At 73.2% G+C, this 225197-nt stretch carries 205 protein-coding genes and 8 pseudogenes (2 of these 213 only partly in view); 110 read left to right on the plus strand and 103 right to left on the minus strand.

Annotated features, from left to right (window positions below):
* On the plus strand, positions 1–562 hold the 3' portion of the coding sequence (locus tag ACZ6CZ_RS05710; protein WP_469015241.1) for a hypothetical protein. The gene continues 203 nt to the left of window position 1, outside the view; the window shows 562 of its 765 coding nt (coding positions 204–765); the start codon falls outside the window, past its left edge; its stop codon occupies positions 560–562.
* Positions 563–690: 128 nt separating this feature from the next.
* Here the strand turns inward: ACZ6CZ_RS05710 and ACZ6CZ_RS05715 are convergent, their stop codons facing one another.
* The gene (locus ACZ6CZ_RS05715) at positions 691–1479 is read right to left on the minus strand and encodes an ArsR/SmtB family transcription factor (RefSeq protein ID WP_469016555.1); all 789 of its coding nucleotides are present in this window, start codon (positions 1477–1479) and stop codon (positions 691–693) included.
* Between the two features lie 335 nt (positions 1480–1814).
* On the opposite strand from ACZ6CZ_RS05715, the gene ACZ6CZ_RS05720 reads away from it, so the two are divergent.
* Positions 1815–2018: a DUF6417 family protein gene (locus ACZ6CZ_RS05720; RefSeq protein WP_469015243.1), complete on the plus strand. Its 204-nt coding sequence runs from the start codon at positions 1815–1817 to the stop codon at positions 2016–2018.
* Here ACZ6CZ_RS05720 and ACZ6CZ_RS05725 read toward each other — a convergent pair.
* Positions 1959–2372 (minus strand): DUF6233 domain-containing protein, encoded by a 414-nt coding sequence (locus ACZ6CZ_RS05725; RefSeq protein WP_469015245.1) that lies wholly within the window; start codon positions 2370–2372, stop codon positions 1959–1961. The genes ACZ6CZ_RS05720 and ACZ6CZ_RS05725 overlap by 60 nt on opposite strands.
* Positions 2373–2459: 87 nt before the next feature.
* On the opposite strand from ACZ6CZ_RS05725, the gene ACZ6CZ_RS05730 reads away from it, so the two are divergent.
* Positions 2460–3473, plus strand: a complete 1014-nt coding sequence (locus ACZ6CZ_RS05730) for a DNA polymerase Y family protein (RefSeq protein WP_469015248.1) — start codon at positions 2460–2462, stop codon at positions 3471–3473.
* Positions 3474–3536: 63 nt separating this feature from the next.
* On the opposite strand, the gene ACZ6CZ_RS05735 is transcribed toward ACZ6CZ_RS05730, so the two are convergent.
* Positions 3537–4541: a polysaccharide deacetylase family protein gene (locus ACZ6CZ_RS05735; protein WP_469015251.1), complete on the minus strand. Its 1005-nt coding sequence runs from the start codon at positions 4539–4541 to the stop codon at positions 3537–3539.
* Positions 4542–4593: 52 nt separating this feature from the next.
* On the minus strand, positions 4594–5709 hold the full coding sequence (locus ACZ6CZ_RS05740) for a glycoside hydrolase family 11 protein (RefSeq protein ID WP_469015254.1): 1116 nt from the start codon (positions 5707–5709) through the stop codon (positions 4594–4596).
* Between the two features lie 383 nt (positions 5710–6092).
* Between ACZ6CZ_RS05740 and ACZ6CZ_RS05745 the strand changes: the two genes are divergently transcribed.
* The 9 genes from ACZ6CZ_RS05745 to ACZ6CZ_RS05785 all read left to right on the plus strand — a co-directional run bounded on the left by ACZ6CZ_RS05745 (position 6093) and on the right by ACZ6CZ_RS05785 (position 17647).
* Positions 6093–7952 carry an arabinofuranosidase catalytic domain-containing protein gene (locus tag ACZ6CZ_RS05745; RefSeq protein WP_469015257.1) on the plus strand — a complete coding sequence of 620 codons (1860 nt, stop codon included), beginning with the start codon at positions 6093–6095 and terminating at the stop codon, positions 7950–7952.
* 273 nt (positions 7953–8225) lie between these two features.
* Positions 8226–9317, plus strand: a complete 1092-nt coding sequence (locus ACZ6CZ_RS05750) for a LacI family DNA-binding transcriptional regulator (RefSeq protein ID WP_469015260.1) — start codon at positions 8226–8228, stop codon at positions 9315–9317.
* Between the two features lie 942 nt (positions 9318–10259).
* Complete coding sequence (locus tag ACZ6CZ_RS05755; RefSeq protein ID WP_469015262.1) at positions 10260–11357, plus strand: ABC transporter substrate-binding protein; 1098 nt, start codon at positions 10260–10262, stop codon at positions 11355–11357.
* Between the two features lie 66 nt (positions 11358–11423).
* Entirely contained in the window at positions 11424–12983 is a 1560-nt protein-coding gene (locus tag ACZ6CZ_RS05760) for a sugar ABC transporter ATP-binding protein (RefSeq protein ID WP_469015265.1), read from the plus strand.
* On the plus strand, positions 12976–13938 hold the full coding sequence (locus ACZ6CZ_RS05765) for an ABC transporter permease (RefSeq protein ID WP_469015268.1): 963 nt from the start codon (positions 12976–12978) through the stop codon (positions 13936–13938). Before ACZ6CZ_RS05760 ends, ACZ6CZ_RS05765 begins: the two co-directional genes overlap by 8 nt.
* Positions 13935–14966, plus strand: a complete 1032-nt coding sequence (locus tag ACZ6CZ_RS05770) for an ABC transporter permease (protein WP_469015271.1) — start codon at positions 13935–13937, stop codon at positions 14964–14966. The genes ACZ6CZ_RS05765 and ACZ6CZ_RS05770 overlap by 4 nt, the downstream gene beginning before the upstream one ends.
* Positions 14967–15126: 160 nt before the next feature.
* A complete protein-coding gene (locus tag ACZ6CZ_RS05775; protein ID WP_469015273.1) occupies positions 15127–15405 on the plus strand; it encodes a polyprenyl synthetase in 279 nt (92 codons plus the stop codon).
* On the plus strand, positions 15398–16450 hold the full coding sequence (locus ACZ6CZ_RS05780) for a polyprenyl synthetase family protein (protein ID WP_469015278.1): 1053 nt from the start codon (positions 15398–15400) through the stop codon (positions 16448–16450). Before ACZ6CZ_RS05775 ends, ACZ6CZ_RS05780 begins: the two co-directional genes overlap by 8 nt.
* Before the next feature lie 39 nt (positions 16451–16489).
* Positions 16490–17647: an oxygenase MpaB family protein gene (locus tag ACZ6CZ_RS05785; RefSeq protein ID WP_469015281.1), complete on the plus strand. Its 1158-nt coding sequence runs from the start codon at positions 16490–16492 to the stop codon at positions 17645–17647.
* A gap of 33 nt (positions 17648–17680) precedes the next feature.
* Here ACZ6CZ_RS05785 and ACZ6CZ_RS05790 read toward each other — a convergent pair.
* A pseudogene (locus ACZ6CZ_RS05790) lies at positions 17681–18652 on the minus strand (quinone oxidoreductase family protein); the annotation flags it as partial.
* 112 nt (positions 18653–18764) lie between these two features.
* Between ACZ6CZ_RS05790 and ACZ6CZ_RS05795 the strand changes: the two are divergent.
* The gene (locus ACZ6CZ_RS05795; RefSeq protein WP_469016558.1) at positions 18765–19103 is read left to right on the plus strand and encodes an ArsR/SmtB family transcription factor; all 339 of its coding nucleotides are present in this window, start codon (positions 18765–18767) and stop codon (positions 19101–19103) included.
* A 68-nt stretch (positions 19104–19171) separates the two neighbouring features.
* On the opposite strand, the gene ACZ6CZ_RS05800 is transcribed toward ACZ6CZ_RS05795, so the two are convergent.
* Both ACZ6CZ_RS05800 and ACZ6CZ_RS05805 read right to left on the minus strand, forming a co-directional pair.
* Positions 19172–19633, minus strand: a complete 462-nt coding sequence (locus tag ACZ6CZ_RS05800) for a DUF1877 family protein (RefSeq protein WP_469015284.1) — start codon at positions 19631–19633, stop codon at positions 19172–19174.
* 181 nt (positions 19634–19814) lie between these two features.
* The gene (locus tag ACZ6CZ_RS05805) at positions 19815–20312 is read right to left on the minus strand and encodes an SPW repeat protein (protein ID WP_469015287.1); all 498 of its coding nucleotides are present in this window, start codon (positions 20310–20312) and stop codon (positions 19815–19817) included.
* A gap of 250 nt (positions 20313–20562) precedes the next feature.
* Between ACZ6CZ_RS05805 and ACZ6CZ_RS05810 the strand changes: the two genes are divergently transcribed.
* On the plus strand, positions 20563–22800 hold the full coding sequence (locus ACZ6CZ_RS05810) for a SpoIIE family protein phosphatase (RefSeq protein WP_469015290.1): 2238 nt from the start codon (positions 20563–20565) through the stop codon (positions 22798–22800).
* 139 nt (positions 22801–22939) lie between these two features.
* The gene (locus ACZ6CZ_RS05815) at positions 22940–23206 is read left to right on the plus strand and encodes a DUF3253 domain-containing protein (RefSeq protein WP_469015294.1); all 267 of its coding nucleotides are present in this window, start codon (positions 22940–22942) and stop codon (positions 23204–23206) included.
* A 19-nt stretch (positions 23207–23225) separates the two neighbouring features.
* On the opposite strand, the gene ACZ6CZ_RS05820 is transcribed toward ACZ6CZ_RS05815, so the two are convergent.
* Positions 23226–23903, minus strand: a complete 678-nt coding sequence (locus tag ACZ6CZ_RS05820) for a LysE family translocator (protein WP_469015298.1) — start codon at positions 23901–23903, stop codon at positions 23226–23228.
* Between the two features lie 159 nt (positions 23904–24062).
* Here ACZ6CZ_RS05820 and ACZ6CZ_RS05825 point away from each other — a divergent pair, with 159 nt between their 5' ends.
* Together ACZ6CZ_RS05825 and ACZ6CZ_RS05830 are read left to right on the plus strand one after the other, a co-directional pair.
* Positions 24063–24233, plus strand: coding sequence for a DUF5670 family protein (locus tag ACZ6CZ_RS05825; protein ID WP_011113206.1), 171 nt, complete (start codon positions 24063–24065; stop codon positions 24231–24233).
* Between the two features lie 297 nt (positions 24234–24530).
* Positions 24531–24755 carry a hypothetical protein gene (locus tag ACZ6CZ_RS05830; protein WP_469015302.1) on the plus strand — a complete coding sequence of 75 codons (225 nt, stop codon included), beginning with the start codon at positions 24531–24533 and terminating at the stop codon, positions 24753–24755.
* 22 nt (positions 24756–24777) lie between these two features.
* On the opposite strand, the gene ACZ6CZ_RS05835 is transcribed toward ACZ6CZ_RS05830, so the two are convergent.
* The 4 genes from ACZ6CZ_RS05835 to ACZ6CZ_RS05850 all read right to left on the minus strand — a co-directional run bounded on the left by ACZ6CZ_RS05835 (position 24778) and on the right by ACZ6CZ_RS05850 (position 28056).
* On the minus strand, positions 24778–25173 hold the full coding sequence (locus ACZ6CZ_RS05835; RefSeq protein ID WP_469015305.1) for a thiol-disulfide oxidoreductase DCC family protein: 396 nt from the start codon (positions 25171–25173) through the stop codon (positions 24778–24780).
* A 168-nt stretch (positions 25174–25341) separates the two neighbouring features.
* Complete coding sequence (locus tag ACZ6CZ_RS05840; protein ID WP_469015308.1) at positions 25342–25908, minus strand: hypothetical protein; 567 nt, start codon at positions 25906–25908, stop codon at positions 25342–25344.
* 155 nt (positions 25909–26063) lie between these two features.
* Positions 26064–27086, minus strand: coding sequence for a patatin-like phospholipase family protein (locus ACZ6CZ_RS05845; protein WP_469015310.1), 1023 nt, complete (start codon positions 27084–27086; stop codon positions 26064–26066).
* A gap of 124 nt (positions 27087–27210) precedes the next feature.
* The gene (locus ACZ6CZ_RS05850; RefSeq protein ID WP_469015312.1) at positions 27211–28056 is read right to left on the minus strand and encodes a GntR family transcriptional regulator; all 846 of its coding nucleotides are present in this window, start codon (positions 28054–28056) and stop codon (positions 27211–27213) included.
* A 277-nt stretch (positions 28057–28333) separates the two neighbouring features.
* On the opposite strand from ACZ6CZ_RS05850, the gene ACZ6CZ_RS05855 reads away from it, so the two are divergent.
* The 7 genes and pseudogenes from ACZ6CZ_RS05855 (at position 28334) to ACZ6CZ_RS05885 (ending at position 36456) form a co-directional block, all read left to right on the plus strand.
* Positions 28334–29605, plus strand: coding sequence for an extracellular solute-binding protein (locus ACZ6CZ_RS05855; protein WP_469015315.1), 1272 nt, complete (start codon positions 28334–28336; stop codon positions 29603–29605).
* Between the two features lie 69 nt (positions 29606–29674).
* Positions 29675–30658 (plus strand): carbohydrate ABC transporter permease, encoded by a 984-nt coding sequence (locus ACZ6CZ_RS05860; RefSeq protein WP_469015317.1) that lies wholly within the window; start codon positions 29675–29677, stop codon positions 30656–30658.
* Positions 30659–30801: 143 nt separating this feature from the next.
* Positions 30802–31641, plus strand: a complete 840-nt coding sequence (locus ACZ6CZ_RS05865) for a carbohydrate ABC transporter permease (protein WP_469015320.1) — start codon at positions 30802–30804, stop codon at positions 31639–31641.
* Between the two features lie 46 nt (positions 31642–31687).
* Entirely contained in the window at positions 31688–33280 is a 1593-nt protein-coding gene (locus ACZ6CZ_RS05870) for a beta-N-acetylhexosaminidase (RefSeq protein WP_469015323.1), read from the plus strand.
* Between the two features lie 11 nt (positions 33281–33291).
* Positions 33292–34713, plus strand: a complete 1422-nt coding sequence (locus tag ACZ6CZ_RS05875) for a cellulose binding domain-containing protein (protein ID WP_469015325.1) — start codon at positions 33292–33294, stop codon at positions 34711–34713.
* A gap of 100 nt (positions 34714–34813) precedes the next feature.
* Positions 34814–34933: pseudogene (locus ACZ6CZ_RS05880) on the plus strand (zinc-binding dehydrogenase); the annotation flags it as partial.
* Between the two features lie 221 nt (positions 34934–35154).
* The gene (locus ACZ6CZ_RS05885) at positions 35155–36456 is read left to right on the plus strand and encodes a PP2C family protein-serine/threonine phosphatase (protein ID WP_469016561.1); all 1302 of its coding nucleotides are present in this window, start codon (positions 35155–35157) and stop codon (positions 36454–36456) included.
* A gap of 100 nt (positions 36457–36556) precedes the next feature.
* Here the strand turns inward: ACZ6CZ_RS05885 and ACZ6CZ_RS05890 are convergent.
* From ACZ6CZ_RS05890 to ACZ6CZ_RS05930, 9 genes and pseudogenes are all read right to left on the minus strand, one after another.
* Positions 36557–36728, minus strand: a pseudogene (locus ACZ6CZ_RS05890) (succinyl-CoA--3-ketoacid-CoA transferase); the annotation flags it as partial.
* A gap of 13 nt (positions 36729–36741) precedes the next feature.
* Positions 36742–37911, minus strand: coding sequence for an alanine--tRNA ligase-related protein (locus ACZ6CZ_RS05895; protein WP_469015327.1), 1170 nt, complete (start codon positions 37909–37911; stop codon positions 36742–36744).
* 262 nt (positions 37912–38173) lie between these two features.
* The gene (locus tag ACZ6CZ_RS05900) at positions 38174–39880 is read right to left on the minus strand and encodes an aldehyde dehydrogenase family protein (RefSeq protein WP_469015331.1); all 1707 of its coding nucleotides are present in this window, start codon (positions 39878–39880) and stop codon (positions 38174–38176) included.
* Positions 39881–39966: 86 nt separating this feature from the next.
* Positions 39967–41298, minus strand: a complete 1332-nt coding sequence (locus ACZ6CZ_RS05905; RefSeq protein WP_469015333.1) for an MFS transporter — start codon at positions 41296–41298, stop codon at positions 39967–39969.
* 101 nt (positions 41299–41399) lie between these two features.
* Entirely contained in the window at positions 41400–42323 is a 924-nt protein-coding gene (locus ACZ6CZ_RS05910; RefSeq protein ID WP_469015336.1) for a TauD/TfdA dioxygenase family protein, read from the minus strand.
* Between the two features lie 174 nt (positions 42324–42497).
* Positions 42498–43100, minus strand: coding sequence for a TetR/AcrR family transcriptional regulator (locus tag ACZ6CZ_RS05915; protein WP_469015340.1), 603 nt, complete (start codon positions 43098–43100; stop codon positions 42498–42500).
* A gap of 364 nt (positions 43101–43464) precedes the next feature.
* Complete coding sequence (locus ACZ6CZ_RS05920) at positions 43465–46347, minus strand: RICIN domain-containing protein (RefSeq protein ID WP_469015343.1); 2883 nt, start codon at positions 46345–46347, stop codon at positions 43465–43467.
* Between the two features lie 307 nt (positions 46348–46654).
* Positions 46655–47194: pseudogene (locus ACZ6CZ_RS05925) on the minus strand (DUF5701 family protein); the annotation flags it as partial.
* 464 nt (positions 47195–47658) lie between these two features.
* A complete protein-coding gene (locus ACZ6CZ_RS05930; RefSeq protein WP_469015345.1) occupies positions 47659–48771 on the minus strand; it encodes a LacI family DNA-binding transcriptional regulator in 1113 nt (370 codons plus the stop codon).
* A 141-nt stretch (positions 48772–48912) separates the two neighbouring features.
* Between ACZ6CZ_RS05930 and ACZ6CZ_RS05935 the strand changes: the two genes are divergently transcribed.
* The 4 genes from ACZ6CZ_RS05935 to ACZ6CZ_RS05950 all read left to right on the plus strand — a co-directional run bounded on the left by ACZ6CZ_RS05935 (position 48913) and on the right by ACZ6CZ_RS05950 (position 54075).
* Positions 48913–50733, plus strand: coding sequence for a glycoside hydrolase family 2 protein (locus ACZ6CZ_RS05935; protein ID WP_469015348.1), 1821 nt, complete (start codon positions 48913–48915; stop codon positions 50731–50733).
* Between the two features lie 118 nt (positions 50734–50851).
* Positions 50852–52195, plus strand: a complete 1344-nt coding sequence (locus ACZ6CZ_RS05940) for an extracellular solute-binding protein (RefSeq protein ID WP_469015351.1) — start codon at positions 50852–50854, stop codon at positions 52193–52195.
* A gap of 34 nt (positions 52196–52229) precedes the next feature.
* Positions 52230–53135 carry a carbohydrate ABC transporter permease gene (locus ACZ6CZ_RS05945; protein WP_469015354.1) on the plus strand — a complete coding sequence of 302 codons (906 nt, stop codon included), beginning with the start codon at positions 52230–52232 and terminating at the stop codon, positions 53133–53135.
* 1 nt (position 53136) lies between these two features.
* A complete protein-coding gene (locus ACZ6CZ_RS05950; RefSeq protein WP_469015358.1) occupies positions 53137–54075 on the plus strand; it encodes a carbohydrate ABC transporter permease in 939 nt (312 codons plus the stop codon).
* A gap of 84 nt (positions 54076–54159) precedes the next feature.
* Here the strand turns inward: ACZ6CZ_RS05950 and ACZ6CZ_RS05955 are convergent, their stop codons facing one another.
* Complete coding sequence (locus ACZ6CZ_RS05955) at positions 54160–54870, minus strand: LmeA family phospholipid-binding protein (RefSeq protein WP_469015361.1); 711 nt, start codon at positions 54868–54870, stop codon at positions 54160–54162.
* Between the two features lie 146 nt (positions 54871–55016).
* Entirely contained in the window at positions 55017–55382 is a 366-nt protein-coding gene (locus tag ACZ6CZ_RS05960; protein WP_469015363.1) for a nuclear transport factor 2 family protein, read from the minus strand.
* Positions 55383–55549: 167 nt separating this feature from the next.
* On the opposite strand from ACZ6CZ_RS05960, the gene ACZ6CZ_RS05965 reads away from it, so the two are divergent.
* From ACZ6CZ_RS05965 to ACZ6CZ_RS05975, 3 genes are all read left to right on the plus strand, one after another.
* Positions 55550–56113, plus strand: a complete 564-nt coding sequence (locus ACZ6CZ_RS05965; RefSeq protein ID WP_469015365.1) for a TetR/AcrR family transcriptional regulator — start codon at positions 55550–55552, stop codon at positions 56111–56113.
* Between the two features lie 324 nt (positions 56114–56437).
* Positions 56438–57703 (plus strand): MFS transporter, encoded by a 1266-nt coding sequence (locus ACZ6CZ_RS05970; RefSeq protein WP_469015369.1) that lies wholly within the window; start codon positions 56438–56440, stop codon positions 57701–57703.
* Positions 57704–57774: 71 nt separating this feature from the next.
* Positions 57775–58719, plus strand: a complete 945-nt coding sequence (locus ACZ6CZ_RS05975; RefSeq protein ID WP_469015371.1) for an NAD-dependent protein deacetylase — start codon at positions 57775–57777, stop codon at positions 58717–58719.
* Between the two features lie 33 nt (positions 58720–58752).
* Here the strand turns inward: ACZ6CZ_RS05975 and ACZ6CZ_RS05980 are convergent, their stop codons facing one another.
* Together ACZ6CZ_RS05980 and ACZ6CZ_RS05985 are read right to left on the minus strand one after the other, a co-directional pair.
* The gene (locus ACZ6CZ_RS05980; RefSeq protein ID WP_469015374.1) at positions 58753–59184 is read right to left on the minus strand and encodes a response regulator; all 432 of its coding nucleotides are present in this window, start codon (positions 59182–59184) and stop codon (positions 58753–58755) included.
* A 3-nt stretch (positions 59185–59187) separates the two neighbouring features.
* Positions 59188–59589 (minus strand): hypothetical protein, encoded by a 402-nt coding sequence (locus tag ACZ6CZ_RS05985; protein WP_469015376.1) that lies wholly within the window; start codon positions 59587–59589, stop codon positions 59188–59190.
* Positions 59590–59706: 117 nt separating this feature from the next.
* Here ACZ6CZ_RS05985 and ACZ6CZ_RS05990 point away from each other — a divergent pair, with 117 nt between their 5' ends.
* The 4 genes from ACZ6CZ_RS05990 (at position 59707) to ACZ6CZ_RS06005 (ending at position 64318) form a co-directional block, all read left to right on the plus strand.
* Positions 59707–61284, plus strand: a complete 1578-nt coding sequence (locus tag ACZ6CZ_RS05990) for a sensor histidine kinase (RefSeq protein ID WP_469015378.1) — start codon at positions 59707–59709, stop codon at positions 61282–61284.
* Entirely contained in the window at positions 61281–62492 is a 1212-nt protein-coding gene (locus tag ACZ6CZ_RS05995) for a PP2C family protein-serine/threonine phosphatase (protein ID WP_469015382.1), read from the plus strand. The genes ACZ6CZ_RS05990 and ACZ6CZ_RS05995 overlap by 4 nt, the downstream gene beginning before the upstream one ends.
* A gap of 93 nt (positions 62493–62585) precedes the next feature.
* Positions 62586–63575 carry a magnesium and cobalt transport protein CorA gene (locus ACZ6CZ_RS06000; protein ID WP_469015385.1) on the plus strand — a complete coding sequence of 330 codons (990 nt, stop codon included), beginning with the start codon at positions 62586–62588 and terminating at the stop codon, positions 63573–63575.
* 173 nt (positions 63576–63748) lie between these two features.
* On the plus strand, positions 63749–64318 hold the full coding sequence (locus ACZ6CZ_RS06005; protein ID WP_469015387.1) for a hypothetical protein: 570 nt from the start codon (positions 63749–63751) through the stop codon (positions 64316–64318).
* 12 nt (positions 64319–64330) lie between these two features.
* On the opposite strand, the gene ACZ6CZ_RS06010 is transcribed toward ACZ6CZ_RS06005, so the two are convergent.
* From ACZ6CZ_RS06010 to ACZ6CZ_RS06025, 4 genes are all read right to left on the minus strand, one after another.
* Positions 64331–64603 carry a hypothetical protein gene (locus ACZ6CZ_RS06010; RefSeq protein WP_469015389.1) on the minus strand — a complete coding sequence of 91 codons (273 nt, stop codon included), beginning with the start codon at positions 64601–64603 and terminating at the stop codon, positions 64331–64333.
* A gap of 185 nt (positions 64604–64788) precedes the next feature.
* The gene (locus ACZ6CZ_RS06015) at positions 64789–65457 is read right to left on the minus strand and encodes a DUF3618 domain-containing protein (RefSeq protein ID WP_469015392.1); all 669 of its coding nucleotides are present in this window, start codon (positions 65455–65457) and stop codon (positions 64789–64791) included.
* Complete coding sequence (locus tag ACZ6CZ_RS06020; protein ID WP_469015394.1) at positions 65433–65849, minus strand: phage holin family protein; 417 nt, start codon at positions 65847–65849, stop codon at positions 65433–65435. Before ACZ6CZ_RS06020 ends, ACZ6CZ_RS06015 begins: the two co-directional genes overlap by 25 nt.
* 1 nt (position 65850) lies before the next feature.
* The gene (locus tag ACZ6CZ_RS06025; RefSeq protein ID WP_469015397.1) at positions 65851–66600 is read right to left on the minus strand and encodes a hypothetical protein; all 750 of its coding nucleotides are present in this window, start codon (positions 66598–66600) and stop codon (positions 65851–65853) included.
* A 303-nt stretch (positions 66601–66903) separates the two neighbouring features.
* Between ACZ6CZ_RS06025 and ACZ6CZ_RS06030 the strand changes: the two genes are divergently transcribed.
* Positions 66904–67851: a Rieske (2Fe-2S) protein gene (locus tag ACZ6CZ_RS06030; protein WP_469015400.1), complete on the plus strand. Its 948-nt coding sequence runs from the start codon at positions 66904–66906 to the stop codon at positions 67849–67851.
* A 61-nt stretch (positions 67852–67912) separates the two neighbouring features.
* On the opposite strand, the gene ACZ6CZ_RS06035 is transcribed toward ACZ6CZ_RS06030, so the two are convergent.
* The 3 genes from ACZ6CZ_RS06035 to ACZ6CZ_RS06045 form a co-directional block, all read right to left on the minus strand.
* Positions 67913–68755 (minus strand): carbohydrate ABC transporter permease, encoded by an 843-nt coding sequence (locus ACZ6CZ_RS06035; RefSeq protein WP_469015402.1) that lies wholly within the window; start codon positions 68753–68755, stop codon positions 67913–67915.
* Positions 68752–69711, minus strand: a complete 960-nt coding sequence (locus tag ACZ6CZ_RS06040) for a carbohydrate ABC transporter permease (protein ID WP_469015405.1) — start codon at positions 69709–69711, stop codon at positions 68752–68754. Before ACZ6CZ_RS06040 ends, ACZ6CZ_RS06035 begins: the two co-directional genes overlap by 4 nt.
* 217 nt (positions 69712–69928) lie before the next feature.
* Positions 69929–71248, minus strand: coding sequence for an ABC transporter substrate-binding protein (locus ACZ6CZ_RS06045; RefSeq protein ID WP_469015408.1), 1320 nt, complete (start codon positions 71246–71248; stop codon positions 69929–69931).
* Positions 71249–71515: 267 nt separating this feature from the next.
* Here ACZ6CZ_RS06045 and ACZ6CZ_RS06050 point away from each other — a divergent pair, with 267 nt between their 5' ends.
* The 3 genes from ACZ6CZ_RS06050 to ACZ6CZ_RS06060 all read left to right on the plus strand — a co-directional run bounded on the left by ACZ6CZ_RS06050 (position 71516) and on the right by ACZ6CZ_RS06060 (position 77592).
* The gene (locus ACZ6CZ_RS06050) at positions 71516–73987 is read left to right on the plus strand and encodes a glycoside hydrolase family 2 protein (protein ID WP_469015411.1); all 2472 of its coding nucleotides are present in this window, start codon (positions 71516–71518) and stop codon (positions 73985–73987) included.
* On the plus strand, positions 73984–75021 hold the full coding sequence (locus ACZ6CZ_RS06055) for a LacI family DNA-binding transcriptional regulator (RefSeq protein ID WP_469015414.1): 1038 nt from the start codon (positions 73984–73986) through the stop codon (positions 75019–75021). Before ACZ6CZ_RS06050 ends, ACZ6CZ_RS06055 begins: the two co-directional genes overlap by 4 nt.
* Positions 75022–75642: 621 nt before the next feature.
* Positions 75643–77592: a sigma-70 family RNA polymerase sigma factor gene (locus tag ACZ6CZ_RS06060; RefSeq protein ID WP_469015417.1), complete on the plus strand. Its 1950-nt coding sequence runs from the start codon at positions 75643–75645 to the stop codon at positions 77590–77592.
* Between the two features lie 130 nt (positions 77593–77722).
* Here ACZ6CZ_RS06060 and ACZ6CZ_RS06065 read toward each other — a convergent pair.
* Both ACZ6CZ_RS06065 and ACZ6CZ_RS06070 read right to left on the minus strand, forming a co-directional pair.
* Positions 77723–77968 (minus strand): annotated as a pseudogene (locus ACZ6CZ_RS06065) (hypothetical protein); the annotation flags it as partial.
* Between the two features lie 45 nt (positions 77969–78013).
* On the minus strand, positions 78014–78493 hold the full coding sequence (locus ACZ6CZ_RS06070; RefSeq protein ID WP_469015419.1) for a CGNR zinc finger domain-containing protein: 480 nt from the start codon (positions 78491–78493) through the stop codon (positions 78014–78016).
* Positions 78494–78599: 106 nt separating this feature from the next.
* Between ACZ6CZ_RS06070 and ACZ6CZ_RS06075 the strand changes: the two genes are divergently transcribed.
* Positions 78600–79466: an alpha/beta fold hydrolase gene (locus ACZ6CZ_RS06075; protein ID WP_469015422.1), complete on the plus strand. Its 867-nt coding sequence runs from the start codon at positions 78600–78602 to the stop codon at positions 79464–79466.
* Between the two features lie 129 nt (positions 79467–79595).
* Here the strand turns inward: ACZ6CZ_RS06075 and ACZ6CZ_RS06080 are convergent, their stop codons facing one another.
* The 5 genes from ACZ6CZ_RS06080 to ACZ6CZ_RS06100 all read right to left on the minus strand — a co-directional run bounded on the left by ACZ6CZ_RS06080 (position 79596) and on the right by ACZ6CZ_RS06100 (position 84872).
* Positions 79596–80960, minus strand: a complete 1365-nt coding sequence (locus tag ACZ6CZ_RS06080) for a cellulase family glycosylhydrolase (RefSeq protein ID WP_469015425.1) — start codon at positions 80958–80960, stop codon at positions 79596–79598.
* Positions 80961–81302: 342 nt separating this feature from the next.
* On the minus strand, positions 81303–82517 hold the full coding sequence (gene manA / locus ACZ6CZ_RS06085) for a mannose-6-phosphate isomerase, class I (RefSeq protein ID WP_469015428.1): 1215 nt from the start codon (positions 82515–82517) through the stop codon (positions 81303–81305).
* A gap of 96 nt (positions 82518–82613) precedes the next feature.
* Positions 82614–83663 (minus strand): ROK family protein, encoded by a 1050-nt coding sequence (locus tag ACZ6CZ_RS06090; protein ID WP_469015431.1) that lies wholly within the window; start codon positions 83661–83663, stop codon positions 82614–82616.
* Between the two features lie 219 nt (positions 83664–83882).
* Positions 83883–84191, minus strand: coding sequence for a hypothetical protein (locus ACZ6CZ_RS06095; RefSeq protein ID WP_469015433.1), 309 nt, complete (start codon positions 84189–84191; stop codon positions 83883–83885).
* A gap of 153 nt (positions 84192–84344) precedes the next feature.
* A complete protein-coding gene (locus ACZ6CZ_RS06100) occupies positions 84345–84872 on the minus strand; it encodes a hypothetical protein (protein ID WP_469015436.1) in 528 nt (175 codons plus the stop codon).
* A gap of 182 nt (positions 84873–85054) precedes the next feature.
* On the opposite strand from ACZ6CZ_RS06100, the gene ACZ6CZ_RS06105 reads away from it, so the two are divergent.
* From ACZ6CZ_RS06105 to ACZ6CZ_RS06115, 3 genes are all read left to right on the plus strand, one after another.
* Positions 85055–85456 (plus strand): GntR family transcriptional regulator, encoded by a 402-nt coding sequence (locus tag ACZ6CZ_RS06105; RefSeq protein WP_469015439.1) that lies wholly within the window; start codon positions 85055–85057, stop codon positions 85454–85456.
* A gap of 62 nt (positions 85457–85518) precedes the next feature.
* Positions 85519–86394, plus strand: a complete 876-nt coding sequence (locus ACZ6CZ_RS06110) for an ABC transporter ATP-binding protein (protein WP_469016564.1) — start codon at positions 85519–85521, stop codon at positions 86392–86394.
* Positions 86391–87353 (plus strand): hypothetical protein, encoded by a 963-nt coding sequence (locus tag ACZ6CZ_RS06115; RefSeq protein ID WP_469015442.1) that lies wholly within the window; start codon positions 86391–86393, stop codon positions 87351–87353. The genes ACZ6CZ_RS06110 and ACZ6CZ_RS06115 overlap by 4 nt, the downstream gene beginning before the upstream one ends.
* A 124-nt stretch (positions 87354–87477) precedes the next feature.
* Here ACZ6CZ_RS06115 and ACZ6CZ_RS06120 read toward each other — a convergent pair whose 3' ends face one another.
* Positions 87478–88101, minus strand: a complete 624-nt coding sequence (locus tag ACZ6CZ_RS06120) for a TetR/AcrR family transcriptional regulator (RefSeq protein WP_469015445.1) — start codon at positions 88099–88101, stop codon at positions 87478–87480.
* Between the two features lie 81 nt (positions 88102–88182).
* On the opposite strand from ACZ6CZ_RS06120, the gene ACZ6CZ_RS06125 reads away from it, so the two are divergent.
* Positions 88183–89604 (plus strand): FAD-dependent monooxygenase, encoded by a 1422-nt coding sequence (locus ACZ6CZ_RS06125; RefSeq protein WP_469015447.1) that lies wholly within the window; start codon positions 88183–88185, stop codon positions 89602–89604.
* A gap of 35 nt (positions 89605–89639) precedes the next feature.
* On the opposite strand, the pseudogene ACZ6CZ_RS06130 reads toward ACZ6CZ_RS06125, so the two are convergent.
* A pseudogene (locus ACZ6CZ_RS06130) lies at positions 89640–90017 on the minus strand (cytochrome P450); the annotation flags it as partial.
* A gap of 191 nt (positions 90018–90208) precedes the next feature.
* The gene (locus ACZ6CZ_RS06135; RefSeq protein WP_469015450.1) at positions 90209–90976 is read right to left on the minus strand and encodes an alpha/beta fold hydrolase; all 768 of its coding nucleotides are present in this window, start codon (positions 90974–90976) and stop codon (positions 90209–90211) included.
* Between the two features lie 195 nt (positions 90977–91171).
* Between ACZ6CZ_RS06135 and ACZ6CZ_RS06140 the strand changes: the two genes are divergently transcribed.
* Both ACZ6CZ_RS06140 and ACZ6CZ_RS06145 read left to right on the plus strand, forming a co-directional pair.
* Positions 91172–91678, plus strand: a complete 507-nt coding sequence (locus ACZ6CZ_RS06140) for a hypothetical protein (RefSeq protein WP_469015452.1) — start codon at positions 91172–91174, stop codon at positions 91676–91678.
* Positions 91679–91786: 108 nt separating this feature from the next.
* A complete protein-coding gene (locus ACZ6CZ_RS06145; protein ID WP_469015454.1) occupies positions 91787–94768 on the plus strand; it encodes a tetratricopeptide repeat protein in 2982 nt (993 codons plus the stop codon).
* Positions 94769–94802: 34 nt separating this feature from the next.
* Here the strand turns inward: ACZ6CZ_RS06145 and ACZ6CZ_RS06150 are convergent, their stop codons facing one another.
* Positions 94803–96833 (minus strand): CASTOR/POLLUX-related putative ion channel, encoded by a 2031-nt coding sequence (locus tag ACZ6CZ_RS06150; RefSeq protein ID WP_469015456.1) that lies wholly within the window; start codon positions 96831–96833, stop codon positions 94803–94805.
* Between the two features lie 379 nt (positions 96834–97212).
* On the opposite strand from ACZ6CZ_RS06150, the gene ACZ6CZ_RS06155 reads away from it, so the two are divergent.
* Positions 97213–97434, plus strand: a complete 222-nt coding sequence (locus tag ACZ6CZ_RS06155; protein WP_469015458.1) for a CbtB domain-containing protein — start codon at positions 97213–97215, stop codon at positions 97432–97434.
* Positions 97435–97457: 23 nt separating this feature from the next.
* Complete coding sequence (locus tag ACZ6CZ_RS06160; protein ID WP_469015460.1) at positions 97458–98216, plus strand: CbtA family protein; 759 nt, start codon at positions 97458–97460, stop codon at positions 98214–98216.
* A gap of 57 nt (positions 98217–98273) precedes the next feature.
* Here ACZ6CZ_RS06160 and ACZ6CZ_RS06165 read toward each other — a convergent pair whose 3' ends face one another.
* The 4 genes from ACZ6CZ_RS06165 to ACZ6CZ_RS06180 all read right to left on the minus strand — a co-directional run bounded on the left by ACZ6CZ_RS06165 (position 98274) and on the right by ACZ6CZ_RS06180 (position 100788).
* Positions 98274–98864 carry a histidine phosphatase family protein gene (locus ACZ6CZ_RS06165; RefSeq protein WP_469015462.1) on the minus strand — a complete coding sequence of 197 codons (591 nt, stop codon included), beginning with the start codon at positions 98862–98864 and terminating at the stop codon, positions 98274–98276.
* A gap of 62 nt (positions 98865–98926) precedes the next feature.
* Entirely contained in the window at positions 98927–99079 is a 153-nt protein-coding gene (locus ACZ6CZ_RS06170) for a hypothetical protein (RefSeq protein ID WP_469015464.1), read from the minus strand.
* A gap of 53 nt (positions 99080–99132) precedes the next feature.
* Positions 99133–99663 carry a GNAT family N-acetyltransferase gene (locus tag ACZ6CZ_RS06175; protein WP_469016566.1) on the minus strand — a complete coding sequence of 177 codons (531 nt, stop codon included), beginning with the start codon at positions 99661–99663 and terminating at the stop codon, positions 99133–99135.
* Between the two features lie 315 nt (positions 99664–99978).
* On the minus strand, positions 99979–100788 hold the full coding sequence (locus ACZ6CZ_RS06180) for an alpha/beta fold hydrolase (RefSeq protein ID WP_469015465.1): 810 nt from the start codon (positions 100786–100788) through the stop codon (positions 99979–99981).
* A 160-nt stretch (positions 100789–100948) separates the two neighbouring features.
* Between ACZ6CZ_RS06180 and ACZ6CZ_RS06185 the strand changes: the two genes are divergently transcribed.
* The 4 genes from ACZ6CZ_RS06185 to ACZ6CZ_RS06200 all read left to right on the plus strand — a co-directional run bounded on the left by ACZ6CZ_RS06185 (position 100949) and on the right by ACZ6CZ_RS06200 (position 103461).
* Positions 100949–101854 (plus strand): AraC family transcriptional regulator, encoded by a 906-nt coding sequence (locus ACZ6CZ_RS06185; protein ID WP_469015466.1) that lies wholly within the window; start codon positions 100949–100951, stop codon positions 101852–101854.
* Between the two features lie 96 nt (positions 101855–101950).
* On the plus strand, positions 101951–102394 hold the full coding sequence (locus ACZ6CZ_RS06190; RefSeq protein WP_469015468.1) for an SRPBCC family protein: 444 nt from the start codon (positions 101951–101953) through the stop codon (positions 102392–102394).
* A complete protein-coding gene (locus ACZ6CZ_RS06195; RefSeq protein WP_469015470.1) occupies positions 102394–102822 on the plus strand; it encodes a MarR family winged helix-turn-helix transcriptional regulator in 429 nt (142 codons plus the stop codon). The genes ACZ6CZ_RS06190 and ACZ6CZ_RS06195 overlap by 1 nt, the downstream gene beginning before the upstream one ends.
* Positions 102823–103011: 189 nt before the next feature.
* Positions 103012–103461 carry an aldo/keto reductase gene (locus tag ACZ6CZ_RS06200; protein WP_469015473.1) on the plus strand — a complete coding sequence of 150 codons (450 nt, stop codon included), beginning with the start codon at positions 103012–103014 and terminating at the stop codon, positions 103459–103461.
* Between the two features lie 54 nt (positions 103462–103515).
* Here the strand turns inward: ACZ6CZ_RS06200 and ACZ6CZ_RS06205 are convergent, their stop codons facing one another.
* From ACZ6CZ_RS06205 to ACZ6CZ_RS06215, 3 genes are all read right to left on the minus strand, one after another.
* Positions 103516–104058, minus strand: coding sequence for an ATP-binding protein (locus tag ACZ6CZ_RS06205; protein ID WP_469015475.1), 543 nt, complete (start codon positions 104056–104058; stop codon positions 103516–103518).
* A 110-nt stretch (positions 104059–104168) separates the two neighbouring features.
* Positions 104169–104495, minus strand: coding sequence for an STAS domain-containing protein (locus ACZ6CZ_RS06210; RefSeq protein WP_469015477.1), 327 nt, complete (start codon positions 104493–104495; stop codon positions 104169–104171).
* A gap of 225 nt (positions 104496–104720) precedes the next feature.
* Complete coding sequence (locus tag ACZ6CZ_RS06215) at positions 104721–106385, minus strand: glycoside hydrolase family 27 protein (RefSeq protein WP_469015480.1); 1665 nt, start codon at positions 106383–106385, stop codon at positions 104721–104723.
* A 156-nt stretch (positions 106386–106541) separates the two neighbouring features.
* Here ACZ6CZ_RS06215 and ACZ6CZ_RS06220 point away from each other — a divergent pair, with 156 nt between their 5' ends.
* A complete protein-coding gene (locus ACZ6CZ_RS06220) occupies positions 106542–107144 on the plus strand; it encodes a hypothetical protein (protein WP_469015483.1) in 603 nt (200 codons plus the stop codon).
* 43 nt (positions 107145–107187) lie between these two features.
* Here ACZ6CZ_RS06220 and ACZ6CZ_RS06225 read toward each other — a convergent pair whose 3' ends face one another.
* Positions 107188–109065, minus strand: a complete 1878-nt coding sequence (locus tag ACZ6CZ_RS06225) for a PAS domain S-box protein (RefSeq protein ID WP_469015485.1) — start codon at positions 109063–109065, stop codon at positions 107188–107190.
* Between the two features lie 451 nt (positions 109066–109516).
* On the opposite strand from ACZ6CZ_RS06225, the gene ACZ6CZ_RS06230 reads away from it, so the two are divergent.
* The 3 genes from ACZ6CZ_RS06230 (at position 109517) to ACZ6CZ_RS06240 (ending at position 111545) form a co-directional block, all read left to right on the plus strand.
* Positions 109517–110116, plus strand: a complete 600-nt coding sequence (locus tag ACZ6CZ_RS06230; protein ID WP_469015488.1) for an Rv1733c family protein — start codon at positions 109517–109519, stop codon at positions 110114–110116.
* Positions 110117–110155: 39 nt separating this feature from the next.
* Positions 110156–110527, plus strand: a complete 372-nt coding sequence (locus ACZ6CZ_RS06235; protein WP_469015491.1) for a VOC family protein — start codon at positions 110156–110158, stop codon at positions 110525–110527.
* 133 nt (positions 110528–110660) lie between these two features.
* On the plus strand, positions 110661–111545 hold the full coding sequence (locus ACZ6CZ_RS06240) for an aminoglycoside phosphotransferase family protein (RefSeq protein ID WP_469016569.1): 885 nt from the start codon (positions 110661–110663) through the stop codon (positions 111543–111545).
* Positions 111546–111582: 37 nt separating this feature from the next.
* On the opposite strand, the gene ACZ6CZ_RS06245 is transcribed toward ACZ6CZ_RS06240, so the two are convergent.
* The 3 genes from ACZ6CZ_RS06245 to ACZ6CZ_RS06255 form a co-directional block, all read right to left on the minus strand.
* Complete coding sequence (locus ACZ6CZ_RS06245; protein ID WP_469015494.1) at positions 111583–112575, minus strand: anti-sigma factor RsbA family regulatory protein; 993 nt, start codon at positions 112573–112575, stop codon at positions 111583–111585.
* Positions 112572–113465 carry an MEDS domain-containing protein gene (locus tag ACZ6CZ_RS06250; RefSeq protein WP_469015496.1) on the minus strand — a complete coding sequence of 298 codons (894 nt, stop codon included), beginning with the start codon at positions 113463–113465 and terminating at the stop codon, positions 112572–112574. The genes ACZ6CZ_RS06245 and ACZ6CZ_RS06250 overlap by 4 nt, the downstream gene beginning before the upstream one ends.
* Before the next feature lie 156 nt (positions 113466–113621).
* Entirely contained in the window at positions 113622–113975 is a 354-nt protein-coding gene (locus ACZ6CZ_RS06255; protein ID WP_469016571.1) for an STAS domain-containing protein, read from the minus strand.
* Between the two features lie 324 nt (positions 113976–114299).
* Between ACZ6CZ_RS06255 and ACZ6CZ_RS06260 the strand changes: the two genes are divergently transcribed.
* From ACZ6CZ_RS06260 to ACZ6CZ_RS06270, 3 genes are read left to right on the plus strand one after another with little or no spacing between them, the layout of a single operon-like run.
* Positions 114300–118460, plus strand: coding sequence for a SpoIIE family protein phosphatase (locus ACZ6CZ_RS06260; RefSeq protein WP_469015498.1), 4161 nt, complete (start codon positions 114300–114302; stop codon positions 118458–118460).
* Positions 118460–118753, plus strand: a complete 294-nt coding sequence (locus ACZ6CZ_RS06265) for an STAS domain-containing protein (protein ID WP_469015500.1) — start codon at positions 118460–118462, stop codon at positions 118751–118753. The genes ACZ6CZ_RS06260 and ACZ6CZ_RS06265 overlap by 1 nt, the downstream gene beginning before the upstream one ends.
* A gap of 13 nt (positions 118754–118766) precedes the next feature.
* Complete coding sequence (locus ACZ6CZ_RS06270) at positions 118767–118949, plus strand: STAS domain-containing protein (RefSeq protein ID WP_469016573.1); 183 nt, start codon at positions 118767–118769, stop codon at positions 118947–118949.
* 30 nt (positions 118950–118979) lie between these two features.
* Here ACZ6CZ_RS06270 and ACZ6CZ_RS06275 read toward each other — a convergent pair whose 3' ends face one another.
* The 4 genes from ACZ6CZ_RS06275 to ACZ6CZ_RS06290 form a co-directional block, all read right to left on the minus strand.
* Positions 118980–119426, minus strand: coding sequence for a MarR family transcriptional regulator (locus ACZ6CZ_RS06275; RefSeq protein ID WP_469015503.1), 447 nt, complete (start codon positions 119424–119426; stop codon positions 118980–118982).
* 66 nt (positions 119427–119492) lie between these two features.
* Entirely contained in the window at positions 119493–120668 is a 1176-nt protein-coding gene (locus tag ACZ6CZ_RS06280; RefSeq protein WP_469015506.1) for an FAD-dependent oxidoreductase, read from the minus strand.
* Positions 120669–120818: 150 nt separating this feature from the next.
* The gene (locus ACZ6CZ_RS06285) at positions 120819–121514 is read right to left on the minus strand and encodes a TetR/AcrR family transcriptional regulator (protein WP_469015509.1); all 696 of its coding nucleotides are present in this window, start codon (positions 121512–121514) and stop codon (positions 120819–120821) included.
* Positions 121515–121633: 119 nt separating this feature from the next.
* Positions 121634–122650, minus strand: a complete 1017-nt coding sequence (locus ACZ6CZ_RS06290) for a zinc-dependent alcohol dehydrogenase family protein (RefSeq protein ID WP_469015512.1) — start codon at positions 122648–122650, stop codon at positions 121634–121636.
* Between the two features lie 361 nt (positions 122651–123011).
* Here ACZ6CZ_RS06290 and ACZ6CZ_RS06295 point away from each other — a divergent pair, with 361 nt between their 5' ends.
* A complete protein-coding gene (locus ACZ6CZ_RS06295) occupies positions 123012–123740 on the plus strand; it encodes an SDR family NAD(P)-dependent oxidoreductase (protein WP_469015515.1) in 729 nt (242 codons plus the stop codon).
* Between the two features lie 27 nt (positions 123741–123767).
* Here the strand turns inward: ACZ6CZ_RS06295 and ACZ6CZ_RS06300 are convergent, their stop codons facing one another.
* Together ACZ6CZ_RS06300 and ACZ6CZ_RS06305 are read right to left on the minus strand one after the other, a co-directional pair.
* On the minus strand, positions 123768–124223 hold the full coding sequence (locus ACZ6CZ_RS06300) for a tellurite resistance TerB family protein (protein ID WP_469015518.1): 456 nt from the start codon (positions 124221–124223) through the stop codon (positions 123768–123770).
* 314 nt (positions 124224–124537) lie between these two features.
* A complete protein-coding gene (locus ACZ6CZ_RS06305) occupies positions 124538–124711 on the minus strand; it encodes a CsbD family protein (protein ID WP_469015521.1) in 174 nt (57 codons plus the stop codon).
* Positions 124712–124850: 139 nt separating this feature from the next.
* On the opposite strand from ACZ6CZ_RS06305, the gene ACZ6CZ_RS06310 reads away from it, so the two are divergent.
* Positions 124851–125021: a DUF5670 family protein gene (locus ACZ6CZ_RS06310; RefSeq protein WP_469015524.1), complete on the plus strand. Its 171-nt coding sequence runs from the start codon at positions 124851–124853 to the stop codon at positions 125019–125021.
* A 189-nt stretch (positions 125022–125210) separates the two neighbouring features.
* Here ACZ6CZ_RS06310 and ACZ6CZ_RS06315 read toward each other — a convergent pair whose 3' ends face one another.
* Positions 125211–125477, minus strand: coding sequence for a hypothetical protein (locus tag ACZ6CZ_RS06315; RefSeq protein WP_469015526.1), 267 nt, complete (start codon positions 125475–125477; stop codon positions 125211–125213).
* A gap of 660 nt (positions 125478–126137) precedes the next feature.
* Between ACZ6CZ_RS06315 and ACZ6CZ_RS06320 the strand changes: the two genes are divergently transcribed.
* Positions 126138–126401: a hypothetical protein gene (locus ACZ6CZ_RS06320; protein WP_469015529.1), complete on the plus strand. Its 264-nt coding sequence runs from the start codon at positions 126138–126140 to the stop codon at positions 126399–126401.
* Between the two features lie 30 nt (positions 126402–126431).
* Here ACZ6CZ_RS06320 and ACZ6CZ_RS06325 read toward each other — a convergent pair whose 3' ends face one another.
* Positions 126432–127115, minus strand: a complete 684-nt coding sequence (locus ACZ6CZ_RS06325) for a hemerythrin domain-containing protein (protein WP_469015531.1) — start codon at positions 127113–127115, stop codon at positions 126432–126434.
* Between the two features lie 317 nt (positions 127116–127432).
* On the opposite strand from ACZ6CZ_RS06325, the gene ACZ6CZ_RS06330 reads away from it, so the two are divergent.
* On the plus strand, positions 127433–128668 hold the full coding sequence (locus ACZ6CZ_RS06330) for a glycosyltransferase (protein WP_469015534.1): 1236 nt from the start codon (positions 127433–127435) through the stop codon (positions 128666–128668).
* A gap of 59 nt (positions 128669–128727) precedes the next feature.
* On the opposite strand, the gene ACZ6CZ_RS06335 is transcribed toward ACZ6CZ_RS06330, so the two are convergent.
* The 3 genes from ACZ6CZ_RS06335 to ACZ6CZ_RS06345 all read right to left on the minus strand — a co-directional run bounded on the left by ACZ6CZ_RS06335 (position 128728) and on the right by ACZ6CZ_RS06345 (position 132251).
* Positions 128728–129939, minus strand: coding sequence for an NAD(P)/FAD-dependent oxidoreductase (locus ACZ6CZ_RS06335; protein ID WP_469015536.1), 1212 nt, complete (start codon positions 129937–129939; stop codon positions 128728–128730).
* Positions 129940–130032: 93 nt separating this feature from the next.
* Positions 130033–130977: an RNA polymerase sigma-70 factor gene (locus ACZ6CZ_RS06340; RefSeq protein WP_469015538.1), complete on the minus strand. Its 945-nt coding sequence runs from the start codon at positions 130975–130977 to the stop codon at positions 130033–130035.
* Positions 130978–131042: 65 nt separating this feature from the next.
* Entirely contained in the window at positions 131043–132251 is a 1209-nt protein-coding gene (locus tag ACZ6CZ_RS06345) for a phospholipase D-like domain-containing protein (protein ID WP_469015541.1), read from the minus strand.
* Between the two features lie 339 nt (positions 132252–132590).
* On the opposite strand from ACZ6CZ_RS06345, the gene ACZ6CZ_RS06350 reads away from it, so the two are divergent.
* Positions 132591–133418, plus strand: a complete 828-nt coding sequence (locus tag ACZ6CZ_RS06350) for a methyltransferase domain-containing protein (RefSeq protein ID WP_469015544.1) — start codon at positions 132591–132593, stop codon at positions 133416–133418.
* Between the two features lie 102 nt (positions 133419–133520).
* On the opposite strand, the gene ACZ6CZ_RS06355 is transcribed toward ACZ6CZ_RS06350, so the two are convergent.
* Positions 133521–133694, minus strand: a complete 174-nt coding sequence (locus tag ACZ6CZ_RS06355) for a CsbD family protein (RefSeq protein ID WP_469015547.1) — start codon at positions 133692–133694, stop codon at positions 133521–133523.
* A gap of 245 nt (positions 133695–133939) precedes the next feature.
* Here ACZ6CZ_RS06355 and ACZ6CZ_RS06360 point away from each other — a divergent pair, with 245 nt between their 5' ends.
* Positions 133940–134110 carry a hydrophobic protein gene (locus tag ACZ6CZ_RS06360; RefSeq protein WP_469015550.1) on the plus strand — a complete coding sequence of 57 codons (171 nt, stop codon included), beginning with the start codon at positions 133940–133942 and terminating at the stop codon, positions 134108–134110.
* A gap of 109 nt (positions 134111–134219) precedes the next feature.
* Here ACZ6CZ_RS06360 and ACZ6CZ_RS06365 read toward each other — a convergent pair whose 3' ends face one another.
* Together ACZ6CZ_RS06365 and ACZ6CZ_RS06370 are read right to left on the minus strand one after the other, a co-directional pair.
* Entirely contained in the window at positions 134220–134378 is a 159-nt protein-coding gene (locus ACZ6CZ_RS06365; RefSeq protein WP_469015553.1) for a hypothetical protein, read from the minus strand.
* Between the two features lie 11 nt (positions 134379–134389).
* Positions 134390–135052, minus strand: a complete 663-nt coding sequence (locus ACZ6CZ_RS06370) for a hypothetical protein (protein ID WP_469015556.1) — start codon at positions 135050–135052, stop codon at positions 134390–134392.
* Between the two features lie 281 nt (positions 135053–135333).
* On the opposite strand from ACZ6CZ_RS06370, the gene ACZ6CZ_RS06375 reads away from it, so the two are divergent.
* From ACZ6CZ_RS06375 to ACZ6CZ_RS06390, 4 genes are all read left to right on the plus strand, one after another.
* Positions 135334–138345 carry a carbohydrate binding domain-containing protein gene (locus ACZ6CZ_RS06375; protein WP_469015558.1) on the plus strand — a complete coding sequence of 1004 codons (3012 nt, stop codon included), beginning with the start codon at positions 135334–135336 and terminating at the stop codon, positions 138343–138345.
* 129 nt (positions 138346–138474) lie between these two features.
* Positions 138475–139359 carry a hypothetical protein gene (locus tag ACZ6CZ_RS06380; protein WP_469015561.1) on the plus strand — a complete coding sequence of 295 codons (885 nt, stop codon included), beginning with the start codon at positions 138475–138477 and terminating at the stop codon, positions 139357–139359.
* A 69-nt stretch (positions 139360–139428) separates the two neighbouring features.
* Complete coding sequence (locus tag ACZ6CZ_RS06385) at positions 139429–140145, plus strand: hypothetical protein (protein WP_469015563.1); 717 nt, start codon at positions 139429–139431, stop codon at positions 140143–140145.
* Between the two features lie 4 nt (positions 140146–140149).
* Complete coding sequence (locus ACZ6CZ_RS06390) at positions 140150–140590, plus strand: NUDIX domain-containing protein (RefSeq protein WP_469015565.1); 441 nt, start codon at positions 140150–140152, stop codon at positions 140588–140590.
* Positions 140591–140674: 84 nt separating this feature from the next.
* Here the strand turns inward: ACZ6CZ_RS06390 and ACZ6CZ_RS06395 are convergent, their stop codons facing one another.
* Positions 140675–141760, minus strand: a complete 1086-nt coding sequence (locus tag ACZ6CZ_RS06395; protein WP_469015568.1) for a DUF5937 family protein — start codon at positions 141758–141760, stop codon at positions 140675–140677.
* Between the two features lie 99 nt (positions 141761–141859).
* Between ACZ6CZ_RS06395 and ACZ6CZ_RS06400 the strand changes: the two genes are divergently transcribed.
* Positions 141860–143128 (plus strand): MFS transporter, encoded by a 1269-nt coding sequence (locus ACZ6CZ_RS06400; RefSeq protein WP_469015570.1) that lies wholly within the window; start codon positions 141860–141862, stop codon positions 143126–143128.
* Between the two features lie 6 nt (positions 143129–143134).
* Here ACZ6CZ_RS06400 and ACZ6CZ_RS06405 read toward each other — a convergent pair whose 3' ends face one another.
* Positions 143135–143359, minus strand: a complete 225-nt coding sequence (locus ACZ6CZ_RS06405; RefSeq protein ID WP_469015572.1) for a hypothetical protein — start codon at positions 143357–143359, stop codon at positions 143135–143137.
* Positions 143360–143447: 88 nt separating this feature from the next.
* Positions 143448–144359: a ketopantoate reductase family protein gene (locus ACZ6CZ_RS06410; protein ID WP_469015575.1), complete on the minus strand. Its 912-nt coding sequence runs from the start codon at positions 144357–144359 to the stop codon at positions 143448–143450.
* Between the two features lie 235 nt (positions 144360–144594).
* On the opposite strand from ACZ6CZ_RS06410, the gene ACZ6CZ_RS06415 reads away from it, so the two are divergent.
* The 5 genes from ACZ6CZ_RS06415 (at position 144595) to ACZ6CZ_RS06435 (ending at position 150680) form a co-directional block, all read left to right on the plus strand.
* Positions 144595–145566, plus strand: coding sequence for a LysR family transcriptional regulator (locus ACZ6CZ_RS06415; protein ID WP_469015577.1), 972 nt, complete (start codon positions 144595–144597; stop codon positions 145564–145566).
* 403 nt (positions 145567–145969) lie between these two features.
* Positions 145970–146905: an ABC transporter ATP-binding protein gene (locus ACZ6CZ_RS06420; protein ID WP_469015580.1), complete on the plus strand. Its 936-nt coding sequence runs from the start codon at positions 145970–145972 to the stop codon at positions 146903–146905.
* Positions 146902–147756, plus strand: coding sequence for an ABC transporter permease (locus ACZ6CZ_RS06425; protein WP_469015583.1), 855 nt, complete (start codon positions 146902–146904; stop codon positions 147754–147756). The genes ACZ6CZ_RS06420 and ACZ6CZ_RS06425 overlap by 4 nt, the downstream gene beginning before the upstream one ends.
* 135 nt (positions 147757–147891) lie before the next feature.
* Positions 147892–149637, plus strand: a complete 1746-nt coding sequence (locus ACZ6CZ_RS06430; RefSeq protein WP_469015586.1) for a serine/threonine-protein kinase — start codon at positions 147892–147894, stop codon at positions 149635–149637.
* Between the two features lie 125 nt (positions 149638–149762).
* The gene (locus ACZ6CZ_RS06435) at positions 149763–150680 is read left to right on the plus strand and encodes an NADP-dependent oxidoreductase (protein ID WP_469015589.1); all 918 of its coding nucleotides are present in this window, start codon (positions 149763–149765) and stop codon (positions 150678–150680) included.
* A 33-nt stretch (positions 150681–150713) separates the two neighbouring features.
* Here ACZ6CZ_RS06435 and ACZ6CZ_RS06440 read toward each other — a convergent pair whose 3' ends face one another.
* Entirely contained in the window at positions 150714–151133 is a 420-nt protein-coding gene (locus ACZ6CZ_RS06440; RefSeq protein ID WP_469015592.1) for a DUF6003 family protein, read from the minus strand.
* 44 nt (positions 151134–151177) lie between these two features.
* Positions 151178–151849, minus strand: a complete 672-nt coding sequence (locus ACZ6CZ_RS06445) for a B3/B4 domain-containing protein (RefSeq protein ID WP_469016575.1) — start codon at positions 151847–151849, stop codon at positions 151178–151180.
* Between ACZ6CZ_RS06445 and ACZ6CZ_RS06450 the strand changes: the two are divergent.
* From ACZ6CZ_RS06450 to ACZ6CZ_RS06475, 6 genes and pseudogenes are all read left to right on the plus strand, one after another.
* A pseudogene (locus ACZ6CZ_RS06450) lies at positions 151803–152060 on the plus strand (cupin domain-containing protein); the annotation flags it as partial. The gene ACZ6CZ_RS06445 and the pseudogene ACZ6CZ_RS06450 sit on opposite strands and share 47 nt — an antisense overlap.
* Positions 152061–152199: 139 nt before the next feature.
* A complete protein-coding gene (locus tag ACZ6CZ_RS06455) occupies positions 152200–152718 on the plus strand; it encodes a hypothetical protein (protein ID WP_469015594.1) in 519 nt (172 codons plus the stop codon).
* 191 nt (positions 152719–152909) lie between these two features.
* Positions 152910–153377: an SHOCT domain-containing protein gene (locus ACZ6CZ_RS06460; RefSeq protein ID WP_469015597.1), complete on the plus strand. Its 468-nt coding sequence runs from the start codon at positions 152910–152912 to the stop codon at positions 153375–153377.
* Between the two features lie 94 nt (positions 153378–153471).
* Positions 153472–154251 (plus strand): ribonuclease BN, encoded by a 780-nt coding sequence (locus tag ACZ6CZ_RS06465; RefSeq protein ID WP_469015599.1) that lies wholly within the window; start codon positions 153472–153474, stop codon positions 154249–154251.
* A 124-nt stretch (positions 154252–154375) separates the two neighbouring features.
* The gene (locus ACZ6CZ_RS06470) at positions 154376–155230 is read left to right on the plus strand and encodes a class II glutamine amidotransferase (protein WP_469015602.1); all 855 of its coding nucleotides are present in this window, start codon (positions 154376–154378) and stop codon (positions 155228–155230) included.
* A 67-nt stretch (positions 155231–155297) separates the two neighbouring features.
* Positions 155298–157130: a glycoside hydrolase family 15 protein gene (locus ACZ6CZ_RS06475; protein WP_469015605.1), complete on the plus strand. Its 1833-nt coding sequence runs from the start codon at positions 155298–155300 to the stop codon at positions 157128–157130.
* Positions 157131–157151: 21 nt separating this feature from the next.
* Here ACZ6CZ_RS06475 and ACZ6CZ_RS06480 read toward each other — a convergent pair whose 3' ends face one another.
* Complete coding sequence (locus ACZ6CZ_RS06480; protein WP_469015608.1) at positions 157152–158591, minus strand: MFS transporter; 1440 nt, start codon at positions 158589–158591, stop codon at positions 157152–157154.
* 201 nt (positions 158592–158792) lie between these two features.
* On the opposite strand from ACZ6CZ_RS06480, the gene ACZ6CZ_RS06485 reads away from it, so the two are divergent.
* The 6 genes and pseudogenes from ACZ6CZ_RS06485 to ACZ6CZ_RS06510 all read left to right on the plus strand — a co-directional run bounded on the left by ACZ6CZ_RS06485 (position 158793) and on the right by ACZ6CZ_RS06510 (position 165265).
* Positions 158793–160145 (plus strand): APC family permease, encoded by a 1353-nt coding sequence (locus ACZ6CZ_RS06485; protein ID WP_469015612.1) that lies wholly within the window; start codon positions 158793–158795, stop codon positions 160143–160145.
* Positions 160146–160223: 78 nt separating this feature from the next.
* A pseudogene (locus ACZ6CZ_RS06490) lies at positions 160224–160751 on the plus strand (MarR family winged helix-turn-helix transcriptional regulator).
* 462 nt (positions 160752–161213) lie between these two features.
* A complete protein-coding gene (locus ACZ6CZ_RS06495; RefSeq protein WP_469015614.1) occupies positions 161214–162224 on the plus strand; it encodes a DUF2637 domain-containing protein in 1011 nt (336 codons plus the stop codon).
* Positions 162225–162339: 115 nt separating this feature from the next.
* Positions 162340–162558 (plus strand): hypothetical protein, encoded by a 219-nt coding sequence (locus tag ACZ6CZ_RS06500; RefSeq protein ID WP_469015616.1) that lies wholly within the window; start codon positions 162340–162342, stop codon positions 162556–162558.
* 241 nt (positions 162559–162799) lie between these two features.
* On the plus strand, positions 162800–164017 hold the full coding sequence (locus tag ACZ6CZ_RS06505; protein WP_469015619.1) for an MFS transporter: 1218 nt from the start codon (positions 162800–162802) through the stop codon (positions 164015–164017).
* Positions 164018–164101: 84 nt separating this feature from the next.
* Entirely contained in the window at positions 164102–165265 is a 1164-nt protein-coding gene (locus ACZ6CZ_RS06510; RefSeq protein ID WP_469015622.1) for a hypothetical protein, read from the plus strand.
* 83 nt (positions 165266–165348) lie between these two features.
* Here ACZ6CZ_RS06510 and ACZ6CZ_RS06515 read toward each other — a convergent pair whose 3' ends face one another.
* The 3 genes from ACZ6CZ_RS06515 to ACZ6CZ_RS06525 form a co-directional block, all read right to left on the minus strand.
* Positions 165349–165597 (minus strand): hypothetical protein, encoded by a 249-nt coding sequence (locus ACZ6CZ_RS06515; protein WP_469015624.1) that lies wholly within the window; start codon positions 165595–165597, stop codon positions 165349–165351.
* A gap of 67 nt (positions 165598–165664) precedes the next feature.
* Positions 165665–167086 (minus strand): lamin tail domain-containing protein, encoded by a 1422-nt coding sequence (locus ACZ6CZ_RS06520; RefSeq protein ID WP_469015627.1) that lies wholly within the window; start codon positions 167084–167086, stop codon positions 165665–165667.
* A gap of 265 nt (positions 167087–167351) precedes the next feature.
* Positions 167352–167630: a GlsB/YeaQ/YmgE family stress response membrane protein gene (locus ACZ6CZ_RS06525; protein WP_469015630.1), complete on the minus strand. Its 279-nt coding sequence runs from the start codon at positions 167628–167630 to the stop codon at positions 167352–167354.
* Positions 167631–167778: 148 nt separating this feature from the next.
* Here ACZ6CZ_RS06525 and ACZ6CZ_RS06530 point away from each other — a divergent pair, with 148 nt between their 5' ends.
* Entirely contained in the window at positions 167779–168537 is a 759-nt protein-coding gene (locus tag ACZ6CZ_RS06530; RefSeq protein WP_469015632.1) for an SDR family NAD(P)-dependent oxidoreductase, read from the plus strand.
* A gap of 46 nt (positions 168538–168583) precedes the next feature.
* Here the strand turns inward: ACZ6CZ_RS06530 and ACZ6CZ_RS06535 are convergent, their stop codons facing one another.
* Positions 168584–169342 carry a helix-turn-helix domain-containing protein gene (locus ACZ6CZ_RS06535; RefSeq protein WP_469015635.1) on the minus strand — a complete coding sequence of 253 codons (759 nt, stop codon included), beginning with the start codon at positions 169340–169342 and terminating at the stop codon, positions 168584–168586.
* Positions 169343–169585: 243 nt separating this feature from the next.
* On the opposite strand from ACZ6CZ_RS06535, the gene ACZ6CZ_RS06540 reads away from it, so the two are divergent.
* From ACZ6CZ_RS06540 to ACZ6CZ_RS06550, 3 genes are all read left to right on the plus strand, one after another.
* The gene (locus ACZ6CZ_RS06540; RefSeq protein ID WP_469015637.1) at positions 169586–170254 is read left to right on the plus strand and encodes a DUF4097 family beta strand repeat-containing protein; all 669 of its coding nucleotides are present in this window, start codon (positions 169586–169588) and stop codon (positions 170252–170254) included.
* A 94-nt stretch (positions 170255–170348) separates the two neighbouring features.
* Positions 170349–171179, plus strand: coding sequence for an alpha/beta fold hydrolase (locus ACZ6CZ_RS06545; protein ID WP_469015639.1), 831 nt, complete (start codon positions 170349–170351; stop codon positions 171177–171179).
* A gap of 565 nt (positions 171180–171744) precedes the next feature.
* A complete protein-coding gene (locus tag ACZ6CZ_RS06550; protein WP_469015642.1) occupies positions 171745–173286 on the plus strand; it encodes a pectate lyase family protein in 1542 nt (513 codons plus the stop codon).
* Between the two features lie 105 nt (positions 173287–173391).
* On the opposite strand, the gene ACZ6CZ_RS06555 is transcribed toward ACZ6CZ_RS06550, so the two are convergent.
* The 11 genes from ACZ6CZ_RS06555 to ACZ6CZ_RS06605 form a co-directional block, all read right to left on the minus strand.
* Entirely contained in the window at positions 173392–174450 is a 1059-nt protein-coding gene (locus ACZ6CZ_RS06555) for a hypothetical protein (protein ID WP_469015644.1), read from the minus strand.
* 4 nt (positions 174451–174454) lie between these two features.
* A complete protein-coding gene (gene ddaH / locus ACZ6CZ_RS06560; protein ID WP_469015646.1) occupies positions 174455–175294 on the minus strand; it encodes a dimethylargininase in 840 nt (279 codons plus the stop codon).
* Positions 175291–176025 carry a 4'-phosphopantetheinyl transferase family protein gene (locus tag ACZ6CZ_RS06565; protein WP_469015649.1) on the minus strand — a complete coding sequence of 245 codons (735 nt, stop codon included), beginning with the start codon at positions 176023–176025 and terminating at the stop codon, positions 175291–175293. Before ACZ6CZ_RS06565 ends, ddaH begins: the two co-directional genes overlap by 4 nt.
* 129 nt (positions 176026–176154) lie before the next feature.
* Complete coding sequence (locus ACZ6CZ_RS06570) at positions 176155–176859, minus strand: SDR family oxidoreductase (protein WP_469015651.1); 705 nt, start codon at positions 176857–176859, stop codon at positions 176155–176157.
* Between the two features lie 29 nt (positions 176860–176888).
* Positions 176889–180794: a non-ribosomal peptide synthetase gene (locus ACZ6CZ_RS06575; RefSeq protein ID WP_469015654.1), complete on the minus strand. Its 3906-nt coding sequence runs from the start codon at positions 180792–180794 to the stop codon at positions 176889–176891.
* A 288-nt stretch (positions 180795–181082) separates the two neighbouring features.
* The gene (locus ACZ6CZ_RS06580) at positions 181083–182363 is read right to left on the minus strand and encodes an aspartate aminotransferase family protein (protein WP_469015656.1); all 1281 of its coding nucleotides are present in this window, start codon (positions 182361–182363) and stop codon (positions 181083–181085) included.
* Positions 182360–183571 carry an ATP-grasp domain-containing protein gene (locus tag ACZ6CZ_RS06585; RefSeq protein WP_469015659.1) on the minus strand — a complete coding sequence of 404 codons (1212 nt, stop codon included), beginning with the start codon at positions 183569–183571 and terminating at the stop codon, positions 182360–182362. The genes ACZ6CZ_RS06580 and ACZ6CZ_RS06585 overlap by 4 nt, the downstream gene beginning before the upstream one ends.
* A gap of 33 nt (positions 183572–183604) precedes the next feature.
* Positions 183605–185011: an MATE family efflux transporter gene (locus ACZ6CZ_RS06590; RefSeq protein WP_469015661.1), complete on the minus strand. Its 1407-nt coding sequence runs from the start codon at positions 185009–185011 to the stop codon at positions 183605–183607.
* A 28-nt stretch (positions 185012–185039) separates the two neighbouring features.
* A complete protein-coding gene (locus ACZ6CZ_RS06595) occupies positions 185040–185300 on the minus strand; it encodes a hypothetical protein (RefSeq protein ID WP_469015664.1) in 261 nt (86 codons plus the stop codon).
* A 32-nt stretch (positions 185301–185332) separates the two neighbouring features.
* On the minus strand, positions 185333–186418 hold the full coding sequence (locus ACZ6CZ_RS06600; protein ID WP_469015666.1) for an aminoacyl--tRNA ligase-related protein: 1086 nt from the start codon (positions 186416–186418) through the stop codon (positions 185333–185335).
* A gap of 12 nt (positions 186419–186430) precedes the next feature.
* On the minus strand, positions 186431–187201 hold the full coding sequence (locus ACZ6CZ_RS06605; protein ID WP_469015670.1) for a 2OG-Fe dioxygenase family protein: 771 nt from the start codon (positions 187199–187201) through the stop codon (positions 186431–186433).
* Between the two features lie 406 nt (positions 187202–187607).
* Between ACZ6CZ_RS06605 and ACZ6CZ_RS06610 the strand changes: the two genes are divergently transcribed.
* Genes ACZ6CZ_RS06610 through ACZ6CZ_RS06625 form a run of 4 tightly spaced genes read left to right on the plus strand, consistent with a single transcriptional unit; the run spans position 187608 to position 190787 of the window.
* Entirely contained in the window at positions 187608–187856 is a 249-nt protein-coding gene (locus ACZ6CZ_RS06610; protein WP_469015672.1) for an acyl carrier protein, read from the plus strand.
* A 50-nt stretch (positions 187857–187906) separates the two neighbouring features.
* A complete protein-coding gene (locus ACZ6CZ_RS06615; RefSeq protein WP_469015675.1) occupies positions 187907–188794 on the plus strand; it encodes a hypothetical protein in 888 nt (295 codons plus the stop codon).
* The gene (locus tag ACZ6CZ_RS06620; RefSeq protein ID WP_469015677.1) at positions 188791–189984 is read left to right on the plus strand and encodes a beta-ketoacyl synthase N-terminal-like domain-containing protein; all 1194 of its coding nucleotides are present in this window, start codon (positions 188791–188793) and stop codon (positions 189982–189984) included. Before ACZ6CZ_RS06615 ends, ACZ6CZ_RS06620 begins: the two co-directional genes overlap by 4 nt.
* Positions 189981–190787 (plus strand): enoyl-CoA hydratase/isomerase family protein, encoded by an 807-nt coding sequence (locus tag ACZ6CZ_RS06625; protein WP_469015679.1) that lies wholly within the window; start codon positions 189981–189983, stop codon positions 190785–190787. The genes ACZ6CZ_RS06620 and ACZ6CZ_RS06625 overlap by 4 nt, the downstream gene beginning before the upstream one ends.
* A gap of 16 nt (positions 190788–190803) precedes the next feature.
* On the opposite strand, the gene ACZ6CZ_RS06630 is transcribed toward ACZ6CZ_RS06625, so the two are convergent.
* The 3 genes from ACZ6CZ_RS06630 to ACZ6CZ_RS06640 all read right to left on the minus strand — a co-directional run bounded on the left by ACZ6CZ_RS06630 (position 190804) and on the right by ACZ6CZ_RS06640 (position 192945).
* The gene (locus ACZ6CZ_RS06630) at positions 190804–191319 is read right to left on the minus strand and encodes a hypothetical protein (protein ID WP_469015684.1); all 516 of its coding nucleotides are present in this window, start codon (positions 191317–191319) and stop codon (positions 190804–190806) included.
* Positions 191316–191942 carry a thioredoxin family protein gene (locus ACZ6CZ_RS06635; RefSeq protein WP_469015687.1) on the minus strand — a complete coding sequence of 209 codons (627 nt, stop codon included), beginning with the start codon at positions 191940–191942 and terminating at the stop codon, positions 191316–191318. Before ACZ6CZ_RS06635 ends, ACZ6CZ_RS06630 begins: the two co-directional genes overlap by 4 nt.
* A 217-nt stretch (positions 191943–192159) precedes the next feature.
* A complete protein-coding gene (locus tag ACZ6CZ_RS06640; protein WP_469015689.1) occupies positions 192160–192945 on the minus strand; it encodes an SDR family oxidoreductase in 786 nt (261 codons plus the stop codon).
* Positions 192946–193122: 177 nt separating this feature from the next.
* Between ACZ6CZ_RS06640 and ACZ6CZ_RS06645 the strand changes: the two genes are divergently transcribed.
* The 4 genes from ACZ6CZ_RS06645 (at position 193123) to ACZ6CZ_RS06660 (ending at position 195724) form a co-directional block, all read left to right on the plus strand.
* Positions 193123–193986, plus strand: a complete 864-nt coding sequence (locus ACZ6CZ_RS06645; RefSeq protein ID WP_469015692.1) for a helix-turn-helix transcriptional regulator — start codon at positions 193123–193125, stop codon at positions 193984–193986.
* A gap of 143 nt (positions 193987–194129) precedes the next feature.
* A complete protein-coding gene (locus ACZ6CZ_RS06650) occupies positions 194130–194324 on the plus strand; it encodes a hypothetical protein (RefSeq protein ID WP_469015694.1) in 195 nt (64 codons plus the stop codon).
* 152 nt (positions 194325–194476) lie between these two features.
* The gene (locus ACZ6CZ_RS06655) at positions 194477–194671 is read left to right on the plus strand and encodes a DUF2795 domain-containing protein (RefSeq protein WP_469015697.1); all 195 of its coding nucleotides are present in this window, start codon (positions 194477–194479) and stop codon (positions 194669–194671) included.
* Positions 194672–194782: 111 nt separating this feature from the next.
* Positions 194783–195724 carry a polysaccharide pyruvyl transferase family protein gene (locus ACZ6CZ_RS06660; protein ID WP_469015699.1) on the plus strand — a complete coding sequence of 314 codons (942 nt, stop codon included), beginning with the start codon at positions 194783–194785 and terminating at the stop codon, positions 195722–195724.
* A gap of 37 nt (positions 195725–195761) precedes the next feature.
* Here the strand turns inward: ACZ6CZ_RS06660 and ACZ6CZ_RS06665 are convergent, their stop codons facing one another.
* On the minus strand, positions 195762–196658 hold the full coding sequence (locus ACZ6CZ_RS06665; RefSeq protein WP_469015702.1) for a glycosyltransferase family 2 protein: 897 nt from the start codon (positions 196656–196658) through the stop codon (positions 195762–195764).
* Positions 196655–197551, minus strand: a complete 897-nt coding sequence (locus ACZ6CZ_RS06670; RefSeq protein ID WP_469016577.1) for a glycosyltransferase family 2 protein — start codon at positions 197549–197551, stop codon at positions 196655–196657. Before ACZ6CZ_RS06670 ends, ACZ6CZ_RS06665 begins: the two co-directional genes overlap by 4 nt.
* Before the next feature lie 853 nt (positions 197552–198404).
* Here ACZ6CZ_RS06670 and ACZ6CZ_RS06675 point away from each other — a divergent pair.
* Positions 198405–198893 carry an ATP-binding protein gene (locus ACZ6CZ_RS06675; protein WP_469015704.1) on the plus strand — a complete coding sequence of 163 codons (489 nt, stop codon included), beginning with the start codon at positions 198405–198407 and terminating at the stop codon, positions 198891–198893.
* Positions 198894–198911: 18 nt separating this feature from the next.
* Here ACZ6CZ_RS06675 and ACZ6CZ_RS06680 read toward each other — a convergent pair whose 3' ends face one another.
* Positions 198912–201248 carry an ATP-binding SpoIIE family protein phosphatase gene (locus tag ACZ6CZ_RS06680; protein WP_469015707.1) on the minus strand — a complete coding sequence of 779 codons (2337 nt, stop codon included), beginning with the start codon at positions 201246–201248 and terminating at the stop codon, positions 198912–198914.
* Between the two features lie 674 nt (positions 201249–201922).
* Between ACZ6CZ_RS06680 and ACZ6CZ_RS06685 the strand changes: the two genes are divergently transcribed.
* Together ACZ6CZ_RS06685 and ACZ6CZ_RS06690 are read left to right on the plus strand one after the other, a co-directional pair.
* Positions 201923–202801, plus strand: coding sequence for a DUF459 domain-containing protein (locus ACZ6CZ_RS06685; protein ID WP_469015709.1), 879 nt, complete (start codon positions 201923–201925; stop codon positions 202799–202801).
* 127 nt (positions 202802–202928) lie between these two features.
* Positions 202929–204644, plus strand: a complete 1716-nt coding sequence (locus ACZ6CZ_RS06690) for a PP2C family protein-serine/threonine phosphatase (RefSeq protein WP_469015712.1) — start codon at positions 202929–202931, stop codon at positions 204642–204644.
* Positions 204645–204738: 94 nt separating this feature from the next.
* Here ACZ6CZ_RS06690 and gvpJ read toward each other — a convergent pair whose 3' ends face one another.
* Positions 204739–205080, minus strand: a complete 342-nt coding sequence (gvpJ, locus tag ACZ6CZ_RS06695; protein ID WP_469015714.1) for a gas vesicle protein GvpJ — start codon at positions 205078–205080, stop codon at positions 204739–204741.
* 233 nt (positions 205081–205313) lie between these two features.
* Complete coding sequence (locus ACZ6CZ_RS06700) at positions 205314–205589, minus strand: helix-turn-helix domain-containing protein (RefSeq protein ID WP_469015717.1); 276 nt, start codon at positions 205587–205589, stop codon at positions 205314–205316.
* Positions 205590–205666: 77 nt separating this feature from the next.
* Here ACZ6CZ_RS06700 and map point away from each other — a divergent pair, with 77 nt between their 5' ends.
* From map to ACZ6CZ_RS06715, 3 genes are all read left to right on the plus strand, one after another.
* Positions 205667–206434 (plus strand): type I methionyl aminopeptidase, encoded by a 768-nt coding sequence (gene map, locus ACZ6CZ_RS06705; protein WP_469015720.1) that lies wholly within the window; start codon positions 205667–205669, stop codon positions 206432–206434.
* Between the two features lie 424 nt (positions 206435–206858).
* On the plus strand, positions 206859–209702 hold the full coding sequence (locus tag ACZ6CZ_RS06710) for a lectin (RefSeq protein ID WP_469015722.1): 2844 nt from the start codon (positions 206859–206861) through the stop codon (positions 209700–209702).
* Between the two features lie 227 nt (positions 209703–209929).
* Positions 209930–212104 (plus strand): ATP-binding SpoIIE family protein phosphatase, encoded by a 2175-nt coding sequence (locus ACZ6CZ_RS06715; RefSeq protein WP_469015725.1) that lies wholly within the window; start codon positions 209930–209932, stop codon positions 212102–212104.
* 16 nt (positions 212105–212120) lie between these two features.
* Here the strand turns inward: ACZ6CZ_RS06715 and ACZ6CZ_RS06720 are convergent, their stop codons facing one another.
* Positions 212121–213308 carry a type III polyketide synthase gene (locus ACZ6CZ_RS06720; protein WP_469015728.1) on the minus strand — a complete coding sequence of 396 codons (1188 nt, stop codon included), beginning with the start codon at positions 213306–213308 and terminating at the stop codon, positions 212121–212123.
* 442 nt (positions 213309–213750) lie between these two features.
* On the opposite strand from ACZ6CZ_RS06720, the gene ACZ6CZ_RS06725 reads away from it, so the two are divergent.
* Positions 213751–215271, plus strand: a complete 1521-nt coding sequence (locus tag ACZ6CZ_RS06725; RefSeq protein WP_469015731.1) for a prenyltransferase/squalene oxidase repeat-containing protein — start codon at positions 213751–213753, stop codon at positions 215269–215271.
* Positions 215272–215296: 25 nt separating this feature from the next.
* Here the strand turns inward: ACZ6CZ_RS06725 and ACZ6CZ_RS06730 are convergent, their stop codons facing one another.
* The 3 genes from ACZ6CZ_RS06730 to ACZ6CZ_RS06740 all read right to left on the minus strand — a co-directional run bounded on the left by ACZ6CZ_RS06730 (position 215297) and on the right by ACZ6CZ_RS06740 (position 218267).
* Positions 215297–215896 carry a DinB family protein gene (locus tag ACZ6CZ_RS06730; protein ID WP_469015733.1) on the minus strand — a complete coding sequence of 200 codons (600 nt, stop codon included), beginning with the start codon at positions 215894–215896 and terminating at the stop codon, positions 215297–215299.
* A gap of 129 nt (positions 215897–216025) precedes the next feature.
* Positions 216026–217552: a chitinase gene (locus ACZ6CZ_RS06735; protein ID WP_469015735.1), complete on the minus strand. Its 1527-nt coding sequence runs from the start codon at positions 217550–217552 to the stop codon at positions 216026–216028.
* Positions 217553–217835: 283 nt separating this feature from the next.
* Positions 217836–218267 (minus strand): MarR family winged helix-turn-helix transcriptional regulator, encoded by a 432-nt coding sequence (locus ACZ6CZ_RS06740; protein WP_469015738.1) that lies wholly within the window; start codon positions 218265–218267, stop codon positions 217836–217838.
* Between the two features lie 135 nt (positions 218268–218402).
* Here ACZ6CZ_RS06740 and ACZ6CZ_RS06745 point away from each other — a divergent pair, with 135 nt between their 5' ends.
* Both ACZ6CZ_RS06745 and ACZ6CZ_RS06750 read left to right on the plus strand, forming a co-directional pair.
* On the plus strand, positions 218403–219830 hold the full coding sequence (locus ACZ6CZ_RS06745; RefSeq protein WP_469016580.1) for a DHA2 family efflux MFS transporter permease subunit: 1428 nt from the start codon (positions 218403–218405) through the stop codon (positions 219828–219830).
* Positions 219831–220050: 220 nt separating this feature from the next.
* Positions 220051–222036 carry an APC family permease gene (locus ACZ6CZ_RS06750; RefSeq protein ID WP_469015741.1) on the plus strand — a complete coding sequence of 662 codons (1986 nt, stop codon included), beginning with the start codon at positions 220051–220053 and terminating at the stop codon, positions 222034–222036.
* 70 nt (positions 222037–222106) lie between these two features.
* On the opposite strand, the gene ACZ6CZ_RS06755 is transcribed toward ACZ6CZ_RS06750, so the two are convergent.
* Positions 222107–222952 carry a hypothetical protein gene (locus ACZ6CZ_RS06755; RefSeq protein WP_469015744.1) on the minus strand — a complete coding sequence of 282 codons (846 nt, stop codon included), beginning with the start codon at positions 222950–222952 and terminating at the stop codon, positions 222107–222109.
* Positions 222953–223195: 243 nt separating this feature from the next.
* Here ACZ6CZ_RS06755 and ACZ6CZ_RS06760 point away from each other — a divergent pair, with 243 nt between their 5' ends.
* Complete coding sequence (locus tag ACZ6CZ_RS06760) at positions 223196–223735, plus strand: EF-hand domain-containing protein (protein ID WP_469015747.1); 540 nt, start codon at positions 223196–223198, stop codon at positions 223733–223735.
* 51 nt (positions 223736–223786) lie between these two features.
* Here the strand turns inward: ACZ6CZ_RS06760 and ACZ6CZ_RS06765 are convergent, their stop codons facing one another.
* A complete protein-coding gene (locus ACZ6CZ_RS06765) occupies positions 223787–224167 on the minus strand; it encodes a cupin domain-containing protein (RefSeq protein ID WP_469015749.1) in 381 nt (126 codons plus the stop codon).
* A gap of 277 nt (positions 224168–224444) precedes the next feature.
* Here ACZ6CZ_RS06765 and ACZ6CZ_RS06770 point away from each other — a divergent pair, with 277 nt between their 5' ends.
* A protein-coding gene (locus ACZ6CZ_RS06770; RefSeq protein ID WP_469015752.1) for an FAD-binding protein crosses the window boundary here: on the plus strand, positions 224445–225197 show its 5' portion. The gene runs 507 nt beyond the window's last position; the window shows 753 of its 1260 coding nt (coding positions 1–753); its start codon is at positions 224445–224447; its stop codon lies off the right edge, out of view.

Below are 225197 nucleotides of genomic sequence, written 5' to 3' on the forward strand. Positions count from 1 at the left end.
GGAGCTTTCCGACTCCGAGCAGGAGCAGTTCGTCGACTACATCGACGACCCGCAGCGCGGCCAGGAGCTGGGCGACTTCCTCTCGGACGTCACCGACGTCGACTCCATCGACGAGGAGGCGTACGACACCGAGCTGACCAAGACCAGCGAGGACGGCGACGTCGTCCTGGAGGCGACGACCGGCATCGATTCGGTCCAGACCCCTCCCACGACCGACGAGGAGCTGTCCGACCCGTCGGCGCGGTACTACGACTGGAACGCCTGGTACAAGGTCTCCGACAAGGTCCTCGGCGTCACGGTCACGACGGTGAGGATCGGGATCAACTACCGTACGACCTCGTCCCGCGTCGTCAAGGTCTACAGCAGCTACGCCTCCCACACGAACCGTGTGCCGTACCTGTCGTACTCCCACAGCCCGGTCAGGGAGTGGATCTCCGCGGACCCGGCGAACAACGCCACCGCCGAGACGATCTGGCAGGGCGATTGGCACGGCATCGCCTGGGACGGCCGCCAGCGCGTCTGGGCCGACCAAAGCGGTTTCAAGGGTGGCTACCTCAAGTAGGCACCACCGAGCCGGCATCGCGGCACCCCTGAGCCGGCCGGACCGGGCGGAGACGCCCGGTCCGGCCGGCTCCGCCGCGTGCACGGACGGGTGGCGCGCCGCGGACGGACGCGCTCGCGACGGCCGGCTCAGGTGTGGGCGCGGTGCATCTCCCAGGGGGCCTGCGGGAGGACCTCGCCGGTCTCCAGCAGCGACTTGAGGTTCGCCAGCACGGCAGGCCAGCCGTGCGAGATGCCGTCCAGCATCTCCCGGTTCGGCAGGTTCTCGTGGGTCACGGTGAGGCGGACGATGTCCTCGTGGGGTTCGACGAGGAAGGTCACTACCGACTGCGGGCGCGGGGAGCCGGGGTCGGGCGCGTCGTCGAAGGTGATGACCAGCCGGGTCGGGGGATCGGTCTCCAGGACGCGGCCGACCACGTCGACGACCCCCGAGCCGTCGGCGCGCCGGTGCTCCCAGGCGGAGCCCGGCTGCCAGTCCGAGACGTTGGCGTGCCCCCAGTAGCGTGCCGTCAGGTCGGCGTCCGTCAGGGCCCGCCACACCTGCTCGGCGCTCGCCCGGATGTAGGTGACGTAGACGTACGTCGGTACGGATGTGGGTGCGTCGGTCATGGCGTACTCCTCTGCCTGGTGCTTGATGGCGCCGAGGGCCCGCAGGCGGGGCCGGTCGAACCCCGAGATCCAGCGCTCCTCGATCTCGTGGATGGGTGCCGGGTTCAGGTAGTGCAGGCGTTCCCGCCCGCGTCTGACGACGGTCACGAGGCCGGCCCGTACGAGGACGTCGAGATGCTGCGTCGCCGACTGGCGGGCCATGTCCAGCTCCTCGCACAGCCCGCGCAGGGTCTGGCCGTCGTTCCGGCGCAGCCGGTCGAGCAGGAGGCGCCGGGTGGGATCGGCCAGCGCCCGGAAGACCGCGTCCAGGGTGGTCTCTTCTGGGCTCACGCCTCCATTGTGCAGGCAATCACCTGCCTATTGTCAAGGGCAGGCAGTTGCCTGCCTGTGCGGGGTGCCGTTCCCCGTCCGGGCGCAGGGGGACCCCGGTCGCGCCGTGCGGCGGGCGGAATGCCCGGGGGCGGGGGAGGATGTGAGTGCGGGCCTCCGTTCCGAGATTCCCCCCCCGAGCCGGGGCGGGGGCCCGCCCTGACGGCGTGCGGTGCCGTCCTCCCGCGGCCGTCGTCGCCCCTCCGCCTTGTTCGCGCCGTCTTTTCTGCCCGTGGTCCGCGTGAGCGGAGAGCGGCTGGGTACGTTGCCCCACCATGGACGGCTACGAGCACTTCGACCTGGACCTGATCGACTTCACGCCCCTGGCGGGCACCGCCGAACGGCTGGCCGGGCTGAGCGCGGAGGAGTCGTACGACCTGCTGGCACTGCTGGGGGTCGCCGCGGAGGACGGTCCGCTGTCACCCGAGGCGGACTGCCTCGCGCGCGAGATCGCGGCACGGGTGCCGTCGCGGAACTGAGCGCGCGGGGCCGGCTAAGTCCAGGATGCCCAGCCGGTTCTCGGGCCGGCAGTGGGTGCAGGACCGCAGGCCGGTGACCAGCAGGCGGCGGGCTTCCTCCCGGTCGACCGGGAGGCGCCGGCTGCCCGCCAGATGACAGTCGCCTGCGTGCACCCGCACCGGCGGATGCCCCGCGCCGATGCCGAGTTCCACGATCCACTCCGGCGGCCGGGGGCGCCGCTGCCGGCCCCGCTCCCGCTCGGCCTGCCGTTCGGTGATGGCCTCGATCTTGCGGTCGATACGTGCCAGCCACATCGCGTGCCACACCCGGAGGGTGTGCAGGCGCTCCAGATCGGGCGGCAGGTCATCGAACATGTTTTTGATTCTAGACGCTTGATCACCCACTCCGCACTCGCGTGTTCGATTTTCTGTTCGATATGGTGGTGGCAGGAGGTGGACGTGATGCACGCGGACGCAGAGGGCCCCGGTCAGCCGACGGTGATGCATGTGCGCTGCCCGGACCGGCTGGCGCAGGAGACCTACCGGCAGGTGCTGGAGCTGCTGGCCGGCCTCTCCCCGGTGGTCCAGGCGCTGCCCCCGGCCGCGGCCCTGGTCGAACTCAAGGGGGCCCTGCGCTACCACCACACCGACGCCCGCCGCCTCGGAGAGGTGCTGCGCGTGCGTGCCATCTCCCGCCTCGGCGTCGACGTCCGCGTGGGCATCGGCCCGACCGTCACCGTCGCGGCCACCGCCTCCGGCCGGGTCGACCGGCCCGGCGGTGTCCTCGCCGTCGACCCCGGCCACGCCGCGCGGTGGCTGGCCCCGCTGCCGGTGGAGGCCCTGCACGGCATCGGCCCCCGCCAGGCGGCGGCCCTGCGGGACTACGGCATCCACAGCGTCGGGCTGCTCGCCGCCGTGCCGGCCGGTACCGTCCAGCGGCTGCTCGGCGGGAAGGCCGGCCGCCTCGCCGCCGACCGGGCGCGCGGCATCGACCCCCGTCCCGTCGTCCCCCGCGCCCTGCCCGCCTCCGCCTCGGCGCGCCGCACCTTCGACCGTCACACCCTCGACGGCGCCGACGTCCGCGCCGCCCTGCTCGACCTCGTCGTCCAGCTCGGCCGCCTGCTGCGCACCCGCGGCCAGGCCGCCCGCGCCCTCACCCTGGGCCTGCGCTTCGCCGGCGGCACGGGCTGGGAGCGTACCCGCCGTCTGCCGGAGCCGTCCGGTCACGACGAGGACCTGCGCCTGGTCGCCTACCAGCTGATGGACGCCGCCGGACTGCAACGCGGCCGGCTCACCGGCCTGGTCCTCACCGGCGAGGACCTCATCGACGCCGACCGGACCGCGCGGCAGATCAGCCTCGACCACGCCCGTGAGGCCCGGCTGGTCGCCGAGGCGGCGATGGACCGCATCCGCGACAAATTCGGTGCCACGGCCGTCGGCCCGGCGGCCACGGCACCCCTGCACCGCGCGTCCTGACCGGGACGCGGCAGTGCGGCGCGACGGCCATGGCCGCCGCGCCGCGGAGGGGACCCGCCGGTGTCAGCTCGCGGTGCAGGAGACGGTGGGCCAGGTCCAGTTGCCGTTGTGCTGGATGGTGACGCCCCAGTTGTTGCCGCTGCCGTTGGGTTTGGCGGTGAGTACCTGGGCGCTGGGGTAGCTGGCGCTGATGTTCCAGGTGGAGAGGATCTTGGCGGGGGAGGGGACGTTCATGGTGACGGTCCAGTTGCTGGAGCCGGTGACGGAGACGTTGAGGTTGTAGCGGTCGCTCCACTGCTGCCCCGCGGACAGGGTCGCCGTGCAGCTGCTGTCACCGCCACCGCCGCCGCCACCGCCGCCTCCGCCCGTGCCGCCTCCGTCGGGCGCCACCGCGCGGCCGGTCTGCGGCGAGATCATCCCGGCGCACAGACCGCGGGCGGCCAGCCCCTGCGCGATGCGGGGGATGGCGGCGATGGTGTTGGCGGGCCAGTCGTGCATGAGGATGATCTGGCCGTTGGTGAGCCGGCCGGCGGCCTGGACGATCGCGTCGGTGCTCGCGCCGTTCCAGTCCTGCGAGTCGACGTCCCAGATGATCTCGGTCAGGCCGTACTTGGCCTCGACCGCCTTCAGCGTCGCGTTGGTCTCGCCGTACGGCGGGCGGAACAGCTTCGGCGTGCCGCCGCCCGCGCCGGAGATGGCCTGCTGCGTGCGGGAGATCTCGGAGTCGATCGTGGCCTGGCTCTGCTGGGTGAGGTGCGGGTGGGTGTAGCTGTGGTTGCCGACCCACATGCCGGCGTCGACCTGGGCCCGTACCTGGGCGGGGTTGGCGGCGGCGTACTGGCCCTCGTTGAACATAGTGGCCCGCAGCCCGTTCTGCTTGAGCGTGCTGAGCAGCGTCGAGGTGGTGCTGGACGGGCCGTCGTCGAAGGTGAGTCCGACGTAACCGTTGCAGGTGGCGGCCTGGGCCGGGGCGGCGGTGCCGACCGTGAGGGTGCCCGCGGCGACCGTCGCCATGACGGCGAGCCTGGTGACCAGGGAGCGTGTCGAGCGGTGCGGTCCGGTTCTCATGCCGGGAAGTCCTCCAGCTGGGGCGGTGGGTGGGGGTGGACGCCGGATCACGTCAGCTCGCGGTGCAGGAGACGGTGGGCCAGGTCCAGTTGCCGTTGTGCTGGATGGTGACGCCCCAGTTGTTGCCGCTGCCGTTGGGTTTGGCGGTGAGTACCTGGGCGCTGGGGTAGCTGGCGCTGATGTTCCAGGTGGAGAGGATCTTGGCGGGGGAGGGGACGTTCATGGTGACGGTCCAGTTGCTGGAGCCGGTGACGGAGACGTTGAGGTTGTAGCGGTCGCTCCACTGCTGCCCCGCGGACAGGGTCGCCGTGCATCCGCCGCCACCTCCGCCGGTGCTGCCGCCGGTGCCGCCCGTGGTCCCTCCGGTACTTCCTCCCGTGGTCCCTCCGGTGCTGCCGCCCGTGCTGGTTCCGCCGGTGCTGCTGCCACCGGTGCTGCCGCCCGAACCGGTGTCACCCACCGTGATGTTGGAGTTCCCGCTGCTCTGGTATCCCTCGGTGGCGAGGATCATGTAGTAGTTGAAGCTGCCCATCCGCATCCCGTAGCGGGCCCAGGCGTCGAAGTGGTTGCCGGTGGTGATGGTGCCGCCCGTGCGCTTGGACTGCCGCACGCTCCAGTACTGGTCGAAGGTCTTGGTGCCTTCCACGGAGGGGGCGTTGTACCGGGTCGTCTTGTAGATGTCGTAGGTGCCGCCGTCACTGCTGACCGTGCCCATGAACGTACCGGTGGGCCGGTAGGTGCCCCAGTTGTCGACGATGTAGTACTCGACGAGCGGGTTGGACGTCCATCCGTAGAGGGACAGGTAGGCGTTCCCGGACGGGTTGAACGTGCCCGAGTAGGTGACACTCCGGCGTCCGCCGTTGCTCCAGCCCTTGCCGGCCACGAAGTTGCCGGTGTTGTTCCACGAGGTGCTGTAGTTGCCGCCGGAGCCCAGGTTCATGGAGACCGTGCCGGGCGAATCGGTCCAGAACGAGTAGTAGTAGCCGTTGTTGGTGCCGGTCTGGTTGGAGTTCACGACCGTGTCGGCCTGCGCGGTGCCGGGCAGGGTCAGCGCGGCGACGGCGACCAGGACGGTCGTACAGACGGTGCCGAGGAACAGCTTGAAGCGGCCGAGCGGCCGGAACCGGCCACCTCTGTGATGGGTGGGGGATGCGGGTGCGTGGGTCATGGGCGTGCTTCCTCCTCGTCCTCGTGCGTCAGGTGGGAGATCGGGCAACGGCGCCAGTGTTGGTCTGGCCCTGTCAACTGTCAACTGTTTCGGCAATGATTGCGAAACATTCGATCAACCTTGGCGTCGCATCTGCTGAAAAGAGACTGGTCAGATTGGCTATGCGGCGAGGAAGGAAAGTGTTGATCGAAAGAGGCAAGAAGGATCAGGGTCAATCGGTGATCACTTTCACCGAATGTTTCGAAACATTTTCCGACGCGCGTAGAAGGAGCTTCCTTCGACAGATTCAAAAGGAAAGAAACAAATATTGACGCCCTCGAACAGGATGCGTAGGTTCCCCGCCGATCGAAGCGCCTCGCAGTGTCATCGACGACGGGATTGTCATGTATGCGCCACTATTAGGTCCGGTTCGCCGGACCGCCAGGATCGTCGGGGCCGTGGTGTCGGCCCTCGGCCTCGCCCTGGCCGCCCTGATCGGCTTCCCCGCCCTGTCGCACGCGGCCGGCTCCCTGCCGTGCGACATCTACGGCGGCGCGGGCACCCCCTGTGTGGCCGCGCACAGCACGGTGCGCGCCCTCTACGGCTCGTACAACGGGCCCCTCTACCAGGTCACCCGTGCCTCGGACGGGGCCGCCACCGACATCGGGCTGCTGGCCCAGGGCGGTTACGCGAACGCCGAGCGCCAGGACACGTTCTGCGCGAACACCACCTGCCGCATTTCGAAGATCTACGACCAGAGCCCCCGGCACAACGACCTCACGCCGGGACCCGCGGGGACCGCCGGCATGGGCGCCGACCGCGGGGCCGACGCCGGCGAACTGGCCGTCACCGCCGGCGGCCACAAGGTGTACGGCGTGTGGATCTCCCCGGGCGTCGGCTACCGGTACACCGGCGTCGCCTCGGGAGTCGCCGTCGACGGCCGGCCCGAGGGCGCCTACATGGTGGCCAGCGGCACGCACGTCGGCTCCGACTGCTGCTTCGACTACGGCAACGCGGAGAGCACCCCGGCCGACACCGGCAACGGTCACATGGACGCCGTGAGCATCGCCACCACCTGCTACTTCGCCCCCTGCACCGGCGCGGGACCGTGGGTCGAGGCCGACCTGGAGAACGGCATGTTCCAGGGCGACAACGGCTCGAACACCGCCAACCGCGGCAACAGCAGCCCCTTCGTCACCGCGGTCCTCAAGAACAACGGCCAGACCCGCTACGCCCTCAAGGGCGGCGACTCCCAGTCCGGCGCGCTGTCGACGTGGTGGGACGGGGCCCTGCCCACGCGCGGCGGCTACCAGCCCATGCACCAGGAGGGCGGCATCATCCTCGGCACGGGCGGCGACAACAGCAACTGGAACCGGGGCACGTTCTTCGAGGGCGTGATGGTCGCGGGATACCCGACCGACGCCGCCGAGAACGCGGTCCAGGCGAACGTCGTCTCGGTCGGGTACGCCGGTGAGACGAACGTGCCCAACGGTCCCCAGGGGACGATCACGGGCCCCGGCGGCAAGTGCGTGGACGTCGCCGCCGACGACACCGGCGGCAACGGCGCGGCCGTCCAGCTGTGGGACTGCCAGTCGTACGCCGAGGACCAGCACTGGACGCACAATCCCGACGGTTCCCTGTCGACGATCGGGCGGTGCCTGGACGTCGTCGGCAACGGTACGGCGAACGGTGCCAAGCTGGAGCTGTGGGACTGCAACGGCGTCGGCGGGCAGAAGTGGGTCCAGCAGGCGGACGGTTCGCTGCGCAATCCGCAGTCGGGGCGCTGCCTCGACTCGCCCAGCGGTGCGACCGCCAACGGCACCCGGTTGCAGATCTGGGACTGCAACGCCTCCGCCGCCCAGAAGTTCTCCGTGAACGGCGGCGGCATGGTGACCGCGACCGGCGGCAAGTGCGTGGACGTCGCCGCCGACGACACCGGCGGCAACGGCGCGGCCGTCCAGCTGTGGGACTGCCAGTCCTACGCGGCGGACCAGCACTGGACGCACCGCGCGGACGGTTCTCTGTCGACGATCGGGCGGTGCCTGGACGTCGTCGGCAACGGTACGGCGAACGGTGCCAAGCTGGAGCTGTGGGACTGCAACGGGGTCGGCGGGCAGAAGTGGGAGCAGCAGGCGGACGGTTCGCTGCGCAATCCGCAGTCGGGGCGCTGCCTAGACTCGCCCAGCGGCGCGACCGCCAACGGCACCCGGTTGCAGATCTGGGACTGCAACGGCTCGGCCGCCCAGAAGTTCACGCTCGGCTGAGCACCGCCGCCCGGGCACCGGCGGCGGGACGCCTCCCCGCCCCGACGGCGCCCGGGCGGCATGCGCGCGCCGCCGTGAACCCGGCCGCGGGCCTGCTGCCGATGGACTCCTTGTCACGACTGTCCGTCCCATGTATAACGTTGTAAATCGACGCGAAGCGGTTCGGCGCACCAGCGCACGACAGCGTGCGCAAGGGTCGGCGCACGGCTCACGGCGGCGGTACCGGACCCGCACCGGTCACCCGGGGGCCGGGCCGCTCGGGAAGGGATCGACGTGCGGGTCAACCTCAAGGACGTCGCCGCGCATGCGGGGGTCTCCATCAAGACCGTCTCCAACGTGGTGAACAACTACCAGCACGTCACCCCCGCGATGCGGGAACGCGTCCAGCGGTCCATCGACGCGCTCGGCTACCGGCCCAACCTGACCGCCCGGCACCTGCGCAAGGGACGCACGGGCATCATCGCGCTCGCCCTGCCCGAACTCGGCAACCCGTACTTCGCCGAACTCGCCGCCGCCGTCATCGACGCGGCCGCCGAGCACGACTACATCGTGCTGCTGGACCACACCGGAGGACGCCGAGAGCAGGAGATCCTGGTCAGCCAGGGCTTCCGGGCCCGGGTCATCGACGGACTGATCCTCAGCCCCATCGAGCTGGAGCCGGAGGACCTGCGCGACCGCGCGGAGAACGTACCGCTGGTCCTGCTCGGCGAACGGGACTACGACCTGCCGTACGACCACATCGCCATCGACAACGTCGCCGCCGCCCGCGCCGCCGTCCGGCACCTGATCGGCCTCGGGCGCCGGGAGGTCGCGTTCATCGGCTCGCGTGGCGGCCGCAGCGAACCGGCCCAACTGCGCGTACGGGGCTGGCGCGAGGAGCTGACCGCCGCCGGGCTCCCGGCCGACGACGGGCTCGTCGCCGCCACCGACGGCTGGGGGCACGCGGACGGGGCGGCGGCCATGACCCGCATCCTGGACGCCGGACGGCGGCCCGACGCTGTGTTCGCCTACAACGACCCGATGGCCATCGGTGCCATGCGGGTGCTGCACGAGCGCGGGCTGCGGGTGCCCGGGGACATCGCCGTGGTCGGCTTCGACGACGTGGTCGAGGGGCGGTTCGGGGCGGTGACCCTGACGTCCGTGTCCCCCGACAAGGAGGCGATCGGCCGGCTCGCGGTGGAGTCGGTGCTGACCCGGCTGGGCGGCGCCGCACCGGAGCCCCGGCGCATCTGGGCGGACTACCGCCTGGCCGAACGGGAGAGCACGCTGGGACGCCGCCCGGCCACCACCGCCCCGACCGACCGATCCGACGAGGACGACGACACACCGGGCCGATCCACCACGGACGGCCGTCCGCGGGACTGAGCAACCGAAGGCGTGCGTATCCGCCGGCCGGCCACCACCTGCCACTCGCCGGCCACCACCCACCACCCGCCGGCCGCCGGGCGCCGGACGCCGGGCGCCGGACGGCGAGCGGCGAGCGGCGAAACGGTGGTGCGGTCGGTCGGCCGACGCGCACCCGCCCCGGCCCGCCCCGGCCAGCCCGGCCTGCCCGCCCGGCCTGCCCGCCCCGGCCCGCCCGCCCGGCCTGCCCGCCCCGGCCCGCCCGGCCTGCCCGGGCGGGCCGGACGACAGTGCGGCCGGTCGGTCCGGCACCAGCCGTCCCGCCCGCTGGCGGCCTGCCCGGCCCTGCCCCCGCCCCGGCCCAGCTCACCCGCAGCCCGCCCTGGGCGAGCGGTGGTGCGGTCGGTAGGCCGACGCGCACCTGCCCCAGCCCGCCCAGCCCGCCCAGCCCGCCCAGCCCGCCCAGCCCGCCCGGTCGGCCGGTCGGCCGGTCGGCCGGTCGGCCGGTCGGCCGGTCGGCGCGGACGACCGCGCGGCCGCCCGGTCCGGCACCGGCCGCCCCGCCCGCCGGTGGCCTGCCCGGCCCTGCCCCCGCCCAGCTCACCCCCAGCCCGCCCGGCCTGCCCGCGGCCTCCCGGGTCCGCCCGCCGCGTGCGGCCCCGCGGCCCGCCCCGTGTCCCCCGCGGCCCGCCGTGCGGCGGCCATGCGGGCGCCCCGTGCGCCCCGTCCGGCCGCCCCGTCGAACGCCGCGTTCGTCACAACTCGCCCGCCCGCAGGGCCTCTTCGACGGCGCGGCCGCGAACTCAGGTCGCGCACAAGGGGTTTACAGCGTCCTTCCAACGATGTAAAAACCTCCTTGCGGCGGACCGGACAGCGTCACACGCCGGGGGAGAAGCACCACTTCTGCTCGTCGTAAGGCTCCCCAGTTCCCTTCACAGCGTCACCCGGATCGGGGTCACCACCATGCAGCGCACCACTCACCGTCCGCAGTTCCTCGCCCGTCCCGTGGTGGTGGCCTTGGCCGCCGCGGTGGCCCTGACCGCCGCCGCCTGCACGAAGTCCGAGGACGACGCCTCGGACCCGCAGCAGGGCTCGTCGGCCGCCGCCGACGCCGGCCAGAAGGTCGTCACACCGAAGCCGGGCGGCAAGGGCTGCACCGTCGACGCCTACGGCGGCAAGAAGCTCGACCTGAAGACCGCCACGGTCGGCTTCTCGCAGTCGGAGAAGGAGGCCAACCCCTTCCGCATCGCGGAGACGCAGTCCATCAAGGACGAGGCGGCCAAGCGCGGTGTGAAGCTGCTGACCGCCAACGCCCAGTCGCAGTTCTCCAAGCAGATCAGCGACGTCCAGGACCTGCTCGCCAAGGGCGCCGACCTGCTGGTCATCGCCCCGCTCAACTCCGACGGCTGGGACCCGGTGCTGCAGGCCGCGGCGGCCAAGAAGGTCCCGATCGTCACCATCGACCGCAAGATCAACGCCACCGCGTGCAAGGACTACGTCTCCTTCATCGCCTCGGACTTCGTCGAGCAGGGCAAGCGCGCCGCCGACCGGATGATCGAGGCCACGGGCGGCAAGGGCGACGTCGCGATCCTGCTCGGCTCGGCCGGCAACAACGTCACCACCGAGCGCACCAAGGGCTTCAAGGACCGTCTCGCGGAGAAGGCGCCGGGGCTGAAGGTCGTCTTCGAGCAGACCGGGGACTTCACGCGCGAGAAGGGCCAGCAGGTCACCGAGCAGCTGATCCAGTCCAAGCCGGGGATCAAGGGCGTCTACGCCGAGAACGACGAGATGGGCCTCGGTGCGGTGGCGGCGCTCAAGGGGGCGGGCAAGAAGGCCGGTGACGTCAGGATCGTCACGGTCGACGGCACCCGCAACGCCGTACAGGGCATCGTGGACGGCTGGATCAGCGGCGTCATCGAGTCCAACCCCCGTTTCGGGCCGCTGGCGTTCCAGACGCTGGACACCTTCACCCAGGGCAAGGAAGTCCCGCAGGACATCGTCATCCAGGACAACGCCTACGGCGCCGACAACGCCAAGCAGGACATCGGCACGGCGTACTGACCACCTCCGGGGGCCCGGCACCGTCCGGGCCCCGCTCCCGCACCCCATCCCTTCCTGGAGGCACAGGTGGCACCCCCTGCCGAGGTCCTCACCGTCCGCGGGCTCAGCAAGTCCTTCCCCGGAGTCCGGGCCCTGGACGACGTGGACCTGACGCTGCACCCCGGCGAGGTGCACGCCCTGATCGGGGAGAACGGCGCCGGCAAGTCGACCCTCATCAAGCTCCTGACCGGCGTGTACCGGCCGGACGCCGGCCGGATCACCTTCCAGGGGCGCGAGGTCTCCTTCGCCACACCGCTGGAGGCCCAGAAGGCGGGCATCTCCACCATCTACCAGGAGGTCAACCTCATCCCGCTGATGAGCGTGGCCCGCAACCTCTTCCTGGGCCGCGAACCGCGCAACCGGTTCGGCCTGCTCGACTTCGGCCGCATGCACCGCGAGGCCGGTCAGACGCTGCGCGGCTACGGCGTCCGGGTGGACGTGCGCCGGCCGCTGCGCACCCTCGGTGTCGGCGCCCAGCAGATGGTGGCCCTGGCTCGCGCCGTGGCGACCGACGCGCGGATCGTCGTCATGGACGAACCCACGTCCTCCCTCGAACCGCGTGAGGTGGAGACCCTGTTCTCCGTCATCCGCCGGCTGCGCGACGAGGGCATCGCCGTCGTCTACGTCAGCCACCGCCTGGACGAGCTGTACGCCGTCTGCGACACCGTCACCGTGCTGCGGGACGGGCGCCGCGTGCACCACGGCCGGCTGGCCGACCTGGACCGGCTCGCCCTGGTCTCGACCATGCTCGGCCGCGAACTGGGCGAGGTGCGCGCGGAAGGGCTGACCAAGTTCACCGGCGACCACCACGCCGCCGACGCCCCGCCGGTGCTCGAGGCCACGGACCTGGAGGTCCCGCACACCCTGCACGGCGTCTCGCTCGCCATCCGGCCCGGCGAGGTCGTCGGCCTCGGCGGCCTGCTCGGCTCCGGGCGGACCGAGACGGCCAAGGCCATCTCCGGTGCGCTGCCGCTCCGTTCGGGCCGGGTCACGGTGGCCGGGGTCCCGCTGCGCGGCGGTTCCACGGCCGGTGCCATCCGGGCCGGCATCAGCCTGCTGCCCGAGGACCGCAAGAGCGAGGGCATCGTCCCCGGCCTGTCGGTCCGGGAGAACATCGCGCTGGCCGCCCTGCCCCGCCTGTCCCGCTTCGGCCTGGTCTCCGAGGCCCGGGTCGACAGCGTCGTCGACACCTTCGTCGAGCGGCTGCGCATCAAGGCGTCCTCACCGCACCAGAAGGTCGGCGAACTGTCCGGCGGCAACCAGCAGAAGGTGCTGCTGGCCCGCTGGCTGGCGATGAACCCGAAGGTGCTGCTGCTCGACGAGCCCACCCGCGGCATCGACGTCGGCGCCAAGGCCGAGGTGCAGAAGCTCGTCGACGAACTGGCCGCAGACGGTCTGGGTGTCCTGCTCATCTCCTCCGACCTGGAGGAACTCATCGAAGGGTCCGACCGCGTGATCGTACTGAAGGACGGTGCGGTCGTCGGCGAACTGACCGGCGACGACGTCACCGAGGACACGCTGATGCGGACCATCGCCGCGGCCGCGCCCGGCCACGACCTGGTGAAGGAGGCGGCCACCGATGGCTGAGGCCACCGTCCGTACCGTCCCCCTGGACACCGCGCGCGTCCTGCGGTGGCTGCAGCGGTACGGCGTCTACGCGGGCGTCGCCCTGCTCCTGGTCGTCAACGCCGCCATCACCCCGCACTTCCTGTCCGCGGAGAACTTCCGCACCCAGGCCGTGCAGGTCGCGCCCGTCGTCATCGTCGCCCTGGGCATGGCACTCGTCATCGGCACCGAGGGCGTGGACCTCTCGGTCGGCGCGGTGATGGCGCTGGCGGCCTCCGTGACGGCGCTCTACCTCGGCTACGGTCTGGTCCCGGCCCTGCTGGTGGTGGCGCTGTTCGCCGCCGCGGTGGGCCTCGCCAACGGGGTACTGGTCGCGTTCGTCGGCGTACAGCCCATCGTGGCCACCCTGGCGCTCATGGTCGGCGGCCGCGGTGTCGCCCTGGTGCTGCTGCCGCAGCTGCGGGACGTACGCGACCCGGCGCTGGCCTCCCTCGGGTCCGGCGACCTGGCCGGCGTCCCCTACCTCATCCTGATCGCCGCCGCCCTGGCGGCGCTGGTCGCGTTCGTCGTCCGCCGCACCACCTTCGGCCGCCAACTGCTCGCCGTCGGCGACAGCCGGCCCGCGGCCCAGCTCGCCGGACTGCCCGTACGCCGGGTCCTGATCCTGGTGTACGTCGGCTCCGCGCTGCTCGCCGCCGTGGCCGGGGTGCTGGCCACCGCCCGGCTCCAGGCGAGCGATCCGACGTCGCTGGGCAACCTGATGGAGCTGTCCGCCATCACCGCGGTCGTCGTGGGCGGCACCCCGCTGACCGGCGGCCGGGTCAACATCGCCGGCACCGTGGCGGGCGCGGTCCTCATCCAGCTGCTCACCGCCACCCTCATCAAGCACGATCTGCCGCCCTCGTGGACCCAGATCGCCCAGGCCATAGTGATCGTGTGCGCGGTGTACGCGGCACGAGGACGGGGGAAGCGATGACCGCCACGAAGACGGACGCACCCGTGACCACCGGCGACGCGTCCGCGCCGGGCGCCGGACCGGCGGGCCCGGCCCGCTCCGAACGGCTGAGCGCCCTGGTGCAGCAGCACGGCGCGCTGGCCGTGCTGGTGGTCGTCTCGATCGTCGCCTCCGTCAGCTTCGACTCCTTCGCCACCGGCGACAACGTCTCGAACATGGCGACCAGTTCGGCGTTCCTGGCCATCGTCGCGCTGGGCATGACGTTCGTCATCGTCACCGGCGGCATCGACCTGTCGGTCGGCTCCCTCTTCGCGCTCGGCGGCGTCCTGGCCGCCTGGGGCTCCCGGCACGGCACCCTGGTGGCCCTGTTGCTGCCCCTCACCGTCTGCTCGCTGATCGGCGCCGTCAACGGCCTGCTGGTCGCCCGGTCCCGGCTGGCCCCCTTCATCGTCACCCTGGCCGCCATGCTCGGCGCGCGCGGCCTGATGCTGTCGCTCACCGACGAGGGCGCCGACACCTATCTGATCGGCAAGGGCTCGGTGCTCGCCACACTCGGCCAGGGCTCGACGCTCGGGCTGGGCAACCCGGTGTGGATCACCCTGGCGCTGTTCGTCGCCGGCGCGGTCGTGCTGCGCCGCACCCGGTTCGGGCAGCACGTGTACGCGGTCGGCGGCAACGAGGACGCAGCCGCCCTGATGGGCGCCCCGGTGGCCCGCACGAAGATCCTCGTCTACACGCTCTCCGGGCTGCTGGCCGGGCTGGCCGGCGCCCTGAACGCGGCCTGGCTGGCCTCCGGGGTGACCATCCTCGGCAACGGCATGGAACTGGACGCCATCTCCGCGGTCGTCATCGGCGGCACCCTGCTGACCGGCGGACTCGGCTACGTCAGCGGCTCCCTGGTCGGCGTCCTGCTGCTGAAGGTGATCCAGAACGTCATCAACCAGATCGGCTCCCTCGACTCCTCCTACCAGCAGGTCGTCAGCGGTGCCTTCCTGGCCGTCGTGGTGGTCGCCCAGACCTGGCTGGGCCGCAGACGGCAGCTGCTGTAGCCGGCCACCGTCGCCGTGGCCGGCGGTCGCCGCGAACCGTACGGCCGAGCGAGCCGATCACCCGTTGGTTAGTTCTCCTGCCCCGCACCCCGCACACCGCGACCCTGGAAGGGCGGCGCGGGACCGGCGCCGGCGGATGCGCGACAGGCGGGGAGACGGCATGGCGCGGGGCACGGGACGACACGAGGGCCTGGACGGACAGGCGCTGCTCATGGCGGCCGGGCTGGCCGACCTGGCGGTGAGCACGCTGGGCTCGGCCCTGGGCACGGTACGACAGCTGCTGCGCCGCTCGGACGGCGCGGAACTGGCCGCCGGGGCCGAGCGTGAACTGGTGGCGCGCGGGCGCCTGGTGATCGACCGGTACGCGGCCGTGCCCCCGGCCCACCTGGAGATCCTCGCCCGGCAGGCACGGGCCCGGCGGGCCGCCGACGATGTCTGAGCCCTGGGACCCGGCCGCGTTCAAGGCCCGCGTCGACGCCGTGCTGCGGGAGTACGTCGCGGACGAGGCCGACCGGTTCGCGGCCGTCGACCCGCTGCTGGCACCGGTGGCCGCCCAGCTGGAGGCGGCGGTCGCCGACGGCAAACGGCTGCGCGCGGCGTTCTGCTACTGGGGCTGGCGTGCGGTGGGCCAGCCCGACAGCGACGCGCTGGTGCGCGCGGCGGCCTCCATGGAGCTGGTGCACGCGGCGGCGGTCGTGCACGACGACCTCATCGACGACAGTCCGCTGCGGCACGGCAGGCCCACCGTGCACCTGGCCCTGCGCGACGCCGTGCACGGGCGTCCGCGGGCCGTCGCCGCCGCCGACTCGCTGGCGATGCTGGTGGGGGACCTGCTGATGGGGCTGTCCGGGCAGCTGTTCGCCACCAGCGGTCTACCCGCCGCCTATCTGGCGCGCGCCCGCCCGCTGTGGTCGGTGCTGGCCCGGGAACTGATCGCCGGCGAGTGCCTGGAGATCCTGCGCACCGGAACCGATCCGGACACCGCGGACTCCCTGAAGGTGATCCGGTACAAGACCGCCAAGTACACCGTGGAGCAGCCGCTGCTGATCGGCGGCGCCCTGGCGGGAGCCGGTGAGCGGCTGCGCGAGGGCTACTCGGCGTACGGGCTGCCGCTGGGCGAGGCGTTCCAGCTGCGGGACGACCTGCTGGGCCTGTTCGGGGACTCCCGCCGCACCGGCAAGGCCAACGCCGACGACGTACGCGGCCACCGGCCCACCGCCCTGCTGGCGGAGACCTGGCGGCTGGCCGGTGACGGCGACCGGGCGCTGCTGCGGGCCCTGCTGGGCCGCCGGGACCTCGACGGGGACGGCTTGGCGGCGGTCGGGGCGGTGATGAGCCGGCTGAAGGCGCCCGACCGGGTCGAAACCATGATCGCCGACCGGGTCGAGGAGGCCCTCGGTGCGCTCGGCGAGCTGGACCTGCCCCGGCACGCGGCAGCGGCCCTGACCGCCCTGGCGCACTCGGCGGCGGTCCGGCCGTCCTGACGCACGCACTGACCCAGACGTCGAACAAGGAGCCCTGCCATGACCCGCACCGAGGCATCGATGGACGCCCTGCGGTGGACCGGTGACGAACTCGCCGACGCCACCGTCGCCGCTCTCTTCGCCCGCGGGGAGGTGGGCAGGCTCAACTCCCTGATGCGGTACGTCTCCACGGCCGGCGTCCCGCTGCCGGACGGGCTCCCCGACGTGGCCCGCGAGTACCTGGAGGCCACCGCTGCCCCGCCGGACTGGGTCGACTGGGCGGAGATGGAGAAGGCCCGGCTGTTCTTCATCGACAACAACGTGCACATCTCCACGGCCCTGTCCTTCGCCGCCATGCCCGCCTGCTACGTGGTGCCGCACGTGGCGAAGCTGCTGTCGTCCACCCACGGGCTGGCGTACCCCTCCAAACGGATGGCGGAGACCGGCCAGTTCACCGTCTACCTCATGCAGCCGGACGCCTTCGAGGCGGGCGGCCGCTTCATCCCCGCCGCGCAGAAGGTCCGCCTGCTGCACGCCTCGATTCGCCACCACCTCACGCGCGAGAACCGCTGGGACACCGCCGCCCTCGGCACGCCGATCTGCCAGGAGGACATGATCGGCGGGCAGCTGTTCTTCTCCCTGCTCGTCCTGGACAGCCTGCACCGGCTCGGCATCCACATGTCGGCGGATGGCGCCGAGGCCTACTACTACGCCTGGCGCGTGGTCGGCGCGATGCTCGGCGTCGACCAGGAGGCGGTGCCGCACACCCTGGAGGACGCCCGCGAGTTCCTGGACCTGTACATGGTCCGGCACATGGGGCCCTCCGCGGAGGGCGCGCACCTGACCCGGCAGCTCATCGACCTCTACGAGGAGGTCGTCCCCGGCACCCTCCTCGACCCGGTCGTCTCCGCGCTCGTCCGCCACCTCGTCGGCGACACCTGCGCCGACTGGCTCGACGTGCCCCGCAGCCGCTGGGACACCGTCGTCAAAGCCGCGCCGCACCTGCTGGGCGTGCTGGAGACGATCGAGGACCGCTCACCGCTCGGCGCCTGGGCCCTGGACCGCCTCGGCCACCTCACCACCGTCCTGGAGCTGTCCTCCCTCACCCGCGGACGCGTCATGCACTACGCCGTCCCGCCGGAACTGAGGAAGGACTACGGCGTCCACGGCACGCCGCGCACCCGTCGCTGGACCCCGCCCCCGGCCACCGTGCACTGACCGCACACCCCGGGCCAACTCCTGGGCCGGGTCGCCGCCCACCCGCAGCAGCAGCTTGCCCGTGCTGGTGCGGGTGCCCATCAGCCGGTGCGCCTCCGCGGCCTCCTCCAGGCCGAACTCGGCCGTCACCGGCAGCGACACGGTGCCGTCGACCACCGTGGCGAAGGCCTGTTCCGCGAGGGCGCGCAGCTCGCCGGGGGCCCGCCGCGCCAGCGTCAGGATGGAGAAGCCGCCGACCGAGACACCGGTGGGGTACAGCTCCGGCTGCCCCACCCGCCACGGCTCGGCCGAGCCGGCGTTGCCGAAGGAGACCAGACGGCCGAAGACCGCCAGCGAGGCCAGGCCGGCGCGCAGTGTCTCGCCGCCGACCGGGTCCAGCACCAGGTCGACCCCGCGGCCCCCGGTCGCGGAGCGCAGCGGCTCCTCGAAGTCACCGACGAACACCTCGTCGTAGCCGAACCGCCGCGCGTACACCGCCTTGGCCGCGCCCGACACGACGCCGTACACCGGGCCCGCGCCCGCCGCCTTCGCCAACTGGCCGGCCACCGTGCCGACTCCGCCGGCGGCGCCCTGCACCAGCACCGTCTCGCCCGGTCGCAGCCGGCCCACCGAGTGCAGCAGGGCGTACGCCGTCGGCAGCACCGTCGGCAAGGTGGCGGCCGTACGCAGGTCCATCCCCTTCGGCACCGGGAAGACGGTCGCCGTGTCCGCCACGACCACGTCGGCGTAGGCGCCGCCCTCCGTCAGGGCGGTCACCTCCTGGCCCACGGCCAGGCCGGTCACCCCGGCGCCGACCGCGCGCACCCGCCCGGAGACCTCCAGGCCGAGCACGAACGGCAGCCGCGGCACCCGGTAGCCCTCCGAACGGGCCTTGAGGTCGGCGAAGTTGACGCCGGTGTACGCCACGTCGACGGAGACCTGGCCGGGTCCCGGCTCGGGGACCGCCGTCTCCACCACCGTCAGGACCTCCGGGCCGCCGTACCGCTGGATCTCGATCGCGCGCATGCCACAACCCCCGGGCTCGACTGTTCAATGAAAAGCGAACACTGGCGAGAGTATGGTTTCCATCGAACAGTCCGCAACCCGGCACCCCGGCAATCCCGGCGAGGAGCACGACGTGGCGCAGCGCACCGTCAGCCATCGGGCGGCCCCCGAGCACACCCATCCCGACGACGTCCCCGTGCCGACCGCGCTGGCAGCGCTCGCCGATCCGGTACGCCTGACGCTGGTGCGGGAGCTGGCGGGATCCGGAGACTGGACGCGCAGCTGCGGCAGCTTCGACGTGCCCGTCGGCAAGGCGGCCCTCAGCCACCACTTCGCGGTGCTGCGCGGCGCCGGGCTGGTCGAGCAGCGCGACGAGGGGCCCCGGCGGGTCAACCGGCTGCGCCGGGAGGAGTTCGACGCCCGTTTCCCCGGGCTGCTGGCACTCGTCCTGCGCGAGGACCCGGCCGGCTGAACACGGCCGGCGCGGTGATGGGCCGGCGCCGGAGGCGGTGACCCGCGCGCGGACCGCCGACCCGGCGGTCAGTCCTCGTGGAGCTGGGCCACGCACAGCCCCGCCCGGGCGGCCGCGGCGTACAGGGCGCACACCTCGGTCAGGGTGGTGACCAGGTCCTCCACGTATCCGTCGGGGACGCCGCCGCGGACGATGCCGGACACCACGCGCGGGGCGAGGCGCGTGACCTCCTCGACGTCGACGCGGGCGAGGACGGCGGCGACGCGCCGCACCTCACCGGCCGGCAGGACGCCGCACGCCGTTCCGGCGCCGTCGTCACCGAGCAGGTCCCCGCCGGACAGCGCGAGGTCCGCCACCTCGGCCGCGCCCGCGCCGCTCAGCAGCCGCGCGACGATGTCCGCCTCCTTCTCCAGGTCGCAGATCTCGGCGCTGTCCTCGGCCTCCAGCTCGGCGCAGCGCGCCAGCACGTGCGCAAAGCCGGCGCCGGCCTCGGCGGGCGGGAGGGCGAGGAGGCGGGTTCTCGTGGTCATGGGCAGCGGTGGCCTTCCGGGAGCGGGACGGTCGGCGGACCGGGGCGCTGCGGCCGCCGGCTCCGCGGGTCGAGACCCGGCACACAGTACGACGGCATACCGACACCGGCACCGGCGCCGGGGACGACGGCGGTGCGGGTGCCGGTGCGTGGTGCGTCGGCCGGGTCGGCAGTCAGCCGGGTCAGCGGTGCTCGGCCGAGTAGGCACCCGTGGAGCCCGACATGCCGCCGCGCTTGTTGCGGCTCTCCGCCGCGCGGGCGGCGGCGCTGGCGGCGAGAGCCAGGAGGAGGGCGACCGCACCGGTGATGATGTTGTTCACGACGGTCTTCGTGGTGCTCACGTCGCCGGCCACGACCCAGGGGGCGATGATCGTCCACGCCCCGAGGACGCAGGCGGCCCAGGCCATGCTGTGGGTGCGTTCGTAGGCGCGGCCGAAGCCCCCGCTCATGAGCATCGCGTAGGCGATGCCGACCAGCAGATTCGTGACGGCGAGGGTGGAGAGGCCGTTGAAGCCGGTGATCCAGGGGGAGGCGGCCAGGTAGAGGCCGGTGAGGAAGGCCATCGTCCCGGTGGCCTGTCCCGCGGGGGTGCTGGTGGCGCGTTCGGCCGTCTCGTGACGGGCGCGCATGTCGATGAGGTCCGGATGCGTCTCGATGGACGGCCTGGACGAGGTTGACATGGCTTTCACCTCGAAGGAGTGCTGGGGCTGTGCGGACCGTTCGTCCTGCACCCCGAGTACCGCCCCGCATCGCCTTTATGCGCTTCTTATCAGATATTGTCCGAGAATTCCGCGGGTGCGCTCGGCATGTGATCCGCTCGACAGGCGTAGACCGCTCGTTCCGGTGCATACGGACCTGGATGAGGCGCTGGCGAAGCGGGTGCGCGATGATGCTGCGTCCGATGGGGCCAGATGTCCGGGGAGGGACACGATGACGGCTGAGCGCGGCAGGCGACTGCCGAGCGCCCGCACACGGCAGTCCGGCACGGCCGCCGGGACGGGGCAGCCGGCCGACGCGGACCTGTCCGCCCTGTTCGGCACGTCGACGGCCCTGTTCGCCTCGATGGCCGGGCCCGCCCATGTGCTGGAGACGGGGAACCCGGCGTTCTTCGCCGCGATCGGCGGCGGGGCACGGGAGCGCACCGGTGTGCCGATCGGTGACCTCCTGCCCGAACTGGGCCCGCAGGGCTTCATCGGCATCCTGGACCGCGTCTACCGCCTCGGCGAACGGCACGTCGGCCGGGACGCCCGGGTCCTCCTGGGCGAGGGCGACAGCACCCGCGAGGCCTTCTTCGACTTCACCTACGAACCACGTCGCGACGCGGGCGGCAACATCATCGGGGTGCGGATGATCGGGGTGGAGACCACCCAGACCAAGCACGCCCGGCGGCTGGCCGCCGAGCAGCGGGCGCTGCTGGAGCAGATCGCCCGCCAGGCCCCCCTGTCGGACGTCCTGGACGGCATGTGCCGGTCGATCGAGGAGCTCGCCCCCGAGGTGCTGGTCTCAGTGCTGCTCGCCGACCCGGACGGCCGCCACCTGCGGCACGGCGCCGCCCCCAGCCTGCCCGCCTTCTACAACCAGGCCATCGACGGCATCGCCACCGGTGAGGGCGTCGGCTCCTGCGGGACGGCCGCCCACCGGCGCGAGAACGTGATCGTCAGCGACATCGCCGCCGACCCGCTGTGGGCGGACTTCCGCGACCTGGCCGGCCAGGCCGGTCTGGGCGCCTGCTGGTCCACGCCGATCCTGGCCCGGGACGGCGCGCTGCTGGGCACCTTCGCGATGTACCACCGCACCCCGCGCACCCCGCGCGAGGTGGACCTGGCCGTCGCCCGCGTCTTCGCCGACACGGCGGCGCTGGCCGTCGAGCGCCACCAGGCCGAGCAGGCCCGCCGGGCCGCCGACGCCCGGGAGAAGGCGGCCCGCGACGACCTCGCCTTCCTGCTGGCGGCCAGCACCGCGCTCGCCGACGACCTCGACGAGACCCAGACCCTGCAACGCCTGGCCGACCTGTGCACGCCCACCCTGGCGCCGCTGGCCACCGTCGACCTCGTCGAGGCCGGGAGCGTCAGGCGCGTCGCCGCGTCCGCCCCGACGGAGTCCGCGCACCGCCTGCTCGTCTCCCACACCCCCGGCCACGACACGCAGGTCGACGACGTCGTCGCCCGCGTCCTGGCCTCCGGCGTCACCGAAGTGGCCCGCCGCACCCCGACCGGGCCGGGCCCCTGGCGGGAACTCGGCGTCACCGGCTACGTGTGCGTGCCGCTGACCGACCGCGGGCGGCCCTTCGGCGCGCTCACCCTGCTGTCCACCGAGGGGTACGCCCTCGACGGCCACCGCATCGCCCTGGCGGAGGAGGTGGCCCGCCGGGCCGCCTCGGCCGCCCGCAACGCACGCCAGTACACCCAGCGCGCGGCGCTCGCCCGCGACCTGCAGACCGGCCTGCTCCTGCCCGACCTGCCCGACGTCCCCGGCGCCGACCTCGCGGCCTTCTACCACCCCGCGGGCGAGGGACTGGACATCGGCGGCGACTTCTACGACGTGTTCCCGCTCGGCGCCGGCCGGTGGGCGTTCATGCTCGGTGACGTGTGCGGCCGCGGCGCGATCGCCGCGACCACCACCGCCCTGGTCCGGCACACCGCCCGCGCCGTCGCCCCCCTCGTCCCCGACCCCGCCGACACCGTCATGGCGGTCGACAAGGCCCTCAACGACCGCGCCCCCTCCCCGGCCAACGGCTTCGTCACGATGGTCTACGGCCACCTCACCCCGACCCCGGCCGGGCTGGACGTCGACCTCGTCCGGGCGGGCCACACCCTGCCCCTGGTGCTGGACGGCTCGCACCGGGTCGACACGGTCCGGGCGTCCGGCGGACTCCTCGGCATCGGCATCCCGCCGCGCCTGCGCGCCGGCCGCGTCCTGCTGCGCCCGGACGAGAGCCTGCTGCTCTACACCGACGGCATCACGGAGTGCCGTGTCGCCAAGCAGGAGCAGTACGGCGAGGAACGCCTGGCCGCGGCGCTCGCCTCCACGCGGCCCCGGCCGTGTGCCGCCGACATCGTCCGGGCCATCGCCGACGACGTACGGGGCTTCCTCGGGGGCGGCGAGGTCGACGACGACCAGGCGGCACTGGTCATCACCGCGGGCCGCCCCGCCCCGGACGGCCACTGACCCGGACGGCCACGGACCGACCCGCGCGCCCGGGGCCGCGCCGGGCGCCGCGCGTACCCTGAACGGGACGGACAGAGGGCCTCGCGGCCGGCGCGGAGGGAAGCCGCGCGGGACGCACCGGCCCGGAAGGGCGCCGCGCATGCCGGTCACCGACCACGGGCTCGAAGGGGCCATCCTCGACCTGCTCGGCCGGCGGGCCCCGGGCGCGTCCGTCTGCCCCTCGGACGTGGCACGCGCGGTCCACGGGCAGGACGACGAGGGCTGGCGGGAGCTGATGGAACCCGTCCGGCGGGCCGCCGCCCGGCTCGCCGCCGCGGGTCGCGTCGAGATCACCCAGCACGGGAGCCCCGTGGACCCGGCACGGGCCCGCGGGCCCGTGCGCATCCGCATGCGCCGGCAGGCCTGACGCCCGCCGCGCCCCGCGGTCACTCGGCCGCCGCCACCCCGATCCCCACGGCGATGAACAGGCAGCCGCTGATCCGTTCCCAGCGCCGGCGCAGGGCCGGGCGGTACAGTGCCGAGCGCAGGCGGGCGGCGACCTTCACCAGCGCCAGCCAGTAGGCGATGCCGATGACGATGTCGAGGGCGCCCAGCAGGAACACCTGGTCGGTGGGCGAGCCGCCGCCGTCGACGAACTGCGGCAGGACGCTCAGGAAGAACAGGGCCGCCTTCGGATTGAGCACATTGGTGAGGAAGCCCTGGGTGAAGCTGCCGCGGAGGCCGGCGGACGTGCCCGCGTCCGGCCCCGGGCTGTCCTGCGACGGTCCCTGAGACGCCGTCTCCGACCGCGCCTGCGGCCGCTCGTGCTGCGCGCGGGCGTCCTTGCGGGCGTTCAGCAGGGCGCGTACGCCCAGGAACACCAGGTAGGCGGCGCCCGCGAGCTTGATGGCGGAGAAGGCGAGCGCGGACCGCGCGGCGATCACCGACAGGCCGAGCGCCGCGGCGCCCATGTGCCCACACAGCCCCGCCTGCGCTCCCAGGGCCGCCGCCCGGCCCAGCGAGGCCCGCCGCGTCGCGGCTCGCACGATCACCAGGAAATCGGGACCGGGTATCAGGTAGGCGAGGAGCACCACGCCGAGGAACCCCGCGAGATCGACCGGCATCCGCCCACTCCGTCCCGCGCCCGGCCGCCGGGCGCGCATCGCTCCGGTGGGTACCACCAGAACCCGCCCTCATGCCCGGAGACATGGCGCAGAAACCCGGGTTTTCGAGTGTGTGTTCGCGTGCGGGGCGGGCACGAGGAGGACCGGAGGTTGATAATCATGGTTCCCCTGCTTCTCGTTCTTCTGCTGGCTCTGATCCTCTTCGGCGCGGGTTTCGCGCTCAAGGCGCTGTGGTGGATCGCGGTGATCGTGCTGGTCGTGTGGCTGCTCGGCTTCGTCGTGCGCACCGCCGACAGTGGCGGCCGCAAGGGCCGGTGGTACCGCTGGTGACGCGGTAGGCGGCACCCAGAACACCGTCGTGTGGGCCCCGGACTTGTCCGGGGCCCACCGGCATGTCCGCAACCCGCCGGTACGCCGCTGGGCCCCGGCACGCTCAGAGGAAGCCGCCCCGGAAAGTCGGTGTAGGGCTCACCTTCTTGGGCACCAGAACCGTAGCCGGGGCCCGGTGAGCACCGGAACCTGTGCCTCCAAACACCGGGCCCCGGCGCCGGCTCACCCGGGCCGGCCGCCCTTGCCGTACGGGCGGACCGACTGGCCCCGCGGCCGGACCGGAGGGAGGCTGGGAGCGTGAGCAGCGCACCGGTCGTCGTGCACCGGCCGTCCCGGACGGGCGGCCGCAGGGTCACGGCGCATTCGGGCGGCCGGGACGAGATCCTCGGCACCGCCTACAGCGACCACGACCTGGTGGTGTTCCTCGAGGGCGCGGGCATCGACGACCCGGAGGGCGTCCTGGACGATCCGCGCTGGGTGGAGTGGCGCGGCGGCCGCGCGCACCAGTGGAGCGCGGCCTGACCCGGCACGGAAGCCGGGCCGCCTACCTGACCGGGGAACCCGGGGCGCGCGCCGGCAGCGCACAGGCTGCCGTGCTGCCGGGCAGCCGCGAGCGGTTGTTCGCCACCAGCCGGTAGACGCCGTGGGCGGCCCACCGGACGGGCGGCAGCGTCAGCAGCGCCCCGAGGACCGGCCAGCCGCCGCGCGCGCTCAGCAGCAGCTTGGCGACGGCCTGGGCACCGCCGTACACCGTCCCGGCCGGGGTCACCCACAGGGCTTCGTACTGTGCGCGCCCCGATGTGGTGCCGAGGCTCTCCAGATCGGCGGACTGCCATGGCGTCACGGCGCAGCGGGGGCGGAGGTGACGCTGCGCCCACCTGGCCGAGGTGGTGCAGAAGCCGCAGTCCCCGTCGTAGACGAGCACCGGCCGGTTCCCCATGGTCCCTCTTCCCTCGCCGTCACCGGCGCCTGAGCCGTCACCCGCACCTGAGCCGTCACCCACACCTGAGCCGTCGGCCGCGGTGCGGCCGACGGTTTCCACGCTACCGCCTCGGACCGCCGTCGCGGCCGCCTTCACCGCGGCGGCGACCTCGCCGGTGATGGTCCGTCAGGAACCGGTCAGGTCCGAGGCGTTCGGGACCTTGTTCTTCACGTCGGCCCCGGCGCTCTTCCCGGCGTCCTTCACCTTGTTGATGATGTCGTTGTAGTCCTTGGCGGCGTCCTCCGGGGACTTGCCCTTGCGGAGCTTGGACGGCAGGTCCTTCAGGTTGTCGATGCCCGCGATGAGCGGGGCGAGGGCCTTGGACAGGAAGGGGTCGGCCTTGGCGTTGCGCACGGCCGCCTTGAGCCGGTTGTACGTGAACGCGCCGGCCAGGGCGGCCTTGACGAGGGCCAGCCTGCGGCCGTGCGCGCCCTTCTTGAACTTGCCCGCCTTGTACGGCTTGACGATCCATTGGTACGTCGCGCCGGCGGCGAGGGCGGCGTCCGCGACGAAGCGGGTCTTGGCGAACTTCCGCTTCTCGGCGGAGGTGGTGGGGCTCGGAGTCGGATCGGTGACGACTGCGGTGGTGATGTTCTGCGCGGCATGCTGGGGCGCGGCGTAGGCCGTCGAACCGGCCAGCAGGGCACAGCAGAGGGTGAACGCCACGGCGAGGCGCCGCATCGGTACAGGCATGGGTCTCCTCCCCAGGAGAAAGGGCACACGCGCTCCGGCGGGGATGGTCGTCGTCGAAACGGACGGCTCCTCACCAGCCTCACCCGGGCAGCGCCACCATGCCACTTGGGTGATGGTGTGTGCCCGTGCCTTCACCGGCGGTAGCGTCGGCGGTGTCAGGTCAGCAGGCGCTCGACCGCCGTGCGGCCCGCCTCCAGGGCGGCCTTGAGCAGCTTGCCGTCGCGGGTGAGGCGTCCGACGCGCGGCGCGTCCAGGGCGGGGCGCACCGAGCACACGGCGGGCTCCGCCCCTGACGGCGTGTCCGGGCCCGGTGAGGCGGCCGACAGTCCCGACCGGTCGTAGGCGGACAGCAGCGCGTCGTCCTCCAGCAGGCGGCTGCCGCGGGCGAAGAACGTGTCGTGCAGCGCCTTGGGGTAGGCCCGCAGGGCCGTCGCGGCGATCAGCCGCGCCCCGTAGGAGGGCCGTACGGCCGTCCCGGCGCCCGGTGCGGCCGCCGGGCGGCGCGGGGCCGGGCGGGAGCGCAGCACCAGGATGTGCGTCGCCCCCTGGGCCAGGGCCGTGCGGTAGGGGATGGACTCGGCGAGCCCGGCGTCGTAGAAGACCCGTCCGCCCAGTTCCACGGGCGGACCGGCGAGGAACGGCAGGGCCGCGCTGGCGCGCAGGGCCAGCCGCAGCTCGACCGGGCCGGTGAGGAACGGGCGCAGGTCGGTGGAGGCCCCGGTGTGCGCGTCGGTGGCGAGCGGGTGGAACTCCACCGGGTTGGCCAGGATCGACTCGAAGTCCATGCGGGCCACTTCGCGGTAGAGGTGCTCGACCAGGGTGCGCACGTCGACCACGGGGCGCCCGCGCCAGGCGTTGGTCAGCCGGATCATGGCCTTGGCGTAGGCGGGTTCGGCCCAGCCGGTCAGCTTCTCCGGGCTGCTGCTGAGCAGCCAGGCGCCCGTGATGGCGCCCGCGGAGGCGCCGTAGACCGCGTCGAACGCGCCCGTCACGCCCGCCTCGTGCAGCGCGAGCGCCATCCCGGCCGAGATGGTCCCGCGCATACCGCCGCCCTCGATGACCAGCGCCAGGCGCAGGCCGTCACGGCGTTCGCCCGGCCTGCTGCCGGCGGCCGTGCGGTCGGTGACGACACGCAGTACCTCGTGGGTGTCCTCGGCGGTCCGGCTGTCCCGGCGCATACGTGCTCCCCCTGGCGTCGTGCCCCTGCCGTCGTCCCTGCGGCGCCGTCCTCGCCACGGCAGGGTAGGACGAGGGTGTCACGACGGCGTTCCCCGGCCCGCACCGGCGTGCCGGTCGGTGGTCTCAGTGGTCGTCCTGCACCACACCGCGGGTGGAGAAGGTGACGGGTTCGCCGGGCATGAGGTCTCCCGGCGGAATGCCGGGGTGGTGCCCGGCGCGGGCGGCCCCGCGGTCGGTACGCGGGCCGAGCGCCAGCCGGGAGACGATGCGGTAGCGGTCCCCACGGTAGAGCGAGTGCACGTACTCCACGGGGCGGCCGTGGCTGTCGGAGGTGAGGCGCTCGAAGAGCAGGGCCGGCGACAGTTCGGGCACGTCCAGCAGGTCCGCCTCGGCACGGGTCACCACGGTGGGCTCGATGGACTGCACCGCCTCGCTGACCTGCACGCCGTGCCGCTCCCGCAGGTGCTCGTAGAGGTCGCCGTTCTCCAGTTCGCCGCTGGTGAGGTCCGGCACCAGCTCCGCCGGGACGTGCAGGTACTCGATGGCCATGGGTGAACCGTCCACCAGGCGCAGCCGCGCCACGTACCGGATGCGGGCCGCCGGCGAGACGCGCAGCTTGCGGCCCACCCGGGCACCGGCCGGCAGGCTGCTGAACTCCAGCAGCCTGCTGGTCCACAGGCCCGCCGCCGGCGGCAGAGTGAGGCTCTGCCGGTCCGGGACCAGTTCCTGGGTGATCTTCTCGGCGGCCACGAACATGCCCCGGCCGTGCTCGCGCACCAGCAGTCCGGCGACGACGAGCTGGTCCACGGCGGCGCGCAACGTGGGCCGGGAGACGCCGAGTTCCGCGCACAGCGTGCGCTCGGACGGGATGGCGTCCCCCGGCCGGCGCTCCTCGATGAGTTCGAGGATCGCCTCGCGGACCCTCTCGCGCTTGAGCACCGCCCCGGAGGCGGCGGGATCGATCTCCATGCGGGCTCTCGTTCGTCGTCGGGAGGGGCGATGGTACGGCCCTGACCAAAACTGGTCTGCTGGTAAACAGACTTTAGTCGGTCGAGCGCCGGGTGATCCAGCCGCGCGCTCCACCCGCGCACCGCATCGAACCCAGTAAATCCCGCTGAAGCGCGGGGGGTTGACGCCCGCATTGGTCCATGCCACTTTCATCCGGCACCGACTGGTAAGGCCGGAAGGGGCCAACTGGTCAAGTGTGACGTGCTGTCCGTGTGTCCAGGTCTCCCAGAGGTGAACCGTGACGTACCGCTCACTCGCCCTGCTCGGCGCCATGCTGCTGAGCGCCGGGCTCACCGCGTGCTCCTCGTCCAGCGACCGGTCGGACGGCGGCGGAGAGGGCGGCAGGACCGCCCTCGACGTGTGGCTGATGCGCGACAGCGTCTCGGGCGCCTTCCAGAAGGAGTTCGAGACCGGTTTCGAGCGGGCGCATCCCGGCATCGACGTGAAGATCCAGATCCAGGAGTGGGACGGCATCGGGGAGAAGGTCGCGGCGGCCCTGGCCAGCAACGACGCCCCCGACGTCATCGAGGTCGGCAACACCCAGGTCGCCCAGTACGCCCAGAGCGGCGGCCTGACCGACTTCACCGCCGAGGTGGGTGAACTCCGCGGCCGCACCTGGCTCAAGGGGCTGGCGGAACCCGGAGCCTACGACGGCAAGCAGTACGGCATCCCCTACTACGCGGCCAACCGGGTCGTCGTCTACCGCACCGACCTGTTCCGCGAGGCGGGCGTGGACCCGGCCGGCATCACCACGCGCGACCGGTGGCTCGCGGCCACCCGCAAGCTGAACCGGGGCGGCGTACAGGGCATCTACCTGCCCGGACAGAACTGGTACGCGCTCTCGGGGTTCATCTGGGACGAGGGCGGCGACCTCGCCGTGCGCTCCGGCGACACCTGGAAGGGCGGGCTCGACAGCCCCGGGGCGCTGCGCGCGATGGACTTCTACCGGCGCCTCCAGGCACTCGGCAAGGGGCCCAAGGACTCCGACGAAGCCCAGCCGCCGCAGGCGGAGGTCATGGCCAAGGGGCAGGTCGCGCAGATCATCGCCACGCCCGGCGGCGCGAAGGTCGTGGTGCAGAACAACCCCGCGCTGAAGGGGAAGTTGGGCTTCTTCCCGGTCCCCGGCAAGACGGCCGGCACCCCGGGCGCGGTCTTCACCGGCGGCTCCGACCTGGTCGTACCGGCGGTGGCCGCACACCAGCGGGAAGCGCTCACCCTCATCAAGGACCTCACCGGTGACGCCTGGCAGAAGAAGCTGGCGGTGGCGATGAGTTACGTGCCCAACCGGACCGAGCTGGCGGACGCGGTCTCCTCCGACCCCGGCGCGGCGGCGATGGCGGTCGGCGCCGCCCACGGCCACGCCACACCCAACACGCCGCAGTGGGCCGCCGTCGAGGCCAAGAACCCGATCAAGGAGTACATGACGGCCGTACTGACCGGCGGCGACGAGAGGACGCAGGCGGCCAAGGCGTCACGGACCATCACGACCACCCTCAACAGCGGGCCGTGACGGCGCTCCCGGTACCCGTTCCCGGCCGACCGCCGGACCACCGACCCCACTTGACGTCGAGGAGACGCCGTGTCGACCGTCCGTGAACGGAGCGCACCGCGCCCCGCCGGCCACCGCCCGGTACGGCGCGGCCGGAAGCCGGCAGCTGTCCGGCACCCGGCCGGCCGGACCTCCCCTTGGCCCTACCTGCTGATCGCGCCCGCGGTCCTCGGCATGCTCTACCTGCTGCTGTATCCGCTGGCCCGCGCCGTGCTGATCTCGTTCCAGGACTTCCGGCTGCGGCAACTCATCCTGGGCCACGCGCACTTCGTGGGCCTGCGCAACTACCGCACCCTGCTCTCGGACCCCCAGTTCTGGCAGGTGGTCTACCGCACCTTCTGGTTCATGGCGGTCGACGTGGTCCTCATCATGCTGGTGTCGACCCTGGTCGCCCTGATGACCGAACGGCTCGGCAGGGTGCTGCGGACGGCGGTGCTCAGCTCCCTGGTCCTGGTGTGGGCGGTGCCCGTGGTCGCCGCCACGACCGTCTTCCAGTGGCTGTTCCACTCGGAGTTCGGAATCGTCAACGAGGCGCTCACCGGCCTCGGCTTCAGCTCGTACGAGAGCTACCCCTGGTTCGCGCACGGCGGTACCGCGGTCGCCATCGTCATCCTCCTGATCGTCTGGCAGTCCGTGCCGTTCGCGGCGATCACCCTCTACTCGGCCCTGGTCACCGTCCCGGCCGAGCTGTACGAGTCGGCGCGGATCGACGGCGCGGGCGCCACCCGCGTGTTCCGCTCGGTGACCTTCCCGCTGATCCGCCCGATCTTCATGCTCGTGCTGTCCCTCGAAGTGATCTGGACCTTCAAGGCGTTCGTGCAGATCTGGGTGATGACCCGCGGCGGACCGGGCGACGCCACCACCATCCTGCCCGTCTACGCCGTGCAGACCGCCCTGGCCGGCCAGCGCTACGACCTCGGCTCCGCCGCCTCGATGATCACCGTCCTGCTGATGAGCGGCGTCCTCGTCCTCTACTTCCGCCAGCTGTTCCGCCAGGAGGGGGAGACCCTGTGAGCGACACACACCCCGACCTCCGCACACCGTCCCCGGCCCCTCGGCGATCCGGTCCTCGGCGATCCGGTCCTCGGCGATCCGGTCCGCGGCGGTCCGATCGGTCCGGTCCCGGTCGGTCCGGCACTCTCGCGGTACGCCGGACCGTGCGCGGGCTGCCGCTGCGGGCGGCCGCCGTACTGACCGTGGTGATCTGCCTCTTCCCCGTGTACTGGATGATCACCACCGCCCTCAAACCCGCACGGGACATCCAGTCGTACCACCCGCGCCTCGTCCCGCGGGTGTGGACCCTGGACCACTTCCGGCGGGCGGTCGGCGCCGACGGGTTCGCGTTGTTCTGGCGCAACAGCGTCCTGGTCACCCTCAGCGCCGTCCTGCTCGCCCTCAGCGCCGTCCTGCTCGCCCTCGTCGTCGCCCTGTGCGCCGCCTACGCGGTGGCACGGCTGCGCTGGCGCGGGCGGCGGCAGTTCATGCTGGCCGTGTTCATCGCGCAGATGGCGCCCTGGGAGTCGTTGATCATCCCCGTGTACATCATCTCCCGGGACACCGGCATGCTCGACCGGCTGCCCACGCTGACCCTGGTCTACTTCATGATCACCCTGCCGTTCACCGTGGTCGTGCTGCGCGGCTTCCTCGCCGGCATCCCGCCCGAACTGGAGGAGGCGGCGCAGGTCGACGGCTGCACCCGCCCGGGCGCGTTCCGCAGGGTGGCCCTCCCGCTGCTGGCCCCCGGTCTGCTGGCGACCTCGCTCTTCGGGTTCATCACCGCCTGGAACGAGTTCACCTACGCCAACTTCCTGATCATCAAGCAGCAGGACCACCGCACGCTGCCCGTCTGGCTGTCCTCCTTCCAGTCGACGTTCGGCACCGACTGGGGAGCCACCATGGCCGCCTCCACCCTCTTCGCGCTGCCCGCGCTGGTCGTCTTCCTCGCTCTGCAGCGCCACGTGACCTCCGGTCTCGCCGCGGGAGGCGTCAAGGGCTGAGCCTTCCGTCCCCCGTCCGTGCGCCGCCGACCGTCGGAGACCACCCGTGCGACTGCCCCGCCCCGAACACGCCCTGGTCCCTCACCCCCGCTCGATGACCGTGCGCCCCGGCCGGCTCCGCCTTGACGCCGCCACCCGCGTCCGGGCCACCCCGGGGGCCGAGCCGGCCGCCGCCCTGCTGCGCACGCTCCTGGCGCCCGCCACCGGTCTGCCCCTGCGCCCGGCCGCGGACGGAACCGTCGTCCTCGTCCTGGACGACACCCTCGCCGGGCTGGGCGAGGAGGGCTACGGCCTGACCGTCAGCCCCTACGGGGTGCTGCTGCGCGCCGCCCGCGCGGCCGGACTGCTGCACGGCATCCAGACCGTCCGGCAACTCCTGCCCCACCAGGCGCTCTCGGAGCGGCCGGTGCGCGACGTGCCGTGGGAACTGCCGTGCGTGGAGATCACGGACGGACCCCGGTACCCGTGGCGGGGCAGCATGCTGGACGTCGCCCGGCACTTCCAGCCCGTGTCCTACCTGCGGCGCTACGTCGACCTGCTGGCCCTGCACAAACTCAACGTCCTCCACCTCCACCTCACCGACGACCAGGGCTGGCGGATGCCCGTCGCCGCCCACCCCAAGCTCACGGAGGTCGGCGGCCGGCGCTCCCGGTCGATGACCGGCCCGGCCGGCGGCCACCGCTTCGACGACCGTCCCCACGGCGGCTCCTACACCCGCCGCGAACTCGCGGACCTGGTCGGCTACGCGGCGGCGCGCGGTGTCCGGGTGCTCCCGGAGATCGCCATGCCCGGCCACGTCCGCGCCGCCCTCGCCGCCTATCCGGAGCTGGGCACCGACCCCGCGCGGCACCTCGGCGTGTGGACCCGCTGGGGCGTGTGCGAGAACGTGCTCGGCGTCGGCGACCACGTCCTGGACTTCTTCCGCACCGTGCTCGACGAGGTGATGGACGTCTTCCCCGGCCCGCACGTCCACATCGGCGGCGACGAATGCCCCACGGCCGAGTGGGAGAACAGCCCCGCCGCCGTCGCCCGGGCCGCCCGCGAGGGACTGCCGGGCCCGCGCGCGCTGCACTCCTGGTTCCTCGCCCGCATGGCCGACCACCTGGTCCGGGCCGGACGCGGGCCCGTCGTCTGGGCCGAGACCGACACCGTGCCCCCGCCGCGGTCCACGGTGATGAGCTGGCGGGAGCCCGGGCACGCCTGGGCGGCCGCCCGCCGGGGACACGACGTCGTCCAGGCCGACCACCGCACCACCTACCTCGACCACGCCCGCAGCGACAGCCCTCTGGAACCGCCCGCGCAGCCCGGGCTCGTCGTCGGTCTGCGCGCGGTCCACGGGCTCGACCTCACGCCTCCCGAACCGGACCCGGAGGTCGCCGCCCGGGTGCTCGGCGCGCAGGGCCAGCTGTGGACCGAGTTCGTCCGCACGCCCGAACACCTCGAGTACCTCGCCTACCCGCGCCTGTGCGCGCTCGCCGAGCGGGTGTGGGACGGACAGGCCGGCTGGGACCGGTTCGCCACCCGGCTGGCCGGACACCGGGCCCGCCTGGACGCCCTGCGGGTCCCGCACGACAGGCCGCCCGCCCGCACGGCCGGCCCCACCACCCCGACCTCCCGCGGGAAGCGGGAGGCACAGTGAAAGGAACCCGGATGACAACCCCACCGACCACCGCCCGCCGCCGTGTCGCCCTGGCCCTCTCGGCCCTCCTGGGCGCCGCCGCCCTGGTCGCCCTCCCGACGACCGCCGGCGCCGCGGCCGACGGCGTCGCCGTCCAGTACCGCACCAGCGCCACCGGGGCCACCGCCGACCAGAGCGAGCCCTGGCTGAAGGTCCGCAACACCGGCTCCTCCACCGTCCAGCTCGGCCAGGTCAAGGTCCGCTACTACTTCAAGGCCGACTCCGCCGGCGCCGCCTACCGCTTCGCCTGTTCCTGGGCGGTCCGGGGCTGCGCCAACGTCACCGGCACCTTCGGCACCCTCAGCCACCCCACGGCCACCGCGGACCGCTACCTGGAGATCGGCTTCACCCCGGGCGCCGGAACCCTCGCGCCGAACGCCGACACCGGCGATCTGCAACTGCGCTTCTACCGCGCCGACTGGCAGACCCTGAACCAGGCGGACGACTACTCGTTCACCGCCCGCACCGCGTACGCCGACTGGAACAAGGTCACCGCCCAGCTGGCCGGCAGCACCGTGTGGGGCACGGCCCCCGAAGGGAACACCCCCACCGACCCCACGGACCCGACCGACCCGCCCAGCGGCGGCGGCCAGACCCTCTTCGACGACTTCGGCTACACCTCGGCCACCGACCCGGCCCTCTCCGCGCACGGCTGGAACGTGCGCTCCACCGCCGGGGGCCCCGGCGTCCCGGGCGCCACCTGGGACCCGTCGAGGGTCACCTTCCCCACCGTCTCCGGCAACGCGGTGATGAACCTCCAGACCTCCACGGCGGGCACCGCGGCGTCCACCAGGCAGACCGAAGTCGTCTCCAGGGCGACGAAGTTCAAGAACGGCACCTACGCGGCCCGGGTCAGGTTCGCGGACGCGCCCGCCTCCGGCCCCGACGGCGACCACCTGGTGCAGACGTTCTTCACCATCAACGACCTCAAGGCACCGATGGCCGACGACTACTCCGAGTACGACTTCGAGTACCTGCCCAACGGCGGCTGGGGCGAGTCCGGCGACATCCTGTACACGACCTCGTGGGAGACCTACAACCCCGACCCCTGGCAGGCCGTCAACCAGCACACCGAGGCCCGGCAGAGCTACGCCGGCTGGCACGACCTGGTCGTCACCATCGACACCGGCGGCATCCGGTACTACATCGACGGGCAGCTGTTCGGCACCCACGACGCCCAGTACCTGCCCGAGCGGCCGATGTCGATCAACTTCAACCAGTGGCTGATCGACCTCGACGGCCAGACCTCGACCACGCCGCGCGCCTACGACGAGCAGGTCGACTACGTCCTGCACGTCAAGGACCAGGTGCTCACCCCCGCCCAGGTGGCCGCCAAGGTCGCCGCCTACCGCGGCGCGGGAACCGCCTTCGTCGACGAGGTCCCCTCCGCCTGAGGCACCGGCCGGACCGGCCCGCACGGGGACCACGCCCGCCCCGCGGCGACCGGCCCGGCCCGGACGTGCCGCCTGCGCCGCGCCGAGGGCGTTCGACCCGGTCGTCGACCGCACCTTCGACCTCACCGACATCGCCGGGGCCCACCGGTACATGGAGGCGGGAGGCCACGTCGGCAAGATCGTGGTCACCGTCACGCACGACGCCGCCGCCGGCTCCTGAACCGCCGCGTGCCGCGCTCGGCAAGGCCGGTGTCCCGGGCGGCCGGCGACCCCTGTGGGTGATTCGGGCGCTGAGAGAGACATGAAGGGGTAGCCGATCGGAGTGGGTGCGAAGCACCCCGACGGCGCGGTCGCACCCCTGCGGACGCGTCGTTCTCGATGCGGGGCGGCGCGAGTCGGAGGTGCGAGGTGGCACAGGACAGCGGTGAGGGTGGGCGGGAGATGCTCGCGGGTCTGCTGGCCGCCAGTCACCTGATGGCGGTGGAGTCGCTGCCGGCCCGGGCGACCGAGTGCGCCCGGGCGGCGGGCTTCGAACAGGTGCTGATCTACCTGGCGGACCTCCAGCGCGACACCCTGTGCCTGCTCGTGGGTGACGAGGCGGAGGACGAGACGGCGGACGAGGCCGCGGACCGCAAGCACGAGGCGATCCTGCCGGTCGAGGGAACGGTCGCGGGCCGTGCCTACCAGTACGGCGAGATCCTGCCGGCCGCACCGCCGGGCGCCGGCCTGTTCGAGTGGTGGGTGCCCCTGCTGGACGGGACCGAGCGCATCGGCCTGCTGCGGGTGAGCACCGAGCACAACGACGCCCACGTCCGCGCCGACATGGAGGCGCTGGCCGCGCTGATCGCGCTGATCGTCGGCAGCAAGCGGGGGAGCAGCGACGCGCTGGCCAAGCTGGAGCGCGCGCAGCCGATGAGCGTGGCCGCGGAGATGCAGTGGAACCTCATGCCGCCGCGCACCTACGCCGACGGCCGGGTGACGATCTCCGCGTCGCTGGAACCGGCCTACCAGATCAGCGGTGACGTCTTCGAGTACGCCGTCGACGGGCCGCTGGTCCATCTGTCGATCTTCGACGCCATGGGCCACGACACCGCGGCCGGCCTGTCCGGCACCCTCGCGCTGGGCGCCTGCCGCAACGCCCGCCGGCAGGGCGCCGACCTGGCGGGCACCGCCGAGGCCGTCGAGGCCGCCCTGATCGAGCAGTACGGCCGCTCCCGCTACGTCACCGGCATCCTGGCCACCCTCGACACCCGTACCGGCGTGCTCCAGTGGGTCAACAGCGGGCACCACGTGCCGATCATCATCCGCGACAACCGCTGGACCGCCCACCTGTCCTGTCCGCCGTCCCACCCCATGGGCACCGACCTCAAGCTGCCCGTCACGGTCTGCCAGGAGCAGCTCCAGCCCGCGGACCGCATCGTCCTCTACACCGACGGCATCACCGAGGCCCGGCGGCCCGGCGGGCCCGAGTTCGGTCTGGCCCGCTTCACCGACTTCCTCATCCGCCACCACGCCGACGGCCTGCCCGTCCCCGAGACCCTGCGCCGGCTGATCCAGGCCGTCCTCGACTACCACGACGGCCGGCTCCAGGACGACGCGACCGTGCTGATGTGCGAGTGGATCGGCCCGCGGGCGGAACCCGCCGACACGGCCGCCGACCTGGCGGGCCTGCCCTCCCGCGCCCCCTGTGACTCCTGCGAGCACGCCGGCGGCGACGGCCGCCCCGGCACCGCCGCGCCGTGAGCCGGGGGCCGGGTCAACAGGCTGCCGTGCGGCCGTGCGGCCGTCCAGGCGCAGCGGGGCGGCGGTGCGGGCGGTGATGTCCTCGACGGTGACGCCCGGGGCGGGCGCCGTGCGCGAGGTCCACCGCGCCGCCCATGTCCTTGACCATCTTGCCCGGGAGCATCCACGGCGGTGTCGATGTGGCCGCCGCGGATCATGCCGAAGCAGAGCGAGGAGTCGAAGAAGCCCGCCCCGGGCAGCACGGTGACCGTCTCCTTGCCGGCGTCGATCAGTCCGTGCCGGTCCTCAGTGCCCCGGGCGCAGGCTGAGGACCAGCTCGCGGGGCAGGCCGTGGGTGTCGTGGAGGTAGCGGAAGTCCTCCTCGCTCAGCGGGCCCCGGAACCGGGGGCGGGCCAGCACCGACCGGCCGCGTTCCAGCAGCCCGCGGAACCGGCGCTCCTCGTCCAGCAGCACCCGGCGGACGCCACCGGGCCCGGCCGGCTGCCCGAAGTGGTCCAGGGTGTGGGAGACAGGCTCGTCCGGCAGGTCCCCGAGCGTGCGTGACGGGTCGTCCCGCCACAGCACCGTGAGCACCCGCCGCACCAGGCGGCGCAGCACGTACCCCCGGCCGGTGCTGCCCGGCCGCACGCCGTCGCCGAGCACCACGACGCCCGAGCGCAGATGGTCGCAGACCAGCCGCAGGGACGGCTCGTCGAGCCGCCACAGGGCCGGCACGAGACGGCGCCAGGGGGCGAAGACGTCGCACTCGAACACCGACGACCTGCCCTGGAGCAAGGAGGCCAGCCGCTCCACGCCGAGCCCGGTGTCGACGTTGGGCCGGGGGAGCGGCACGAGGGTGCCGTCCTGGAGGCGGCGGTGGCGCATCATCACGTGGTTCCACACCTCCACCCAGCGGTCGTCACGCGTGGGCGTCGACCGGGGCGGGCCGTCACCGCTCCACAGGAAGATCTCCGAGTCGGGTCCGCACGGGCCGGCCGGTCCGTTGGACCACCAGTTCTCCTCCACCGTGAGTTCCACGGGGACCCCGCGCTCTTCCCACAGCCGGAGGGAGGCGGTGTCCGGCCCGACCTCGTCCCCGCCGCCGTAGACGGTGGCGTGCAGCAGGCCGGGGTCGATGCCGAGGCCCTCGGTGAGCAGCCCGTAGCCCCAGTCGAGGCTCTGCGGGCCCTCGTAGTCGCCCAGCGACCAGGAGCCGGCCATCTGGAAGACCGTCAGATGGGTGGCGTCGCCGACCTCCTCCAGGTCCGTGGTCCGCAGACAGCGCTGCACGTTCACCAGGCGCCGGCCCCCGGGGTGCGGGCGCCCTTCCAGGTACGGGGTCAGCGGGTGCATGCCGGAGGTGGTGAACAGCACCGGGTCGCCGGGCGGTGGCAGCAGCGTCGAGCCGGTGACGCGGTGGTGGCCGCGCTCCTCGAAGTACTCGACGAACGTGCGCAGCAGACGGTTCGTGTCCATGGGGGTGACTCCTTCGCGTCCTGGCGGGGGAGGGCGCCGGAGAACGGGACCGGGCAGTCGTCACACCAGGGGCGAGGAGGCGGGAACGCCACGGGACCACCGACGGGCCGTTTCCGGTCGCCGGTGGAAAGGGGAAGGTCAGACGGCGGCAACCGGCGAGCTGGTCGCTCGCGCGGTCGCGATCTCGCGGGGGCCGGTGACGTTCATGCCCCGACCCTAACCGCCCCCGCCCGCCGGGGCACCCGCATTTCCGCGGTGGGTCCTAACCGCGCAGGGCGGACGCGAAGAGGGCCGGCAGACCGGGCACCCCGGGCGCGGCGGTGAAGCGCGTCAGGCGCCGCACGGTGGTCAGCGCCGTCCGGTTGGTGACGAAGTACGGCGGCCGGGGCGACAGCGACGGCTCCCCGGTGACCAGGCCGCGCGGTGCCGGGGCGAACGGCGCGCGCAGCACGGTCTTCTCGACGTCCTCGAGCATGAACGCGTTGTGCACGAAGCCGATGCCGCTGCCGATGTCCTGGCGGGTGTGGCCCGGGAAGGCACCCCAGGGCGTGTAGCCGAGCAGGAAGCCCACCCCGGACCAGCAGTTGACCCCCAGGGTGCCGTACCGCAGCGCGGCGAGCGCCGACCGCACGGCGGGCCGCTCGGTGCGGGCGGTCCGGGGGTGGACGAGCAGCGTGGCGCCGAGGGTGCCCGGCAGGACGTCGTTGGCGAAGTCCACGGCGCGGCCGAGGAAGGCGGCGGTCGTCGTCCCGGCGAGCCGTACGACGCCCAGGGCGCTGGCGAACACCTCACGGGTGATCAGGACGTCGTCCTCGCCGGCGATGTCGGGGACGAGGAGCCGGCCGCCGTCGCCGTAGGACTCCGCCCCGGGATGCGCCGCCCGGACGGCCGCGAGGCGCTCGGCGGCGCCCGGGTAGTAGTCGGCGCGCGGCGGCAGCGCCCGCAGCACCCGGCGGATCTCGGTCAGCAGCCGCTCGGTGCCGTCCCAGTCGCGGGGGACCACCAGCACCTGACTGGCGATGCAGTTGTGGCCGGAGTTGTTCAGCTTGCCGCTGACGATGTGCTCGGCCTGGAACCGGAAGTCCGCGGCGCTCCACGGCCCCGGCGTCACGATGCACGGGCTGACGCCGCCCAATTCACTGCTGAACGGCTTGCCGGTCAGTGGCCGGTCCGCGCGGCGCCGCCGCTCGGCGTCCTCGCCGGTGCCCCAGACGATGGCGTCATGGGTGCGGTCGCTGCCGGTGACGTGGATGCTGTCGACGCCCTCGTGCCGGGTGAGGTGGCCGCCCTCGGCCGCGCCGCCGTCGACGAAGCGCACCCAGTCGCGGGCGGTGAACTCGGCGAAGACCTGCTCGAAGTGCGGACGGAGGTAGGCGTTGACGGGGTTCATCTTCGCGACGACGACCTCGCCGTCGGCGTACAGCTTGTGCAGGATGTCGAGCGCCGTGATGGCGGCGACGTTGCCCGCGCCGAGCACCAGGGCCACTCCGGTGCGGCCCGGCCGGCCCCGGTACTCCCCGGCCGCGCGGCCGCGGACCTGCTCGGCGGTGGTGCCCGGGCGCGTCCACACCTGGGCGCGGAAGCCGTTGAGCAGCAGCCTGTCCCACCCGGTGGCGGGGAAGACGTCGACCAGGGTGCGGCCCTCGCGCTCACGCACGGCCCCCGGGGGCAGGGGCTCGTGGCCGGCGGCGATCCGCCGCAGGACGTGCAGCAGCGCGGTGGCGTTCTGCACCAGGGCCCAGGGGCCGCCCACCCAGTCCTCGGCGGCGTACGGCGAGTCGGGGCCGTATCCCTTGGCGGTCGCGCCGGCCGCGGCCATGTCGGCGGAAGCCGCGACGATCCGCGGCAGCAGCCGCTCCAGCAGGGCGATGCGCTCGCCGAGCGGGGTGGCGGTCCAGGTGCCGGCGCCTCGGCGCAGCGCGGCGACGGCTCGGTCCATAGCGGCGGTGTCCAGGGCGCTGGCGGTCACGTCACTCCTCGGGGAGGTGGGGTCGGGCGGCGGGGGCCGGCCGTCGGCGGGAGCATCCCGCGCGGGGCCGTAGCGGCGGCCGGGTGTCACTCGGGCAGCAGGCGCGCGTCGCGGTCGGGGTCGATCAGGGTGGCGGCGGCGGTGCCACCCAGCAGGAGCAGACCACCGGTGATCAGGACGGCGTACCGGTAGCCGTCGGCGTGGTGGGCGTCCACCAGGTGCCCGATGAGGGCCGGCGCGATCAGGCCGGCGGTGGTCACCACCGCGTTCATGACGCCCAGGGCCCCGCCGCGGCGTCCGGCGGGCGTCAGCTGGGTGACGGTGGTCACCGCGATGCTGGTCATCGCGCCTGCCGCGCCGAACCCGACGGCGAGCAGCGCGACGGTCACGGCACCGTCCGGCGCGGACGGCAGCGCCAGGCAGGCCGCGGCGCTGGTGAGCAGGAGGGCACCGCCGACCCGGCCGCGGGCCCAGCGGCTCGCGGTCCCGCGGTGCAGCAGCCATCCGGTCAGCCCGGCCTGGCCGAGCACGACGACGGCGTTCAGGCCGTAGACGAGCATCAGCACCCGGGAGGACGCGGCGGTGGAGTAGCCGAGCCCCTCGTGCAGATAGGAGGGCAGCCACACCAGGCCGAACGCGGTGACCCAGTAGGCGCCGAAGTAGGCGGTCGTCGCCCCGATCCAGGTCCGGGTCGCGAGGATCCGCCGGTACGGCGTCCGGCCCGCCGTCACCGGGAGCCCGCCGGTATCGGCACCGGCCCCGGCCGGCCGAGTCGGGTGGGCGGCGTCCGGCGTGCCCGCGAAGCGGCCCACCCCGCCCAGGCGGCTCCAGCCGAGCGCCCAGACCAGACCGGCGACGGCCACCACCGCGAAGGCCGGGCGCCAGCCGTGGTGGTTCATCACCCAGGTCAGGCCCGGTGCGGCCAGGAGCACGCCCAGGGTGGTGCCCAGGACGACCAGCGCGCCCGGCAGGTTGCGGCCGCGGTCGGGGAACCAGGACAGGGCGGTCTGCTGGGCGACAGGGAAGGCGGGCCCCTCGGCCGCGCCGAGCACGACACGTGAGACGACGAGCATCGCCGGCCCTCCGCCCAGGGCCGGCGGCGCCTGGGCGACCGACCACAGCAGGGCCATCGCCAGCAGCAGCCACGTCGGCCGTACCCGGTCGGCGAGCAGGCCCACCGCGGCGCCGGAGACCGAGAACAGCAGGAAGAAGGCGCTGTTGGCGAGCCCGAAGGCGGACGCGGACAGCCCGAGGTCCTCGCGGATGGGCCCGGCCGCCAGCCCCAGCACGGACTTGTCCGCGAAGTTGACCATCATGAAGACGACGAGCAGTGCGGTGACGGTCCAGGCCCGGCGCCGCGTGTCACCGGCGGCGGGGGAGCGGGCGGGTATGGCGGGGACGACGTCGGTGTCGGTCACTGGGACTCCGCGGAGGGCAGGGGGGCAGGGGGGCGGGGGAGTGCCGGGGCGCGGGCCGGTGACCGGCCCGCGCGGGCGGGAGCGGAGAGGCGGGGCGCGTCTCAGCGCAGCGGTACGCCGGTGATCGCGATGCGCTCCATGACCCGGCGCCGCGGGTAGTAGTCGTTGACCGCGTAGTGCTGGGTGGCGATGTTGTCCCAGATGGCGACGGAGCCCGGCTGCCAGCGGAAGCGCACCTGGTACTCGGGGACACGTGCCTGCAGCACCAGCTCGTGCAGCAGTTCCCGGCTCTCGTCGTCGGGCAGGCCGAGGATGCGGATGGTGAAGGGCTCGTTCACGTAGAGGAGCCTGCGGCCGGTGCGGGGGTGGCGCACGACCACGGGGTGTTCGACGGGCGGCAGCGACCGCCGGTGCGCGGCGATCTGGTCGGCGGTCATCGCCGCGCCCCAGCTGTGCACCCAGTCGTGCTCGGCGGACAGCCCGTCGATGCGTTCACGCAGGCTGGCGGGAAGGTTGTCGTAGGCGGCCGCCATGTCGGCCCAGATGGTGTCGCCGCCGGCGGACGGGATGTCGACGGCCCGCAGCACCGAGCCGAGGGCGGGCGCGGCCATGAAGGAGTGGTCGCTGTGCCAGATGTTCTTGTTGCCGGCGGCGTCGGGGCCCTTGGCCAGCCGGGAGACGCCGACGGTCTCCGTCGTCGGGAAGAAGGGGTTGGGCTCCGGCTCGCCCCAGGTCCGGGCGAGCGCGAGCTGGGCGTCCGCCCCGAAGGCGTGCTGGTCGCGGAAGAAGATCACCTTCCACTCCAGCAGGACCCGCTTCAGCTCCTCGGCCAGTTCCCCGTCGACCGGAACGGAGAGGTCGACGCCCTCGATCTCCGCGCCGATGTGCGGGGTGAGCGGGTGGACCGACAGCCGCCGGTAGTCCGACGGGGGCGTACCGGGCGCGGTGCGCTCCAGGACGCGCTTGCCGAAGTGCACCAGGGGCTTGCCGAGTACGGGAGACGAGGCGGTGGCGTCGCGGTCCATGAGTCCTCCGGGGACGACGGGCAATTTCGTTCCTGGAAGTATCGTTATTGGGGAAGGGGCTGGCAAGGGTCCGCGGCGGACGGTTGTGAGAACAGGTGCGCGGAACGGGCAGTGGCTCCGGCCGGCGGTGTCCCGGTGTCCCGGTGGGCTGTGCGGGGCTGTGCCGGTCCGCGGTCAGACGTCCGCGGCGACGGCCCGGGCGACGAGGTCCACCAGGGTGTCCACGAACCGCTGGTCGGGCAGTTCCCGCTCGCCGACCAGCCGGAACAGCAGCGGCGCCGCCACCAGGGTGGCCGCGGCCCGGACGTCGACGTCCGCCCGCACGTCCCCCCGGGCGACACCCCGTTCGAGGATCCGCCGGGTCTCGCCGGTGATGCGCTCGGTGTACCGGGCGTACTGGGCGGCGTCGCCGCCCGCCTCCGCGGCCGTCCCGATCAGCCCCGCCAGCAGCCGGTCGGACCCGGGCATCCGGTACGCCTCCAGGCGGGCCGTCAGCACGACCCTCAGCTCGGCCCGGAAGTCGTCCAGGTCCGGCACCGAGAGCACGCCGATCCGGCTCTCGGCGGCGGCGATGACGAGATCCTGCTTGGTGGGCCAGCGCCGGTAGATGGCGGGCTTGCTGACCCCGGCCCGGGCCGCGACGGCGTCCATGGTGACCGCGCCCATGCCCTGCTCGGTGACGATGTCCACGACCGCGTTCAGGACCGCCCCGGTGACCCGCTCCTCCCGCGGCCGACCCGGTCCCCGTTCCGACCCGCGCGCCTGTCCACCCGCCATGCGCCAGAGCCTACGGGCCGCCGCGGCACCCCACCGACCAGGGGGTGCGCCCGCGACGCACACCGGTGGGTGGAGCCGGGGTCAGTGCGAGGTGTACTGGCTGCGGATGGCGGTGGTGGCGAGAAATCCGGTCGCGGCGGCCGTGAGGAGGGTGCAGAGGGCGAGAAGGAGAGTGTTGCGGTGCATCGGTCGGCCTTTCTTCCCAAGGGCATGAGCGCACCTGCACAACGCCGTGGACCCCGGTTCCGGTTCGTCCGCACCGCACGTACAACCCGCATGGACGCGCCTGCCCGTGGCGGCGGGCGGCCCGGTCGCGCCGGGAGCCCGGGCGGGGAGCCGCTCCCGCCCGGGTCCCGGCGCGGGTCTAGAGGAGGCGCCAGAGGTGGTCGGCGGTGCCGTTGTCCGCGTACTGCACGACCGGAGCGCTGTCGTCACGGGACATCAGGTGCACGCCGAGCACCTTGTCGCTGTTGCGGTTGCGGAGGGCGAACCAGCCGTCGCCGCGGTGCTGGAGGCGCCACTGGTGGTCGGCGGTGCCGTTGTCGGCGTACTGCACGACCTGGGCGCTGTCGTCGCGGGACATGCCGTCGACGCCGAGGACCTTGCCGGAGTTCTCGTTGCGCAGGCGGAACCAGCCGCCGTCGTCGGGGAGGAACGTCCACTGATGGTCGGCGGTGCCGTTGTCGGCGAACTGCACCACGTGGGCGCTGTCGTCGCGGGACATGCCGTCGACGCCGAGGACCTTGCCCGAGTTGCTGTTCTCCAGCCGGACCGGCCCGTCGGGCAGCAGCCGCCAGAGGTGGTCGTCGGCGCCGTCGTCGGGGCGCTGGACGGCGGCCGTGCTGTCGGCGGTGGACGCGCCCAGGATGCCGAGCACCTTGCCGCTCTCCCGGTTGCGCAGCCGGTACCAGCCGTCACCCGCGTCCACGAGCTGCCACTGGTGGTCGGCGGTGCCGTTGTCCGCGTACTGCACCACCCGCGCGTCGTCGTCGTGGGACATGCGGTCGACGCCCAGCACCTTCCCGGAATGGACGTTGCGCACCCGGTACCAGCCCCCGGAGTCGGCCAGCAGCTGCCAGCGGTGGTCGGCGGTGCCGTTGTCGGCGTACTGGACGACCTGCGCGCTGTCGTCCTGCGACATGCGGTCCACGCCGAGCACCTTGCCGCTGCGCCGGCCGACCAGCCGGAAGGACGCCCCGCCGGTGCCCCACCGGGTGCCGGAGGCGGAGGCGAGGGGGAAGGCGGAGATGCGCAGCCTGGCCGCGCCGAGCGGGATCAGCGTGACCGTCTCCACCGGCTGCGTGCTCAGCGCGGGGCTCGCCTGGAGCGGCTCGGCCACGTGCTCGTCGTCGGCCCGCCACTCCGGGACGCGCCGCGCCGGGGCGGTGATCCGGTACGGCACGGCGGCCTGGGTGAAGGGGTTGTCCGGCAGGGGGCCGCCGGAGGCGGTGAAGGCGAGCCCGGCCGTGGGATCGGCGGCGCCGGTGGCGAGCCCGTAGTTCCACGGGCTGGTGGCGTGCACGTCGTACTCCGGGAAGGCGTCGCTGCCGCCGGTGCGCACGAAGTCCTCGCCGATGCGCAGGGCGTAGCTCAGCGGGCCGCGGTCGATGCTCACCGAGCCGCCGTTGCGCGCCCAGGTGCGGGCCGTGATGCGCTGCGGCAGGCGCAGCTCCACGGTGTCGCCGCTGCGCCAGGTGCGCTCGAGCCGGGCGAAGGCCGGGCCGGGCGGGACGGCGGCGGACGCCTGCCCGTTGACGGTGACCTGCGGGTCGCGGCACCAGCCGGGCACCCGCAGCAGCAGCGGGAAGGCGGTGGCGGCGGGCAGGGACAGGGTGAGGCGGACGGTGTCGCCGAAGGGGTAGTCGGTCTCCTCGCGCACCGTGACGGCAACGTTGTCGGCGACGGCGGCGGTCACCTCGCACGGCGCGTACAGCGAGGCGCACAGGCCGCGGTCGGGGGTGGCGGTGAACAGCTCCTGGGTGAACCAGGGCCAGCCCATGCCGTAGTTGTGCGGACAGCAGCGGTACTGGTCGACGCCGGGCCGGTACGACTGCATCGCGAAGCCGTTCTGGAACTGGCCGCGGGTCTTGGGGGAGTTGTCCAGGTCGACGCTGTTGGCGCTGGTGATGTAGTGCACCGCCCTGCCCTGCGGGTCCAGCGCGGCCGGCAGCGCGTTGAACGCCAGGTCCTCGCAGCGGTCGGCCCAGACGGGATCGCCGGTGAGCCGGGTGAGCAGCTCGTGGCTGGCCATGAACTCCACGATCCCGCAGGTCTCGAAGCCCTGCCGGGGGTCGGTGCGGCCGGGCCGGACGTTCTCGTCACCGGCGAAGCCGCCCCCGGGGAACTGCCCGTACTCCCCGAGGACGCCGTCGTACGTCCGGTACGTCGCCCCGACGTCGTCCGCGGCACCGGAGCGGGCGGCGTACTGCGCCGGCTCCCGGAAGCCCTGGGCGATGTTGACGTTGTGGCCGCTGGGCAGCGGACCGGTCCAGTCGGCGCCGAGGGTGTGCATCCGGTCCAGCAGGTCGAGCAGGAACGCGTCACCGGTGCGGTTGTACAGCCACACCGCCGTGTCGATGCCGTCGCCCCAGCGGTACGACACCCAGCTGCGGTCGAACGCGCTGGAACCCTGGGCGTGCACGAAGCGCAGGAAGCGGGTCAGGAACGGCACGACGCGGCTGTCACCGGCGTACTCCTGCCAGGAGCGCAGTGCTTGCAGCAGCGGCAGGAAGGGCCAGAAGTCGGGGCCGCCGTCCAGGGACGTGCGCAGCGGCTCGGGGCCGAAGAAGCCGTCGGCACGCTGGGTGGCGAGGATCGCGTCGAACCACCGCCGCGCCCGGGTCAGCGCGTCCTGGTCGCGGGTGACGATCGCCAGGTCGACGAAGCCGCGCAGCCAGTACGGCACTTCCTCCCAGCCGCCCCGGTCGGAGTGCACCCAGCCCGAGGCCGACATGTCGAGGAAGTGCGAGACGCGGTCGTACTGGCCGCACAGTCCGTCGAGCTGGAGCCGCAGCTGCCCGGCCAGCCAGCCGCGCGGGCGGACGGCGGTCACCGGCAGCCGCAGCAGCGCGGTGGGGTGCAGGGGAGCCGCGTTCGGGTGGTAGAGGCCACCGGGTGCCGGTGGCAGTGCCGTCGCCGAGCGGCGGCCGGCGGCCGCGGCGCCCGGTCCCGCGACGGCGGGGACACCGGTGACGGCCAGCACGGTGAGCGCGGACAGGGTGAGGAAACGGCGTCTGTCGAGGAGCATGTGACTCTCCGTCAGTGGGGGGAGCGGTGCCCACGCGAAGTGCGGGACGCCGGGAGGTGCCACGGTGCGTACAGGGAGGGCCGTCGGAGCGCGCCCGGGAGGGGGCGAGCCGAATTTACATCGTTATACGCGCTCGTTATACGCGCTCGCCTTCACTGGTGACAAGGCCTCGGCGGAGGGTGGTCCGGGACGCGAACCCCGCCGCGTCGCAAACCGGCGCACGGCTCCCGGACCCCCTGGCCCTCCGCCCTCCGGCTTCGCCCTTCCCGGCCCTCCGCCTTCTTCCCTTCCCGTCCCGGTTCCGCCCTCAGACCCCCGGTGCCCGGCGGCCCGTCGCCGAGGCGAAGCCCAGCCAGGTGTGCCGGTTGCCCGCCCAGCACCAGCCCACCTTGGGCGCGTCGCGGCGCTCGCGGCCGTCCCGCCCGGTGCCGTTGCTGATCCAGACCGCCGGTGTGCGGGCGTCGAGCGCGCCGCTCGCCTTGCGCAGCCGCGAACCGATGGTCATGAAGCAGTGGTTGCGCTCCAGGGCGGCGGGCTGCTGCAACACCCAGTGGATGCCCTCGGTGAGCAGCAGCGGGGTCCGGGCCTCCGCGGTGAGGGCGGGCAGCGCCTCGTCCGGGCTCCAGTTGGACATCCGGTCGCCGCGGTCGAGGCCGGTGAGGAGGTAGAGCGGCGCGTCGGGCAGCGTGATGCCGTCGAGCGGGGCGAAGAGGTCGACGTCGGTCATGTCGGTGACGACGAAGCCCGGTCGGCCGCCTCGGCGCAGCAGCGGCGCCAGTGCGGAGGCGGGGGCCAGGCCGGGGTGGACGGCGAGCAGAACACCGCCGTCGCCGCCAGTACGGGTGCCGTCGGTCGCGTCGGCCGGTTGTGTGCGGGCGTTCGGGGAAGGTGGGGCGGCCGGTGTCGTGCGGGCGTCCGGGGCGGGTGCGGCGGCCGGTGTCGTGCGGGCGCCCCGGGACGCCTCGACGGTGTCGGCGGTCCCGGCGCCTCGCGCGGCCCGGCCGGTCGGTGCCGTCCCGGCGTCCGACGCGGCCCGGGCGGCCTGTGCGGCTTCGGCGAAGGTGCGCAGCGCCTCGGCCGGGAGGCCGGCGATCTCGTGCACCCCCAGCTCGATCAGCCGCTCGGCCTGCGCGCTCAGGTCCGGCAGCGCGGGCGCGACGGCGGCGGCTGCGAGGGTGTGCGTGGTTTCGGGCACGATGCTCCCAAGGGCGTCGGCGTGCGGGGACCTTGGGCCAACGAGGGGGCTCCCCGGAATGTTCCTGCGGCCCGACGCGGAACGCGGACCTGGCGCGAGCCGGGGCGCGCGGGAACTCAGTCGCCGGTGCCGCCCGTGCCGCCGGTGCTCTCCCGCACGATGAGCCGGTGGCCCACGACATGGTCCGAGACGTTCCCGGCGGACGGCCTGTCACCCGGGAGAGCCCCGTCGGCCCTGTCGGCCCCGTCGATCCCGTCGCCCACCTCAGGCCCGCCGATCCCCTCGATCCGGTCGATCAGCAGGGAGACGGCCGTCTCGGCGATGCCCCGCTTGTCCGGAGCGACGGTCGTGAGGCTGGGCACGCTGAAGCGGGAGGCCTCGATGTCGTCGAAGCCGGCCACGTCCATGTCGTCCGGTGCGCGCAGGCCCGCCTCGTGCAGGGCGCGCAACGCGCCGAGGGCCAGGTGGTCGTTGAGGCAGAGAAGAGCATCGGGGCGGTCGGTCCGCTCCAGCAGCGCGGCGGCGGCCCGGGCTCCGTCCTGCCAGTGGTAGGCGCCGACCGGCACGACCAAGCCGGGCGCGAAGGGCACCCGCGCGGCGTCCAGGGCCGAGCGGTAGCCGTCCGTACGCAGCCGGTCGGTGCCCTGCGGGCCCTCGACCGCGCCGCCGATCACCGCGATGCGCCGGCGGCCCCGGCTCAGCAGGTGTTCGGTGACCGCGCGGGCGGCCGCCACGTTGTCGATGCCCACGTGGTCGGTGGAGCCGGGCGCGCTGCGCTCGCCCAGCAGCACGACGGGCAGCCGGGCGTCCCGGGTGGCCAGGTCCCGGGGCAGCAGGGACAGCGGGCTGAGGATCACCCCGTCGGTGAACTGGGCGTCGAAGCCGTGCAGCGCGGTCAGTTCGCGCTCGCGGGCGCCGCCGGTCTGGTGGATGAGCACGGTCAGACCGCGCCGGTCGGCGGCGGCCATGACGTGCTTGGCGAGTTCGGCGAAGTAGGCGACGTCCAGTTCCGGAACCACCAGCGTGATCGTCCCGGTGCGGCCGCGGCGCAGCTGGCGGCCCGCGATGTTGACCCGGTAGCCGAGGGCGTCGATGGCCTCGCGGACGACCGCCCTGGTCCGCTCCGACACGTGCTCATAGTCGTTGATCACGTTGGAGACGGTCTTGGGGGAGACGCCCGCGTACTGGGCGACGTCCTTGATCCTGGGTCTGGCTGCCACGCTGGTCATCCTTCCGACTGGCGTGATCCTACCGGCGAATCACGAAACGGTTTCGGGCCGTCCTCGCTGCGACCGACGTATTTACATCGATGTAATCGACGTGGTGCCATGGGCTCCGCACGCACTCGCACCAGGCACCGAAGGAGCACCATGGCCGTACCGCACCCGTCGGACCTGCCGCGCCCCGAATACCCCAGGCCGCAGTTCGTCCGCGACGCCTGGCTGAATCTGAACGGCGTATGGCAGTTCGAGATCGACCGTTCCGACACCGGGTCGGAGCGCGGGCTGCCGGAGCGCGAACTGACGGACACGATCACCGTCCCGTTCTGTCCCGAGTCCGCCCTCTCGGGCATCGGGGAGACGGACTTCCTGGAGGCCGTCTGGTACCGGCGCACCGTGACGGTGCCCGCCGACTGGACCGACGCCCGCGTGCTGCTGCACTTCGGAGCCGTGGACCACGACACCACGGTCTGGGTGAACGGCACCGAGGTGGTCCGCCACCGCGGCGGCTTCACCCCGTTCACCGCGGACCTCGACGGCATCGCCGAGCCGGGCGCCGAACTGACCGTCGTGGTCCGCGCCCGTGACAGCCGGCACGGCGTCCAGGCGCGCGGCAAGCAGGCCACCTGGTACGCCAACTCCCACTGCCACTACACCCGCACCACCGGTATCTGGCAGACGGTCTGGATGGAGCCCGTACCGCGATCCGTCGCCCTGAAGCGGCCCCGCATCACGCCCGACCTGGCCTCCGGCAGCTTCCTCCTCCATCTGCCGCTGACCGCCAACCTGACCGGCCACCGGGTGCGCGCCGTGCTCAGCGACGAGTCCGGCGAGGTGGCCGAGGCCGGGGCGCGCGCCGACCTCGACCTGTGCCCCATGCTCGTGCTCACCGTGCCCGAGGACCGGGTGCGGCCCTGGGCACCCGAGGACCCGCACCTGTACGGGCTGCGCCTGGAGGTGCTGGACGCCGAGGGCGCGGTCGTCGACTCGGTGGCCTCCTACGCGGGCCTGCGCTCGGTCGCGATCCGGGGCAAGCGGATGCTGCTCAACGGCCGCCCCGTCTTTCAGCGCCTCGTGCTCGACCAGGGCTACTACCCCGACGGGCTGATGACCGCCCCCAGCGACGAGGCGCTGGTGCGCGACATCGAACTCGGCATGGCCGCGGGCTTCAACGGCGCCCGGCTGCACCAGAAGGTGTTCGAGGAGCGGTACCTGTACCACGCCGACCGGCTGGGCTACCTGGTCATGGGGGAGTTCGGCGACTGGGGCTGCGAGGTCGGCGTGCGCGACGACAACCAGCGCCCCGACGCCTCGTACGTCGCCCAGTGGCTGGAGGCCCTGGAGAGGGACCACTCGCACCCCTCGATCATCGCCTGGTGCCCGCTGAACGAGACCTACCAGCACCTGCACGACCGCATCACCCAGCTCGACGACGTCACCCGCGCGATGTTCCTGGCCACCAAGCAGGCCGACCCCACCCGGCCGGTGATCGACGCCTCCGGCTACGCGCACCGGGTGCTGGAGACGGACGTGTACGACTCCCACTGCTACGAGCAGGACCCGGTCGCCTTCGCGAGGACGATGTCCGGCCTCGCCGAGGACAAGCCGTACGTCAACGCGGGCCCCGACGGCCGGCCCTGGTCCGTGCCGTACCGCGGACAGCCGTACTTCTGCAGCGAGTTCGGCGGGATCTGGTGGGACCCCGAGGCGGCTCAGGCGGCCGGCGACGAGACCGGCACGTCATGGGGCTACGGCGAACGGCCCCGCAGCGCGGAGGAGTTCCTCGACCGCTTCGCCGGACTGACCGGCGTGCTGCTCGACGACCCGGAGATGTTCGGCTACTGCTACACCCAGCTCACCGACGTCTTCCAGGAGCAGAACGGCGTCTACCGCTTCGACCGTTCCGAGAAGCTCGACATCGAGCGCATCCGGCAGGCGCAGACCCGCCCGGCCGCCTACGAACGCGGCTGAGCCGGCCGTCGGCGCGACCGACACCTCCTGCTGAGTACAACGATGTATGTCCGGGGCGGGTGTGAGACCGGACGGCACGGTCCGTCCGCCCGCACCGCCCGGTCAGGAAAGGAGTGCTATGACCGACCGGCCAGAATCCGGAGGGAAGCGCGGTCCCTCCCGGCGCGCGGTGCTCACGACCGCCCTCGCCTCGGGGGCGGTGGCCCTCGGCGGCGGCGCGCTCAGCGGCTGCGGCTCCGCCGTGGCGGCGGACTCCACCACCGTCCGCCTGTGGGACCTGTTCAGCGGCGCCGACGGCGGGCTGCTCAACGACATGGTGCGCGCGGCCCGCCCCGGCATGCCGGGGACCCGCGTCGAGCGCACGGTCCTCGAATGGGGCACCCCCTACTACACCAAGCTCGCCATGGCCTCGGCCGGCGGACGCGGCCCCGACATGGCGGTCGCGCACATGTCCCGGCTCGCCGGTTACGCCCCCACCGGGCTGCTCGACCCCTGGGACGAGAACCTCCTGGCCGAGTACGGCATCACCGACGACGCCTTCACCGACGCGGTCCGCTCCCGTACCCGGTTCCGGGGCAGGACGTACGCCGTCCCGCTCGACACCCACCCCTTCATCGTCTTCTACCACCCCGGTCCCGCCGCCGACGCGGGACTGCTCAGGGGCGACGGCACGCTGGACGCCGAGGCGTTCTCCGCACCGGACAGGTTCCTCGCGGCCGGCCGCGAACTGGCCAAGGCGTCCGGGAAGCAGGGCATCGCCTTCGGCTACGTCACCGACACCGCCCAGGGCTGGCGGCTGTTCTACGGCCTGTATCGGCAGACCGGCGGCCGCTTCGACCTGCCCGAGGGCGGCCCCGCCGAGGTCGACCTCGACCGCATGACCGAGGTCATCGCCTTCATGGCGAAGCTCACCGACGGCCGGGTCAACCCCGGACGCCTCGACTACGCCGCCGCCATCGCCTCCTTCGCCAACCGGCAGACGGCGATGATCCTCTCCGGCGAGTGGGAACTGGGCACCTTCCGCGCCGCCGACCCGAAGGTGGGAGCGGCCCCGTTCCCCACGGTGTTCGGCACCCCGGCCGTCTACGCCGACTCGCACTCCTTCGTCCTGCCCCACCACCCCGACCCCGACCCCGAGCGTCGCCGCCGCACCCACCAGGCCGTGGCCGCCCTGCTCAAGGCCGGCCAGATCTGGGCCACCGCCGGTCACATCCCCGCCTACGGCCCCGTCACCCGCACCCGGGCCTACGCCGCGCTCCAGCCGCAGGCGCACTACGCGCAGGCCCAGCAGCACGTGGTCCTCGACCCGCCGGTGTGGTTCGCCGGCGCGGGCTCGGACTTCCAGAACTCCATGTCCCAGGTCCTTCAGCAGGCCCTGCTCGACGGCCTCGCCCCCGACCGGGCGGCGCGCGCGATGGTGCGGCGCCTGAACACCTTCCTGTCCAAGCCCAGCCCGGCCTGACCCGGCCGCGATCTCCCGCGCAGGAGGAACGACGATGTCCTCTCCCCACGCCTCGCCCCGCTCCGGGGCTCTCTCGGCGCGCCGGCCGCTCCCCCCGGGTCTGCTGTTCGCGCTGCCCTTCCTGGTCCTGTTCGCCCTGTTCATGGTCTGGCCGCTGGCGCAGGGCCTGTGGATGAGCCTGACCGACTCCTCGCTGTCGGCCCACACCCCGCAGTTCGTCGGCGCGGACAACTTCACCGAGGCCCTCCAGGACGCCGACATGTGGCGCGCCCTGGGCCACACCGTGTGGTTCACCGTCCTGTCGACGGTGCCGCTGGTCGCCGTCGCGCTCGGCATGGCGCTGCTGGTGCACACCGGGCTGCCCGGCCAGTGGGTGTGGCGGCTGGCGTTCTTCGCGCCCTACCTGCTGCCCGTCGGCGTGGTGAGCCTGCTGTGGATCTGGCTCTACCAGCCCGACCTGGGCCTGCTCAACCACCTCCTCGACGTCGTCGGCATCGGCCCGGTGGCCTGGCTCAGCGACACGTCGGTGACGATGGGGGCGATCGTCCTCACCACCCTGTGGTGGACGGTCGGATTCAACTTCCTGCTCTACCTGGCCGCCCTCCAGGCCGTCCCGGACCACCTGTACGAGGCGGCGGCCGTCGACGGCGCCGGGGCCTGGCGCCGGCTGTGGTCGATCACCCTGCCCCAGCTGGGCCGGATCACCACGGTCGTCACGGTGCTGCAGATCCTGGCGTCCCTGAAGGTCTTCGACCAGGTCTACCTGCTCACCAAGGGCGGCCCCGACGGCTCCACCCGCCCGGTCGTCGAGTACGTCTACGACGTCGGCTTCACCGGCTACCGGCTGGGCTACGCCTCCGCCATCAGCTACATCTTCTTCGCCCTCGTCCTGCTCGCCTCCGCGGCCCAGTACGCCGCCCTCCGCCGCCGGGAGAAGTGACATGACGTCCACCGACCTGCCCGTCCGCCCCCCGCGGGCGTCCCGCCTCCCGCGCACGCCACGGCCCGCGGCCGCCCGTCCCGCCGGGCGGCGCGGCAACAGCCTGGTCCTCGGCGACAGCCGCCTCGCCCGCGTCCTCGCCCTCGGCGCCCTCACCGTGCTGGCCCTGGTGTGGCTGCTGCCGATGCTGTGGGCTGTGCTGACGGCCGTGAAGTCCGAACAGGACGCGAGCGACGCACAGCACTGGTTCCGGCCGTCGCACGGGCTGACGCTCCAGGGGTTCCGCACCGTCTGGGAGCGCGGCGACCTGCCGCTGTGGATGGCGAACAGCTTCCTGATCGCCGCGGCCGTCACCGCGATCACCGTCCTGGTCTCCGCCATGGCCGGGTACGCCTTCTCGCGCACCCTCTTCGCCGGCCGCCGCGCGCTGTTCGCCCTCACCGTGGCCGCCGTGCTGGTACCGCCGCAGATCCTCATCGTGCCGTGGTTCCGGCAGATGATGAGCCTGCACCTGCTGGACACGTACGCGGGCGTGATCCTGCCGCAGACGGTGGCGCCGGTGATGGTCTTCATCCTGAAGAAGCACTTCGACTCGCTGCCGCGCGAACTGGAGGAGGCGGCCCGCATCGACGGCGCCGGACACTGGCGGGTCTTCTGGTCCGTGCTGCTGCCGCTGTCCCGGCCGATGCTGGCCGCCGTCGCGGTCTTCGTGTTCATCGGGGCCTGGAACAACTTCCTCTGGCCGTTCGTGTCGACCTCCGACCCGGCCCTGATGACGCTGCCGGTCGGCATCACCTCGGTCAAGGACGCCTACGGCATCCAGTACGCCCAGACCATGGCGTCCGCCGTGCTGGCCGCGCTGCCCCTGGTGCTGGTGTTCCTGTTCTTCCAGCGCCAGATCGTCAAGTCCGTCGCCACGACGGGCCTCGGCGGCCAGTGACGACGGCCCCGGGAGGCGCGAGCGGGCGGCGAGCGGTCCGCGGCACCGGAAGCCGCCCGGCGCCGCGGCCGGCCGGGCCGGTGCTCAGCGGGTGAAGCGCGAGGAGCCGAGGACCACCTGGTGACCGACCATGGTGATCTCGACGCCGTCGGCGGTGGCCCGGGCCGCGGTGAAACCGACGCCCTGCGGCAGGTTCACCCGCCACATCGTGGCCTGTTCGGCACCGGGGACGGTCAGGGAGAGTTCGGTGCCCTGGGCGAGGAGGGTGCCGGTGCCGTTCAGGGTCTTCCCGCCGGCCGTGCCGCTGACCTCGACGCGCGCGGCCTGGCCGTTCGATCCGGTGCCGCGGGAGACCTTGACGTGACCGCCGCTGCCCGCCAACCGCGTGACGACACCGGAGAGTTCCTCGTAGGACAGGATCATCGTGCCGGTGGCGAGGTCGGCCTCGGCGCTGCGCGCGGTCAGGGAGGTCACCCGTACGTCGCGCAGGTCCAGCCGGAGGTGCGCTATGTGCAGGTAGCCGCCCTGCGCGTCGCTGGTGGTGTCGACGTAGAACTGCCCCGCCGACAGCTCGACATGGCCGAAGTGCTGCGCGAAGGCCTGGGTGAGGAAGGGGAAGCCGTCGATCGACACGTCCAGGGAACCGTCGGTGGTGTTGTCGTAGCCGTACTTCTCCCGGGCCAGCTGCACGGCCTCCTTCTCCGCGTAGTGCACGGCGACACGGTCGGCGACCGTGAAGAACACCGCCAGTACCACCACGGTGACCGCCAGTACCTTGACCCAACGGCGTCGCATGCCGCCCCCTCGTCTCCTCGATGCCGGTCCGTCCGATCGGCCGAGCGGATCGATCATGCACGGTGGATGCCTGGGGCAACACCCCTGGCCCGGTACGGAGACGGGCCACGGGACCGGGGACGGGTACGGACCGGCCGACCCGGCTGTCAGCCGCCGCCGGCGGCAGTGGCGACACCGAAGCCGTCCATGTAGTCGCGGACCCGGGTGAGCAGTCCCCGGCGCACGCGCAGCACCAGCAGACCGGGGACGGTGAAGGTGCCGCGTCCGGCCGGGAGCGCCCCCAGCACCACGTGCTCGGCGACGATCACCTCCGGATCGGTGCTCTCGTGCACCGCTACCCTCCGGATCTCCGTCACCCGGGCGGAGCCGCTGCCCCAGGCCGCCCGGTAGCCCGCGCGCACGGCCTCCCGGCCCTCGAAGCGCGCGGGAAAGCCGGGAGCGGTGAACGGGAACTCGTGCACCCCGTCCACGGCGTACAGGTCGGCGAGGTCGTCCGCGGACTTGTCGGTCATGGCCCGGTAGTAGGTAGCGGGCCAGCACGTCGGCCGGGGTGCGGTGGGCCGCCGTGCCGGGATCCGGTGCAGGGGACATCCGGACTCACTCCTTCTCGCTCAACAAGTGTTGACCCAATGACCGTAGGAGCGGTGGCGGTCTCGGTCAACGGTTGTAGAGTGAAATGGTGTCCGACACCCCCCGCTCCCGCGCCGACCGCCGCCGGGCCACGGAGACCCGCATCCTCGACAGGGCCCGGGAGCTGTTCGCGCGCAAGGGCTTCGACCGCACCACCATCCGCGCCGTGGCCGCCGCGGCCGGCGTCGACCCGGCGCTGGTCATGCAGTACTTCGGATCGAAGCGGGAGCTGTTCGGCCGCGCCGTGCAGGCGTTCCCCGCGCTGCCGCCGGCCCCGGACGCCGACGCGCTCGTCGATCAGCTGCTGACCACGCTCGGGCTCAAACTCGGCGGCCTGCCCGACGGCACTCTCGCGATGATGCGCTCCATGCTCACCGACCCGTCGGCGGCCGACCAGGCCCGTGACGCCCTCGGCCGGCAGATCGGCACCCTCGGCGCCGCCCTGTCCGCCGACGACCCCGAGGTGCGGGCCGCGCTCGTCATGAGCACCCTGCTCGGCGTGACCATCGGCCACCAGCTGCTCGGCCTGCCCGCGCTGCGCGACGTCCCGGCCGACCGGATCGCCACCCTCCTCCGCCCGGCCCTCAAGGCCCTCGCGGCGCCGCCGGACTGAACGACCGCGACCGGCGGCCGGCCCGCACCGCCGGACGGCCGCCCCGGCCCGCCGCCGACTTCCAGCCACCCTCGCCGGGCCGTGCATGACCGCTCCCGCGCGGGGAAATCGTGACCGGTGGTTCGTGAGGGCCGCTGAACGACGGGCGGGGGGCATGGCAGTCGAGGCAACCGGGACGCGTACGACACGAGCGCGAGCGGGGGAGGAGCCGGTGACGGGTCGCCCGCCGGGAGCGGCCACGCCCGGCCCGGAACGCGCCGATCCCACGGCGGACCTCCGGCCCACCGGCGTCCGGCGCGCCCCCCTTCAGCGCCTCCCGCGCCCATGACCGGCACCGTCGAGTCCACGCCCCGTACCGGCGGCCTGCCCGCCCTGCCCGTCTACCTCACGGTCGCCGCCCTGGCCCGGACGGCCGACGAAGGAGCCCGGGTCGGGCTGGTCATGCTGGCCGCCCAGCGCGCCGGCAGTCCCGCGCTGGGCGGCGCGCTGGTGGCCGCGCTGATGATCCCGCACGTCGTCGCGGCACCGGTGGCCGGGGCGCTCGCGGACGCGGTGAGACGGCGCCGTCTCTTCCACGGCGGCGGGATCGTCCTGAACGGCCTCGCCCTCGTCGCCCTCGCCGCGCTGGTGGGCAGGACGGACGACGCCCTGGTTCTCGCGCTGGCGGCCGCGGCAGGCTGCGCCGGCCCCCTGGTCACCGGCGGACTCACCAGCCTCCTCGGGGAGCTGCTGCCCAAGGAACGGCTGATCCGGGCGTTCAGCGCCGACGCCGTCTCGTACAACCTGGCCGGCATCTGCGGACCCGCCGTCGCCGCGGCGCTGGGCACGACCGTGGGCGCCGCGGCCGCCCTGACCGTCCTGGGCGCCGGAGCGGCTGCGGGCGGCCTGCTGCTGTTCGCGCTGCGGCTGCGGGCCCGCACCGGCACGCGGGCCGGGCGCACCCTGCCCCGGCCGGCCGACCTGCTGGGCGGAGCGGCCGTCCTGGTCCGCGACCGCCCGCTCAGATCGGTCACCTGGGCCAGCGGCGTCGGCGCGATGGGCGTCGGAGCACTGCCCGTCGTGTGCGTGCTGCTGGCCCGCGACTACCACGCGCCGTGGGCGGCGGGCGGCATGATGACCGCCTTCGCCCTGGGAGCCCTGACCGGATCACTGTCGTACGCCTACCGCCCCGTGGGCCACCGGCGGCCGGAACGGGTGGTGCTCTGGGGGCTCCTGGCCACCGGCGTCCCCCTGACGGCCGTACCCGCGGCGGGGCACGCCCTGCCGGCCGCCGCGCTGTTCGCCGCCGCCGGGTTCTGCACCGGTCCGCTGTTCAGCGCCCTGCTCGCCAGCCGCGAACGCTACGCGCCGGCGGCGGTCCGCACCCAGGTCTTCACCCTCGGCGCGGGCCTCAAGAGCACCTTCGCCGCCGCCGGAGCGGCCGCCGCCGGCGCCCTCAGCACCCTCGGGGCCGACCGCCTCCTGCTGGGCGTCGCCGCCTGCCAGGCCGTCGCCGCGGTGGTGGGCCGGGTCCTGCTCGGGGGCCGCCGGACGGACGGCGCCCGGTGCGAGCCCGGCCCGGCCAGGGAGTGCCGCACCCCGTCCGGATGACGCCGACGCCCCGGTGCCGGTCCGCAGGCGCTCCCGGGGCCCGATCGCGTCCACCGACGTACCCTGCCCGCATGGACACACATCCGCTGCCCGAGCCGCCGCCCGCCCCTGCGGGAGCGCGGCCGGTGCCTTCCGGCCCGGCGGGGACCGGTGCCCGTGGCGCGGCCGGCGCGGCCGGCGCGGCCGCCCGGGACGAGGCGCTCGCGGCCGTCGAGCGGCTGCTGGCCGACGGCCGCGTCCTCGTGCTCAGCGGCGCCGGGCTCTCCACCGAGTCGGGCATCCCCGACTACCGCGGCCCCACGGGCCGGCGGCGCAGGCACACGCCGATGACGTACCAGGAGTTCGTCGGGAGCGAGGACAACCGCCGGCGCTACTGGGCCCGCAGCCATCTGGGATGGCGGACGATCAACCGCGCGCGGCCCAACCCCGGCCACCGGGCGGTCGCCCGGCTCGCCGCGGCCGGCGCCGTCTCCGGTGTCGTCACCCAGAACGTGGACGGACTGCACGCGGCCGCGGGCACGCCCCAGGCGGTGGAACTGCACGGCAGCCTGCACCGGGTCACCTGTCTGACCTGCGCGGACACCATCCCGCGTGCCCACCTCGACGAACGGCTCGAAGAGGCCAACCCGGGCTTCCGGGACATCGCCGCCCGGGTCAACCCCGACGGCGACGCGGACCTGCCCCGCGCCTACGAGGCGGGCTTCCGCACGGTGTCCTGCCAGACCTGCGCCGGCGGCATCCTGAAACCGGACGTCGTCTTCTTCGGCGAGAGCGTCCCCAAGGCCCGTGTCGCCCGCTGCTACGACCTGGTCGACACGGCCGCCGCCGTGCTCGTGGCGGGGTCCTCCCTGACGGTGATGTCCGGTCTGAGGTTCGTGCGGTACGCGGCGAAGCAGGGCAAGGAGGTCGCCATCGTCAACCAGGGCCCGACCCGCGGCGACGACCTGGCCGGCGTCCGCCTCGAGGCGCCCCTGGGCGACACGCTGACGAGGCTGGCCGACCGCCTCGGAGCGTGAGGCCCGGCCGGGCCGGAGCCTGCCCGTGCCGGGCTACTCCTTCGGCGGCTTGACGGCGATGTCGAGGTAGAAGGAGTCGATGCTGCGCACCGCCGCCTCGAACTCCTCGAGGTTCACCGGCTTGGTGACGTAGGCGTTGGCGTGGTGCTGGTAGGCGCCGGTGACGTCGTCGGGAGCGGCGGAGGTGGTCAGGACGACGACCGGGATCGTGCGCAGGTCGGCGTCCTCCTTCACCACCGCGAGGAACTCCCGCCCGTTCATGCGCGGCATGTTCAGGTCGAGCACGATGAGGTCGGGTCGCGCGTTGTCCGGGTCGCGCAGGTAGTCCAGGGCCGCTACGCCGTCGGGCACCTGCGTGAGGTTGCGGGCCCCGCGCTCGGTCAGGGCGTCCTGGATCAGCATTGCGTCGGCGGCGTCGTCTTCGACCAGCAGCACGTCGTAGGGGCGGGTTGCGGCGGCAGCCATGATTCACGAGCTCCGGGGTGTGGGGTGGGAGGTGGGACGGTGTGTGCTGGTGGTGATCAGTCCGGGCCAGCGGCGCCGGGCTCCTTGGCGGCTCATGTGCACGGCCTCACCGATCTCGGGGTAGCCGGCGCCATGGGCGGCCGCGGCATGGGCTGCCTGGTCCTCCAGGTGCCGGACGGCCTCCTTGACACCGGCGAGGACGCGCAGGCGCACCAGGGCGCGCCGGCGGGCCTCGTCGGCCGCGTTCCCGTGCTCGGGACGGGCGTCGTCGGCCCCGCCCACGAGGTCGGCCGGCACGTGGACGGTGTGACGTGCGAGACACCGGACGATCTCGTCGACCACCTCGGTCACGACCGCGGCCGTCGCTCCGCCGGGCGGGGAGGGAGGGGAGGGCGGACCAGACATGGCACCACCCTACGGCGTCGATCTCCATGGGGACAACATGCGTTGTCGGGCCATGGGTAGAGTGTGCGTGCCGCGCGAGGCGCGACCCGGACCGACGAGGGAGAAGTTCGAACCGCGATGAACAGCAAGCCGCCCACCACCGAGACCGCGTTCTCCGGCTGGACCACCCGGCGCTGGCTGCGGGTGGGGGTCGCCGTCACCCTGGCCGTGCTCACCGTGCTGGGGTCACTGGGCGGCTGGGCCATGTGGCGCACGTCGCAGATCACGGCCGAAATGGTGGACAGGCGCTCTCCCGCGCTGATCGACGCCATCCGGCTGGAGGCGGCCCTGGTCAACCAGGAGACCGGGGTCCGCGGCTACGGACTGTCCGGCCGTCCCGACTTCCTCGAGCCCTACGAGCAGGGACTCACCGACGAGAAGACCGTCCTGCGGCACCTGCGGCCCCTGGTCGGGAGCGACGCGCGGGCCCGGGCCGACCTGGCCGAGGTCGAGAGACTGGCCGGGATATGGCAGCGGCGCACGGCCCGGCCCGTCTCGGCCGCCTCCTCCGCGGACGCCGTGAAGGTGGCCACGGGCCGCACGGCGGAGGGCAAGACCACGTTCGACTCGCTGCGGCGTGCGATGACCCGCCAGCAGGAACACCTGCAGAGCGAGCGGGCGGCGGCCGGCCGGAGCCTGCGGCGGGCGCAGACGCTGCGCAACTGGATGTTCGCCATCATCGCCGCCGTCATCCTCCTGGTGGCCGTCCTCGTCTTCGAGGGACTGCGCCGCGGCATCACCACCCCGCTCAGCCGCCTCGGCTCGGCCGCCCGGGACGTCGCCGAGGGCCGCTTCGCCCGCAGCCTGCCCGGCACCGGCCCCGCCGACCTGCGCCGGCTGGCCGCGGACGTGGAGTCCATGCGGCAGCGCCTGGTGACCGAACTGGAGTTCAGCGAGGAGTCCCGGCAGCTGCTCGACGAGCAGGCGGCCGACCTCAAGCGGTCCAACGCGGAACTGGAGCAGTTCGCCTACGTCGCCTCCCACGACCTCCAGGAACCGCTGCGCAAGGTGTCCAGCTTCACCCAGCTGCTGCAACGGCGCTACGGCGGACAGCTCGACGACCGGGCGGACCAGTACATCGGCTTCGCCGTCGACGGCGCCAACCGGATGCAGACCCTCATCAACGACCTGCTGGCCTTCTCCCGGGTCGGCCGCGTGCACAACGACCACCAGACCGTCGATCTGGAGGCGGTCATGACCCGGACCCTGGACAACCTCAGCGTGACCGTCGAGGAGACGGGGGCCGAGATCACCCACGACCCGCTGCCCACCGTGGTCGGCGACACCACCCAGCTCGGGATGCTCTGGCAGAACCTGCTGTCGAACGCCGTGAAGTTCCGCGACCCCGAGCGGCCGCCGCACATCCACGTCGGCGCCGTGCGCGACGGCGACGACTGGGAGTTCGCGGTCAGCGACAACGGCATCGGCATCGCGCCGGAATTCCAGGAAAAGGTCTTCATCCTCTTCCAGCGCCTGCACACCAAGGACGCCTACCCGGGCACCGGCATCGGCCTGGCGATGTGCAAGAAGGTCGTGGAGTTCCACGGCGGCCGGATCAGGATCGACCCGGACTACAAGCTGGGCACCCGCGTGGTCTTCACCCTTCCCGCCACCGAGGCCGCGCCCGCGGACCCGGAGAGAAAGACGCAGCCGTGACCGATCAAGCCGCAGGCCGGGCACAGCCGTACCACATCCTGCTGGTCGAGGACGACGACGGGGACGCCCTCCTGGTGGAGGAACTCCTCTACGACGCCGACCTCCCGCACACCCTCACCCGCTGCCGCACCGCGGCCGAGGCGCGCGGGAACCTCGCGTCCCGCCGCGTCGACTGCGTCCTGCTCGACCTGCACCTGCCCGACGCGTCCGGGGTGGAGACGGTGCAGGCGGTCCAGCCGGAGACGAACGCCGCCATCATCGTCCTGACCGGGCTGGACGAACCCCGCGCGGGAGTCGACGCCCTCGCCGCCGGCGCCCAGGACTACCTGATCAAGGGCAAGGTCGAACCCGACCTGATGCAGCGCGCCGTCCGCTACGCCGTGCAGCGCAAGCAGGCCGAGCGCGCCAACGCCGCGCTGCAGATCGGCCGGCTGCGCGCCGAGGAGAACGCGCGCCTCGAGCGCGGACTGCTGCCCGAACCCCTGCTGACCTCCGCCGCCGTCACCGCCTCCAGCCGGTACTACCCCGGCCGTGCGCAGGCCCTGCTCGGCGGCGACTTCCTCGACGTCGTCCAGACCGACGACGGACAGGTCCACGCCATCATCGGGGATGTCAGCGGCCACGGCCCCGACGCCGCCGCGCTCGGCGTCTGCCTGCGCATCGCCTGGCGCGCCCTCACCCTCGGCGGCCACCGCGACCAGCAGCTGCTGCGCCTGCTGGAGCAGATCCACATCGCCGAACGCGCCGACAGCGACCTGTTCACCACCTGCACCCTCATCACCATGGAGCCGGACGCGGCCACCCTCACCCTGCACCTGGCCGGCCACCACGAGCCGCTGCTGCTCACGCCCGAGGGGGCCCAGGAGGTCACCGCGGCCCACGGCATCGCCCTCGGCATCGCACCCGGGCTCGGCAGGTGGCCCGCCACCACGCTGGAGCTGCCCGCCCGGGGCGCGCTGGTCGCCTACACCGACGGCCTGATCGAGGGCTTCGCGGACGACTCGGGCGCCCGGCTGGGAGTGGAGGGCCTGCTGGGCCTCATCGACGGCATCCGCACACCGGACCCCGGCACCCACCTCGACCAGCTCATCGCCAGGACCCGCACCCTCAACGCCGACCGGCACACCGACGACCTGGCCGTGCTGCGCCTGGACTGGAACACGCTGACGGCGAGGCACCCGGCGGGCGCCTGGCGCACCGTGCCGTAGCCGGCGGGCCCGGCGGGCGGCCGGGAAGCTCAACCCGGGGGTCCGCGGGAAGCGGCACGCATGGAATGCGCTCGGGGAAGCATCCGAAAGGGCATGGAGTGCGTGATCTACCAGAAGCAGACGGGTGAAGCCGAGCGGATCGACTGCGGGCAGGACGACGGGGGGTGCGAGACCACCCTGGACCGCCTGGCCGTGCTGAAGCCGGACGAGTTCGCCTGGATCCGGATGGAGCAGCCCCGCCCGGAGGAGTTGCAGCGCGTCGGTGCCTACCTGGACCTGCACCCGCTCGCCGTCGAGGACGCCGTCCAGGCCCACCAGCGACCCAAGCAGGAACGGTACGGCGATGTCCTGGCGGTCGCCGTGAAGACGCTGTGGTTCGTCGAGCGGACCGCGGACGTGGAGACCGGCGAGATGATGATCTTCCTCGGCCCCGCCTTCGCGCTGACCGTGCGGCACGGCGGCGACGACCCCACCGCCGAGGCGGCCCGGCGCCTCGAACAGCAGCCGGACCTCGCGGGCCTCGGCCCGGTCAGTGTCCTGCACGCGGTGACCGACGTGATCGTCGACGCCTACGCGGAGGCGGCCGCCCAGGTCCGGGCCGACCTGACGCAGCTCGAGCGGTGCGTGTTCTCACCGGCCCGGGACGACCTGACCGCGCGGATCTACTCGCTCAAGCGGGAGGTGGTGGAGTTCCGCGACGCCGTCCAGCCGCTCGTCCCCGTCGTCCGGCACTTCACCGAGGCGCGCCCGGACTGGCCGCGCCGGCTGGTGCCGTACTTCCGCGACGTGGCCGACCACCTCACCCGCACGGACACCGAGGTCCGGGCCCTGGACGACCTGCTCGGCTCGGTGCTCGACGCCCACCTCGCCAAGGTGAGCACCTGGCAGAACGACGACATGCGCCGCATCAGCGCCTGGGCCGCCATCCTCGCCATCCCCACCATGATCGCCGGCCTCTACGGTATGAACTTCGCCCACATGCCCGAACTGGACTGGCGCTACGGCTACCCGTGCGCCCTGGCCCTCATGGCGCTGGGCGCGGGCCTGCTGTACCGGGCCTTCCGACGCAACGGCTGGCTGTGACGGAGGCCGGGCCGCGACACGCCCACGCGGCCCGGGGAGCGGACGGGCGGGGCACCGGTGGAGGGACTCGTCCGGGTCAGCCGTGATGGCGGCGGGGGCCGACTCCGGGAAGGGTGGGAGACATACGGCGCTCCGGCCGGCTCACCTCACACCCTCCCCGAAGGAGCACAGCCATGTCCCGACGCAACACCATGATCCGCAGTCTGCACGACCTCGGGCTCGCAGCCTGGTTCGGCGGCTCGCTGATGGGCGCGGTCGGCCTGAACGGCGCGGCGAAGCAGGAGGGCGCCACCGCCACGGACGGAGCGCGGATCGCCTCGGCCGGCTGGGCGAAGTGGACGCCGGTCAACGCGGCCGCGATCGCGGCGCACCTGTGGGGCGGCGGCGGCCTGCTGGCCGTGAACGCCCACCGGGTCGCCAAGCAGAAGGGCGTGGGTGCCTCCTCCACGGCCAAGACCGCCCTCACCGCGGCCGCCCTGGCCGCCACCGCCTACGCCCGCGTCCTGGGCAAGAAGATCGAGCTGGCCTCGTCCACCGACCCCGACGACGTCGAGAAGGCCGCCCAGCACCCCGTCGACACCGACAAGGCGCAGCGCCAGCTCGCCTGCGTGCAGTGGGTGGTGCCCGCGCTCACCGGGGCGGTGGTGGTGCTGAACGCGCTGCACGGCGAGCAGCAGCGCCCGCTGGAACAGCTCCAGGGCATGTGGGAGCACGCCCGGGCCGTGACCCCGCTCATCCCGTAGGCGTCGGTCCCGTCAGTCCGGCGGGTCGGAGTGGGTCTGCAGCTGCTGCCAGCACTCGCGGACGTGCCGCTCGGCCTCCTGGACGGCACGCGCGGCGCCGTCCTGCGCCGGCGCCGCCGGCTCGGCCGGGACCGGGCCGGTGGTCGGCGCGGTGCGGCGCCAGGGGGAGCGGGCGGCGCTCGGGCCGTGCGCCCGCTGGCGCCGGAGGACGAACCACCGGGCCACCACGACCGCGCCGACCGCGGCCGCCGCGGTGAGGGCGGCTATCTCGTGCTGAGAGGACATGACGGCGGGTCCTTGCTGTGCGGGAGGGCGCAGGTGTCCGCTGCCGGTACCGGTCCCTCGTGCTGATCGTGTCACCCCGAGGAGGGCGGGGAGTGTGCCGCGTCCGTGCGGGACGCGGCCGGCGGGAGGGCGAGGACGGCGGCCGTCACTCCGCCGCCCTCACGTCAGTGGCCCGCCACGGCCGCTCAGGACTGCCCGCGGGCCTCTTCGGTGACGCTCTGGCCCGACTGACGTGCCTGCGCGGTCACCTCCTCGGTACGGCCGCGGACCTCCTCCTGGGTGGTGCGCGCGGCGTCGGCGGCGGTCCCCTTGACCTCCTCGGCGGCCTGCTGGGTGACCTCCTTGGCACCCTCCTTCAGGTGCTGCGCGGACTCCAGCGCGGCCTGCTTCACCGGCTCGAGCGCCTCACCGCCGCGTTCCATCAGGTCGGCGGCCTTCTGCTCCTCCGCCTGGGAGGTGGGCAGCAGCGAGGAGGCCAGCAGGCCCACGCCGAAGGCGATCAGCCCCGCCGCCAGCGGGCTGCCCTGGGTCTGGCGGACGGCCTGGTCGGGCGCCTGCCGGACGGTGTCGCCGACCTGGCTCGCGGTCTCCCGTACGGAACCCGCCGCCTGTCCCGCGCTGCCCTGCAGTGAGCCGGCCGTCGCCTGGGCACCGCTGCTCACGCCGTGTGCGGTCTGCGATACGGATCCCATGACCCGGTCACGGAGGCCCATGACGGCTCCCTTCGCTCGTCGCTTACGCCGGTCCACCATGCGGCGCGGGCTGGTTCGGTCGGCCAGCTGATCCACGTCGGCGGTCAGCCGGTCCCGGGTGGCGTCGATCTCGGCCCTTATGTGGTCGGGTGACGTGCCCATTCCGCGTTCTCCTTCATCGATTCGACAGTCTGTTCCGGCTTCGGCGAGACGGTCCGCATCTGCGTGCGGCCCCGCTGGTAGAGCACGGCCGCGACGACGGCCCACACCGCGGTCACGATCAGGGCGGCCCAGCCGCCGTCCATGACGTTGGACAGGCCGAGGACCGCGGCCAGCGACGCGAACAGCAGGACCATGTACCCGGCGAACCCGGCACCGCCGTACATGCCGGCCGCCTTGCCCGCCTTGGTCGCCTCCTGCCGCACCTCCGCCTTGGCCAGCTCGACCTCCTGGCGGAACAGCGTCTGCACGTCGGACGTCACCACGGACAGCAACTCGCCGAGCGACCGGTCGTCCGGTCCGCGCTCCGCCGGTACCGGGGGGATCGAGGCCACCTCACACCTCCGGGAAGGGGCGGATCGGGGTTCCGGTCGGCGGCCCGGGCGGCGGCGGGTCGACCGGCACCGGCGGGGCCTGCGGTGGGCCCGAGGGCTCTGCGGCCGGCGGCACGGCCGGCGGCACGGTGGGCACCGGCGGGACCTCCTGCACCGGGGCGGGCGGCAGCGTCCGCCCGGCCGGCTCGCCCTGCGCTCCCAGCTGCGACGTGCCGCTCGGCCCGGGCTGCTCCGCGGGCGCGGACTGCGAGGACTGCCCCGCCTTGCCCGCCACCTTGGCCAGCCGCCCGACGGCCAGCCCTGCCAGCAGCGCGCCCCCGAGGAAGGCGCCGGGGCGCCTGCGGGCGAAGCCGCGGAGGTCGGCGACCATCCCGTCCACACCCTGCTTCTCCAGGTAGTCGGCGGCCCGGTGACCGCCGCCGGCCAGCTGGCCGGCGAATCCGCGGGCGGGCGAGTCGCCCGGCGCGTTGTCGGCGAGGCCCGCTATGTCGTCCGACCACTGCCGCAGTACGCCCGACGCCCGCCGGGTCTGCTCCCCGGCCTCGGCGGCCACACGGCCGCGCAGCTCGTCGATCACCGTGCCGGCCTGCCTGCGCGCTTCCCCGGCCACGGCCCGGGCCTGCTCGGCAGCGGTTCCCGTCACCTGGCCCACGGCCTGCCTGGCCTGGTCGGCGGTGGCCGAGGCCTCGGTCCTGGCCGTCTCTCCGGTCTGCTTGAGCCTTCCGGTACCGTCCTGCACGGGTTCAGTCATCAGTCACCCTCCTCGAAACACGGTCCGCTCGGGCCGCCCGCGAGGCCTGTGGCGGCCCCGGGCGCGACACCCGCGGAACTCGCCGCCGGCCTGCCGGGGCGCCACCGCGGCCTCGCGGTCACGCCATGCGTTTCTCCCCGAGTAACAATTCGTCCGGCATTGACACGTAAATCGGCCCATCTCTTTTTTTCGGCAGGGGCGTTGCCGACGTTTCCCGCCCGGCGCGGAGGGCTACTCGCCTCTCGTCACGCACCGGCCGCCGGCCTCGGATCAGCAAGGACGGGTCGCTCCATGGAGGATCGAATGACGCAACGAGGTCCCGGACGTCTGCTGTCGGCACTGGACCGCCTGGAGCGGTGGCCGGGCGCCGACCGGACGATCGACGCCGTACAGCGCACGGTACGGTCCCTGCCGCTCGGGCCGGCGCGGGACGTGCTGCACGGGCGCTGGCTCGGGCACCCCGTGCACCCGCTGCTGGTCCAGGTCCCCATCGGCACCTGGCTGTCCGCGGGCGTGCTGGACCTGCTGCCCGGCGTGCGCCGGGGACCGCGCGCCCTCATCGGCGTCGGTCTGGCGGCGGTCCTCCCGGCCGCGGCGGCCGGCTGGGCGGACTGGGCGGAACTGCACCGCCAGCAGCAGCGCGTGGGGCTCGTCCACGCGCTGGCCAACACGGCCGCCGTCTCGCTCTACACCGCGTCGCTCGTCACGCGCCTGCGCGGCCGGGAGACGGCGGGCAAGGCGCTCGGCTTCGCGGGCCTGACCCTGACCGGGGTCGGCGGGGCGCTGGGCGGACACCTGGCCTACCGTCAGGCTTCCGGCGCCAACCACGCCGAAGAGGTGCCGCACCTCGTCGGCGCCGGCTGGCACCGGGTGGGAGCCGCCGACGCGTTCCCGGCCGGGCGGGCGGTGCGGTGCACCGTGGACGAGGTGCCGGTCATGGTGGTGCGCGAGGACGACGGCACGCTGCACGCGCTGGCGGACCGGTGCAGTCACCTCGCCGGACCGCTGTCCGAGGGCACGGTCGCCGACGGCTGCGTCCAGTGCCCGTGGCACGGCAGCGTCTTCCGCCTGTCGGACGGCTGGAACGTACGCGGCCCCGCCACCGCCCCCCAGCCCGCCTTCGACACCCGTACCGTAGACGGCCACGTCGAACTGCGGCTGCGCCGCCGGGAACCGGACACGCCGGGGTCCGACGGACAGGTCAGCCCGGCGACGGCGAGGGCGGCCGCCGCTCACCGCGACGACGGCTGACGGCGGGGCCGGCGGCGGGGCCGCCCGGCAGGCCGGGGGGCGCCGCCCGCCGCCGTACAGGTCACTTGGTCGCGCCCCGGGCGAAGCCGTTGTAGATGTAGCGCTGGAGGAAGAGGAAGGCGACGAGGGTCGGGATGATCACCAGGATCGTGCCGGCCGAGATGTCCTCCCAGTGCGCGCCGAAGGGGCCCTTGAAGCGGAACAGCGCGGTGGAGATGGTGCCCAGGTCCTCGGACGGCATGTAGAGGAACGGGATGTAGAAGTCGTTGTAGACGGTGATGCCCTTGATGATGACGACCGTGGCGATCGCCGGCTTGAGCAGCGGCAGAATGATCTTCCAGTAGATGGTGAGGGAGTTCGCCCCGTCCAGGCGCGCGGCCTCGTCCAGCGACACCGGAATGCCCCGGATGAACTGGAGGAAGATGTAGATCGAGACGATGTCCGTGCCCATGTAGAGCAGGATCGGCGCCCAGATGCTGTTGAACAGCCCGAAGCTGTTGACGACCTGGAAGGTCGCGACCTGGGTGGTGACCCCGGGGACCAGGGTGGCGATCAGGAACAGCGCCATGACCGGCTTCTTGGCCCGGAAGTCGAAGCGGTCGATGGCGTACGCGGTCATCGAGCCGATGATCACCGTGCCGGTGAGGGAGAACAGCAGGATGAACCCGGTGTTGGCGAAGGCGGACAGCATCTTGCCGTCGGTGAACGCCGTCGCGTAGTTGCCGAAGTTCAGCCAGTCGCCCGGGAGCGACAGCGCACCGCCGTCCGTGACCTCTTCAGAGGTCTTGAGCGAGGTCAGGAAGACGACGACGAGCGGGACCAGCACGATCAGCGACGCGACGACCAGCGACAGATAGGTCAGGGCGGGTCCGAGCCGGCGGCGGGCGGGCAGGGGCGCGGTCATACGAGGTCCACCTTCTCGTCGGGCACGAGGCGACGCTGGATCCAGGTGATCACCAGGATGATCAGGAGCAGTACCACCGCGGCGGCCGAGGCCAGGCCGGTCTTGTTGAACTGGAAGGCGAGCTTGACCGTCTGGATGACGAAGGTCGTCGTACCGGTCGCGCCGCTGGTCATGACGTAGGGGATCTCGAACACCGACAGGGACCCGGAGACCGCCAGGATGACGCTCAGGCTGACCACCGGGCGGATGCTCGGGGCGATGATGTGCCGGAACTGCTGCCAGCGCGTGGCGCCGTCCAGCTGGGCCGCCTCGTACAGCTCGGCCGGGATCGACTGGATCGCGCCGAGGAACAGCACGAAGTTCAGCCCGGTGAAACGCCAGACGGAGACGCCCGCCAGTGAGGTGTTCGCCGAGGCCGGGTCGCCGAGCCAGGCGTGGCCGGAGCCGGCGCCGAACCACGACAGGACCGAGTCGAGGGTGCCGCCGTCCTGGAAGAAGTACAGGAAGACGAACCCGATGGCCACGCCGTTGATCAGGTACGGGAAGAACAGGATGCCCTTGAACAGGTTGCGCAGGCGCAGGTCGAAGCTGAGCACCGTCGCGAAGTACAGGGCGATCGTGATCTGCACGGCCGACGCGGCCAGATAGTAGAAGCTGACGAAGAACACCCGGAACAGCTCGGGCCGGGTGAAGATCTGCCGGTAGTTGTCGACGCCGGTGAAGTCGCGGTCGGGGCTGACCCCGTCCCAGTCGGTGAAGCTGTAGTAGATCATGTTGCCGACGGGCACATAGGTGAACGTGATCAGCAGGATCAGCGGGACGGCCAGAAACAGCCACGGCGTCAGCCCGCGCAGCGGACGGCCGCCGCGGCGGCCGTCGTCCCGGACGGGTGGCCTGCCCGGCCGCGCGGACGTGCGTGGCACCTTGGCGGGTGCCCGATGGGTCGTCTCTGTCATGTCGGGCCTTTCGTTTCGCGGGTCGTGCGACGAGTGCGTGCGACGAGTGCGCCGGTGTCCGACGGGCCGTCCGGTGTCCGGCGGCGGCCGCGCGGAGACGGCGCGGGCCGGTGCCGGACCGGTCGCGGGGCCGGGCGGCGGCCGGTGGCGCGGGGCCCGCCGGTGTGGACGGGCCCCGCACGGGCCGGGACGACCGCGCCGTTCAGGGACGCGCGGGTCAGGAACCCGCGGTCCTCGCCGCCGAGTTCCACCGCTCGTCGAGGTCCGCGAAGTAGTCGTCCAGGCTGCCCTTCTGCACGCCGCGGGCCAGGTCGACCAGCTTCTGCCGGTAGTCGGGCTTGTTCAGGCCGATCTCCGCGCTGTTGTCGATGAGGTTGACCTCCCCGGTCTTGGCCTCGGAGCGCTCCACGAACGTGACATCGTTGTCAACGAAGTCCTTGAGCGTGCTGGGCATCGGGGCGGACTTCAGGGCCGGTACGGCGCCCTCCTTCGCCGAGTAGCCCGACTTCTGGGTGAACCAGTCGATCCAGGCCCGGGCGGCCGCCTTGTGCGAGGAGTGGATGTTGACGGCCTGCTGGTAGTCGGAGGCGACCACGGCGCAGTAGGTGCCGTTCTTCTGCACGGGGAAGGGCATGAAACCGATGTCGTCCGGGTCGGTGCCGGCCTTCTCGGCCGCGTCGCGCATCTGCGTGATCGCCCAGGAGCCCAGGTGCATGGTGGCGACCTTGCCCTGCGCGATCAGGCCCTTGGAGGACTCCCAGTTGGTCGTGCTCGGGTCCTTCTCCGACAGGCCGTCCTTGACGATGTCGTGGAGCAGGGAGTCGATGACGTGCAGCTCGCTGCCGCTCCGCCAGGGGGAGACGGCGCCGGCGAGCTGGTCGTAGGCCTTGGCGTCGCAGGTGACCGAGCCGACCGAGTTGCTCCAGGCGGTCAGCGGCCAGCCGTCCTTGAAGTTGGTGTAGTAGGGCACCGCGTCCGTCTTCGCCTTGACGGCCCGCAGATCGGTGAGGAACTCCTGCGGGGTGGTCGGCCAGTCGGTGACGCCCGCCTCGCGCCAGACCGCCTTGTTGTAGAGGAAGCCGTTGGCCGTGCCGAACTGGGCGATGCCGTACACCTTGCCGCGGACCGCGGTCTTGTCGCTGAAGCGGTAGGTGCGGCTCAGCTGCGCCGTGGTGCCCAGCGGGGCGAAGAACTTCGGGTAGTCGTTCTTGGCCACGACGGCCGGGATCATCAGGACATCGCCGTAGTCGTCGGTGTTCATCCGGATCTTGACCTCCCCCTCGTAGTCGGTGAGGGCCTCGAACTTGACCTTCACCTTGGGGTAGACCTTGTTGAACTCGGCGGCGTACTTGGCCATCGTCCCGTTCTGGACGAGGTCGGTGCGGTGGGTGAGGACCTTGATGGTGCCCGAGGCGTCTGCCGGGTCGGCGGGTGCCTTCGCCGTCTCACCGGAGGCCGTTCCGCCACCGCCGCATCCGGCTACGGTCAGTATCGCGGTGGTCAGAAGCGCTCCCGTGAGCGTCTTCCTGTTCCTCATGTGCCCAGCTCCTTCTGATCGCGGCTCAGCTCTGCGAGTGGGATGTCGGCACTATGGCAGCCCTGGGTTAACCGGTAAAGCTGAAATTTCCAGCGTGATGCGCAATCGTTACCAGAGGATGGCCAACGACCCTGTGACATGGGTGTTCAGTGACTGGCACTCTGCTGCACATAGCTAGACCGGTTTATGGACAGCGTGCTGACCAGCGCGTTAGGTTGTCGGCCGTTGTCCCTCAACCGGCCTGAGTCAGGCGATTGGAGCCGCACCATGAAGGACGTCACCCAGCTCACCGAGGGCTGGAGCCTGCGCCACGGGGAGGAACTGCTGGAGGCCCGGGTGCCCGGCTGCGTCCACACCGATCTGCTGGCCGCCCGGGCCGTCCCGGACCCCTTCCTCGGCCGCAACGAGGCGGACGTCGCCTGGGTGGGGCGCCGCTCCTGGACCTACCTGCGCCACCTCGGCCACGACAGCGCCCACGAGCGCACCGACCTGGTCTTCGAGGGCCTCGACACCGCCGCGTCCCTCACCCTCGCCGGGCAACCCCTCGGCAGCACCCGCAACATGCACCGCACCTACCGCTTCGACGTCACGGGACGCACCGGCGCGCTGGAGGTCCGCTTCACCTCCGCCTACGACGAGGCCGCGGCCGTCCGCGCGGTGACGGGGGAGCGGCCCAACGTGTATCCCGAACCCTCGCAGTACATCCGGAAGATGGCCTGCAACTTCGGCTGGGACTGGGGTCCGACGCTGGTGACCGCCGGCATCTGGCGACCGGTGCGGCTGGAGCACTGGTCCACCGCGCGCATCGCCCGGGTGCGGCCGCTGGTCACCGTCGCCGACGGCACCGGACGGGTCGAGGTGCGGCTGGAACTGGAACGCACCGCGCGGGGTCGGGACCGCGCCCTGCGCGTCGAGGCCGAGGTGGCCGGCGTCCGCGCCGAGAGCGCCGTCACCGGCGAGGAGGCGGTCCTGCGCCTCGACGTCCCCGACCCGCGCCTGTGGTGGCCCCGCGGCCACGGCGAACAGCCCCTGTACGACCTCACCGTGACCCTGGGCGACGACGACGGCCCGCTCGACACCTGGCAGCGCCGCATCGGCTTCCGCACCGTCGGACTCGACCGCTCCGCCGACGCGCACGGCACCGGCTTCACCCTCGTCGTCAACGGCGTACGGCTCTTCGCCCGCGGCGTCAACTGGATCCCCGACGACGCCTTCCCCTCCCGCGTCACCCCCGAGCGCTACCGCACCCGCCTCACCCAGGCCGCCGAGGCCAACGTCGACCTGGTGCGGGTCTGGGGCGGCGGCATCTACGAGGACGAGGCCTTCTACGACGCCTGCGACGAACTCGGTCTGCTGGTCTGGCAGGACTTCCTCTTCGCCTGCTCCGCCTACCCGGAGGAGCAGCCGCTGCGCTCAGAGGTCGAGGCAGAGGCCCGCGACAACGTTGTCCGGCTGATGCCGCACCCCTCGCTGGTGCTGTGGAACGGCAACAACGAGAACCTCTGGGGCTTCCGGGACTGGGACTGGGAGGGCCCGCTCGCTGGTGACTCCTGGGGCGAGGGCTACTACCTCGGCCTGCTGCCCCGCATCGTCGCCGAACTCGACCCCACCCGCCCCTACACCGCCGGCAGCCCCTGGTCCGGGTCCTGGGACCACCACCCCAACGATCCCGCCCACGGCACCCACCACTCCTGGGAGGTGTGGAACCGCCAGGACTACGCCGAGTACCGGGCCAGCGTGCCCCGCTTCGTCGCGGAGTTCGGCTGGCAGGCGCCGCCCGCGCTGACCACCCTGCGCCGCGCCCTGCCCGGCGAGGACCTGCGGCCCGACTCCCCGGGCATGCTCCACCACCAGAAGGCCGAGGACGGCAACGGCAAGCTCGACCGCGGCGTCGCCCGCCACTTCCCGCTGCCCGAGGACGACTTCGACCGCTGGCACTACCTCACCCAGCTCGTCCAGGCCCGCGCGGTCGCCGCGGGCATCGAGCACTGGCGCGCCAACTGGCCGGTCTGCGCCGGCACGATCGTCTGGCAGCTCAACGACTGCTGGCCCGTCACCTCCTGGGCGGCCATCGACGGCGACGGCCGCCCCAAGCCGCTCTACCACGAGCTGCGCCGGGTGTACGCGGACCGGCTCCTCACCCTGCAACCGGACGCCGGCGGCCTGGTCCTGGCCGCGGTCAACCAGGGCGCCGGCCCCTGGCGGACGGCCGTCCGGCTGCGGCGGGTGGAGGCGGACGGCACCACGGTCGGCGAAGCCGTCGTCGAGGTGAGCGCGGACGCCCGGTCCGTCGCCCGCGTCACGGTGCCCGAGGGGCTCGTACCGGACGAGCGGTCGGCGAAGGAGTTCCTGGTCGCCGACGCGAGCGGCAGCGGAAGCGGGGACGGAAGCGGGGACGGAAGTGCGGACAGCGGCGCGAGCGAGGTGGAGAGCGGGGGAGCGCTGCGGGCGCTGCACTTCCCCGTCCCCGACAAGGACTTCGCCTACCCCCGGCCCCGCTACGACGTCGCCCTGGAACCGGTGCCCGGACAGGGGGATAGAGTCGACGTCGTGGTGAGCGCGCATACCCTCGTCCGAGACCTCCTGCTCCAGCCCGACCGGCTCGGCCCGGCCGCCGTCTGCGACCGGGGCCGGCAGACCCTGCTGCCCGGCGAGCGGACGCGTATCCGCGTCCACGGCTGCGGCCCCGTCACCGCGGACGCCGTCGAGGCCGCCCTGTTCTGCGTGGACGTGGTGTGAGCGGCTCCGCCCCGCGCGTCACCATCAAGGACGTCGCGGCCCGGGCCGGGGTGTCCAAGGGGGCGGTGTCGCTCGCCTTCAACCACAAGCCCGGCGTCTCCCAGGCCACCCGCGAGCGGATCTTCGAGGCGGCCCGGGACCTGGGCTGGGCCCCCAGCGCCACCGCCCGCAGCCTGTCCAACCAGCGCGTCGACATCGTCGGTCTCGCTCTGTGCCGGCCGGCCCGGCTGCTCGGTCTCGAGCCGTTCTACATGGACTTCATCTCCGGCATCGAGAGCGTCCTGGCGGAGCGGCGCTGCTCGCTGCTGCTGCGCCTGGTGCGCGACCTCGACGAGGAGATCGCGCTCTACAAGGACTGGTGGCGCGCCCGGATGATCGCCGGTGCCATCCTGGTCGACTTCCGCGAGGACGACCCCAGGGTGCCCTCCCTCCAGGGCCTGGGGCTGCCCGCGGTCGCCGTCGGCCACCCCTCCCTCACCGGCCCCTTCCCGGCGGTGTGGACGGACGACGCCTCCGCCGTCGCCGAGGCCGTGCGCTACCTGGCGGCCCTCGGCCACCGGCGCATCGCCCGGGTCGGCGGCCCGGCCGACCTCGGACACAGCGTCATCCGGGCCCGCGCCTTCACCGACACGGTCCGGGAGCTGGGCCTGGAGGAGGCGTGGCAGATCGCCACGGGCTTCGACGAGAAGGAGGGCGCCCGCGCCACCCGCACCCTGCTGCTCGCCGCCGACCGGCCCACCGCGATCGTCTACGACAACGACATCATGGCGGTCGCGGGGGCGGGGGTCGCGGCGGAGATGGGCTGCACCGTCCCCGACGACCTGTCGTTGCTGGCGTGGGACGACTCGCAGCTGTGCCGGATCACCCACCCGACGATGTCGGCCATGAGCCACGACGTGCACCATTTCGGCGCCGAGGTGGCGCGGGTCCTGTTCGACGTGGTCAACGGCGCGGACACCGGCGGGCTCCAGGTGCCGACCCCGTCCCTGACCCCGCGCGGCTCCACCGCCCCGGCGCCGGGTGCCTCGCACTAGTCCTGCAACGGTGTCCGTCCTGATTGCCGGGCGGTTTTCAGGAGCTGTGTCCGCGTCGTTCGTGGTGACTGGTGGGCTTGGTGTTGGCGTTGGGTCTGGCCCGAGGTGCCCGAGCCGGTGGCCGGTCTCCTGGTGGCCTTCGCCGACGCCTCGGCCGATGCCTTCGGCTTCGGCTTCGCCGACGCCGACGCGGGAGGGCTTGGCGCTGCGGCTCGGTGAGGCCGACGGGGCGGGCGGGGCGGCCCGTGATCCGGACGGCAGCGCCCCGGTGACCCGTTCACGGTTCGCGGTGCCGACGCTGTCGCTGCCGGACGGCGCCCAGGCGCTGTGGACGATCAGTACGGCCGCGACCGCCACGAGGACTGCCACCGCGGCGTGCCACCAGCGCCTCGCGGTGGGTGCACGCCGTGTCTCCCGCGTCCTCGTGCCATCCTTGTGCCTTCCTCGGGTCGTGCCGGATGTGCGCCTTCCTCACGGAGACCTCGTGGACGGGGTCCGTGCAACACGAAGTGCGGGGCTGAGACGGGTCTTGACGCCGATCCACCGTTTTTCTGTTGTCCCCGTGCACCTCGGGCGGTCTCCGTCCCGACAGCCGATCCCTGCGTGGAGGAACACACCCACATGATCGAGAACCATCGGACGGGGCCTGATCCCGGCTTGGTCACGGCCGCCCGCGCGGGTGACGGACGAGCCTTGGAGGAACTGGTGGGCCGGTGCCTGCCGCTGGTCTACAACATCGTCGGCCGCGCCCTGAACGGTCACGCCGACGTCGACGACGTCGTACAGGAGACGCTGTTGCGCATGGTGCGCGGGCTGCCGAAGCTGCGGGATCCGTCCGCGTTCCGGTCCTGGCTGGTGGCGATCACGATCCGGCAGATACGGAACCGGGAGCAGTCGCGGGCCACGGACCGGAACCGCAGGGCGCACCTGGACGACGCGGAGACGATCACCGACCCCGCCCTCGACTTCGCCGGGCTGACCATCCTGCGGCTGGGACTGACCGAGCAGCGGCGTGAGGTCGCCGAGGCGACGCGCTGGCTCGATGCGGAGGACCAGGAGCTGCTGTCCCTGTGGTGGCTGGAGGAGACCGGCGAGCTGGAGCGCGCGGACCTCGCCGGTGCGCTGGGGCTGTCCGACCGGCACACGGCGGTTCGGGTGCAGCGTATGAAGAAGCAGATGGAGATATCGCGGGGCGTGGTACGGGCGCTGGGTGCCGAGCCGCGCTGTGCGGAGCTGGACCAGATCGCCGCGCCGTGGGACGGCACGCCGAGTTCGCTGTGGCGCAAGCGGTTCGCCCGTCATCTGCGCGGGTGTGGGGTGTGCGGGGGCCTGGAGCGGGGGCTGCTGCCGATGGAACGGCTGCTGGGCGGGCTGCCGCTGGTGGCCGTGCCGGCCAGTCTCGATCCGGCGCGGGTGCTCGCCCATGTGCGGACGGCGACGACCCCGTCGTCCCCGGGGTCCGGGGGGTCTTCCGGCTCGGGGAGCGGTGGAGGCCGGGCGGCTGGGCGGGGGCGCCGGCGGCTCGCGCGGAAGGGCAGGCGGGTGGCGGGCAAGCGAGCCGTCGTCGGCGGCTCGGCGGCGGTCGCGGCCGTCGCGGTGGCCGCGCTGGTCGCCACCCGGCTGACGGCGGGGCCGTCCGCGCCGGCCGCGGCGACGGTTCCGCCGCCCACCCCGATGGCCGTCACCTCGTCCAGCGCCCCGCCGAGCCCCAGCCCCAGTCCCAGTCCCAGTAAATTCGCTTCACCGTCGGCGAAGGCGTTGGCGAAGGCGTCGGCGAGGGCGTCGGTGAAGGGGAGTCCTACGCAGCACTCCGCGACCCCCGTGCGGATTGCGTCCGGCGTGAAGAAGGGTGTCGGGGTGTGGACGTTCAACGGGGTGAGCCAGGCGCTCGCCGCGAGCGGGGCGAGCTGGTACTACACCTGGAACACCCAGCACCAGGGCGTGACGACGGCGAAGTCGGCTTCGTTCGTGCCGATGATCTGGGGCGCCGCGTCCGTCACCGACGCGGCGCTGGCGCAGGCCCGAGCCGCGGGGCCGTACCTGCTGGCCTTCAACGAACCCGATTTCGCGCAGCAGTCGAACATGTCGGTCGACCAGGCGCTTCAGCTGTGGCCGAAGCTGATGGCGGCCGGGAAGATCCTGGGCAGCCCCGCGGTCGCGACGGGCGCGGCAACGCCCGGCGGCTGGCTTGACCGGTTCATGACCGGCGCGGCGGATAAGGGGTACCGGGTCGACTTCATCACGCTGCACTGGTACGGCGGTGACTTCCGCACCCCGCAAGCGGTCGAGCAGCTGAAGTCGTACCTGACGTCGGTGTACGCGCGCTATCACAAGCCGATCTGGCTGACCGAGTACGCGCTGATCGACTTCTCGCAGGGGACGCGGTTCCCCTCCGCCGCGCAGCAGGCTGCGTTCGTCACGGCTTCCACGAAGATGCTGGACACCATGCCCTACGTGCGGCGTTACGCGTGGTTCGGGCTGGGTGCGGACCCGTCGAAGCCGAGCAGTGGCCTGTTCACGGACGGTACGACGGCCACGGCGGCGGGCCGGGCCTTCCAGGCGGCGCGCTGAGCTGAGGGGGCCGGTGCGGCGGTTGCGTCGGCACCGGCCCCCCGGGTCATGGGCTGACGCCCCAGGTGACGCGGTAGCCGCACTCTCCGGAGCAGGTGAAGACGCTGGTCGCATCGTCGTTGGCGGAGGACTAGGCGTTGGGGTCGGCGGCCTTGGAGACGGCGGCGGAGTCCACGGAGGCGTAGAAGTCCATGCCGGTCCAGGCGTCCAGGTGGAACTCGGCGAGGGGGAGGGGAACTCGCGCCAGGTCGAGCCGCACTGGAAGTGGGCCGCAGCCGCCGCTGAGGCAGGTGCCGTCGCCGCGGGCGTCGAAGGAGCGGCCCGTGCGGGACCGGAGTCGGACGTCCCAGTGGTCGGGGACGGCGAAACCGAGGCTCTGTCCGGGGTGTCCCCGGCCCGGTGAGCGGTGCGTGAGGACGGGTCAGCGGGTGCGTTCGTAGTGGCGGCGGGCCTTCTCGCGGTTGCCGCAGACGGCCATCGAGCACCAGCGGGCGCGGTTGGCGCGGCTGCGGTCGAGCAGGAACAGCCTGCACTCGTCGTTGGCGCAGGGCCGCAGCCGGCCGGGCAGTCGTTCCTCGGTGGCGGCCCAGGCGAGCACCGCCTCGACGGCCAGCCGGGCGTGCGGGGGAGTCCGCACCGTCCAGCGAAGACCGTCGGAAGTGATCTCCGGGACCTGGTGGACCCCTTCGAGCAGCGGGCTCAACGCGGCGGGTGAGCTGTCCCCGCGCACGATGTCCCGCAGGACGTCCCGGGTCTCGCGCAGCAGCGCCAGTTCCGCGAGGCTGCCGTCGCCGCCGTGCTCACGCGCCCAGCGTCTGCCTCCGGCCGGGTCGCCGAGCGCGTCCTGTTCCTCGCCGTTGACCAGTGGCCTGCTGTTGAGCAGGTCCAGCAGCGTGTCCATCGGTCACCGCTCTCCCTCTAACCTGATCCAGTCGTTTGACAGGTTAGCCCACCGCGTGCTTGTGTGGCGAGGAACTAACCAGATCGATGACTCGAAGGGGTTAGACATGAACTCGGTGCACCACCGGACCGCCACCATCGACGGCCACGAGATCTTCTACCGCGAAGCCGGCCCCGCCGACGCCCCCGCGATCGTCCTGCTGCACGGCTACCCGACCAGCTCGTTCATGTTCCGCGAACTGATCCCGCTGCTGGCCGGCGACTACCACGTCATCGCGCCGGACCACCTCGGCTTCGGCCACTCCGACGCCCCCCTCGTGGAGGAGTTCACCTACACCTTCGACGCCCTCGCCGAACTCACCTCCGGACTGCTCGACCACCTGGGCCTGGACCGCTACGCCCTCTACGTCCAGGACTACGGCGCTCCCATCGGCTGGCGCCTCGCCCTCGGGCACCCCGAACGGATCTCCGCCCTCGTCACACAGAACGGCAACGGCTACGAGGACGGTTTCGTCGAGGCGTTCTGGACCGACGTCTGGGCCTACGGGGCGAATCCCGGCCCCGACACCGAACCCGCCGCCCGCGCCGCGCTGACCCGCGACGCCATCCGCTGGCAGTACCTGCACGGCGTGCCCGACCCGAGCCTGGTCAGCCCGGACACCTGGGAGCACGACGTCGCCCTCGTCTCCCGCCAGGGCAACGACGAGGTCCAGCTGGCGCTGTTCCGCGACTACCGGAACAACCGCCCGCTCTACCCGCTGCTGCACGAATACCTGCGCACCAGCGAGGTCCCGGTGCTCGCGGTGTGGGGCCGCAACGACGAGATTTTCGGCCCGGCCGGCGCGCTGGCCTTCGCCCGTGACGCCAAGGACGCGGAAGTGCACCTGGTCGACGGCGGTCACTTCCTGCTGGAGAGCCACCTGGACGTCGTCGCGGGTCACCTGCGCGACTTCCTCGGGCGGGTACTGAGGTGAACGGAGCCGGGGCCCGGAGACGGAGCCTTCGCAGGCACCGCGCCGGCCCCCGGCCCCGCCGGGCCTCACGTCCGGAGCTGGACGACGGGACTCCTCGTACCGGGCCCGCCGGAGTGACCGGGGAGGGGTTCAGCTCTTCGTGCAGGCGGCGCCGTTGAGGGTGAAGGACGCCGGGACCCCGTTGGTGCCGGTGGCCGAGGAGCCGCTGAGGCCGAAGCTCACGGAGCCGCCGGCCGGGATCGTCTCCGTCCAGGACTCGTTGCTCGCCCGGACCTCACTGCCCTGCTGGACCGCCTTGGCGTTCCACACCGAGGTGAGCTTCTGCCCGCCGGGGAAGGCGAAGGCGAGCTGCCAGCCCTTGACGGCGGCCGTGCCGGTGTTGCGGATGGTCACGTCCGCGTTGAACGACGTGCCCCAGTCGCTGAGCCGGTAGGCGACCGCGCAGCTCCCCGGGGTCGGATCGGGGACGGTGCCGCCGAAGACGCCGGCCTCCTTGGCGGTCTGCTTGATGCCGTTGGCACCCGAGAAGATCCGCTGCCCCCACGTCGTCAGCCGGGAGGCGTCGAAGCCGGTGGCCATGTCCAGGTACTCGACGCCGCCGCCGTTCCCGCTCCACGACCAGCCGAGGTAACCCAGGCCGAGCTGCTGCGCGGTGGACATGATGGCGTCCTCGTCCGGATCGCCGTCCGAGTGCATGTTGCCGAATTCACCGACGACGACGGGAAGATGCTGCGAGGTGAACCGGTCAAGGTAACTCTTCACCTTGTCGGCCGTGTTGAACACGCCGTACATGTGGATCGAGAACACCGTGTTCCGCGCGGGGTCGGCCGCGAATACCTCGGCGGCGTGGTCGCGCATCGTGAAGGACCAGTCCTGGCCCCAGTTCGGTGCGTCGACCATGAGGGTGTGGCTGAATCCCGCCGCCCGGAGCCGGGCGACGGCGTTCTCCGTGTCCGACGTCCACGACGCGTACCCGGTATTGCCGTACGGCTCGTTCCCGATGTTGAGGATGACGTACTTCTCCTGGCCCTTCACCGCGTCCTGGACGCTGATCCAGTAGTCGACGGCGCGGGAGAGGGTGGCGGCACCGGACTGCTCGCCGTAGCCGGTGGTGTCGTGCGCCTCCAGGACGCAGATGAGCCTGTTCTGCTTGCACTGCGCCACGACGGACGCGACGTCGGCGGCGTCGTTCCTGGTCCAGCGGTCCCCGGTGGCGAGCACGACGCGCACGGAGTTCGCGCCCAGTGCCTTGATGTCCTTCAGGGCCTGCGCCGTCCTGGTGGGGTACCAGGTGTGCGCGTGGTTCACGCCGCGCAGGACGAAGTCCCGCCCGTCGGCGTCCAGCAGCCGGCCGTCGCCGACATGGAAGCCCGGTGCGGCCTGCACCTGCGCCTGCCGCGGCGTCTGTGCCTGCGCGGACGACGGTGCGGCGGCCAGTACCGAGGCGGCCAGGGCCAGCAGCGCTCCCGCCGCGGTGGCCAGTCTCCTTCTCATTACTGCTCCCTACATGGTGGCGCGTGCGGCCGGACAGGGCTCGTCACCGGCGCGCACGACACTGCTGCCGTTCATGACATGGCTGTGCTGCCGGCTCGTCCGGCCGCTCCCGGCGGGTGCCGGAAGGCCGGAAAGGGATGTGCGAGCCGGTCCGGGGTCCCGCTGCCCGGGTTTCGTTCGCGGCTCGCGCCGGGCAGCGGGACGGCAGGTCGACCAGAAGGACCACCCATCGGAATTCTCGTCAGGAAATGGGTGGTGCGCATTACCCTTCGATCGGCGGCTGGGAGAGAGGCTAGAGCGAGACTTCGGCCGAGACAACCGCTCGAACCAAACCGGTTAAGTTTAGCTGGAGTTCAGTTGTCGCCGCTCAATGCCGGTGGTGGCCAGGAACACCGTTCCCGTGCCCGAAACGGTCACGGTCTCGGCCGCGGGCACATGGACCGACCCGCCGGGCCGCAGCATGACCTCCTCCCCGGCACCGGAGAGGCGGACCGCGCCGTCGGTGCACACCAGGATCCGGGGACGGCCCTCACCCAGCACAAGGCCCTCCCTCCGCCCCTCCAGCACGAGACGGGACAGCCGGAAGTCGTCGACGGGAGCCGGATACACCTCCTCGCCGTCCGCACCGCGTTCCGGACGCACCACCCGCGCCGGCAGGGCGTCGGCGTCGAACCGGACGACGCGCAGCAGCTCGGGCACGTCCACGTGCTTGGTCGTCAGCCCGCAGCGCAGGACGTTGTCCGAGGCGGCCATCACCTCGACCCCCAGGCCCCCCAGATAGGCGTGCGGCACGCCCGCCCCGAGGAACAGGGCCTCACCGGGCGCGAGTCGGACCTGCCTGATGAGCAGGGCGGCCGGCACGCCCGGGTCGCCCGGGTACGCGCGGGCGACCCTGTCGTACACCGCGAAGGCCTCCTGGAACGAGCCGGGCCGCCGTGCCGCGGACGCCAGCGCCTCGCCCACCTCGGCCGGCAGCCCCGGCGGGAGGGAGAGGAAGGCGGAGAAGACCTCCCGCAGCGCGGTCTGCGCACCGGCCGAGCGGAGCGTCGCGGCGTAGGGAGCCAGCCGGTCCACGCCGAGCGCGTCGAGCAGGTCGGCGCACTCGTGCGGCGGGCGGAAGCCGCACAGGCCCTCGAACGGGGTGAGCGCGACGATCATCTCCGGCTTGTGCTGCGCGTCCCGGTAGGTGCGGTGCGGGGCGTCGAGCGGGATGCCCTCGGCGTTCTCGCGTGCGTGACCGGCGGCCGCCTGGGCGAGGTCGGGATGCACCTGGAGGGACAACGGGGCGTCGGCCGCCAGCAGTTTGAGGAGGAAGGGCAACCGCGGCCCGAAGCGCCGCACGACCGCGTCGCCCAACTCCCGTTGCGGGTCGGCCTCGATGACGCGGTCGAGTCCCACCGGGCCCTCCGCGCGCTCGACCTGCGAGGGGGCGGCGGGATGCGCGCCCATCCACAGCTCGGCCTGCGGGGAGCCGTCCGGCTCGGTCCCCATGAGGGCGGGCAGCGCGGTGGTCGAACCCCAGGGGTAGGGGCGGACGGTGTTGACGAGTCGGTCCACGTGACGGGGAGTCCTTTCGGGCGGGGTGGAGAACGCGATGACGCGGTGACGCGGTGACGCGGTGACGGATGCCGGTGCGGCGGAGGTGTCCCGCGCTCAGTCGCCGACCGGGACGGCAGACACGGACACGGCGGGTGCGGCAGCTGCGGTCGGTGCCTCCTGCGCGGTTGGTACGACACCGGCGGCCGTGCTCCCGGACCCGGTGGCCGCCGGGGCGACCAGCGCGGAGGCGGCGGCCGCGGCGCCGATGAGGCCGGCGTCCAGGGCCAGTCGCGCGGGTACGACGGGCACGTCACGGGCGAAGTCGAGGACCGCGTAGTCCCGCAGGCTCCGGCGCAGCGGGGCGAAGAGGGTGTCACCGGCCTGGGCCACGCCTCCGCCGATGACGACCAGGTCGAGTTCGACCAGCGCGGTCGTCGCGGCGATGGCCGCGGCCAGGGCCTGGGCGGCCCGCTCGTACGCCGCCCGGGCGATGTCGTCGCCCTGCCGGGCCGCGGCGGCGACGCCCGCCGCGGTCGCGTCGGCACCCGCGAGCGGTGTCCAGCCGGCGGCCAGCGCGTGCGCGGCGATCGCCGTCCCGCTCGCCAGGCCCTCCACGCAGCCCCGGGCACCGCAGGGGCACACGGGCCCGTCCAGGTCGACCGAGATGTGCCCGATGTGCCCGGCGTTCCCCGACCGCCCCGCGTGCAGCCGCCCGTTGAGGACGAGTCCGCCGCCGACCCCGGTGGAGACCACCATGCACAGCGCGTTGTCCACCCCGCGAGCGGCCCCCAGCCAGTGCTCGGCCGCCGCCATGGCGACCGCGTCACCGATCAGCACCGTAGGCGTACCGGCGGGCACACGAGGATGCGCGCGGACCCGCTCGACCAGGGGGAAGCCGCGCCAGCCCGCTATGTTGACGGGGCTGACGGTCCCGGCGGCCGTGTCGACCGGACCCGCGCTGGCGATCCCCAGGCAGGCGAGGCCGTCCCAGGCGGAGTGCGCGGCGAGGTCGTCCAGCACGGCCCGCACCGCGCCCATCAGCACCTCGGCCGGTTCCCGTGCGGGAGTGGGCCGGTGCGACCGGACGACCAGGCGCCCCTCCGGGTCCACCAGGGCCCCGGCGATCTTGGTGCCACCGATGTCGAGCGCTCCGTACACGACCATCAGGTCAGTCCTTCCACCGCGTCGGGTCCTCCTCGGGGGCGGACGATCCGGCACCCCGCGAACCGACACTCTGCATGGCGCTGACAACGTTGTCCACCGTGGACGGTGAGTTTAGGCGTTGTTTAGTAAGCCGACGCCGATATGGATGGGCTCAGCTTTACAGAACCGGTTTAGTTCGCAAGAGTCGTCGCAAGGGACAGGTTCGCGGTGACGCAGCGGTCAGGGCCGGGGGTTCGTCCGGTGCCACCGGGGGCGTGCGTCGGGGCCGCGCCTGCCCGCGACGGACGCGCAGCGCGGGCAGACGCGTCGTACGCCGTCGGCCGCCCCGCCCGACTCCGGGAAGGTGTCCTGCCAGGTGACGTGCGGGAACCGTGACAACTGGGAGCGGCTGAGGGACAGTCCGCAGACGGTCTGGTTCATGCCCGGCTCCCAGGCGTGCACCTCGCCCGCGGGCAGCCGCCGCCGGCCTTCCTCCTCGTCCGTCCACTGACCGGAGGCGGCCACGGCGTACCGCTTGACGGGGCTCATGCCGGGCCGCCGTTCGGCGTGCGGTACTGCCGGCGCGAGGCCGGCGCTGTCGCTGCCTGCATTATCACTCCGCCGTCCTTCTTCTCCTCGGTGTGCGTCTTTCTCGCGTGCCGCCGCACGGCGCCGGGGTGCGGGCGCCCGGCCGGCTTCCGCTCACGCTGCGGTACCGCGGGGCGCCGGTCCCACGCCCCGTCGCCGGCCGGGTCGCTTCCCGGCGTGGCGCTGCCCGGGCCCGGGGCCGCCGCGGGCGGCCAGGGCGTCGGCGGCGAGTCCGGTGGCGAACGCGTAGACGGCCTTGTGCAGGAGGTCGGTCACCAGTTCCTTGCGCGGCCAGGTCCAGGGCGGCGCGCCGACACCGGTGACGTTCTCCAGGATCTGGTCGGTGGTCAGCCGTACGACCGCGAACTGGGCCGACGCCCAGGGCCCGCGCAGCCCGGCGTGGGCCATCACGGACCGCAGGACGCCGAGTGCGGCGCCCTGGCCCACGTGCATGGTCAGGTTCAGCGGCACGGGCCGGCGACCCGGCCGCTCGGGGAGGCCGAGCAGGCGTTCCAGTGTCCGCGCCGGGACGTGGGAGTCGGGCCGGCCGGTCAGCCGTTGCTCGGCCTTCTCGCCGAGCGTCATCGCCAGCACCCCCGTCGCACCGGCGACCAGGCCCTGCCATGCTGCGCGCTTCACCATGCCGCCCCGAGTACCCAGGAGGCACGGAAGTGAGGCACGGAAGTACAGACCGGGGCGGCGGTCCGGACCGGGACGGCGGTCGCGGAGCCGGCGACTTGACGCGCCGGGGAGCATGGTCCACCCTTTCACTACTCAATTAGTGAAAGGGTGGAATCGCGTGAGGGAAGCGGGGGAGGTACGCGGTGGGCGGAGCCAGCCCGATCGAGTTCCGCATTGACCGCGGCAGCGGGTTCGCCGCCTATCTGCAGATCGTGCACCAGACGCGACAGGCCCTGCGCCTGGGCCTGTTGCAGCCGGGCGACAAGCTGCCCACGGCCCGGGAGGTCGTCGAGGCGACCGCCATCAACCCCAACACCGTGCTCAAGGCCTACCGGGAACTGGAGCGCGACGGGCTGGTGGAGGCGCGGCGCGGGCTCGGCACCTTCGTGCGCAGGTCCCTGGGGTCGGCCGCGGCCGGTTCGGCGCTGCGCGGCGACCTGGAGGAGTGGGTCCGGCGGGCGCGGGCCGACGGACTCGAGCGCGAGGACGTGACCGCCCTGTTCGACTCCGTACTGGAGCAGCAGTTCCCGAAGGGGGATCAGTGACCACCAATCGTCCGGGCCGGGACACGGCCGGGGACCGGGCCGTCGTGGCCGACGGCCTCGGCATGCGCTACGGCCGCCGCGGCAGGCCCGCACTGCGGGACTGTGCCTTCGCCCTGCCCACCGGAAGCATCTGCGCGCTCGTGGGACCCAACGGCGCGGGCAAGTCGACACTGCTGCGCATCGCGGCCGGACTCACCCGGCCGACCTCCGGGTCGCTCACCGCGTTCGGCGGCGCACCCGGTGACGCCCGCCCCCGCGTGTCCTACCTCGCGCAGGACAAGCCCCTCTACCGGCAGCTGACCGTAGGGGAGACGCTGCGCGTGGGAGCGGACCTCAACCCCGGTCACTGGGACGCCGACCGCGCCGCCGAGGTCGTCGAGCGCGGCGGCCTCGCCCCGGACACCCGGGTCCGCAAGCTGTCCGGCGGTCAGCGCACCCGCGTCGCCCTCGCGCTCGCGCTGGGCAAGCGCCCCGACCTGCTGCTGCTCGACGAACCGATGGCCGACCTCGACCCCCTCGCCCGCCGCGAACTGCTCGGCACGCTGATGGCGGACGCCGCCGAGCGCGGCACCACCGTCGTGATGTCGTCGCACATCGTCTCCGAGCTGGCCGACTCCTGTGACCACCTGCTGCTCCTGAACGGCGGACGCGTCCAGCTGTGCGGCGACATCGACACGCTCCTCGCCGGACACGCCCTGGTGACCGGGCCCGGCACGGCGTCCGACCTGGACCCGCACACGGTCGTCGAGACCCGTCCCGCCGGGCGTGGCATCACGGCCCTGATCCGGCCGTCCGGCCCGCTGCCCGCGGGCTGGCATTTCACCGAACCCGCCCGACCTTCCCTGGAGGAAATGTTGCTCGCCCATCTGCGCGCCGCGCCACTGCCCGAAGCCGGCGTGTCCGCCGGCGACACCACCGGCTCGGAGGTGTCCGCGTGAAGACCGCCACCGCCACCGCCACCGCTCCCGCCGACACGGCGCCACGGCCCGGCACCGGGCGCGGCGCGATACGCGTCGTGCTGCGGCTGCACCGCGTCGCCCTCTGCGTCTGGGCGGCGTTCGTCACCGGCACCACCGCGTTCCTGCTGTACCTGAACGGGCCCGGATCGGCCGCCGCCCGCGCGGCCTTCCACCGCCTCGGCTACGAGGGCACCATGACGTGGGACTCGCCCCGGCTCGACTTCGACCACCTCTTCTACCTGCCGCACACCTGGATCACCTGGGCCTCGCTCGCCATCGCGGCGTGGGCCGGCGGCCTGCTGATCGGCAGGGAACTGGAGTCCGGTACCGCCCGGCTCGCGTGGACGCAGTCGGTGTCGCCCGGCCGCTGGCTCGTCACCAAGCTCGCCGTCCCGGCCGCGGTGATCACCGTAGGACTCGGCGTGGTCGTGGCCGTGTACCGGCTGCTGTGGTCGGCGCGCGGCGGGCTGCTGATCGCGGGCGCCGCGCCGGACGAGTTCGCCTTCTCGGTCGGCCCGGCCACCGTCGCCTTCGCCCTGCTCGGCCTGGCGCTGGGCGCGCTGTCCGCCCTGCTGGTCCGCCGGGCCCTGCCGGCCGCCGCGCTCGCCGTCCTCGCCGAGTACGCCGTCCTGGCGCAGCGCCGCCGGATCTGGCCGTTCCAGCACCACACCCTCTTCAACTGGTTCGGCGCCCGGCCGGTGCCCACGGTGCGCAACTACGCGGTGACGTCGGCCGGTGAGCGCGTCAAGGTGCCCGCCGACTGCTACACGCCAGGCTGCATCGACCGCCACGGCATCGTCGCCTTCCACCGCGCCTACCTGCCCAGCCCCGACTACTGGCCGCACCAGCTCCTGGAGACGGGCGTCGCCGCGCTCCTGATCGTGGCCGTCACCGCGGGGGCGCTGCGGCTGCTGCACGCCAGGCACGAGCCCGCGTGAGGCGGGCGTGCGGGGCGGAACCGGGCAGGAGCCGGGTTCCGCCCCGCACGCATGCGCCGGCAGCACCGCCGGGAGGGCGCCTTCGGTCTCGTGCCGCCGCCCGGGTCACGAACCGATGCACTCGCTACGTGTACGCGGCCAGCCCCTCGGCGAGCAGTGCGAAGGCGTGCTTCGCGTCGGCAACCGCCTGCGGGTAGCGCTCGTCGGCCGATTTGCCGCCGATCAGGGCCTGGAAGTTGTCCATCGACAGCAGCCAGTGCACGCCCACCACCTGGGACGCCGCCACCCGTGCGGTCAGGGCGGGAGCCTCGGCGGTGTCCTGGAGCGCCTCGGCGAGGGCACGCCCGGCACCCTCCTGGAAGCGGATCGCCCGCGTGCGCAGCGCGGGGGTCTCCCGCACCATCCGGGTGAGCGCCAGGATCCGCGGGACGTCGTTGAGGCCGGTCATCGGGTCGCGGTCGCGCAGGGCGTCCAGGAAGTGGTCGCGCAGGGCCGGCAGCGGGCCGGTGCCCGGCGGCCGGGCGCGCACCACGCGGGCCGGTTCGCTCTCGTGGTCGGCGAAGCGGTGGACGACGAGGTCTTCCTTCGACGGGAAGTACGCGAACACGGTCCGCTTCGACACCTCGGCGGCCTCGGCCACCTGCGCCACCGACACCTCGTCGAACCCGTGCTCCAGGAAGAGCCCGACGGCCGCGTCCGAGATGGCGGCATGCGTCCGTGCCCGTTTGCGTTCGCGCAGCCCTGTCATGCCGCGACGATATCAAAACTGCACTCACATCTTTCTTGCACTCGGTGTACGTTTCCACCCGGTCGAGTATCTGGAGGAACGATGACCGAAGTGATCGTCGCGGGCGCCGGTCCCACGGGGCTGACGCTGGCCTGCGAGCTGGCGCTGGCCGGGGTGGACACCGTGGTGGTGGAGCGCCTGCCGCACCGGGTCGAGCAGATCAAGGGCGGGGTGATCCAGTCACGCACGCAGGAGCTGCTCGACCTGCGCGGCCTGCTGGAGCCGATGCTGGACCGGGCGCTGTCCCGCGAGCCGGTGGGCGGGCACTTCGCGATGCTGCCGGTGCCGCTCGACTGTACGGCGTGGGACACCGCGTACCCCTACCCGCTCTCCGTCCCCCAGTGGGAGATCGAGGCGGTGCTGGAGGAGCGGGCCGCCGAGCTGGGCGTCAAGGTGCTGCGCGAGGCCCCGGTGACGGAGGTGGAGCAGTCGGACGACGGCGTGGTCGTGACGGCCGGCGACCGGCGGCTCGAGGCCCGCCGCCTGGCGGCCTGCGACGGCGGGCACAGCACCGTAAGGAAGCTGCTCGGCGTGCCGTTCCCCGGCAGGCCGGGCACGTACACGGCCGTGCTGGCCGACGTACGGCTGTCGTCGGTGTCCGACCTCGTGCCCAAGACCCTCGGGCACATGAGCACCCTCTTGCGGGAGGCGGACGGCCACTGGGTGATACTCGCGCCGGTGGGCGGCGACCGGTACCGGTTCACCGGGGGCGTGTCGGGCGCCGAGGAGCAGGTCAGGGACCGGCCGGTGACGTTCGAGGAGGTCGCCGAGCAGCTGCGCGTCGTGTACGGCGAGGAGACCGTGCTGGCCGCGCTCGACAACGCCTCGCGGTTCGGTGACGCCACGCGGCAGCTGGCGGACTACCGGGTGGGCAACGTGTTGTTCGCGGGTGAGGCCGCGCACATCCACCCGCCCTTCGGCGGGCAGGGCCTGAACCTCGGCATGCAGGACGCGTTCAACCTCGGCTGGAAGCTGGGCGCCGTACTGCGGGGCCGGGCCCCGGCGGAGCTGCTGGACACCTACCAGGCCGAACGCCACCCGGCCGGCGCCTGGGTCCTGCACATCACCCAGGCACAGCGCGCCTTCGCCACTCCCCGGCCCAGCGCCGACGTCATCGAGCTGCGCGAGGTCTTCACCGACCTGATGCGCCTGCCCGACACCAACAAGCACCTGTCCGGGCTCATGGGCGGCCTTGCGCAGTCCTACGACGTGCCGGGCGGCCACCCGCTGGCCGGGCGCCGGGTCGCCGGTCTCGACCCGGCGCTGTTCCGGGCCGGCCGGCCCGTCCTGCTCGACCTGGCCGGAGTCCTCCCGCCCGGCCTGAACGCCACCCGCGCCGAGCCGGTGGCCGGACTGCCCCACGCCCTCCTGGTCCGTCCCGACGGGTACGTGGCCTGGGCGGCGGACGCCGACCCCGACCTCGACGCCCTCACCGCCGATCCCTGCTGGTCCCTCCTGGCGTAGATCCGCCGGGCGGGGACCCGTCCCGGGTGCGCGACTCAGTCGCCGGGCGCCCGTACGCCGGTGATGACGACACCGCTGCGGGGCCGCGCCGGTATCCGGCGCAGCGAGACCCGCAGGTCCTGTGCCGGGACGGGGTGCTCAAGCCGGGCCAGGCGCGTCGCGAGCGCCTCCGGCGGACCGATGGTGACGCCCTCCCCGGGGCAGCGGTGGCCGCGCTGCGGGTCGCCGCCGCCCTGCGGGATCAACTCGTCGCGTTCCACCGGCCGTTCCAGGAGTCGCTGCGGGCGGAAGAGGTACGGGTCGCCCCCCAGCTTCTCGTCGTGGTTCTGCCCGTGGACGTCCAGCAGCACCACCCCGCCGGCCGGGACCCGCTCACCGTGCCAGGACAGGTCGGTGACGGCCCTGCCGCCCAGGACCAGCGTCCTGGCGGTGGGGTCGGCGGCGTCGGGCAGGAGCATGCCGGCGGCGGCGCCGCTGGTGAGGTGGTCGACGACGGCCGCGGTGATGACCTCTCCCGGCGCCACGACGGCACGACCGGCCGGTAGGGGAACCCGCCGCCGTCCTGGAGGGGACCGCCACCGGACAGCGCGGACCGCGCGGCCGCTCACAGCGCCGCGGCGCGCGCGATCACCTCCGCCGTGACGGCCGGGTGCCGGTGGGGGAACGCGTGCGCCCCCGGCACCCGTACGGCACGGCCCCGCCCGGCGCGCGACGCCAGCTGCCCGGCCCAGTCCGGCGGGCAGAGGGCGTCCCCCCGTCCGGACACGACCAGGGTCGGACAGCTCACGGCGGGCAGGAGGTCCTCGGGGGCGTCCGCCTGGGCCGAGCGGATGCAGGTGACCAGCCTGCGGGGGCCCGCCCGCAGGTAGGCGGGCAGCAGGGCCGGCACCACGGCGGGCGATTCGCGGACAGCGGTACGCGCGAACGCGGCCACCAGCGGACCCGGCCTGCGCAGCGCGGACGGAAAGGTGGGGGCGAGCAGCACCAGGGCCCGGACCCGCCCGGGCACGCGCACCGCCGCGTGCAGCGCCACCTGCGCGCCGGTGGAGTGACCCGCCAGGACGACCGGTCCCCGCGCGACGGCCACCAGCCACTCGGCCACCAGCTCCGCGAGCGGCCCGAGCCGCTCCGGGCAGACCGGACCGGCCGGGTCGGTGAACCCCGGCACGTCCAGCAGGCGTACCGGGCCCCGCCGCGCACACTCCGCCAGCGCACGCACCAGGTACCCGGGCGCACCCAGCCCCGGGACCAGCACCGTCAGCGGAGTCCGCCCCCCGGCGTCGACCCGCGTACCCAGACTGCGGACCGTCCGGGAACCGACGCGGTCGTGATGGACGTGGAGGGCCGAACGCCCGAGCTGCTGACGGTGCATGCCCGACGGGTACCCGTCGGCGCCGGGAAGATCGCCTTCTGCGTGCGCCGCGTTCCGGGACTCCACGATCGGGGCCGCGCACGCGTCCGGGTGGCCGTTCGCCGTTTCCCCGCCCGCCGGCGGTCCGCGGGCCTATGGTGTGCCGGGGCGGCGGCACGGGGGTGCCGAGCAGCCGGCGTGCGAGGGGGGCAACGGATGCTGGAGGAGTGGGCGGCACTGGCGATGGCCGGCGGGGGAGCGGTGGCCCAGGCCGCCGGGACCGACGCCTGGCACGCGGTGCGGCGGCGGGTTGCGGAGCTGGTGGGCGGCGGGGACACGGCACGCCGGACCGCCGAGCTGGAGCGCCTGGACCGTACTGCCGCGGCCCTCGGCCCGGTCGCCGGGGTGGAGCCGCCCGCGGAGCGCACGCGGCAGCAGGCGCTGTGGCAGGGCCGGTTCGAGGCCCTGCTGGACGGCCTGGACGCCCCAGGGCGCGAGCGGGCCGCCCGGCAGCTGCGCGAGCTGACGGCGTTCGTCGCCGCGTGCAGCGGCGACGGCGCCGAGGGAACCGGTGACGCCACCGCCCGCGCGGGCGGATCGGCGGTCACCGGAGTACGCCGCGCCGCGACCACGGCCCCCGGCCCGGCGCGCGCGGTGAACACCGGGAACGCCGAAGCCGACGGACCGGGCTCCGTGGCGGTCAGTGGTGTCGACATCCAATAGAGCCCGTTACCGCGTCAAGACCTGTTGACGTGTCAGGGCCTGTCGAAAGGCCTGGCCGCCCGGCACCGCGCTGTCGCGGTCGACCGGCGGCGGTCGGGGGGAGTGTTCATGGCCAAGCGACGCAAGAAGAGGAACGGTTCGACGGCGGGGGCCGGTGAGCCGCCGCGGTCCGAGACCGCCGGCACGGGGCTCGGAGCCGGAGGCGACCAGGGGAGCGGGGGCGTGCCGGGGCCGGTGAACACGCCGCAGTGGGCCCACGGCACCGGAGACGCCAGGGCCGACAACGGAGGCCTGGCCGTCAGCGGCAACCTGAACATCACGGGCGTGCGGTTGCCTCCGGAGGTGCTGCGGCCCGCCGACACCGAGGCACCGGCCGGGATCGACCATCTGCCGCACCGGACCGGGTGCTTCGTGGGACGGGACCGGGAGCTGGACCGGCTGGACGCCGCGCCGTGCCCGCCCGGAGCGGCGTCGGTGCAGGTGATCAGCGGGTTGGGCGGCAGCGGCAAGAGCGGCCTCGCCGCTCACTGGGCCGCCACCCGGCCGCACGGGCACACCCCCGTCCGGTGGATCACGGCCGACAGTCCCGCCGCCGTGCGGCAGGGACTGGCCGAGTTCGCCGTCGCCCTCCAGCCAGTCCTGGGCACCCTTCTGACCGAACAGGGCCTGGTCGCGTACGCGTCGCAGTGGCTGGCCGCCCACCCCGGCTGGCTGCTGGTCCTGGACAACGTCACCGACCCCGCCCACGTCGCCGACCTGGTCGAGAACTCCCCCGGCGGCCGGTTCCTGATCACCAGCCGGTGCCGTACGGGCTGGCCCGACTCCGTGACCCCGGTCCGGCTGGACGTCCTCGGCCCCGCCGAGTCCCGCGAGCTGCTCACCCGCAGGGCCACCCAGGCCGGTCCCCGCGACCTGGACGGCGCCGCCGACGTGTGCGCGGCACTCGGCCACCTCCCGCTGGCCGTCGAACAGGCCGCCACCTACCTGAGCCGCGACCCGCTGCTCACGCCCCGCGCCTACCTGCGGCTGCTCGCCGCGGACCCGGCCGAGGTGCACGGCCGGGCGGACGCGGCCACCCGTTCCCTGCTGGCGACCTCCCGGGTCTGGCGGCTCACCCTGGACCGGTTGCACTCCCACCATCCGCTGACCACCGACATCCTGCGCACCCTCGCCTGGTACGCCCCCGAGCGCATCCCCGCCGACCTGGCGGTGGCCGACGCCGACCCGGCCGCCCGGGCCACGGCGCTGCAAGCGCTCGACGAGTACAGCATGATCACCAGGGACCCCACCGACGGCACCCTCACCGTGCACCGCCTCGTCCAGGCCCTGGCACGCACCCCCGACGCGTCCGACCCGCACCGCACCCCCGCTCTCGTCGACCGGGCCCGCCGGCAGGCCACCGAGGATCTCGGCCGCGCCTTCCCCGACGATCCCGGCGATCCCGCGACCTGGCCGGCCTGGCGCGCCCTGCTCCCGCACCACGACGCCCTGATCGGCCACGCGTCCGAGGACACGGACACCCACGCGACGCTCGACGTCATGAACCGCACCAGCCTCTTCCTGCGCAGCCAGGGCCTCGTCGTCGACGCCCTGCCACGGCTGCGGCGCACTCTCGCCGCCGGTGAGCGGGTCCTGGGCCCGGACCACCCCGACACCTTGACGGCACGCAACAACCTCGGCCTGGCCCACGAGTCGGCCGGTGACCTGCGCCGGGCCGTTCCCCTCATGGAACGGACCCTGAAGGATTCGGAGCGGATCCTGGGCAAGAAGCACGCCGCGACGCTGCTCGCCCGCAACAACCTCGCCGGCGCCTACCGATCGGCCGGTGACCCGCGCCGGGCCGTCACCCTCATGGAACAGGCTCTGGAGGACCAGCTGCGCATCGGTGGCGAGGACCACCCCGACACCCCGGGCGTCCGCAACAACCTGGCGTACGCCTACGAGGCGGCCGGTGATGTGGCCCGCGCCGTACCGCTGCTGGAACGGGTCCTGAAGGACCGGGTACGGACCCTGGGCGAGCAGCACCCGGACACCCTGACCTCCCGCAACAACCTCGCCTACATCTACCGGGTCGCCGGTGATCCGGCACGCGCCGTCCCGCTGCTCGAACGGGTCCTGAAGGACCGCGCGCGCGTGCTGGGCGACGACCACCCCGACGTCTTCATGTCCCGCAGCGACCTCGCCACCGCCTGCCAGGAGGCCGGTGACGTGCGCCTTGCCATCCCCCTGTTCGAGCGGACGCTGGAGGACCGCACCCGGGTCCTGGGCGCCGGCCACCCGCACACCCTCGCCGCCCGCAACAACCTCGCCGCCGCCTGTCAGGCGGCGGGAGACCTGCGCCGGGCCGTCCCCCTGTACGAACAGGCCGCCGCCGACACCGAGAAGGTGCTGGGCCGGTACCACCCCCTGACCCTGACCGTACGGCACAACCTCGCCGGCGCCTGCCAGGCGGCCGGTGACCTGGGCCGGGCCGTCCCCCTGCTGGACCAGACCCTCAAGGACCGCACGCGGCTGCTGGGCAGGAGACACCCCGACACCCTGACCTCGCGCAACCAGTTGGCCACCGCCTGCCAGGCGGCCGGCGACCTGGGCCGGGCGATCCACCTGCTGACGCAGACGGTGAAGGACCGGGTCCAGGTGTCCGGCAGGAACCATCCCCACACCCTCACCGCCCGCAACGACCTCGCCCACGCCTGGGCGCTCTCGGGCGACCTGCGCCGGGCCGTCCCGCTGCAGGAACAGGCCTTCGCCGACACCGCCCGCGTGCTGGGCGAGGACCACCCCGACACCCTGACCTCACTCAACAACCTGGCCAGCGCCTACCGCGCGGCCGGCGATCCGCAGCGCGCCGTACCCCTGCTGGAGCACTCCCTGGAAGGCCTGACGCGGACGGTGGGCGAGCGCCATCCCCACGTCCTGATGTGCCGCAACAACCTGGCCAGTGCCTACGGGGACCTCGGCGATCCGCGCCGGGCCGTCCCCATGCTGGAGCAGACCCTCGCCGAGGCGCGCGACCTGCTGGGCGAGGACCACCCGACCACGACGAACGTCAAGGAGAACCTGGCCGCCGCCCGCGCCGCACGCCCCTGAGGGAGCTGAGCCCCGGGCCCGTGCCGGTGGCGGGTCAGTCGGCCTCCGGTGCCGGCGGTCCCGCGGACGGGCCGTCCCGGCGCCCCGGGGCCGGGACGCGTCCGGCAGGGCCGCGGTCCGTCGGGCCGTGAGGTCCGCCGCCGATGACGACCACCTCGTCGCCCTCCGCCCAGCGGCGCCGCCGGGTCTTGGCGGGGTTGACCCGTACTCCGTAGTCGGGGGCGCACGAGGCCCGGGCACGGCTGCGGTAGCCGATGGCGCACTCACCCCGGCTCCGGGCCGCCGCGACGACCGTGGCGAACGACGCCTCCTGGCCCGGCCGCACGTACTCGCCGGCCGGCCGCAACCGGATGTCCGTGCCCCCGGCGCGGAACAACTCGTCGAAGACGGAGGCCAGTTGCCGGTTCTGCGAGATCTGCGCCATCAGCAGTCCGATGAGCTTGCCGCTGATGATGACGTCCGCGCCGGGGTCGACCGGCGCGAGGGGCCGGTTGCTGTCGTCGGTCAGCTCGGTCACCACGGGAAGCGCCCGCCCGATCTCCTGCTCCAGGTGCCGCAGCACGAGCAGCGTGACGAGCGTGCGGTTGTCCGGTTCCTCCCGCGGGCCGCCGGTGACCGGGTCCTGACCGAGGACGATCACGCTGTCGTACGCGGAGATGCCGAGGGCCCGCAGGGTGTCCGGCCGGGCCGGATCGCCGCGTCGGAACGCGGTGGTCCACCGGGGGCGTTCGTCCGCCGCGGCAGCGCGCGCGCCGGGCACGGCGGTCGGCTCCCGGACGGCGGGCGCGTCCTGGACCGCGGGTGCGCCCTGGTCCGCGACGACGTCGACGGCCGAACCGGGCGGCGCGTGCCGCCCCCACTCCTCGATCACCAGCGGAGCCCGGCGGTTCCAGCCGAGGAGGAGCAGGCGCTCCGGCCGGGCGGTCGGGGTCCGGGGCGTCGCGAGGGCCGAGGCGTCGACCGCGTCCGAGCAGTCGGCGGGCTGAGCGGTGTCGTCGTCGGCCGAGATGACGAGCAGCCGGTCGTCCGCCCGGAGCACGGTGCCGGGCGGCGGGTTCAGCACGGGCACCGCGCCACGGACCAGACCGACGACGCTCGACGTGGCGTAGGCGAGCAGCGCGTCACCGAAGGACCGGCCGGCGAGGGCGGAGGCCGGGGCCGCGTAGAACTCGTCACCGGCGAAGTCCAGCAAGTCCCGGTACACCAGGGTCACGCCGGGGCGGCGGGCGGCCTGCACCAGCAGCCGCGCGGTGACCGCGTCGCTCTCCAGGACGGTGCCGTGCGGGCCCGCGGCCAGCCGGGCCGCCAGCAGGTACCGGTGCTCACGGACGGCGGCGACGACGTACGGACCCCGCTCGGCCGCGGGCATCGCCGCCCGCAGCGCCAGCAGCGTCCGGACCACGTCGGCGTCGGCCCGCGGCTCGTCGGGAGGCAGCACCAGCACCGAGTCCGCCGTGCCCGGGCTGGTCAGCGCCACCAGCGCCGGGTCGGTCGTGGGCCCGCTCCGGCAGATCAGCCGCGTCCGGCCGGTCGGCCCCACGGCGCCCTGCAACGCCTCCTCCATCGCCGTCTTGTCCCGGTCGGCCAGGACGACCACCGCGGCGCGCCGCTGGTTGGCGTTGGCGGCGACCAGTTCGCCCACCACCGTGAACACCTGCTCCGACCAGCCCAGCACCACCGCGTGCCGCTGCTCCAGCACGGTGGAACGCCCCCGCCGCAGCGCGGTCAGCCGCTCCGTCAGCCCGGTCGTGATGAGACCGACCAGGGTGGAGACGTAGAACACCGCCACCAGCGCCAGCAGCACCGACAGCGCCACCCGCAGCGGCGTGCCCGTGTCGCCGCCCAGCCGCAGCGTCTCACCGGTCCGGCGCCACACCGCCGTCAGCTTCGCCCCGAGGGAGACGGGAGCGCCGGGGTCGGTCCACACCAGGACCGCGCTCACCGGGACGACGACGAGCAGGCACACCGCGGCCAGCCAGCCGACGAGGGCCGACGTGCCCCGCGCCAGCGTCGTGTCGAACCAGTACCGTGCCCGGGCGGCCGCTCGAGGACGCTGCTGCGCCACACTGTCCCCCTCGATGTACCGCGGCGTCCGGCGGAGCGATACCCCTTCCGCCACCCGCGTGTGTACGTTGCAGTCTGCGCACCCGCCGCCGCGGGCACGGGCCACTGGACCTTGATTCATTCCTTCGGGGCATCGACGCGCCACCACCCAGCGAGCTCCTCGCGGGCGAAGGGGAGCAGATCGCTCCGGACGAGGCGGTATTGGCCACGCGTCCGGCACGCGGTACGGTCGGTGCGACATCGACGACGGCAGAACGGAAGCCGGTGGGAAACCGGCACGGTCGCGCCACTGTGTGCCCCTCGCGAGGGGCGAGTCAGACCCGTAGCCGTCGTCCGGCGCACCACCGACCTGGGACGCGAACTCCCGCAGGAGGCACCGCATGGCGCAGCACATCGCTCAGCCGACCGCCGACACCCCCGCTCTGCCCGCCAGACTGCCGATCGGCGCGATCGTCCCCTGGGCGGTCTTCTTCGGCGTCCTGATGCTGGTCCTGCTCTACTTCGTCGGCGCCGAGCAGGGCGCCACGGCCGTCGTCTCCGGCGAGGGCGTCCACGAGTGGGTGCACGACGCCCGCCACCTGCTCGGTTTCCCCTGCCACTGATCCGAGGGGAACCCGGCACACCCATGAACTCCGCAACCGTACGGAGCCTTCTCGTGCGGGGCATGCTCGCCGGCCTCTGCGCCGGCGTGCTCGCCCTGGCCGTCGCCTACTTCCTCGGCGAACCCGACGTCGACAAGGCGATCGGCTTCGAAGAGGCCCACGCCCCGGCCCACGGGCACGAGATGGAGCTGGTCTCCCGCTCACTGCAGTCCACCGCGGGGCTGGCCACCGGCGTCCTGATCTACGGGGTCGCGTTCGGCGGCATCGCCGCGCTCGCCTACTGCTTCGCGCTCGGCCGGATCGGCCGCTTCACCCCGCGGGCCACCGCGCTGCTGCTGTCCGGCTGCGCACTGGTCGCCGTGTACGTCGTACCGTTCCTCAAGTACCCGGCCAATCCGCCGGCGGTCGGCGACGCCGACACCATCGGCGAGCGGACCACCCTGTACTTCCTGATGACGGTGCTCAGCGTCCTCCTCGCGGTCGCCGCCACCCTCCTGGGCAAGCGGCTCGTCCCGCGCTGGGGCACCTGGTACGCCACCGTCGCCGCGGTGGCCGCCTTCGCACTGGTGACCGGCCTCGCGTACGCCTTCCTGCCCACGGTCAACGAGGTCCCCGCGGACTTCCCGGCCACCGTGCTGTGGCGGTTCCGTCTGTCCGCGCTGGCCATGCAGGTCACGATGTGGGGCGGATTCGGCCTGCTGTTCGGTGAGCTGGCGCAGCGGCTGCTGAACCCCCGGCCCGCGGAGGCCGCCACGCCCCGACCGGTGACCGTGGCCGACTGACCTCGTCGCCAGCCTCGGCGAGCCGTCCGCTCGACCGAGCGCGCCGACGGGTGGACTTCACCGCTCCGCGCCGGGTGCGGACGGCTCCGGCGGGCGCCCCAGGCGGAGGTTCCAGCGCCCGGAGCGGCCGCTGAGTTCCGTCATCGTCAGCGGCGGCACGTCCAGCCGCCAGAAGGCCGCGTCGGGCATGCCGAGCGCGTGCACCACGGCCGCCCGCACGACCTCGGGCTCGACCACGGCGAGCGTCCGCCCGTCCGCGTCCGCCGCGGCGTCCAGCCAGCTGCCGACCCGGGCGCACACGTCCCGCACGGACTCACCGCCGTGCGGCGCGGCCGCCGGGTCGGTGAGCCAGCGGGCCATCGCCTCCGGTTCGGCGGCGGCGACCTCGTCGAGCGGCCGGCCCCGCCACCGTCCCGCGTCCAGACCCGCCAACTCGGGCGCGTCCGCAGCCCGCAGGCCGAGGGCCGCCGCCGTCTCCCGGCACCGGGTGCAGGGGGAGACGACGACACGTGCGGCCGGGGGCACATGAGCGGACGCCGCGCGGGCCCGGGCGGTCCCCGCGGCGTCGATGGACCCGCCGTCGTCGAAGCGGCCGCGGCGCAGCGAGGCGCTCGTCGCGGGCGAGAGGAGGACGACTCGGCTGGTCACGTACGAGTGCCCTCCTGTCGCCCTCGGCCCGGATGCGTACCGACTACGGTACGCGTGCCCCACTAGCCCTGGCGGCGGGTGCGGAGCTTCTCGAAGAGGCGCTGGGCCTGGGCGCGGCGCCGGGGGTCGGAGGCGGTGCGGCGCACCTGTTCGATCGTGCGCTGCCCCTGCGGGCTCCGGGTGAACTGCTTGATCCGTTCGATAACTGCGGACATGGCACTCCTTCCGTCTGCGGTGCCCTGCTGTCGTCAGGTCCGTGGTCTTCCGCCTACCCGGTGACGGGCGGTCCAGCCGCCTCCGCCCGCACATCGGTCCCGGAGGCGAGGTCCGTGAGATCGCGGACGTAGGTCAGGCCGGGACGGCCGGACAGCTGCCTCTCGCCGGTGACGGTGAATCCCGTGCGGCGCAGCACGGCCCGTGACGCCGCGTTGTCGAGCCTGCTGGCCGCCCGCAGCACGGTCAGCCCGTAGCGGGACACGGCCAGGGCGCACACCGTGCGCACGGCCCAGGTGGCCAGCCCGCGGCCCGTGGCGCGCTCGGCGATCCGGTAGCCCAGATCGGCGCCTCCGTCCGCCACGTCGACGAGATTGACCCGCCCCAGCACCTCGCCCTCGGCGCCGACCAGCAGATGGAACCAGCAGACCCCGGCCTTCTGTTCGGCCAGCAGGGCGCGGTGCCGCTCGGCGAACCGGGCGAACCAGTCGTCGCCCCGGTCGGGGACGGAGGCGGCGAAGTAGGCGCGGTTCGCCCGCTCGAAGGCGAGCAGTGCGGGGAAGTGGTCCGGACGGAGCAGCTCCATCCCGGGCCTGCCCCCGGGAACGGACTCGGCGACGGACTCGGGAACGGATTCGGTGACGGACGCGGGCGTGGGTTCGGGCATGCACGAGAACCTAGTGCTGCGACCGGAAAGGTTCACCGGCTCGCGACGCCCGGCACGGCACCTCGCGGCGTTGTCGCATCACCCGAGTACATCCAGTACGCGGGCCATGCTCCGCCTTGCGATGCACCGCACCGGACGCCGCGAGCTTCTCGGTGAACCTTTCCGGCCACAGCACTAGGCAAGCCCGTCGCCGTCGCGCTCCTGCTTTTCGCCGGTGCCCCGGCCGGCCCGGCATCACGCGCCGAGGCCGGTGACGAACCCCTCCAGCCGCGCGGCGACCTCGGCGGGTGCCTCCAGCGGCAGCAGGTGCCCGCAGCCGGGGACGACGTCCAGTTCGGCGTGGGGCAGGGCGGGCAGCAGGTGGTCGCGCAGTATCCCGGCCGGCTCGACCCGGTCGTGCTCGCCGGCCAGCACGAGCACCGGGACCTCGATCCGCCGGGCGGCCGCGGTGATGTCCGCGGCGATGCCGTGCAGCGGCCAGGCGAGGCGGGCCGGACCGTCGGCGGCGAGGCTGTCGCGCACCGCCGCGGCTCGGGTGCGGCCGTCGAGCGGGACCGCGGTCAGCACCTGGTCGAGGGACCGCTCGACGGCACTCGGCGAGTCGTAGGCGTGTGACAGCACCTCCTGGTGGTCGGCGGTGACGTGCGCGGGCGGTCGCGGCGGGGCCGGGGCGAGCAGGGCCAGGCCCACCATTCCGCCCGGCCGCCGGGCGGCGGCGAGCTGGGCGACCTTGCCGCCCATGGAGTGGCCCACCAGGACATAGCGCTCCAGGCCGGCCCCGCGCACCAGGTCGAGCAGGTCGCCGGCGAGCCGGTCGAGGTCGTAGGGGCCGGGCAGCGAGCGGGAGGCGCCCCACCCGCGCTGGTCGAAGCGGACCGTGCGCCGGTCCGCCGGCAGCCGTGCCACGACCTCCTCCCAGGTCGCCGCCGATCCGCCCCAGTAGTGCACCAGCACCAGGGCCGGCCCGCGGTCCCCCTGCCGGTGCAGCCGGAGCCGCCCGCCCGGGACGGCGACGGAGTCGGTGCGGGTGGTGGTTTCGCTCATCTCGGTTCTCTCCGTCGGTTCCGGTACCGGGGCGCCGGTGTACGGCAGGCCGGGTACCGTGCGTGGTTCGTGCGGTCGAAAGCCGCGTTCGGAAGCGGGCGTGCGTCACCGACGGTACGAGCGGTGGAGTACCAGGGGCACGGTGGAAAGGAGCACGGTCATGGTGGAAACCGGTCAACCGCCCGCCGCGATCCGCCACCTGCGCTACGCCCCGGCCACCGGTGTGCGCCTCGGCGTCGAGGTGCTCGACTTCGAAGGGCTGCGAAGGATGGACCCCGGACGCCGCCGGGTCCGGCCGCAGCGCCCCGACTTCCACGTCCTCGCCCTCGTCCGGTCCGGTGCTGGCCGGCACACGGCGGACTTCGCCGAGCAGCCCCTGCGGCCGGGCAGCGTGGTGTGGCTGCGCCCCGGTACGGTCCACCGCTGGACCGACGTGGAGCGCGTCGACGGCCCGCTGATCCTCTTCGAACCGGACTTCCTGCCTCCGCCCCCGGCCACCGCCCACCCGACCACCGTCCACTCGGCCGCGGACCCCTTCGCGCCCCACACCTGGCGGCTGGACGGCCGGGCCCGGGAGCTGGCCCTGCTCGCCGCGGACCACCTCGCCGCCGAACACGCCCACGCCGTCGACGCCCCCGCCACCGCCTCGCCGCCCCTGCTGGCCCACCTGCTGGCTGCGCTGGTGCTGCGGGTGCTCCCGGCGGCCGCCGCTGCCTTTGGGCCCGCCGGCCAGGGCCGCGACCACGAGGTCTTCCGCCGCTACCGCGCGGCGGTCGAGCGGGACTTCACCCGCCGCCACCAGGTGGAGCACTACGCCCGGGCCCTCGGTTACGACCGGCGCACCCTCACCCGCGCCACCCGCGCGGCCACCGGCCTGGGTGCCAAGCAGTACCTCGACCGGCGCGTCCTGCTGGAGGTCCAGCGGCTGCTCGCCCACACCGACCTGCCCGCCGCCCGCTGCGCCGAGCGGGTCGGCTTCACCGACGCGGCCAACTTCACCGCCTTCTTCCAGCGGCAGACCGGTCTGCCGCCCCACCGCTGGCGCAGCACCCGCGGCGGCTGCTGACACCGGCCCGGCCGGCACGGACCCGGCAGGGAGCCACCCGCCCGCCCCGGTGCGAGGCCGCCTGCTGGACAGATAGTCCGCGCACAGATAATCTACGTGCAGACATTCCGACCCGGGGAGACCATCATGTGGACGTACGAGCACAGCATCGAGACCGCCGCCGCGCCCGAGGCGATCTGGCGCCTGTGGGCCGATGTCGAGAACTGGGGACGGTGGAACGCCGACATCGAGAGCATCGAGATCGACGGCCCCTTCGAGGCGGGCACCCGGATCGTGATGAACCCCGGCCAGGACCCGGTGCACCTGCGCATCGCGGAGACGGCCGTCGACGAGGTGTTCGTGGACGAGGCCCGCATCGACGGCCTGGTGCTGCGCACCGTCCACCGGCTCGACCGGGGCGAGCGGCTGCGCACCCGGGTGACGTACCGCATGGAGATCACCGGGGACGCCGCCGACGCCGTCGGCCCCGAGATCGGCCCGGCCGTCACCGCCGACTGGCCCGCGACCATGACCGCCCTCAGCGAACTGGCCGGCGCCTGATGGCGCTCAAACCGGGTGAGAGCCCCGGTTTCCTGCTCTGGCACACGACGCTGCGCTGGCAGCGGGACGTCGCCGCGGCCCTGGCCCCGCTCGGCCTGACCCACGTGCAGTTCGTGCTGCTGGCCTGCACCTGGTGGCTGAACTCGCAGGGCGAACGGCCCAACCAGCTGACCGTGGCCCGGCAGGCGGGCACCGACGTCAAGATGACCTCGCAGGTGCTGCGCGCCCTGGAGGGCAAGGGGTGGATCGAGCGCGAGGTCGACCCGGCCGACACCCGCGCCAAGCGGCTGCGGGTCACCGACGCCGGCGCCGCGCTGGCGCCGCGCGCGATCGCCGCCGTGGAGGAGGTCGACGCGCGCTTCTTCCGGCCGGTCGACGTCGGCGAGGCGGTGAGTCTGCTCGGCCGCCTGGCCCGCCCCGAAGCCTGAGGCGCCCTGGGCGATGCGCGCGCCGCGCCGGGGTCCCGGCCTCCGTTCACGCGACCGGTCCGGCGTCCGCCTCCGGTCCGGTGACGAGCCGGGAGGCCAGCTCCTCGGCCAGTCGGGCGGCGTCGCTGCGCCGGCGGCGGGAGAGGGCCAGGCCCAGGTGCCGGCGCGGGCAGCGACTCGGTCGGCGCGTTGCGGGACCTCGCCGACGCCGGCACCGTCCGCATGGTCGGCCTCTTCAACGTGGACCGGGAACAGATCCGCACGGCGCGGGACATCCTCGGCCCGCGACGGGTCTTGGTGCAGAACCGCTTCTCACCGGCCCACCCCGCTGCCCGGGCCACCCTCGACCTGTGTACGGAACTCGGCCTGGCCTTCCTGCCGTGGAGCCCGCTCGGCGGGATCTCGCGCAGCGCCGTCGACGGGCCGGCCGGTCCCGCTCCGGCGCCGGACATCCCCTTCCACGCCCTCGCCGAGGCCCGCGGTGTCAGCCCGCAGCGGATCCGCCTGGCCTGGCACCTGGCGCAGTCTCCGGTGGTGGTCCCGATTCCCGGCGTACGTCGGCCGGTTTCGGCCCGCGACTCGGCGGCGGCAGCCTGGCTGGTGTGGTCGGCGGCCGAGCCGGCGGGGCTTCGTCTCTGAGCCGGTGGGCCGATCCGGAGCACCCGCTCGGTGAGCGGTCCGCTCACCGGCGGTTCAGGCCGGCGGCCCCTCCAGGATCCGCGCCCGCACGGCCGCCCGGTCCGGCTGGGAACGCGGCATGGAACCACGGGGCTGTCCCGCGTCCGGCTCGGTGCCGTCCGCCGCGGGGGCCGCCGGGTGCAGGATCAGCTCGGCGACGACCTGCTTGCCGTCGTCCAGCGGGACGGTGTGGAAGCGGTGGCACAGCCGGGTGACGAGCAGCAGCCCCTGTCCGCCGACGCGGCGCGGGTCGTGCGTGCGCGCCTCGGGCGAGCGGGAGGAGCTGTCGCGCACGGTGATGCGCAGCAGGGTCGCGTCGGGTGCCAGCTCCAGCAGGAGTCCGCCGGGGCCCGGCGCGTGGCGCAGCGCGTTGGTGACGAGTTCGCTGACGACGATCTGCGCGTCCTGGTCGGCCGTGCGGCCGGGGCGGTGCAGTGCCCGGGTCAGCAGGGTGCGGACGGCGAGCCGGGCATCGGCGATGGACGTGCCTTCGGCGCCCCAGACGGCGCAGTAGCGCAAGGGTGTCGGTTGGCGGTGTTCATCCGTCGCCTGCTTCATAAGCGGGATGACCATGGAAGTCATTTCTGTCGAAGTGCGGATCAGTCTTCCGATCGCCGCTCGGTGCTCTCGGAATACTTCGCGTGCCCCCTGTGGTCGCGATCATGGGGTCATACGGGGCCTTCTGCGGGATCCGTGTCGAGGATCTTGAAGTATGGACGCGTGCCGCTGACGTCCAGGAGCCTGCTGACCGCGGGGTGCAGGGGGCCCCGCAGGATGAGTTCACGGCCCTCGGCGTCATGGCGGCGCCGGGCGGTGAGCAGGGCGTTCAGCAGGGTGCTGTCGGCGAAGGTGACCCGGAACAGTTCCACCACCGTGGTGGGCGGTCCCGCCAGGGCGGCGGCCTCCCAGGCGGCTTCGACCTCCTCGGCGTCCTCGTGGTCGAGCTCGCCGCAGAGGCTGACACGGACGACCTGACCGTGGTGCGTGACGCGCACTTTCGTTTCCGGACCGGCATGCATGGCGACATCCTCACACTGCCGTGCCGGGGTAGCCAAGCTCGCCGGGGCGAGGTCACACGCGGCCGGCCGCTCCCCGCGGCCCGGCGCGGGCCGTGCCACGGGGAGCGGCGGTCGCTCTGTGAGCACCCTCACGTGCCTGTCGTCAGCCGTCTGCCGGGCGGGTGCCGCGTCCCCGGCCGGTGGGGCCGGGGACGCGCCGGGTCACCCCAGGGCCCACTTCTGGTTGGCCCCGCCGTTGCAGGTCCACAGCTCCAGGGCGACGCCGTTGACGTTGCCGGCGGGTTTGTCGCCCCCGGTGACGTCGAGGCAGAGCCCGGACTGGGTGCCGGTCACGGTGCCGTCGGCGTTGAGGCGCCACTGCTGGTTGGCGCCGCCGTTGCACGTCCACGACTGGACCTTGGTGCCCGCCGAGGTCTGGTTGTCGTAGGCGTCCAGGCACAGGGTGGCGCCGAGCAGCCGTAGCTCGCCGGCGGCCGTGAAGGTGACGGACTGGTTGGTGCCGCCGTGGCAGTCCCAGATCTCGACCTTCGTCCCCGGGTCGGTGGCGCCCCCGGCCACGTCGAGGCAGCGCTGTGAGGAGGCGCCGACCAGCGGGTGCGTGGTGCCGGTGCTGCTGCCGCTGCCGGGCGAGACCCGGTACATCACCGTGCCGTGTGCCGGTACCGCGGCGCTGATCGTGCCGCTGGTGGAGGACACTGCCTTGGTCCACAGATTGGTCAGCCGGTACGACGACGCGGACGGCAGACCGGCCGCGGCGGCGCTGGTGCCGACGGTGGCGGCGGAGCCGCTTTCGTTGGTGAGGGTCACCGCCCGGTCGCCGTCGGCCAGTTGCTTGCTCATCACGACCAGCCCGCCGGACGACGACACCACGGTGCCCTGCTTGCCCAGCGGGTCCTGGTCGACCGCGATCACGTCCGCGTTGCGCAGGATGGTCAGCGTGGCCGCACTCGCGCTGCGGATGTCGCTGCCGATCAGCAGCGGGGCGGCCATCTCCGCCCACAGGCTGAAGTGGGTGCGGTACTCGGTGTCCGTCATGCCGCCGTTGCCGACCTCCAGCATGTCCGGGTCGTTCCAGGCGCCCGGCGCCGCGTACCGCGCGAGCGACTGGTTCTGGTGCGCGATGCCGATCATGCTGGACCAGTTGTCCTGGATGTCCCCGGTGGTGCGCCAGGAGTTGCCGACCGCGGGCGCCCACGTCCAGGGCTGGTTGGAGCCCCATTCGCAAATGCTGTAGAGGATCGGGCGTCCGGTGGCGGCCAGCGCGTCCCGCATCGCCTTGTAGCGGGTCTGGGCGTCCACGCCCTGGTTGTTGCAGTTGTCGTACTTGAGGTAGTCCACGCCCCAGGACGCCCACAGGGCGGCGTCCTGCCGCTCGTGGCCGAGGCCGCCGGGGAAGCCCGAGTTGCTGCACGTCTTGGTGCCGGCGCTGGAGTACAGGCCGAACTTCAGCCCCTTGCCGTGCACGTAGTCGGCGAGGGCCTTGATCCCGTGCGGGAAGCGCACCGGGTCGGGCACCAGGTTGCCGGCGGCGTCCCGGCTGGGCAGGGCCCAGCAGTCGTCGAGGTTGACGTACTGGTACCCGGCCGCCTTCAGCCCCTGCGAGACGAACAGGTCCGCGATGCCCTTGACCATCGTCTCGTCGAACTGCGACCCGCACTGGGTGGAGTTCCAGTTGTTGAAGCCCATCTGGGGTGTCCGGGCCAGGCCGTTGTCCAGGGCCGCGGCGTGCGGCGCCGCACTCAGTACGGCGGTGACCGCCGCGCCCGCGGTCAGCGCCGAGGCACCGGCCAGGCCGCCCGCGGCCAGGGCGAGGGAGGCGGCCATGGCCGCCAGGCGCCGGCGGATGCTCAGTCGTTCGGGTGGCATGTGCGGCTCCAATGGGGGAGGGAAGAACACACAATCCAACGGGGTCGAACGAAAACCCTCATAGAACACTGCGGAGACGCGTGCATGTCAATGGCTGGGACGCCGCCGCCGTATACCGGTCGCCCGGGGCGGACCGGCTCTGGCAGGGTGTCCGCCATGGACAGCCCGCCCGCGCAGCCCCGGCCGCCGCGCCACCGTGACCACGGCACCTGGCTCGTGCGGTACACCGGCCGCATCCTGGTGGTCTGTCCCGGGTGCGGTGGCCGCGCGCTCGTCGTGCCGCTGCCCGGTCTCCCCCCGTGGCGGCACGTCGGCGAACTGCTCTTCCTGCCCCGCCGGCTCAGCTGCGCCGGCTGCGGCACGGTCGCCGGGTGGACGGCCGCGCAGCGGGGCACCGCTCTGGTCGGCGCCGTGGCCGGCGGCACCGAGGATCCCTTCTTCCGGCGCCCGCTGTGGCTCCAGACCCGCTGTGCGGGCCGCGTCCTGTGGGCCTACGACGCCGAGCACGTCGACGCCCTCGCCGGCTATGTGGGCGCCCGGCTGCGCGAGCGGTACACCTCCCCGACGATGTCGATGTTCGCCCGGCTGCCCGCCTGGATGAAGTCCGGGCGCCGCCGTGACGAGGTGCTGGCGGGCCTGGCTGTCCTCCGGGACCTCGCGGGCCGATCGGCCCCGGCCGACCGCTCCGACGCGGCCCACGAGCGCGCCGACCGCCCCCGCCACCACGGCAGCGTGCTCTTCCGCGGCGGCCCGTACTAGACGGCATCCCGAGGCATTCCGGGGGACGCGCCGCCGGGGGGAGTCACAGCTTCAGGGTGAACCAGGTCGTCTTGCCCTCGTCCGTCGGCCGCACCCCCCAGCTGTCGGCGAGCGTGCGCACCAGGAACAGACCGCGCCCGGACTCCTCGTCCTCGGCGGCCAGACGCGGCTGGGGCAGGTGCGGGCTGTGGTCGCTGACCTCCACGGTGAGGTCCGTGGCGGTCCGGCACAGGCGCAGGCCCAGCGGGCCCTGGGCGTGCTGCACCGCGTTGGTGAGGGTCTCGGACAGCAGCAGCAGGGCGTCGTCCGCCGGCTGCGCGCACTCCCACGACATCAGGGTCCGGCTCAGGAAGGCGCGGCCCTCGGGGACGGAGGCCGCGGCGGCGGGCAGCTCGGTGGTCACGGCGGCCAGGGGAGCGGCCGGGAGCTGGGCCAGCAGCAGCGTCACGTCGTCGTTGTGGCCCTCCGGGTCCGGCAGCAGCGCGGCGAGCACATGGTCGGCGGCCGCCTCCAGACCCTCGGCCTGCGGGAAGAACGTGTCCAGCACGGTGGTGAGTTCGCCGAGCCGGACCTCGATGTCGCTGTCGGGCGTCTCGATCAGGCCGTCGGTGTACAGCACCAGCGTGGCGCCGGGTGCCATCTCGTGGCTGGACTGCTCGTACAGGACGTCACCGACGCCCAGCGGCGCGTTGACCGGCGCGGGCAGGGCGCGCACGCCGTCCCACGGGCCGACGACCAGCGTCGGCAGATGCCCGGCGGAACACACCGTCACCGCGCCCACGTCCGGGGCGATGATCAGGTAGCAGCAGGTGACCAGCTGGTCGGGTACGTCGAGATCGGTGACCACCGTGTCCAGGGCCTGCATCAGCTGGCGCGGTTGCATCCCGGTCTTGGCCAGGGCGTGCGCGGCCGAGCGCAGCTGCCCCATCACGGCGGCCGCCTCCAGGCCGCGGCCCATCACGTCGCCGATGAGGACCCCGACCCGTCCCGCGCCCAGCGGTATGAGGTCGAACCAGTCACCGCCGACGCCCGCGCCCTGCGTGGCCGGCCGGTAGCGGCTGGCCGTGTCCAGGCCGGGAATGGCGGGCGGGGTCCCCATCAGGCTGCGTTGCAGCGTGAGCGCGATGTGCTGCTGCTGTTCCAGCAGGGCCGTGAGCTCCGCCTCGGCGCGCTTGCGGTCGCTGATGTCCCGCACGATGGCACAGGCGCCGACGACCTCCCCCGCGGTGTCCCGGGTCGGCCACAGCGCGACGTCCACGTCCAGCAGCGCCGCGTCCCTGGTCACGCGGAGGGTCTCGAAGTGCTCCACCTTCTCGCCCTGCCGCAGCCGCTTGAGCAGGGCGTGGATGTCCTCCTCCAGCTCGGGCGGCGCGAGCAGGGACACGTGCCGGCCGATCGCCTCCTCGGCGGTGTAGCCGTACAGGCGCGCGGCGGCGGCGTTCCAGTAGGTGATGTACCCGTCGAGCGTCATGGCGAGGATGGCGTCCTGGGAGGACTCCACGAGCGCGGCGAGTTCGTTGATCCGCGCCTCGGCCGCCTTGCGGTCGCTCACGTCCCGCACGGCCGCCGACACCAGCAGCCCGTCCGCGGTCTCCAGCGGGCTGAGGCTGATCTCCACGGGGAACTCGCTGCCGTTCTTGCGCAGCCCGTGCAACTCCAGACCGGCGCCCATCGGGCGCACCTGGCGGTTGGCGGCGTAGCCGTCGCGGTGACGCGTGTGGTGGCCCCGGAAGCGGACCGGAACCAGCAGATCGACCGGCCGGCCCAGCAGTTCCTCGCGGCGGAAGCCGAACAGCGCCTCCGTCTGCGCGTTGACCAGCCGGATGATGCCGCTGTCGTCGACGATGACCATGGCGTCCGGCGCCGCCTCCAGCAGCCCCCGGAACCGCTCCTCGGCCGCCGACGGGCCCCCCGGGGACACCTGCGCCCCGCACTGGCACCGTTCGAGGGCCGGGGGGTCCGGGGAGCGTGACCCATTTACGAAAGCGCTCACGCCTGCCCGCCCCTCGCTCGCCCGATCCTGCGGACATCCCAGCGCATGCGGGACGCGTCGGCGGCGGCTTGTCGCCTCATGGCCGTACGGTGCCGCAACGCGTTCGGACGGTGGACGAACAGATGCCTGACGCGCCCCCGGCTGACCGCCCACGATCGTGTGGTGACACCGGTCGCCCGGGGCCCCTGGAGGCTGCGGGTGGCCACTCCCGACACGGTGGTGTCACTCTGGAGTGGCAGGTCCCCCGGCGTGTGAAGGAGGCCTTCCCCGGCCGTCGCCCCGCGCGGCGGCACTCCGTGCGCCGACCGGGCCTGCACGCCGTGCGGTACGCCGCGTGCGCCGCGGTACGGCCGTCGACACGGGACAGGAGGCGTCGACGATGACACGGACAGCTCCCACGACGGTCACCCGCCTGCGGCTGTGGCGCTGGCACCGCAATCCACTGCGCCGGCACAGCGACGTCATCGAGGCCTGGATCGTGCTCGTCACCTGGGTCGTCGCCGCCCTCGTCGCGGTTCTCGCCGGTGTGGCCGCGGCCCGGACGGTCGACTCGGGCTTCTCGGCGCGGGCGGCCCGCGTGCACGCCGTGTCCGCCGTCGTCACCGACGACGCGGCCCGGACGCCCGTCAACGGCGGCTACGACGACGGCCGGGTGTGGGCCCCGGTGCGCTGGACGGACCCGGACGGCTCGGCGCACACGGGACGCTCCAAGGTCTTTCCCGGCGCTCCGGCGGGCACCCCGGTCACCGTCTGGACCGACCCCGCGGACCGGGTGGTGACTCCACCCGTCACCGGCCTCGCGGCGACGCTCCAGGTGGCCATGGCCGGCGCCGTGATCGCGCCCATGGCCGGCGCGGCGGTGTGGGCCACGGGATGGGTGGTGCGCACCCGCCTCATCCGGCGCCGCATGGCCGAATGGGACGAGGAGTGGAAGCAGATCGGCCCGCGCTGGGGCAACCTCAGCGGAGGAAGGGGCTGACGGCCCCGCCCACCGCACGTGTGCGGCACACTGGCGGGCGTGCCCCTGTCGCTGCACCACATCGTCATCGACGCCCATGACCTGCCCGCGCTCGCCCGGTTCTGGGCAGCCGTCCTGCGCTGGGAGATCCTCTCCGAACGGGAGCGCGAGGTGGTGATCGGACCGGACGTGAGCGCGCCGGTGGGCATCTGCTTCATGCCGGTGACGGACCGCAAGACCGTCAAGAACCGCCTGCACCTCGACCTGACGTCCGCCGCCGAGGACCGGGAGGCCGAGATCGAGCGCGTCCTGGCGCTCGGTGCCCGCCGGGCCGACGTCGGACAGAGCGGCGGCGAGTCCTGGACCGTGCCGGCCGACCCGGAGGGCAACGAGTTCTGCGTCGTCCGTCCCAAGGAGACCCTCGTCGGGTGACCGGTGCCGCCCCGAACCGCCCGCACGTGAAAGGCGTTTGACGCTCGGCACGACCGGTGGTCGGATGGCGGCCATGACCGCAGGGCAGATGACTCCAGGGCAGTCGGCCGCGGAGCCCGCCACGGCACCGCGGATGCACGCCGGCACGTATCCGGTCGACGTCGGCCTGGTACGGCGGTTGATCGCCGGGCGGTTCCCCCGGTGGGCGGGGCTGCCGGTGGAGCGGTGGCCGTCCGGTGGCACCGTGAACGCCATGTACCGGCTGGGCGACGACATGGTCGTACGGCTGCCGCTGGTGGCGGGCGGGGCCGGTGACGTGTCCATGGAGCGGGAGTGGCTGCCCCGTCTCGCGCCCCACCTGCCCGTGCCCATCCCCGAGGTGCTCGGCGCCGGCGAGGCGGCCCACGGGTATCCGTGGCCCTGGTCGGTGTACCGCTGGCTGCCGGGCGGACATCCCCGGGCGGGCGCGCTGAGCGACCCGGTCGGGCTCGCCAGGGACCTGGCCGCGTTCGTGACCGCGATGCGGAGCGTCACGCTGCCGTCCGCTCCGCGGGCCCACCGGGGAGGGCCGGTCGCCTCGCTCGACGCGGAGACCCGGGCCGCCCTCACGGCGCTGCGGGGGATGCCGGAGGAGGACGTGGACGGCGATGCCGCGGCCGCTGTGTGGGAGGAGACGCTGCGGGCTCCGCAGTGGGGCGGCCCGCCGGTGTGGCTGCACGCCGATCTGATGCCGGGCAACCTGCTGACCGACGGCGGCCGCCTGGCCGCGGTGATCGACTTCGGGTGCGCGGGGGCGGGCGATCCGGCCTGCGACCTGTTCCCGGCCTGGAACCTGCTGCCCGCTGACGCGAGGGAGGTCTTCCGCACGGCACTCGACGTGGACGACGCGACCTGGCTGCGCGGCCGGGGGCGGACCCTGTCCCAGGCGCTGATCGCCCTGCCGTACTACCGGCACACGAACCCGGCGATGGCGGACAACGCCCGGCACGTGATCCGGGCGGTGCTGGACGGGGAGTGAGACGCACCGCCGGGCCCGGGAACCGCTCGCCCGGTCCTCAGTCGGCCCGGGTCGTGGAGACGTGGAGGCGGACCGTGGTCCCGATCCGGTCGCTGTGCACCTCCAGCAGGTCGCACAGGTGGCGGACCGTCCACAGGCCGTGGCCGGACGCCTGCCGGGGGTCGGGCGGCAGGTACCCGGCGTACCAGGCGGTGCCGGAGGCGCCGGAGGTGCCGGGGTCGGTGACGTCGGTGACGACCCGGGAACCGCAGCGGCGCATCAGGACCCGGCCGCCGCCCCCGCCGTGCCGGACGGCGTTGGTGGCGACCTCGTTCACCGCGAGGACGAGCCGCTGCACGCCCTCCCCGGACAGCCCCAGCGCGGCGGCGGTGCCGGTGACGGAGGACCGCAGAGCCGCGAGGTCGGCTCCGAAGGTGAACACGGCTTCCTCGCCCTCCGCCGCCAGGGGTTCCAGCGGCGGCCGCCACGACGCGGCCGCGGCCGCCGGGTCGGCGTAGTGCTCACTGGCCCGGGCGGTCGCGGCGACCGCCAGCTGCGGGTGGGTGCGGCGCGCGTCGGCGACGACGGACGGCGGCAGGACCCGGGTGTCGTAGGGACAGACGATCCAGGCCGGGCAGTCGGCGAACGCCACGTTGATCGCGGACTCGTAGCGGGTCCACTCGGCGGTCTCCAGGCGGTCGCGGCCCTGCCAGACGGGTTCGCCGATCACCCGCACCTGCCGGTGGAGGCCGGTCGCGGTGCGCCGGTCGACGTAGCGGTAGTAGGCGCCCAGGGTCGTGCCGGGCTTGCCGTACCAGTCGCGGGCGTCGAGGAACTCCACGCGGTCGGCCGCGCCGGCCAGGGCGTGGCTCAGCAGGGAGATGTTCGCCTCGGTGGTCACCGCCAGGACGGCGTCGCCCCGGTCCAGCCCGTCGTGGCAGAAGGGCAGGGTGGCGGCGAGGAACTCGTCGTCGCTGCCGTAGACCAGTCCCTGGTGAGTGAGACCGGGGCCGGGGGAGTGCGCGGGGCGGCAGACCGGGGCGTCGATCACGCGGGCACCTCAGCGGTGCCTATCGTGAGTGCGGGGATGTCGTCGAAGCCGGCCAGCGTGATCACCTGGGCCAGCAGCGGTGCCAGGTTCACGACGTGCAACTGCCGGCCGTCGTCCATGCGGGCGGCGGCGTGCGCCAGGGCGCGCACTCCCGCCAGGTCGATGAACTCCAGTTCCCGCATGTCCACCCAGAGGTCCCCGGGCCAGTCCAGTGCCGTGCGCAGCGCCGCGCTCAGGGCGTCGGTGGCCTGGTGGTCGACGGCGCCCACCACCCGGAGGGCTCGCCGGCCGGCGCGGAAGGCGGGCACCAGGCGCAGCCGGGCGTCGCTGTGCAGGGGGGACAGCTCGGCGGTCGCGGGGTGGCACTCCTCGAAGACGCGCAGGCGGTCGGCGGTGAAGCGGCGCGCGTCGTACTGGCAGACGGCCGAGGCCCGGTTGCCGGCGAACACGCGGTTGACCTTGGTCTCGTACTCGGCGAGCCGCTCGCCGCCGGGCACGTCCCGCAGTGCCCAGCCCATCTCCCCGCTGACCCGGAAGCCCGTGTAACCGGCCGCGAGGGAGTCGGTGACCTCCTGCTCGAGGGTGGCCACCATCACGTCGGGATCGAAGGAACCGGCCGCCAGGTAGCTGTCGTCGGCGGTGGTGACGACCAGCTGACCGCGTGCCATGGCCGGACCGGGGTCGATGCCGGCCTCGGTGAGCCGGCCGAGGACGTCCTCGGGGGCGCTGCGGTCGGCGAAGTAGAGCACCCGCTCGCCCTGCCGCAGCCCGTCCGTCAGGTACGTGGTCAGCACCCGGTGCTGCTCGGCGTCGTCGGCGAAGGCCAGACAGACGTGATCACCGCAGCCGATGTCCCCCGCCGCGAGATCCCTGCGCGTGTCCGTGACCACCTCAGCCCAGCCCCACAGCCCTCACCGACGTCATGACGCCGGGCGGTTGCCGTCCCGCTCGTCGCGGCCGTCCGGTGGTTGCATCCTACAGAGAGCCGGCGTGTCACTCCAGGGCGCCCGGCATGCACAGCAGGATGCGGGCGCCGGTACGGGCGTTCAGCGGCGCAGGTGCTCGACGGCCTGTTCCGTCGTGGAGTGCACGGTGAACACCTGGTCGAGACCGACGATGCCGAACACTCGCTGAAGATCGGTGCTCAGGCCGACCAGGGTCAGCGTGGAGCCGGCGGCCTCCGCCTGGTGGTAGGCGGTGATGAGCACGGTCAGACCGGTGGAGTCGCAGTGCTCGAGCCCCGCCAGGTCGATGATCACTCCGACGTCGGGGGAGAGGGGGACCTCCGCCAGGGCGGCCCGCAGCCGGGGTGCCGTGTGGTAGTCCAGGTCACCCTCGACACTCACCACGACCGGCCCGCCGGGGTGGGGCCGCTGGCTGATGGTGAGGGAGCGCTCCATGTCGGTCACTGGTGGTCTCCTGTGCGGTGGGAAACGGGCAGTCGCCGCACAGGCGGTGCGGGTCGTGCCGGGCCTGACGCGACGTTCCCTTCCACCGCGTCCGCTGCGGGGTTCTGCTTCGTGCCGGGCCGGACGGGTATCCGGGATCAGCTGGCCTATCCTACGAAGTCGTGCCACCCGGGGTGACGGGCGGTACCCGGTACCGGCGCGGACGTCCGGACCGGGCGTGCCGCCGTGCCGGGGGCGGCGGACAGGGCGGGGCCGGTGCCGGCCCGGGCGAACGCGGGCGTGCGGCGGATCGCCGAGTGGACGGAAGGGTGTCGTGTGGCAGTTCCCGAGAAGGAGTACGAACCGGTGACCGCGGCACGCGTCGACGTGTTCGCCGGCGACCCGGAGATCGGCCGGGACCTGGCCGCGGTCGACTGGACGGCGACCCCGCTCGGAGCACCGTCGTCCTGGCCCCAGAGCCTGCAGACGGCCGTGAGCATCCTGCTGTCCTCCCGTTTCCCGATGTGGATGGCCTGGGGCCCGGAGCTGACCTTCTTCTGCAACGCCGCGTACCGCCGCGACACCCTGGGCCGCAAGTACCCGTGGGCGCTGGGCCGCCCGGCCAGTGAGGTCTGGGCGGAGATCTGGGACGACATCGGTCCCCGCATCGACACGGTGCTCGCCGGCGGTGAGGCGACCTGGGACGAGGCGCTGCTGCTCTTCCTGGAGCGCTCCGGCTACAGCGAGGAGACCTACCACACCTTCTCCTACAGCCCGCTGCGCGACGACTCCGGCTCGGTGGTCGGCATGCTCTGCGTGGTCAGTGAGGACACCGAGCGGGTCATCGGTGAGCGCCGGATGGCCACGCTGCGCGATCTCGGCTCCGACCCCAGTGTGATCCGCACCGAGCAGGAGGTGCTGGACTTCGCCGGCCGCCAGCTCGCCCGCAACAACAAGGACCTCCCCTTCACGCTGACCTATCTGTTCCAGGAGGACGGCTCGGCCCGGCTGGCCGGCACCACCGGCCTGCCCGCCGGCCACCCGGCCGCGGTCCCGGTCGTCGGCGCCCACGACCCGGACGCGCCGTGGCCGGTGTCCGTGCTGGCCGGTGGCGACGCCGCGCTGGTCGCCCTCGACGGCGCGGCGTTCACCGGCCTGCCGACCGGGGACTGGGGGCAGCCGCCCCGGCAGGCGCTGGCCGTGCCGCTGCTTCAGCAGGGCAACGCCCCCTACGGCTTCCTGGTGACCGCGCTCAACCGGTACCGCCTCCTGGACGACGGCTACCGCGGCTTCGTGGAGCTGACCGCGGGCCACCTCGCGTCCGGCATCGGCAGCGCCCGCAGCTACGAGACGCAGCAGCAGCGGGCCGAGGAACTTGCCGAGCTGGACCGGGCCAAGACCACCTTCTTCTCCAACATCAGCCACGAGTTCCGCACCCCCTTGACGCTGATCATGGGGCCGGTGGAGGAGCTGCGGGCCCGGCTGACGGACGATGCCCGTGCCCAGGAGGAACTGGACGCCATCCACCGCAACGGCCTGCGGCTGAGCAAGCTGGTCAACACCCTGCTGGACTTCTCCCGCATCGAGGCCGGCCGGATGCGGGCCAGCTACCAGCCCGTCGACCTGGCCGCCGTCACGACCGAACTGGCCGGCGTCTTCCGCTCCGCCATCGACAAGGCCGGGCTGGCCTTCCACGTCGACTGCCGTCCGCTCGGGCAGCCGGTGCACGTCGACCGCGACCTGTGGGAGAAGGTGATCCTCAACCTGCTCAGCAACGCGCTGAAGTTCACCTTCGACGGCTCCGTCAGCGTCACCGTCGAGCAGGACGGCGGTCACGCGGTCGTCACCGTCGCCGACACCGGCATCGGGGTGGCGGCCGCGGAGATGCCCCGTCTGTTCGAACGCTTCCACCGCATCGAGTCGGCCCGCTCCCGCTCCAACGAGGGCAGCGGCATCGGCCTCGCCCTGGTCCGGGAGCTGGTCGGCCTGCACGGCGGCACCATCACGGCCGCCAGCACCGAGGGCGAGGGCACCCGCTTCACCATCCGGCTGCCCTTCGGCACCGCCCACCTGCCCGCGGAGGCGCTCGCGCCGGCCGCGGACACCCGCGGCGCGTCGCCGTCCACCGACCCCTACGTGCAGGAGGCGCTGCGCTGGCTGGCGCCCGACGACCGCGCCGGGCAGGAGCCCGCCGGGCGGCCGGCCGACGGCGCCGCAGCGGACCACTCCGCCGGGCCCGGGGTGACGGCGCGGGTGCTGATCGCCGACGACAACGCCGACATGCGGGAGTACCTCAGCCGCATCCTGCGCGACGCCGGCTACCACGTGGAGGCGGTCACCGACGGCCGGGAAGCCCTGGACGTCATCCACCGGGACGCCCCCGACCTGGTCATCAGCGACGTCATGATGCCCCGCCTGGACGGCCTGCAACTGGTGGCCGCGCTGCGCGGCGACGCCCGCACGGTCTCGGTGCCCGTCCTGCTGCTGTCCGCCCGGGCCGGACAGGAGGCCTCCATCGAGGGCCTCGACGCCGGCGCCGACGACTACCTGGTCAAGCCGTTCGCCGCCGCCGAACTCCTCGCCCGGGTCCGGGCCAACCTGGGACTGGCCAGGCTGCGCACCCACCACGCCCGGTGGCGCACCGCGCTGGTCGACTCCCTCCAGGAGGCCTTCTTCGTCTGCGACGAGGACGGCGCCGTCATCGAGATCAACGGCGGGTTCACCGACATCCTCGGCTACGGCCCCGACGGACTGCCCTACGCGCCGATCCACCCGTGGTGGCCGGACGCCGACACCGACCCCGAAGCACACCGGCAGGTCGCCGAGGCCTTCGACCAGCTGATGGAGGACCCGGAGGGCACCTACACCGTCCCGGTCACCCACCGGGACGGGCACCGCGTGTGGGTGACCGCCGCTTTCGCGCACGTCCAGGACCCCGACACGGGGCGCCGCGTGACGGTCGGCACGTTCCGCGACACCACCACCGAGCACTACGCCATCCAGCGCCAGCGCGCCCTGGCGTCGCTGAGCACCCGCCTGTCCCGCGCCACCAGTCTGCCCGACGCGGTCTCCGGCGCCCTGGACGAACTGAAGGACCTGTGGCGCGCCCGGTGCGTGCTCGCCGCCGTCTTCCGGGGCGGCGACGAACCGGACCTCACGGCCACGGACGCCTCCCGCTGGGGCGGCCTGCCCGCCGAGCAGCGGCAGGCGGTCATGGACGTACGGCAGCGGCCCGCGCTCACCCCGGTGCCGTACCGCACCGGCGCCGGCATCGCCGTCGAGCACCCCGACGGGCCGATGGTGGTGTGGCTCGACCTGGGGGAGCGGCGGCCGTTCACCGAGGAGGACCAGCTGCTGCTGTCGCTGCTGGCCGGCCACCTCGCCCAGGGCGTGACCCGCGCCCACCAGATCGACCAGCAGCGCGAGACCGCCATCGCCCTCCAGCGGGCCATCCTCGGCCCCTCCACCCTGCCCGGCGGCTTCGCCGTCCGCTACGAGCCGGCCACCCGGCCGCTGGAGGTGGGCGGCGACTGGTACGACATCATCGCGCTGCCCGACGGCCGTATCGGCATCGTCGTCGGCGACTGCGTCGGCCGTGGTCTGCAGGCCGCCACCGTCATGGGACAACTGCGCAGCGCCTGCCGCGCCCTGCTGCTGCGCGACGACAGTCCCGCCCAGGCGCTGATGGCACTGGACCACTTCGCCGCCACCGTCCCCGGCGCACTGTGCACCACCGTCTTCTGCGGGGTCCTCGACCCGGAGACCGGCCGCCTGGCCTACTCCAGCGCAGGGCACCCGCCGGGCATCGTCGCGCATCCCGACGGCACCACCCGCCTGCTGGACGAGGGGCGGTCCATCCCCCTCGCGGTGCGCCCCGGCCGGGAACGCTCCGAGGCCGAGTACGTCGTGCCCGCCCGCGGCACGCTGCTGCTGTACACCGACGGGCTCGTCGAACGCCGGCGCCGCCCCCTGACCGTCGGCATCGACCTGGCCGGCGAGGCGGTCCAGGACGGCCGGGACATGGCCGTCGAGGACCTCGCCGGCCGGGTGATGACCCGGCTGGCCCCCGCCGACGGCTACGACGACGACGTCGCCCTGCTCCTCTACCGCCGCCCGGGCCCGCTGGAGGTGTCCTTCCCCGCCGAGGCCACCCAGCTCTCGCCGGTGCGCAGGACGCTGCGCGGCTGGCTCGAGCAGTGCGAGCTTCCCGCGCAGACCGTGCAGAACATCATGGTCGCGGCCGGCGAGGCCTGTGCCAACGCCATCGAGCACGGGCACCGGGACGCCCGCGGCGGAACGGTCCGGCTGCGCGTCGAGGCGTTCGTCCGGGACCTGCGGCTCACCGTCACGGACAGCGGCCGCTGGAAGGACCCGCAGCCCGAGCTGAACACCCACCGGGGGCGCGGCATCACGTTGATGCGCGCCCTGATGCAGGAGGTCACCATCACTCCCGGCAGCGCCGGCACCACCGTCGACATGCATACGAGGATCGCCTGATGACCACCCAGCTCACCCTCACGCACGGTCGGCGCCCGGACGGGACCGCGCAGCTAGCGGCCGTCGGTGAGATCGACATGAGCAACTTCGCCGCACTGGCCGACGCCCTGGACACGACACCGGGCCCGCTGGTCCTCGACCTGACCGGCGTCGAGTACCTGGACAGCGCCGGCCTGAGCGTGCTGTTCGCCCACGCCGACCGCCTCGAACTGGTCGCCACCCCGGTGCTGGCGCCCGTCCTCACCGTCTCCGGGCTCACCGACCTGACCACGGTGCACGGCCTGGGCTCCTGACCGCCTGCTCGTACTGAACCTGTCCGGCCTCACCTTCTGCGACTCCGCCGGTCTCTGCACCCTGCTGGGCATCCGCCAGACCCTGCCCCTCACGGGGATCGAGGTGCGGTTCACCGAGGCGGGCGCCGTCGTCCGGGACGCCGCCGGCCGGGCCGGCCTGACCGGACATCTGGGCCTGGAGGACGGCACCACGTGACCGGGCGCGGACCCCGGGGCCCCGGCCGCCTCAGGCCCCGGCCAGCTCGGCGTCGGCGCGCCGGGTGACCAGGGCCACCACGCGGCCCGCGACCGCCAGGTCCTCGGCCGGGATCCCGGCGTACAGCCGCGCGGAGATCGCCGCGCCCTCCGCGGAGGTCCGCTCGTGGAGCTCCCGTCCGGCGTCCGTGAGCCGTAGACGGGACGCGTCCGCCGCATCCCGTTCCAGCAGCTTTGCTGCCGTCAGCTCCTCGATCACGCCGAGCACGACGGACTCGCTCGTCTTCAGCGAGCCGGTGACGTCGGCCACGAGTGCGTCACGGCCGGGGGACCCGCCCGCGGCCACGACGGCCCGGAGGGTGACGCTCTGGTGGAAGGTGGCGCCGTGCCGGGCCAGCACGACTTCCAGGAGGGCGCGTGCGGCGTTGTGCGCCAAGGCGAGGGACCGGCCGTCGAGCGCAGGTGCGGTGGTGGTCATGACTGCTCCTTCTCGTTCTCGCTGCGGGATCTCACGAGAAACAGTACATGGACACTATGTACATGGCTAGTATTGCTCGGCGGCCATCACCGCTCCGCCTGCCGCATCGGCTCGCATCGACGTGAAGAACTGGACCATCCGCTCCAGGCCGTGCTCGCCGAACATGGTCTCGAGGCTCTCGGCGGACTCGGCGGCGGTCGCCGCGCTGCGCGGGAAGAGTGCCTCCTCGTACGCGGTCAGGGCGGCCTCCCGGTCACCGGGATGGGCCGCGATCGCCCGGCCAAGTTCGGCGCCGTCGAGCATCGCCAGGTTGGCGCCCTCCCCGGCGAAGGGGGACATCAGGTGGGCGGCGTCGCCGAGCAGGGTCACGCCCGGGACGCGGTCCCAGCGGTGCCCGACCGGCAGGGCGTGGATGCGGCGCGGGACGAGCGCGCCGTCGGCGTCGGCGACCAGGCCGCGCAGGCCGTCGTTCCAGCCGTCGAGGTGGGACAGCACGGCGGCCTTGGCGGCGGCGACGTCGTCGAAGTCGACCGAGTCCAGCCACCCCTCGCCGACCCGCAGCGCGGTGTAGACGTGCAGGCTGCCGTCGGTCTCCCGGTGGGCGAGCAGGCCGCGCCGATCGCCCAGGCAGAGGAAGAACCCGCCGCCGACGAGGGCGGCGGAGCGCGGGTGGCGGGTGTCGGCGTCCAGCAGGTCGGTCTCGACGAAGGAGATGCCCGTGTAGGCGGGCTCGGCGGGCGACAGCAGCGGCCGTACGCGTGACCAGGCGCCGTCGGCGCCGATGAGGAGGTCGGTGGTGATGGTGGTCGCGTCGGCGAAGGTGACCTCGTGGCGTCCGTCGCCCAGGGGACGGGCGCCGGTGGCCTTCTTGCCCCAGCGGATCGTGCCGGCCGGGAGGGAGCCGAGGAGCAGGGCGCGCAGGTCTCCCCGGTCCACTTCGGGACGGCCGCCGGTGTCGTCGTCCTCCTCGCGGACGTGCACGGTGCCGTCCGGGCCGAGCAGGCGCATCGCCTGACCGCCCTCGTGGACGATCCCGCGGAAGCCCTCGTAGAGGCCGGCGGCGTGGAGCGCCCGCTGGCCGTTGCTCTCGTGGATGTCGAGCATGCCTCCCTGGGTGCGGACCTCGGCCGAGGCCTCCAGGTCGAAGACGGCCGCCTCGATGCCGTTGACGTGCAGCACGCGGGCCGCGGTGAGGCCGCCGAGGCCCGCGCCGATGATCGCGACGGGGTGGTGGGTGGTCATCCGTTCCTCCAGGAGTGTGCCGTGCAGCGGAACGGACCCGCCCCGCTCGGACACCCGAAGCGTAACGAACATGTTCGCTACGAACAAGTTCGTCCTTGGGGTCGCGTGACCGGGGAGCGAGGGCGGTGAGGGTGGGCGTACGGGGGTCGGTCAGCTGCCGGTGGCGGGGACGGGGGTGTGCACGATGCCGTTGATCAGGACGTCGAAGCCCCAGGCGAGCCGGTCCTCGGTGCGGCCCGTGAGCAGGGCGGGCATGTGTGCCTTGATCATCGGAAGGGTGGCCTCGTCCGCGGCGTGCACGGCCCCGGCGAGGGCGTCCCAGTCCTCTTGGTACGCCGGGTCCTGTTCCTGCGTCGCGTGCTCCGCGGCGGTGGCCGTCGCGTACTGGAGCAGCTTGTCGACTCCCCAGGCGACCTGCTCCCGGGCCGCGCCGCTGCGGGAGAGCAGGCCGAGGACGCGGTCCAGCAGCCGGAGGTAGTGCTCCCCGCTGGGACGGGCCACCAGGGCGGAGCGTGCCAGCTGCGGGTGCGCGAACAGGACGCGGGTGTACGAGGTCAGCACCGCGACCAGCTGCTCCCGCCAGCCGGTCTCCGCGTCCTCGGCGCTCAGGTCGACCTCGCCCAGGAGCGCGTCGAGGACGGCGGCGTGCAGCTCGGCGGTGTTGGCGACGTAGACGTACAGCGACGCCGGACCGGTGTCCAGTTCCTGCGCCAGGCGGCGCATGGTGACCTTCTCCAGCCCCTCCGCGCGCATGATCCGCACGGCGGCGTCCACGATGCCCCGCCGGGTCAGGGCGGGCTTGGCGGGGCGCTCACGGCGGCTGACCGGTTCTCTCCTGGCAGGCATCCCACGATCGTAACGAACGCGTTCGTCATGCGATCAGGGTCCTGCACCCGCGCTCTCCCTCCACCTCGCCCAGGGTGACGGTCTCACCGACGAAGGCGTCCAGGTCGATGCCGGCAGGGTCAGGGCTTGAGGAGTGCCTTGATGGCGCGGCGCTCGTCCATGGCCCGGTAGCCCTCGGCGACCTGCTCCAGCGGCAGGGTCAGGTCGAAGACCTTGCCCGGGTCGATGCGGCCCGACAGGACACGCTCGATCAGATCGGGCAGGTAACGGCGCACGGGCGCGGGTCCGCCGCGCAAGCCGACGTGGGAGAAGAACAGCTCCTGGCCGTCGATGCGCACCTCGTGGGGGACGCCGACGAAGCCGACGTTGCCGCCCGGCCGTGCCGAGCGCAGCGCCTGCTGCATGGACTCGGCGGTGCCGACGCACTCCAGCACCGCGTCGGCACCGATCCCGTCGGTCAGGTCCTTGATCCGCGCGACACCCTCATCGCCACGCTCGGTGACGATGTCGGTCGCGCCGAACTCCCGGGCGAGCTTCTGCCGGGACTCGTGACGGCTCATCGCGATGATCCGCTCCGCGCCCCTCTCCTTCGCGGCGATCACCGCGCACAGGCCGACCGCGCCGTCACCGACCACCACGGCGGTGGACCCCGGCCCGACCTCGGCCGCGTCGGCGGCCCACCAGCCGGTGCCCATCACGTCCGAGACGGCCAGCAGGCCCGGCCAGAACTCCTCGCCCGGCACCTCGTCGGTGGCGACCAGGGTGCCCTGGGCGTTGGGTATACGCACGTAGTCGGCCTGGCAGGTGCTCATGAACTCGCGGTTGAGACAGTTGGCCTGGAAGCCGTTGCGGCAGTTCGCGCAGGTGTTGTCCGAGGTGGCGAACGAACCGACGACGAACTGGCCCGGCTTCACCGCGGTGACCTCGCTGCCGACCTCCTCCACGAAACCGACGTACTCGTGGCCCATCGGGTGGGCCTCCTCGGTCGCGTCCAGCCCGCGCCAGGGCCACAGGTCGGAGCCGCACACGCAGGTGACGGCCGTGCGGATGATCGCATCGGTGGGGTTGAGGATCTTCGGGTCGTCCAGGGTCTCGAAGCGGACGTCGCCGGGGGCGTGGATCACTGCTCCGCGCATGAGGTGCTTCCTTACGTCTGGGGGCGGACCGCTGGTACGGGTGCGGCCGGGCCGGGCCGCTCCCGCCCGCCCGCGGGTGGGTACCGGGCGTCCGAGGGCCGTCGCGCCGTCCTCGGCACGCGCCCCGGACGGGCACGCCCCGCACCGGGCGCGTCGTGCCGCGGCGGAGAGTGCCACGCCCTCCAGGTAACCCTTTTTCCGCGATGGCAACGAGTCATCGACGACAGGTGTACCGCTGGTACACCGCTGACGCGTCCCGCCCGCCGCGAGCAGGCCGTACGGTCGAGGTACGGACAGGCCCGCGTGCGGACGGGTGGACGCCGCACCGCCGCCACCGGACGAACGACTGGAGGATGTGCTCGTGAGCCGCATTCTGGTGACGGGTTCCGCGGACGGCCTCGGGCGAGCCGCCGCGCAGGCCCTGCTGTCCACGGGCCACGCCGTCGTGGTGCACGCCCGGAACGAGGAGCGGGCGACCGCCCTGGACGCACTGGTCGAACGCGGGGCGGAGCTGGTCGTCGGCGACTTCACGCGGCCGGAGGCCGTACGGCGCGTCGCCGCCGAGCTGAACGGCACCGGGCCGCTGGACGCGGTCATCCACAACGCCGGCGTGTACCGGGGGCCCGCGGTCATGCCGGTCAACATCGTCGCGCCGTACCTGCTCACAGCCCTGCTCGGCGGGGTGTGCCGACTGGTGTACCTGAGCAGCGGCTCGCACTACAGCGGCCACCCCTCACTCGACGGGGTCGACTGGCGCGGCCGGCACGCGGGCTCGTACGCCGACAGCAAGCTCTACGTCACGGCGCTGGCGGCGGCGGTGGCCCGGCTGCGCCCCGGCCTGCTGAGCAACGCCGTTGACCCGGGCTGGGTGCCGACCAGGATGGGCGGACCAGGCGCACCGGACGATCTCGAACTGGGCCACCGGACTCAGGAGTGGCTCGTCACCAGTACCGCCCCCGAGGCACTGACCAGCGGCGGTTACTGGTATCACCAGCAACTGCGGCAGCCCCACCCCGCGGTCCACGACGAGGCGTTCCAGGACCGTCTTCTGCGGACGCTGGCCGAGGAGACGGGCACGGCACTCGACTGACCGCCGCGTGTGCGACCGGGCGCGGCCTCAGAGATCGAACTCGTGGGGCGGCAGGTCGAGGGTGAAGCACGCTTCCCGCACCACGGCCTGCTCGGTCTTGTCGAAGTCGCCGTCGGCGCCGCCGATGACGATGCCGATCTGGATGACGGCACGGGCCTCGGCGGGCTTCTTCTTCGCCTTGGCGACCTCCTGCAACACGCTGACCTTGCCGAAGTCGAAGTCGGCCGTCAGCTTGTCGAGGTTGGCGTCGAAGCGCTTCTGGAGGTCGGTGGCGTCGAAGTTCTGCAACACCTCGTTGGTGGCGATCAGCTGGGCCACGCGGCGCCGCTCGGTCGGATCGATGCTGCCGTCGGCGGCGGCGACGAGGGCGCACATCGCCATGCTCGCGTCGCGGAAGGCACCGCTCTTGAGGTCGTTCTTCTTCGCCACCAGCTGCGTCTGCATCTGGGAAGCGGAATCCTTGATGCGGTCCCACAGGGCCATGAGCACTCCTTGCGATCGGCCGGGAGCCCGCCCCGCCCCTACGACGGCCCGGCGCCCCCTCGACATCTACAGCACCGTGGGAACTAGCGAGGCGGGGGATAAGTTCCGACCGGATCACGGATGTTCACCCCTAGTTCGAACCCCGTCCCGCCACCAAAGGCCGCACCCGGGCCGCCCGCTCCGATGCCCGGACGCGCGAAGGGCCTTCCGGGAACGAATCCGGGAAGGCCCTTCGGCAATTGCGCGATGTCAGTGGGGCCATTCGACACACCGGCCATTCGGTGGGCCGGAATATCCGGCGGACACCGGTCGCGTCAGTGCTTGAACGCGTCCTTGGTCTTTTCCTTGGCCTCTCGGGCGTCCCCCGTGCTCTTCTGGGCCTGACCCTCCGCGGCCATGCGGTCGTTGCCGACGGCGCTTCCGATGGCCTCCTTGGCCTTGCCCTCGGCCTGCTCGGTCTTCGCCTTGGCCTTCTCGCTGGCAGTCATGGAACGCGCCTCCTCGTCGTGTCTGTTCCGCTGTTGCGGTATTGGCCTCCTGCCCCGGCTTTCTGCGCACAAACAAAGCGCGGTTCCGTGCATGAGCGGGGAAACGCAGGGCAGACGCCGGTGCAGGAGGTCGATAACTATGGTTCCCCTGCTTCTGGTTCTGCTTCTCGCCGTGATCCTTTTCGGCGCCGGCTTCGCGGTCAACATTCTCTGGTGGATCGCCGTCGTCGTTCTGGTGCTGTGGCTGCTGGGCTTCGTCATGCGCTCCACGAACGCGGGCGGCAGCCGCGGCCGCTGGTACCGATGGTGATGACGTCGCGGTGATGACGGTGATGACGGTGATGACGACGAGCTGAGATCCGGCTCGAGAACGTATCGCGTGCGCAGGGTCCGGCCGGTGAACGGCCGGGCCCTGCGCACGTGTCGGGGGGAGGGAGGGGAGCGGGCGATCGCCGGGTACCGGAAGCGACCGGTCGCCGTCACTGCCCGTCGGTACGGTTCAGTTGTCCGAGGCCGTGGCCGAACTCGTGGCCTGCCGGGACGGGTTGGTCGTCCATTCCTTTCTCATCGCCGGATATGAGCGCTCCATCATCTGGTGCGCGAAGGAGGCCATACATGGCGCGCAGTGGCGGGCGTTGTGGGACGTCCCGGTGTGTGTGGTGTCGCCGAGTGCCTGCCCGCACAGGGCGGCCAGTGCCTTCCTGGCGATGATGTGCCACACCACGGTGGTGCCGAGTTCATCGGGTCCGGGGCGCATCTCGTACATCGCGGACCTCCTTGCGAGGAATGCTGTACATGGTCCAGAAGACCTCACCCAGGTGGAGCACACCGTCCGGCGCGGGCCATTCGGGTGATGGCCCCGGCATATGCGGGCCCCGGGGCGGGTCGGCCGCTCCTCCGGATGCATGATCACCGCTCGGTGCCTACCGTCGAAGGCGTGCACGGGACGGGCGGAGCGGCCACCGCGAGGAGGCCGCAGGCCCGGGGCCGGCGGACGAGCGTCCGTGGGCCGTGCGTGCGCCGACGTCGGCCCGGCCGAACGAGTCCGTGACGGTTCCCGCCGCCCGCTGGGCGTGCCTGTCCCACCGGGCTCGGTCCGGGCTCATCTGGCGGGAGGTAGTCCATGGGTTCAGCTCGGCGCAGACGGCGTGCGGCCGCGGCCGCCAGGCGGTCCGGAGGGAAGGGGAGCGTCCACCGTGGCCGAACAGCGCGCGCACGCCCTGTCCGGGATCTGCCCCCGGGGAAGCGGTCCGCGCGGGCACGCCCCGCCGCGCCGCCCGCGGAAATCGGCGTCCTGGACCTGGCCGCCGTCCCACGTGCCCAGCGCACACGGGAGGATCAGTCGCCGGCCGCGACGATCCGTGCCCCGTACGTCCGGGAGACGCGCTGTCGCATAGCGCGGATCAACGGCCGGTCCCTGACGGCGATGAGCTTCCTGCTGCTGCTCGGCCTCGGCACCGCTGTCATGGCCGTGCTCGCCGTCGTCTGGTCCGTGTGGAGTCTCGTGGACCCCGATTGGCTGTCCCCGAACCCGGGACTGCTGTTCGTCGGTGCCTTGGTGATGCTGGGCGTGCTGCTGGGAACAGCGGTGGCCGCGCTGGCCGCCCGAATCTGCACCGTGTCGTCGCGACGCTTCGGCGGCGTACGGCTGACGCTCGACGACGACGTCGCCGAGGAGGACCTGCCCTGAGGCCGGCGCCGGGCGGGCAGGCCGCCGGCGTCACCGCCGCTGCCGGCGTCGGACGGCGCTCCCCGCCAGGACGATCGCGGCCGCGGCGGCGACACCGGCGACGATCAGGGCGGTACGCCGTCCGGTCGCGTCGGTGGCCGGCAGGAGGTCGCGCACCCGGTCGTAGGCGCTGAGGGGGAGGCCGCTGAGCGCGTTGCCCGGCGGGCGACGGGAGACGCCGGGGTGCGGGTGCGTGGGTGCGGTCGCCCGGACCGCTTCCCAGGCCGTGCCGATCCGCCGCAGCTGCCGGTCACTGAACGCGGCGCGCAGACAGGGCAGGAGTTCGTCCTCCTCGTCGCGGATGTCCTGCGAGATCAGGTCGAACGCCTCCCGGACCCACTCCTCCCGCCGGGCGTCGTCCGGAACCCGCTCCACCTGCGCGATCAGCTCGTTGATCGCCTGGTGCTCCTCCTCAACGCGCGCGGTGAGTCCCTCGCCCTCGGGGCACACGCGGCGCAGCACGGGCCACAGCACGGTCTCCTCGGCGAACGCGTGGCTGAACACCAGCTGCACGATGTCCTGCCACGTCCCCTTCCGCTGCCCGGGCGCCTCGCGGGCGTCGCGGTAGCGGCTCATCATGGCGCCGAGTTCGGCGTGGTCGCGGCGCTGGCGGACGAGGATGCTGCCGGCGCCGCCGAGTGCCGCGAAGTCCAGCTCGGTGATCGAGGCCGTCATGTGGGGTCATCTCCTTCGAACCCGCCGCGGTCGGTCGTGGTGCGCCCGCAGGCCGGGTCCCGAGTCCCCCGTCGGCGGCTGTTTCCACCCGCTGCCGGCCGCTGATCCGCGAAACACGGACGAGGCCCGGCCGCAGCGGCGGCGAGGAGACAAGCGAAGGCAGGGAGAGGAGGGAGGAGACACAAGCAAAGGCAGGGAGATCGGTTCTCCCCGCCACTGACAAGCTATAGCGCACAGGGGGGCTTGCGGCAAGGCCCCCGTCGTACCCCAAGATGGGCGGCCGAGACCAGGACCTGCGGATATGGGGGATTCACGACATGCGTGTGGTGTTGTCGACGTGGGGATCGCGCGGGGACGTCGAGCCGCTCGCGGCGCTTTCGCTGCGGTTGCGCGAACTCGGCGCGGAGGTACGGGTGTGCGCGCCGCCCGACGAGGAGTTCGTGGCGCTGCTGGCCGGTGTCGGCGTGGAACTGATCCCGCTCGGTCCGTCGGTGCGCTCGCTGGTGACCGGGGAGCGGCCGCCGACGGGGCGGGACGCGTTCCAGCTCGCGCCCGCGCTGGTCGCCGCGCGGTTCGAGACGCTCGGCGCCGCGGCCCAGGGGAGCGGCGCACTCCTCACGACCGGTCTGATGCCCGCGGGCGCCCGTTCGGTCGCCGAGAAGCTGGGCATCGCGTACGTCTGCGCCTGCTTCCATCCCTTCGGACTGCCCTCGCGGCACTTCCGCCCGTCGGCGCGGCCCGGCACGCCGTCCCCGGCGGACGAGACCGACCTCGAGGTGCTGTGGGAGCAGGACGCCCAGCGGGTGAACGCGCTGTACGCGGAGTCGCTCAACCGGCACCGGGCGGCGCTCGGTCTGCCCCCGGTGGACAACGTCCGCGACCACGTCCTCACCGGCCGGCCGTGGCTCGCGGCGGACCCGGTGCTGGCCCCGTGGGAGAAGATGACGGAGCTGGACCTCGTGCAGACCGGGGCGTGGCTCCTGCCGGACGAACGCCCGCTCCCGGACGGCCTCGAGGCGTTCCTGGACGACGGTGAGCCACCGGTGTACGTGGGCTTCGGCAGCATGGCCGCGCACCTGTCGAAGGACCTCGCCGAGGTGGCCGTCGAGGCGGTCCGCGCGCGGGGGCGCCGGGTGGTGCTCGCCCGTGGCTGGGCCGGTCTGGCCCCGGCCGACGAGCGGGACGACTGCTTCGTCGTCGGCGAGGTCAACCACCAGGCGCTGTTCCCCCGCGTGGCCGCCGTCGTGCACCACGGCGGCGCGGGCACCACGACGACGGCCGCCCGGGCCGGCGCCCCGCAGGTGATCGTCCCGCAGATCGTGGACCAGCCGCACTGGGCCGCCCGCGTGGCGGAACTGGGGATCGGCGCGGCGCACGACGGTCCGGTCCCGACCTCAGGATCCCTGTCGGCCGTGCTCGCCACCGCCCTCACCCCCGAGGCCCGGGCGCGGGCAAGGGCAGTGGCCGGCACCATCCGCACCGACGGGGCGACGGTCGCGGCCAAGCTCCTGCTGGACCTGGCCGCCGGGGAGGGCCGACCCGGACCGGCCTGACCACCGCCATGGCGCCGGCCACCCCGCCCGTCACGTCGTCGCTTCCGGCCGTCGCCGCTTCAGGCCGCCGTCTCGGCCGGCGCGGCCGGTGCCGGGGCCGGCTGCCCGACGACGCGGCGGCGGCGGGTGGGGAGGCCGAGCGTCGGGTTGGCGACGGACCAGGCCGCGCCCTTGCAGATCAGCTCCTTGTAGACGGCGGCCGGGCGGCCGGTCAGCGCGTGACGGACCGCGCGGTCGTCGGCGGTGACGTACTGGATCAGGCCGTCCCGGCGGCCCAGCGAGACGCACTGGTTGAAGTAGCGCGGGGTCACCTCCGGGAGCTTGCCGCCGGTCAGGCGCGCCGCGATGGCGTCGGCTGCCTGCCAGGCCATCGGGGTGCCCGTGGCGCAGGACATCCGCAGCGGCTTGTCGCCGGGGCCCATGGCCAGGGCCGCGTCGCCGACGGCGTAGACGTCCGGGTGGGAGACCGAGCGCATGGTCCCGTCGACCACGATCCGGCCCGAGTCGGTGACCTCCAGGGCGCTGGCCCTGGCGATCGGGTGGACGGCGAAGCCGGTCGTCCACACGGTGACCGCGGCCGGGAGGGACGCGCCGTCGGCGGTCACCACCCGGTCGGCCTCGACCGCGGTGACGGCGGTGTGCTCGTGCGCGGTGATGCCGAGCTGGCCGAACACCTCGCGCACGTGCCGCCGGCCCTTGGGCGAGAGCCAGTCGCCGAGGGCGCCGCGGGCGGCGAGGGCGACGTCGAGGTCCGGGCGGGCCTCGGCGATCTCGGTCGCGGCCTCCAGGCCGGTGAGGCCGCCGCCGACCACGACAACGGGCCGGCCGGCGTCCAGCCGGGCCAGGCGCTCGCGCAGCCGGAGCGCCCCGGGGCGGCCGGCGACGTCGTCGGCGTGCTCGGCCACGCCGGGGACGCCCTGGTCGTCCCAGCGGCTGCCGAGCGCGTACACGAGGGTGTCGTACGGCAGTTCCCGCGCTGCCTCCGCCGTGCCGTGCGCCGCTTCGACGGTCACCGTCCTGCGGTCCACGTCCACGGCGGTGACCCGCCCGATCCGCACCTCGACGCCGGTGCCCGCGAACATCTCGGCGAGGGGCCGGGGCGTGAGGTCCTGACCGGCCGCGACCTGGTGCAGCCGCACGCGCTCGACGAAGTCCGGCTCGGCGTTGACCAGCGTGATGGCGACGTCCTCGGGGCGCAGCCGCTTGGCGAGGCGGCCCGCGGCGACGGTCCCGGCGTATCCGGCTCCCAGGACGATGATGCGGTGCTGCATTGCGTGGCTCCTGTCTGTGGTGGGCTCGCCCCTTGAACCGGACGGCCCACCGTTTCCTGACAGGACGGCGATGTGACGTGCCTCACATGCAGGTCAGAGGGTGATGAGCACCGGGTCGCCGTGGTCACCGGCCGCCCACCGCGCGGTCGCGCGTTCGAGCTTGTCGGGGTTGACCTGGTTGCGGAGCACCGCGATGCCCTCGGCGGTGATCTCCAGGCACATGACGCCGATGACCCGGCCGCCGACGACCACCACCACCGCGGGCCCGCCGTTGGCGGTGGCGGTGTACACCTCGGCCGACCCGCCGAACATGGCCAGCTTGGCCCTGCTCGGCTTGAACAGGCCGCGCAGGAACTTCGCGACCGCGACGCCGCCCTCGACCGCCCTGGCACGGGCCGGCACCTTCCCGCCGCCGTCACCGATGGAGACGGCGTCCTGGGTGAGCAGCTGGACGAGAGGTTCGGTACGGCCGCTGGTGGCGGCCGCGAGGAACTCCTCGACGACCCGCCGGGCCGCGGCCGCGTCGATCTCCGCCCGGGCCCTGCCCTCGGCGACGTGCTTCTTGGCGCGGTGGAAGATCTGCTGGCTGGCGGCCTCGGTCAGGTCCAGGATCTCGGCGATCTCCCGGTGCGGACAGCCGAAGGCCTCCCGCAGCACGTACACCGCCCGCTCACCGGGGGACAGCCGCTCCAGTACGGCCATGACCGCGTACGACACCGATTCGCGCTGTTCCGCGGTCTCGGCCGGGCCGAGCATCGGGTCACCGGCGAGCAGCGGCTCGGGAAGCCACTGGCCCACGTAGGTCTCGCGCCGCGCCCGGGCGGAGGTGAGCTGGTTCAGGCACAGGTTGGTGAGGACCTTCGTCAGCCAGGCCTCGGGGACCTCGACGCGGGCGACGTCGGCCGCCTGCCAGCGCAGGAACGTCTCCTGCACGGCGTCCTCGGCCTCGCTCGCGGAACCGAGCATGCGGTAGGCGATGGCCTCCAGGCGGGGCCTGCACGCCTCGAACCGGTCCACGTCGCTCGCAGTCAGGGCCATGGCCGCGATCTTAGCCCCGGCGGTACGCGGCTCGTCCGGGCGGTCCCGCGGTGGCCGCCCGCTCCTCAGAGGAAACGACGGACGGGGATGACGGCCGCTTCCTTGACGCGCTGGGGCAGCGGGCGCCGGCTCCAGCGGTTCAGGTCGATCTCCACGCTGCGCTCGAGGTCCGCGTCGAAGTCGCGGTCGAGCTCGGCGGTGAACGTCTCGTCCAGGACGGCGAGCATGACCTCCTCGTCGTGGTCCATGGAGCGGCGGTTGAAGTTGGTCGAGCCGATGAGCGAGGCGACCGAGTCCACCGTGATGATCTTGGCGTGCATCATGGTCGGCTGGTACTGCCGGATGTGCACGCCCGCGCGCAGCAGCCGCGCGTAGTGGTGCTGCCCGGCGAGCTGGCAGGCACGCTGGTCGGTGTGGCGTCCGGGGAGCAGGATCTCGACGTGCACCCCGCGCTCGGCGGTGCGGCACAGCAGGTCGATGAAGTACGTGTCCGGGGCGAAGTAGGCGGTGGCGAGGCGGAACCGCTCCTCGGCCGAGGTCAGCATGACCCGGATGAGGGTCTGCATGTCCTGCCAGCCGATGCTGGCCGAGCCGCGCACCACCTGCACCACCGACGAGCCCGCCTGAGCGTGTTCGGTGAACCGGTCGCGGTGGTCGAAGAGTTCGTCGTGGCACTCGGCCCAGTTCTGCGCGAACGCGGCGGCGACACCGTCGACGGCCGGTCCGCGGACCTGGACGTGGGTGTCCCGCCACTCGCCGGGGTTGCGGGCGTCGCCGCACCACTCCTCCGCGATGCCGACACCGCCGGTGAACGCGGTGTGCTCGTCGACGATCAGGGCCTTGCGGTGGCAGCGGTGGTTCTGCTTGAACGGCGACAGGCGCACGGGCTTGCGGAACCACGCCACCTGCACGCCCGCCGTGTCCATCAGGTGCAGCAGGTCCTGTTCGATCTGCCGGGCGCCGAAACCGTCGAGCAGCAGCCGCACCCGCACCCCGGCACGGGCGCGGTCGGCGAGCGCGGCGGCGAACTCGCGGGCTATCTCACCGCGCCAGTACACGAAGGTCATCATGTCGATGGTGTACCGAGCCGAACGGATCGCCCCGAGCATCGCGGGGAAGATCTCGTCGCCGTTGCGCAGCGGGACGAGGTCGTTGCCCTCGGTGGCGGCCACCCCGATCAGTCGCTCCAGACGGCGGCGCAGCCGCTGCTTGCGGGCCGACGCGTCGAATCTGTCACCCTGGTCCGGGGCTTCCGGTACGGTCTCGAGGATCACGCCGCAACTCCTTCTGCACATATAACGCTTCGCCGGGCGCCGGTCCGGCCTGTACAAGCGCATGCCCGGCGGTCACCGCCTCACTCTCGCACCCGGACGGGCGCGCCCCACCATCGGCGGCCGCGGTGACGCCGGACACCGGGGCGCGCGTACCGCTGCGCCGATCGGCGCAGGCGCGGCGCGCCTCGGCCGCGCGGGCGGTCCCCGGTGGAGGATCGGTGGGGCGACGGCCCGGGACGGGGCCGCCCGGCACCGCCCCACCGCGTGAAGAGGTCCGGCCATGAGACTGCCCGACGCGTACGCAGCACCCGGCCGCACCGGGACAGTACCGGGGCCGAGGTGAGCGCCGGTCCGCGCGGGGACACGGCGGACGGCGGCCGCTACGGCGAGGCCGTCTTCCGCCCCGAGCAGGCGGGCGAGGGCGAGCGGATCGACCTCGGCGCCCTGGCCTACGACGACCTCACCATTGCGCGGTTGCGGGCGCTCGGCGTCGGCCCGGGGTGGCGGTGCCTCGACGTGGGCGCCGGGACGGGCACCGTCTCCCGGCGGCTGCTGGAGGAGGCCGGGGTGGCGAGCGTCCTCGCCGTGGACCGCGACGTGCGGTTCCTGCGCGAGCGGCCCGTCGCCGGCCTCGAGGTGCTGGAGGCCGACATCACCGCCCCGGACGGCGTCCCCGGCCGGTTCGGGCTCGTCCACGCGCGCTTCGTGCTGATGCACCTGCCCGACCCCGGGCGCCTGATCGCGGCCCTGGCCGAACGCGTCGCGCCCGGCGGTGTGCTGGTGCTCAGCGACGCGGTCGACCTGACGAGCGACCGGACGCCGGACACGCCCTACACCGTGGCGATGCGGGCGATGTGGCAGGGCCTGCGCGACAGCATCGGGACCGATGTCTCCTGGGTGCCGTCGTACCCGCACCTGCTGCGCGCCGCGGGGCTCGCGCCCGTCGCCGCGGAGATGCATGTGCCGCCGCTGCTGCCGGGCAGTGCCATCAGCCGCTTCTGGGCGGACACCTGGGAGCGGAGCAGGGCGGCGATGGTCGCCACCGGCCTGGTCGACGAGGCGGCCGTCGACGCGGCGGTGCGCTATCTGGATTCCGGTGAATGCGCCGCGCTGTCGGCAGGGATGCTCACGGCGTGGGGACGCAGACCCGGGGACGGCCCGCGCTGACCCGCCGACGCGGACGCGGGCGGCCACCCCGGCATGCGCCGGGGGGCGGACCTTCGCAAGGAAGGTCCGCCCCCCGGGAACGGTTCGGGTGCTCCTCGCCGGTCAGTGCCGGCCGGTGTCCTTGACCTTCTCCTTGGCCTCCCGGGCCCGGCCCGCGACCTCGGCGGCGTGGCCCTTGGCGACCAGCTTCTTGTTGCCGGTGGCGCGGCCGGCTGCCTGGGCGGCCTTGCCGACTGCCTGTTCGGCCTTGGCACGGGCCTTCTCGCTGGCGGACATGCAGCTCACCATCCTCTGTTGCCGGCATCAGGTGCTGGGGGAGCGGATGACCCCTCACGGCGGTGGTAAACACCGGGCGGCGGGGCGCGGTTGCCGGTTCACGGCCCCGGCGTCAGGCCGATGCGGCGGGGCGGACGCCGGTGTCGCGGGACGCGCTCATGCCCTGCAACTGGGGGAAGTAACCCGCGTTTTGTGGGCTTGTAGGGCTGAAGTAAGGGCATCCGGTGGTCAGGAGGTTGATGACTATGGTTCCCGTGCTTCTGGTTCTTCTGCTGGCCCTGGTCCTCTTCGGTGCGGGCTTCGCGCTGAAGGCGCTGTGGTGGGTCGCGGTGATCGTCCTGGCCGTGTGGCTGCTGGGCTTTGTGGTGCGGCCCGCGGGCAGCGGCGGCCGCAGGGGTCGCTGGTACCGCTGGTAGGCGCGGACGTCTCAGTGACGACGCCGCGCTGAACGCGGAAGTGGGGCCCGGCCGAGTGCGGCCGGGCCCCACTCGCGCGTGAGCGGACAGGCGCCGCCGGGCGGCGGGTCTACCGCACCTGGCGGTACCAGCGCCGGCAGAAGGCCGGCGCCGGTGAGGCGGCCTGGTCCGGGAAGAACCCGATCACGTCGGAGCGCCGGACCGGCAGCCGCCGCCCGTCGCGCGGGCCCACCGCCGTGATGAGGGCGGATACCTCGATCAGCTGCATGGACGGGCACCCTACGGCCTGGCCCCGCCCGCCCCCCGACCGGTGCCGAGGAACACCGTCGTCGTGACCCGGGTGAGGGCGGGCCTCGCGGGCACGGAGCCGAACCCGAAGCGCACCGGTGGTTCGACGGGTGCCAGTCCGCCGAGGTCGAAGCCGTCGAAGGTGGCCCGCGCCGTGAGGATGCGCCGCAGGTCCTGTGCCCCGTAGTACTCCTCGCGGCCGCCGCCCGCGCTGCCGCGCGTACGCACCCCGGGCAGCACCCGAGCGGCGATCCGGTCGGTCAGCGCGCTCCACGCCGGCCGGCGGGCGATCACGGGGGGCACGGCGCGCAGCAGGTAGCCCAGCGGCGGTCGCGGGCCGGTGGTGAACTCCAGCCGGAGCGGACCCGCGGTGACGTTCCAGGTGCGGTCGGCGACCTCGACGTCGACCGGGACGAGGCGCGTGGTGTCGAACGTGTAGGTGCCGCTGACGAAGCTCACCGTCTCCTGGGTCGGGGCCAGCAGCAGCCGCTCCCCGCCGGTCCGTTCGAGCATCACGTCGCTGAAGGGGCCCAACGACGAGCGTGGCCAGTGCCCGAGGACGATGCGCCAGCCGGAGGAGGTGCCCAGGCCGGCGATCCAGCCGTCGAAGCGCAGGCAGGGCCGCCGCAGGGGCCTGATGTGGGTCCGGTTCATTCAGCCGTTCTTCCCTCCCGGACCGGCAGGCCACCGTCTCGTGTCCCAGGTTCCTCCCGACGTCTTTACGCCACTGTCATGTCCCGGTAGCTTCCCCGGTTGAAAGAACTTGCAGGAACTTACCGGTTCTTCTTCCAGCCGTACGCCGCCGGGCCCACCCCTTGCCCGCACGCGTACGCGCGCGCACGCGTGCCTCCGCCGGTACGTCCTCCGTGCCGTCCAGTTCAGCGCCTTCTCGCACACCACCCGCACGTCCGTCCCCGCACCCCACCGGGAGAGCCATGAGACGCACCCCGACACCGCCACCGAAGCGCACCCCCGTACGTCTGCTCCGCCGCCCGCTGGCCGCTGGTGCCACGGCGGCCGTGTTCCTCGGACTGCTGACGGGCACGAGTCCCGCGGAGCCCCGTCCGGCGTCGCTGCGCACCACCGCGGACACGGCGAACACCGCGACCGTCTTCTACTACACGAAGACCAAGAACTGGTCGTCCACGTACCTGCACTACGCCCCCGACGGCGGCGCCTGGACCACCGTCCCGGGCGCCCGGATGGAGACCGCCTGCACGGACTGGGTCAAGCGGACCGTCGACCTGGGCCCGGCCACCGGCCTGCAGGCCACCTTCAACAACGGCGGCGGCACCTGGGACAACAACGGCGGCAACAACTACGCCCTGGGCACCGGCACGATCACCGTCAAGGACGGCGTGATCGCCCACAGCGACCCGTGCGCCGGCACCGGCACCGGCACGGGATCCGGCAACGAGGCGACCGTCTACTACTCGACGGCCACCAGCGGCTGGACCACCGCCAACCTCCACTACGCCCCGGCCGGCGGCTCCTGGACCGCCGTCCCCGGCGCCGGCATGGAAGCCGCCTGCACCGGCTGGTGGAAGAAGAAGCTGGACATCGGCACGGCCACCTCCCTCAGGGCCGCGTTCAACAACGGCAACGGCGTCTGGGACAACAACAACGGCTCCGACTACACCCTCCCGGCCGGCACCACGACGGTGAAGGACCGGACGATCACCACCGGTGCCGCCGACCCGTGCGCGGCCCAGGCCCCGGACACCGAACCGCCGACCGCGCCCGCCAAGGTCACGGCGAGTGCCGCCAACACCTCGGTCGTGGTGCGCTGGGACGCCGCCACCGACAACAAGGGCGTGGCGAAGTACCAGGTCACCCGCAGCGGCGGCACCAAGGGGACGACCGTCACGGACGTCGGCTCGACGGTGTTCTCGGACACCGGACTGGAGGAGAGGACGACCTACACCTACCGGGTCAAGGCCGTCGACGCGGCCGGCAACACCTCACCCGCCTCGGCCGCGGCCACCGCGACCACCGGGGAGAAGGCCGCGGCCCCGGCGGCCGGCACCCCGCTGGGCACCGACCCGCGCAAGGACCCGATCTACTTCGTCCTCACCGCCCGCTTCTACGACGGCGACAGCTCCAACAACCGCGGCGGCAGCCAGCACGCCAAGTCGGGCAACGCGGCCAACGGCGACCCCATGTTCCGGGGCGACTTCAAGGGCCTGGTCGACAAGCTCGACTACATCAAGGCGCTCGGCTTCTCGGCCGTCTGGATCACCCCGGTCGTCCTCAACCGCTCGGACTACGACTACCACGGCTACCACGGCTACGACTTCTACCGGGTCGACCCCCGCCTGGAGTCGGCCGGCGCCTCCTACCAGGACCTGATCAACGCGGCCCACGCCAAGGGCATGAAGATCTACCAGGACGTCGTCTACAACCACAGCTCCCGCTGGGGCGCCAAGGGGCTGTTCACCCCGACCGTGTACGGAGTGAGGGACGCCCAGTGGAGCTGGTACTACGACGAGAAGAACGACGGCTTCGAGTACGACGGCCTGACCGTCGAACCCAAGTCGGGGAAGTCGTACTACAACGGCGACCTGTGGTCCACCGCCGAACCGACCGGCAACACCTGCGTCAACTGGGGCAAGCCCACCGGCGGCCGGAGCGCCGAGGGCTACACCCTCTACAACTGCCAGTGGCCGAGCCCCACGTCGGGCATGTTCCCGAAGGCCTACTACCACCAGTGCTGGATCGGCAACTGGGAGGGTGAGGACTCCCGTTCCTGCTGGCTGCACGAAGACCTCGCCGACTTCGACACCGAGTCGACACCCGTGCAGAACTATCTGATCGGCGCCTACGACAAGTACATCGACATGGGCGTGGACGGCTTCCGCCTCGACACGGCGGTACACATCCCGCGCGTCACCTGGAACCGCCGCTTCCTGCCCGCCATCCAGGAACGCGTGACCCAGCGGTTCGGTGCGCGGGCGGCCCAGAACTTCTTCGTCTTCGGTGAGGTGGCCGCCTTCGTCAACGACAAGTGGAACCGCGGGTCGGTGAACCACTCGGCGCAGTTCTACACCTGGAAGGAACGCAAGGCGTACAGCGCGGACGACACCGCCGCGGCGCTCGAGCAGTACACCTACGAGGAACAGCTCGGCACCGGCAACCAGCCGACCTCCACCAACGCCTTCCTCACCGGCAACACCTACCACACCCCGGACCACAGCCAGTTCTCCGGCATGAACATCATCGACATGCGCATGCACATGAACTTCGGGGACGCGCCGAACGCCTACGACAACGGCAAGGACTCCGACGACAGCGTGAACGACGCCACCTACAACGTCGTCTACGTCGACAGCCACGACTACGGCCCCAACAAGTCCAGCACCCGCTACGCCGGAGGCACCGACGCCTGGGCCGAGAACATGGCCCTGATGTGGACCTTCCGCGGCATCCCGACCCTCTACTACGGCTCCGAGATCGAGTTCCAGGCCGGCAAGCAGATCGACTGCGGACCGACCTGCCCGCTGGCGAGCACCGGCCGGGCCTACTACGGTGACCACCTCGAAGGCACCGTCACCGCCTCGGAGTTCGGCACGGCGGACGCGGCGAGCGGCGCGGTCGCCACCACGCTCGCGCAGCCCCTGGTCAAGCACGTCCAGCGGCTCAACCAGATCCGCCGGGCCATCCCGGCCCTCCAGACGGGCCAGTACTCCACCGACGGCATCACCGGCCAGATGGCGTTCAAGCGCCGCTACACCAGCGGTGACACGGACAGCTTCGCCCTGGTCACCGTCACCGGGGGCGCCACCTTCACCGGAATCCCGAACGGCACCTACACGGACGCGGTCACGGGCGCGGTGAAGACCGTCACCAACGGCTCCCTGTCCGTCGCGGCGCCCGGCAAGGGCAATCTGCGGGTGTACGTACTGAACGGCCCCGGCAGGATCGGCACGGACGGTCCCTACCTGAAGTGACCGCGAGGCCCCCGGCCCGGAATTCCGTCCCGGGCCGGGGGCCTGTGCACCGAGCCGGTGCGGTCGGATTCACTGTCGCGGTCCGCGGCACCGGGCTAGGCTGACGCGCACGAACACAAGGGGGGTCTCGTGCGCGATCCGGCCGTTCGTCCCACTCTGGTCATCGTCGGGCTCAACAGAAGTGGCACCACAGCGCTGAGTCACGCATTCCTGAACCACCCGGAGACCGAACTGTTCAAGGATCCGGGGAAGTACGTCTTCGAGTCGACCGGCGTGGCGGACCACTCGCACTACTTCGAGCGGCCGCTCACGCCGGCCACCCGGGTGCGGGTCATCAAACACAGCATCGGCCAGTACACCCCGGAGTTGTGCACCATTCCGGTCTATCCCATGGGTGCCGAGCGCCCGGCCTTCCTGCGGAAGCTGCATCATGTCTTTCTCATCCGGCACCCACGGCTGATCTGGCAGTCCTGGCAGGACATGACGCGCTATCTGACGAGCACCACCGACGAAGTGGTCACCGGGCACTGGGTCCGTATCGTGCGCGACAAGGGGATACCCGTGGGCTGGGGCAGCTTGGGCCTGTTCCATCTCGCGATGTCCTATTTACAGGAGACGTTCGAATACATCCGCACCGTGGCGCCTTCGACGACCTATGTACTGGCGCACGAGGATCTCATGGACGAGACCAGGGCCGAGCGCCTGCTGGCCGGCGTCTGCGCGAGGCTGGGTATTCCGTACACCCGCGAGATGATCGACTGGCGGATCGCGTTCGGCGGTGACGCGGGCGGCCGGCTGCGGGACGGCTTCAATCGCCCACTGGATCACCCGGAGAGGCAGTACATCCACCGCAGCGTCCTGGCCAGCGAGGGTCTCGGGAAGGTGCCGGAGAAGGACCCCCGTGACCTGCCTCCCTGGCCGGACCGCGCGAGGGGCGAGGAGTTGGAGCGCATGTACGCCCTCATGCTCGAACACTCCCGGGGCAGGTACGGCCTGCTCCGGGGCGATGCGTGAGGCATTGTCCGTGGAAGCTGGGGGGCCTTGGTGCAGCACAGGTCGGCATTCGACAAGATCACTCTGGGCATGGCTGTCTTCGTGTCGGTCGCCATTTCGGTGCTGGACTTCACCGGGGCCATCGATGGACTCCCCTGGCTCAAGGAGAGGATCCCGGCGATGACGCTTCTCGTCGTGGGCGTCACCACCTTGAGCATCCTGGTCGACGGGGACCGCCTGATCCGGGTGGCCCGGGAGGCGAACAGGGAGGCGCAGGAGGAGCTGGCCGAGCGCCTGGCGGTCGACCCCGTCGGAATGAACGTGATGCGGAAGCTGAACGCCCGCTGGGACGAGCGGCAGGTGGAAATACAGCACTTCTTCAACGATATGGTAAGCATAAGAAGTGAAAGAGTTCTGCTCGAACAGTTGGCGCAGTATCAGAACGATTTCGCGGCCGGCGAGATGGTGGGCGGTTCCAGGAATCGATTTCCCTGGGACATCACGGTCGCCGCCATGGATCTGAGCGGGCGATTCTGTTACCATCCCAATCCGGCCATCCAAGGCACCCGCCCCAATCAAAGTCATCACCCGCGCATCCTGCGCGAGCGCAATGGTGAATGTTTCTGGGTGAACCAGTTCATCACGTCCCAATTGCGCAGCGCGCTGGGCACGGTTCAGGGCGACGACTTCAAGCACGACAGGCTCACCCGGGTGTACTACAGGTTCAACCGGCACCTGAACATGATCTGTGTGGTCGAATCCCATCTGGATGTGCTGTACCAGTTGCCCAGGCAAAGAGGCGCGTGACCCCGTGTCCCATTCGGTCGACGGAAGTGGCGGTCAGCCGGGGAAAGTCCAACTGGTCGCCGCACTCCTCATCCGCGACGAGCGGGTTCTGCTCTGCCACCGGGCTCCCACCCGGCGCTGGTACCCGGGCAGCTGGGATCTGGTGGGCGGCCATGTCGAGGACGGCGAAACGCCTCAGGACGCGCTGACCCGGGAGGTGCGGGAGGAACTGGGCATCGACATCGACCGGCCGACGGAACCACCCGTCGCGCACTTCACGACGGGCGATGCCGAGATGCGTATCTGGACGGTCCGGGACTGGGCCGGCCACCCGGTCAACGCCGCACCCCGGGAGCACGACGCCATCGGATGGTTCTCCCCGGGGGAGTTGGGCGAGCTGGGACTGGCCCATCCGCACTACGTCGACCTGATCGCGGCACTCGTGCGCTCCGGACAGCCCCGATGAGGGCGCGCGGGAACGTGCACACGAGCGCGCGTACCGGACGACGTGCGGCGGACGGGCGTGACCGGGCGGGCGTCCCGGCCCGGCTCAGCGCAGGACGGCCGCCAGCAGGTCGGTGCCCAGTGCGCTCACGTCGGGCAGGTTGAGGGTGTAGCGGACGTAGCGGCCGCGCCGCCGGGCCGTGAGCAGGCCCGCGCGCCGCAGGACGGCGAGGTGGCGGGAGACCTCCGGGGGCGAGAGTTCCCAGGCGTGCGCCAGCTCACCGGTGGTGTGCGGGCCGCGGGCCAGGGTGCGCAGCAGACGCAGCCGTACCGGATGCGCGAGTGCCTCCAGCCGGAGCGAGACCGTCTCCAGCGGCACCGGCCCGGCCGGCCCCGGCTCGGCCACCGGGTACTGCACCACCGGCTGCCAGCCCGGCGTGTGCACCGCCACCAGGTGCGGGCGGCCGAAGACGGTGGGGATGAAGGTGACCCCGGTGCCGTGCGCGGTGGTCGCCTTGTCCTGGAGCTTGTCCACGACGACGCAGTCGCCGTCCGGAGCCAGGGTGACGGCGCCGGAGACCGACGCGAGCGCCGCCGCGATGCCCTGCCGCCTCAACAGGTCGTTCTTCAGGCGCAGATCGGTGGCGAGCTGGGCGGTGAGACCCGTCCACGCGGCGGTGAAGAAGGCGTCGGCACACTGTTCCAGGGTGTCGCGCACCCGGGCCCGCACCGCGGCCGGATCGGCGAGCAGCCGTTCCGCGAAGGCCTCCTGCGGCGCGCCCCGCGCCTGGGCCACGTCCAGAGCCCGCTCACGCGCGTCCGCGTCGGTCAGCGGCGACGACGCGGGGAAGTGGACCCGGCTGCTGCCGCACGTGGTGACCAGCGCGGCCGTCACGTACCGCTCGTCGTCGATCCGGTCCACGTCGTCCAGTTCCTCGGCGAGGGTCGGCCGGGGCCGGGCGGGTATCAGGAAGTCGGCCTGCGAGGAACGCCAGAGGAACTCCGCCTCCCGCAGCCGCTCGGCCAGCTCCGGCCGCAGCCCCGCCCAGACGTCACCGGCCCAGCCGGCCAGCTGCGGATGGTGCCCGGGCTCGGCCAGCACGTGCAGCATCGCGGTCAGTTCGGCCAGCGGGGAGGCGGCGAACCGCACCCGCTCGGCGGGCAGACCGCTGATGTCGATCCTCAGCGTCATCCCGTCATCATCACCGACAAGGCGGCCCGTGACGGCGTCGATTGACGGTGTCCGTCAACCGACGCGGCCCGCCCGCCGCCCCGGCGCACCGTGGACGCCATGGCATCCACGACCACGACCACCACCACCACCACGATCCGGCCCCGGGCCCTCGTCCGCGCCTCTGGCGGCCCCCGATACGCCGTCGCCCTGGCCGTGGACGCGCTCGGCACCGGCCTGCTGCGCCCCTTCCTGCTGCTCTACGGGGTGACGGTGCTGCGGCTGTCCGCGCCGGTCACCGGCACCGCGATGACGGCCGGTGTCGTCGCGGGTCTGGTGTGCATGCCCGCGGTGGGCCGCCGGCTGGACCGGGGCGCGCGCAGCGCGGTGGTGGCGGCGTCGATGCTGGTACGCGTCCTGGGCGTGGCGCTGCTGCTGGCCGCTCCTGCCGGTCAGGCCTGGCTGTTCGGGGCGGCGGCGCTCTTCCTCGGCATCGGCAACCAGGCATGGCCGGCCGCCCACGCCGCGCTCGTGGCGACGGTCGCCCACGGCCGGGAACGCGACGCCGCCCTCGCCGCGGGCCGCGCCCTGCGCAACGCCGGTCTCGGCGCGGGCGCGCTGCTCGCCACCGCGTGCCTCACGGGCGGCACGTCCGCCCTGCGGGCCCTGGCCGCCGCCACCGGGCTCGCCTATCTCACCGCGGCGGCCCTGGCACGGTCCGTCCGCCTCCGCGCGGCTCCCGCCGCCTCCCCGGCCGACGGCGGGACCGACGGGCCCGCACCCCGGATGCGCGGGCTGCTGGCCGCCAACGTGATCTACGTCTTCTGCCTCAACGTCCCCGAGGTCGCGCTCCCGCTGATCCTGGTCACCCAGCTGCACGCGTCCCCGGTGTGGCCGGCGGCCGTCTTCGTGGCCAACACGGTGCTGGTGGTCACCCTCCAGGTCCCGGTGACCGTCCTGATGTCCCGCTTCTCCCGGCGGACCGTGCTGGCGCTCGCCGGCCTGGTCCTCACCGCCTCCTACCTCGGCTTCCTCGCGGCCACCTCGCTGGGACACCGCTGGGGTCCGCCGGCCGTCGCCGCGGTCGCCGTCGTCTGCACCCTGGGCGAGATCGTCTACGCCGGCAGCGCCACCGCACTCGTCACCGTCCTCGCCCCGGCCCACCTCCTGGGGCGCGCCCTCGCCCGCTTCCAGCTCTCCACGGGCTTCGGCCTCGCCGTCTCCCCGGCGGTCATCACCACCCTCGCACCCTTTGGCCCGACCGCCCTGTGGGGCACCCTGGCGGCGGCGACCCTGCTGTCGGCGGCCGCCGCCGGACCTGAGGCAGGGTCACGCGGTGCGCGCACGCGCAAGGACACCGAGCCGGGCAGACCCCTCCGGACCGGGTGAGCGGGGCTACACCTCGCCGGTGGCGAAGAGTTCGAGGTGGCCGCACGTGGGGCAGCGGTACGCCTCGATCTGCCTGCGTGGCCGGCCCATCCGCTTGGCCCCTCCGAAGACCCCCCGCTCCAACGCGCCCTCGATCCAGCGCGCGTAGCCCCTCGAGTGTTCACCGGCGTCCTCGATGAAACCGTCCATGAGACCGACGGTGCCGCACTGCGTGCACGTGTAGGAGTTCATCCGGTGAGTGTAGGAAACGCGGACGCGGACCGGCCAAGCCAGGCTCAGCTCCACCCGACTCCCCCCCACTCGACCGAGTCCACTCGGCTCAGCTCAGTTCCGCCACGATCCTGGTCGCCACGGGAACGGCGACACCGTGCCGTCGGGCCGCGCGCAGGAGTGCGCCGCCGATGGCGTCCAGCTCCAGCGGGCGTCCGGCCCCGGCATCCCGCTCCATGGACGACCTGGCACCGGGCGGGAACGCGTCGTACAGCGCCAGAGCCGCCGCGACATCGGCGGGGGCGCCGCAGGCCGCGCTCACGGCGGCCGCTTCCCGGAGCAGGCCGGTCAGCTCGTCGCGGTGGGTCGTGCGGAGGTCACCGATGGTCGTCCGGTAGCGGGTGGTGAGGAGCGCGAGCGGCGCGAGGGCGGTCAACTTGCCCCACAGCAGCGCCGTCTCGTCCTCGGTCACACCGGTGGTCACCCCCGCGGACCCCAGGACCGCCACCAGTTCCCGCAGCCCTTCCGGCGCTCCCGCCAGGTCGATCCGGGTGAACGGGCTGCCGTGCTCGACCCTGCCGGGTGCCGCACGCGTCGCCTCCACCCGGATGGCTCCCGCCACCACCCGCTGATCCCGGAAGTGCCTTCGCAGCCGGGCGGGATGGTCGACGCCGTTCAGGAGGGGCAGGACGAGTCCGCCGTCGAGCATCGCGGGCGGGACCCGTTCCAGGGCCTGTTCCAGGTGCGTGTTCTTGACCGTCACCAGGCACAGATCGACCGGCTCGCGCAGCTCGGCGCAGGCGTCCACCGGTGCGGTGAAGTCACCGAACTGCGGGCTCGTCACGCGGATTCCGTCCTGGCGCAGGACGGTGGCCGTGGCCGGTCCCGCCACGCAGATCACCCGGTGCCCGGCCCGGGCCAGCAGCGCGGCCAGCAGCCCGCCGACCCCACCGGGCCCGAGGACGGCCACCCTCCAGGGACCTGAGCCGGTGCGCTCGGGAGGTGGTGCGGTGACGGTCATGGCGAAGTGCCCTTCCGGCGAGGTCGGTTCAGGAGTCGAGGAGAAGACGGCGCGGCGCGGTCGGCGGCGCCGGGTATGGCAGGTCGGCACCCGCGCGACGCCCTCGCGGGTCCGGATTCCTCGCGAAGGCCCCGTGCGGGTTGCCGCCTCGGGCCCGGTGACGATCTTCGCGCCGTGAGGTACCCCAGTCAATCCTGGGGAATTCTCCCGACACCCAAGCTGTACCTTGGAGGCCATGACCTTGGACGACCTGCGGGTGTTCGCGGCCGTGTGCCGGGCCGGAAGCCTCAGTTCCGTGGCCCGGGACCTGGGGTGCACGCAGTCGGCGGTGAGCCAGCACGTGAAGCGGCTGGAGCGGGAGACCGGCGTGAGCCTTGTGGAGCGGCGGCCGCGAGGTGTCGTGCCCACCCAGGCGGGCCGGGTCCTGTGGCAGGCCGCCGCGGACGGCATCGCCGGCCTGGACCTGGCGCTGCGGCGCCTCGGCGACCTCGTCAACGGCGACGGCGGGACCGTGCGCGTCACCACGGGCGGCACGACCGTGCGGCACTTCATGGCCGAGGCCATCGTGGCCTTCCGCCGGAGCCATCCCAAGGTGAGCCTGGAGTTCCGGACCGAGACGTCCACCAGCGGCTGCTTCGACGCCCTCGCCGCCGGCAACCTCGACCTCGCCTGGGTCACCATCGGCAGCCCGGTGCACGGCATCGAACAGCGCCCCGTCGTCAGCCTGCCCTGGGTGCTGGCCGTCCGCGCCGACGATCCGCTGGCCGCGCGGACGCGTGTCGGCGTGGCCGACCTGGACGGCATCCGCCTCATCCGGCTGCCGCGGAACTCCACCTCGGGCGCACTGCTCGACGCCGCCTTCGCCGACCTGGGGGTGCGCACCAGCTCCGACACCGGCGTCGCCGACTGGGACACCGGGCTCCTGCTGGCGGAGCTGGGCCTGGGCCACGCCGTGGTGCCCGCCCTGCCCGGCCTGCCCGCGCTGCCCGGCAGGCCTGCTCCCGGTGGCGGTGGCGACACCGGCGACGGTGGCGGTCTGCGGCTGATCCCGATCCCCGACCTGCCCCCGCTGCCCGTCGGCTGGGCGGTGCGCCGCTGGGACGCCCTCGCGCCACTCGCCCGGGTCTTCGCCGACACCGTCGCCGACCACTGCACACGCCGGGCCGCCGTCACCCCCCGCCGGCGTCGCGGCACGGGCCCGCACTGACCGGCACCGACCGCACCGGCCTGCTCACCTCGGACACGGCTCTCCTGCGCGCGTGCACACCGAACTCGACCGCGACGCGGACCGCGAGACGGTCCTCGCCCGGTTCGTCGGCCGGCCCGGCCCGGACGACGAGAAGGTGCTGCGCACCCTGCTGGAGACCGGCGAGCAGTGACCGCCGCCCGTTCGGCCCAAGGCGCCGCCGCCGCGCCGAGCGGCCGGCCCGGCCGCCGACGGGTGACGATCCCGCAGGCGGCCGCGGTGCGGACGGGTTCACGTGCGGTCACGACACCGCCGCCCGGGTGCGACGGCCCACCGGCGTACCGCGGTTCTCCGGTGCTCAGGCTCTTAGCGTTGCAGGGACGGCAATCGCGAGAACCGGACCGAGTCACGCGAGGGAGCGGCGATGATCGAGGCACATCAGCTGACGAAGCGCTACGGGGAGAAGACGGCCGTCGACCGGCTCGACTTCGTCGTGAAGCCGGGCACCGTCACCGGCTTCCTGGGCCCGAACGGCGCGGGCAAGTCCACCACCATGCGCATGATCGTCGGCCTGGACGCGCCCACCGGCGGCTCCGTCACCGTGAACGGCAAGCGGTACGCCGAGCACCGCGCGCCCCTCCAGGAGGTCGGCGCCCTGCTGGAGGCCAGGTCGGTCCACCCGGGCCGCTCCGCTTTCGGCCATCTGATGGCGCAGGCCCACACCCACGGCATCCCGCGCCGCCGCGTCGAGGAGGTCGTGGAGCTGACCGGGCTGCAGTCCGTGGCCGGACAGCGCGCCGGAGCCTTCTCCCTGGGCATGGGGCAGCGCCTGGGCATCGCCGCGGCGCTGCTGGGCGACCCCGCCACCCTCATGCTGGACGAGCCGGTCAACGGGCTGGACCCCGAGGGCGTGCTGTGGATCCGCAACCTGCTCACCCGGCTGGCGTCCGAGGGACGCACCGTCTTCGTCTCCTCCCACCTGATGAGCGAGATGGCCCTGGTCGCCGACCACCTCATCATCGTCGGACGGGGACGGCTGCTGGCCGACACCACCGTTCAGGAGCTGGTCCGCCGGGGCGGCGGCGACAGCGTGACGGTCGCCTCCGACCAGGCGGCCCGGCTGCGCGAGGTGCTGGCCGGGCCCGGCGTCGAGATCACCGGCTCGGCCGGTTCGGAGCAGCTGCGGGTGACCGGCCTGACGGCCCGCGCCATCGGTCTGAAGGCCGCCGAACACGGCATCGCCCTGTCCGAACTCAGCTCCAGAGCCGTCTCCCTGGAACAGGCGTTCATGGACCTGACCAGCGACGCCGTCGAGTACCACGGCGCCACCACCGTCGAGACCACCCGGAGTGCGGCATGAGCACGACGACCCTGAGCGAGAGCGGCCCCGCGCCCGCCCCCGCGCCCGCCCGGCAGCCGCGTCCGCCGTACCGGGTCACCGCGGGCCGGGTGCTGCGCTCGGAGTGGGCCAAGCTGTGGTCCCTGCGCTCCACCTGGATCACCCTCGGCCTGGGCCTGCTGTTCCTGGTGGGCTTCGGCGTGATCGCCTGCGTGCACTACCGGTCCGCGTCCGCCTCGGGCCGGCTGCGTCCCGAGGCCGCCGGCGCCACCGCACTGAGCCTGTCCGTCTTCGGCGCCACCTTCGCGCAACTCGCCCTCGGCGTCCTGGGCGTCCTGGTCACCGCGGGGGAGTACTCCACCGGCATGATCCGCTCCACGCTCGCGGCGGTGCCGCGCCGGCTGCCGGTGCTCTGGTCGAAGGCGGCCGTGTACGGCGTGGTCGCGCTGGTCGTGGGCACCGCCGGCGTGTTCGTCGCCTTCCCGGTCGGCAGCCACGTGGTGTCCGGCACGCCCGCGGCCCTGGCGGTGTCCCACCCGGGCGTCGTACGCGGCCTGCTGGGCGCCGGCGTCTACCTCGGCCTGGTCGGTGTGCTCGGCGTCGCCCTGGGCGCGCTGCTGCGCTCGGTCGCCGGGGGCATCGCCGTCCTGGTCGCCACGCTGATGCTGGTGCCCGGCCTGGCCTCCCTGCTGCCCGCCTCCTGGCAGGACGGCATCACGAAGTACCTGCCCAGCAACGCCGGCGAGTCGATGTTCGCGCTGACGCACGACTCCACGGCCCTGTCGCCCGCCGCGGGACTCCTGGTCCTCCTCGGCTGGACCGCGCTCGCCCTCGCGGGAGCCGCCTGCCGCCTGCTGCGCACCGACGCCTGACGGTACGGCCGCCCCGCGCGGCCCCGGCTCGCGGGCGGGCGTACCCGGTCCGAAGCGGCGCCCCAACTGCCGCCGCCCGTCAGCAACTTGTAAGCATGAGCGGGGCCGGCGCGCCCTTGCTACGCTCGGAGAGAAGTGATCAAGACCGGGGGAGTGGGCGGTATGGCGGCGGACGCGGGGGCTGGACGGCTGCGGGCGGAGGACCCGCGGGAGATCGCCGGATACCGGCTGCTGTCCCGGGTGGGGGAGGGCGGGATGGGCACCGTCTACCTCTCCCGCACCCGGGGCGGGCAGCCGGTCGCGCTGAAGGTGATCCGGCGTGAGTTCGGCGGCGACCCCGGCTTCCGCCGGCGGTTCGAGCAGGAGGTCCAGGCGGCCCGCCGGGTGCAGGGCTACCACGTCGTGCCGGTCGTGGACCACGACACCACCGGTGAACAGCCGTGGATGGCCTCGGTCTTCATCCCCGGGCTGTCCCTGCACGAGGCCCTCGCCACCCACGGCCCGCTGCCGCTGCCCGCCGTCCTGCAACTCGTCGGCTGCACCGCCGAGGCGCTGACCGCGATCCACTCCGCGGGCCTCACGCACCGCGACCTCAAGCCCAGCAACATCCTGCTCGGCGCCCAGGGCCCGTACGTCATCGACTTCGGCATCGCCCGCGCCGCCGACGGCACCCAGCTGACCCTGACCGGGGGAGTGATCGGCACCCCGCAGTACATGTCCCCCGAGCACGCCCTCGGCGAGCCGGTCGGACCGGCCACGGACGTGTTCTCGCTCGGCCTGATCGCCGCGGTCGCCGCCACCGGCCGTCACCCGTACGGCGGTGGCGGCGCCCTGACCCTCGCCGCGCAGATCGCCAACACCGCCGCCCGCCCGCCCCGGCTGGACGACTACGACGAACTGCTGCGCGGGCTCCTGGAACGCTGCCTGGCCGCGGACCCGGCCCGGCGCATCGGCACGGCTGAACTGGCCGCGCGGTGCGCACAGGCCGCGGGACGGCCCCTGCACGACTTCACGGGCTGGCTTCCCGGCCCCCTGACCGACGCCATCGCCGAGCGCGAGCGGACCGCCCTCGCACCGGCCCCGGAGCCGACCGTCACCGACTCCGGCACCCCGGGCCGTTCCGGCGCCACCGGCCAGCCGTCCGGCGGCCCGCACGCAGCCCCCGGTCCCGGAGGGTTCACCCCGGCCGGTCCGCCACCGCCGCACGGACCGTCCTTCGCCGGCACCCCGACCGCGGCCCCGGTCCCCCCGCCGTACGCCCCGCCGGCCACGGCCGCGCAGGGTCGTTCGCGCACCGGGCTCGTCGTCGCGGGCGCCGCCGCGGTCGTCGTCCTCGCGGTGGTGGTGACGTGGACGATCGCGAAGGCGGGCGGCTTCTCGTCGGAGGGCTCCGGCGGCGACGACAGGCACCCGACGCCGTCCACCCACTCCGCCGTCACCAAGAGCCCTTCGCCCACCACCTCCGAGGACTCCGGCTACACCGCGGTCTTCACGGACCGGACCTTCACCCTGCGCTCCCCGGGTGACATCGCCGTCGTCCAGGCCGACCTGGACATCCCCAAGGTCCACGGCGAGCAGGAGATCACCTCGGGCAACGAGATCGAGCTGGACGAGATCTCGGACGGACGCTGGCGCTTCCTGACCCCCTGGGGAAAGAGCGCGGGCACGACACCCGAGCAGTGCCTCGAGGGCGCCCAGGGCGACGTGCTGCCCACCCGGATCGAGGCCCGCGACCTGCGCTCGACGGTCCCGGTCGGCACCGTGCTGTGCACCGAGACCACCGAGGGCGCCCTGGCCATGCTGAAGGTCACCGGCATCTCCACGGGCGTCGGCGACCTCCCCGACTACGCCACCAGGCTCACCCTCTGGAAGAAGAGGTAGAGCCCGGCCTGATCCACACGAGAGGCCAAGGCCCGGCCGGCACCGGATCGGCTTCGACTGGCGCGGATGGTACGGGCCCCGGGTGCCCGGGGCCTGTTCGGACGACGAGATGCGGTGATCACGTGATGAGGGCAGTGCGGTTCCACGAGTACGGCGAGATCGACGTGCTGCGGGTGGAGCAGGTGCCGCGCCCGGTGCCCGGCCCGGGGCAGGTGCTGGTCGAGGTCCGCGCGGCCGGGATCCAGCCGGGCGAGGTGATGATCCGCAGGGGAGCGCGGCACGGACGCTGGCCGGCGGTGTTCCCCAGCGGGCAGGGCAGCGACCTGGCCGGTGTCGTCGTGGAGTCGGGCCCGCAGGTGCGCGGAGTCGCGGTGGGCGACGAGGTCCTGGGCTTCACCCACAACCGGGCGAGCCACGCCGAGTTCGTCGTGGTCGATGACGTGAACGTGGTCTTCCGTCCGCCGGAGCTGTCCTGGGACGTGGCCGGGTCGCTGTACGTGGCCGGCACGACCGCCTACGCCGCCGTGTTCGCGGTGGACCCCGGACCGGCCGACACGGTCGTGGTGTCCGGAGCGGCGGGCGGCGTCGGCTCCCTCGCGGTGCAGCTCGCGCGGCGGCGCGGCGCCAGGGTGATCGGGCTGGCGAGCGAGCGGAACCACGCCTGGCTGACGGACCGGGGCGTCGTACCGGTCGCGTACGGGCCGGGCGTGGCCGAGCGGGTCCGGCAGGCCGCCGGTGGGAGCGTCGACGCGTTCATCGACACGTTCGGCGACGGCTACGTGGCGCTGGCGGTGGAGCTGGGCGTGCGGCCCGAGCGGATCAACACCATCCGTGACTGGCAGGCCGCGGCCGAGATCGGTGCGCGGACCTACGGGGAGGGCTCGGCGGCCTGCGCGGTCGTGCTCGGCGAGCTGGCCCGGCTCGCCGCCCGCGGGGAGCTGGAGGTGCCGGTGGCCCGCACCTACCCGTTGGAGCGGGTGCGGGACGCCTTCCGCGAGCTGGAGGCGGGGCACACCCACGGCAAGATCGTGCTCCGCCCGTAGGTCCCGGTCGCCGGCTGCCGGTCGCCGGTGGGGTCAGCGCGCCGCTGCCTGGACGACCGTCAGGTCCTCGCCCGTGAGTTCCGCGATCCGGTGGGCGGGGACACCGGCGGCCAGCGCCCGCTGGAGCAGGACGTCACGGCCGTCCGTGCAGGAGCGGTAGGCCAGCAGCTCGGCCTCCACCGTCGCGCTGGGCTCGGGCGCCGTCTGCTGGCGCAGCCGGTTCAGTTCCTCGTCGCTGAGCGGGATGGGCAGCCGCTCGGCGTTCTCGGGAATGGCGGAGGTGTGCTCCGGAGGCAGCAGGCGCAGCCGGGGGCTCGTCGCGGTGACGTCCTGGGCGCTCAGCCAGGCGAGGACGGCCGGGCTGTCCATGTACACCGGCTCACCCACGGCGGCCGGCGGCACACCGAGCGCCGCGTCGTCGTCGAGCAGTACCAGATATGCTTCGTCGGTCATTTTTCGGCCCCCGAGGGAAACGCGGTGGTGCGGTCGGCTCACGTTTACCCCGTGACGCGCGTTTCACCGGCGCCGGCGATCGTGACCTGCGGCTGGGCCGGGTCGAGGTAGTGCACGGCGCTGCGGCCGGCGTGCGGCGCGAGGAAGGCCCGCAGCTCGTGCGCGGCGGTCTCCAGGAGGTGCCCGTCGCGGGTTGCGTGGAGGGTCTCCAGGAGGAAGGCGACGTCGGTGGAGTCCTCCGTGACGCGGGTGCGGTGGGCGTCGCGGTGGTTCCAGTGACGGGTGAGGACACCGGTGGCGTCCGCGTAGATGATCTCGCCGGGCCCGGGGTGCTCGACGGTGCCGGGTTCGCCGAGCGGGGTGAAGGACTCGTCGCCGTCGGCGTGGCGGATGACGACGTCACCGGTGACGTGGGACAGGTCGAAGGCTCCGGCGGGCAGGCCGTGGCGGACGGAGACGGCGTTGTAGCAGTCGACGGCCGGGTTGATGCGCGGCAGGCTGCCCTTCTTGGTCACCCGGCGGCCGAGCGCGTCGACGCCGGTGCGGATGCGCCGGGGGTTGGTGCCGAAGGAGCGGTAGGCGGTGTGCCACGCCTCGATGCGCGGGTCGCTCTCGTCGGCGGGCTGCCAGCTCCCGTCGGCCAGCTGCCGCTCCAGCGCCTCCAGGGCGGCGGAGGTCTGGCGCTGGACGCTGCAATCGGGTGAGGAGTACCCCAGCCACCCCCACCAGGCGGGCGTGGCGGAGACCGTTAGTGTCACCGCCGGCCGGATGGTGCTGGTCGTCGACGGCACCGAGCATCCCCTGGACGCCGGGCAGACCGCCGCCTTCGGCGCCGACGCCCCGCACACCTACCGCGGCGCCGGCGACGAGCCCTGCCGGCTGATCATGACCGTCCACCTTCCGCCCGGCCCCGGCGCCACGGCCTGAGTGACCTCCTCCGGCGCCTCCGGCCCGCACCGCCGGCCGGCCGCCTCGTCCGTGACGGGTGAGGCGCGCTCCGGCCGGCTCCGCTGGGATGGAGAGGTCCATGGCGGCGCCAGGAAGCCTGCACGGAGGGGCCACACCGATGTTCTGGAGCGATCGCACCACGGTCCGGGAACGCGGTACCGGTCGTCGCGGCCACGCCGACTACACGGGCGCCGTCTACGGATCGATGCTGGCCGCGTCGGTGGTGATCGGTGCCGCCGGCCTGGAGGAGCTCCCCCGCGTGCAGATGGTGCTCCTGCTGCTCCTCACCGGTCTGGTCTTCTGGGTGGGACATGTGCACGCCCAGCTGTTCGGGGCCCGCCTCGCGCAGCAGTCGCTGGACCGGGCGACCGTCCTGCGGGTCTGCCGCGAGGAGTGGCCGATCGTGGAGGCGGCCGTCCCGCCGGCACTCGTCGTCGCCGTGAGCCCGCTGCTCGGTCTGGGCCCCGAGGGCGCCGGCTGGGCGGCCCTGTCCGTGGCGGTGGCCGGCCAGGTCGGCTGGTCCGCGGTCGGCGCGCTACGGGCCGGGGCCTCGCGGCGCATGGTGGCGGGCACGGCCGCGATCAATCTGCTGCTCGGACTGGTGATCATCGTCTTCAAGATCGTCCTGACGCACTGACGCACTGACGCACTGACGCACTGACGCGCTTGGCTCACGAGCTGGGTCCGGGCCGCGCACGATCACCCGTACCGGGTGACGACGCGGCATCCTCGCCGGGGCACGCTGACGACGACGGCGACCGGAGCGGTCGCACGAGCGACGCCGGGGTTCCGCACAGACAGGGGCCCGGCCGCAGACAGAGGTGAGACATGGCAGCGCAGACCTACCTGGCGTCCGACTACCCCCTGCTGAACGTCTTCTGGACCATGCTGGTGTTCTTCGTCTGGATCCTGTGGCTCGTCCTGCTGTTCCGGGTCATCGCGGACATCTTCCGCGACGACGACCTGAACGGCTGGGCCAAGGCCGGCTGGACGATCTTCGTCATCGTGCTGCCGTTCCTGGGGATCTTCGTCTACCTGATCGCCCGGGGCAAGGGCATGGGCAAGCGGGAGGTGGCGCAGGCGCGTGCCCGGCAGGAGGCCTTCGACTCCTACGTCCGGGAGACCGCGCAAGGGGGCGGCGCCGGCGGCGGCAGCGCCGACGAACTGCGCAAGCTCTCCGAGATGCGCTCCCGCGGCGACATCACCGACGACGAGTTCCGCAGGGCGAAGGAACTGGTCCTCAGCGGCGCCGGACCGGCGGCACACCCGGGCTCCGGTTCCGCCGCCGGTCACTGATCCCCAGTCCGTGGCCCCGCGCCGGGCCACGTCCGCCGGCACGGGCCGGCAGCGGTCACCGCATCGCACGCGCGGCGGCAGGAGGGCAGCTCACGTGCCACGGGACGCCCTGTGGAGGCGGACGGAACAGCGGTGGCGCACCGCGGTCCGCCGCTTCGAGGAGAGTGCGGCCGGGCGGCTGTGGGACCGGCTCGCGGCGGCCGATTTCTTCGGGCAGTCCTTCCAGCTGGCCGCGCTGGCCCTGCTGTGCTTCTTCCCGTTCCTGATCGTCATCACGGCGGCGGCGGGCCGCGACGCGGCCGCGGTGCTGGTCGGCTGGCTCGGACTGGACCAGCAGGCGGCACAGGCGGTCGGCTCGCTGTTCGCCCCCTCGGCCGGCTCGTACGCCCTCACCGCGACCAGCGCCGGCCTGCTGGTGTTCGGGGCACTCGCCGTGGCCGGCACCCTCCAGCACTGGTACGGCGCGCTGTTCGACGCCCCGGCGAGCGGATGGTGGAAGGTCGGGGCACGGATCGCCTGGCTTCTCGCCCTGCTCGCCTACGCCGCGGCACAGGCCGCGTTCGGCAGGACAGTGGACGGTTGGATCCTGCCCAGCGTGTTCGGCTTCGTGTGGGCGGTCGTCTTCTGGTGGGGGAGCATGTACGTGCTGCTCGCCGGGGCGGTGCCGTGGCGCGTCCTGTTCCCCCCGGCCCTGGTCACCAGCGTGTGCTGGACCGGCCTCGGCGTGTTCTCCGCCCACTACTTCTCCGCGGCGATCGTGGAGAACGAGCAGAAGTACGGCCCCATCGGCATCGTCATGGTGGTGCTGTCATGGCTGGTGGCCGTCGGTGTCGTCATCCACCTGGGAGCCGTGGCGGGCCGTGCGCTGCGCTGAGCCGGGCCCCGGGAGCCGGACCTCGCGGGGGCCGCTCCCGCGTGCGCACCCGGGACCGGAGCGCCGGCGGAATCACCCGTACGGTGTGAGGCCGGCCGGTTCCGGGCCGCGGCACACTCCTGGCATGTGCCGATGGATCGCCTACGCGGGTACGCCCATCTTCCTCAGCCAGGTCCTGTTCGACCCCGAACACAACCTGATCGACCAGAGCATGCACTCCCGCCTGGGAGTCGAGACGACCAACGGTGACGGCTTCGGCGTGGGCTGGTACGCGCCGGACAAGCCCGAACCGGCGGTGCTGCGGGACGTCGGCCCGGCCTGGAGCAACCGCAACCTCCAGGAGGTCGCGCACCACGTCCGCTCGGGCCTGTTCCTCGCCCACATCCGGGCCACCACCGGGACGGCCGTGCAGCAGACCAACTGTCACCCCTTCCGCAACGGCCGCTGGCTCTGGATGCACAACGGGGTGATCAACGAGTTCCCCCGGTTGAGACGTGACCTCGCCCTCGCCGTCGACCCCGGCCTCTTCGCCGACCTGGAGGGCTCCACCGACTCGGAGCTGATGTTCTTCCTCGCCCTCACCTTCGGGCTGTCGGACGATCCCCCCGGCGCGGTGGCGCGCATGGCCGGCCTGGTGGAGGAGACCGGGCACCGGCACGGTGTACGGCACCCGTTGCAGATGACCGTCGCGGTGTCCGACGGGGAACGGCTGTGGGCCTTCCGCTACTCGAGCGAGGGCGCCTCACGGTCGCTGTACTTCAGCACCAGGGTGGACACCCTGCGCGCGCTCCACCCGGACGTGTCCTTCCTGCGGGACATCTCCGACGAGACACGACTCGTCGTGTCGGAGCCGTTGGGCGACCTGCCCGGAGCCTGGAACGAGGTCCCGGAGAGCAGTTACGGCGTCGTCCAGCCGGGCCGCAACGTGCTCCACCCCTTCCGGCCCCAGCGCCCCGCCACGGGGAGCGACCAGTCGTAAAGCCGCCCGCCCGCGGCACGACCTCCGGGTCCTGGGCGGCGCGAAGCAACCGAGGAGGAGTTGCGCCGTGAACGACTACCCCCCGATCGCGGACCACGGCATCATCGGTGACCTCCAGACCGCGGCCCTGGTCTCGGCCGACGGCACCGTCGACTGGTGGTGCACCCCGAGGTTCGACAGCCCCAGCGTGTTCGCCTCCCTGCTCGACAGCGACCGCGGAGGCCGCTGCCGCCTCGCCGCCGACGCCGGCGAGGAGGCCACCGTCCGCCAGCTGTACCTGCCCGGCACCGCCGTCCTCATCACCCGCTTCATGGCTCCGGGCGGAGTCGGTGAGGTCGTCGACTTCATGCCGCCCGACCCCTCACCGGTGCCGTCCGCCCGGCACCGGCTGGTGCGAGCCGCACGGGTGGTCCGCGGCAGTCTGCCGTTCGAACTGTCGTGCAGGCCACGCTTCGACTACGGCCGCGCCCCGCACGACCTGAGCCACCTCGACGACGGTTCGGTGCTGTTCCGCGGACCCGGCACCGACCTGCGCCTGGAGACCGTCGGGCCGATCGACCTGCACCCGGACGGCTCCGACGTCACCGCCCGCTTCACCCTGCACGCCGGGGAACGCGCCGTGGTCGTCCTCACAAGCGACGACTCCGACTCCGACTCCGGCGGCCCGCGGCCGACGATGGACACGGCCCTCGCCGACTTCGAGGCGTGCACCGCGTTCTGGCGGAACTGGCTGCGCGCCTCCCGCTACCGCGGCCGCTGGCACGAGATGGTCACCCGCTCCGCGATCACCCTCAAACTCCTCACCTACGCCCCCACGGGCGCCCCGGTGGCCGCCGCCACCATGGGCCTGCCCGAGCAGATCGGCGGGGAGCGCAACTGGGACTACCGCTACACCTGGGTCCGGGACGCCTCACTGTCCGTCCGCGCACTGATCGGCCTCGGCTTCACCGACGAGGCCAACGCCTACCGCCGGTGGCTGCGCGACCGCCTGGACGCCGGTGGCACCGCGTCCGGCGAGCCGCTGCAGATCATGTACCGCGTAGACGGGCAACCGCACCTCACCGAGGAGGCGCTGGACCACCTCGAGGGGTACGGGCGCTCGGCGCCGGTCAGGGCGGGCAACGCCGCCGCCGACCAGATCCAGCTCGACATCTACGGCGAGGCCGTCTACGCCCTCGCCCAGTCCGAGGACATCGGCGGCATCCGCGGCTGGCAGGCCTTCGCCCGCGTCATCGACTGGCTCGCCGACCACTGGGACCGCCCCGACGAGGGCATCTGGGAGACCCGTGGCGGCCGCCAGAACTTCACCTACAGCCGCCTGATGACCTGGGTCGCCTTCGACCGCGCCCTGCGGCTCTCCACCGTCCACTCCCGCCCGGGTGACCTGCCCCGCTGGCGCAGCGCACGCGACGCGGTGTTCCAGCAGATCGTCGAGCACGGCTGGAACGACGAGCGCCGCGCGTTCGTGCAGCACTACGACACCCACGTCCTCGACGCGTCCCTGCTGCTCATGCCGAAGGTCGGGTTCCTCACCCCCACCGATCCGGACTGGCTGACCACCCTCGACGCCATGGACACCGAACTCGTCAGCGACAGCCTCGTCTACCGCTACGACCCGGCCGCGTCCCCCGACGGCCTGCGGGGCTCGGAGGGCACCTTCAACCTGTGCAGCTTCCTCTACGTGGAGGCCCTCGCCCGCGCCGGGCGTCTCGACCGGGCCCGCTACGCCTTCGACAAGATGCTCACCTACGCCAACCACGTCGGCCTCTTCGCCGAGGAGATCGGTCCCTCGGGCGAGCAGCTCGGCAACTTCCCGCAGGCCTTCACCCATCTCGCCCTGATCGACGCGGCGCTCGCCCTCGACGAGGAACTCGACCGCGCCGAACTGCGGACCCACTGACACCACCGGGCCGACCGGCTGTCACACCGCCCCGGGCGGAGCCCCCGCGTCGGCCGGGTCGGCCGCGACGGCCTGCGGCCCCTGGGCGCGCGGCAAGCGTGCCGCGGCGGCCAGTCCGACCACGCCGATGACCGCCAGGGTCGCCGTCGCCGCGGCGTACCCGCCCTTGCTGAGCCCCGCGACCAGGATCGTGCCCGCCACCGCCGTCCCCAGCGAGGACCCGAGGTTGGAGACGCTGCGCGACAGCCCCGAGATCTCACCCTGCCGCGACTCGGGGAAGCAGGACTGGACGACGTTGACCGACGGGGTGAGCATCACGCCCAGACCCAGCCCGATCAGCAGCAGGCCCGGGGCGAACGCCCAGGCGCTGGGCGTGCCGGCGACCAGGGCGAGGAGCAGGGCCATACCGGCGATGGTCACCGCGAAACCGGCCATGATCAGTGTGCGCTGCGCATGCCGCCGGGCCAGCTTCTCGGCGGCCAGTGACGAGGCGAGGATGCCCAGGGTCGCGGCGGTGAAGATGACGCCGGTCTGGATCGCGTCGTAGCCGCGGACCACCTGGAGGTAGGCGGCCACGGTGAAGGAGACGCCCATGAGCATCAGCCACTGGGTGTTCTGGGTGATCAAGCCGAGGTTGGAGGTCCGGTCGCGGAACAGGACGGTCGACAGCAGCGCCTCCTTTCCGGCGCGCTCCCGGCCGCGCACCCAGACGTAGGCGCCGGCCAGTACGAGGGCGCCGGCCAGCAGCAGTGCCAGCGCCAGCCAGCCGTTGTTGTCGACCGCCAGTACGCCCATGACCACCAGAACGAGACCGGCGGCCACCAGTACGGCCCCCACGGTGTCGAAGGGGCGGCCGGGGTCGGGCGGCAGCGGGTCGTCGAGTCCGCGGCTCAGCAGCACGATCACCACGATCACCAGCGCCTGGAACACGAACGCGGCCCGCCAGCTGATCGCGCTCGTGATCAGCCCGCCGATCAGCGGACCCGCGGCCGCGCCGATGCCCCCGAGCGCCATGATCGCCCCGAAGGCACGGGCCCGGGACGCCATGTCGGTGAACAGCAGCGTGGTCAGGATGTAGACCGGCGGGATCAGCAGGGCCGTGCCCACGCCCTCCAGGATGGAGTTCCCGACGATCAGCACGCCGAGCCCCGGCGCCACCGCGCTGACCAGCGCCCCCACCCCGTACGTCACCAGCCCCACCATCAGGCAGCGCTTGCGGCCCCACTTGTCGGTCAGCTTGCCGCCCGGGATCATCAGCGCGGCCATCACCAGCAGGAACACCGTGATCGCCACCTGCACGCCCTGCACCGTGGTGTCCAGGTCGGCACTGATGTCGTTGATCATCACGTTCATGTTCGAGCCCGCGAAACTGCAGATGAACTGGGCCAGCGCCAGCGGAGCGAGGACACGCCGCATGGCCGGCACGGGTCCCGCGGCCCCCGCCGCATCCGATTCCGTCATACCGCCACCCATCCGTCCGCGGGCCCGAGTCCCTCCCGGCGCCGCGCCGGAGCGCGCGGCACCTGGTGAGGACGCCCATGTCCGAGGGTGCCCCGCCGGGCACGTCACGGCACGCGCCCGGCGTCCCCGTACGGCCGACCGGACCACGCCGGCCGCCCCGCCCCGACCGCCACCGGGACTGAAACCCGGCACACGTGGCACATGAAGGAGGTGTCCTCGCTCAGACAACAGCCATCGGCTCCCGCGTCCGGCCCGTCGCTCAAGCGCTCCCTGACCACGCCGCTCCTCTACTTCTTCATCCTCGGTGACGTGTTGGGCGCCGGGGTGTACGTCCTGGTGGGGCAGGTGGCCGCCGACACCGGCGGCGCGGTGTGGGTGCCGCTGCTGGTGGCGCTGCTGCTGGCGCTGCTCACCGCGTCCTCGTACGCGGAACTGGCCACGAAGTACCCCCGGGCGGGTGGAGCCTCCCACTACACGACCCTGGCGTTCGGCCCGTTCGCCGGCTTCATCGCCGGATTCTGCATGCTGGCGGCCGGCATCGTCTCCGTGGCCACACTGGCCCGCGGCTTCGCCGGCGACTATCTCTCGGCGTTCGTACGGCTGCCCGTGGCCGCGGTCGCCGTGGTGTTCCTGCTGGTCCTGGCGCTGGTCAACGCGCGCGGCATCAAGGAGTCCACGCGCGCCAACGTCGTCGCCACCGTCATCGAGGTCGGCGGCCTGCTGCTCATCGTGGCGCTGGGCGCCTGGCTGCTGCTGCGGGGCGAGGGCGATCCCGGGCGGCTCGTCCAGCTCGGCACGCCCGGCAAGGGCGCCGCCGCGGCCGTCCTGAGCGGATCGGTCCTCGCCTACTACTCCTTCGTCGGCTTCGAGACGTCCGTCAACGTCGCCGAGGAGACCCGCGACCCCCGCCGCTCCTACCCGCGCGCCCTGTTCGGCGCGCTCGGCACCGCCGGGGCCGTGTACGTGCTGGTGGGCATCGCCGCCTCGGCCGCCGTGCCCACCGGCCGGCTCGTCGCGTCGAGCGGGCCCCTCCTGGAGGTCGTCAGGGCCGCGGGCGGCGTGCCGCCCCGCCTGTTCAGCGCGATCGCGCTCGTGGCCGTCGCCAACGGCGCCCTGCTCACCGGCATCATGTCCTCCCGTCTGGCCTACGGCATGGCCCGCGACGGACTGCTGCCGTCCGCCCTCACCACGGTGCTGCCCGGCCGGCACACGCCCTGGGTGTCGATCGCGGTCACGACCGCGCTCTCGATGCTCCTGGCGCTGTCCGGAAGCGTGGCGACCCTGGCCTCCACCCTGGTGCTGCTGCTCCTCGCGGTCTTCCTCATGGTCAACGTCTCCGTGCTGGTCCTGCGACGCGACGAGGGCGCGAGCGATCACTTCCGTACGCCGACCGTGCTGCCCGTCCTCGGGGCGGCGTCGTGCGTGGTCCTCGCCACCCAGATCGAGGCGCAGGTGTGGTGGCGCGGCCTGACGGTGCTCGGGGTGGGCGCCGTCCTGGCCGCCGTCGCCGCCGTACGGCGCTCCGGCCGCCGGGAGCCGGGCCGCGACGGGTGAACCGGCCGGGCGCCCCGGCCGGACGGGCCGGCGCGGACCGCCACACGGCGGGGGACCGCCGCACGGTGGAACAGGGACATGGTGGAACGGGAGAGCCCCGCGGGGGCCATGGAGGATGTGGATGCCGTGACCCGGGCGGTGCTGACCGCTTCACGGCGGTGTCCGCGCGGTCCCTCGCCGCCGTGGAGGAGCGGGTCACGCTGCCGCGGTTCCGGATGCTGGTCGTACTGGCCACCCGGGGGGCCCACCAACCTGGTGACGCTCGCCGACCAGCTGCACGTGGCGCCGTCCACCGCCATGCGGATGGTCGACCGCCTGATCGCGGCGGGCCTCGCCGACCGGCACCTCAACCCGCGCAACCGCCGCGAGACCCTGCTGCGGCTCACGGACGAGGGGCGCCGCACGGTCGAGGAGGTGACGGCCCGCAGGCGCTCCGAGATCGCCGGGATCGTCGAACTGCTCACCCCGGAGCAGCGGCTGGCGCTCGTCGAGGCTCTCGCCGCCTTCAACCGGGCCGGAGCGGAACCCCTCGCGCCGGGTCCCGACGGCAGGGAGCCGTATCCGCTGGGCTGGTCGGTGGACCTTCCGGACATCCCCGGCGCCTGACGAGGCGGGCGCCCGCCGGTGCGACGAGATGCCCGGCTGTCGTTGGTCATACAGCCGCGTATAAGTCCGATCGATACGCGAATCAGGTGCTTGTCCGGCTAATTGGTCACCCGTTCGCTACGTATCCATCATCGAATGGCGGCGTTATCTGGAATATGACAAAGGAAGCAGGGGGGCGGGTGCTGGAATCCGCGCCGGGATGGCCGCACCCGGCCAGGCGACCCGCGCGGCTCGGCTCTTATACTTATCTGCCCGCGTCCCACACCGCCGGGGACACCAAGGGCGTCTTGATGAAGGGTGGTCTCCCGGTGACCCTTGAGGTCACCGAGGAGACCCTCCAGGAATTCATGGACACGATGAGTTCTCTGGAGACGGATATCGCGAGACGTTGGCCGAGTACGGAAGACGCGATTCTGCCGGCCCTCGACGGAATGGCCGCTCCGTATTATGCACGGTGAATACATGGGGCATTACCCGGACCCCCCCGTCGAGCATCCGGACGGCTTCGGCGGCACCGGTGGCCGGCACCGGGCGGCCACCGCCGACACCTACCACTCGGCCCTGATCCCCCCGGAAGCCGGCTGGGACCCCGCCCAGGAACTGGCCTACCTGCTGCGGGACAGCATCGAGCAGCAGACGACAATCCCCGCCACCCACTACGAGGACCACCCGCCCGGCACGGACGCCGCGGCGCCCATCGAAACCCTGGTGGACATCACGGCGGAAGCGCCCGCGGTGAAAGCCCCCTCGCGGGGCCACCGCAAGGTCACGGTACGGCAGCACGCGGGAGGCATCCGGATCGCCAGTCGCTTCATCGCCGCACTGGTCACCGCCGTCGCCTCCGCCGTGAGCATCTTCGGGGGCCTCATCGCCTACGACCCGCTGCGCGTCGTGGCGGTGACGCGGATGCAGACCAGCGTGGTCTCCTGGTGGCCCCTCCTGGTGTTCGGGCCCTGGGTGGTGGCGTCGCTGTCCGTCCTCCGGGCCGCGCTGCACCAGCGCCGGGCCGTGCATTCCTGGTCCGTGCTCCTGGTCTTCTCCGCCATCGCCATGACCCTGTGCATCGCGCAGGCTCCACGGAACGTCATCGGCATCGCGGCCGCCGCCCTGCCGAGCTTCGCCTCGCTGGCCTGCTTCCAGCAGGTGGTCCGCCAGATCACTCTCACCAGGCCACCCCGGCGGGCCGTGCCCCGGCACCGGTTGCAGCTTCCCGAGCCGGCGGCCGAGGAGACGCCGGGCGGCCGGCCGGCCCAGGACCGTGCGCCGACGGCGTCCGGCGACTTCTCCCTGGACGACGACCGGCGATCGAGCACGCACACCCCGAGTCGCGCACCACTCACGCACCAGGACGTGCCCAGGAGCGGCCTCGGCTTCCCGACCGAGCCGGGCCGGTCCGCCACCGGCGGTCAGGCGGTCTACGAGCGCCGTCCCGGCGACGCGCGCTCCTTCCGCTGGACCGGCGACATCCGGTGAAACCTCCGCGGCGACACCACTTCCCGAGAACGACTGAAGGCCAGGCGCGAGCAATGACGACTTTCCACACTCCGGTCCGGACGGACGGCACCACGTGCCGCGGCAGGAACGCCGAGTGACCGGTCGCGCCACGGCGCCGGCGCTCCTCCCCGAGGTCGGCCGACTCCTGCCGCGCCAGCAGATGGCCATCGACTGCGCGGTCTGCGGCCGCCCCCTGGGGGCGAACGGCCGCAAGCTGGCCGAGGTGCGGCACCGGGGACTGCCGTTCCAGCTCTGGGTCTGCGTGCTCGGCTGCCCGCCGGCCCAGCCCGGCTTCCGGTCGTTCGACCGATAGGCAGGCTCCCCGCCCTCTCCCGGACCGCCGGGATGGACATCGCCGCTCGCGCCGAGGAGACTGTACGGGCTTCACCACCACCAACGACAGAACGAGACTTCTGCCCGGTGACGGGGCCGGTGCGGGGCGCGTGCCCCCTCTCCGCGCCAGCACTGGACGGTTCCAGGCGGCACCACGGGTCGTCCATCCGGGCACCGGCGACCCAGGTGAGCCGTCCCGCCGGCAGCGCGAAGGACTCGCCGTGCCCTCGGCGAACTACCGCTCCCTGCTGCGCACCCCGGGTGCCGCGGCCTTCTTCCTCCCCGCGTCCCTCGGACGCGTCGGCGTCGCGATGACCGGCCTCGGCATCGTCTGGCTCGTACACGGCCGCACCGGCACCTTCTCCGCGGCCGGCCTGGTCAGCGGCGCCTTCGCGGTGGCCGAGGCGCTTGGCGCCCCCCAACTGGCCCGGCTCGTCGACCGGTTCGGCCAGACCCGCGTCCTGCCGCCCGCGCTGCTCGCGCACGCCCTGGCGGTGACCCTCCTGGTGTCCCTGGTCACCGCGCACGCCCGCGACGCCCTGCTGACCCTGGGCGGTGCGCTGGTCGGGGCCACCGTCCCCCAGCTCGGCGCGCTGTCCGCGGCGCGCTGGGCGGCACTGCTGCGCACCGACCGAGCGGCGGAACTGCCCACCGCGTTCGCACTGGAGTCGATCGGCAACGCGGTGGCCTACCTCGTCGGACCGATGACGGTCAGCGCGCTCGCCGCCGCCGGACCTGCCTGGGCCGGAACGGCGCTGGCCGCCGCCCTGTCGGTGCTCGGCGGCCTGGCCCTCGCGGCGCAGCACGGCAGCGCGCCGCAGGTCGCCGGGCGCGCCGCACGAGCCGGACGGGAACGGTCGTCGCCGCGCGGCGCCGTCGTCCTGCTGATCGGCCTCAACCTCGCCGTCGGGGTCTTCTTCGGCGCCATGCAGGTGTCCGTGACCGCCTTCGTGGTGGACCGCGGGGCACCGGGCGCCGCGGCCCCGGTCCTCGCCGTCTCCAGCTGCAGCGGCCTGCTGGCCGGATGGCTGTACGGCCTGCGCCGTTGGCGTGCCACCCCTCCCGTACAACTGCTGGCGGCGACAGGGGCGTTGACGCTCGGCACCCTGCTGCTGCTCATCGTCGGCTCGCCGCGGCAACTCGCCGGGGTCGTGGTCCTGACCGGTGCCACGATCCCGCTCCTGCTCGTGCTCTTCCCCGTGCTCACCGAGGCGGCCGTCCACCGGGCCGTCCTGACCCAGGCGTTCTCCTGGCTCGGCTCCGCCAGTGCGGCGGGCTCGGCCGCCGCGGCCGCGTTCTCCGGCTGGGCGGTCGACTCACTCGGTCCCCGCGGCGGCTTCGCCGTCGCCGCCACGGCCGCCGCCGCCATGACACTCCAGAGCCTCGCCGGCCTCCGCCTGCTGCGCCCGCCGAAGGGCCGGGCGGCACGCGGGGGATGACTCCTCGTCGCCCGGGTGGACAGGTGCGGACGGATCGGCACATCGTCGGCCGGCGTCCTGGCGAGGGCCGGTGGCCGTGCAACCTTGTGGGCGGGTGGTGAGTCTCCTGAGGGATCACACCGTGATCGGATTCCCGAGGAGACCATCATCAGCGCCATACGCAAGACCCTGATCGCCACCGCCGTCGTCGGCGCCGTCCTCGCGGGCTCCGCCGCCTGCGGAACGGTGGAGCAGCTCTCGGCGGGCAAGAAGCTCGACCGGGCCTTCGACCGGCTCGGCAAGAAGAAGGCGCTGTCCTTCGAGGTGGACCTGGACACCGACGCCGCGTCCCTGAAGGCGCTGGACAGCCAGTCCGACCCGGCGCCCGGCGATGAGCTCCCGGACGAGGTCGCCGAGCTGATCAGCGGCGCGAAGATCACCTTCACCATGCAGTCGAAGAAGCCGATCGACGAGTCCGGTGAGAAGGACCTGGTCGGCATGGCCACCAAGCTCACCAACGCCGACGGCGACCTCGTCGAGTACCGGGTGTTCGGCGACAACGCCTACGTCCGTGCCGACGTCGACGCCCTCGGCACGGTCATGGGTGCTCCCGTGCCCTCCGCCGACGAACTGCCCGCGGAGGCCGGGGCGCTCAAGGATCTCCTCCAGGGGAAGTGGGTGAAGTTCAGCGTCTCGGAGATGACGAAGGACGCCACCGGGGATCAGGACGGCCCGGGCGGTCCCGCGCCCGTCCCGTCCCTCGACGCCAAGGCGCAGCACAAGCTGAGCAAGGCCCTGCGCGGGATCATCGCCCGTGACGTGAAGTTCAGGACGGCCGGCGGCGACGACGGCACCGAGCACGTCACCGCCACCGCCCCCTTCCGCACGCTGATCACCGAGTTGTTCGCGGAGATCCGCCCGCTGGCCAAGGGCCTGCCGGGAGGCACGGGACTGCCGACGGACAAGGACCTGAAGGACGCCCCCGACACCAAGGTGACGGCGGACTTCACGCTGAAGAACAGCGAGCTGACCGAGGTGGACGTGGACCTCGCCAAGCTGGTGCAGAAGGCCACGGTCAAGAAGGCCACGGTCAAGAAGGCCACGGTCAAGAAGGCCGAGGTCAAGAAGCTGGGACTGAGGCTGCGCATCAGCGACGGCACCAGGCCCACGGCTCCGGCCGGTGCGACGGAGCTGGACATGAAGGACCTCGTGCAGGGCTTCTTCGCCGCCCCGGAACTCCGTGGCGCCGAGCTCGACACCGGCAGCTGAGACCGGCACGCGGCGGCTGGACGCCGGCACCGGCCACCGGCCCCGGCCGGTGGCGCCGGTGGCCGGTGAGGTGACGGGGTGCGCTACTCGACGGCCGGGTCCTCCTGCGACTGCCGGACGGCCCGCCGCACCGCCTCCTCCACCTCGTGCCGGGACATGGCCACGTCGTCACCCGCCGCGTACGCCGTCACGGCGGCCTGCCACTCCTCGGCCGCCCGGCGCCACGCCCGCCACTGCTCGTCGTACCGCGCACCGGTGAGGCCGGCGAGCTTCGCTCGCGCGACCTCACAGGCACGTTCCAGCTCGATCAGCCGGTCGGGGATGTCTGCCACAAGCGGATCACATCACGGCCGCCGCATCCGGCGATCCGCGGCGGCGCCCCTGAACGGGTGACATGGCTCAGCAGTCGATGGTGCCCTTGCGCAGGGCGTGGCCGCCGTCGTCGCTGTCGTCGGCCCAGTACACCGGCTTCCGGCCGCCGGTGCACTCACCGGCGCCGCCCAGGGCGAAGCCCTCGTTGTTGTAATTCGCCATGCCACTGGGGCGGTTGTACACGCCGGTGGTCGTGAAGACACCGGAGGCGTCGACGGCCATGGTGCGGTGCCGGCCGTCGCAGGTGTCGTCGCAGACGACCCACAGGCGGGAGGACTGCGGTTCCCACTGCAGTTCCATCACGCCGCTCATGCCGCTGCTGATGGCGGCGACGCGGGTGTAGGCGCCGGAGTCCTGGAGCACATAGCCGTAGACCATGCCGGTTCCCTCGACGCCGACGAAGAAGACACCGCCGGTGTGGGAGCCGTAGCCGGCCGGGTCGTAGGCCGCCCCGGTCGAGGCGTCCTTGAAGCCGGCGGCCGTCAGGCCGGCGTCGGGCACCCAGGTGATGCCCTCCAGGCCGAGGTTGGAGCCCACGGACGGCAGGTCGGCGGTGAGGTTCCCCTGCTTGGCGGCGGTCAGGGTGCCGCTGGTCCCGGAGACGTCGTACTTGAGCACGGACAGGCGGCTGGTGCCGGACGCGTCGCCGTTGCGCTCACTGGAGACGAACACACCGCCGGTACTGCCGGCCCCGGTGAGGGTGACGCCCTCGCTGTCCGGGGTGCCGGAGCCGCCGGGGAAGCGGAGGGTCCTGCCCGAGGTCCAGCCGCTTGCGGTGTCCGGCTTCCAGCCGCCGGAGCCGTCGCGGACCAGGCGCCACAGCTTGCCGCTGTTCTGGGCGCCCCACAGCACGGACCCTTCCTCGTAGAGGCCGCTGAGGTCCTGGCCGAAGACGTTGGCGGCGTCGGCGGTCGCCACCGTGCCGCTGCCGGGCCAGGCCGCCGGGGTGGTGCTCCCGCCGGCGCCGGTGCCGCAGTCGTTGGGCGCGCCGAGGGTCAGCGCCGCCTGCCGGAACGCACCGGTGCCGTCGGGGCAACGCGACCAGGAGGGTGCCGAGTGCGTGCTCCAGGAGAAGCTGTCGACCAGGGTCTTGCCGTCCGCCAGGTACAGGCGGGCCTCGTCGCCGGAGCCGAGCCCGAAGGCGCTGTGGACGTCGAAGGCCCGGTAGGCGCCGGGTGCGAGCGTGGTCCCGGAGGCGATGGTGTACCTGGAGCCGTCGTTGTCGTCCTTCAGGACCCAGCCCGAGACGTCGATCTGAGCGGCTCCCTTGTTGTACAGCTCGATCGAGTCATTGACATCGCCGGTGGTGACGACCTCGTTGACTCGGATGTCGTCGCTCGCGGCCGCGTGGGCCGGTGCGGCGGTGAGGACGCCCGCGGTCAGCAGCGGGGCGGCGACGAGGAAACGGGTCAGGCCACGGCGCCGACGGCGGCCGGTCGATGCAGTCACGGAGGTTCCGTCCAGGTGTTCGTCATGGGCTGGGCGGCACGACGGTCCCGGCACCGGCCGAACGGCCTCTCCCGGCGAGGCGGTGGGCCCGTGAACGGTGGATGAAGTTCCGGCGCGCGACCTGACGACCTGGTGACCTGCTCCGTCCCGACGGCCTGGGCCGTCCGTCGCCGGGTGAAGCTGCCGGTGAAACGCCGACGGCTCCCCTCCTGCACAGCAGGGTGGGAGCCGCTCGGGGTGTCCGGACGCGATCGGCGTCAGCGGATCAGGCGTGACGGTGCGAGTGTCGGTTGCCGGTGATGACACGGTACAGCGCGAGCAGGATGAGGGAGCCGACGATCGCGGCGATCCACGTGGAGAGCTCGAAGAAGCCGTCGACGGAGTCGACGCCGAAGATCACCTTTCCGAGCCAGCCGCCGAGCAGACCACCGGCGACACCGATGAGCATGGTGATGATGATGCCGCCCGGGTCCTTACCGGGCATGAGGGCCTTGGCGATGGCGCCGGCGAGCAGGCCGATGATGATCCACGCGATGATGCCCATGGTGTGTTTCCCTCTCGTCGGATAAAGACTGTGTTAGCTCCTCGTATGCACCGTCCGCGCCCGTGCAAACGTCCCTGATTCTTTGATTTCCGTCGATCGGGCCGGAGTCCCGGTTGATCATGCCGACGGCTGCTGACAGGCTGTCGCCGTGGATCTGGGGCTTGCGGGGAAGACGGCGTTCATCACCGGGGGGAGCAGCGGCATCGGGCTGGCCATAGGCCGGGCGCTCGAGGCCGAGGGGGCGATCGTCACCGTCTGCGGCCGGGATGCGGAGAGACTGAAGGAGTCAGGACTGTCCGGCGTCCAGGCGGACGTCACGGACCCGGTCGCGCTCGCCCGGGCCGTCGACGAGGCGGCAGCGCGGATGGGCGGTCTCGACCTGCTGGTGGCCAACGCGGGTGGGGTGTCCGGGGGCGGGCTGCTGGACTCGACCCCCGAGGACTGGCTGCGGACGTACGAGGTGAACGTGCTGCACGCCGCGCACGCCATCCGCACCGCCGTGCCGCACTTCGAGCGGCGCGGGGGCGGCAGCGCGCTCGTCGTGGCGTCGATCACGGGATGGAAGCCGGGCCCCAGGTCGTCGTACGCCTCGGCGAAGGCGGCGGAGATCCACCTCGCCGCGACCCTCGGCCAGGAACTGGGCCCGCGCAACATCCGGGTGAACGCGCTCAGCCCGGGTTCGGTGATGTTCGAGGGCGGTGGCTGGGCCTGGGTCCGCGACAACCGGCCCGAGCTGTACGAGGCCTTCGCCCGCGACGACTTCCCCCGCGGGCGGCTGGTGGAGTTGCGGGAGGTGGCGGACGTGGCGTGCTTCCTCCTGTCGGTGCGCGCCGCCGGGGTGAACGGGGCCAACATCCGCGTGGACGGCGCCCAGGACCACCCGAGCGCCGGGCGGTTCTTCCCGTAGACGCCGCGTCGGGAAGTGGCCGCCGGGCCCGGGCGGCGCCTTGCTGTCAGTGGTCCGGGTCCGGGCCCGGGCGGGCGGTGTCGTCCGCGTGCGCCGCGGGCTTGGTGTGGAGGACATCGCGGGCCTGTTCGGCGGCGCGGATGACGCTCTCGCTGATGAAGTCGAGGAAGCGGGCGATGTTCTCCAGGCGGGCCGCGGCGGGGGTGTGGGAGCCGAGGACCGCGACGCCGCGGCGTGCGGTCTCCACGAGCTGGTCGTTGGCCCGGGCACTGGCGATCGTCGCCTGGTAGAAGAGTTCGTCGTCGACGATGTAGCGGTCGCGGCGGCCTTCGTCGCGTTCTCGGCGGACGAGGCTCTGGCTCTCCAGGAAGGTGATCGCCTTGGAGATGGACGCCGGACTGACCTGGAGTCGCTGAGCCAGCTGGGACGCGGTGAGGCTGCCCGCGTCGGTGGTGAACAGACACGTCAGCACCCGGGCCGTCATCTTCGGCAGGCCCGAACCCATCAGCACGGTGGTGAGCGTCTCCTCGTACTCGGCCACGGCCTCGGCGTCGCGTCCGTGCGGCTGGGCGGCCGTCTCCGGCCCTCGCGCGGAGGCGGGCCTGCGCCGGTGGGCGCGGCGCTCGGTGGCGCGGTGGGCCAGATCGGCGCGGTAGGCGGTGGGGCCGCCGTTGCGCATCACCTCGCGCGTGACCGTCGAGGTGGGACGGTCCAGGCGCCGGGCGATCTCGGCGTAGGGGAGGCTGTCGGCCAGCCCCAGCGCGATCTGCCGGCGTTCCTGCTGGGTAAGCCTGCCTCCCGGCATCGTGAACTCCTCGGTGACCCGTCGTGATGCTGCATGATCACCCCACCATAGCGTTCACTCTTCACCAGTTGCAACGGACGGCCAGCCTTCGTTGCGTTATCTGCCCAGCCGATGCAACGACTTTTTACCTCTGAAATGCGTAAACACTGAACGAATGCAACGATCCTGTTGCTGTAAAATGGAAAGCAACGTAGCGTTTCCGTTGTCGGAAAGAACGCGTGAAAGAGACAACGGGAGAGCGTCATGCAGAAGTTCGAGAACACCTCCGCCCCGATCGCCGCCGTCCTGGACATCGCCGCCGGACGTGTGCAGCTCATCGCCGCCGACCGCGCCGACACCACCGTCGCGGTGCTGCCCGCCGACGCCTCCGAGAGCCGCGACCTCCGGGCCGCCGAGCAGACCACCGTCGTCTTCGCCGACGGTGTCCTGCGGATCACCACCCCCGGGTCCGGGAGCCGGCTCTCCGGTCCCGCCGGGTCCGTGGAGGTCACCGTCCAGCTGCCCGCCGGCTCCCGTGTCGAGGGCAAGGCCGCCGCCTGCGAATTCCGCGGCGTCGGCCGGCTGGGCGACGTCGCGTTCGAGGGCGCGTACCGCCAGATCAAGATCGACGAGGCCGCGAGCGTCCGCCTCACCGCGGTCGACGGTGATGTCGAAGTGGTCCGGCTGGGCGGCTCCGCGCAGATCAGCACCGCCAGGGGCGGCATCCGGATCGGAGAGGCCGTGCGCGGCACCGTCGTGCTCAGCACCGGGGCCGGCGACATCTCGGTCGGCGCCGCCGCGGGCGTCTCGGCCGCCCTGGACGCCGGCACCGGCTACGGCCGCGTCAGCAACGGCCTCAAGAACAACGGCACCACCGACCTCGACATCCGCGCCACCACGGCCCACGGCGACATCTCCGCCCGCAGCCTCTGAGAGTCGCGCCATGGCCCGGTCCGCGAGTGCCAGGACCCGGCCGAGGCCCGTAGAAGTCGTCGTACCCGACCCCCGACACGATCAGGTGGACACCATGACGCAGCACAGCACCTCCTCGACCGGCGCGAACAGCACCGGCGCCACCTGGACCGGCATGGTGCCGGTCGACGACACGGCGCTGGCCGTCACGGACACCGGCGGTCCGGGCGTCCCCGTGGTCTACCTCAACGGCCAGTTCGCCACCCAGGGCTACTGGCGGCGGGTCGTCGGCGAACTGGGTCCGCAGTGGCGGCACATCACCTACGACGAGCGGGCCCGTGGCAGGTCGAGGCGTTCGGCGGACTACTCCTTCGAGGCCGCCGTCCGGGACGTCGACGCCGTTCTCGCGGCCAGGGGCGTGGAGCGGGCCCTGGTGGTGGGCTGGTCCTACGGGGCGTTCGTCGCGGCGCACTGGGCCGGCCGGAACCCGGAGCGTGCCCTGGGCGCGGTCCTGGTCGACGGCGCCCAGCCGCACGACTGGCTCGACGAGGCCATGGAGCGGCGGATCCGGAAGCTGTTCCGCCGCATGGGCTGGTTCCTGCCGCTGCTGCGCCCGACGGGCCTGACTCCGCGGATGACCGCCGCCCAGCAGGCCGACAGCAACATCGAACTCGGCAGGATCGCTCGCGAGCGCGAACTGGGCCCCGTGCTCGACGGCATCACCGTACCGACGCGGTACGTGGTCGCCTCGGGCAAGTCCCTCGGCAGCCGCGGTGACGAGCAGGAACGGATACGCGCCGCCCTGGACGCGGTGACCGCCCGCAACGCAAACATCGAGATCAGCGCGAAGGTCGCCAGCAGTCACGGTTCCATCCTCAAGAAGGACTTCCTGGCCGTCGCCGAGGCCGTGCGCGAGGTGGCGGCCCTCGACCGCCGGGGGCGCTGACGACACCACTCGCGCTCAGCGGTGGACGCCGCACCGAACCGGCCTCCGGGCCGGACCGGGTCTCCGGTCCGGCCCGGAGGTCTCCGGTCCGGCCCGGAGGCCGGTTCCGCTCCGTCTCGCGTACGCCGAACAGTCAGATGGAGGACTGCTGTTCACATGCTTGTCAGTCGCCCGGGGCCGCCCTATCCTCACACAGGAGAAAGCGCTTTCCCCGGTGCATGCCGACCGTGCCGGAGGAAGCGGTCCGCGGTACCAGCCGTAGCGCAGCCCTCGAGCCGCAACCGATCCGGCTCGGAGCTGACCGCGGTCTGACCGCACCGAGGTGCCGGCGCGCCGGGGGCAGGGACGTGCTCCCCGTCGCGAACGCACCGCGCACCCCGTCGCCGTGGCCGCGTCGACGGGTCCGCACCAGGACGGAAGAGCACCCGTACCGGACGAGCGGGTTCCTCGGCCTGCCTGAATGTCATGGTCATGACTAATGGCGGGTCGGCGCCGCCCGGCTTCGCCGGCTCCGGCACGGCTGCGCACGGCACCCCCGCACGCGACGACGAAAGATGAGGCAAGGATGAGACGACCAGTCGCACTGCGACTCTCCGCGGCACTCGGCACGCTGGCCCTGGCCGCGACGGCGGGCGTGGTCCTGTCGATGCCCGCCGCGTCGGCGGCGACCCCCGGCGCGACCGGGTTCGCCACCCAGAACGGCGGCACCACCGGCGGCGCCGGCGGGACGACGGTCAAGGCCACCACCGGTACCGAGATCCACCAGGCACTGTGCGGCCGGGCCGGCACCAGCACGCCGATCACCATCCAGGTGGAGGGGACCGTCACCGTCGGCAACACCGCGAAGGTGTCGGGAGCCGGCTGCAACACCGCCGCCGGGGTGATCGAGCTGAAGGGCGTCAGCAACGTCACCCTCGTCGGTGTCGGCAGCGGTGCCGTGTTCGACCAGATCGGCATCCACATCCGCCAGTCCAGCAACATCATCGTGCAGAACGTGACCGTGCAGAACGTGAAGAAGTCCGGCTCGCCCACCTCCAACGGCGGTGACGCCATCGGCATGGAGACCGACGTACACAACGTCTGGGTCGACCACGTCTCGCTGCTCGCCTCGGGCGGTGAGTCGGCGGGCTTCGACGGCCTGATCGACATGAAGGACAACACCCGGTACGTCACCCTGTCCTACAGCACCCTGCGCAACTCCGGGCGCGGCGGCCTGATCGGGTCCAGCGACAGCGACCTCGCCAACGGGCCGGTCACCTTCCACCACAACCTGTACGAGAACATCGACTCCCGTACGCCCCTGCTGCGCGGAGCCACCGCCCACATCTACGACAACTACTACGTCAGCCTGAACTCCTCGGGCATCAACCCCCGGGCCGGTGGCAAGGCCAGGGTCGACAACAACTACTTCAAGGACTCCAAGGACGTCCTGGGCACCTTCTACACCGACCTGCCCGGCTACTGGCAGGTCAGCGGGAACATCTTCGACAACGTGACCTGGTCGGCGCCGGGCGAGGACACCAACCCGGCGGGACCGAACCCGACGTCGAACACCACCGTCGGCATCCCCTACGCCTACAGCCTCGACGCCGCGTCCTGCGTGCCGTCGATCGTGACCGCGACGGCGGGCGCCCACACCGGCCTGAAGGTGTCGGACGGCAACTGCACGCCGACGACGCCCGCCCCGACGCCCACGCCTCCCGCGACGCCCACGCCGACCCCCACCACGCCGACGCCGCCCACCGGGACCAACCTCAGCCTCGGCGCCGCCGCCGACGGCTCCAGCAAGGCGTCCGGCACCAGCTACGGCAACGTCCGCGACGGCGACCTGAGCACCTACTGGTCACCGGCCGGCTCCACCGGGTCCGTCTCCGTCAAGTGGGGCTCGGCGACCACCATCTCCAAGGTCAACGTCCGGGAACCCGCCGGCGCCACCGGCACCATCGGCTCCTGGCGGGTGCTCGACGCCGACACCGGGACCGTGCTGGCCTCGGGCAGCGGGGCGGGCGTCATCTCGTTCGCGCCCACCGCGCTGAAGAAGGTCACCTTCGAGATCACCGGCGCGAGCGCCACACCGAAGGTGGCCGAACTGGAGACCTACGCCTGACCGTCGCCCGCCCCGCAGGGGGCGGTGACCCCGGCCGGCCGCACGAGCGGCCGGCCGGACAGCGCGCCGGGGCCGTACGCCGCCGGGGCCGGGGGCGGTGGGCGGTCACCGGGCCGCGGACTCCTCCGGGCTGCGGCGCGGCGGCGCGTCGGCCGCCACCGACTGCCACAGGCGCACGGTCACCTCGTCCAGCTGCTCGAACCGCTGCGCGATCCGCTTCAGCACCGACGGCGCGGACGTCGCCTCGTAGCGCAGGGCGAGCACGCCCATCGCCTCCCAGTGCCGCGTCGCCTCCTCGTGCAGGGCGAGGCTGCGCTCCCCGGCGCCGGCCACCCGCAGCGAGCGGGCCATCAGCGTCAGACTGGGCACCGCGTAGAGCACCGAGGCGTGGTGGAAGAGGCGGCGGGCGCCGACCGTCGCGCGTTCGGCCGGGCCGGCGAAGCACTCCTCGCACAGGGCCCGGTAGGTGCGGATCGACTCCCGGAAACGGTCCTCCGCGAAGAACCGCTCCGCCTGCCGGGTCAGGGCACCGCTCAGCTCGGCGCCGTCCGCGGACCCCTCCCCGGAGGGCACCGCGCCGTCCGCCGGACCGGCCGCGGCACGGTCGTCGGTGACGGCGTAGAAGAAGCCCATGGCGTCGTGCGCGTCGCTCCTGATCCGGTCGGCCGCCGACCGGACCAGGTCGTCGAAGGTCACCACGGCCCGGCAGCTGAACGGCTTCGTGCCGACGACGAGACTGTCGTGCACCTCGACGTGGCTGTGGTCGGCGGCGATCCGCCGGACGACGACCGCGTGCAGGTAGGGCGCGTTGTCGCGGTAGACGTCCGCGTAGCCGAGGTGGGCGGTGTTGACCCACACGATGACCGCCCCGTACCGCCCGAGCAGCGCTTCGAGCTGTGCGGCCGGCGCCTCGAAGTCGATGGGCTCCTTGTGCACGGTGAAGCCCGACCGGGTCATGCCGAGCGCGCCGGCCTCCTCCACCGGGAAGATGTACTCCGGGTATCCCGACTCGTCCAGGCCCGCCTGGAACAGGTAGCCGTCGCCGCGCTCGAAGACGGCCTGTTCCGGCACGGGGCGCCCGGCGATCCCGGCGAGGAGCGCGTAGCTCCCGGTCAGGCAGTTGACGGCGGTCTCGTCGTACCGCTCGACGATGTGACTGTCCACGGCGTCAGCTCCGCAGCTCGAGGGTGCAGCACTTCACGCTGCCACCGGCCTTGAGGAGTTCGGCCAGCTCCACACCGACCGGTTCGAACCCGCGCCCGGCGAGCTGCCGTGCCAGCCCGGTGGCCGCCCGCGGCAGGAGGACGTGCCGGCCGTCGCAGAGCATGTTGAGCCCGAACACCGCCGCGTCCTCGGCGGTCGCCAGGATCGCGTCCGGGAACATCTCGCGCAGCACCGCCCGGCTGCCCTCGGAGAAGGCCTCCGGGTAGTAGGCGATCTCGTCGTCCGACAGCACGGCGAGCGCGGTGTCCAGGTGGTAGTACGACGGGTCGACGAGGCGCAGACCGGTCACGGGCAGCCCGAAGAACTCCTGCGCCTCGAAGTGCGAGCGCGGGTCGGTGCGGAACCCGGTACCGGCCAGCAGGCGGCGGCCGACGGTGAGGTAGTCGCCCTCGCCCTCGTTGATGTGCTCCGGCCAGTACAGCTCGTCGTAGCCCTGCTGCCGGAACCACTCCAGGTACAACGGGCCCTCCGCGGTGCGCTCGACGTGACGGAAGCGGGCGCCGAACACCTTGCCGTCCACCACGGTCGCGCCGTTCGCCGCGAACACCATGTCGGGAAGTCCGGGGGCGGGCTCGATCTCCAGCACGGTGTGCCCGAGTTCCCGGTACAGATCGCGCAGCTCCTCCCACTGGCGCAGCGCGAGGCCGCCGTCGACGGGCTTGCCGGGGTTCATCCAGGGGTTGATGGAGTAGGTGACGTCGAAGTGGCGCGGGGGACACATCAGGAACCGGCGCGGGGTGGCCGTCCGGGTCCGGTGGCCGGTCGTGGACTGGTTCGCAGTCATGCGAGCTGCTCTCCTGAGTAGACGAAAAGAGAGGGACTGAGGTCGTTGCCGCCGTCGAAGGCGGGGGTGGCGCGGGAGACGGCGGCGGCCGTGAGCCGGCCGTCCGGGCCGCTCCAGTCGGCGAACCGCCAGCCGGCCGGGGAGCCGGGCCGCACGAGGTCGATCTCGCGCAGCCGGCCGAGTGCCGTCACGCCCACCTTCACCAGGGCCTCCTTGCGCACCCACAGCCGCAGGAAGGACCGTGCGGGATCGGGGTCGGCGCGGACCGCGGCGAGTTCGGCGGGCGTCAGCACACGGGCGGCCACCCGCGGGTCGAACCGGCCGGCCGAGGTGTCCTCCACGTCCACACCGACCGGGCCCGGCCCCGCGGCCGCGGCGACCGCGCCGCGGGCGTGCGAGAGGCTGACCCCGGTGCCGGGGGACTCGCGCAGGAACGGCCGGCCGTGGTCGTCGCCGCCGCAGTCCGCGCAGTGCTGACCCAGTGTCAGGGCGGCCGGTGCCACGCCGAGCAGACGTGCCGCGCACACCCGTACCAGCACGTGCGCGGCCAGGTAGTCGGCGCGGGCCGCGGCCGTGGGCAGCCGGGCGGCGCGCTCGTGTTCGTAGCGGGCGAGCGGCACGGAGTCCAGCAGCGGCAGGACGTCCTCGACGGAGCGCACCAGGGCGATCGGGGTCGGTGACGGCCCCGGGGCGGGGCTGGGGTGCGCGGTGGGCGGCGGCCGGGTGGGCACTGCCTGTTCCTCCTGCCTGGGGCGGTCCGGCCGGCCGCGGACTGCGGCGCCGGGTGGGGCACGTGATGGGTGCCGGGTGGGTCGCGCGGTGCGGTGGCGCGGTGCGGTGCGAGGGGCGCCGGCCCGGTGTCAGTGGCCCATGCCGACCCCGCCGTCGACGCGCAGCACGGTGCCCGTGACATAGCCGGCGGCTTCGCCGGTGAGGTAGGCGACCGCCGCCGCGATCTCGTCGGAGGTGGCCATGCGTCCCATCGGCACGGCCGCCAGCAGGCGCTGCCGCTTGTCCTCGGGCATGGCGGCGACCATGTCCGTGTCCGTGTAGCCCGGGGCGACCACGTTGACGGTGATGCCGTGGCCGGCCACCTCCAGGGCCAGTGAGCGGGCGAAGCCGATGAGCGCGGCCTTGGACGCGGCGTAGTTGGTCTGCCCGACCGCGCCGGACAGCGCGACGGTGGAGGACATCAGCACGATGCGTCCCCACCGGGCGCGCATCATGCCCCGCAGCACCGGCCTGATCCCGTGGAACGCGCCGAGCAGATTGGTCTGCAACGGGGCCTCGAAGTCCGCCGCGGTCATCGCGGCGAACGGCCGGTCCCGGGTGATGCCCGCGTTGTGCACCAGCACCTCCACCGGGCCCAGCCGGGCCTTGACCCCGGCGCAGGCCGCGCTCACCGCCTCGGCGTCGGTGACGTCGCAGCGCACGCCGAACAGCCCCGCGGGCGGCTCACCGGTGCGGTGGCTGACGGCGACCCGGTCGCCGCGGGCGGCCAGCTGCCGCGCGACGGCCAGGCCGATACCGCGGTTCCCGCCGAGTACCAGGGCAGTACGGGGCATGTGCGCGCCCTTCTCCGTGTGCGATGCGGTCATTCCGGCCGGCCCTGCCGGTCCCGCTCCGGGTCCGCAGTGCCGAGCGCGTCCAGCGCCTTGGCGAGCAGGTCGCCGATCTCCCGGACGGGGCGGGCGTTCATCATCTCCAGGTGGGTGCAGTCGACGCGGTGCTCCACCAGCCGACCCTCGACGTACGGCAGCCACGGCTCGCTGAAGGTGGCCGGCCGGTTCGGTTCCCCGGCGGCGGTGAGGAACAGCACGTCACCCCGGTACCGGTCGGGACGGAACTGGTCGCGCAACCGGATCAGGTTCTCCACGACCGCCAGCAGCCGCCGCTCGTCGGGCACCACCTGGCGCACGGCGGCCGTCTCGGTCCGGATGAGTTCCGCCAGGTCCTCGGGCTCGGTCTCGTCGTCGCCGACCATCACCGTGTCCAGCATCGCCACCAGTTCGACCCGCTCGCCCTCGGACTGCAGCCGTGCGGCCAGCGAGTGGGCGACCAGCCCGCCGAAGGACCAGCCGAGCAGCCTGTACGGCCCGTGCGGGCGGACGGTGCGGATCTGGGCCAGATAGTCGTCGAGCAGTTCCCGGTAGCTGCCGGGCATGTCCTCGCCGGGGGTGATGCCGCGCGCCTGGAGGGCGTACACCGGCTGGTCCAGGTCGAGCCTGCGCATCAGCGCGGCGTAGCTCCAGCTGAGCCCGAAGCCGGGGTGGACGCAGAACAGCGGGGGCCTGCCGCCCCGGGCCCGCAGCGGCAGCAGCACACCGAAGTCACCGGCAGCCGCCTTCGGACCGGGCGCCCCGGCGGACGCGGCGTCCGTCGGGCGCAGCCGCCGGGCCAGGCCCTCCACGGTCGGCGTCTCGAACAGGTCACGCACGCTCAGCTCGCCGCCCAGCCGCGCGCGGACCCGGCCGACCAGCCGGATCGCCATCAGCGAGTGTCCGCCGAGGTCGAAGAAGCCGTCGGTGGCCGACACCTCGGGCAGGCCGAGCGCCTCGGCGAACAGCCCGGCCAGCGCCACCTCGTCCGGGGTGCGGGGAGCGCGGCCGGCGGCGGCCCCGAAGGCGGGGTCGGGCAGCCGCCCGCGGTCCAGCTTGCCGGCGGGGGACAGGGGCAGCGCGTCGAGCGGTACGACGGCGGCCGGGAGCATGTACTCGGGCAGCTGCCGGGCCAGCGCGGCACGCAGCCGGGCCGGGTCGGGTGCCGCCCCGGGGGCGGGCGTGACATAGCCGACCAGCCGGCGTTCGCCCTGGTGGTCCTCGTGCAGGACGACGACGGCCTGCGCCACCTCGGGCTGCCGGGCGAGGACCGCCTCCACCTCGCTGGGCTCGACCCGGAAGCCGCGGAGCTTGACCTGGTCGTCGGTGCGTCCGACGTAGTCCAACTGGCCGTCGGGGCGGCGCAGCACGATGTCGCCGGAGCGGTACATACGGGCCCCCGGCTCCCCGAACGGGTCGGGGACGAAGCGGGCCCCGGTGAGGTCGGGCCGGCGCAGATAGCCGCGGCTGACGCCGGCGCCGGCGATGTACAGCTCGCCGGGCACGCCCACGGGCAGGGGCCGCATCCGGTCGTCGAGCACGTACAGGCGGGTGTTGCGCAGCGGGCGGCCGATGGGCGGTGTCCGCGGGGCCGCTCCGTCGCCGCCGGTGGCGGACGCGCTGGCGTACACGGTCGTCTCGGTGGGGCCGTACGCGTTGACGAGCCGGGCTCCCGGTACGGCGGTCCGCAGCCGCTGGGCGACCCGCGGGGACAGCGCCTCACCCGCGAGCACGAGGTGGTCGACGCGCAGGTCGAGGCCGCCGTCGGCGGTCAGCCGGTCCAGTACGGAGGGGACACCGCTGACGAGGGTGCCCTGCCAGCCGCCGCGTTCGCCGATCTCCAGCAGGTCACGCACGACCTCGATGCCGCCGCCGTTGAGCAGCGGCCCGAGGATCTCGAAGACGGAGACGTCGAAACTCAGGGACGTGGCGGCGAGCACCCGCGCCAGCCCGCCGTCGCCGAAGGCGGCGCCCGCCCAGGCGACCAGGTTGGCGACGTTGCGGTGGCTGACGGCGACGCCCTTGGGCCGGCCGGTCGACCCCGAGGTGTAGATGACGTAGGCGGTGTCGTCGGCGTCCACCGCGGGTGGGGCACCGGTGTCACCGGGCGTGTCGAGGACCGCCGCCACGCGCGGGTCGTCCAGCAGCAGGACGGGGGGCGCGCCGGAACCGGCCGGGAGGCTCCCGACGGCCGACGACTCGCTGATCACCAGCGCGGGAGCCGCGTCCCGCACCATGAACGCCAGCCGGTCCGCGGGGTAGACGGGGTCGAGCGGCAGATAGGCGGCGCCCGCCCTGAGCACCGCGAGCAGGGCGACCACGGTGTCCGCGGAGCGGCGCGTGGCCAGGCCCACGAAGTCGCCCGCGCCGACGCCGCGTTCGGTGAGCAGCCGGGCCATGCGGGCGGAGCGCCGGTCGAGGTCGCGGTAGCTGAGGCTGTCCGCGCCGCAGACGACGGCGGTGGCGTCACCGCGCCGGGCGGCCTGCGCCGCGAACAGGGACGGCACGGTGTCGTCCGTGAGGGGCGCGCCGGTGTCGTTCCAGTCGTGCACGACGCGCCGCCGCTCGTCCTCGTCCATCAGGTCGAGGTCCGACAGGGGCGTACGGGGGTCGGCGCAGACGCCGGCGAGCAGGGTGGCCAGGTGGTCGGCGAGCGTGCGGACGCCGGGGCCGTCGAAGCGCTCGGTGTCGTACTCGACGTACAGGTGTATGGAGTCCGGCGACTCCACGAAGGTGAGCATCAGCTCGAACGCGGCCGTGGCGTTGGCGATCGGCAGCGCCTCCACCGACAGCCCGGCCCCCTCCGCCGCCCCGGCACCGGTGCGCACGTGGTTCAGGGCGAGCTGGAACACCGGCTGGCGGCCCGCGGAACGGGGCGGGTTGACGGCCCGCACCAGTTCGTGGAAGGCCACGCCCTGCCGGCGCAGCGCCTGGAAGGTGCGGCCCTGGACCGTGCGCAGCAGCGGCAGGAAGTCCGCGTCGGTGTCGAACCTGACGCGCAGCGGCATGGTGTTGACCGTCAGAGCGACCAGGCCGTCGGCGCCCGCGTCCAGACGGGTGGACAGGGGCACGCCGAGCACGATGTCGCGCTCACCGGTGTAGCGGCCGAACAGCGCGAAGGCGCCCGCGGCGAGCACCGAGAACAGGCTCGCGCGGTGCTCGGCCGCCAGTGCCCGCAGCCGCTCCGCCACCGGGCCCGGCAGGTCCCGGCGGTGCGTCGCCGCCTGCCGCCGGGTGGTGCCGCCCAGCCGGGCCATGGGCAGGTCCAATGTGGCCGGCGCGCCGTCGAGTTCGGCGCGCCAGTACTCCATGGCACGGTCCCGCCGCTGCCCCGGGGTCCCGGACAGCCGTGCGGCGACGTGCTCCGCGTAACCGAGGGCCGGCGGCGGCAGCGGGGACGGCCGTCCCTCGGCGCAGGCCGCGTACAGCGGGGTGAACTCGCGGGCGAGGACGTCCAGGGAGTCGCCGTCGGCGATGCTGTGGTGCACCACGAGCAGCAGGACGTGGAGCCGCTCGCCGAGGCGGAACAGGGTGGCCCGCAGCAGCGGCGCCCGCTCCAGCCGGAACGGCCGGTCCTGAGCCTCGGTGAAGTGCCGGTCGAGGGCGGCACCGGCGCGGTCGGGGCCGAGCGCGGTCAGGTCGACGTCCTCGACCGTGACGCTCACGCGGTCCGCGATCGTCTGCCGCGGCCCGTCGCCGTCGTCGCCGATGCTCACCCGCAGCGCCGCGTGCCGCTCGGTCAGGGCGCGCAGCGCGCCGTCGACGGCGCTCCGGTCGAGCGGTCCGGTCAGCCGCAGGGCCAGGGCCAGGTTGTGGCTGCCCGGCCGTCCGTGCGCCGCCTCGGCGAACAGCACGCTGTCCTGGGCGGGGAGGAGGGGGAGGACCCCGGCCTCGTCGTTCATGTCACATCCCGTCAGTGCGTCGGCAGGGCGAGCGGGCCGGAGCCGCGGAAAGAGGTGCCGGCGCGCGGGCCGGAAGGCCCATCGGCGGTGTCCGGCCCGCGGCGCCCGGCGCGGGAACGGCACCTCGACCGCCCGAGTACGTCCGGTCGGCGGGCGCGGTCGCCGCCCCAGCCTCGCAACGGGCCCTGGGGCCTGTCGTTTCGATCATGTCGGCGTCGCGGGGCGTGGCGCGCACATCTGCCGCGTTGTCGTCGGTCCTCTCAGCCGACCTGATCCGGACGACAGGCCCTAGACCGCGCTGGTCACCGGTGTGTTCGGGTCCGTGGCGAGGAGTTCCACCGCGCGGGCCGCGAAGTCCTCCAGCGTCTCGTCCGTCGTCTCGGCGGAGATGTACATCGGCTCCTCGATGTCCGGCGCCAGGTGGTAGCCCGCCCGGCGCATGCCCGCGTACAGCGTGGTGTACGGCGAGACCGGCTGGGCGGCGACGTCGGCCTTGCGGCGGACCGGGGCCGAGCGCGGCACGAAGATGAACGCGAAGACGCTGCCGGTGCGGGCGAACCGGAAGTCCAGGCCCCGCGCGGTCCGGTGCCGCTCCACCGCGGCCTCCAGCAGCGCGCCCTTGCGCTCCAGCTCCTCGTAGAAGCCGGGCGCGGCCAGGGCGTCGAGCGTGGCCAGGCCGGCCGCCATGGTCAGCGGGTTGCCGGCCAGGGTGCCGCCCTGCAGGACGCGCTCCTCGTCGAGCAGCGCCATGACGTCGCGGCGGCCGCCGAACGCGCCGACGGGCGTGCCACCACCGATGATCTTGCCGAAGGCGGTGAGGTCCGGGGCGACGCCGAGCAGGTTGGAGGCCGGGCCGTAGGTGAGCCGGAAGCCGGTGATGACCTCGTCGAAGATCAGCAGCGCGCCCTCGCGGTCGCAGATGCGGCGCAGGCCGGCCAGGAAGCCCTCGTCCGGGAGCACGAGGGACATGTTGCAGGCGATGGGCTCGACGACGACGGCCGCGATCTCGCCCGGGTGCTCGGCGAAGGCCCGCTCGACGCTCGCGGTGTCGTTGTACTCGGCGTAGACGTTGGAACGCATCGCGGCCGGGTCGAGGCCGGCGTCGCGCATCCGGGACTCGTCCTTGTTCTGCACCAGGTCGAAGTGGCCGTGGTAGCCGCCGTTGAAGCGCAGGACACCGGTGCGTCCGGTGTGGGCGCGGGCCAGCCGGAGCGTCGACATCACGGCCTCGGTGCCGCTGCACACGAAGCGCAGCTGCTCCAGGTGGCCGGCGGTCGCGGTGATGCGCTCGGCCAGCTCGATCTCCTGCACGCAGTAGGTGCCGAACAGGGTGCCGTCCGCGGCCTGGCGGGCGATGGCGGCGCTGACGGCGGGCGGCGCGTGCCCGAGGATCAGCGGCCCGAAGCCGTACATGAAGTCGACGTAGCGGGTGCCGTCGACGTCGTGGAGGTACTGCCCGTGCGCCTCGGCGACGACCAGCGGGTCGGTCTCCACGTTGCGGCAGGCGCGCAGCGGCGAGCTGGCGCCGACGGGGATGGTGTGCTGAGCGCGCTTGATCTCCGGCCTCATGAGGACTTTTCCGTTTCCGTCTCGATCGTGCAGTCGGTCATCAGGACATCCAGCAGCGCCTCGGCCTCTTCGCGGGTGTCGCGGGCGAAGTAGGCGGTGAGGACCGTCTCGAAGTTGAGCGGCGGAGCGAGCACGAACTGGCCGTCCTGGCGGTGCAGGTGCACGGTCGTGACGTCGTTCTTGCGGCACACCTCGACCGCGTGGGCGGTGTTCTTGAGGAAGCCGTTGCGCTCGATGGGGGCGTCGTACTCCAGCGCCACCCGGTGGTGCAGCGGCCGGGGATCGACGGGCTCGCGGCCCAGCCGGTGCAGCAGGTCGTAGGCGTCGAGGCCGGTGCATATGCGCAGTTGCTGGTAGGTGGTCGTGCCGCCGCCGCACAGGCGGGGGGCGAGTTCGAGGATGCGCAGCCGGCCCCGGCCGTCGAAGCGGAACTCCGCGTGGAAGGGCGAGTTGTCCAGGCCGACGCCCGGGACCACCGTCTCCAGCAGGGCGGTGAAGTCGCGGCCCGCTTCGGCGTCGAACGGCTCGGTGAGGTAGGCCACCTCGTGGAAGAGGGGACCGACCAGGGGCGGCAGCTTGCGGTGGATCTGGAGCGGGATGATCCGGCCGTCGCTGACCACGCCGTCGACGGCGTACTCGTTGCCGTCGAGGTACTCCTCCGCGAGCATCCGGGACTGGCCGGAGCCCTCCCGCAGCACGGTGCAGACGCGCTTGGTCTGCACGAACGCCTTCGGGAACTCCTGGGCGGTGGCGGCCTTGACCACGCCCGCGCTGTAGAAGCCGTTCGAGGGCTTGACCACGACGGGGAAGGACAGGGCCGCCTCGACGGCCGCGAGCGCCTCCGGGGCCTTGGCCGACGGGTCGAGTTCGATGTGCCGGGTGATGTGGTCGCGGACCGCGGGGTGCGCCTTGAAGCGGGTCTTGTCGGCGAGGCACAGCAGGGTGTCGATGTCGCGGGTGGGCATGCCCAGTTCGCCGCGCAGCAGCTCCAGCTGGATCTGGTAGCTGTCGTGGAAGGAGATCACGTCGTCGAGGCCGGTCAGGTCGACGGCTTCGCGCGCGGCGTCGGTGACGGTGCGCGCCCATGTGTCGCGCTCGGCGGCGGCCAGCTGCGGCGGGTCGAAGAAGCGCACGGTGAAGCCGCGCCGTCCGGCGTAGTCGAGGTAGTCGCGGCAGTCTTCCTCGCGGCCGAGGATGAGTACGTTCACGGAAAGGGGCCACACTCTCTGTCTGGTGGTCGGTCAGGCGGTCTGCTGGACCGGCCCGGTGGTGTGCAGCCGGTTCTCCTCGTTGGCGACGGCACGCCGGATGCGCCACAGGCAGACCACGGCCATCACCGCCTCGAAAGCGGAGAAGATCACCCACATGCCGGGCAGCAGGTCCGCGTCACCGCGGTTGAGGAGTACGAAGACGGTGATGGTGGGCACGCACAGGCACCACATGAGGACGATCCGCGCCACGAACCCGAAGCGGGCAAGGCCGAGGCACTCCAGGACGCCCGAGCCGACCATGGAGAACATGAACGCGGCGGAGTACGTCCACAGCACCCGTGAGGTGTCCACGGCGTGGCCGGTCACGGCGGAACCGGCGCCGTCGAGGCCGAACGGGCTCAGCAGCAGCGTCGGGGTGGCGATCTGGAAGGCCGCCACCATGGCCACGTATCCGCCGCAGACGGTCAGGGTGACCCGCATGATGTGCGGGATGTCGCGGTGCAGTCCGGCGCCGACGGCCTTGCCGCACAGGATGTTGCAGCCCATGCCGAGGCCGATCAGCGGGATGACGGCCGCGTAGTTGAGCGCCAGCGCGACGTTGTTCGCGGCGAGCGCGACCGGTCCGAGGACACCGGCCAGCCACACGAAGGCGGTCTGGCCCAGCTCCTCCAGGCTGAGCGAACCGCCGGCGGGGGCGCCGCGCCGCAGCCGCAGCCACAGGACCTGCGCGACGCGCCGCCCGCCCCGGCGCAGCAGCCGGCCGAAGCCCGCCGCGTACCCCTTGGGCAGGCACACGACGTAGCCGGCGAACATGACGCAGACGGCGCTCAGCGTGCCGAGCGCGGAGCCGCGCATGCCCAGTTCCGGCAGTCCGAGGCGGCCGAAGACCAGGCCGAACGTCATCACGACGCCGACCGCCTGCCCGATGATGCCGACGGTCATCGGCACCCGGGTGCGGCCCATCCCGTTGAAGTACGACGACAGCGCCATGTTGAGGGTCATGACGGAGCCGTAGAGGGTGGACAGGCCCAGGAACTGCGCCTCCAGCTCCTCGATGTGGGCCGGCTGCCCGCTGAGCGAGGGCACCCACATCAGCAGCGGGGTGCACAGCAGCAGCAGGGCGCTCAGCAGCAGGCCGAGGACGAATCCGTTGGCGCCCTCGTCCAGCGCGTCCTGGTCGTCACCGCGGCCGTGCGCCTGCGCCACGTAGGAGCGGGTGATGCCGACCGCCCCGGTGGTCAGCATGAGCACCGTGGTCGCGGTGAAGACGGCGGGCCCGGACGCCTTGAGGGCGTCGTCCGAGTAGCGGGCCAGGCAGATCCGGTCCACCAGCATCAGGACCAGGTTGCCGACCATTCCGAACATCAGCGGCACCGAGACGCGTACGACCTCCCGCGCCACGCCCAGGTCGAGCAGCCGCCCCCGGGCGGTGCTCATCGCCGGCCACCCCCGCCGGGCACACCGGTCACGGACTCACTCCGGATTCGACGAGCAGGTCGTGGACGCTCTTGAGCAGCGCCTCGCGGTCCGACAGGTCGAAGGGCAGTACGTCGCCGACGTCCAGCATGGCGTCGAGCCGCTCCTCCAGGCCGACCAGGAAACGCATCTGGTCGAGGGAGCTGACGATGATCCGCGACGGTTCGGCGTCGGCCGGGACGTCCCGCGCCTGGGCGAGCTGTTCCAGCAGGTCGTCGACGACCCTCTTCAGGTCTTCCATGGAACTCATTCCTCAATGGTCGGGCTTCGGCGGCGGGCCGGTCAGGCGGACGTGCCGAGCAGGCCGTACGACAGCAGGGCGTAGGTGAGCCGGTCCAGGCCGATCCCCGCGCAGCAGGTCGCCTCGGCCCCCAGAGCGCGGAGTCCGAAGGAGTCGGCGAACACGTCGCCGTGCGCGTTGACGCTGGCCACGGACAGTTCGCCGTCGCCGAGGGGGACCCGTACCTCGAACTTGCTCTTGTTGAGCAGCTGGGCCTCGCGGGTCATGGTCGGCGCGTCCCCGAAGAACGCGTCCGAGGCACTGACGATGCGGTGCGGCACCTCGAGTTCGGCGAAGAAGTCCGTGAAGGCCTTCATCATGCGCTCGAAGTCGTCCGCGACCTCGGCGGCGCTGCCCAGCCGGACGAGTTCGAACATCCTGAACTCGCCGAGGCGGGTCGCGGTGTGGTTGTGCGACTCGTGCCGGAAGACCGGCCCCTCGATGGCGAACAGCCCGGTGTCGTAGCGGTCCTTCAGCTCGGCCGCGTTGGCGTACACGTGGTAGCAGGTCACCGGGGTGAGGACGGTCTCGGCCGGCCGGTAGAACGAGTCCAGCGCCTCCGTCTGGCCCGGCCGCAGCTGGGCGACGGTGACCCCGTCCCAGTAGTGGTCGCGCACGCGGGCGACGGCGTTCACCAGGTTCGGGAACTTCTGGTAGTACCCGGCCCGCACCAGGACGTCGCGGGAGAGCTGGGCGGGCCCGGCCAGCAGCGGGGCGCCGAAGGCCTCGGCGAGCCGTTCCCGGCACAGCCGGCGCACCCGGTCCATCGCCGCGGTCCACTCGGGGCCGTGCAGGTAGGCGCCGCGGGCCACGGCGATCCGGTGGTCGTCGGGCAGGCCGCAGGACAGCCCGGGACGCCCCGGGTGCTCGGCGACGACCGTGGCCGCCACGTCGCGGTGCCCGCGCAGGAAGTGGCGGACCATCTCGCCGAGTTCGGTCTGCGACGGGCCGGCCGCCACGACGACGTCGACGCCCTTGTCCAGCCGCTCCACCGTGACGTCCCCGTAGTGGAATCCCAGGGCCTTGCGCAGTTCGTCGGCGGCCCCGGCACCCACGGGGCGCTCATGTCGGTAACGCACACCGTTCATGTGGTGCACCTCTCAGATGCGGTGGCGCATGGGGACCCAGTCGGCCAGCAGGATGGCCCGCTCGCCGGGCCGGTCGTCGTCGCCCTTGCGGATGGGACCGACGTAGTGGCTGACGAGGTGGTCCGTGATGGCGTACGCCTCCAGGGGGCGCTCCATTTGGAACTCGGCGAGCCGGTCCGCGGGCGGGACGTCGTGCGGCTGCTTGCCCCGGTAGTCCGGGGTGGCGATGAGGTTGGCGCCGCCCTCGGCGTTGTCCCGGTAGATCAGGTGGGCGAAGACGTACGGTTCGCCGTCCTGGTGCAGCTCGTTGGGGGAGGAGACGGCCTCCGCGTCCGCGTCCTCGATGTGCAGCTTGATCAGGTGCACCCCGACGTAGAGCGGCCAGACGGCGTCGTCCTCGCTCCAGTGGGTCTGCGAGAAGTCGAACTGGATGATGTCCAGCAGCAGCTTGTTGGCGCAGACCTCCGCGCTGATGGCGGGCAGGTCGCGCGTCACGTTGACGTATTCCGGATTGTTGTCGCCCTGGTAGTAGCCGTTCATGCCCTCGCGGGCCTGGCTCTCCGTGGCCGGCATCCAGAAGAATTCCCTGGACCAGGGCAGGAAGACGCCTCGCGCGTAACGGCGGTACCGGCCCGAGCCGATGGCGTACGGATCCTCCGGGAGATCCCCGTAGGCGGCCCTGAGAGCTTTGTAGCCGGCGTTCTCCTCGTCGATTCCGAATTCGGTTCCGAGGTCCCAGCGGTCATAACCCTGGCGGGCGAGAAGTGAAGGGTTTGCAGGCACAGCGAACTATCCCCCGTTTTACGAATGGCACCAACGAGTTACGGAACCTAGTTGAGCCCGACACCTACCCGCAACGTGACACGGGTCACGAGGTTTCCTTCCGGGAGCCCGACTGGCCGAAAATATGTCGGCCACCCCGTTGGCCGCCTGGTTTTCTTCCATCCCGTGGCCGGAGCATCTGGCCGAATACCAACCCTTGCGGCGATTTCCAGTCACCCGGCACCGACGCGTTTTCGGTCAGGTGCCCGCCCCGTGGGGCACCGGCGGCGGCCGGATCGCATACGATCCTGTCCGGATACCGACTTCACCGGGGGCGTGGAGTTCGCCCGGCGTTTCATTGACACGCCGCTCGCCCCGTGATTAGTGTCCGTGAGCATCGAGTGAGTCACCAAAAAATGGGGGAAAAATGTCGGGCAGCGTCATCGACGGTCGTATTTCCGAGGTACTGAAGCAGATCGCCGAACTTCCGGACTCTTTCGAGATCACGGCGGACCAGGACCTCAAGACGGATCTCAACATCGATTCCCTGAAGCTGATCGATGTCGTCGTCCAGGTGGAAGCGGTTCTGGACGTGGAACTCGGCGACGAATTCTCCCGCGATCTCGTCACGGTGGGTGACCTTCAGCGGCACGTGAGCGAGCAGGTCGGCGGCTGACCGTCCGCGCTCCCTCATGCCCACCCGAACCAGCGCCACGGAGAGTTGTGTTGTTTGAGTTCTCCCTGGGCCCGGTGACGCTGTGCGCGCCTGGCCCGACGGACGGCACGGATGACCCCCAGGGCCTGCCGCCCGACTGGCAGGAGGTGGTCGGGACCGCCGGCGACCAGTTCCGCGACGCCTTCACCCGGACGTGCCTGTACCTCGTGCTGAGCCGGCCGGACGAGCCCGGCGCGGTCGCCGCCGGCGGCGACCGCACCGACGACACGGTCGTGATCGGCACGGAGTACGGCAACACCGCCGCCCTGGCCCGTCTGCAGCGGGACGCCGCGGCCAAGGGACGCCTGCTGTCCGCCCAGTACTTCCCCAACGCCACGTCCAGTTCGGCGGCCGCCTTCGTCAACCTCCGCATCGGCGCGACCGGGCGGAACATGACGGTCAACGCGGGGGTGCTCACACCGGTCGTCGCGCTGTGGCAGGCGCTGTCGTCCCTCGACCGCGGCCGCTCCGAGGTCAGCCGCCTGCTCGTCGGTGACGTCTACGCCCCCGAGGCGGTCCAGGACGCACTGCTCGACACCCCGGACGTCACCTGCCGGGACGGCGTCGCCCACGCGTTCCTGCACAGCGGCGGCGAACTCGGCGCCGCGTTCGAGTTCGGCACGGCCGACGAGCCGCACCCCGGCCCGCTGCGCACCGTACGCCGGACCGCCACCGGTGGCCCCGGCGGCGCCTCGAGCCGCGACGGCGGCACGGACGTGGCCCGTGCCGACTTCGCGGAGCGCAACAGCGCCTTCGCCACCCGCGCCTTCCTGGACCTCGTCCACGCGCTGCGGCCCGCCGAGCGGGCCGTCCTCGAATGCCGTGCCCCGGACGGCCGGTACGCCCACGTCACCGTGACCCGGCAGCCGGTGACCGGCCCGGACGGGAGGACCTCGTGAACCAGGAAGCAGCACGCGTCTTCATCACGGGACTCGGCGTCATCTCGCCCGCCGGCGCGGGCACCGGGCCCTTCTGGGACCGCCTGTGCGCGGGCCGCGGCCTCTTCGAGGAACTGCCCCCGCTCTACGCCGGCATGAAACCCGGCATCCTCGGCGGCCGGGTACCGCGGGAGGCCCGCGAGGCCGCCCTCGCCCAGGTCGACGACGTCACCCGGCAACGCCCGCGCGCCGCCTCCCTGTTCGCGGAGTTCGCGGCCCTCGAAGCACTGCGGGACGCCGGACTCGCCCCCGGGGACGGGACGCTGCGGGGCGCCGTCGTCTGCGTCGGCAGCAGCGACGGCCAGGCCGAGGCGCTGGAGGACATGGTCGCCGGACGCCGGGACATCGACCGCACCGGCGGATTCTCCAGCTACTCCATCGCCCAGGGCGTGGCCCGCACCGTCGGCGCCGGCGGCCCCGCCTACCTGCTGCAGAGCACCTGCGCCTCCGCGAACGTGGCGCTGTCCTGCGCACTGGAGATGCTGCGCGCGGGCGTCGCGGACACCGCCGTCGTCGGGGGCTGCGACCCCTACTCGGAGAAGAACATCATCGGGTTCAACACCCTCCAGGCCATCGGACCCACCCCCTGCAAGCCGTTCACCAGGAGCCGGCGTTACGTCACGCCGTCCGAGGGCGCGGGCATGTTCGTCCTGCAGACCGAGCGCTCCCTGGGCCCGGACGCCACCCCCTACGCCGAGGTGCTGGCCACCGCCGTCAGCAACGACGCGAGCCACCCCACCGCCCCCGACCGCGAAGGCGTCGCCGCCTGCCACCGCCGGTCCCTGGAGGAGGCCGGCCTGAAGGCCGACGACATCGACGTGATCTTCGCGCACGGCACCGGCAGCCGCGCCAACGACACCATCGAGGGCGGCATCTTCGCGGAGCAGTACCCGCGGGCCGCGGTCACCGCGATCAAGAGCACCATCGGCCATCTGATGGGTGCGGCCGGCGCGGCCGGAGCCGTGGCCGCGTGCCTGTCCCTGCGCCACCGCCTGGTGCCGCCGACCGCGGTGGACCCCGACGACGTCGAACTGGACCTCAACCTGGTCACCGGCGCGCCGCTGGCCGTGCCGGACCTGCGCCACGTGCAGAACAACGCCTTCGGCTTCGGCGGGAACAACGCGATCAGCATCTTCCGGAACGTCTCATGACGCTGCCGTCGTCCCTCACCGGCGACAAGGCGGTCCTGCGGCTGACGTCCGACGGCCCGCTCGCCGTGCTCACCCTGCACAGCCCGCCGATGAACCTGTTCGACGAGGCGATGTGGGACGCGTGGGCGGACGCCGTGGCCTGGCTGACCGCACATCCTCCGCGCGGGCTGCTGGTGCGGGCGCAGGGGCGCGTCGTCAGCGCCGGCGTCGACGTGCGGATCTTCGCCGGACTCGACGCGCAGGACGCCGAGGCCTTCTGGCGGGCCCGGCTGGGCATCACGCAGGCCCTGGAGGCACTGCCCTGCCCGACCGTGTTCGCGGCGCACTCGCTGACCCTGACCGCGGCCTTCGAACTCGCCCTGGCCTGCGACCTCGTCGTCGCCACACCGCAGGCGCGGTTCGGCTTGGTCGAGCGGAAGGTCGCGTTCACCCCGGCGATGGGCGGCACCCAGCGCCTGACCGAGCGCGCCGGACCCGGTCGCGCCCGCGAGCTGGTGATGACCGGCGACCTGTACCGCGGGTCGGTGCTGGCCGACTGGGGAGTGGTCAACGCCCTCTTCCCGCCGGACTCCTTCGACGCCGACGCGCACGCCTACGCCATGCGCCTGGCCGCCGGTCCCACCCGGGCCCACGCGGCCACCAAGCAGGTCGTCCGCAGCTGCCTCGACGGCGGCGTCCGGGCCGCCGACGCCGGCCTTCCCGCGCTCGCCGCCCGGACGGCCGGCACCGCCGACCACCGTCGCGCCGTCACCGCCTTCCTGGCCGACGGCCCCGACCACACGACGCGGTACGAGGGCCGCTGACGAGGGCCGCTGACCTTCAGCGCAGGTCGAGGCGGATCGTCTCGTTCCGCACGGGCACGAGGCAGCGGCCCGCGCTGCACGCGCCGTAGCTCACGATCACGTCGGCCCGGCCGGACCCGGTGCGCCGCACCGGCAGGGTGAACGTGACCGGGCCGTCCGGGTAGACCGGCAGCTCGGTGGTGAGCCCGGCGGGACGGAACAGCCGGGTGGCGCGGTCGGCCGAGGGGCGCCCGGCGGGGGCGAGCGCGCCGCGCACGGAGAGCCTGGTCGGAATGCCCAGGCCGTCGATCCCGCCGTCCGGGAGGTCGATGCCGTAGACGTGGAAACCGGCTCGCCGCGGGGTGAACGTCGCGCGGATCCGGTCGCGTCCGCCCTCGCCGGCCCGGAGGGTGACCCGCACCGTGACCCCGTTGGCGGTGGCGCTCGCGGTGGGGGCGTGCGGCGCGGGGCCGGCCGTACAGCCGCCGAGGACGACGGCCCCGGCCGCCACCACCGCCCCCGGCACGAGCGACGCGCGTCGACGCGTCCTCACCGCGCGCCGCCGGGCGCCCACGTGGACAGGAACGCGGCGACCTGACCGGCGTCCATGGTGCGGGCGTTGGCGAACGAGCCGTCGTCGGTGGCGGTGCGCAGGGTGCCCTTCGGGCCCAGGACCACGAGGGCCGGGATGCCGCTGGACGAGAGGTCGAGGTAGCGGGAGGCGACGTCGAGGTTGCGGTTGAACTCGCCCACGTCGACCGGCACCACGACGTAGTTCTCCCGCAGCAGCGGGGCGACCTTCCCGGAGGCGAACAGCGTCTGCAGCGAGCGGCAGTCCGCACACCAGTCGGCGCCGAAGTCGATCAGCACCTCGCGGTGCGTCCCCGCGGCGCGGGTCAGCGCGGCCTTGATGTCGGCCGCCGCGTCGCGCGAGGGGTCGTAGCCGTCCGGGAGGGCGGCCGCGGCGGACGCCTTCGCCCCCTTCGTGCCCTGGGCCTCCTCCGGGACCGGAGCGGAGGCGTGGGCGGCGGGCCGTGCCGTGGCCGAGGCCGACGCCGCGGGTTTCCCCGTCGCCCCGCTCCCGGTGTCCGCCGAGCCGCATCCCCCGGTGGCCGCCAGCGCGGCGAGTGCCAGTGCGGTCAGGGCTGTTCGCGCGGCGACTCGCCCTCGGAGCATGGATTCCCCCACGTTCGTGTCCCCTTCGTCCCCCGCTGGTCCCCTGCGCTCCGCCGGTCCCTCCCGGATGTCCGGTCGCGGAGCGGACGCTGGAGGATACCGCCCACCCGGCCGGCCCGTTTCCCCCGGGGCACGGAGGCCTGCGGGCCCGGGTCGGTCCGGGCGGTCACGGGGTCGGGCGGGCGGTCACGGGGTCAGCCCGTCCGGGGGCGCGGGCTCAGGCGGTCTGGGCGGTGGGCATGATGGTGACCTGCTGAAGGTTCACCCGGGGCGGCAGTGAGGCCAGGAAGCCGATGGTCTCGGCGATGTCCTGCGGCGTCAGCCACTCCATGGTCTCCTTGGAGCCGGCCAGCCAGGCCCGCGCGCCCTCGTCGGTGACGTGGCTCTGCAACTCGGTGCCGACGATGCCCGGTTCGACGGCCGCCACCCGGACGTTCTTCGGCCCCAGCTCGGCGCGCAGGTGGCGGGAGAAGTGCGTGACGTAGGCCTTGGTGGCGGAGTAGACGGCGAAGTTCGGGAAGATGTTCTGCGCCGCGATCGAGGAGTTGTTGATCAGGTCGGCCACTCCGCGCTCGCCGGCGGCCCGCACCAGCTGCGGGGTGAACGCGCCGGTCACGTTCATCAGGCCGGTGATGTTCAGGTCGATCTGGTGCTGCCACTGGTCGGTCGCCAGCTCCTCGACCGGCGCGGGCAGCATGATGCCGGCGTTGTTGAACAGCAGGTCCGCGCCGCCCAGTTCGGCCTCGACCCGGTCGGCGGCCGCCTGGACGGTCGCCCTGTCGGTCACGTCGGCCGCGACGGCCAGGGCGCTGCCGCCGTTCTTCTCGATCCGGGTGACCAGCTCCCCGAGGCGCTCGGCCCGGCGTGCCAGGACGACGACGTGCGCTCCCAGCTCGGCCAGCTTCTCGGCGGTCGCCTCGCCGATGCCGCTGGAGGCGCCGGTGACGACCGCGACGCGGCCCTGGAGCGGGTTGACGGTGATCGGCTGGGACAGCGTGGACATGGTGTCGGTACCTTCCGGACGAAGTGGCTGGCGTGCCGTCGGGCTGCTCCCGGGCACGTCTCCAGCACACCAGCCCGCCGCCCGCGCCGGGCGGTCGTGACAGGCCCTGCCCAGGCAGGTACCGCCAGGGCCACCCAGGGGCGGCCCGAGGCGCGCCGGTGGCTCCACACTGGGACCATGGACCGCAGCAAAGAGATCGCTGACTTCCTCCGCACCCGCCGCGCCGCGATCAGCCCCGACCAGGCCGGGCTGCCCTCCGACGGCCGGGTCCGCCGGGTCCCGGGTCTGCGCCGGGACGAGGTCGCGCGCCTGGCGGGAGTCAGCGGCGAGTACTACACCCGCCTGGAACAGGGACGGGCCGGCCATCCCTCCGCCGAGGTCGTCGAGGCCCTGGCCCGGGCCCTCCGGCTCGACCCGTCCGAACGGGAGCACCTCACCGACCTGCTGCTGCCCGGCCCGCAGACGGCACGCCGCACCCCCAGCCGTCCCCAGCGGGTCCGGCCCGGTCTGTACCTGATGCTCGAGACACTGAGCCACGTGCCGGCGTTCATCATCGGACGACGCACCGACGTGCTGGCCGCCAACCACCTCGCCAGGGCCGTCCTCACCGACTTCGAGGCCCTGCCGGCCACCCGGCGCAACCTCGCCCGCTATTACTTCCTGGACCCGCAGGCCCGTGAGCGCGTCGGCGACTGGGAGACGATCGCCTCGGACACGGTGGCCATCCTGCGGCTGGAGGCCGGCCGCCACCCGCACGACCGCCAGCTGGCCGACCTCGTCGGAGAACTCACCCTGCGCTGCCCGGAGTTCTCCACCTGGTGGAACGACCACAAGGTGCTGCGCCGCACCCACGGCGCCAAGCACTACGTCCACCCGGTCGCGGGCGAGCTGCACTTCTCCTACGAGTCGTTCCAGGTCCCCGGCGACACGGAGCAGACGCTGTGCGTCTACAACGTGGAACCCGCCTCCGGCACCGCCCAGGCACTCCAGCTCCTGCGCAACTGGACGGCGCCCGAGGTCACCACCCCGCCCGCCCGCTGACCGCCGGGAGCCGAAGACAAGCCCCTGAACTGCACTTTCGGTGCTGACGCCGAGTCATCCGGAGGCATCCGCACTCCGCCGACCGTACAGGATTCCTGGAGCCGACCTGACAGATCATCGGCGACCGGGCAAGATCAGGGGCTATGAGCGCTGGAGAGATATCCGAGCATCCGCCGATCTACGGCCGTCTGGTCAAGGAGCGCGGCGACGTCCTGGCCGAGTCACGCAGCGCCGCCGAGCACGTGCAGCGCCGGGCGCGGCAGGCACTGGACTGGAGTGGTCTGCGGCCGGGGTACGCCGCGGAGCGGGAGGAGCGCCCCTTCACCGCCTTCGGCTGAGCACCCCGCTTTTCGGCACCGGTCGCCGGTGGCGCCATTCCGGGGACGGTCGATATGCGGAGACCGCCCCGGTATGTACACGATGCATCTGTCCGCCGCCCCGGTGCGCCGGATCTCGCGTCGGAAGCCATCACAACGGCAAGGAGACCGCCATGGCGAGCATCAGCCCCATCGACCTGCAGAAGGCCCTCAAGGGCGCCAACTACCCCGCCAGCCGCGACGACCTGGTCACGCTGGCCAAGGACAACGGCGCGGACGACACCCTCGTCGAGAAGCTGTCCGACGCCCCGACGGACGAGTTCGACGGTCCGAACGACGTCCAGAAGGCGGTGTTCGACAACGAGTGATCCGGGCCGTTACGGCAACGGAGTGGTGCGGCGCCGGTTCGTCCGGCCGGACGAGTCACCTCGTCTTTACCGCTGATTGCCGTTCGGTCCCGCCGGGAACCCGGTCGCACTGTGCGCGAACAACTGCCGGGAGCACTCCCGGACACACGCCGGAGACTGCTGCTGACCGGGTGGTTCAGCTTTCTGCACGGTGAGGCGACCGCCGGGGACGTGCTGGCGCTGGACCGGGTGCGGCACGTCCTGCGGTCCTCGGGCATCGCCCACGACGTCGCCTGGAGCCCGGGTTTCCGGCCCCGGGCCCTCCGGCTGGCGGACGCGCGGCCCGAGGACTACTCCCACCTGGTCTTCGTGTGCGGCCCCCTGCACGGGCGGCAGATCGAGGAACTGCACCGCAGGTTCGCGCACTGCCCGCGGATCGCGGTCGGGGTCTCCGTGGTCGCCCCGGGCAGTCCCGCCGTGACCGGGTTCCACCGGGTGCTGGCCCGGGACGCGGCGGACGCCGAGCCCGGCCGGGACCTGGCGGCCCGGGCCCCCGCCCTGCCGCCCCGGCCGGTCGTCGGGGTGGTCCTCACCCACGGCCAGCACGAGTACGGGCCGCGCCGACGGCACGACCAGGTCGCCCGGCAGGTCACCCACTGGCTGGCGCAGAAGGACTGCGCCCGGCTGGAACTCGACACCCGCCTCGACACCCGCGACTGGCGGCTGTGCGCGACGCCCGCCCAGCTGGAGTCGGTGCTCTCCCGGCTCGACCTCGTCGTCACCGACCGGCTGCACGGACTCGTCCTCGCGCTGCGCGCCGGCGTTCCCGCGCTGGCCGTCGACCCGGTGGAGGGCGGGGCCAAGGTGACCGCCCAGGCCCGCGCCTGCGGCTGGCCCGCGGTGCTGCCCGCGGAGCGCCTGGACCCGGCCGGGCTGGAACGCTGGTGGCACTGGTGCCTGACCGACGGCCGGGTGAGCGCGCGGCGGATCGCCACCGACTTCCGCGAGGGCGTCGTCGAGGACGGCGCCGACCGCCTCCTGGAGCTGCTGGACCCGCCCCGCGCCGCCCGGTGACCCGGCGGGCGCGGCGCGGGCGCGGCCGGGATCCGGCTCAGCCCGTGTAGCGGCGCGCCCGTGAGCGGCGCTGGGAATTCTCCAGCAGGCGCAGCCGGCTCTCGACCGAGGGCGGCAGCACCCGCCGCTCGCGCACCAGCCACGGCAGGGCGGCGGCGGCCTCGGCGAAGGCCAGCAGGCTGGCGGTGTCACGCGGCACCGTACGCGCCAGGTGCAGGGTGCGGCGCAGCGCGGGGCGGACCGGGCGGCGCAGCCAGGTGAACCACAGGGTGTTGCGGATGCCGTGCCGCCGCCGCAGCGTCGGGTCCCGGACGACCGAGGGGTGGTGATGGACGGTCAGGTGGTCGGCGTACGTCAGCCACCAGCCGGCCGCCGCCAGGTCGACGGCGAGCAGCTCCTCCTCGCCGCCCAGCCACAGCCGCGGGTGGAAGCCGCCGGCCGCCCGGAAGGCGTCGGTACGCAGCACGGTGGCGGCGGCCAGGAACGAGCCGAGCGCCGGTCCGGGCAGCCAGCCCGGCCCGGGCACCGGCGACTCCCTCAGTTCCTCCACGATGGGGTCCTCGGTGCCCTCGGGCTCGACGACGATCCGGGCGGTGACGGTGCCGAGCGCGGGATGCCTGTCGAGGAGGTCGGCGCCGCCGGCCAGCGAGCCGGGCGCCCACCAGGAGTCGTCGTCGCAGAAGGCGACATAGGGCGTGCGGACCTGGCGCACCGCCAGGTTGCGGCCGACCGCGCCGAGGTTGCGGCCGGGCCGCAGCAGCCGTGCCCAGGGGTGGTGGCCGGCGACCGCCTCGGAGGTGCCGTCGGCGGAGCCGTTGTCGACGACGATCACCGGGGGCTGCTCCGGCAGCTGTGCGAGTTCGCCCAGCGTGCGCAGCAGTTCGGGACGGCGGTTGTGAGTGATGATCACGACGGTGGTGCGGTCGTCGGTCATGCCGGGTCTCCGGTGGTCTTCTCCAGCACACGGGCGGCGCGCTCCACGTGCGGCGGCAGGGGACGGCGGGCGCGCAGCGCGGCGGGCAGGCGGGCGAGGGCCTCACGCAGGGCGCGGCGGGCGGCGGGGTCACGGCGGGCGTCGGCGGCCAGGTCACGGGTGCGGGCGAGCGCGTACGGCAGCGGGCGGCGCAGCCACGCGGTGAGCAGCGCGTTGCGGCGTACGACGGCGGGGCGGCCGGTGCGCGGGCCCGGCGCCGGGTGGTGATGGGCGATCACCTCGGGGCAGTGGGTGACGCCCCAGCCGCGGGCGGTGAGGTCGTAGGCGAGCAGGGTCTCCTCGCCGCCGAAGAACAGCACGGGGTGGAAACCGCCCGCGTCCAGGTAGGCGCTGCGGCGGACCACGGCGGCGCAGGCCAGGAAGCCGAGGACCTGCACGCCGGGCAGGTCGGCGGCCGGTCCGAGCGGGGAGGCGGCGAGGACGTCGTTCAGGGGGTCGGGGGCCTCGTCGGGGCCGACGAGGGTGCGGGCGGAGAGCAGGCCGAGCCGCGGGTGGGCGTCGAGCAGTCGCGCGGCGGCGCCCAGCGCGCCGGGCGCCCACCAGGAGTCGTCGTCGCTGAAGGCGACGTAGGGGGTGTCGAGGGCGCGCACGCCGTCGGTCCGGGCGAGCGCGCCCCGGTTGACCGGCAGGGCGACCACGTCGACCTGGGGGAAGAGGCGGGCGAGCATGGCTCTGGTGTCGTCGGTGGAGGCGTTGTCGACGACGACGACGCGCGGACGCTCGGGGAGGGCCAGCAGCCGGCGGAGGGTCTGCGCCAGGCGGGCGGAGCGGTTGCGGGTGGCGATGACGACACCGGGCGCCAGGCCGTCCGCGGGCGGCGCGGTGGACGGCACGGGCAGGGCGGCGCTGTCGGTGCCGGTGGGCCGGTCCCGGGCAGGCCGGCGCGGCTCCCTCGCGCGCCGCCCGGCGGGCACGGGCCCGCTTCCGCCGCTCACCGCGGGCCGGCCGGGCGGACGACCGGCGAATCCGGCCCGCTGCCGTGGCAGGCGCCCGGCGGCGCCGGCGGGTGGCGCCGGGGACGCTCCCGGGGGACGCCGGGGAACGGAACGGTGTCCGCGGCCGCTCGGTGGGGGAGGGCGGTGATGCCGGGGCTGCGCATGCGGGCCGCTCCATCGGTTCGGCGGGTCGTACGGAAGTGCGGGTCGTACGGAGGTGCGGGTCGTACTGAGGTGCCGGGGCTGGCGCACCACAACCGACTGAAACACCTGACGGCACCACGCGCACCCCGAGCATCCGCTGTCCGGGACCTCGCCGGCCGGCGCTCCGACCTGGTCGGGCCGCCCGGTCGCGGCGCGGGGCGTGCCGATGTCGCCTGGTCCGCAGGGTGATCCAGGTCGGGGCCACGAGGGTGGTCCGGGTCGCGGGCGGCGCGTTCGGCCACCTGGGCGGGAAGGCGCTCGAACGGCATGAGGTGGCTGTCGGCCAGCAGACCGACCAGCAGGTCCTGCACCGCTTCGCCCTGGATCGCCCACCACGGCTGTCCTCGTTTCCGTGTGGCGGCCGGCGGCGCCCGGGGCGCCCGCCGCCATCGCCTCCCCAGTACCCGCACTCGCCGGAGGCGACAGCGCCGGCGCCGGCTGTGCTCCACGGCGCCGACGTCCTGTCACGGAAGTGGGAGGACTGCGTCGGGGTTTCAGGGGTAAACGGCCTGGGCAATGCTGGCGCTTCGGCAGTGAGGCGGACGGTATGGACCCGGCTGGGCAGGACGAGAGCCAGCAGCCGCTCACGGACCGCGGGATGTCGATGTCCGCCGCGTTCCGGGGCAGCGAGGCGATCGCCGCCGCCCGTGGCATGGCCCGGGACTTCCTGACGTCGATGCGGGCCGTCCACGGCCTGCCGGTGTCACCGCGGGCGATGGGCACGGTCCAGCTGGTGGTGAGCGAACTGGTGACCAACGCCCGCAAGTACGCCCCCGGGCCCTGTCTGCTGACGCTGGAGGTCGGTGACGGCGCCGTCGAGGTGACGGTGTGGGACAGCAGCACCACGCTGCCCGTGGTGATGGAGCCGGACCCGGGCCGGGTCGGCCGGCACGGGCTGGAGATCGTGATGGCGGTGTGCCGCGACTTCGAGGTGCGCCGCGAGCCGGTGGGCAAGCGCATCAGGACGGCCGTGCCCCTGGACGACGCTCCGGACGGCGAACCGGGCGGCGGAGCGGGCGGCCGTCGGGTCGGGTGAGCCGGCCGGGTCGCCGCCTCACCCCTGCTCCAGCAGTTGCTCCGTCCAGATCGTCTTGCCCGAACGGGTGTACCGGCTGCCCCAGCGGTGTGCCAGCTGGGCGATGAGGAACAGGCCGCGTCCGCCTTCGTCCAGCAGCCTGGCACGGCGCAGCCGCGGCTGGGTCTGGCTCGTGTCGGACACCTCGCAGATCAGCGTCTTGTCCCTGATCAGCCGCAGCCCGATCGGTGGTGCCGCGTACCGGATGGCATTGGTGATCAGCTCGCTGACGATCAGCTCGGTCGTGAAGACCAGCTCCTCCAGCCCCCAGTCGGTGAGCTGTTCCGTGATCAGCCGACGCGCCTCGGCCACGACACTCGGGTCGGCCTCCAGGTGCCAGGTGGCGATGGCGTCCGCAGGCAGGCGGTGCACGCGGGCCACGAGGAGGGCCACGTCGTCGTCCGGTGGGCTGGTCAGGACGCGGTCGAGGGCGGAACGTCCGATGTCGGCGGGCGGATCACCCGACGCCGTGCTCGCCGCCATCCGCTCGTGCAGCAGGCGTGCCGTACCGGCGTCGCGGGCGAGTTCCCGGGTGGCGAAGGCCAGCACACTGCCCGGGGCGACGGCCAGCTCCAGCGGTTCGAACGGCAGATGGCTCGTGCCGAGGGCGGCCCCGGGCGTCAGGGGCACGCACCGGTGGGACCCGTCCTCGCCGATCAGGACGGGCGGGGGATGGCCGGCACTGGCCATGACGCACTGCCCGGTGACCGGGTCGTACACGCAGTACAGACAGGTCGAGCCGAGCACGCCGTCCTGGGTCCGGGGCTCGGTGGCGCCCAGCCGGACCACCAGGTCGTCCAGGTGCGTGAGCAGTTCCTCGGGCGGGAGTTCGAGGTCGGACAGGGTCTGCACCGCCGTACGCAGCCGGCCCATGGTGGCCGTCGCGCCCAGACCGTGCCCGGCCACGTCACCGATCACGAAGGCCACCCGGGCGGCCGGCAGCTCGATCACGTCGTACCAGCACCCGCCGATGCCCGACGCGCTCCCGGCGGGCACGTAGATGCCGGACGACTCCGCCGCGCGCAGCGCCACGCCGGAGGGCGGGAGCAGACTGCGCTGCAACGTCTCCACGGTGCGCAGCTCGGTGGTGTAGCGGCGCGCGTTCTCCATGCTCAGCGCGGCCCGCGAGGCGATCTCCTCGATGAGGGGGACGTCGTTGTCGGCGAAGGGCGCACGGTCGCCCGCGCGCCACAGCCCCAGGACGCCCAGCACGCTGCCCCGGGCGTGCAGCGGGACGAACAGCGCGGACGCCGCCGCCGCGGGGAACAGCAGCCGGCGCCGCTCGGCGTCGACGTCCAGCTCACGCTCCCAGGCGGCCAGGTCGGGCACGACGACCGTCCGGCCCTCACTCAGTGTCTCGCTCTCCACCTCCGGTGCGCGGACGACGTCACCGCGCTGGTGGATGTCCGCGGGCCAGGCTCCGTCGTGCGCGGCGGTCGCGATCCGGCGCAACGCCGTGCCGGGGGCGAACTCGCCGGGCTCGTCTCCCGGGAAGACCGTCTCCGAGAGGTCCACATTCGCCAGGTCGGCGAAGTCGGGCACGAGGATGTGCGCCAGTTCCTGCGCGTTGTGCGGCACGTCCAGGGTGCGGCCCAGGCGGGTGGCCGCCGCGTACAGCAGGTCCAGCCGCCGGCGGGCCGTGTGCTTCTCGGTGCTGTCGACGAAGATCACCGCCACGCCGATCACCCGGTCCCGGGCGTCGTGCAACCGGAAGGCGGACAGCGACAGGACCCGTTCCGCTCCGGGGACGGCCCGGAAGCGCGCCGAGTGCTCCCAGCCGATCAGTGACTCGCCGGTGTCCAGCACCCGCCACAGCCGTTCCTCGATCGCGGAGGCGTCCTTCGGCACGAGGAGGTCGGCGAGGCGCAGGTCGGGCGAGTGCCGGTCGGCGGCGCGGGACAGGCCGAGCAGACTCGGATCGGGATTGGACCGGGTGATGCGCAGGTCTGTTCCATGCACGACCAGCCCGACCTCGTTCTGGTCGAACGGCGCGCGGAGCAGCGACTCGTCCTCCGGACCGGGCCGGCCCGACTCCGCGGGAACCAGCTGGACCACGAACCGGGCCGGGCCGCCGGAGGGCAGCGGCACGACCGCCGCGTCCACGTCCAGGGCACAACCGTCCTGCCCGACCAGCCGCGCCCGCAGCGCCGGCCGCTCGTTCCGGCCGGCGTCGAGCACCGCGGTCCAGGCCTCCGGATCGGCGACCACCTCCGTGATCCGCCGTCCGCGCAGCTCCGCCGGTGAGCGGCCGGCCGACGTCTCCACCGCGCCCGCGCACTCCAGCACAACACCGTCCCGGTCCAGTACGAGCACCACCGCGCCCTGCTCCGGCGGCGGTCCATGAACACCGCCTGCGTGTGTCGTCGGAGTCACTCGGCCGCCTCGTTCTGTCGGACACCACTCAACACCGGAGGGCCACGCTGTCCCGACCATTGTGCAAGCGGCGGCCCCGGCCAGCACCTCGGAGGAGCGGGGAGCGGGTCCCCGGCCCCGCTCGCCGTCACCGGGTCCGCCGCCACCCGCCGGACCGTCCTCCGCCTGCCCGGCCCGGCGCGCGGGGCGGGCCGGGCGGTGTCAGCGTGGAGGGAGAGCAACGGGGTCCCTGCGCGGGCTGACCCGAGGACCGGAGCAGCAGGAGTGGTCATGACTCGGAGCGGGCGGCCGGGTGGGACGGCCTGCCGACCTGGCGGCGGCGCCGACCCGAGAGCCGGACGGCGGGACAGCAGCGCGGGCCGCGACACCTGCCGGCCGGACGAGGGCGCCGGCCGCGCGGCCTGCCGGCCGGACGAGGGTGCCGGCGCGGCCTGCCGGGCGGACGAGGACGTTCCGTGGGCGCGCCGATACGCACCGGCCGCCGACGGGCGCGGAGCCGCTCGGAGTGCGTTGTCCCGGTCGGACTTTCGCTGGTCGGCCCTGTCCCGGTCGGACCTTCGCCGGCCGGCGCCGCCCCCGTCGGACCTTCGCCGGTCGGCCCCGTCCCGGTCCCCGCGATGAGCCGGAACGGCGCCGTACCTGGTTCCGCCGTGGCGCTGCGGGCGGACGCTTCCCGGCCGCACGCCGGAAAGGCGCGGATCAGCGCGCTCGACGGCCTCCGGGGACTGGCCGTGGCAGCGGTGCTCGCCCACCACGGCGGCATCGGGCACGACACGGCCACCGCGCCGCCGCCCCGGGGCGACTCCACCGGCCACCGTCACCGGCCGGGCACGGACGTCTCCACCGTGGTCATGGGCGACTCCATCGCCTGGACCCTGCTGCACCACCTGCCCGCGACTCCCGGCGTCGCCGTCCATGACGCCACCCGGCAGGGCTGCGGTCTGGCCCTGGGCAGCCCGTACCGCTACTTCGGCGCCGTCCATGAGGTGTCCCGGCGGTGCGAGCGCTGGCCGGGCGACCTGCGCGAGGCGGTCGACCGCCACGATCCGGACGTGGTGGTGCTCTTCTTCGGCCGCTGGGAGACGATGGACCGCAAGCAGGGCGGGAGCTGGACGCACATCGGCGACAAGGCGTTCGACGTGTACCTGCGGGCGCAGCTCGACCGGGCGGTGGACGTCGCGGCGGCACGCGGCGCCCGGGTGCTGCTGGCGACGGAGCCGTACAACCGCCGCGGGGAACGCCCGGACGGAGGTGTGTGGCCCGAGGACCGGCCCGAGCGCGTCGACCGCTGGAACCGGATGCTCCGCCAGGTCGCCGCCGCGCGGAGCCGGAACGTCCGGATCCTCGACGTGGGCCGCCGCCTCTGCCCGGACGGCACCTTCACCTGGCAGGTCGGCGGTGTCCGCGTGCGCAGCGACGGCGTCCACCTCACGCCGGAGGGAGCGCGCTGGCTGCGACCGTGGCTGACGTCGCAGCTGAGAAGCGCGGCCCGTTGACGCCGGCGTGCCGGAACGGCGTGGCTGGGCTTTCGACCAGCGGGCATACGGCACTGCGGGAGCCGGTACCGCGCACGGACGCGGGGTGCCGACTCCGAGAGGCTGATCGGAGAAGGAGAGAGGCAACATGGCGGAGCCGGAGCAGACGCAGACGTCCGGGACGGGACCCGGGGCCATACCCGCCGCCATGCCCACCGGGACGCTGGAAGCCATGGGCGCCGGGGCCTACCTCGTCGATCAGCAGGGCCGCATCACCGCCGTCAACACGCGTGCCCAGCAGCTCCTGGGCCGGACCGCCGGGGACCTCGTCGGCCAGGACGCGCACGAGCTGCTGCACCGGGACGCGCACGGCCAGGCGCTGTCGACATCCCGGTGCACCATGCGCCAGGCCCTCCACGCCAGGCACACCGCGCAGGCCGACGTGGACTTCTTCGCACGCGGGGACGGCTCCCTGCTCCCCGTCTCCTGGCTGGTCACCCCGTACGACACCGGCGGCGACGGGGGCGCCGCGCTGGTGCTCTTCCACCTGTCCGAGGACCGGCGGTCCACCGGACCTCAGCCGCGGGCGGCCACCGGATCGCTGCCGGAGATCGAGCGCCTCGCGCTGCTGGCGGAGACCACGACCCAGCTGACCTCGACCCTGGAGGTCGAGGAGGCGCTGAGACGGCTGGTGGGCCTGGTCGTTCCCCGGCTGGCGGACTGGGTGGTCATCGACCTGATCACCGAACGCGACGAGGTGTGGCGCAGCGCCGTGGTCCACGCCGAAGGCGACTCCCTCGTGCACCACGAGCACCTGGAAGGGCCGATGCCGCCCGTCCCGGACGAATCCACGATGCCGCTGTCCCGCGCCCTGCGCGGTGTCGCCTCCACCCTGGCCGGTCCGCAGACCTACCAGGGCGCACCGGACTCCGGCATCGCCGTCGAGCAGCGCCGGCTGTTCGACGCCACCGGCATCCACTCCGTCGCCATCGCACCCCTGCGCAGCACCCGCGAAGTCATGGGAGCGCTGACCCTGGGCCGCGCCGAGAGGCCGGGGAGCTTCACCCCCGCCGACCTGGTCCTGGTCGAGGACATCGCACGCCGCGCCGGCCTCGCCCTGGACAACGCGCGCCTCTACCAGCGCCAGCGCAAGGTCGCCGAGACCATGCAGAACCACCTGCTGCCCCAGATGCCGCAGGTACCCGGACTGGACATGACCGTCCGCTACCTGCCCGCCCCCGACGACTCACAGGTCGGCGGCGACTGGTACGACGCCTTCACCCTGTCCGACGGCGCCACCGCCCTGGCCATCGGGGACGTCGTCGGACACGACCTGGAGGCCGCGGCCGGCATGGCCCAGCTGCGCAACATGCTCCGCGCCTACGCCTGGTCGCAGCGCGAACCGACCAGCCGGATCATCGAACGGCTCGACGAGGCGATCCAGCACATCACCGACGTCACGATGGCCACGCTCATCCTCGCCCGCATCGAGACGGCCGAAGACGGCCAGTGGCGGCTGTCCTGGACCAACGCGGGCCACCCGCCGCCGCTGGTGGTCACCCGCGACGGCCTGGCCTACTACCTCACCGACGGCCACAGCATCCTGCTGGGCACCGGCATCCGCGCCCCCCGTCCCGACGCCGAGGCCATGCTGCCGCCCGGAGCGACCCTGCTGCTCTACACCGACGGCCTGATCGAAGCACCCCACCACAGCCTCGACGAGGGCCTGAACCGGCTGCGCCAGCACGCCGCCGCCCTGGCCCACCGCCCCCTGGCCTCCTTCACCGATCACCTCATGCACCGCGTCCGCCCCGCCAGCAACGACGACGACATCGCCCTCCTCGCCGTGCGCACCCCGAGGTGACGACCCGCCGCACAGACGTGCGCTCCCCTCCCGAGGCGGGAGGGGAGCGCAGGCAGAGGCAGCGACGGAAGCGCTTGCGGAAGCCTGTGTCCCGTCAGCGGCGGAGGGCGTCCGAGACCGCTTCCGCGGCGCCGGCCAGCGCGCCCTTGGTCTTGCCGTGGGCGCCGGACTCCATCATCCGCCCCGGAAGCTCGGTGAGCCCGGCCGGCTTGCGCGGCCCCGACTCCAGGTCGAGGCGGTTGCACGCCTCGGCGAACCGCAGGTACGTGTCCACGCTGGCGACCACGATCCGTATGTCGATCTTGAGGATCTCGATGCCGACCAGGGAGACCCGCACGAAGGCGTCGATCACCAAGCCGCGGTCGAGGATGAGTTCGAGCACGTCGTAGAGACCGCTGGAACCGCCTCCACCGCCCTGCTGCGTCGCCACAGTCATCACGAACATCCCTTGCCGTCGAGTCTCCGCGCGGTCCCGCCGACGTTGTCCCGCCGGGCGGCGCACGCTTCTGAGATGCCGTATGACCCTCCCGTGTGCGGCCAAACACGCGTACGAGTCAAGCCGGGCCGCTCGGCCCGGCCGCGGCTCGGGCGGGGGCCGATGTCCGTGGGCCCCGGGCCGGACCGGTTCACCAGGTCGCGACGGCATCGGCACGGCAGCGCTCGCAGCGCTCACGCCGACATGCTCTCCTCGCCGCCCCCGGCGTCCTCCGCGCAGGCGGCGGCGAGGTCGTCCAGGGACAGGTGCAGCGCGTGGGCCAGGGCGGCCACGGTGAAGAAGGCCGGGGTGGGGGCCCGGCCGGTCTCGATCTTGCGGAGCGTCTCGGCGGAGACGCCGGCGGCCGCCGCCACGTCGACCATGCTGCGCTCACCGCGGGCCTGGCGGAGCAGCATGCCGAAGCGCTCTCCGCGCTGCCGCTCCTGCGGGCTCAAAGGAACTCGGACCATACCCGTGATACTAATCCCGTGATACAAATACCGGTATAAGTATTGGGTGCAGCGGCACGGGCAGGGAGTTCACGGACATGGTGGAGATCAAGACCGACAGCGCGCTGGAGATGATGCGGGAAGCCGGGCGTGTCGTGGCCCGGGCGCTCGAGGCCGCCCGGGTGGCGGCAGCCGTGGGGACGCGCCTGCGCGAACTCGACGACGCCGCCCGTACGGTGCTCACCGAGGCCGGAGCACGCTCACCGTTCCTGGGTTATCAGCCCTCCTTCGCGCCCGTACCCTTCCCCGCGGTGATCTGCGCCTCGGTGAACGACGCCGTCGTGCACGGCATCCCGGGCGACCACCGGCTGCGCGACGGAGACCTCGTCAGCATCGACTGCGGGGCCGAACTCGACGGCTGGACCGGTGACGCCGCGATCAGCTTCACCGTCGGCACCCCACGCCCCGCCGACCTGGAACTCATCTCGGCCACCCGGCGCGCCCTGGACGCCGGCATCGCCGCCGCCACCGTCGGCCATCGCATCGGCGACATCTCCCACGCGATCAGTACGGTCGCCCGCTCGGTCGGCGCCGGCATGCCGGCCGACTTCGGCGGCCACGGCATCGGCCGCCGGATGCACGAGGACCCCCACGTCCCCAACCACGGACGCCCCGGCCGCGGCTTCCCGCTGCGCCACGGCCTCACCCTCGCCATCGAACCCATGCTCATGGCCGGCGGGCGCGACGACTACCGCACCGACCTCGACGGATGGACCCTGCGCACGACCGACGGCAGCCGGGCCGCCCACATCGAACACACCATCGCCGTCACCGAGGACGGTCCTGTAATCCTCACCCTGCCCTGACCTCCGGCCCGCCGACCGGCGCCCGGCGTACGGGTTCCCGAGTCCGACGGGCCCGACCTGCCGCGCGGGCCCGACGTGCCGTCGGGCCCGGCGGGTGCCGGGGCGCGGCGTCACACGCGCGCGCGAACTCCGCTGCGCCCGCACCGAGTTGACCGTTCACACGGGCGCACGCCACCCGCATCCGGGGGCTGCGCCCTCTATTGACGTGAACCTGCAAACCGCTCTACCGTCCCGGGAAGCACGCGCCCTGCCCCGGCATCTGCGACCGCTCCGCCGTGCGCCGAACACACCAGGATCCGCCGTCCCGGCACCCGGATCACGCGGTCGGTAGACAACGTTGTCAGAGCCTCTCGCACAGTCCTGTCCCGCACGCTGCCCGCCGGTCCCGGACCAGGTGGACACGAGCACAAGGAGCACGACGGACATGAGACCCACCCCCCGTCCACCCGCGGCCCTGGGCATCGGGCTGCTGGCGGCGACCGCTCTCGCCGCGACCTTCCTCGTCGCACCCGCCGCAGCGGCGGCACCCGCCGCCGCGTCCCTGGTGACCGCCCCCGCCACGCTCGTCGACCCGTTCATCGGGACGTCGAACGAGGCCAACGACTTCCCCGGCGCCGACGTGCCGTTCGGCATGGTGCAGTGGAGCCCCGACACCCCCTCGCGGCCCCCGGGCGGCGGTTACGAGTACAACGACAAGTCGATCACCGGCTTCAGCCTGACCCACATCGCGGGCCCGGGCTGCGGCGCCGCCGCCGACGTCCCGGTGCTCCCGACCGTCGGCGCCGTCAGCACCTCGGCGACCGACAGCTTCTCGCACGCCAACGAGACCGCCTCCGCCGGCACGTACAAGGTGGCGCTGGACAACAAGGTCACCACCGAGCTGACCGCCACCAGGCGCAGCGGCATGGCGCGCTTCACGTTCCCCTCGACCACGCAGGCCAACCTCGTCTTCAAGTTGACGGGCAGCCAGAACGGCGCGAACAACACCCAGTTCACCGTGGTCTCGCCCACCGAGGTGAGCGGACAGGTCACCAGCGGGCGCTTCTGCGGGGCGGGCAACACCTACACCGTCTACTTCGACATGGTCTTCGACCAGCCGTTCAAGAGCAGCGGCACCCCCGCGGCCACGTCCACCCTCCGCCGGCCGACCGTCCACGGCGCCGACCGGAACGCCGCGGAGAAGCCCAACAAGCCGGTGCTGCACGGCAAGCCGGCCCCCGCTTCCGGCAAGGCCCGTTCCTCCGCCACGGCCGAGACTCCCCAGGCCGCGGCTCAGAACGGGTACGTGACGTTCGACGCGACCGCCCACCCCACGGTGCAGGCCAAGGTCGGCATCAGCTACGTCTCCGTCGCCAACGCCACCGCCAACCGGGCCGCGGAGAACGCGGGCTGGGACTTCGACGCCACCCGCGGCGCCGCCCAGAACGCGTGGAACGCGGAACTCGGCAAGATCCAGATCGGCGGCGGCAGCGCGGCGCACCAGCGGATGTTCTACACGGCGCTCTACCACTCGCTGCTGCACCCGAACATCGTCAGCGACACCAACGGGCAGTACGCGGGGTTCGACGGCCGCACGCACACCGTCGACTCCGGTCACCAGGCCGTCTACGGCAACTACTCCGGGTGGGACATCTACCGCTCCCAGGCACAGCTGGAGGCGCTCATCGACCCCCAGGTGGCCTCCGACACGGCGCAGTCGATGCTCGACGACTACCGCCAGACCGGCCTCTTCCCCAAGTGGTCCGAGTACAACGGCGAGTCGTACGTCATGGTCGGTGACCCCGCCGCCGCCATCATCGCCGACTACTACGCCTTCGGCGCACGGCAGTTCGACACCGCCGAGACGCTCCAGGGCCTCGTCGCCCAGGCATCGAAGACCAACAACGACCGGCCGGGCCTGAACTACCTGAACTCGCCCGGCTGGATGCCGCACGACGGCAGCTACGGCTGCTGCAACTTCTACGGGCCGGTCGCCACCACGCTGGAGTACGACACCGCCGACTTCGCCCTGTCCGCGCTGGCCGGCTCCCTCGGTGACAGCGCCGACCAGAAGACGTACGCCGCCCGCGCGCAGGACTGGCGCAACGTGCTCAACCCCGCCTCCGGGTTCGTGGAGCCCCGCAACGCCAACGGGTCGTGGACCGGCGGCTTCGACCCCACCAGCGGCACGGACATGGTCGAGGGCGACTCGTGGATCTACACGGGCATGATCCCGTTCAACGTCGCCGGACTCGCCCGGGCCAAGGGCGGCAACACCGCCATGAACCACTACCTCGACACCGTGCTGCGCAGTTTCACCGGTGACAAGGGCTACGCGTGGGTGGGCAACGAGCCCAGCATCGAACTGCCGTGGGAGTACGACTACACCGGGGCGCCGTACAAGACGCAGGGCACGGTCCGGGCCATCCAGAACCAGATCTGGTCCGACACCCCGAGCGGGCTCGCCGACGGCAACGACGACCTCGGTGCGATGAGCGCCTGGTACGTGTGGTCCGCGCTCGGCATGTTCCCGCAGACCCCGGGCACCGCCGACCTCGCCCTCGGCTCCCCGGTCTTCCCGCAGGCGGTCGTGGCCCTGCCGTCGGGCAGGACGCTGACCGTCAACGGCAACGGGGCCGCCGACGACGCGCCCTACGTCCAGTCCGCCACCTGGAACGCGGACGCCTGGAACAACGCCTACGCGCCCGCCACGGCCCTCACCTCCGGCGGCACCCTCACCTACACGCTGGGCACCGCGGCCAACACCGCCTGGGCATCCGGCGGTTCGGCCGCCCCGCCCTCCTACTCCGGTGGCGTCGCGGCCCCGGCGGCACCCCGTGTCGGGCCGGTCACCTCGGGCGTGACGGGCGGCAGCGGGAAGCTCTGCGTCGACGTCGCCAACTCGGGCACCGGGGACGGCACGCACATCCAGACCTGGGGCTGCAACCAGTCCTACGCCCAGGACGTGACGGTCGCCTCCGACGGCACACTCCGCGTGCTCGGCAAGTGCGTGGACGTCAGCAACAGCGGTACCGCCAACGGCACACCGGTCCAGCTCTACCGCTGCAACGGCACCGGCGCGCAGCAGTGGAAGCCGGGTACGGCCGGGTCCCTGGTGAACCCGGCGTCCGGGAAGTGCCTGGACGTCCCGAACTCCGCCACGTCCGAGGGCACCCAGTTGCAGATCTACACCTGCAACGGCACGGGTGCGCAGAACTGGACGCTCCCGGCCGCCGCGACCGCGGCCGGCAGCCGGGCCGCACCGGCCGCTCACGCGGTGCGCCGCTGAGCACGGGCGTGTCCGCCCGGTGCACCCACCGGGCGGACACGCCCACGCGTGCGTCGGCTCACCGTCCGCGGCGTTCCGTCACCGTCCGCGTGCACCGCGATCGACTGGTGTGGGCGAAGTGACCGCCGGTGTTATTGAATGAGATGTGCGGTCAGGGATCTCGGGGCCCCGTCGCACGGGACCGAGTACGGCCCCGGCGCTGCGCCGGGGACTGCCGAGAGAGCCGTATGGACTCCACACCCTCCCCTTCGTCGTCCTCCGCGTTCGGCCTGGTCAGCAGCGCACTGGGCCGCTACCTGCCACGCGGCGGGACGACAGCGGGCGCCGGTGGCGACGCCGGCGGCGGTGACGCGCAGGGGGAGCGCGGCGCGCGCCGACCCGCCCCGGACGACCTGGCGGCCGGCCGCCAGGAGCAGATCCTCGGCGCGGTCAACCTGGACCGGGACCTGATCATCACCCGCTGCAACCTGGACGCGCCGGTGTTCGCGGGCCTGGACGCGGCGGCGGGCAGGCCCTTCGTGGACCTCCTGCCGGAGGGGGACGTACCCACGGTCACCCGGCGGCTGCGGCAGGTGGTGGACAGCGGAGAGGCGCACGTCGCCCGCATCCAGCGGCTGCGGCGCGGTGACGGGTCGGAGCTGGTGGTCTCGATGAGCATTCTCCCCGCCGCGGCGCCCGAGGAGGGCCTGACCGTCTCCGTGATCGCCATGGCCAGGAGGCTGCACCTGTACGCCGCCGAGACCGCGATCGGCACCTCGCTGGACATCGGCGAGACCGCGCAGTCGCTGGCGCAGTCCCTGCTGGCCTGGGGAGACGTGGCCGCCGTCGACCTCGACTTCGCGGTGTGGACGGGCGAGGGGGTCGCCGGGCAGCCGCGGGGGCGCATCCGGCTGCGGCGGGCGGCCCTGGTGCCCGACCGGGCGTGGCCCGAGGGGTACGTCACCCCGGGCGACGATCTGCCCGGCGACGCCAGTCGCCTGCTGGCCCAGGCGGTGCTGCGGGACGACACCCCGCAGACCATCGTCATCCCCGACCGGGAGGCGGTCGAGCGGGTCCTCGGCAGTCCACGGACCGTGCGTGCCCTGGTGCCGGGGGACCGGTCGGCGGGCGTGGCCTGCATCCCGCTGGTGCTGGACAGCGCGCCGCCCGTGGTCCTGGGCGTGGCGGAGGTCTGGCGGCGCTCGGACAGCCCCTTCCGCGACAGCGAGCTGTTCGACCTCCAGGAACTGGTGGCACGGACCGCCCACCACGTCGACCTGGCCCGGCAGCACCAGCGCGAGCACACCCAGGTGCTGGCCCTGCAGCGCCGCCTGCTGCCCCGCACCGGCGGCGACACCATCGAGATCGCCAGCGTCTACCAGCCCGCCACCCCCGACAGCGCGGGCGTCGGCGGCGACTGGGTGAACAGCTTCCCGCTGCCGGACGGCCGCACCGCGCTGGTGGTCGGTGACGTCGTCGGGCACGGCCTGGGAGCCGCGGCGACCATGGGACAGCTCAGCATGGAGGCCCGGGCGCTGCTGTCCGCGGGACTGGCACCCGACGAGGTGCTGGAGCACCTGGACGAGACCGTGACGCTGCTGGACGACACCGAGTCCGGGCTGACGGCCGGCTACAGCGCCCTCGGGTCGACCTGCTGCATCGCCCTCTACGACCCGGTCAGCCACCACGTGACCCTGTCCAGCGCCGGTCACCTCCCGCCGGTGCTGGTCTCACCCGACGGGCACGCGGGCCCGCTCGCGGTCCGCCCGCACCCCGGCCTCGGCGCCGAGTTCGCCTTGCGCGAACCGTACGACGTGCACACCTTCGGCGCACCCCCGGGCTCCACGCTCGCCCTGTACACCGACGGCCTGGTGGAGGACCCGGCCGTGCCGATCGACGAGGGCATCGCCAGGCTGGCGGACGTCGTGTCCACGGTGCACCCCTGGGACGCCCTGCAGCAGGCCGCGCGGCACGTCGTCTCCGCCCTGGCCCCCGTGCCCCAGCGCGACGACGTGACCCTGCTGCTGGCCCGCATGATCGGCTACCGCAAGGGGGACACCGCGACCTGGCGGCTGCCCGCCCGCTACGACGCCCCGGCCCAGGCACGTGTCCAGGTGTCCGCGCTGCTGCGGCTGTGGCAGGTCAGGGACGACACCCGGGACACCGTGCTGCTGCTGGTCAGCGAGCTGGTGACGAACGCGGTGCGCTTCGCGGCCGGGCCCGTCACGGTACGGCTGATCAGGACCGGGCACGGCCTGCTGTGCGAGGTCGGCGACGCCGGCAACGGCAGACCGCGGCTGCGACGCGGCCACCTGTTCGACGACGGCGGGCGCGGCCTGCACATCCTGCACAAGCTCACCACCCGGTGGGGGGTGCGGTGGACGGACACCGGGAAGGTGGTCTGGGCGGAGGTCGCGAGATGACCGGCGCCGCCGCGCCCTACAGCCACTCCCCGTCCAGGGCGGTGGCGGTGAGGCCCGGCGCCGCCGCGTAGAGCACGGCGCGGTTCCCGGCCTTCTGCAACCCGGCGTCGTGCGCCCGGCGCAGGATGTCGAACACGGCGGCGCCGCCGCGGTTGCCGCTGGTGTAGCTGTCCCGGCTGTAGTCCAGCAGCCCCGACGGCCAGGCCTCGGGCATCGTCTGCTCCATGTACTCCAGCACCCGCGTCCCGCCGGGGTGGGCGAGCAGCACGTCGGGGTGCCAGGAGCCGGGGTGGTCCTGGTAGCGGACGCGCAGCCACTCCCACATCGCGGTGACCGTCTCCTGCACGGCACGCGGCCCCCGCCGGTCCATCACGAAGTGGGTGCCGTCCGCCCGCGTCTCGAGACGGTGCAGGTCCTGGGTGCCGGGCAGGGTGTGGTGCCAGGCGGCGTCCAGCCGCAGCACCGACTCGCGCCGCCGGCGGCCGGTGACCACCGCGGCGACCGCGGTGTCCGCGAACAGCAGCCGGACGATCAGGGACTCGAGGGTGTCGTCGGCGGGCTGGTAGGTCGTGCTCAGCGCCTCCGCGATGACGACCAGGACCACCCGGTCGGGGTCCGCGGCCACCAGATCCGCGGCCAGCGCCAGGGAGCGGGTGCCCGCGACGCAGGCCCACTGCGTGGCCGGCAGCAGCATCACGTCGTCGCGGAGCGGGAGCCGGTTGGCCAGGGCCACGTCCAGACCGGGCAGCGCCGGGGTGGTGGAGTGACTGGTTATCAGGCAGTCGACCTCCGAGGCGTCGAGGCCGGCCGTCTGCAGGGCTCCGCGGGCCGCGCGCTCCCCGTACGACTGCACGGCCTCCCAGGCCGGCGCGGTGCGCTCCTGCACGGTCTGCGGGGCGGGCACGGTCTCGAGGGCGGCGATCACGCGGTCCACGTCCTGCCGGCCGAACCCCTCGCGGGCCAGCGCCTCGTGGGCCGGCTCGACGCCGACGGCCCGCAGGGCGTTGCCGCTGCCGGGGGCGACGGCCGTCTCCAGGGGCAGCATCCAGCCACGGCTGTCGATGCCCGTGCCGGCCGCGATGCCGTCGATCCGCGGCGCCCACGCCGCATGCGGGTGGCGGTCGCGCACCTCCGCCACGATCTGGCTGGTCTTCACGGTGTGCTCGCCGTGTATCACGGCAGGAGGACAGAGGTAAGCGGCCATTGTGCGGCACCTTCCCGGAGGGATCGGGGCGAACTGGGGGAACGGGGGGACGGGGGGACGGGGGAACGTCACGAGTGCTGTGCCATGGGTCACCTTCGAACCGGGTGCCCAAGAGAAGCCCCACAGGCTCCACTTCGGGAGCGGGCAACTGCATCGAGCATGCCCCATAAATGGACATTTCCGCTGTGATGCACACAACTCATATGGCAATGTATGTGCGTGACACGGCGCACACCGCCACGGATCCGGCCGTTCGGGACGCGGACGCCGCCGTACGCACCCGACACGCCGTCAGCCGGAAGCCGCGCGGGCGCCGCCCCGGCGGCCGGTCTCCGCTCCTTGACAACCGGTGGTCCCGGCACTCCGCACCCGCCGTCGGCACGGCGTGCGTACGGTGGCGGTACGGACGCGGGGTGCACCACGGGAACACGAGGGGGCTGCCGTGCTGCCGTTGACGACGCGGACGACGCTGCTGGCGGAGCGCGTGGCGGCCGTCTTCGACGAGCGGGGGGCGTTCCCGGAAGCGGCGGCGGGCCGGGTGCTGGAGACGTCGCTGATGCTCGCCCTGCTCAGGCGGGAGGACCGGTACCCGCAGGTGCGGCGGGCGCTCCTGCGCTTCATCGCCGCCCGGTACGCCGACCCGCAGCTCAACGCGGTCGAACGCGCCCTCGCGGAAGCCGCGTTGGGGCGTGCCGGCCGGTCCGGCGCACCCGTGGGACCACTGGACGGCTTCTCCCACCACACCAGCCCGCGCAAGAAGCTGACCCTCGCCACCTGCTTGGCCCTCCTCGGCGGCGGCCCGTACCCCGAGGCGGCGACCACGCTCGCCTACCGCGGACAGGCGTCCTGGGTCGAGGTGTCCGCGTGCGCCGTCCGCGTCATCGCCACCCACGGCCTCGGACGGCCGAGCGCGGCCGAGGACCGCCGCTTCCTGCTCGGCAGGCTCACGGCCGGCCGCCGGGAGGTGTGGGAGGGCAACGTCGGCGCGCACCTGCTGGCACTGCTCGCCCTGAGCTGCTGCGCCCCCGGTGACCGGCGCGTCGGCGACGGGACGGACGCCCTGTTGAACGTGCGCGGCCCGGACGGGGGAATGCCGTTCGTGCCGGACCACACCCTCTGGCTCAGCGCCCTGCCCGCCCTCGCCCTGAGCCGCTGCGCCCGGCCCGAGCACCGGGCTCTGCTCCTGCGGATCGGCGACCACCTCGCCGCCCACCAGAACCCCGACGGTGGCTGGGCCTACACCGAGCGGGTCACCCAGTGCGACACGGAGAGCACCGGCGCCGTCGTCGAAGCCCTCCACGCCATCGACGCCGGCCGCTACGCCGGTCCGGTCCGCGCCGGGCGCGACCACCTGGCCGCACTGGCCAACGACGACGGCGGCTTCCCCACCTATCTGCGCGGCCACCCCTCGGAGGCCGTGATGACCGCCAACGCCCTGCTCGCTCTCGCCCCCGACCCCCGGCACACCGCGGTGCTGAGGGCCGCCGCCGGGCACCTGCTCGACGCGCAGCGGCCCGACGGGTCGTTCGAGCGCAGCTGGAGCCTGGCCGAGGCCCATGCGATCCGCCGCGCCACCGGCGCCCTGCTCCACCTGCCGCCGGAGCTGAGCGGACCCCTGGCGGGCCGTATCGGCAGGTGCTTCGCCCGGGCCGGGCGGTTCCTGGCCGCGGCGCAGAACGCGGACGGCGGCTTCGGCCGGTGTCCCGGCGACGCGAGTGACGTGATCAGCACCGCGCACTCCCTCGGCGTCGCCGCCCACCTCGGGCGGCCGTCCTGGACCGGGCCGGCCCTCACCTTCCTGCTGCGGCGCCAGGAGGCCGACGGCGGCTTCCGCTCACCCTCCGACCAGGTGGCGCCCCGGCCGGTTCCCTACGACTTCCCGAGTCTGGCGAACATCTTCGTCCTCACCGCCCTCGGCGACCTCCACCACCACTGCGCCCGGGGCACCGCGCCGGGCCCGTGACCGGCGGGGTGGTGCGAGGGGGCGTTCAGCGGCCACCGGCTTCCCGGGCCACCTCCTCCAGCCGGCGCCGGTGGCCCTCCCAGGCCGCCTGATCCCCGGGCGGCATGGTGTCCTTGCCCGGCGCGGACCCGACGGAGCCGTCGATCAGCTCACGCACGATGTCGGCGTGACCGGCGTGCCGCTGACTGTCCGAGATCACCCGCACCAGCACGTGGTGCAGGGTCACCTCCGCCCGCTCCCGCGGCCACCACGGGACCCGGCCGACCGCGTCGAGCGGCAGGGCCGCGATCGTACGGTCGGAGTGTTCCCACGCCCGGCGGTACAGTCCGACGATCTCCGCCCGTGACTCGTCCGCCGTGGCCCACATGTCCGCGTTGGGGTCCGCGTCCCGCGTGTACCACCAGGGCGGGGGCTCCGCGCCGAAGTACGGGCGCCCGAACGTGTCGCCGAGGTAGCCCAGTTCCACGCCGGCGACATGCTTGACCAGTCCCAGCAGGTTGGTGCCGGTGGAGGTCAGCGGACGGCGGACGTCGTACTCCGAAAGCCCGTCGAGCTTCCACACCAGGGCGTCACGCGCCTCCTGCAGATAGCGGAGGAGGACCGCTTTCCCATCCTGTTCGCTCATGCCGGGCAGTCTTCCACCCGGCACTGACAGCGGGAGGAGCGCGGCGAGCGGCCCGGTCTCCGCTGTGGGGACGGAGACCGGGCCGCTCGGTGACCGGGGGCCGCGAGGGCCTGACCGGTCCTCAGGGGATCAGCAGGCGCCGAGGTCCTGCCAGACGCCCCACTGACCGGTGGTTCCGGGCTCCTCGCCCGTCGTCCACCACTTGGCCTTCCAGGTGTGGCTCTTGTACGACACCTGCTGCCCGCCGGTGTACACCTTGTCCTTGGCCCACGGGGCGGCCGTGCACTGGCTGCCGGAACCGCCGGTGACGGTCAGGACGTAGGCGGCCGAGTGGCTGCCCGCCGCACCGGTGCCGGTCACGGTGACCGTGTAGGTGCCCGAGGCCGCGGCGGAGGTGGTGGCCAGCGTGAGCGTGGCGGAGCCGCCTGCGGTGACCGAGGTGGGGCTGAGGGAGGCGGTGACGCCCGCCGGGGCCCCGTTGGCGCTGAGCTGGACGTTCTGCGCCGCGCCCTTGGTCACGGCCGTCTTCACGGTGGCCGTGGCCGACTGGCCGGCCGTCACGGACCCGGAGGCCGGGGTCAGCGCGAGCGAGAAGTCGTTGGCCGGGGTGGTGGTGCCACCGCCGGTGAACGGCGCGAAGACGTGCGTGAAGTCCCACGTGTTCTGCGCGATGCCCGAGCAGTTGTCCGCGGCGGCACCGCCCGCACAACTGCCGTTGTCCCGCTGCAAAGCCCAGAAGGACAGGGTGTTGATGCCCTTCGACACCGCCCAGTCGTACACGGTCCGGGCGTTGGCCAGGCTGAAGGTCTCCGCCGGGCCGAAGTCGTCCACGCCCGGCATCTCGGTGACGCCGACCATGTTCCACAGCTGCGCCGGGGTCTTGCCCGGGTACAGCTGGGCGAGCAGGTCGTACAGGCCCTGGGCGGCGGTCTGGGTGTCCTTCGCCATGTCGTGGGCCTGGTTGTCGTAGTAGTCGAACGTCATCAGGTTCACGACGTCGACCCGGGTGCCGTTGCTCACCGCGTTGCGCAGCAGCGCCTCACCGGTGTCCCCGAGGCCGTGCGTGGTGGTCGGCAGGGTGTAGGAGATCTCCACCTTGCGCCCGTTGCCCGCCGCCCAGTCCTCGACCAGCTTGATGGCCTTGTTGCGGCGGTCGATGCCGGCGGCGTTGTCGAGCGAGTCGACCTCGATGTCCATGTCGAGCCGCGAGATGTCGTAGGTGGTGATGACCTTCTCGTACGCGGCGGCGATCTGCTGGACGTCGGTGCAGCTGTCGGCGATCTCGGTGCCGGTGGTGTCGGCGGTGTAGCCGCCGAAGGAGGGGATGACGTCGCCGCCGTTGCCCTGGATGGTCTTGATGTCGGCGCCGAAGGTCGAGGCGGCGACCGGCATGCTCGTGTCGCCGCTCCAGTACGGCGTGCAGGAGCCCTTGGTCGCGGTCTGGAGGAACGCCATCGTCAGGTGCTTGGCGCCCGACTGGGCGGACAGGGCGGCCGGGCTCTCGCCGGTCCACGCCTCGAAGTAGGGGGCGAAGACGTGGCTCGGCAGGGGTGTCGCGGCCTGGGCGGTGCCGGTTCCCGTGAGGGCGAGGCCCGTCACGGCGGCCGTGGTGACGGCTGCGGTGAGGGCCGCGCGGAAGGAACGCACGAGTCTCATGTAAGTCCCGGTGTGTGGAGGGGGTGGCCAAAGTCCTTGCGCGGAAGCGCTGTTGCCGACTACTGGAATACGCCCGCCACCGGGCCGGGTCAATGGTCTGGACCAGAAAGGGACTAGACCAATTCACCGCCTCCGGGTGCGCTGTCCCTGTACAGGACACCCAGGAGCGGACTGGACCACGCGCCGTCGTTTTTCCAGGTCACGCCACCGGTGCCCAGGGTCACCGGGAGCCGGGTCGAACCGGGCCGGGCCGGGCCCGGGTGAGCCGGACCCGGCCGGGCTGTCAGGACGTCGCGGTCCTGATGCGCGCGAGCAGGGTCCTCAACTGGGCGCGCTCATCGAGGCTCAGGGTGGCCGTCGCCTCCGCCAGGGCGAGCCGGTCCACCTCCTCCGCCTCGCGGTGGCACAGCCGGCCCTCCTCGGTCAGGCGCAGCAGGAACGCCCGCCGGTCGTGCGGATGACGGACCCGCTCGACCAGGCCGTCGCGTTCGAGGCTGTCGACGATGGTCGTCGTGGTGCGCGCCGCGACCCCCATCATGTCGCTCAGATCCCGCATCCTCAGGGGCTCGTCCGCCCGCGCGAGCATCCGCAGGGCGCGCAGCCGCGCGACCGAGGCCCCGCCGGTCCGCAGCCTCGCCTCCGCGAACCGGCGCAGCTGATGGGCCGTCTCGTACAGCTCGTCCACCAGGATGTCGCTGCTGCCGTGCACTGCCACGCCGTTCCCCGTCCGCCGAAAACCCCATTCTATGAGCACGCACATAGTGAGTATGCTCAGCATGTGCTGCTGCTCCCACGACCCCGCCTGTCCCGGACCACCCTCCGCCTCGACCAGCGCCTGGTCGTCCCGATCATGTGCGTGAGCGTCACGTTCATCGCGATCGTCGACGGAGCGATCACCACGGTGGCGCTCCCGTCGATCGCCCGGCAGTTCCAGCTCACCACCGCCGCCCTCGACGGGATGGTCGTCGTCTATCCCGTCTGCCTGGCCATGGCCATCCCGGCCTCCGGCTGGCTCGTCGAACGGTTCGGCGCCAAGCGCGTGCTGCTCACCGCCCTGGTCGCGTTCCTGGCCGCGTCCCTGCTGTGCGGCGCGGCCGCCGACCTCCGGCAGCTCGTCGCCTTCCGCGCGGCCCAGGGCCTGTCCGCCGGAGTGCTCTTCCCGGCCTCCGCCGCCATGCTCTTCGCCACCTTCGACTCCGCCCAGCAGGTGCGCATATCCCGCTACATGATCGTCCCCCAGCAGATCGCCCCCGCTTCCGCCCCGATCCTCGGCGGGCTGCTGGTGGACCACCTGTCCTGGCGCTGGGTCTTCTACGTCAACGTGCCCGTGGGACTGCCGGCCGTGCTGTTCGGCGTGCTGTTCCTGGCCCGGCACGACGGTCGCCGGCCCGGCCGGTTCGACCTCACCGGGCTGCTGCTGAGCGCCGCGGCCCTGGGGACCGTGATGTTCGGCATCTGCGAGGGCCCCAACCGCGGCTGGACCTCCGCCGCCGTCCTGACCACCCTCGTCCTGGGCGCGGTCCTGCTCGCCGCCGCCGTCGCCTTCGAACTGCGCACGACCGAACCGCTGCTGAAGCTCCGCCTCTTCGCCGACCGGCTCTTCCGGGACACCAACCTGATCAACCTCGTGGGCCTGGTGCCGATCCTCGGCGCCATGTACCTCGGGCCGCTCTTCCTCCAGCAGGCCCAGGGCCGCAGCGCGCTGGAGTCCGGCACCACCACCTTCCCCGAGGCCTTCGGTGTCCTGCTCACCGTCCAGGTGGCGGGCGTTCTCTACGCCCGGGTCGGCCCCCGGCTCATCGTGGGCTGCGGCCTGGCCGGTGTCAGCGCGGTCCTGCTGCTGCTCGCCGCCTGCGACGAGCGCACCGGCCTGTGGACCTTCCGCGGCTGCATGTTCCTGCTAGGGATCGCCATGGGCGGCGTCTTCATGCCGACGACGGTGGCCTCCCTCGCCACCCTCGACCGGCGGGACCTGGCCCAGGCCTCCACGCTCAACACCGTCGTACGGCAGACCGGCGGCGCCCTCGCGCCCGCGGTGGTGACCGCGGCCCTGGTCCTGAGCACCCCCGCGGCGGCCGCCGCGCACCCGCCCGTCACCGCCTACCAGCACGCCTACCTCGTACTGGCGGCACTCGCCGCGGCGACGTCGGCCTTCGCCTTCACCCTCCCCGACGCCCCGGCCCGCGCCGCCGCGAGTACGGGCACCACCGTCCGGCAGCAGCGGGTCCCGGTCCGGCGTCGGCTCCCCTTCCGGCGGCAGCGGGAGGACGCGCAGTGACACCCGCCCGCCGTCCGTCCCGGCCCGGGACCGCGCGCGCACCGGATCGCGGACGGAAGAGGCGATGAAGTCCCGCTGATGGGGAAGACGGCCCAGGCGCGGGCGCGACGGTGCACCCGTCGTCACCGGCGGCACCGGAGGAACGCATACTGGGCGGTCGTCACTGCGCGCCGCAGCCGCGGCGGGACCACGACGCGGGCAGGAAGGCCACGGAGAAGACATGAAGGACACCCCTCAGAGAGCAGCGCTGCCGGAAGAGGTCGACAGCCCCGCCCTCTCGACGCGGCCGACGAGCGCGCTGGCCCAGTGGCTGCTCCGTCACCGGGTCCAGCCGGTCGGCCGGGCGGCCGGTGAGCAGCACAGCGAGCAGTACGCCTGGTGGAAGGTCATGTGCCTGACCGGCGTCGACTACTTCTCCAGCCTGGCCTACGTGCCGGCCATCGCCGCGCTCGCGGCCGGGGCGTCCTCACCGCTGGCGACGCTGCTGATCGTGGCGCTCACCCTGCTGGGCATGCTGCCGATGTACCGCAGGGTGGCCAAGGAGAGCCCGCGCGGCGCCGGGTCGGTGGCGATGCTGGAGGACCTGCTGCCGTTCTGGTGGGGCAAGCTCTTCGTCCTGGTGCTGCTCGGCTTCGTGGCCACGTCCTGGCTCATCACGATCACCCTGTCGACCGCGGACGCCTCCGTGCACGTCGTCGAGAACCCCTTCTTCCCCAGCGCGCTGCACGGTCACGAGGTGATCCTCACCGTGGCGCTGCTGCTGGTCCTGGGAGGCGTGTTCCTGCTCGGGTTCAGTGAGGCGGTCAGTGTGGCCATTCCGCTGGTCGCGCTGTTCCTGGTCCTCAACGCGGTGGTCATCGCCGTCGGCCTGGTGGACGTCTTCAGCACCCCGGGGGCGCTGTCGACCTGGTCGCACGCGCTCGCCCACGGCGGAAGCGGCTTCGCAGGTGTGCTGACGCCCGCGCTGCTGGCCTTCCCGCTGCTGGTCCTGGGCCTGTCGGGCTTCGAGACGGGAGTGAGCATGATGCCGCTCATCTCCGCCGGTGGAGCCGACGACGAGCAGCGGCTGAACGGCCGCATCCGCAACACCCGCAGGCTGCTGACCACCGCCGCGCTCATCATGAGCGTCTACCTGCTGTCCTCGAGTTTCGTCACCACCGTGCTGATCCCGCACAAGGAGTTCGAACCCGGTGGCGGTGCCAACGGCCGGGCGCTGGCGTGGCTCGCCCACGAGCGCGTCGGAGCGGCCTTCGGCACCGCCTACGACATCAGCACGATCCTCATCCTGTGGTTCGCCGGCGCCTCCGCCATGGCGGGACTGGTCAACATCGTGCCCCGCTACCTGCCCGACTACGGCATGGCCCCCGAGTGGGGACGGGCGATACGCCCTGTCGTCCTCGTCTACACCACCCTGTGCGTGCTCATCACCCTCGCGTTCGGTGCCGACGTCGACGCGCAGGCCGGCGCCTACGCCACCGGCATCCTGGCCATGATGGTCTCCGGGGCCTTCGCCGTCACGGTGTCGGTCACCCGCCGCGGCCGGCGCCCCATGGCCGTCGGATTCGGCCTGCTGACCCTGATCCTCCTCTACGCCCTCGTCTACAACATCGTCGACAAACCCGACGGCATCGCCATCTCCGGCGTCTTCATCGCCGGCATCATCCTCGTCTCGCTGATCTCCCGCGTCGCGCGCACCACGGAACTGCGCGCCGACCGCCTGGTCTTCGACGAGACGGCCCGCCGGTTCATCGCCGACACCCTCGCGCACGACGACTCGATCAACCTGGTCGCCAACCGCCGCCAGGCCGGGGACGCCGCCGAATACAGCGCCAAGGAGCACGAGCAGCGCGGGACCAACCCCGTCCCCGGCCCGGCCGACGTCCTGTTCCTGGAGATCGACGTGGTCGACCCGTCGGACTTCAGCGAGACCCTCACCGTGCGGGGCGTCGAGGTCGACGGGCACCGCGTCCTGCGCGCCGAGGCACCGGCCGCCCCGAACGCCATCGCCGCCATCCTGCTCGCCCTGCGCGATGCCACCGGAGTGCGCCCGCACTGCTACTTCGCCTGGTCCGAGGGCAGCCCGCTGCGGCACATGCTGCGCTACTTCCTGCTCGGCCGCGGAGACACCGCGCCGATCACCCGGGAGATCATCCGCCGCAACGAGCCCGACCCCGACCGGCGCCCCCGCATCCACGTCGGCAGCTGACCCCCGCGGGCAGGCCCGAGGGCCTGCCCGCGAGGCGGCGGCGCCGCTGCGGTGACCTCATGGAGGTGCCTCATGGGTGTTCGCCGAGTTGCAGCAGGCCCGCCAGGGAGAAGCACAGGGCGCCCGTGAGGGTGCCCCAGTTGGCGATGTCCGCGTTGACGAGGCTGCCGGTGGCGGGGCGGGTGTAGGCGGCGAGCGCCGAGGCCATGAACAGGACGGAGCCGAACTGGTTGACGGCGACGATCCACCAACCGAGGTCACGCGGGCGCAGACAGGGCCGGCCGTGGCAGATCTCGACGAGGGCCAGGTGGCCGGAGATCAGAAAGAGGACGCATCCGATCACGTCGGGTGCCCAGATCAGCCGGTTGACCTGCTGGGTGCTCAGGCCGTGCAGGAAGGAGTCCAGCAGGTTGACGGCGAAGACCAGGGTCCCCGCGAACAGGACGAACGTGCTCAGCCAGTCCACTCGCGCCGGCTCGTAGCTCCACCACCGCCAGTCGCGGGTGACCAGCCGGCCCTCGCCCCCGGCGACATGGCGGGGCGCGTTGACCACCTGGAGCAGCGAGACGTACCCGCCGGTGTTGAAGAACAGGCCACCGGCGAAGTAGAGGGACGCGGACGTGGTGGCATCGCTGTCGCCGAACTGCGCGACGGCCGCACCGGCGGCGAAGAGCGCTCCGCCGACGACGAAGGCCGTCGCCGCGACGGCGTTGAGCACGCGCAGCCGGGTGAGGGCCACGGCGTCCGCACGACGGTGCCGGGGGGCCGCCGCACCGGGGGGCCGGACGGAGAGCACCCCGCGCCGCCGCGCGAGCCGGGACTCCCATACGGCGCTGCCGCCGTCGGGCGGATACCAGGTGAGCCGCGTGGTGAACGGTCCCGCGCCCTCGGCGTGCTGCTCAGGCTGCTGCCCCACGGGCCGACAGTACAGCGGTGCACGGCCCGGGCGGACAGGCGAAACGCCGTCCCGCCGAGGTACCCGGGCGGCCACGCGGCCGGGGGAGCGGGCGCGGATGCCTGGTCGAACACGCGGTCACCGCACGGATGTGCCCGTGGAGGAGTGAGGGGACCCGGCCGTAGCGTGGTGACGGCCCGCCGTGCCGTACGAGGGGCGCGGCAAGCGGTCCGAGGGTCCGGTTCGGCGTCGAGGGGGCTGCTCATGGCCAGCGTGTTCCAGGAGCGCAAGCTCGCGGCGATGTTCGCCGCGTTCGACGCCGACGCCGACGGGTACCTCCGCCGGGAGGACTTCGAGGCGCTCGTCGCCCGCTGGAGCCGGCTGCCGGCCGTGGGGCCCGGGACGGAGCTTCGCGCCCGGGTGGAGGCCCTGCTGATGGGGTGGTGGGCGGCGCTGCTGGCGGTGGGGGACGCCGACGGTGACGGTTCCGTCGACCTCCGGGAACTGCTCGTCCTCGTCGACAGGTTGCCCGGGATGGTCCACGAGGTGACCGCCACTGCCGACGTCCTGTTCGAAGCCGTCGACGCCGACGGCGACGGCTGGATCTCACCGGAGGAGCACCACCGGCTCGTCGAGACGTGGAGCGGACGCCCGATGGACACCGCGGGAGTCTTCGAACTGGTCGACACGGACGGGGACGGCCGGCTAGGTCGCGCGGACTTCGCGCGGCTGTGGCGGCAGTACTGGATCAGCGACGACCCGGCGGAACCGGGGAACTGGCTCTGCGGCCGCTTCCCGGTCTGACGGGCCGCGCCGCTCGGTGCGGGCGCGAGCGGACCCGGCCCGTACGTCCGTTCAGCCGGCCTCGCCGTCCGGCGGCACCGCGTAGCCCGGCACCGACGGCCAGCGCACCGTCAGCACGACCGACTCCTTCTCCGCGTACCAGGAGTGGTCGACGCCGTGCCCCCACAGCACGTAGTCGCCCTGCTCGGCCAGGGTGACACTGCGCCCGGGCAGGTCCACGCGGAATCGTCCGCCGATGAGGACGAGCAGCGTGGTGCGCACCTCGCTCCGCACCCACTGCCGCCGCATGTCACCCCGGGGGTGGACACCCCACTTGATCTCCACGTCCTCGCTGTGACGGGGATCGTCCGCGTCCTTGAAGTGGCCGAGTATCCAGCCCCGGTCCAGAGCCGCGTCCTTGCCCGCGTTTCCCACGTACACGCCGTCCGTCACGATGCGCACGCTAACAGGGCCGTGGCCCGTGACGGGGCGGCGGGGCGAGCGCTCACGGCCCGCTCGCCCGGAGGGCCGGCCGGCCGGGACGGACGCGGCGTTGCAGCGTGTGCAGGGCCGTCTCGGCGACCGCCTCACAGGTGACCGCATTCTCCAGCGACGCGGTCGCCGTCGCTCCCCAGGTGACCCGGCCCTTCCCAATGGGGCGCCCGCGTACTAATTTGTTAATCGCCATGACTAATAGATCCAGGGCGCGGCAGGAAGCGGAAGGACCTAGATGAGCAGCACCATCACCAACTGGGCCGGCAACATCACCTTCGGAGCGCGGCGCCTGGCGGCTCCCGCCTCGGTCGAGGAACTGCGGGGACTCGTGGCCGGGTCGCGGGCCGTGCGCGCCCTGGGCACCCGCCACTCGTTCAACGCGATCGCCGACACCCCCGGGGACCTGGTGTCCGTGGCCGGCCTGCCCCGCGTCCTCGACATCGATCCGCGGGACCGCACCGTCACCGTGAGCGCGGGCACCCGGTTCGGCGAGATCACCGGTGCCCTCCACGAAGCCGGGTTCGCCCTGCACAACCTGGGCTCCCTGCCGCACATCTCGATCGCCGGCGCCTGCGCGACCGGTACGCACGGGTCGGGAGACGGCAACGGGAGCATCGCCTCGGCCGTACGGGCCGTCGAGTACGTCTCGGCCACCGGCGAACTGGTCACCACCGAACGCGGCGAGGAGGACTTCACCGGCTCGGTGGTCGCCCTCGGCGCGCTCGGCGTCATCACCAGGCTGACACTGGACCTGGTGCCCGCCTTCGACGTCCAACAGTGGGTCTACGAGGGGCTGCCCCTGCCCACGCTCCGGGAGCGCTTCGACGACGTGATGTCAGCGGGCTACAGCGTGAGCCTGTTCACCAGGTGGCGGGGTGACCCGATCGACCAGGTCTGGCTCAAGCGCCGGGTGGCGGCTCACGGCCCGGCGGAGGCGCCGGGCCAGTGGCTCGGTGCCCGACAGGCCGACGGGCCGCGGCACCCCGTT

The organism is Streptomyces sp. NPDC041135, from assembly GCF_055592085.1.

Coding starts and splice junctions, on each gene's coding strand:
- ACZ6CZ_RS05720 (WP_469015243.1), top strand. CDS start 1,815: ATGGACGGCTACGAGCACTTCGACCTGGACCTGATCGACTTCACGCCC.
- ACZ6CZ_RS05725 (WP_469015245.1), bottom strand. CDS start 2,372: ATGTTCGATGACCTGCCGCCCGATCTGGAGCGCCTGCACACCCTCCGG.
- ACZ6CZ_RS05730 (WP_469015248.1), top strand. CDS start 2,460: ATGCACGCGGACGCAGAGGGCCCCGGTCAGCCGACGGTGATGCATGTG.
- ACZ6CZ_RS05735 (WP_469015251.1), bottom strand. CDS start 4,541: ATGAGAACCGGACCGCACCGCTCGACACGCTCCCTGGTCACCAGGCTC.
- ACZ6CZ_RS05740 (WP_469015254.1), bottom strand. CDS start 5,709: ATGACCCACGCACCCGCATCCCCCACCCATCACAGAGGTGGCCGGTTC.
- ACZ6CZ_RS05745 (WP_469015257.1), top strand. CDS start 6,093: ATGTATGCGCCACTATTAGGTCCGGTTCGCCGGACCGCCAGGATCGTC.
- ACZ6CZ_RS05755 (WP_469015262.1), top strand. CDS start 10,260: ATGCAGCGCACCACTCACCGTCCGCAGTTCCTCGCCCGTCCCGTGGTG.
- ACZ6CZ_RS05765 (WP_469015268.1), top strand. CDS start 12,976: ATGGCTGAGGCCACCGTCCGTACCGTCCCCCTGGACACCGCGCGCGTC.
- ACZ6CZ_RS05770 (WP_469015271.1), top strand. CDS start 13,935: ATGACCGCCACGAAGACGGACGCACCCGTGACCACCGGCGACGCGTCC.
- ACZ6CZ_RS05775 (WP_469015273.1), top strand. CDS start 15,127: ATGGCGCGGGGCACGGGACGACACGAGGGCCTGGACGGACAGGCGCTG.
- ACZ6CZ_RS05780 (WP_469015278.1), top strand. CDS start 15,398: ATGTCTGAGCCCTGGGACCCGGCCGCGTTCAAGGCCCGCGTCGACGCC.
- ACZ6CZ_RS05785 (WP_469015281.1), top strand. CDS start 16,490: ATGACCCGCACCGAGGCATCGATGGACGCCCTGCGGTGGACCGGTGAC.
- ACZ6CZ_RS05800 (WP_469015284.1), bottom strand. CDS start 19,633: ATGACCACGAGAACCCGCCTCCTCGCCCTCCCGCCCGCCGAGGCCGGC.
- ACZ6CZ_RS05805 (WP_469015287.1), bottom strand. CDS start 20,312: ATGTCAACCTCGTCCAGGCCGTCCATCGAGACGCATCCGGACCTCATC.
- ACZ6CZ_RS05810 (WP_469015290.1), top strand. CDS start 20,563: ATGACGGCTGAGCGCGGCAGGCGACTGCCGAGCGCCCGCACACGGCAG.
- ACZ6CZ_RS05815 (WP_469015294.1), top strand. CDS start 22,940: ATGCCGGTCACCGACCACGGGCTCGAAGGGGCCATCCTCGACCTGCTC.
- ACZ6CZ_RS05820 (WP_469015298.1), bottom strand. CDS start 23,903: ATGCCGGTCGATCTCGCGGGGTTCCTCGGCGTGGTGCTCCTCGCCTAC.
- ACZ6CZ_RS05825 (WP_011113206.1), top strand. CDS start 24,063: ATGGTTCCCCTGCTTCTCGTTCTTCTGCTGGCTCTGATCCTCTTCGGC.
- ACZ6CZ_RS05835 (WP_469015305.1), bottom strand. CDS start 25,173: ATGGGGAACCGGCCGGTGCTCGTCTACGACGGGGACTGCGGCTTCTGC.
- ACZ6CZ_RS05840 (WP_469015308.1), bottom strand. CDS start 25,908: ATGCCTGTACCGATGCGGCGCCTCGCCGTGGCGTTCACCCTCTGCTGT.
- ACZ6CZ_RS05845 (WP_469015310.1), bottom strand. CDS start 27,086: ATGCGCCGGGACAGCCGGACCGCCGAGGACACCCACGAGGTACTGCGT.
- ACZ6CZ_RS05850 (WP_469015312.1), bottom strand. CDS start 28,056: ATGGAGATCGATCCCGCCGCCTCCGGGGCGGTGCTCAAGCGCGAGAGG.
- ACZ6CZ_RS05875 (WP_469015325.1), top strand. CDS start 33,292: ATGACAACCCCACCGACCACCGCCCGCCGCCGTGTCGCCCTGGCCCTC.
- ACZ6CZ_RS05885 (WP_469016561.1), top strand. CDS start 35,155: ATGCTCGCGGGTCTGCTGGCCGCCAGTCACCTGATGGCGGTGGAGTCG.
- ACZ6CZ_RS05895 (WP_469015327.1), bottom strand. CDS start 37,911: ATGGACACGAACCGTCTGCTGCGCACGTTCGTCGAGTACTTCGAGGAG.
- ACZ6CZ_RS05910 (WP_469015336.1), bottom strand. CDS start 42,323: ATGGACCGCGACGCCACCGCCTCGTCTCCCGTACTCGGCAAGCCCCTG.
- ACZ6CZ_RS05915 (WP_469015340.1), bottom strand. CDS start 43,100: ATGGCGGGTGGACAGGCGCGCGGGTCGGAACGGGGACCGGGTCGGCCG.
- ACZ6CZ_RS05920 (WP_469015343.1), bottom strand. CDS start 46,347: ATGCTCCTCGACAGACGCCGTTTCCTCACCCTGTCCGCGCTCACCGTG.
- ACZ6CZ_RS05930 (WP_469015345.1), bottom strand. CDS start 48,771: ATGACCAGCGTGGCAGCCAGACCCAGGATCAAGGACGTCGCCCAGTAC.
- ACZ6CZ_RS05935 (WP_469015348.1), top strand. CDS start 48,913: ATGGCCGTACCGCACCCGTCGGACCTGCCGCGCCCCGAATACCCCAGG.
- ACZ6CZ_RS05940 (WP_469015351.1), top strand. CDS start 50,852: ATGACCGACCGGCCAGAATCCGGAGGGAAGCGCGGTCCCTCCCGGCGC.
- ACZ6CZ_RS05945 (WP_469015354.1), top strand. CDS start 52,230: ATGTCCTCTCCCCACGCCTCGCCCCGCTCCGGGGCTCTCTCGGCGCGC.
- ACZ6CZ_RS05950 (WP_469015358.1), top strand. CDS start 53,137: ATGACGTCCACCGACCTGCCCGTCCGCCCCCCGCGGGCGTCCCGCCTC.
- ACZ6CZ_RS05955 (WP_469015361.1), bottom strand. CDS start 54,870: ATGCGACGCCGTTGGGTCAAGGTACTGGCGGTCACCGTGGTGGTACTG.
- ACZ6CZ_RS05960 (WP_469015363.1), bottom strand. CDS start 55,382: ATGACCGACAAGTCCGCGGACGACCTCGCCGACCTGTACGCCGTGGAC.
- ACZ6CZ_RS05970 (WP_469015369.1), top strand. CDS start 56,438: ATGACCGGCACCGTCGAGTCCACGCCCCGTACCGGCGGCCTGCCCGCC.
- ACZ6CZ_RS05975 (WP_469015371.1), top strand. CDS start 57,775: ATGGACACACATCCGCTGCCCGAGCCGCCGCCCGCCCCTGCGGGAGCG.
- ACZ6CZ_RS05980 (WP_469015374.1), bottom strand. CDS start 59,184: ATGGCTGCCGCCGCAACCCGCCCCTACGACGTGCTGCTGGTCGAAGAC.
- ACZ6CZ_RS05985 (WP_469015376.1), bottom strand. CDS start 59,589: ATGTCTGGTCCGCCCTCCCCTCCCTCCCCGCCCGGCGGAGCGACGGCC.
- ACZ6CZ_RS05990 (WP_469015378.1), top strand. CDS start 59,707: ATGAACAGCAAGCCGCCCACCACCGAGACCGCGTTCTCCGGCTGGACC.
- ACZ6CZ_RS06000 (WP_469015385.1), top strand. CDS start 62,586: ATGGAGTGCGTGATCTACCAGAAGCAGACGGGTGAAGCCGAGCGGATC.
- ACZ6CZ_RS06005 (WP_469015387.1), top strand. CDS start 63,749: ATGTCCCGACGCAACACCATGATCCGCAGTCTGCACGACCTCGGGCTC.
- ACZ6CZ_RS06010 (WP_469015389.1), bottom strand. CDS start 64,603: ATGTCCTCTCAGCACGAGATAGCCGCCCTCACCGCGGCGGCCGCGGTC.
- ACZ6CZ_RS06015 (WP_469015392.1), bottom strand. CDS start 65,457: ATGGGCACGTCACCCGACCACATAAGGGCCGAGATCGACGCCACCCGG.
- ACZ6CZ_RS06025 (WP_469015397.1), bottom strand. CDS start 66,600: ATGACTGAACCCGTGCAGGACGGTACCGGAAGGCTCAAGCAGACCGGA.
- ACZ6CZ_RS06030 (WP_469015400.1), top strand. CDS start 66,904: ATGACGCAACGAGGTCCCGGACGTCTGCTGTCGGCACTGGACCGCCTG.
- ACZ6CZ_RS06035 (WP_469015402.1), bottom strand. CDS start 68,755: ATGACCGCGCCCCTGCCCGCCCGCCGCCGGCTCGGACCCGCCCTGACC.
- ACZ6CZ_RS06040 (WP_469015405.1), bottom strand. CDS start 69,711: ATGACAGAGACGACCCATCGGGCACCCGCCAAGGTGCCACGCACGTCC.
- ACZ6CZ_RS06045 (WP_469015408.1), bottom strand. CDS start 71,248: ATGAGGAACAGGAAGACGCTCACGGGAGCGCTTCTGACCACCGCGATA.
- ACZ6CZ_RS06050 (WP_469015411.1), top strand. CDS start 71,516: ATGAAGGACGTCACCCAGCTCACCGAGGGCTGGAGCCTGCGCCACGGG.
- ACZ6CZ_RS06060 (WP_469015417.1), top strand. CDS start 75,643: ATGATCGAGAACCATCGGACGGGGCCTGATCCCGGCTTGGTCACGGCC.
- ACZ6CZ_RS06070 (WP_469015419.1), bottom strand. CDS start 78,493: ATGGACACGCTGCTGGACCTGCTCAACAGCAGGCCACTGGTCAACGGC.
- ACZ6CZ_RS06075 (WP_469015422.1), top strand. CDS start 78,600: ATGAACTCGGTGCACCACCGGACCGCCACCATCGACGGCCACGAGATC.
- ACZ6CZ_RS06080 (WP_469015425.1), bottom strand. CDS start 80,960: ATGAGAAGGAGACTGGCCACCGCGGCGGGAGCGCTGCTGGCCCTGGCC.
- ACZ6CZ_RS06090 (WP_469015431.1), bottom strand. CDS start 83,663: ATGGTCGTGTACGGAGCGCTCGACATCGGTGGCACCAAGATCGCCGGG.
- ACZ6CZ_RS06095 (WP_469015433.1), bottom strand. CDS start 84,191: ATGAGCCCCGTCAAGCGGTACGCCGTGGCCGCCTCCGGTCAGTGGACG.
- ACZ6CZ_RS06100 (WP_469015436.1), bottom strand. CDS start 84,872: ATGGTGAAGCGCGCAGCATGGCAGGGCCTGGTCGCCGGTGCGACGGGG.
- ACZ6CZ_RS06110 (WP_469016564.1), top strand. CDS start 85,519: ATGCGCTACGGCCGCCGCGGCAGGCCCGCACTGCGGGACTGTGCCTTC.
- ACZ6CZ_RS06120 (WP_469015445.1), bottom strand. CDS start 88,101: ATGACAGGGCTGCGCGAACGCAAACGGGCACGGACGCATGCCGCCATC.
- ACZ6CZ_RS06125 (WP_469015447.1), top strand. CDS start 88,183: ATGACCGAAGTGATCGTCGCGGGCGCCGGTCCCACGGGGCTGACGCTG.
- ACZ6CZ_RS06135 (WP_469015450.1), bottom strand. CDS start 90,976: ATGCACCGTCAGCAGCTCGGGCGTTCGGCCCTCCACGTCCATCACGAC.
- ACZ6CZ_RS06140 (WP_469015452.1), top strand. CDS start 91,172: ATGCTGGAGGAGTGGGCGGCACTGGCGATGGCCGGCGGGGGAGCGGTG.
- ACZ6CZ_RS06145 (WP_469015454.1), top strand. CDS start 91,787: ATGGCCAAGCGACGCAAGAAGAGGAACGGTTCGACGGCGGGGGCCGGT.
- ACZ6CZ_RS06155 (WP_469015458.1), top strand. CDS start 97,213: ATGGCGCAGCACATCGCTCAGCCGACCGCCGACACCCCCGCTCTGCCC.
- ACZ6CZ_RS06160 (WP_469015460.1), top strand. CDS start 97,458: ATGAACTCCGCAACCGTACGGAGCCTTCTCGTGCGGGGCATGCTCGCC.
- ACZ6CZ_RS06170 (WP_469015464.1), bottom strand. CDS start 99,079: ATGTCCGCAGTTATCGAACGGATCAAGCAGTTCACCCGGAGCCCGCAG.
- ACZ6CZ_RS06175 (WP_469016566.1), bottom strand. CDS start 99,663: ATGGAGCTGCTCCGTCCGGACCACTTCCCCGCACTGCTCGCCTTCGAG.
- ACZ6CZ_RS06180 (WP_469015465.1), bottom strand. CDS start 100,788: ATGAGCGAAACCACCACCCGCACCGACTCCGTCGCCGTCCCGGGCGGG.
- ACZ6CZ_RS06185 (WP_469015466.1), top strand. CDS start 100,949: ATGGTGGAAACCGGTCAACCGCCCGCCGCGATCCGCCACCTGCGCTAC.
- ACZ6CZ_RS06195 (WP_469015470.1), top strand. CDS start 102,394: ATGGCGCTCAAACCGGGTGAGAGCCCCGGTTTCCTGCTCTGGCACACG.
- ACZ6CZ_RS06205 (WP_469015475.1), bottom strand. CDS start 104,058: ATGAAGCAGGCGACGGATGAACACCGCCAACCGACACCCTTGCGCTAC.
- ACZ6CZ_RS06215 (WP_469015480.1), bottom strand. CDS start 106,385: ATGCCACCCGAACGACTGAGCATCCGCCGGCGCCTGGCGGCCATGGCC.
- ACZ6CZ_RS06220 (WP_469015483.1), top strand. CDS start 106,542: ATGGACAGCCCGCCCGCGCAGCCCCGGCCGCCGCGCCACCGTGACCAC.
- ACZ6CZ_RS06230 (WP_469015488.1), top strand. CDS start 109,517: ATGACACGGACAGCTCCCACGACGGTCACCCGCCTGCGGCTGTGGCGC.
- ACZ6CZ_RS06240 (WP_469016569.1), top strand. CDS start 110,661: ATGCACGCCGGCACGTATCCGGTCGACGTCGGCCTGGTACGGCGGTTG.
- ACZ6CZ_RS06255 (WP_469016571.1), bottom strand. CDS start 113,975: ATGGAGCGCTCCCTCACCATCAGCCAGCGGCCCCACCCCGGCGGGCCG.
- ACZ6CZ_RS06265 (WP_469015500.1), top strand. CDS start 118,460: ATGACCACCCAGCTCACCCTCACGCACGGTCGGCGCCCGGACGGGACC.
- ACZ6CZ_RS06275 (WP_469015503.1), bottom strand. CDS start 119,426: ATGACCACCACCGCACCTGCGCTCGACGGCCGGTCCCTCGCCTTGGCG.
- ACZ6CZ_RS06280 (WP_469015506.1), bottom strand. CDS start 120,668: ATGACCACCCACCACCCCGTCGCGATCATCGGCGCGGGCCTCGGCGGC.
- ACZ6CZ_RS06285 (WP_469015509.1), bottom strand. CDS start 121,514: ATGCCTGCCAGGAGAGAACCGGTCAGCCGCCGTGAGCGCCCCGCCAAG.
- ACZ6CZ_RS06290 (WP_469015512.1), bottom strand. CDS start 122,650: ATGCGCGGAGCAGTGATCCACGCCCCCGGCGACGTCCGCTTCGAGACC.
- ACZ6CZ_RS06300 (WP_469015518.1), bottom strand. CDS start 124,223: ATGGCCCTGTGGGACCGCATCAAGGATTCCGCTTCCCAGATGCAGACG.
- ACZ6CZ_RS06305 (WP_469015521.1), bottom strand. CDS start 124,711: ATGACTGCCAGCGAGAAGGCCAAGGCGAAGACCGAGCAGGCCGAGGGC.
- ACZ6CZ_RS06310 (WP_469015524.1), top strand. CDS start 124,851: ATGGTTCCCCTGCTTCTGGTTCTGCTTCTCGCCGTGATCCTTTTCGGC.
- ACZ6CZ_RS06315 (WP_469015526.1), bottom strand. CDS start 125,477: ATGTACGAGATGCGCCCCGGACCCGATGAACTCGGCACCACCGTGGTG.
- ACZ6CZ_RS06320 (WP_469015529.1), top strand. CDS start 126,138: ATGAGCTTCCTGCTGCTGCTCGGCCTCGGCACCGCTGTCATGGCCGTG.
- ACZ6CZ_RS06325 (WP_469015531.1), bottom strand. CDS start 127,115: ATGACGGCCTCGATCACCGAGCTGGACTTCGCGGCACTCGGCGGCGCC.
- ACZ6CZ_RS06330 (WP_469015534.1), top strand. CDS start 127,433: ATGCGTGTGGTGTTGTCGACGTGGGGATCGCGCGGGGACGTCGAGCCG.
- ACZ6CZ_RS06335 (WP_469015536.1), bottom strand. CDS start 129,939: ATGCAGCACCGCATCATCGTCCTGGGAGCCGGATACGCCGGGACCGTC.
- ACZ6CZ_RS06340 (WP_469015538.1), bottom strand. CDS start 130,977: ATGGCCCTGACTGCGAGCGACGTGGACCGGTTCGAGGCGTGCAGGCCC.
- ACZ6CZ_RS06355 (WP_469015547.1), bottom strand. CDS start 133,694: ATGTCCGCCAGCGAGAAGGCCCGTGCCAAGGCCGAACAGGCAGTCGGC.
- ACZ6CZ_RS06360 (WP_469015550.1), top strand. CDS start 133,940: ATGGTTCCCGTGCTTCTGGTTCTTCTGCTGGCCCTGGTCCTCTTCGGT.
- ACZ6CZ_RS06365 (WP_469015553.1), bottom strand. CDS start 134,378: ATGCAGCTGATCGAGGTATCCGCCCTCATCACGGCGGTGGGCCCGCGC.
- ACZ6CZ_RS06370 (WP_469015556.1), bottom strand. CDS start 135,052: ATGAACCGGACCCACATCAGGCCCCTGCGGCGGCCCTGCCTGCGCTTC.
- ACZ6CZ_RS06375 (WP_469015558.1), top strand. CDS start 135,334: ATGAGACGCACCCCGACACCGCCACCGAAGCGCACCCCCGTACGTCTG.
- ACZ6CZ_RS06385 (WP_469015563.1), top strand. CDS start 139,429: ATGGCTGTCTTCGTGTCGGTCGCCATTTCGGTGCTGGACTTCACCGGG.
- ACZ6CZ_RS06395 (WP_469015568.1), bottom strand. CDS start 141,760: ATGACGCTGAGGATCGACATCAGCGGTCTGCCCGCCGAGCGGGTGCGG.
- ACZ6CZ_RS06400 (WP_469015570.1), top strand. CDS start 141,860: ATGGCATCCACGACCACGACCACCACCACCACCACGATCCGGCCCCGG.
- ACZ6CZ_RS06405 (WP_469015572.1), bottom strand. CDS start 143,359: ATGAACTCCTACACGTGCACGCAGTGCGGCACCGTCGGTCTCATGGAC.
- ACZ6CZ_RS06410 (WP_469015575.1), bottom strand. CDS start 144,359: ATGACCGTCACCGCACCACCTCCCGAGCGCACCGGCTCAGGTCCCTGG.
- ACZ6CZ_RS06415 (WP_469015577.1), top strand. CDS start 144,595: ATGACCTTGGACGACCTGCGGGTGTTCGCGGCCGTGTGCCGGGCCGGA.
- ACZ6CZ_RS06420 (WP_469015580.1), top strand. CDS start 145,970: ATGATCGAGGCACATCAGCTGACGAAGCGCTACGGGGAGAAGACGGCC.
- ACZ6CZ_RS06425 (WP_469015583.1), top strand. CDS start 146,902: ATGAGCACGACGACCCTGAGCGAGAGCGGCCCCGCGCCCGCCCCCGCG.
- ACZ6CZ_RS06435 (WP_469015589.1), top strand. CDS start 149,763: ATGAGGGCAGTGCGGTTCCACGAGTACGGCGAGATCGACGTGCTGCGG.
- ACZ6CZ_RS06440 (WP_469015592.1), bottom strand. CDS start 151,133: ATGACCGACGAAGCATATCTGGTACTGCTCGACGACGACGCGGCGCTC.
- ACZ6CZ_RS06455 (WP_469015594.1), top strand. CDS start 152,200: ATGTTCTGGAGCGATCGCACCACGGTCCGGGAACGCGGTACCGGTCGT.
- ACZ6CZ_RS06460 (WP_469015597.1), top strand. CDS start 152,910: ATGGCAGCGCAGACCTACCTGGCGTCCGACTACCCCCTGCTGAACGTC.
- ACZ6CZ_RS06470 (WP_469015602.1), top strand. CDS start 154,376: ATGTGCCGATGGATCGCCTACGCGGGTACGCCCATCTTCCTCAGCCAG.
- ACZ6CZ_RS06480 (WP_469015608.1), bottom strand. CDS start 158,591: ATGACGGAATCGGATGCGGCGGGGGCCGCGGGACCCGTGCCGGCCATG.
- ACZ6CZ_RS06485 (WP_469015612.1), top strand. CDS start 158,793: ATGAAGGAGGTGTCCTCGCTCAGACAACAGCCATCGGCTCCCGCGTCC.
- ACZ6CZ_RS06495 (WP_469015614.1), top strand. CDS start 161,214: ATGGGGCATTACCCGGACCCCCCCGTCGAGCATCCGGACGGCTTCGGC.
- ACZ6CZ_RS06525 (WP_469015630.1), bottom strand. CDS start 167,630: ATGGGCATCATCGCGTGGATCATCATCGGCCTGCTCGCCGGCGCCATC.
- ACZ6CZ_RS06535 (WP_469015635.1), bottom strand. CDS start 169,342: ATGCCGGGAGGCAGGCTTACCCAGCAGGAACGCCGGCAGATCGCGCTG.
- ACZ6CZ_RS06540 (WP_469015637.1), top strand. CDS start 169,586: ATGCAGAAGTTCGAGAACACCTCCGCCCCGATCGCCGCCGTCCTGGAC.
- ACZ6CZ_RS06545 (WP_469015639.1), top strand. CDS start 170,349: ATGACGCAGCACAGCACCTCCTCGACCGGCGCGAACAGCACCGGCGCC.
- ACZ6CZ_RS06550 (WP_469015642.1), top strand. CDS start 171,745: ATGAGACGACCAGTCGCACTGCGACTCTCCGCGGCACTCGGCACGCTG.
- ddaH (WP_469015646.1), bottom strand. CDS start 175,294: ATGACTGCGAACCAGTCCACGACCGGCCACCGGACCCGGACGGCCACC.
- ACZ6CZ_RS06570 (WP_469015651.1), bottom strand. CDS start 176,859: ATGCCCCGTACTGCCCTGGTACTCGGCGGGAACCGCGGTATCGGCCTG.
- ACZ6CZ_RS06575 (WP_469015654.1), bottom strand. CDS start 180,794: ATGAACGACGAGGCCGGGGTCCTCCCCCTCCTCCCCGCCCAGGACAGC.
- ACZ6CZ_RS06580 (WP_469015656.1), bottom strand. CDS start 182,363: ATGAGGCCGGAGATCAAGCGCGCTCAGCACACCATCCCCGTCGGCGCC.
- ACZ6CZ_RS06590 (WP_469015661.1), bottom strand. CDS start 185,011: ATGAGCACCGCCCGGGGGCGGCTGCTCGACCTGGGCGTGGCGCGGGAG.
- ACZ6CZ_RS06595 (WP_469015664.1), bottom strand. CDS start 185,300: ATGAGTTCCATGGAAGACCTGAAGAGGGTCGTCGACGACCTGCTGGAA.
- ACZ6CZ_RS06600 (WP_469015666.1), bottom strand. CDS start 186,418: ATGAACGGTGTGCGTTACCGACATGAGCGCCCCGTGGGTGCCGGGGCC.
- ACZ6CZ_RS06610 (WP_469015672.1), top strand. CDS start 187,608: ATGTCGGGCAGCGTCATCGACGGTCGTATTTCCGAGGTACTGAAGCAG.
- ACZ6CZ_RS06625 (WP_469015679.1), top strand. CDS start 189,981: ATGACGCTGCCGTCGTCCCTCACCGGCGACAAGGCGGTCCTGCGGCTG.
- ACZ6CZ_RS06635 (WP_469015687.1), bottom strand. CDS start 191,942: ATGCTCCGAGGGCGAGTCGCCGCGCGAACAGCCCTGACCGCACTGGCA.
- ACZ6CZ_RS06640 (WP_469015689.1), bottom strand. CDS start 192,945: ATGTCCACGCTGTCCCAGCCGATCACCGTCAACCCGCTCCAGGGCCGC.
- ACZ6CZ_RS06645 (WP_469015692.1), top strand. CDS start 193,123: ATGGACCGCAGCAAAGAGATCGCTGACTTCCTCCGCACCCGCCGCGCC.
- ACZ6CZ_RS06650 (WP_469015694.1), top strand. CDS start 194,130: ATGAGCGCTGGAGAGATATCCGAGCATCCGCCGATCTACGGCCGTCTG.
- ACZ6CZ_RS06655 (WP_469015697.1), top strand. CDS start 194,477: ATGGCGAGCATCAGCCCCATCGACCTGCAGAAGGCCCTCAAGGGCGCC.
- ACZ6CZ_RS06665 (WP_469015702.1), bottom strand. CDS start 196,658: ATGACCGACGACCGCACCACCGTCGTGATCATCACTCACAACCGCCGT.
- ACZ6CZ_RS06675 (WP_469015704.1), top strand. CDS start 198,405: ATGGACCCGGCTGGGCAGGACGAGAGCCAGCAGCCGCTCACGGACCGC.
- ACZ6CZ_RS06685 (WP_469015709.1), top strand. CDS start 201,923: ATGAGCCGGAACGGCGCCGTACCTGGTTCCGCCGTGGCGCTGCGGGCG.
- ACZ6CZ_RS06690 (WP_469015712.1), top strand. CDS start 202,929: ATGGCGGAGCCGGAGCAGACGCAGACGTCCGGGACGGGACCCGGGGCC.
- gvpJ (WP_469015714.1), bottom strand. CDS start 205,080: ATGACTGTGGCGACGCAGCAGGGCGGTGGAGGCGGTTCCAGCGGTCTC.
- ACZ6CZ_RS06700 (WP_469015717.1), bottom strand. CDS start 205,589: ATGGTCCGAGTTCCTTTGAGCCCGCAGGAGCGGCAGCGCGGAGAGCGC.
- map (WP_469015720.1), top strand. CDS start 205,667: ATGGTGGAGATCAAGACCGACAGCGCGCTGGAGATGATGCGGGAAGCC.
- ACZ6CZ_RS06710 (WP_469015722.1), top strand. CDS start 206,859: ATGAGACCCACCCCCCGTCCACCCGCGGCCCTGGGCATCGGGCTGCTG.
- ACZ6CZ_RS06715 (WP_469015725.1), top strand. CDS start 209,930: ATGGACTCCACACCCTCCCCTTCGTCGTCCTCCGCGTTCGGCCTGGTC.
- ACZ6CZ_RS06720 (WP_469015728.1), bottom strand. CDS start 213,308: ATGGCCGCTTACCTCTGTCCTCCTGCCGTGATACACGGCGAGCACACC.
- ACZ6CZ_RS06730 (WP_469015733.1), bottom strand. CDS start 215,896: ATGAGCGAACAGGATGGGAAAGCGGTCCTCCTCCGCTATCTGCAGGAG.
- ACZ6CZ_RS06735 (WP_469015735.1), bottom strand. CDS start 217,552: ATGAGACTCGTGCGTTCCTTCCGCGCGGCCCTCACCGCAGCCGTCACC.
- ACZ6CZ_RS06745 (WP_469016580.1), top strand. CDS start 218,403: ATGTGCGTGAGCGTCACGTTCATCGCGATCGTCGACGGAGCGATCACC.
- ACZ6CZ_RS06750 (WP_469015741.1), top strand. CDS start 220,051: ATGAAGGACACCCCTCAGAGAGCAGCGCTGCCGGAAGAGGTCGACAGC.
- ACZ6CZ_RS06760 (WP_469015747.1), top strand. CDS start 223,196: ATGGCCAGCGTGTTCCAGGAGCGCAAGCTCGCGGCGATGTTCGCCGCG.